182 protein-coding genes, 4 tRNA genes and 1 pseudogene (1 of these 187 cut by a window edge) are annotated in these 194042 nt (G+C 58.4%); 142 read left to right on the top strand and 45 right to left on the bottom strand.

All coding sequences use genetic code 11. From position 1 onward, the window contains the following. Positions 1-82: 82 nt before the first annotated feature. The 3 genes from purU to CORAM0001_RS03295 all read right to left on the bottom strand — a co-directional run bounded on the left by purU (position 83) and on the right by CORAM0001_RS03295 (position 2376). Complete coding sequence (gene purU, locus CORAM0001_RS03305) at positions 83-988, bottom strand: formyltetrahydrofolate deformylase (RefSeq protein WP_040360950.1); 906 nt, start codon at positions 986-988, stop codon at positions 83-85. Between the two features lie 17 nt (positions 989-1005). Then, positions 1006-1776 carry an LmeA family phospholipid-binding protein gene (locus CORAM0001_RS03300; RefSeq protein WP_005509956.1) on the bottom strand — a complete coding sequence of 257 codons (771 nt, stop codon included), beginning with the start codon at positions 1774-1776 and terminating at the stop codon, positions 1006-1008. A gap of 102 nt (positions 1777-1878) precedes the next feature. Next, on the bottom strand, positions 1879-2376 hold the full coding sequence (locus CORAM0001_RS03295; RefSeq protein WP_005509858.1) for a DUF2505 domain-containing protein: 498 nt from the start codon (positions 2374-2376) through the stop codon (positions 1879-1881). Positions 2377-2461: 85 nt separating this feature from the next. On the opposite strand from CORAM0001_RS03295, the gene CORAM0001_RS03290 reads away from it, so the two are divergent. Beyond that, complete coding sequence (locus tag CORAM0001_RS03290) at positions 2462-3637, top strand: UDP-N-acetylmuramate dehydrogenase (RefSeq protein WP_040361023.1); 1176 nt, start codon at positions 2462-2464, stop codon at positions 3635-3637. Between the two features lie 333 nt (positions 3638-3970). Here CORAM0001_RS03290 and CORAM0001_RS03285 read toward each other — a convergent pair whose 3' ends face one another. Continuing rightward, a complete protein-coding gene (locus tag CORAM0001_RS03285) occupies positions 3971-5806 on the bottom strand; it encodes a long-chain-fatty-acid--CoA ligase (RefSeq protein WP_005509991.1) in 1836 nt (611 codons plus the stop codon). A 259-nt stretch (positions 5807-6065) separates the two neighbouring features. Between CORAM0001_RS03285 and mshA the strand changes: the two genes are divergently transcribed. The 5 genes from mshA (at position 6066) to CORAM0001_RS03260 (ending at position 10828) form a co-directional block, all read left to right on the top strand. Continuing rightward, the gene (gene mshA / locus CORAM0001_RS03280; RefSeq protein WP_208854626.1) at positions 6066-7328 is read left to right on the top strand and encodes a D-inositol-3-phosphate glycosyltransferase; all 1263 of its coding nucleotides are present in this window, start codon (positions 6066-6068) and stop codon (positions 7326-7328) included. Between the two features lie 59 nt (positions 7329-7387). Continuing rightward, a complete protein-coding gene (locus CORAM0001_RS03275) occupies positions 7388-7873 on the top strand; it encodes a type III secretion system chaperone family protein (protein ID WP_005509939.1) in 486 nt (161 codons plus the stop codon). Between the two features lie 70 nt (positions 7874-7943). Next, complete coding sequence (locus tag CORAM0001_RS03270) at positions 7944-8690, top strand: phosphoglyceromutase (RefSeq protein WP_005509906.1); 747 nt, start codon at positions 7944-7946, stop codon at positions 8688-8690. A 131-nt stretch (positions 8691-8821) separates the two neighbouring features. Beyond that, positions 8822-10129: a sensor histidine kinase gene (locus tag CORAM0001_RS03265; RefSeq protein WP_005509793.1), complete on the top strand. Its 1308-nt coding sequence runs from the start codon at positions 8822-8824 to the stop codon at positions 10127-10129. Positions 10130-10132: 3 nt separating this feature from the next. Beyond that, positions 10133-10828, top strand: coding sequence for a response regulator transcription factor (locus CORAM0001_RS03260; RefSeq protein WP_005510057.1), 696 nt, complete (start codon positions 10133-10135; stop codon positions 10826-10828). A gap of 53 nt (positions 10829-10881) precedes the next feature. On the opposite strand, the gene CORAM0001_RS03255 is transcribed toward CORAM0001_RS03260, so the two are convergent. Beyond that, on the bottom strand, positions 10882-11814 hold the full coding sequence (locus CORAM0001_RS03255; protein WP_005509985.1) for a DUF3109 family protein: 933 nt from the start codon (positions 11812-11814) through the stop codon (positions 10882-10884). Between the two features lie 34 nt (positions 11815-11848). Between CORAM0001_RS03255 and CORAM0001_RS03250 the strand changes: the two genes are divergently transcribed. From CORAM0001_RS03250 to CORAM0001_RS11010, 5 genes are all read left to right on the top strand, one after another. After that, complete coding sequence (locus tag CORAM0001_RS03250) at positions 11849-12787, top strand: Ppx/GppA family phosphatase (protein WP_005509944.1); 939 nt, start codon at positions 11849-11851, stop codon at positions 12785-12787. Between the two features lies 1 nt (position 12788). Next, entirely contained in the window at positions 12789-14093 is a 1305-nt protein-coding gene (locus CORAM0001_RS03245) for a hypothetical protein (protein WP_005509863.1), read from the top strand. Between the two features lie 102 nt (positions 14094-14195). Then, positions 14196-15005, top strand: coding sequence for a pyrroline-5-carboxylate reductase (gene proC / locus CORAM0001_RS03240; RefSeq protein ID WP_005510070.1), 810 nt, complete (start codon positions 14196-14198; stop codon positions 15003-15005). Positions 15006-15268: 263 nt separating this feature from the next. Continuing rightward, entirely contained in the window at positions 15269-15460 is a 192-nt protein-coding gene (locus CORAM0001_RS03235; protein ID WP_005509751.1) for a helix-turn-helix domain-containing protein, read from the top strand. Positions 15461-15701: 241 nt separating this feature from the next. After that, on the top strand, positions 15702-15803 hold the full coding sequence (locus tag CORAM0001_RS11010; protein WP_003855542.1) for a 30S ribosomal protein bS22: 102 nt from the start codon (positions 15702-15704) through the stop codon (positions 15801-15803). A 138-nt stretch (positions 15804-15941) separates the two neighbouring features. On the opposite strand, the gene CORAM0001_RS03230 is transcribed toward CORAM0001_RS11010, so the two are convergent. Further along, a complete protein-coding gene (locus tag CORAM0001_RS03230; protein ID WP_005509982.1) occupies positions 15942-17066 on the bottom strand; it encodes an HAD family hydrolase in 1125 nt (374 codons plus the stop codon). Between the two features lie 165 nt (positions 17067-17231). On the opposite strand from CORAM0001_RS03230, the gene CORAM0001_RS03225 reads away from it, so the two are divergent. The 17 genes from CORAM0001_RS03225 to rfbA all read left to right on the top strand — a co-directional run bounded on the left by CORAM0001_RS03225 (position 17232) and on the right by rfbA (position 36339). After that, positions 17232-17474 carry a glutaredoxin family protein gene (locus CORAM0001_RS03225; RefSeq protein ID WP_040360943.1) on the top strand — a complete coding sequence of 81 codons (243 nt, stop codon included), beginning with the start codon at positions 17232-17234 and terminating at the stop codon, positions 17472-17474. 223 nt (positions 17475-17697) lie between these two features. Then, positions 17698-19140 carry a glutamyl-tRNA reductase gene (locus tag CORAM0001_RS03220; RefSeq protein ID WP_005509825.1) on the top strand — a complete coding sequence of 481 codons (1443 nt, stop codon included), beginning with the start codon at positions 17698-17700 and terminating at the stop codon, positions 19138-19140. A 15-nt stretch (positions 19141-19155) separates the two neighbouring features. Beyond that, positions 19156-20088: a hydroxymethylbilane synthase gene (gene hemC, locus CORAM0001_RS03215; RefSeq protein WP_005509877.1), complete on the top strand. Its 933-nt coding sequence runs from the start codon at positions 19156-19158 to the stop codon at positions 20086-20088. 204 nt (positions 20089-20292) lie between these two features. Next, entirely contained in the window at positions 20293-21960 is a 1668-nt protein-coding gene (locus CORAM0001_RS03210; protein ID WP_005509986.1) for a bifunctional uroporphyrinogen-III C-methyltransferase/uroporphyrinogen-III synthase, read from the top strand. Positions 21961-22007: 47 nt separating this feature from the next. Continuing rightward, complete coding sequence (gene hemB, locus CORAM0001_RS03205) at positions 22008-23066, top strand: porphobilinogen synthase (protein ID WP_005510011.1); 1059 nt, start codon at positions 22008-22010, stop codon at positions 23064-23066. Positions 23067-23111: 45 nt separating this feature from the next. Continuing rightward, positions 23112-23756, top strand: a complete 645-nt coding sequence (locus CORAM0001_RS03200; RefSeq protein ID WP_005509811.1) for a hypothetical protein — start codon at positions 23112-23114, stop codon at positions 23754-23756. After that, positions 23753-24133 carry a hypothetical protein gene (locus tag CORAM0001_RS03195; protein WP_005509794.1) on the top strand — a complete coding sequence of 127 codons (381 nt, stop codon included), beginning with the start codon at positions 23753-23755 and terminating at the stop codon, positions 24131-24133. Before CORAM0001_RS03200 ends, CORAM0001_RS03195 begins: the two co-directional genes overlap by 4 nt. A 19-nt stretch (positions 24134-24152) precedes the next feature. Then, positions 24153-26744: a heavy metal translocating P-type ATPase gene (locus CORAM0001_RS03190; protein ID WP_005509937.1), complete on the top strand. Its 2592-nt coding sequence runs from the start codon at positions 24153-24155 to the stop codon at positions 26742-26744. Positions 26745-26779: 35 nt separating this feature from the next. Then, the gene (hemL, locus tag CORAM0001_RS03185; RefSeq protein WP_005509909.1) at positions 26780-28126 is read left to right on the top strand and encodes a glutamate-1-semialdehyde 2,1-aminomutase; all 1347 of its coding nucleotides are present in this window, start codon (positions 26780-26782) and stop codon (positions 28124-28126) included. Between the two features lie 154 nt (positions 28127-28280). Then, the gene (locus CORAM0001_RS03180; RefSeq protein ID WP_040361019.1) at positions 28281-28877 is read left to right on the top strand and encodes a histidine phosphatase family protein; all 597 of its coding nucleotides are present in this window, start codon (positions 28281-28283) and stop codon (positions 28875-28877) included. Between the two features lie 53 nt (positions 28878-28930). Continuing rightward, entirely contained in the window at positions 28931-29545 is a 615-nt protein-coding gene (locus CORAM0001_RS03175; RefSeq protein WP_005509804.1) for a TlpA disulfide reductase family protein, read from the top strand. A 23-nt stretch (positions 29546-29568) separates the two neighbouring features. Next, positions 29569-30429, top strand: a complete 861-nt coding sequence (locus tag CORAM0001_RS03170) for a cytochrome c biogenesis CcdA family protein (protein ID WP_040360940.1) — start codon at positions 29569-29571, stop codon at positions 30427-30429. A 15-nt stretch (positions 30430-30444) separates the two neighbouring features. Continuing rightward, entirely contained in the window at positions 30445-32163 is a 1719-nt protein-coding gene (gene resB / locus CORAM0001_RS03165) for a cytochrome c biogenesis protein ResB (RefSeq protein WP_005509889.1), read from the top strand. Positions 32164-32337: 174 nt separating this feature from the next. After that, entirely contained in the window at positions 32338-33348 is a 1011-nt protein-coding gene (gene ccsB, locus CORAM0001_RS03160; RefSeq protein WP_005509962.1) for a c-type cytochrome biogenesis protein CcsB, read from the top strand. Between the two features lie 52 nt (positions 33349-33400). Then, entirely contained in the window at positions 33401-34393 is a 993-nt protein-coding gene (gene rfbB, locus CORAM0001_RS03155) for a dTDP-glucose 4,6-dehydratase (protein WP_005509743.1), read from the top strand. Positions 34394-34753: 360 nt separating this feature from the next. Next, on the top strand, positions 34754-35443 hold the full coding sequence (locus CORAM0001_RS03150) for a dTDP-4-dehydrorhamnose 3,5-epimerase family protein (RefSeq protein ID WP_005509908.1): 690 nt from the start codon (positions 34754-34756) through the stop codon (positions 35441-35443). Between the two features lie 20 nt (positions 35444-35463). After that, the gene (rfbA, locus tag CORAM0001_RS03145) at positions 35464-36339 is read left to right on the top strand and encodes a glucose-1-phosphate thymidylyltransferase RfbA (protein ID WP_005509973.1); all 876 of its coding nucleotides are present in this window, start codon (positions 35464-35466) and stop codon (positions 36337-36339) included. Here rfbA and CORAM0001_RS03140 read toward each other — a convergent pair. After that, positions 36336-36638 carry a hypothetical protein gene (locus tag CORAM0001_RS03140; RefSeq protein WP_005509907.1) on the bottom strand — a complete coding sequence of 101 codons (303 nt, stop codon included), beginning with the start codon at positions 36636-36638 and terminating at the stop codon, positions 36336-36338. The genes rfbA and CORAM0001_RS03140 overlap by 4 nt on opposite strands. A 193-nt stretch (positions 36639-36831) precedes the next feature. Here CORAM0001_RS03140 and CORAM0001_RS03135 point away from each other — a divergent pair, with 193 nt between their 5' ends. Beyond that, positions 36832-37233 carry a DUF4229 domain-containing protein gene (locus tag CORAM0001_RS03135; RefSeq protein WP_005509943.1) on the top strand — a complete coding sequence of 134 codons (402 nt, stop codon included), beginning with the start codon at positions 36832-36834 and terminating at the stop codon, positions 37231-37233. A 9-nt stretch (positions 37234-37242) separates the two neighbouring features. Here the strand turns inward: CORAM0001_RS03135 and CORAM0001_RS03130 are convergent, their stop codons facing one another. The 3 genes from CORAM0001_RS03130 to menE form a co-directional block, all read right to left on the bottom strand. Then, on the bottom strand, positions 37243-38412 hold the full coding sequence (locus tag CORAM0001_RS03130; RefSeq protein WP_005510066.1) for an alpha/beta fold hydrolase: 1170 nt from the start codon (positions 38410-38412) through the stop codon (positions 37243-37245). 9 nt (positions 38413-38421) lie between these two features. Next, positions 38422-39318, bottom strand: coding sequence for a 1,4-dihydroxy-2-naphthoate polyprenyltransferase (locus CORAM0001_RS03125; RefSeq protein ID WP_005509806.1), 897 nt, complete (start codon positions 39316-39318; stop codon positions 38422-38424). An 85-nt stretch (positions 39319-39403) separates the two neighbouring features. Next, positions 39404-40564 carry an o-succinylbenzoate--CoA ligase gene (gene menE, locus CORAM0001_RS03120; protein ID WP_005509888.1) on the bottom strand — a complete coding sequence of 387 codons (1161 nt, stop codon included), beginning with the start codon at positions 40562-40564 and terminating at the stop codon, positions 39404-39406. Positions 40565-40666: 102 nt separating this feature from the next. Between menE and msrA the strand changes: the two genes are divergently transcribed. Both msrA and CORAM0001_RS03110 read left to right on the top strand, forming a co-directional pair. After that, positions 40667-41323, top strand: coding sequence for a peptide-methionine (S)-S-oxide reductase MsrA (gene msrA, locus CORAM0001_RS03115; protein ID WP_005509953.1), 657 nt, complete (start codon positions 40667-40669; stop codon positions 41321-41323). A gap of 99 nt (positions 41324-41422) precedes the next feature. Continuing rightward, on the top strand, positions 41423-42604 hold the full coding sequence (locus CORAM0001_RS03110; protein WP_005509988.1) for a YkvI family membrane protein: 1182 nt from the start codon (positions 41423-41425) through the stop codon (positions 42602-42604). 46 nt (positions 42605-42650) lie between these two features. Here CORAM0001_RS03110 and CORAM0001_RS03105 read toward each other — a convergent pair whose 3' ends face one another. The 6 genes from CORAM0001_RS03105 to CORAM0001_RS03080 form a co-directional block, all read right to left on the bottom strand. Continuing rightward, the gene (locus CORAM0001_RS03105; RefSeq protein ID WP_005510027.1) at positions 42651-44069 is read right to left on the bottom strand and encodes an ABC-2 family transporter permease; all 1419 of its coding nucleotides are present in this window, start codon (positions 44067-44069) and stop codon (positions 42651-42653) included. After that, positions 44066-44821: an ABC transporter ATP-binding protein gene (locus CORAM0001_RS03100; protein ID WP_005509748.1), complete on the bottom strand. Its 756-nt coding sequence runs from the start codon at positions 44819-44821 to the stop codon at positions 44066-44068. The genes CORAM0001_RS03105 and CORAM0001_RS03100 overlap by 4 nt, the downstream gene beginning before the upstream one ends. Positions 44822-44937: 116 nt before the next feature. Then, on the bottom strand, positions 44938-45624 hold the full coding sequence (locus CORAM0001_RS03095; RefSeq protein ID WP_244261976.1) for a response regulator: 687 nt from the start codon (positions 45622-45624) through the stop codon (positions 44938-44940). Between the two features lie 73 nt (positions 45625-45697). After that, on the bottom strand, positions 45698-46927 hold the full coding sequence (locus tag CORAM0001_RS03090) for a sensor histidine kinase (protein WP_081451089.1): 1230 nt from the start codon (positions 46925-46927) through the stop codon (positions 45698-45700). A 42-nt stretch (positions 46928-46969) separates the two neighbouring features. Further along, a complete protein-coding gene (locus tag CORAM0001_RS03085; RefSeq protein ID WP_005509999.1) occupies positions 46970-47644 on the bottom strand; it encodes an alpha-ketoglutarate-dependent dioxygenase AlkB family protein in 675 nt (224 codons plus the stop codon). A gap of 16 nt (positions 47645-47660) precedes the next feature. Continuing rightward, the gene (locus CORAM0001_RS03080; protein WP_005510053.1) at positions 47661-48443 is read right to left on the bottom strand and encodes an SDR family oxidoreductase; all 783 of its coding nucleotides are present in this window, start codon (positions 48441-48443) and stop codon (positions 47661-47663) included. A gap of 140 nt (positions 48444-48583) precedes the next feature. Between CORAM0001_RS03080 and arfB the strand changes: the two genes are divergently transcribed. Both arfB and pdxY read left to right on the top strand, forming a co-directional pair. Beyond that, the gene (gene arfB, locus CORAM0001_RS03075) at positions 48584-49027 is read left to right on the top strand and encodes an alternative ribosome rescue aminoacyl-tRNA hydrolase ArfB (RefSeq protein WP_005509795.1); all 444 of its coding nucleotides are present in this window, start codon (positions 48584-48586) and stop codon (positions 49025-49027) included. Between the two features lie 41 nt (positions 49028-49068). Beyond that, positions 49069-49995: a pyridoxal kinase PdxY gene (gene pdxY / locus CORAM0001_RS03070; RefSeq protein WP_005509905.1), complete on the top strand. Its 927-nt coding sequence runs from the start codon at positions 49069-49071 to the stop codon at positions 49993-49995. 34 nt (positions 49996-50029) lie between these two features. On the opposite strand, the gene CORAM0001_RS03065 is transcribed toward pdxY, so the two are convergent. Next, positions 50030-51010 (bottom strand): 1,4-dihydroxy-2-naphthoyl-CoA synthase, encoded by a 981-nt coding sequence (locus tag CORAM0001_RS03065; RefSeq protein WP_100066780.1) that lies wholly within the window; start codon positions 51008-51010, stop codon positions 50030-50032. Positions 51011-51023: 13 nt separating this feature from the next. Here CORAM0001_RS03065 and CORAM0001_RS03060 point away from each other — a divergent pair, with 13 nt between their 5' ends. From CORAM0001_RS03060 to CORAM0001_RS03040, 5 genes are all read left to right on the top strand, one after another. Continuing rightward, positions 51024-52049: an o-succinylbenzoate synthase gene (locus tag CORAM0001_RS03060; RefSeq protein WP_005509777.1), complete on the top strand. Its 1026-nt coding sequence runs from the start codon at positions 51024-51026 to the stop codon at positions 52047-52049. A 168-nt stretch (positions 52050-52217) separates the two neighbouring features. Next, positions 52218-54119: a 2-succinyl-5-enolpyruvyl-6-hydroxy-3-cyclohexene-1-carboxylic-acid synthase gene (menD, locus tag CORAM0001_RS03055; RefSeq protein WP_005509911.1), complete on the top strand. Its 1902-nt coding sequence runs from the start codon at positions 52218-52220 to the stop codon at positions 54117-54119. 97 nt (positions 54120-54216) lie between these two features. Further along, entirely contained in the window at positions 54217-54708 is a 492-nt protein-coding gene (locus tag CORAM0001_RS03050; RefSeq protein WP_005509940.1) for a DUF3592 domain-containing protein, read from the top strand. 4 nt (positions 54709-54712) lie between these two features. Beyond that, complete coding sequence (locus CORAM0001_RS03045; protein ID WP_005509984.1) at positions 54713-55921, top strand: glycosyltransferase family 4 protein; 1209 nt, start codon at positions 54713-54715, stop codon at positions 55919-55921. 10 nt (positions 55922-55931) lie between these two features. Beyond that, entirely contained in the window at positions 55932-56624 is a 693-nt protein-coding gene (locus tag CORAM0001_RS03040) for a demethylmenaquinone methyltransferase (protein WP_040360936.1), read from the top strand. 51 nt (positions 56625-56675) lie between these two features. Here the strand turns inward: CORAM0001_RS03040 and CORAM0001_RS03035 are convergent, their stop codons facing one another. Further along, positions 56676-58028: a geranylgeranyl reductase family protein gene (locus CORAM0001_RS03035; protein WP_100066772.1), complete on the bottom strand. Its 1353-nt coding sequence runs from the start codon at positions 58026-58028 to the stop codon at positions 56676-56678. Positions 58029-58146: 118 nt separating this feature from the next. Between CORAM0001_RS03035 and CORAM0001_RS03030 the strand changes: the two genes are divergently transcribed. From CORAM0001_RS03030 to CORAM0001_RS02960, 15 genes are all read left to right on the top strand, one after another. Then, positions 58147-59202, top strand: a complete 1056-nt coding sequence (locus CORAM0001_RS03030) for a polyprenyl synthetase family protein (protein ID WP_005510008.1) — start codon at positions 58147-58149, stop codon at positions 59200-59202. Between the two features lie 196 nt (positions 59203-59398). After that, positions 59399-59480 (top strand) — tRNA-Tyr (locus CORAM0001_RS03025). Between the two features lie 371 nt (positions 59481-59851). Continuing rightward, a tRNA-Thr gene (locus CORAM0001_RS03020) sits at positions 59852-59924 on the top strand. Between the two features lie 39 nt (positions 59925-59963). Next, positions 59964-60037 (top strand) — tRNA-Met (locus CORAM0001_RS03015). 103 nt (positions 60038-60140) lie between these two features. After that, positions 60141-60213, top strand: a tRNA-Trp gene (locus tag CORAM0001_RS03010). 539 nt (positions 60214-60752) lie between these two features. Continuing rightward, entirely contained in the window at positions 60753-61061 is a 309-nt protein-coding gene (gene secE, locus CORAM0001_RS03005; protein ID WP_005510050.1) for a preprotein translocase subunit SecE, read from the top strand. A gap of 191 nt (positions 61062-61252) precedes the next feature. Then, complete coding sequence (gene nusG / locus CORAM0001_RS03000) at positions 61253-62137, top strand: transcription termination/antitermination protein NusG (RefSeq protein ID WP_005509872.1); 885 nt, start codon at positions 61253-61255, stop codon at positions 62135-62137. A gap of 335 nt (positions 62138-62472) precedes the next feature. Next, entirely contained in the window at positions 62473-62910 is a 438-nt protein-coding gene (gene rplK / locus CORAM0001_RS02995; RefSeq protein WP_005509796.1) for a 50S ribosomal protein L11, read from the top strand. A gap of 101 nt (positions 62911-63011) precedes the next feature. Then, positions 63012-63716 carry a 50S ribosomal protein L1 gene (gene rplA / locus CORAM0001_RS02990; RefSeq protein WP_005510022.1) on the top strand — a complete coding sequence of 235 codons (705 nt, stop codon included), beginning with the start codon at positions 63012-63014 and terminating at the stop codon, positions 63714-63716. A gap of 253 nt (positions 63717-63969) precedes the next feature. Then, the gene (locus tag CORAM0001_RS02985) at positions 63970-64602 is read left to right on the top strand and encodes a hypothetical protein (protein ID WP_005509975.1); all 633 of its coding nucleotides are present in this window, start codon (positions 63970-63972) and stop codon (positions 64600-64602) included. A gap of 386 nt (positions 64603-64988) precedes the next feature. Continuing rightward, positions 64989-65501 carry a 50S ribosomal protein L10 gene (gene rplJ / locus CORAM0001_RS02980; RefSeq protein WP_005509856.1) on the top strand — a complete coding sequence of 171 codons (513 nt, stop codon included), beginning with the start codon at positions 64989-64991 and terminating at the stop codon, positions 65499-65501. Positions 65502-65625: 124 nt separating this feature from the next. After that, positions 65626-66009 carry a 50S ribosomal protein L7/L12 gene (rplL, locus tag CORAM0001_RS02975; protein ID WP_005510023.1) on the top strand — a complete coding sequence of 128 codons (384 nt, stop codon included), beginning with the start codon at positions 65626-65628 and terminating at the stop codon, positions 66007-66009. A 223-nt stretch (positions 66010-66232) separates the two neighbouring features. Next, entirely contained in the window at positions 66233-67198 is a 966-nt protein-coding gene (gene pgfA / locus CORAM0001_RS02970; protein ID WP_005509942.1) for a cell envelope lipid trafficking protein PgfA, read from the top strand. Positions 67199-67633: 435 nt separating this feature from the next. Continuing rightward, positions 67634-71122, top strand: a complete 3489-nt coding sequence (rpoB, locus tag CORAM0001_RS02965; RefSeq protein ID WP_040360933.1) for a DNA-directed RNA polymerase subunit beta — start codon at positions 67634-67636, stop codon at positions 71120-71122. Positions 71123-71270: 148 nt separating this feature from the next. Continuing rightward, positions 71271-75242: a DNA-directed RNA polymerase subunit beta' gene (locus CORAM0001_RS02960; protein WP_005509745.1), complete on the top strand. Its 3972-nt coding sequence runs from the start codon at positions 71271-71273 to the stop codon at positions 75240-75242. A gap of 302 nt (positions 75243-75544) precedes the next feature. Here CORAM0001_RS02960 and CORAM0001_RS02955 read toward each other — a convergent pair whose 3' ends face one another. Continuing rightward, positions 75545-76192 carry an SDR family oxidoreductase gene (locus CORAM0001_RS02955; protein WP_005509841.1) on the bottom strand — a complete coding sequence of 216 codons (648 nt, stop codon included), beginning with the start codon at positions 76190-76192 and terminating at the stop codon, positions 75545-75547. Positions 76193-76504: 312 nt separating this feature from the next. Here CORAM0001_RS02955 and CORAM0001_RS02950 point away from each other — a divergent pair, with 312 nt between their 5' ends. The 29 genes from CORAM0001_RS02950 to CORAM0001_RS02815 all read left to right on the top strand — a co-directional run bounded on the left by CORAM0001_RS02950 (position 76505) and on the right by CORAM0001_RS02815 (position 103751). Beyond that, positions 76505-78043: an FAD-binding oxidoreductase gene (locus CORAM0001_RS02950; protein WP_005509967.1), complete on the top strand. Its 1539-nt coding sequence runs from the start codon at positions 76505-76507 to the stop codon at positions 78041-78043. Between the two features lie 91 nt (positions 78044-78134). Further along, positions 78135-79439, top strand: coding sequence for an SAM-dependent methyltransferase (locus CORAM0001_RS02945; protein ID WP_005509970.1), 1305 nt, complete (start codon positions 78135-78137; stop codon positions 79437-79439). 388 nt (positions 79440-79827) lie between these two features. Then, positions 79828-80199 (top strand): 30S ribosomal protein S12, encoded by a 372-nt coding sequence (gene rpsL / locus CORAM0001_RS02940; RefSeq protein WP_005509887.1) that lies wholly within the window; start codon positions 79828-79830, stop codon positions 80197-80199. 3 nt (positions 80200-80202) lie between these two features. Continuing rightward, on the top strand, positions 80203-80673 hold the full coding sequence (gene rpsG, locus CORAM0001_RS02935; RefSeq protein WP_005509955.1) for a 30S ribosomal protein S7: 471 nt from the start codon (positions 80203-80205) through the stop codon (positions 80671-80673). Positions 80674-80971: 298 nt separating this feature from the next. After that, entirely contained in the window at positions 80972-83104 is a 2133-nt protein-coding gene (fusA, locus tag CORAM0001_RS02930; RefSeq protein WP_005509779.1) for an elongation factor G, read from the top strand. Positions 83105-83606: 502 nt separating this feature from the next. Next, positions 83607-84797 carry an elongation factor Tu gene (tuf, locus tag CORAM0001_RS02925; RefSeq protein ID WP_005509995.1) on the top strand — a complete coding sequence of 397 codons (1191 nt, stop codon included), beginning with the start codon at positions 83607-83609 and terminating at the stop codon, positions 84795-84797. A 670-nt stretch (positions 84798-85467) separates the two neighbouring features. Next, positions 85468-85773 (top strand): 30S ribosomal protein S10, encoded by a 306-nt coding sequence (gene rpsJ, locus CORAM0001_RS02920; protein WP_003938093.1) that lies wholly within the window; start codon positions 85468-85470, stop codon positions 85771-85773. A gap of 31 nt (positions 85774-85804) precedes the next feature. Beyond that, positions 85805-86461 carry a 50S ribosomal protein L3 gene (rplC, locus tag CORAM0001_RS02915; RefSeq protein WP_005509762.1) on the top strand — a complete coding sequence of 219 codons (657 nt, stop codon included), beginning with the start codon at positions 85805-85807 and terminating at the stop codon, positions 86459-86461. Then, entirely contained in the window at positions 86458-87105 is a 648-nt protein-coding gene (gene rplD / locus CORAM0001_RS02910; RefSeq protein WP_005510033.1) for a 50S ribosomal protein L4, read from the top strand. Before rplC ends, rplD begins: the two co-directional genes overlap by 4 nt. Continuing rightward, positions 87105-87410 carry a 50S ribosomal protein L23 gene (rplW, locus tag CORAM0001_RS02905; RefSeq protein ID WP_005509869.1) on the top strand — a complete coding sequence of 102 codons (306 nt, stop codon included), beginning with the start codon at positions 87105-87107 and terminating at the stop codon, positions 87408-87410. Before rplD ends, rplW begins: the two co-directional genes overlap by 1 nt. Before the next feature lie 37 nt (positions 87411-87447). Beyond that, positions 87448-88290 (top strand): 50S ribosomal protein L2, encoded by an 843-nt coding sequence (gene rplB, locus CORAM0001_RS02900; RefSeq protein ID WP_005509800.1) that lies wholly within the window; start codon positions 87448-87450, stop codon positions 88288-88290. A gap of 14 nt (positions 88291-88304) precedes the next feature. After that, a complete protein-coding gene (rpsS, locus tag CORAM0001_RS02895) occupies positions 88305-88583 on the top strand; it encodes a 30S ribosomal protein S19 (protein WP_005509882.1) in 279 nt (92 codons plus the stop codon). A gap of 3 nt (positions 88584-88586) precedes the next feature. Beyond that, the gene (gene rplV / locus CORAM0001_RS02890) at positions 88587-88949 is read left to right on the top strand and encodes a 50S ribosomal protein L22 (RefSeq protein WP_005509775.1); all 363 of its coding nucleotides are present in this window, start codon (positions 88587-88589) and stop codon (positions 88947-88949) included. After that, positions 88949-89689, top strand: a complete 741-nt coding sequence (rpsC, locus tag CORAM0001_RS02885; RefSeq protein WP_005509954.1) for a 30S ribosomal protein S3 — start codon at positions 88949-88951, stop codon at positions 89687-89689. Before rplV ends, rpsC begins: the two co-directional genes overlap by 1 nt. A gap of 3 nt (positions 89690-89692) precedes the next feature. Continuing rightward, positions 89693-90109, top strand: a complete 417-nt coding sequence (rplP, locus tag CORAM0001_RS02880; protein WP_005509813.1) for a 50S ribosomal protein L16 — start codon at positions 89693-89695, stop codon at positions 90107-90109. Further along, positions 90109-90345, top strand: coding sequence for a 50S ribosomal protein L29 (gene rpmC, locus CORAM0001_RS02875; RefSeq protein WP_005509851.1), 237 nt, complete (start codon positions 90109-90111; stop codon positions 90343-90345). Before rplP ends, rpmC begins: the two co-directional genes overlap by 1 nt. Further along, entirely contained in the window at positions 90342-90620 is a 279-nt protein-coding gene (rpsQ, locus tag CORAM0001_RS02870; RefSeq protein ID WP_005509926.1) for a 30S ribosomal protein S17, read from the top strand. Before rpmC ends, rpsQ begins: the two co-directional genes overlap by 4 nt. A gap of 260 nt (positions 90621-90880) precedes the next feature. After that, positions 90881-91318, top strand: coding sequence for a hypothetical protein (locus CORAM0001_RS02865; RefSeq protein ID WP_005509980.1), 438 nt, complete (start codon positions 90881-90883; stop codon positions 91316-91318). A 236-nt stretch (positions 91319-91554) separates the two neighbouring features. Then, on the top strand, positions 91555-92289 hold the full coding sequence (locus CORAM0001_RS11265) for a hypothetical protein (RefSeq protein WP_157752522.1): 735 nt from the start codon (positions 91555-91557) through the stop codon (positions 92287-92289). A 14-nt stretch (positions 92290-92303) separates the two neighbouring features. Beyond that, the gene (locus CORAM0001_RS02860; protein WP_040360928.1) at positions 92304-92870 is read left to right on the top strand and encodes a hypothetical protein; all 567 of its coding nucleotides are present in this window, start codon (positions 92304-92306) and stop codon (positions 92868-92870) included. Positions 92871-93045: 175 nt separating this feature from the next. Next, positions 93046-94392, top strand: a complete 1347-nt coding sequence (mgtE, locus tag CORAM0001_RS02855; RefSeq protein WP_005510071.1) for a magnesium transporter — start codon at positions 93046-93048, stop codon at positions 94390-94392. A 169-nt stretch (positions 94393-94561) separates the two neighbouring features. Then, positions 94562-95479 (top strand): hypothetical protein, encoded by a 918-nt coding sequence (locus tag CORAM0001_RS02850; protein ID WP_005509951.1) that lies wholly within the window; start codon positions 94562-94564, stop codon positions 95477-95479. Positions 95480-95789: 310 nt separating this feature from the next. Further along, entirely contained in the window at positions 95790-96587 is a 798-nt protein-coding gene (locus CORAM0001_RS02845; protein WP_005510038.1) for an RDD family protein, read from the top strand. 42 nt (positions 96588-96629) lie between these two features. Further along, positions 96630-98669 carry a coiled-coil domain-containing protein gene (locus CORAM0001_RS02840; protein WP_005509747.1) on the top strand — a complete coding sequence of 680 codons (2040 nt, stop codon included), beginning with the start codon at positions 96630-96632 and terminating at the stop codon, positions 98667-98669. Positions 98670-98692: 23 nt separating this feature from the next. Further along, on the top strand, positions 98693-99532 hold the full coding sequence (locus CORAM0001_RS11315; protein WP_167317506.1) for a hypothetical protein: 840 nt from the start codon (positions 98693-98695) through the stop codon (positions 99530-99532). Between the two features lie 102 nt (positions 99533-99634). Continuing rightward, complete coding sequence (locus CORAM0001_RS10875; RefSeq protein WP_005509938.1) at positions 99635-100063, top strand: hypothetical protein; 429 nt, start codon at positions 99635-99637, stop codon at positions 100061-100063. After that, positions 100063-100608 carry an RNA polymerase sigma factor gene (locus CORAM0001_RS02825; protein WP_005509845.1) on the top strand — a complete coding sequence of 182 codons (546 nt, stop codon included), beginning with the start codon at positions 100063-100065 and terminating at the stop codon, positions 100606-100608. The genes CORAM0001_RS10875 and CORAM0001_RS02825 overlap by 1 nt, the downstream gene beginning before the upstream one ends. Before the next feature lie 10 nt (positions 100609-100618). After that, on the top strand, positions 100619-102367 hold the full coding sequence (locus CORAM0001_RS02820; protein ID WP_005510068.1) for a GTPase domain-containing protein: 1749 nt from the start codon (positions 100619-100621) through the stop codon (positions 102365-102367). Next, the gene (locus CORAM0001_RS02815) at positions 102357-103751 is read left to right on the top strand and encodes a dynamin family protein (RefSeq protein WP_005509983.1); all 1395 of its coding nucleotides are present in this window, start codon (positions 102357-102359) and stop codon (positions 103749-103751) included. Before CORAM0001_RS02820 ends, CORAM0001_RS02815 begins: the two co-directional genes overlap by 11 nt. Here CORAM0001_RS02815 and CORAM0001_RS02810 read toward each other — a convergent pair. The 11 genes from CORAM0001_RS02810 to CORAM0001_RS02770 form a co-directional block, all read right to left on the bottom strand. Beyond that, a complete protein-coding gene (locus CORAM0001_RS02810; RefSeq protein ID WP_040360921.1) occupies positions 103725-104237 on the bottom strand; it encodes a hypothetical protein in 513 nt (170 codons plus the stop codon). The two genes, CORAM0001_RS02815 and CORAM0001_RS02810, sit on opposite strands and share 27 nt — an antisense overlap. Then, positions 104234-104467: a hypothetical protein gene (locus CORAM0001_RS02805; RefSeq protein ID WP_005509885.1), complete on the bottom strand. Its 234-nt coding sequence runs from the start codon at positions 104465-104467 to the stop codon at positions 104234-104236. Before CORAM0001_RS02805 ends, CORAM0001_RS02810 begins: the two co-directional genes overlap by 4 nt. Positions 104468-104470: 3 nt before the next feature. Beyond that, complete coding sequence (locus CORAM0001_RS11260; RefSeq protein WP_157752518.1) at positions 104471-104707, bottom strand: hypothetical protein; 237 nt, start codon at positions 104705-104707, stop codon at positions 104471-104473. Beyond that, positions 104704-105996, bottom strand: a complete 1293-nt coding sequence (locus tag CORAM0001_RS02800; protein WP_005509809.1) for a hypothetical protein — start codon at positions 105994-105996, stop codon at positions 104704-104706. The genes CORAM0001_RS11260 and CORAM0001_RS02800 overlap by 4 nt, the downstream gene beginning before the upstream one ends. Positions 105997-106051: 55 nt before the next feature. Next, positions 106052-107401 (bottom strand): protein phosphatase 2C domain-containing protein, encoded by a 1350-nt coding sequence (locus tag CORAM0001_RS02795; protein WP_081451088.1) that lies wholly within the window; start codon positions 107399-107401, stop codon positions 106052-106054. Between the two features lie 11 nt (positions 107402-107412). Continuing rightward, positions 107413-108099 carry a vWA domain-containing protein gene (locus CORAM0001_RS02790; RefSeq protein WP_005509760.1) on the bottom strand — a complete coding sequence of 229 codons (687 nt, stop codon included), beginning with the start codon at positions 108097-108099 and terminating at the stop codon, positions 107413-107415. Positions 108100-108173: 74 nt separating this feature from the next. Next, positions 108174-108665 (bottom strand): hypothetical protein, encoded by a 492-nt coding sequence (locus CORAM0001_RS02785; RefSeq protein ID WP_005510067.1) that lies wholly within the window; start codon positions 108663-108665, stop codon positions 108174-108176. Between the two features lie 271 nt (positions 108666-108936). Next, positions 108937-110127, bottom strand: coding sequence for a hypothetical protein (locus tag CORAM0001_RS11255; RefSeq protein WP_141762899.1), 1191 nt, complete (start codon positions 110125-110127; stop codon positions 108937-108939). 293 nt (positions 110128-110420) lie between these two features. Beyond that, positions 110421-112190, bottom strand: coding sequence for an Hsp70 family protein (locus CORAM0001_RS02780; protein ID WP_005509767.1), 1770 nt, complete (start codon positions 112188-112190; stop codon positions 110421-110423). Positions 112191-112263: 73 nt separating this feature from the next. Further along, positions 112264-113919 carry a hypothetical protein gene (locus CORAM0001_RS02775; RefSeq protein ID WP_005509976.1) on the bottom strand — a complete coding sequence of 552 codons (1656 nt, stop codon included), beginning with the start codon at positions 113917-113919 and terminating at the stop codon, positions 112264-112266. Then, complete coding sequence (locus CORAM0001_RS02770; RefSeq protein WP_157752516.1) at positions 113919-115181, bottom strand: hypothetical protein; 1263 nt, start codon at positions 115179-115181, stop codon at positions 113919-113921. Before CORAM0001_RS02770 ends, CORAM0001_RS02775 begins: the two co-directional genes overlap by 1 nt. Positions 115182-115420: 239 nt before the next feature. On the opposite strand from CORAM0001_RS02770, the gene CORAM0001_RS02765 reads away from it, so the two are divergent. From CORAM0001_RS02765 to CORAM0001_RS02755, 3 genes are all read left to right on the top strand, one after another. Beyond that, a complete protein-coding gene (locus CORAM0001_RS02765; protein ID WP_005509824.1) occupies positions 115421-116302 on the top strand; it encodes a hypothetical protein in 882 nt (293 codons plus the stop codon). Between the two features lie 41 nt (positions 116303-116343). After that, on the top strand, positions 116344-117000 hold the full coding sequence (locus CORAM0001_RS02760; RefSeq protein WP_005509867.1) for a class I SAM-dependent methyltransferase: 657 nt from the start codon (positions 116344-116346) through the stop codon (positions 116998-117000). A 103-nt stretch (positions 117001-117103) separates the two neighbouring features. Next, positions 117104-117886 carry a formate/nitrite transporter family protein gene (locus CORAM0001_RS02755; protein WP_005509922.1) on the top strand — a complete coding sequence of 261 codons (783 nt, stop codon included), beginning with the start codon at positions 117104-117106 and terminating at the stop codon, positions 117884-117886. Positions 117887-117930: 44 nt separating this feature from the next. Here CORAM0001_RS02755 and CORAM0001_RS02750 read toward each other — a convergent pair whose 3' ends face one another. Both CORAM0001_RS02750 and CORAM0001_RS02745 read right to left on the bottom strand, forming a co-directional pair. Continuing rightward, a complete protein-coding gene (locus CORAM0001_RS02750) occupies positions 117931-118644 on the bottom strand; it encodes a VIT1/CCC1 transporter family protein (RefSeq protein WP_005510039.1) in 714 nt (237 codons plus the stop codon). Positions 118645-118774: 130 nt separating this feature from the next. Continuing rightward, a complete protein-coding gene (locus CORAM0001_RS02745) occupies positions 118775-120016 on the bottom strand; it encodes a multidrug effflux MFS transporter (RefSeq protein WP_100066770.1) in 1242 nt (413 codons plus the stop codon). A gap of 279 nt (positions 120017-120295) precedes the next feature. Between CORAM0001_RS02745 and rplN the strand changes: the two genes are divergently transcribed. From rplN to rplO, 10 genes are all read left to right on the top strand, one after another. After that, positions 120296-120664: a 50S ribosomal protein L14 gene (gene rplN, locus CORAM0001_RS02740; RefSeq protein ID WP_005510044.1), complete on the top strand. Its 369-nt coding sequence runs from the start codon at positions 120296-120298 to the stop codon at positions 120662-120664. After that, positions 120665-120979, top strand: coding sequence for a 50S ribosomal protein L24 (gene rplX, locus CORAM0001_RS02735; RefSeq protein WP_005509963.1), 315 nt, complete (start codon positions 120665-120667; stop codon positions 120977-120979). It abuts the gene before it with no gap. Positions 120980-120981: 2 nt separating this feature from the next. Continuing rightward, a complete protein-coding gene (gene rplE, locus CORAM0001_RS02730) occupies positions 120982-121536 on the top strand; it encodes a 50S ribosomal protein L5 (protein ID WP_005509901.1) in 555 nt (184 codons plus the stop codon). Between the two features lie 381 nt (positions 121537-121917). Continuing rightward, a complete protein-coding gene (locus CORAM0001_RS02725; protein ID WP_005510051.1) occupies positions 121918-122814 on the top strand; it encodes a GDSL-type esterase/lipase family protein in 897 nt (298 codons plus the stop codon). A 403-nt stretch (positions 122815-123217) separates the two neighbouring features. Then, positions 123218-123616: a 30S ribosomal protein S8 gene (gene rpsH, locus CORAM0001_RS02720; RefSeq protein ID WP_005509822.1), complete on the top strand. Its 399-nt coding sequence runs from the start codon at positions 123218-123220 to the stop codon at positions 123614-123616. A 15-nt stretch (positions 123617-123631) separates the two neighbouring features. Further along, a complete protein-coding gene (gene rplF / locus CORAM0001_RS02715) occupies positions 123632-124168 on the top strand; it encodes a 50S ribosomal protein L6 (protein ID WP_005509895.1) in 537 nt (178 codons plus the stop codon). After that, positions 124168-124566 carry a 50S ribosomal protein L18 gene (gene rplR, locus CORAM0001_RS02710; protein ID WP_005510009.1) on the top strand — a complete coding sequence of 133 codons (399 nt, stop codon included), beginning with the start codon at positions 124168-124170 and terminating at the stop codon, positions 124564-124566. Before rplF ends, rplR begins: the two co-directional genes overlap by 1 nt. 34 nt (positions 124567-124600) lie before the next feature. After that, on the top strand, positions 124601-125218 hold the full coding sequence (gene rpsE, locus CORAM0001_RS02705; RefSeq protein WP_005510059.1) for a 30S ribosomal protein S5: 618 nt from the start codon (positions 124601-124603) through the stop codon (positions 125216-125218). A gap of 5 nt (positions 125219-125223) precedes the next feature. Beyond that, positions 125224-125409, top strand: a complete 186-nt coding sequence (gene rpmD / locus CORAM0001_RS02700) for a 50S ribosomal protein L30 (RefSeq protein ID WP_005509843.1) — start codon at positions 125224-125226, stop codon at positions 125407-125409. A gap of 7 nt (positions 125410-125416) precedes the next feature. After that, complete coding sequence (rplO, locus tag CORAM0001_RS02695) at positions 125417-125863, top strand: 50S ribosomal protein L15 (RefSeq protein ID WP_005509936.1); 447 nt, start codon at positions 125417-125419, stop codon at positions 125861-125863. 97 nt (positions 125864-125960) lie between these two features. On the opposite strand, the gene CORAM0001_RS11655 is transcribed toward rplO, so the two are convergent. Beyond that, complete coding sequence (locus CORAM0001_RS11655) at positions 125961-127148, bottom strand: aminotransferase class I/II-fold pyridoxal phosphate-dependent enzyme (protein ID WP_425265856.1); 1188 nt, start codon at positions 127146-127148, stop codon at positions 125961-125963. Positions 127149-127157: 9 nt separating this feature from the next. Then, positions 127158-127820: pseudogene (locus CORAM0001_RS11650) on the bottom strand (6-carboxyhexanoate--CoA ligase); the annotation flags it as partial. A gap of 353 nt (positions 127821-128173) precedes the next feature. Between CORAM0001_RS11650 and secY the strand changes: the two are divergent. The 3 genes from secY (at position 128174) to CORAM0001_RS02675 (ending at position 131936) form a co-directional block, all read left to right on the top strand. After that, entirely contained in the window at positions 128174-129505 is a 1332-nt protein-coding gene (secY, locus tag CORAM0001_RS02685) for a preprotein translocase subunit SecY (RefSeq protein ID WP_005509912.1), read from the top strand. Beyond that, entirely contained in the window at positions 129505-130056 is a 552-nt protein-coding gene (locus CORAM0001_RS02680) for an adenylate kinase (protein WP_005509947.1), read from the top strand. The genes secY and CORAM0001_RS02680 overlap by 1 nt, the downstream gene beginning before the upstream one ends. 455 nt (positions 130057-130511) lie before the next feature. Next, the gene (locus tag CORAM0001_RS02675; RefSeq protein ID WP_244261975.1) at positions 130512-131936 is read left to right on the top strand and encodes an HNH endonuclease signature motif containing protein; all 1425 of its coding nucleotides are present in this window, start codon (positions 130512-130514) and stop codon (positions 131934-131936) included. Between the two features lie 146 nt (positions 131937-132082). Here CORAM0001_RS02675 and CORAM0001_RS02670 read toward each other — a convergent pair whose 3' ends face one another. After that, a complete protein-coding gene (locus tag CORAM0001_RS02670; RefSeq protein ID WP_005509742.1) occupies positions 132083-132664 on the bottom strand; it encodes a hypothetical protein in 582 nt (193 codons plus the stop codon). A 227-nt stretch (positions 132665-132891) separates the two neighbouring features. Here CORAM0001_RS02670 and map point away from each other — a divergent pair, with 227 nt between their 5' ends. Further along, positions 132892-133692, top strand: coding sequence for a type I methionyl aminopeptidase (gene map, locus CORAM0001_RS02665; RefSeq protein ID WP_040360913.1), 801 nt, complete (start codon positions 132892-132894; stop codon positions 133690-133692). A gap of 41 nt (positions 133693-133733) precedes the next feature. On the opposite strand, the gene CORAM0001_RS02660 is transcribed toward map, so the two are convergent. Further along, complete coding sequence (locus tag CORAM0001_RS02660) at positions 133734-135128, bottom strand: purple acid phosphatase family protein (protein WP_005510061.1); 1395 nt, start codon at positions 135126-135128, stop codon at positions 133734-133736. A 332-nt stretch (positions 135129-135460) separates the two neighbouring features. Here CORAM0001_RS02660 and infA point away from each other — a divergent pair, with 332 nt between their 5' ends. From infA to CORAM0001_RS02620, 8 genes are all read left to right on the top strand, one after another. Next, on the top strand, positions 135461-135682 hold the full coding sequence (gene infA, locus CORAM0001_RS02655) for a translation initiation factor IF-1 (RefSeq protein ID WP_016422077.1): 222 nt from the start codon (positions 135461-135463) through the stop codon (positions 135680-135682). A 296-nt stretch (positions 135683-135978) separates the two neighbouring features. Next, on the top strand, positions 135979-136347 hold the full coding sequence (rpsM, locus tag CORAM0001_RS02650; RefSeq protein ID WP_005509836.1) for a 30S ribosomal protein S13: 369 nt from the start codon (positions 135979-135981) through the stop codon (positions 136345-136347). A gap of 3 nt (positions 136348-136350) precedes the next feature. Further along, positions 136351-136755 carry a 30S ribosomal protein S11 gene (gene rpsK, locus CORAM0001_RS02645; protein WP_005509761.1) on the top strand — a complete coding sequence of 135 codons (405 nt, stop codon included), beginning with the start codon at positions 136351-136353 and terminating at the stop codon, positions 136753-136755. Between the two features lie 24 nt (positions 136756-136779). Then, positions 136780-137385, top strand: a complete 606-nt coding sequence (rpsD, locus tag CORAM0001_RS02640; RefSeq protein WP_005509964.1) for a 30S ribosomal protein S4 — start codon at positions 136780-136782, stop codon at positions 137383-137385. A 73-nt stretch (positions 137386-137458) separates the two neighbouring features. After that, positions 137459-138484, top strand: a complete 1026-nt coding sequence (locus CORAM0001_RS02635; protein WP_005509919.1) for a DNA-directed RNA polymerase subunit alpha — start codon at positions 137459-137461, stop codon at positions 138482-138484. Between the two features lie 37 nt (positions 138485-138521). Continuing rightward, positions 138522-138983, top strand: coding sequence for a 50S ribosomal protein L17 (gene rplQ, locus CORAM0001_RS02630; RefSeq protein ID WP_005509840.1), 462 nt, complete (start codon positions 138522-138524; stop codon positions 138981-138983). Positions 138984-139296: 313 nt separating this feature from the next. Next, on the top strand, positions 139297-140166 hold the full coding sequence (locus CORAM0001_RS02625; protein ID WP_040360993.1) for a tRNA pseudouridine synthase A: 870 nt from the start codon (positions 139297-139299) through the stop codon (positions 140164-140166). Positions 140167-140225: 59 nt separating this feature from the next. Further along, complete coding sequence (locus tag CORAM0001_RS02620; protein ID WP_050773580.1) at positions 140226-142367, top strand: DUF6541 family protein; 2142 nt, start codon at positions 140226-140228, stop codon at positions 142365-142367. A 589-nt stretch (positions 142368-142956) separates the two neighbouring features. On the opposite strand, the gene CORAM0001_RS11000 is transcribed toward CORAM0001_RS02620, so the two are convergent. Next, positions 142957-144111, bottom strand: a complete 1155-nt coding sequence (locus CORAM0001_RS11000) for a hypothetical protein (protein ID WP_005509904.1) — start codon at positions 144109-144111, stop codon at positions 142957-142959. 116 nt (positions 144112-144227) lie between these two features. On the opposite strand from CORAM0001_RS11000, the gene eccB reads away from it, so the two are divergent. Next, a complete protein-coding gene (eccB, locus tag CORAM0001_RS02610) occupies positions 144228-145670 on the top strand; it encodes a type VII secretion protein EccB (protein WP_005509774.1) in 1443 nt (480 codons plus the stop codon). Here the strand turns inward: eccB and mycP are convergent. Both mycP and eccD read right to left on the bottom strand, forming a co-directional pair. Then, positions 145629-146867, bottom strand: coding sequence for a type VII secretion-associated serine protease mycosin (gene mycP / locus CORAM0001_RS02605; RefSeq protein ID WP_244261974.1), 1239 nt, complete (start codon positions 146865-146867; stop codon positions 145629-145631). The genes eccB and mycP overlap by 42 nt on opposite strands. A 14-nt stretch (positions 146868-146881) precedes the next feature. Next, positions 146882-148297, bottom strand: a complete 1416-nt coding sequence (gene eccD, locus CORAM0001_RS02600; RefSeq protein WP_244261973.1) for a type VII secretion integral membrane protein EccD — start codon at positions 148295-148297, stop codon at positions 146882-146884. A gap of 193 nt (positions 148298-148490) precedes the next feature. Here eccD and eccCa point away from each other — a divergent pair, with 193 nt between their 5' ends. From eccCa to CORAM0001_RS02510, 18 genes are all read left to right on the top strand, one after another. Beyond that, on the top strand, positions 148491-152318 hold the full coding sequence (gene eccCa / locus CORAM0001_RS02595) for a type VII secretion protein EccCa (protein WP_157752514.1): 3828 nt from the start codon (positions 148491-148493) through the stop codon (positions 152316-152318). Then, positions 152318-153706, top strand: coding sequence for a type VII secretion-associated protein (locus CORAM0001_RS02590; protein WP_005509753.1), 1389 nt, complete (start codon positions 152318-152320; stop codon positions 153704-153706). Before eccCa ends, CORAM0001_RS02590 begins: the two co-directional genes overlap by 1 nt. 202 nt (positions 153707-153908) lie before the next feature. Beyond that, positions 153909-154235 (top strand): WXG100 family type VII secretion target, encoded by a 327-nt coding sequence (locus CORAM0001_RS02585; protein ID WP_005510029.1) that lies wholly within the window; start codon positions 153909-153911, stop codon positions 154233-154235. A gap of 73 nt (positions 154236-154308) precedes the next feature. Beyond that, the gene (locus tag CORAM0001_RS02580; RefSeq protein WP_005509924.1) at positions 154309-154596 is read left to right on the top strand and encodes a WXG100 family type VII secretion target; all 288 of its coding nucleotides are present in this window, start codon (positions 154309-154311) and stop codon (positions 154594-154596) included. Positions 154597-154917: 321 nt separating this feature from the next. Further along, positions 154918-155361, top strand: a complete 444-nt coding sequence (rplM, locus tag CORAM0001_RS02575) for a 50S ribosomal protein L13 (RefSeq protein ID WP_005509852.1) — start codon at positions 154918-154920, stop codon at positions 155359-155361. Then, complete coding sequence (gene rpsI, locus CORAM0001_RS02570) at positions 155358-155918, top strand: 30S ribosomal protein S9 (RefSeq protein WP_005510014.1); 561 nt, start codon at positions 155358-155360, stop codon at positions 155916-155918. The genes rplM and rpsI overlap by 4 nt, the downstream gene beginning before the upstream one ends. Positions 155919-156149: 231 nt before the next feature. Continuing rightward, positions 156150-158072: an acyltransferase family protein gene (locus CORAM0001_RS02565; protein WP_005509945.1), complete on the top strand. Its 1923-nt coding sequence runs from the start codon at positions 156150-156152 to the stop codon at positions 158070-158072. A gap of 43 nt (positions 158073-158115) precedes the next feature. Then, entirely contained in the window at positions 158116-159804 is a 1689-nt protein-coding gene (locus CORAM0001_RS02560; protein ID WP_005509998.1) for a VanW family protein, read from the top strand. 100 nt (positions 159805-159904) lie between these two features. Then, positions 159905-161248 carry a phosphoglucosamine mutase gene (gene glmM, locus CORAM0001_RS02555; protein WP_005509914.1) on the top strand — a complete coding sequence of 448 codons (1344 nt, stop codon included), beginning with the start codon at positions 159905-159907 and terminating at the stop codon, positions 161246-161248. 16 nt (positions 161249-161264) lie between these two features. After that, positions 161265-161921: an isopentenyl-diphosphate Delta-isomerase gene (gene idi / locus CORAM0001_RS02550; protein ID WP_005509763.1), complete on the top strand. Its 657-nt coding sequence runs from the start codon at positions 161265-161267 to the stop codon at positions 161919-161921. A 4-nt stretch (positions 161922-161925) separates the two neighbouring features. Beyond that, on the top strand, positions 161926-162951 hold the full coding sequence (gene mvk, locus CORAM0001_RS02545) for a mevalonate kinase (RefSeq protein WP_005509850.1): 1026 nt from the start codon (positions 161926-161928) through the stop codon (positions 162949-162951). Further along, a complete protein-coding gene (gene mvaD / locus CORAM0001_RS02540) occupies positions 162948-163925 on the top strand; it encodes a diphosphomevalonate decarboxylase (protein WP_005509946.1) in 978 nt (325 codons plus the stop codon). The genes mvk and mvaD overlap by 4 nt, the downstream gene beginning before the upstream one ends. Positions 163926-163937: 12 nt before the next feature. After that, positions 163938-165023 carry a phosphomevalonate kinase gene (locus CORAM0001_RS02535; RefSeq protein ID WP_005510032.1) on the top strand — a complete coding sequence of 362 codons (1086 nt, stop codon included), beginning with the start codon at positions 163938-163940 and terminating at the stop codon, positions 165021-165023. 93 nt (positions 165024-165116) lie between these two features. Next, positions 165117-166172 (top strand): hydroxymethylglutaryl-CoA reductase, encoded by a 1056-nt coding sequence (locus CORAM0001_RS02530; RefSeq protein WP_005509971.1) that lies wholly within the window; start codon positions 165117-165119, stop codon positions 166170-166172. Between the two features lie 210 nt (positions 166173-166382). Then, positions 166383-167573 (top strand): hydroxymethylglutaryl-CoA synthase, encoded by a 1191-nt coding sequence (locus CORAM0001_RS02525; protein WP_040360905.1) that lies wholly within the window; start codon positions 166383-166385, stop codon positions 167571-167573. Positions 167574-167672: 99 nt separating this feature from the next. Further along, a complete protein-coding gene (locus CORAM0001_RS02520) occupies positions 167673-168008 on the top strand; it encodes a hypothetical protein (protein ID WP_050773578.1) in 336 nt (111 codons plus the stop codon). Beyond that, entirely contained in the window at positions 168008-169285 is a 1278-nt protein-coding gene (locus CORAM0001_RS11390; protein ID WP_005509865.1) for a hypothetical protein, read from the top strand. Before CORAM0001_RS02520 ends, CORAM0001_RS11390 begins: the two co-directional genes overlap by 1 nt. Then, positions 169285-169566 carry a hypothetical protein gene (locus CORAM0001_RS02510; RefSeq protein WP_040360902.1) on the top strand — a complete coding sequence of 94 codons (282 nt, stop codon included), beginning with the start codon at positions 169285-169287 and terminating at the stop codon, positions 169564-169566. The genes CORAM0001_RS11390 and CORAM0001_RS02510 overlap by 1 nt, the downstream gene beginning before the upstream one ends. A gap of 15 nt (positions 169567-169581) precedes the next feature. Here the strand turns inward: CORAM0001_RS02510 and CORAM0001_RS02505 are convergent, their stop codons facing one another. Further along, positions 169582-170433 carry a dienelactone hydrolase family protein gene (locus CORAM0001_RS02505; RefSeq protein WP_005509798.1) on the bottom strand — a complete coding sequence of 284 codons (852 nt, stop codon included), beginning with the start codon at positions 170431-170433 and terminating at the stop codon, positions 169582-169584. 111 nt (positions 170434-170544) lie between these two features. Between CORAM0001_RS02505 and glmS the strand changes: the two genes are divergently transcribed. Then, on the top strand, positions 170545-172419 hold the full coding sequence (gene glmS / locus CORAM0001_RS02500) for a glutamine--fructose-6-phosphate transaminase (isomerizing) (RefSeq protein WP_005509815.1): 1875 nt from the start codon (positions 170545-170547) through the stop codon (positions 172417-172419). Here the strand turns inward: glmS and CORAM0001_RS02495 are convergent. Beyond that, entirely contained in the window at positions 172402-173754 is a 1353-nt protein-coding gene (locus CORAM0001_RS02495) for an HNH endonuclease signature motif containing protein (RefSeq protein ID WP_005509765.1), read from the bottom strand. The two genes, glmS and CORAM0001_RS02495, sit on opposite strands and share 18 nt — an antisense overlap. 218 nt (positions 173755-173972) lie before the next feature. Then, positions 173973-175049, bottom strand: a complete 1077-nt coding sequence (locus CORAM0001_RS10995) for an esterase/lipase family protein (RefSeq protein WP_081451086.1) — start codon at positions 175047-175049, stop codon at positions 173973-173975. Positions 175050-175073: 24 nt separating this feature from the next. Between CORAM0001_RS10995 and CORAM0001_RS02480 the strand changes: the two genes are divergently transcribed. From CORAM0001_RS02480 to groL, 10 genes are all read left to right on the top strand, one after another. Next, a complete protein-coding gene (locus tag CORAM0001_RS02480) occupies positions 175074-176744 on the top strand; it encodes an NAD(P)H-hydrate dehydratase (RefSeq protein ID WP_005509827.1) in 1671 nt (556 codons plus the stop codon). Beyond that, positions 176741-178354: a bifunctional alanine racemase/tRNA (adenosine(37)-N6)-threonylcarbamoyltransferase complex ATPase subunit type 1 TsaE gene (locus CORAM0001_RS02475; protein ID WP_005509910.1), complete on the top strand. Its 1614-nt coding sequence runs from the start codon at positions 176741-176743 to the stop codon at positions 178352-178354. Before CORAM0001_RS02480 ends, CORAM0001_RS02475 begins: the two co-directional genes overlap by 4 nt. 30 nt (positions 178355-178384) lie before the next feature. Then, positions 178385-179035: a tRNA (adenosine(37)-N6)-threonylcarbamoyltransferase complex dimerization subunit type 1 TsaB gene (gene tsaB / locus CORAM0001_RS02470; protein ID WP_005509871.1), complete on the top strand. Its 651-nt coding sequence runs from the start codon at positions 178385-178387 to the stop codon at positions 179033-179035. After that, the gene (rimI, locus tag CORAM0001_RS02465) at positions 179032-179511 is read left to right on the top strand and encodes a ribosomal protein S18-alanine N-acetyltransferase (protein ID WP_005509974.1); all 480 of its coding nucleotides are present in this window, start codon (positions 179032-179034) and stop codon (positions 179509-179511) included. Before tsaB ends, rimI begins: the two co-directional genes overlap by 4 nt. A 38-nt stretch (positions 179512-179549) precedes the next feature. Continuing rightward, on the top strand, positions 179550-181286 hold the full coding sequence (locus tag CORAM0001_RS02460) for a pyruvate dehydrogenase (RefSeq protein ID WP_005510040.1): 1737 nt from the start codon (positions 179550-179552) through the stop codon (positions 181284-181286). Positions 181287-181341: 55 nt separating this feature from the next. After that, positions 181342-181770, top strand: coding sequence for a hypothetical protein (locus CORAM0001_RS02455; protein ID WP_040360895.1), 429 nt, complete (start codon positions 181342-181344; stop codon positions 181768-181770). Positions 181771-181828: 58 nt separating this feature from the next. Continuing rightward, on the top strand, positions 181829-182908 hold the full coding sequence (gene tsaD, locus CORAM0001_RS02450) for a tRNA (adenosine(37)-N6)-threonylcarbamoyltransferase complex transferase subunit TsaD (protein WP_040360986.1): 1080 nt from the start codon (positions 181829-181831) through the stop codon (positions 182906-182908). 103 nt (positions 182909-183011) lie between these two features. Further along, positions 183012-183635: a hypothetical protein gene (locus CORAM0001_RS02445; protein ID WP_005509972.1), complete on the top strand. Its 624-nt coding sequence runs from the start codon at positions 183012-183014 to the stop codon at positions 183633-183635. Positions 183636-183791: 156 nt separating this feature from the next. Further along, positions 183792-184091 (top strand): co-chaperone GroES, encoded by a 300-nt coding sequence (gene groES / locus CORAM0001_RS02440; protein ID WP_005510054.1) that lies wholly within the window; start codon positions 183792-183794, stop codon positions 184089-184091. Positions 184092-184110: 19 nt separating this feature from the next. Beyond that, a complete protein-coding gene (gene groL, locus CORAM0001_RS02435; protein ID WP_005510007.1) occupies positions 184111-185715 on the top strand; it encodes a chaperonin GroEL in 1605 nt (534 codons plus the stop codon). A 118-nt stretch (positions 185716-185833) separates the two neighbouring features. Here groL and CORAM0001_RS02430 read toward each other — a convergent pair whose 3' ends face one another. Continuing rightward, the gene (locus CORAM0001_RS02430) at positions 185834-186157 is read right to left on the bottom strand and encodes a WhiB family transcriptional regulator (protein ID WP_100066775.1); all 324 of its coding nucleotides are present in this window, start codon (positions 186155-186157) and stop codon (positions 185834-185836) included. A gap of 137 nt (positions 186158-186294) precedes the next feature. Then, complete coding sequence (locus CORAM0001_RS02425) at positions 186295-186663, bottom strand: DUF5319 domain-containing protein (protein WP_038629374.1); 369 nt, start codon at positions 186661-186663, stop codon at positions 186295-186297. A 263-nt stretch (positions 186664-186926) separates the two neighbouring features. Here CORAM0001_RS02425 and guaB point away from each other — a divergent pair, with 263 nt between their 5' ends. The 4 genes from guaB (at position 186927) to guaA (ending at position 193111) form a co-directional block, all read left to right on the top strand. Continuing rightward, the gene (gene guaB, locus CORAM0001_RS02420) at positions 186927-188456 is read left to right on the top strand and encodes an IMP dehydrogenase (protein WP_040360983.1); all 1530 of its coding nucleotides are present in this window, start codon (positions 186927-186929) and stop codon (positions 188454-188456) included. 50 nt (positions 188457-188506) lie between these two features. Next, positions 188507-189655: a GuaB3 family IMP dehydrogenase-related protein gene (locus CORAM0001_RS02415; protein ID WP_005509979.1), complete on the top strand. Its 1149-nt coding sequence runs from the start codon at positions 188507-188509 to the stop codon at positions 189653-189655. Between the two features lie 119 nt (positions 189656-189774). Further along, positions 189775-191523, top strand: coding sequence for an FAD-dependent oxidoreductase (locus tag CORAM0001_RS02410; protein WP_005510045.1), 1749 nt, complete (start codon positions 189775-189777; stop codon positions 191521-191523). A 13-nt stretch (positions 191524-191536) separates the two neighbouring features. Next, positions 191537-193111, top strand: a complete 1575-nt coding sequence (gene guaA / locus CORAM0001_RS02405) for a glutamine-hydrolyzing GMP synthase (protein WP_005509778.1) — start codon at positions 191537-191539, stop codon at positions 193109-193111. Between the two features lie 4 nt (positions 193112-193115). On the opposite strand, the gene CORAM0001_RS02400 is transcribed toward guaA, so the two are convergent. Beyond that, positions 193116-193877 carry a hypothetical protein gene (locus CORAM0001_RS02400; protein ID WP_081451085.1) on the bottom strand — a complete coding sequence of 254 codons (762 nt, stop codon included), beginning with the start codon at positions 193875-193877 and terminating at the stop codon, positions 193116-193118. Positions 193878-193942: 65 nt separating this feature from the next. On the opposite strand from CORAM0001_RS02400, the gene CORAM0001_RS02395 reads away from it, so the two are divergent. Continuing rightward, a protein-coding gene (locus CORAM0001_RS02395; RefSeq protein ID WP_040360891.1) for an antibiotic biosynthesis monooxygenase family protein crosses the window boundary here: on the top strand, positions 193943-194042 show its beginning. Its footprint extends 206 nt past the window's final position; only the first 100 of its 306 coding nucleotides appear in the window; it begins with the start codon at positions 193943-193945; its stop codon lies beyond the right edge, outside the window.

Here is a 194042-nt window from a genome sequence, read left to right as displayed (position 1 = left end):
ACACTTTCTTTGTGGCGTAGGCTCGACCAGCCTTGTCGGATAGGTCTGGCTCCCCGAAAACCTACTGGAACACCACGGTAATCTACTGGAATACCACGGTGCGGTTGCCGTAGACCTGCACACGGTCCTCTAGATGCCAGCGCAAACCGCGGGCGAGGACCTGCTTCTCCGCATCGCGACCCTCACGCTGCATGTCCGCAGCGGTGTACTTGTGGGAGACACGCATGACGTCCTGCTCAATAATCGGGCCGTCGTCGAGGTCCTCAGTGGCGTAGTGGCAGGTGGCACCGATGAGCTTCACACCACGTCGATAAGCCTGCAGGTACGGGCGCGCGCCCATGAACGACGGCAGGAAGCTGTGGTGGATATTGATCGCGCGGCCTTCCCACTTCTCGCATAGATCCGGCGGCAGGATCTGCATGAAACGTGCGAGTACGATGGCATCTGGGTTTTCGGCGTCGACAATCTCGTCGACCTCATCGAATGCCTTACGCTTGCCGACGGCATCCTTGGGGAAAGGCACGTGGTGGAAAGGAATGTCATACGCGGCGACCAGCGGCTCCAGATCGCGGTGGTTACCAATTACTGCAGCGATTTCCATCGGGTAGTCGGACTGCGCGACGCGGCCGAGCAGATCCTGCAGGCAGTGGCCTTCTTTGGTCACCAGGATGACAGCGCGCTTCGGGACAGCGTTGTCGGTGACCTTCCAGCGGACCTCAGGGCCCCAATCACCGACGAGCTCAGCGAACTTCTCGCGCAGCTCTTCTACAGTCAGGTCGAGCGCGTCGGCGCGGACAGCCTGGCGAGTGAAAAACCATCCAGTCTCCGGGTCGGAGAAAAAGTCCGCCTCGGTAATCCACGCACCAATGTCGGACAGGAAGGTCGATAGGGTGGAAACGATACCGGTACGGTCTGGACAGCCGAGCGAGAAGATGTACTGGCGCTCGGTGGGAGTACCGCTATTTGCGGTGATGAGAGAGCGAGTCATTCTCGGTATCTTACCTGCTAGCTAAAGGTAAGTTCGCTCACGGTCGACAAAGGCAGATTTGCGCCCGTCAGCGTCAACGCCAGGCCCTCCCCGGTGACGTGCGCTTCCTCCACCTGCATGCCGTGGCCGATGTCGTAGCTCAACAGCGTACCGCTCGCTTCTCCCAGCCAGCCGGCCAGGCTATCGAGGTTTAAGCCGAGGATTGAGCCGCCCTCCAGGTTGATTTCGATATGACCGCCGTTGGCAATCGGGCAGAACTTGGAGGTCGCAAATCCGGAGGCGAATTCAATGTTAAACAGGCCTTCGTCCGGCAGCGGCGTGATCGTGGAAGCGCGAACACCGGTTTCCCGGTTAATCAGCGCCTGCAGCAGCTGAGGTGGGATCGTGACATCCACTCGCAGCGACTCTGCGGTCGGATCCGCACGATTGCTCAGATCCACGTTTTCCAGGTGCACTTCTGCTGCCGGGTCACCGTTGATCTCCGGTGCGCCACCCAGCGCCTCCGGGTTCTTGACCTCCAGTGTGTTCGGAGTGGACAGGTCCATCGAGGGCACGGACTTCGTGGCCAAGGCGAGCAGCATCGGGCGGGTGCCGAAAGAAACCTTGGGGTCTTCGGTGACCGTCGCACCACGCTCTTCGGCGGAGGTGCGGTAGCCGTCGGAAATCTCCTTGCTCACGAACATCCGGACGCCGATTTCGCCGGCGATCGCAATGAGTGCCACCACGATGATGACACCGAGGACGGTGGGCAGGACTTTGACGCTCGACGAGCGTTTAGCAGAACTCATGGTTCCCAGTCTTGCTTAACGACGGCTCCGTCGCTACCACCTTTCTTCGCCCCGGTATCCGTCCCCTCGGTGTCGCCCCGGGAGTGCCGCGGCTGCGCAAACCTACTTAGCGACGTAGTCCGCCAGCACAGCGGTCTCAGCGTTGAGGACGCGCTCCAGGTACGGAGCTGCCTTCTCCTCGAGCTTGCCACCGAGCAGCGGCACGTTGATGGCGAACTCGGAGTTGGTGGTCAGCACTGAACCTTCACCCTGGGCGGTGAGCTTCTGGGACGCACTGAAGGACGCCGGTACGCCCGAAGCTTCTGTGGTCACGGTGGAGGTCGCGCCGTCGTCGTTAAGCGGGCTAATGACGAACGTGCGCGTCATTCCGACCCCGGACTTAACGAACTTCTGCGCCTGCGCCGGAATCTTGTCAGCAGAGACGGTCTGGCGAATCACGACAGTGGTGCCAGCGTCGGTGGTGTCGAACTTTTCCACCTTGCCGTCAGCTGCCGAGAAACGGTTTGCGACCTTCTCCCAGAAACCGGCGTCGGTGAGGGCCTCGTAAACCTTCTCAATTGGCTGGTCAAAGTTGACGGTGTGCGTGTTAGTCGTAGTCATGCGCTTGATGATACGTAAATTGCACTACGCTAGGGGCGTGGAAAATCTCGACCAATCGCCGAACCCAATTCACCTGACCTCCGACATGGAAGAAGCCATCGATGGGCTTGCGGGGCTAGAGGGGGTGGAGCTCAGCACGCGTACCGCTTTCTCGGATTTGACGACGCTCCGCCTCGGCGGGGTGCCGCGTGCCGTCGTCCGGTGTAGCACGACGGACGCTGTGGTCGATGTTGTACGCACGCTTGACGACGCTAACGTGCCCCTCCTCATCGTGGGAGGCGGATCCAACCTGGTGGTGGCCGATGAACTCGAGCCGCTGGTAGCTGTGGTGATCGAGGCTGACAACGTAACCATGAGCACTCGCGGACACGGGCTGGAGTCCGTGTCGGCAATCGTGGAGGCCGAGGCCGGTGCGGTCTGGGATGAGGTCGTGGAGATGAGTGTCGACGCAGGTTTTGGTGGCCTGGAATGCCTGTCGGGTATTCCGGGATCGGCCGGAGCCACACCGGTGCAAAACGTTGGCGCCTATGGCGCTGAGGTGTCGCAGGTCCTGGACGCGGTGCAGCTTTACGATCGCGCAACCGGCTCGGTCGAGTGGGTGGAACCGGAGTCTCTCGACCTTTCCTACCGCTACTCGAACCTGAAGTTCACTGCACGGGCAGTGGTGCTGGCCGTGCGGTTCGAGCTCAGTGTGGATGGGACGTCCGCGCCACTTCGCTATGGCGAACTGGCGCGGCGCCTGGGCGTTGATGAGGCCGAGGCTGCGGCGGGCGAGATTCGCAGGCCGGCTGAGCTGGTGCGCGAAAAGGTGCTTGAGCTGCGGCGGGGCAAGGGTATGGTGCTCGAAGATGCTGACCGCGATACCTGGTCGGCGGGTTCTTTCTTTACCAACCCGATCATTCCGGAGAACTCGGTGGAGACCGTGCGCGCAAAGGTTGCCTCGCTGCGTGGGGCTGATGAGGCCGCGAATATGCCCGCATTCCCCGCTGGTCCCGGCCACGAGGGGGCCGTGAAGCTCTCGGCGGCGTGGCTTATCGAGCGCGCCGGGTTCCCCAAGGGCTACCCCGGGGACGGTGCGCCCGCGCGACTGTCGACTAAGCACACTCTTGCCCTGACCAACCGCGGGGAGTCCGGCGATGGTACGCCTACGACCGCCGCCGACTTGGTGGCTTTGGCGCGTGATGTGCGCGCTGGTGTGGAAAAGGCCTTCGGCGTGACCCTGGTGCCCGAGCCGGTGTGGGTCGGCGTGAGCATCGATTAGGCCCGCGGCGGGTGGCTGATGGCCAGTGGGGGGCGGGGATGGAGAGGCTGGCGTGACTGATGGGGCTGGCGGGGTCGCTGGAGCTGACAGAACCGCTGGGTAGTCCTCAGCTTGTGCTCCCGGGCCTTCTCTCAAGGGCGAGGATAGAGAAAGTGACTAGGTCTATGTCGCGTGAATAGTATTCACCCGCAGTTTTTTGCCTTAAACCTAGTCACTAAGTTTGGGGGAAACCTAGTCACTAAGTTTTTTTGGGGGGGGAGCCGGGGATTCGCCTTAAGGGGATAGGAGCCAGCTCTACCCAGGCCCCTATCCCAACTACAAAACCACCGTGAACTAATGGTGCTTGCGGCGGGAAAGCGAATCGACGCTCTGGCCCTTCTGTTCCAGCTGCGTGAGCAGCACGTCGCGGACATCGCGGCGGCGGACCTTGCCCATCTGGTCGCGAGGTAGTTCCTCCAGGTGGAAGAATGCGCGCGGCACCTTGTACCGGGTCAGGTTGTCGTAGCAGTGGTCGCGGTAGGCGTCGGAATCCAGTCGGGCGTAGTCAGCAAGGGTGATGGCGGCCACGACCATCTCGGAACCGTCGCTCTTTGGCAGGCCGACGACCGTGGCATCGGTGATGTCCGGGTGGGAGAGCAGTACTTCCTCGACCTCGGCCGGGTAGACATTGAAGCCACCGGTGATGATGACCTCCTTGATGCGGGCAACCAGCTTGATGAAGCCGTCCGACTCCATGACTCCGACATCGCCGGTGCGGTACCAACGATCGCCAGCGGGAAGCTCAGCAGGCCCATCGGTGAAGGACTTCTCCGTTGCCTCCGGGAGGTTGAGATAGCCGGCGAAAACCTGTGGGCCTCGGACGATAACCTCGCCCTCCTCGCCGTCAGCGCGGAGTTTGGTGGAATCTTCGGGGTCAACGATGGCGACCTCGGTGTCAGGGAATGGCAGGCCAACGTAGCCCGGGCGGCGGTTGCCGTCCATTGGGTTGCCGACGATAATCGGCGAGGTTTCGGTGAGGCCGTAGCCCTCGACAAGGCGCCCGCCTGTGAGTTTCTCCCACTTCTGCACGAGGGAAACCGGCAGGGTAGCGGCGCCACAGAAGGCGAACTTCACGCCAGAGAGGTCGACATTATCCCGCTCGGCGGCTTCGACAATCTTCTCGTAGAGAGTCGGCACACCAGGCACCCATGTCGGGCGGTTGTTCTTCATCACCTTCATAATCAGCGGAATCTCCGGTGCCGGCACCAGCACCAGTTCAGCGCCAATCAGCATGGACAAGTTGGTGACAATGGTCAGGCCGTAGGCATGGAACATCGGCAGAACGCCGAGGGAGATTTCCCGCTCCTTGCCAAGGCCTGGCACCCAGGCCTTACCCTGCAGAATGTTGGCGACCAGCCCGCGGTGGCTCAGCTGCGCGCCCTTTGGTGAGCCCGTGGTGCCAGAGGTGTACATCATCACTGCGGTGTCATCGGCAGTGATGGATTCATCGGCCTGGAGGTCGTGGCCGTCTCCGCCGACGGCGTCGTGAAGCAAAGCGTCAAAACCCATGACCTGCGGTGCGGAGGAGTGCAGCTTAGCGCGGGCGGCGCGGAGTTTCGGCAGCGGGATCGACAGGGCGGTGCGCATGACAAACGGCAGGTCCTGCAGCATGTTGACCGCGATGATGGTCTCGAGCGGGGTGTTGTTGCGAAGGTCTTCAAGTACGGGGACAATCTTGTCCCAGCAGATGGCAAAGCGGGCGCCGTGGTCGTTGAACGGGTGGCGCAGTTCGTGGGCGGTGTAGAGGGGGTTGTGCTCTACGGCAACAGCCCCGAGATGCAGAACTGCCCAGTAGGCGATGACATGCTGCGGGCAGTTCGGCATGAGCAGTGCCACGCAATCGCCCTTGCGCACGCCGAGGGCGCGCAGGCCGGCGGCAACGCTGCGGACCTTGGCATCCAGCTCAGCATAGGAGGTGGAGCGGCCGAAGAAGGTCAGTGCCTTGCGGCGTGGGTGGTTGCTCAGAGTGTGGCGGTAGACGTCTAGGAGGGTGTCGAAGTTGTAGTCGATGTGGGGTGGAGTCCACTCCGGATACAGGTTCAGCCAGGCCTTGGAAACCGCAGCGTTGGGTGTGGAACCGTGGGCTGGGGTGGAGTCATTTTCAGCGCGTGAGCTGGATGTATCGGTCATGGGGTCCTCCTAGGTTTTTGTTGATCGCCTGACTATGTCGTGAGGTGATAATAACCTACGACGTAGTAGGTATCGACCTCTATTGTGCCGTACGTCGCAGTGCGGTGCCGGAATTCCGATACACGTATTTGAGGTACTCATTTGCAGGGTTGCCCCTGGCATAGGCACTCTGGGCAGTATGAGCGAAACATTTCCGGCGGCAACGGCAGGCGCAGACGCAGCCACCTCTAACACCCCGGCGTGGCCGAACCGCATCGCGATGATCTCCATGCATACCTCTCCGCTGGAGCAACCGGGAATCGGTGACGCTGGTGGCATGAATGTCTACGTGCTGCGCACCTGCGAGGAGCTGGCGCGACGCGGTGTGAAGGTGGATGTTTTCACTCGCGCCACGCGTTCCAGCGATGGGCCGGTGATTCAGGTCAGCGAGAACTTCCGTGTCATCAACATCGTGGCTGGTCCATATGAGGGGCTGGAGAAGTCAGACCTGGCTACGCAGATGCCGGCCTTTGCCGGTGGGGTCATTGAATTCTCCCGCAAACAGGGGATTGAATACGACCTGATTCATTCGCACTACTGGCTCTCTGGCCAGGTGGGGTGGCTGCTGTCGGATTTGCTTGACATTCCGTTTGTGCACACGGCGCACACGCTGGCGGCAGTGAAGAATCTCCATCTGGCGGAGGGGGATACGCCGGAGCCTGAGTCGCGTCGTATCTGTGAGCAGCAGATTGTGGACAATGCGTGCCGGCTCATCGTCAACACCGATGCCGAGGCTAAGCAGCTCGCGGATCTTCACGATGCCGACCCGTGGCGCATCAATGTCGTGCCGCCCGGGGTGGACGTGGAGCTCTTTTCGCCGGGCAGTGATCGTGCCACTGAACGGTCCCGTCGTGAGTTGGGCATCCCGTTGCACACTAAGGTCATTTTGTTCGTCGGTAGGCTGCAGCGGCTGAAGGGCCCGCAGGTATTGCTGCGCGGTGTTGGCGAGCTCATGCGTCGCCATCCCGCCACTAATGTCCGAGTGATCATCTGCGGTGGACTGTCCGGTTCTGGGCTGCACGCGCCCGACGAATTCACCAACCTCGCCGCGGAAGAGGGGATCGATCACCTGGTCCGTTTCATGCCCCCACGTCCGCCGCAGGACCTGGCGAAGCTTTACCAGGCCGCAGATATTGTCGCCGTGCCCAGTTACAATGAAACCTTCGGGTTGGTGGCAATGGAGGCTCAGGCCACCGGCACTCCCGTTGTCGCGGCGAATGTTGGCGGGCTCTCCATCGCTGTCGACGATGGGGGCAGCGGTTTGCTTGTCGACGGTCACGAGCCCGCAGCCTGGGCCGATGCCCTCGGTCGCCTGGTGGAGGACGACGAGCTGCGCATTAAATTGGCCACCCAAGCGCGCGAGCACTCCTTGGAGTTTTCCTGGCAAAAGACCGTGGACCGGTTGGCTGATGTCTATCATCGAACCGAACTCCAAAAGGAAAACTGTCCCGGCTCTATCCGGGATGCGGGCGGCTCCCGGTAGGTTTCGTTAGCTTCAGTATCGCCAGGGCCGTAGCCACAAAAGCAGGGAGATGATTCACGATGAGCACGGACATCCAAGTACAGCTGAAAGCCCTAGGTGAGCAGCTGGAACGCCTCGGTGTCGAGCATGGTATTGCAGACAATGCCGCCGTGGTGGTCCTGCCTGGTAAAAAGAAGCTCAAGACTGTCGTCGGTCTCATCCCGGCACCCGACTCCCTTCGCGTCGAAGCCTTCGTCTGTCGCGCGGTCGAAGAAAACCACGAGGCCGTCTACAAGTGGTTGCTGCAGCGCAACCGCCGCCTGTTCGGCATCGGTTACACCATCGATGCCGCCGGCGACATCTACCTGGTCGGTCAACTGCCGGCTCAGCTTTCCGACGATGATCTCGACCGCCTCCTCGGTCAGCTGCTGGAGACGGCCGATGGGGACTTCAACCAGATCCTCGAACGCGGCTTTGCATCGGCAATTAAGCGCGAGTGGGAGTGGCGGGTTGACCGTGGGGAAAACCTGGCCAATCTGGAGCAGTTCCGCCACATGGTTGAGTAGCCGGGGGTAGCAACCCACATAGCGGGGCAACGAACGGCGGGCTTTCCAGTTTTGGGGCACAATTGGGGGTATGAGCAATGGAAAACTGATTCTTGTCCGTCATGGCCAGAGTGAGTGGAACGCATCCAACCAGTTCACGGGCTGGGTCGACGTTGCACTGACCGACAAGGGCCGCGCTGAGGCAGTACGTGCCGGTGAGCTGCTCGTAGAGGCAGGCCTGAAGCCGCAGGTTCTCTACACGTCGCTGCTGCGTCGCGCAATTAACACCGCACACATTGCCCTGGATACCGCTGACCTGTTGTGGATTCCGGTTATCCGTGACTGGCGTCTGAACGAGCGCCACTACGGTGCTCTGCAGGGTCTGAACAAGGCAGAGACCAAGGAGAAGTACGGTGAGGACCAGTTCATGTCCTGGCGTCGTTCCTACGACACTCCGCCGCCGGAGCTCTCGGATGACAGCGAGTTCTCACAGGCTAATGACCCGCGTTACGCCAACCTGGATGAGGTTCCGCGCACGGAGTGCCTCTTGGACGTCGTCAAGCGTTTCATTCCTTACTTTGAAGAGGAAATCCTGCCGCGTCTGAAGGCCGGTGAGACTGTCATGGTGGCAGCCCACGGTAACTCCCTGCGTGCACTGGTCAAGCACCTGGACAACATCTCGGACGAGGACATTGCCGCTCTGAACATCCCGACCGGTATCCCGCTGGTTTACGATTTTGATGCTGAGGGCAAGGTTTTGAACCCGGGTGGCACCTACCTGGATCCGGAAGCTGCAGCTGCAGGTGCTGCTGCTGTTGCTGCTCAGGGCAACAAGTAAATATGTAGGTGTTTGATAGGCCGATAAGGGGCGCAGCCAAGTGGGGCTGTGCTCCTTGGTCTATTTAGAGCTAGCTAGCGCAATGATTTTTCAGCGCGCGCGGACTGTGAAAAGAGCTTAGGGTAAGACCCGTGTCAAAAATCATTATCGCCGCTCTATTAGGTGCTGCGGTTATGGCAGCTGTGCTGATTCTTGGTGGAGTTGTCTCGGGTGCCTATAACGCCGCTCGGCGTCAGAAGAGCGACGAGGAAAGTTCAATAACCACTATGGCGCAGGTCATGCACCTGGCCATTCAGAAGTCTCCGACGGGTGTGGTGGTCGTTGACATCTCACGTGATTTGATTTTGTCGAACTCCATGGCGCACAAGCTGGGGCTGGTGTATGAGCGCCGCCTGAATGACGTGGGCTGGGAAGCCGCGGTCAAGGTCTTTGACTCGCAGGAGGACCAGGAGCTAACGCTGGTGCTGCCGTCGCGCCGGGCGGGGGCGCCGGACACGATTGTCCGCTGTCAGCTAACTCCGTTGTCACTGGTGGACGACCGTTTTGTGGTGATTTATGCGGCGGATGTCTCCGAACAGGCCCGTATGGAGGCCGCGCGACGTGACTTTGTGGCTAACGTTTCCCACGAGCTCAAGACCCCGGTAGGTGCCATCAGCCTCTTGGTCGAGGCGCTGAATGAAGCTACCGACGACCCGGTCGCCGTGCGTCACTTTAGTGAGAGTCTGACGCAGGAGTCCAAGCGAATGTCGACAATGATTACGGAGCTCATCTCGCTGTCGAAGCTGCAGGGGGCGGAGCCACTGCCGGACATGTCTCCCGTGAAGGTTGAAGAGATCGTCCAGGGAGCTGTGCGTCGTAATCAGATGCTCTCGGAGCAGGCGGGTATTGAAATCACCGTTGACTGTGAGCCGGATTTGGTCGTTGAAGGTGAACGCAGCCTGCTGATCACAGCGGTGTCCAACCTGATTTCAAACGCCATCAACTACTCGCCAGAGGCTACGCCTGTATCCGTGACTGCGGTCAAGGAGGATAACGACACCGTCGCTATCCGCGTCACTGACCGCGGTATCGGCATTTCCCAGGCGAACCAGAAGCGCATCTTCGAACGCTTCTTCCGTGCGGATAAGGCACGCTCGCGGGCGACAGGCGGTACAGGTCTGGGCTTGGCAATTGTTAAGCACGTTGCAGCGAATCACAAGGGAACCGTCAAGCTGTGGAGTCGGCTGGGCACAGGATCGACCTTTACCATTGAGCTCCCGCTGATGGAAAAGAACAGTTCCGCGTCGAATGATGGCGATGCATCTGCACGTTTGCCAATCGGCCACACCCCGCCAGCGGGTAAAATTGAGGCTAAGAAAAACGCGCAGCGAGGTTCGGGCAAAACCCGTGGCAAGGATAAGGATTCCCAGAACAAGGATTCCAAGGAAGGAATGAAGTAATCCGTGACTGAGGTACTTATTGTCGAAGACGAGACGGCTTTGGCGGAGCCGCTTGCGTTTCTGCTGCAGCGCGAGGGATTCGAGGTGCGGATGGCCGCTGACGGTCAGGAAGCACTTGCAGAATTCTCCAAGGCAGAACCGGACATTGTGCTGCTGGACCTCATGCTGCCAGGTATGAGCGGCACCGAGGTCTGCAAAAACATCCGCTTAAAGTCCTCTGTCCCAGTGATTATGGTCACCGCCCGTGACACTGAGATTGACAAGGTCGTCGGCCTTGAAATTGGTGCGGATGACTATGTGACCAAGCCGTATTCCTCTCGGGAACTTATTGCCCGTATTCGAGCTGTGCTGCGCCGCGGTCGCCACGACGACTCCGACGACGTCGAGGATCTCTACGAGGAGGTCTTGCGCGGCGGCCCGGTTGTACTGGATGTCGAGCGCCACGTAGTCACCGTTGACGGTGATGATGTCGCAATGCCGCTCAAGGAATTCGACCTGCTGGAGTACTTGCTGCGCAACCGCGGCCGTGTGCTCACTCGTGGCCAGCTCATCGACCGCGTCTGGGGCTCCGACTACGTCGGCGACACTAAGACGCTGGACGTACACATCAAGCGCCTGCGCTCCAAGATCGAGCGCAATCCTTCCTCGCCGGAGTTCCTGGTCACCGTTCGCGGCTTGGGTTACAAGTTCGAGGACTAGCGCAGCAGACTGCTGCCGACAATCTCCGCCGGCGGTCTGATGGAGCTTCGACGTTAAACCTCGTCCGGTGCCAGCCCCTCGGCCGCTGCGCGTGTGGCCGGGTGAATCGCCAGCAGTGGGTAGCCACTCGGCCCGAAAGCCTGGGCCGCGCCCGCTGCCTCTCGGGCCCGGCAGTGCTCCGCCAGAATTTCGTAGCACTCTTCGCCGATGAGCTCGATTAGCTCGGACTTGTGCGTGCGCCACACCGGCTCGCCACCGGTATGTGTGGCCGGCGCGCCCGTGCAGAACCATTCAAAGTCCTCGCCGCCATCGCCCCATGCGCGACGATCGTATTCAGTAATGGTCGTGCGCAGAATCTCCTGGCCGTCTGGGCGTTCCTCCCAGTCTTCCAGTCGGCGCAGCGGCACTTGCCAGCACACATCCGGCTTGACCTTCACGGGGTCAATATCGTTGGCCATCGCCCACTGGTGGATGGCACAGCCCGCACCATTCCGCCACCCGTCACGGTTGGCAAAAATGCAGGCATTCTTCACGACCTTCGTTTTCAGAGCAGGCTCAGGCTCTCCGTTTTCGTCGTCAAGCTCATCCCACACTAACCACGGTTCCAACGGTTCGGAGGGGTCGGTTTCGTAGGTTTCAAGCCACTTCAGCGTTTGCTCGGGGCGGTTCTGCCACCACTGGGGCTCTGCGGAGTCGCCTTCCATTCGCTTTACGACGTCAATAACCCTCTCGCGGTCTTCTTCGTCGGTGATAAAGGCGCCATGGCCGCAGCATCCGACATCCGCGTTCGCGGAGTCGATGCCCTGGCAAGCGGAGGTGCCGAAGGCGCATTGATAGGAGCTCATCAACCAGGTTAGGTCGCAGGTGATGATGTGTTCTGGGTCCTCCGGGTGGGCGAACTCGAACCACTCGCGGGGAAAGTCATAGGCGACTTCAGCGGGAGAAGGTTGCGGTCCGCGACCGGGGCGGGGGTGGGGTTGATTCACACCAATACACCGTAGACCGTCTAACCTACTAAGAGTGAGATTAGGTGTATTAGATGTAGGTAGTAATACCGTCCACTTGGTGATGGTGGACGCCCGCCGGGGCGGACATCCGACTCCGATGAGCGATTCCAAGTCGACGATGAAGCTGGTCGAGTACCTGGATAAGGACAACAACCTGTCCAAGAAGGGCATTGACAAGCTGACGGGCTACGTCGCTGAATCCAAGGAATTGGTTGAGCAGATGAAGTGCGAAGAGATGATTAGCTTCGCCACTTCAGCTGTTCGTGATGCCACGAATGCGGACGACGTTCTCGCCCACGTTGAGAACGAAACTGGCATTAAGCTGCAGATTCTCTCCGGTGAGGATGAGGCTCGGCTGACCTTTTTGGCAGTACGGCGCTGGTACGGCTGGTCTGCTGGTCGTCTAATCAACCTGGATATCGGTGGCGGTTCTCTTGAGCTGACGTCGGGTACCGATGAGGATCCGGAGGCCGCGTACTCGCTGCTGCTCGGTGCGGGGCGTTTGACCCACGAGTGGTTCGAGACGGACCCGCCGGAGCGCAAGAAGATTGACCTGCTGCGCGATTACATTGATGCTGAGCTCGCTGAGCCAGCTCGTCATCTGCGTACGCTTGGTGAGCCGGACTTGGCTGTCGCCACCTCGAAGACTTTCCGCACTCTCGCCCGCCTGACCGGTGCGGCGCCTTCCGCCGCTGGTCCGCGGGTTAAGCGCACCCTTACTGCCGCTGGTTTGCGCCAGTTGATTGCGTTTATTTCCCGCATGACGGCGGCTGACCGTGCTGAACTTGAGGGTGTTAGTGCGAATCGTTCTCACCAAATTGTCGCAGGTGCTCTCGTTGCAGAGGCTAGTATGCGAGCATTGGGATTAGAGAAGGTCGAGATTTGTCCTTGGGCTCTGCGCGAGGGCATCATCTTCCGACGACTGGACAGTGACCTATACGGAAAGGGTTGAGATGAGCGAGGAAAAGCTCACCGTTGCCGAACTGCTGGCGCGGCGGCAGAAAGAGGGAGCCTCCTCTGAACCACCGCGGCGCCGCCGTCGACGCAGCCTTGAAGAAGGCGGTGTGTCCGTTCAGGAACTCACCGGCTCAATCCCTCGTGTAAAGGCCGACGAACCGCGACGTGGTGCTCACGCTCTTTCCAACGCAGACGACGATCAGACGACTACGAGCGATCTGCTTGCCGACGAAGCTGCGGCCAACGCCGCCGAAGAAGCGCAGGCAACCGAACCGGAGGTAGAAGCTCCGGAGCACTCGGAGGCTGTCGCTGAGTCAGTGGTAGCTGCTGAAGGAGCGGATTCTTCGGAGCATGAGGTTCAAGCTGAGGCCGAGGCTGAAGCTGCCGAAAAGCCGGCTGCTCCGGTTGCACCGGCAGCTCCGCAGCAGGAGCAAGCCGCGCAGAGCACACCAACTGCGCAGCCAGCAGCCCCTGCGGTGCCATTGGCAATTCCGATGGAACCCCGTCCGGTCATGGTCAACTCCGAGCGTTCGGAGATTACCTATACCTTCACCGAACTGCGTGACATGGCAGACGAGTCGCAGCAGATTGGAGAGCCGGGGCCAGTCGCTCGTGCAGTTCTCACCGGTTCCAACGCCTACGACGACCGTCCGACTGCCTCCATTCCGGTTGTCCAGGACAATGTCGACGAAGCGTCTGAGGCATCCGCTGAATCGGATGACGTCGACGGTGAACAGCTTGCTGAGGCTGAAGCTGCTCAGGAAACCGCTACTTTCGAGGCTGCCGACGCTGACGCCGATACCGGTGCTGCTTCCAAGGCGGCAGTGGCAGCCGCTGTCGCTCCTGAAGTTGCCCAGGCAGAAGACGTACAGGCCGATATCGACCGGGCCGAGGACGCCTCCGCTGAGGCTGCACAGGTCGAGACCACACCGACCCAGGCCGCATCTGACGAGAAGCAGTCGGAGCCCCGGGGCGTCGTTAAGCGTGAGGAACCCAAGAGCTCCAAGGGCAAGGCCGTCGCGCGCGATGGCTACGCCGAGGACAATTCCCTCTCGGTGCCGTTGCTGCTAATCCAGGTCTTCGTGGGTCTGATTGCTGGTGCATTGGTGTTCCTGGGCTTCACCATGGCCTGGTCGTCGCTGCCGAAGATTGTGGTTGTCATCATGGCTCTCGTGGTCGCTGGTGGCTTCGCGGGAATGGCAAACTACCTGCGCCGTGAGAAGGACAAACTGACACCGATTCTCGCGGGAATTGTCGGTTTGGCGCTGACATTTGGCCCCTGGATTCTCTTCCAGTTGTAGTGGGGTCAACAGAGTAATCATCACCTGATGCAGGGGCCGGAAGCGTAGTTTTCCGGTCCCTGCATTCGCATGTGTGGGCCAGTTTTGGCACACTTAGCGTCCATGACAAGAATTGCTGTAATTGGTGGCGGAAAGATTGGTAGCGCACTCGTCGGTGGTCTCATCGACGGTGGTGTCTCACCCTCCTCGATTTATGTGGTGGGGCGCACCAAGGAGAGCCTGGCCGGTCTGAAGGAGACCTACGGCATTGTCGATACCGACGACCCAGTAGGGGCTGTCGACGGTGCTGACGTGGTGTTCTTGTGCGTAAAGCCGTACTTGATTATCGACATGCTCGAGCAGATTGCCGACGTGCTCGATGACTCTGAAGTCGACACGATCGTGGTGTCGATGGCGGCTGGCATCACGCTGGACAAGATGGAAAGCGTCTGTGCTGTCGGTACTCCGGTGATCCGCGTTATGCCGAATACTCCGATGCTGGTGGGCAAGGGTGTCTGTGCAGTCGCGCCCGGCCGCTTTGTCACGGAGAGTCAGACCGGCGAGGTTGTCGAATTGTTGGAGAAGGTCGGCAGCGTTGAGGTTGTCGATGAGTCGCTGATGTCTGCAGTCACTGCAGTCTCGGGCTCTGGTCCGGCTTACTTCTTCCAGTTCGTCGAGGCGATGACCGATGCGGGTGTGAATCTGGGCCTCAAGCGTGATCAGGCTAAGCGCCTGGCGTCGGCTACAGCTGCTGGTGCGGCCGAGATGATGATGCAGGAGGGCGCGGACCCGACTGCGCTGCGTGCCGATGTCACCTCTCCGGGCGGTACAACAGCTGCGGCCACCCGAGTTTTCGAGGAAGAAGGCATTCGCCGCGCGGTGCATCGTGCGCTGCAGGCTTGCTATGACAAGGCCAACGAGATGGGTAAATAAGTATTTCGCCGCGTGGAAGCGGGTGTACAAATAACCCCAATATTTGGGGCATTGGAAATGGCCAGGGGTAGTAGCTAATCCGATACGCAGGGACGATGGGTTAGTCACAACTGTCACACCATTCGCCAATGCCCCTATTTTTTATCAAAAATCGCACCGGCACCTTGCCTACCGGTAGGATATGAAAAGCACGTGCGTGTCACGATTTTCTGCAGGAGGGGAAGCCTGCAGCGCGTCGCGTGCGCTGAAGGGAATATTTACTAATGCAGAATGCAGATAAAGGCACCTTTCTGACCGTTGCGGAAGTTGCTGACATCATGCGCGTATCCAAGATGACCGTCTACCGCCTGGTTCACGCTGGCGAGCTGCCGGCAGTGCGCGTTGGTCGTTCTTTCCGTGTCCATGAGTCCGCAGTCAAGGAATACCTGGACTCCTCCTTCTACAACGCGGGTTAATTTTTCTGCCTTTAAGCGGGGCTGTTTGACCTGAACGCATATGTCCCCGCTATGATTAATCCGATTAGTACATGGTGCTGTGCTGCGCCCCTGTTTCCTATCGTCTTCAAGTTATGAAGTATCCAGCTGTGAAGGCGGAAGGAAAAAGGGCGTGACATCTCGGCGGTTGTAAGGCCGCATTGAGTACGCCGCCATTGTGCAAGAAAAGAAATTTCCGTCAACGAATAGCGAGGTCGAGCCGATGGGTTCCGTCATTAAGAAGCGTCGCAAGCGCATGTCGAAGAAGAAGCACCGCAAGATGCTTCGCCGTACCCGCGTGCAGCGTCGTAAGCTCGGCAAGTAAGCCAGCATTCCTGCCGTTATCGCAGGAGCGCGCGTGCTGCGTCGCGTACACGTTTTTAAAGCAAAACCCGCTCAGTCTCGTTGAGATAGGCGGGTTTTGTCGTTGGGGGAAAGGGCTGTTGAGTACGCCTAGCAGCGCCTAACTTTCCTTATTCGCGTCCCACAGTCGCTTGCCGACGAGTCCCGCGCCCCCGACAGCTCCTGCCAGCAGTGCTCCAATCGAGAGCCACCGCATCGTGGCGAAGGTTGCGGAGCGGAAGTGGCGATAGTCGTAGATAGTCCACCCCATCTTCTGGGCGTAATTCCGCAATTTGCGGTCCGGGTTAATGGCCACGGCGGTGCCCACCATGGACAGCATGGGAATGTCGTTGGCGGAATCTGAGTATGCCGTGCAGCGAGACATGTCCAACCCGGAGGAGGCCGCCAGAGCTGCCACCGCGTGCTTCTTACCCGGGCCGTGGAGAATATCGCCTACCAGGCGGCCGGTGAACTTGCCATCTTTGACCTCAGCGACCGTGCCAAGGGCGCCGGTCAGCCCGATGTGCTTAGCGATAACCTGGGCCAGCTGCACCGGGGTAGCGGTGACCAGCCAGACCTCTTGGCCAGCCTGGATGTGCAGTTCCGCCAGATCGCGGGTGCCCTGGTAAACGCGGTCACTGATCTTTTCTTCAAAGATCTCTTCGCCGAGTTTGACCATTTCATCCACATCGTGGCCGGCGAAAAACTCCAATGCCTGTTCACGGGCCTGAGCTACGTCGGCGGCGTTTTCCGCGCCTGAGATTCGGAATTTCAGCTGCTTCCAAATCATGCCGGCCAAATCGCGCTTCTTGATGAACCCGCGCTCGACCAACCCCATGGCAAAGAGGAAGATTGATGCGCCTTGGACAAGCGTGTTGTCCACATCGAAGAAAGCGGCTGCGCCCTGATCGCGTTCGACACCTGGAATGGGCTGCGAGAGCACACGTGCACCGCCAGCGGCATCTTCGGCACCCGCAACACTGCGAAATCCCGTAGCCAGTTCTTCGCCGCCGACGTCGTAGACCTCGCCGAGAGCTTCCAGTGCATTGGCCGCCGCTGCAGCACCAGCTTCCTCCTGTGCTTCATCATTGAGCGGAGCGAGAGCTACCTGCTCGAGGAAGTTACGGACGTTACTCTGCGAGGACGCAAGGTCGCCCAGCATGTCGATGGGGAAGGGGGAGCGGTTGTCAGCACTGAACTCACTCACGGCACGAAAATCTCTTTCCACGGTGTATGCAACCGACATCCGTTATCGGAAGCTCTTGTTGAATAGTATCCGCTCTTTAGGCAAAGCTGCGCGCTGAGATTCACGGAGCGGATGGGGGCAAGGATAAAAAGAGTCACTTTTGTAGAGGAAGTGTGGGGAGGGGGACGTCGTAAAGCGAAACAGTCGACCTTTAGACTGGCCGTTATGGTGACTGTGACGGTGATGAGTAGGAAGACGTGCGGTTCGTGCGCCCGAGTGATTGCGCAGATTGAGCCGCTGGTTCGGGACCAAAATGCGCAGTTCCAGGTGGAAGATGTCGATACCGATCCGAACTTGGCCATGGAATTTGGCGATCGTGTGCCGGTGATTTTGGTCAATGATGAGGAAATCGCTTGCTGGGAAATCGATGATGATGAGCTCCTGGAAGCGTTAGCGGAGGCCGAATAAGTTCGGGAGACAACCCTGCCGAACTGCTAGGAGGTGCGGAGACATGGCAGAATGTGGAGTAGCGGCAAAGAAGCAGGGGAGTGCTGCGAACATCGAGGTAGAGGCTAAGTAAAGTATGCCTTTGTTGTGGCGAGATGGCAGAGTTGTCTAGCGTTAACAGTCATAGCTGTGTGAAAAAGCCCGTAGCGGGCCTGTGAAGGAGCAATAGAGCGGTGATTGAGCGGTGAGTGTGCTTCTCGTCGGAATGTCGTACCGGTCTGCACCGGTGACCCTTCTTGAAAAGGTCTCCGTCGGTGAAACTGAGCGAGAGGCTATTCTGGCTCGGCTGGTCGCGGATGAAGCGATCAGTGAAGCGATGCTGTTGTCGACCTGTAACCGCGTTGAGTACTACGTGGTGGCCAACGGCTTCCACTCTGGGCTATCGGCTGTGGTCCGTGAAATTGTCAGCCGCACTGGGCTCGATCTCGATGAACTGACACCGCACTTCTATGTTCGGTACGCACAGGCCGCGGCGGAGCATGCTTTCTCGGTGTGCGCTGGTCTTGACTCGATGGTGCTGGGGGAACAGCAGATTATCGGTCAGCTTCGCAATGCTTACCAGGAAGCGGACGAAGCCGGCACCGTCGGTCGCATGCTGCATGACTTGGCACAGAAGGCGCTGCACACAGGCAAGCGAGTCCATAGCGAAACGCTGATTGATAATGCGGGCGCATCGATGGTCTCCGTGGCCATCGACGAGGCGATTGCTGCGCTGCACCCCGGCTTCAACTCTGGTGTTGATGTCGCTGAGGGTACCGATATTCTGGCCGGACGTTCGGCTCTTATCCTCGGCGCTGGTGCGATGAGCTCGCTGGCCGCTAGCTACCTGGGGCGCTGCGGCATTGACCGTCTGATTATTGCCAACCGCACCGTTGACAGGGCGCAGAACCTGGCTAACCATTCCATCGAAGCGGGCATCCCCGCTACTGCTATTGCATTGCATGATTTCGCCGATGTCCTCGATGATGTGGACATCCTCGTCAGCGCCACCGGAGCCACGGCTCCAGTGGTTTCAGCTGCCGATGTCATCGACCACGGCCCGCTCGCCATTGTCGATTTGTCTATGCCTCGTGACGTTGCGGAGGATGTCACCGGGCTTGAGGGGATTGCGCTCTTCAACATCGAATTGCTGCAGATGACTCGCACGGAGGTTCCGGGCCGTGATGATGAGGCTGCAGCGCGCGACATTGTGGCCGAAGAGTTGGAGTCCTACCTCACGGCGCAGCGCGCAAGCGAGGTAGCGCCGACTGTTCGCGCCCTGCGTGAGCGTGCGGCGGAAGTTGCTACCGCAGAGCTTGCCCGACTCGAAGCGAAGACCCCGGGCTTCACGCAAAAAGAACGGCGCGAGGTTGAGTCCACGGTGCGCCGTGTCGTCGATAAGCTCTTGCACGCGCCAACGGTGCAGGTCAAGAAGCTTTCTAGCCAGCAGGGTGGTGGCAACTACGCGCTTGCGCTGCAGAAGCTCTTCGACCTGCCCCTATCTACCCCCTCTGGCCTGTATGCTGACACCGATATCCCCGCAGATCTCATGGTAGAGGGCCGAATTGGGCGGATGCAGGGATTTGAGCAGTATGGTCTTGACAGTAGTGCCATCATTGAAGGCGTTGCTGAAACCACCAAAAATTAACACCCGGAGGGAAACATGCCTGACCCAGCGACTATTCGTATCGGTACCAGGGGTTCGGAACTGGCCACGACACAGGCCGGACACGTCCGTGATGCACTGATTGAGCTGGGGCAGCCTGCAGAGCTGGTGATTGTAAAGACCGCCGGTGACCATAACCGCCACGACCCGGTGGAAAAGATTGGCATCGGTGTCTTCACCCAGGCGCTGCGTCATGCACTCCGCGAGGGGGTGTGCGACATTATCGTGCACTCGTTTAAGGACCTGCCGACCGTGCCGGAAGACGACATGATGGTCGCAGCCGTGCCGGAGCGCGTCGATCCGCGAGAGGCGCTGATTTCCCGCGATGCTACGCCGCTGATGGACCTGCCTGAGGGCGCTCGCGTGGGTACCTCCGCGCCGCGTCGTGTCTCTCAGTTGCGTGCGTTGCGCTCCGACCTGGAACTTGTACCACTGCGTGGAAACATCGAAACCCGTATGGGGCGCGTCTCTGAGGACTTGGACGCTGTCATTCTGGCTCGCGCTGGACTGGAGCGCACGGGTCGCCTCGGAGAGATTGCAGAATCCCTGGACGTGGACGTCCTCATGCCGGCCCCGGCTCAGGGCGCCCTGGCGCTGGAATGCCGCACTGCTGACCGCGAAATTGTGGATATTCTGCGCAAGATTGACCACCCGGTGTCCCATGCCCGCGCCGTCGCGGAGCGCGCGGTACTCAATAAGCTGGAAGCGGGCTGCACCGCTCCGGTCGCGGCCTACGCAACCGTGAGCGACAGTGGCGAACTCACCCTGCAGGCGGGGGTGTTCGCACTCGACGGTTCGCGCCAGTTGCTTGAGACCGCTACCGCAAACGTGGATAAGGCCGATGAGCTTGGCCGGAAGGTTGCGGCGGCGCTGCTCGAACGGGGTGCTCATGAGGTAATGGGCGATACCCTGCGGGAATCTCAAAAGTAGCCGGTTAGTTAATTTGGCTCAAACCCTTTATGCTAATAGGCCTGTATGCATGCCGTTGGGATAAGGGTTTCCTTCGTGTGCTCGCATGTGAGATTCAGGTGTCTACCTGCCCCTCACATGCGTTGGCGCATGTCCGCTTTCTTCCTTAGAGACTCATCGGCACGAAAAGTGAACAACCAATAGAAAAGAAATCACTCCGCAACGATGAACACCTCCCTCCCCTCAGCAACGGGACGCATCCTGTTCGTCGGCGCTGGTCCTGGAAATCCCGACCTGCTGACGCTTCGCGCCCGTGAGATTCTCGCAGACACCGCTATCGCCTACGTCGACGTCGATGTCATGCCGGGGGTTCGAGAGCTCGTCGCAACCGATGTACCTGTTCCTCCCGAGCTGCTGAAGGAAGCCGAGGAAGAGTACGAGCGCATGTGCGCCGCCGCCAAGGCCAAGGGATCTCGTCGTAAGCCGCCTCGTCCGGCACCGCCGACCGCCGCAGATTTGCGCGAGCCTATCGACGATCCCAAGAAGATGGCCGAATTGCTCGTCGAAGAAGCTGCTAAAGGCAGTGACGTGGTGCGTTTGGTGGCAGGCAATCCGCTGACCAACGATTCGCTGCTGGCCGAAATCAACGAGATCTCGCACGCCGAGGTTGAGTTCCAAATCGTCCCTGGCATGTCCGTGCCCTCCACCGTCCCGGCATTTGCCGGTATCGCGTTGGGCTCGACGTACACGGAGACCGATCTCGGTCGCGCCGATGTGGACTGGGACGAGCTAGCGCAGGCACCGCAGCCGCTGGTGCTGCAGGCCGTGCAGGACGACCTGTCCGCCATTGCAACTGAGCTCGGCGAACGCGGTCTCCCGTCGTCGTTGCCGGTGTCGGTGACTGTCAACGGTACGACTCGTCTGCAGCGCACCTACGACGTCACGCTGGGCACCTTGGCGCAGCTCTCGGGTGACCTGACCGGTCCGCTGGTGGTCACGCTTGGCAAGGGCGTGGACAATCGCTCGAAGTATTCATGGTGGGAAAACCGCGCCCTCTACGGATGGAAGGTGCTGGTCCCACGTGCCAAGGCGCAGGCAGGGCCAATGAGTGCCCGTCTCGTTGGGCACGGCGCCATCCCGATTGAGGTCCCGACCATCTCAATCGAGCCACCGCGCAGCCCGGCGCAGATGGAACGCGCCATCAAGGGGCTTGTCGACGGCCGTTACCAGTGGGTTGTCTTCACTTCCGTCAACGCCGTTACCGCAGTGTGGGAGAAGTTCCAGGAATTCGGCTTGGACGCGCGCTCCTTCGCTGGGGTCCGCATCGCAGCCGTCGGCCATCGCACCGCCGCTGCCATCCGCGATCTCGGCATTACCCCGGAGCTGCTTCCGGATGACACTCGTCAGAACGCTGCGGGCATCGTCGACGTATTCCCGGAGTACATCGAGGATCTCGATCCGGTCAACCGCGTGCTGCTGCCGCGCGCCGATATTGGCACCGATGTGCTTGTCGACGGTCTGATTGACCTGGGCTGGGAAGTTGATGATGTGGTCGCTTACCGTACCGTGAGGGCAGCGCCACCGAGTGCGGATATCCGCGACATGATTAAGTCCGGCGGCTTCGACGCTGTGTGCTTTACCTCGGGGTCGACGGTGAAGAATCTGGTCGGCATCGCGGGTAAGCCGCATGCTCGCACCATCATTGCCTGCATCGGGCCGATGGCCGCAGCCACGGCTCGCGAGTACGGCCTGCGGGTAGATGTCGTGCCGGAGCGCGCAAGCATCCCAGAGCTGGTGGACGCGCTGGCAGAGCATGTTGCGCAACTGCGGGCGGCAGGGCAGCTGCCACCACCGCGCAAGAAGCGTCGTCGTTCGCGTAAAACCAAGGGCTAAGCCGGGGCGAATCGGAGCGAGTTCGCGTTTTGATTAAGGTTGTCTTTATGACTACATCTGGAGCTTCTGAATCATCCCGCGAAATCGATCTCGAACAGTTTGGATTTCCTCTCCCGATTCGTCGCCCACGCAGGCTGCGCACCAACCCGGTGATGCGTGCGATGACGGCGGAGACGACACTGACTCCGAAGAATCTCATCCTGCCCATGTTTGTTGCAGATGGTATTGATGAGCCGAAGCCAATCAGCTCCCTGCCCGGGGTAGTGCAGCATACCGAGGACTCCCTGGTAGAAGCTGTGCGAGAGGCTGTTGAGGCAGGTATCTCGGCGGTTGACCTCTTTGGTGTCCCGCTGGATGCGGACAAGGACGGCGAGGGCTCTGAGTCCTGGAATCCGGAGGGCGTTCTCAACCGCGCCCTGCGTCGTCTCCGCGACGAGTTCGGGAATGACATTCTGATTATGGCCGACACCTGCCTGGATGAGTTCACTGACCACGGACACTGCGGCGTGCTGGGCACTGATCGCTTCGGCAACACGGTCGTTGAGAATGACCGCACGCTGATTAACTACGTCAAGATGGCCGTTGCGCAGGCCGACGCCGGTGCACATATCGTGTCCCCGTCGGGCATGATGGACGGCCAGATTGCCGCCATTCGCGAGGGTCTGGATGCCGCTGGCCATGAGGATGTCTCCATCATGGCGTACTCGGCAAAGTACGCCTCCGCCTTCTATGGTCCATTCCGTGAAGCCGTGGGCAGCTCGCTGCAGGGCGATCGCCGTACCTACCAGCAGAATCCTGCGAACCGTCGTGAGTCCCTGCTCGAAGTGCAGCTCGACGTTGACGAGGGTGCGGACATGGTGATGGTCAAGCCGGCCATGAGCTACCTGGATATTCTGCGCGAGGTCGCGGATATGTCGCCGGTGCCGGTTGCCGCCTACCAGGTCTCTGGTGAGTACGCGATGATTCACGCCGCTGCCGCCAACGGGTGGATTGACCTGGATGCTGCGATGATGGAAGCAGTGCTGAGCATTCGCCGTGCCGGTGCGGAGCAGATTTTGACCTACGCAGCGGTGGACTTGGCGAAGAAGCTGCGTGCCCAGTTCTAATCTGCTGAGGTGAACGTGCAGTAATAAACATCGAGAAGTGGACGGATGACTAAAGAAGAGAAGAAGCCCGCAATTCCCGAGCAGGTCGAGGGAGCTAGGCAGGCGTGGCGGGTTACGGCCGTGTTGCAGCTGCTCCTCGCTGCAGTTGCCACGGTGACCTACTGGCTGCATCCGGAAATGCTGATGAGCCCCTCAACCGCTAAGGAGAATTTCCCGGGTTTCAGCGAGGGCCAGATTGATGCCGCTATGAAGGCGAGTATCGTTATCGCGTTCTTTTTCGCAGTGGGGCTTTGTATCGCGTTTTTCGCAATCATCGAGCGAATGCGCAAGGGGAGCGAAGGTGCTCGCACCGTGCTGGTTATCGGCTCGCTTTACCTGGCGTTGTCGGCGCTGATGTCCTTCTTCTCTTCTACGGCTTCCGAAGCGGGAGTGCCGGCATCCCTCGTTCTTATCAGCGGAATCGTGCGAATCGCCTCGGCCACTGCCGCGGTAGCTGGTCTAGTGTTGGCCGCTTCGAAGGAGTCCAAGGACTACTTCGACCATCAGCGCCCGTCGAAACCGTGGACTCCGTCCGCCTCAGAATCGCATCTGCCGAGAGCGTCGAAGCATGGCGCTGATCCACAGCAGCAACAGCAGCTGGACCAGTCACAGCCCAAGCAGTCCAAGCAGCCTGAGGAGTCCAAGCAATGATGTCCCTCCCGAGTCGGCCTTGGCAGTGGGTGCTCTTCGTCGCGCTCATCGCCCAGATTGTCCTGAGCTTGATACTGGTCACCGGGGATTATTCGCAGGCTCCCGCCGCCGTTGGCCGCGATATCTATATCGTCGCCGGTGTGTCGCTGGTCTGCTCGCTTATTGGTAGCGGCTGCTTGCCGACGGCCACTGAGTTCAAACTCTCCCGGAACTGCCTGCTCATTATGGTGATTATCACGGCTCTCGCCATGTTCTTTGCCATTATGGCCGGCGCGCTGACTGTATGGGTTCTCGCGCCCAGCCTGGCGATGGCGTGTGGACTACTGTTGCTCTATCGTGAATTAGCGCTCACGCGCGCCAACCAGCCACAGGATTAGACGGAAAGTTTCAAAGGCCATGAGTGACACCGGTGAGTTTGATTTCTCTCTGGACAATCGCGTTGAACAGGCGATTGTGGATGCCAAGGTCGCTGCTCGTAAGGCATTGCCACGAAGCCGTCAGGACATCGACGAAGAAAGTGCTCATCAGCGGCTTGCACACCGCAGAGGCCAGTCCAACACAGCTTTCGCACTCATCCTGGAAAACTTGGAAAACGCCGAGAGTGCTGAGCGTGCTGAGCATGTTTTGGAATCCTTTCCAGATGTGACGGCCTCTGTGGTCTACAAGCCCGGACGCGCGTGGATTACCGCGCCCGATACCATCGATCCGAATCAGTTCATCGAAGCTCTCCGCGAAACTGGGATCGAGTCGTACCTCACGCGCAGCACGCTTCGGCGTCGTGCAACTCGGCTGGATGTGTCGCAACATCGCCGTCCCGCTGTTCCGGCTGCCGCTCAACAGAATGAGGAGGAGCGCATTCGCCGTCGTGAAGCGGCCTTGCGCCGAAACGGTGGCGGTGCGGAGGTACTGTTCACGGCGCGTGAACTGGTGACCAAGCAGCGCTTTTGGGGAAGCCTGTTCCTATCGATTCCAGTGCTGGTGACGTCGTTGAACGTCAACTGGCAGTTCCCGGGCTGGCAGTGGATGTGCCTTGTGCTGACCACGATTGTGGTGTGGTGGGGTGGTTGGCCGTTCCACCGGGCAATGGCGGCGTCCCTGCGTCGGCGGATGTCGGCGCTGGATGGGGCGAGCTCCATTGCCATCCTGTTGGCGTGGATGTGGTCGCTGGCGCAGCTTATCTTTGGTCCCGCGGGACAGATTGGATATACCACTGCGCCCACGTGGTTTGCGTTCAATTATCGAGAGAGTGCCTCAGCGGAGGTCTTTTTCGACGTTGCCTGTGGCCTGACTGTGCTGTTGCTAACAGGTCGCATGTTTACGCGCTACAACAAGGTGCGTACTGGACAGATTTTGCGCAACCTGCGCATTCCAGCTGAGCGAAACGTGACAGTCGTGCGCAAGAGCGCCAAATCCGCGGAGCCGAAACGGGTGGAGGTGACGGTCGCGGAGCTCAATATCGGTGATGACATCGTGGTTCCACCGCGCTCGGTGATTCCGGTCGATGGCTCAGTCATCGGTGGTGCGTCCACGATGGATGCACAGCTACTCGGTATTGGCGTTGAACCGCAGAAGGTCAAGGTCAACTCCAAGGTTTGGGCCGGCGCAATCAACCTGGATTCGGAGCTCAAGGTGCGCGTGGAGCGCACCGGTTTCAAGACCCGGGCGTCGTCGATAGCGCGCTGGCTGCGTCAAGCGGTTCGAGAAGAAACGGTGATGCACCAGACCGCAGTGCACTCGGCATCAGAGCTGGTGCCGTGGACGCTGTCGTTGGCGGGTGTGGCATTTTGCGGCTGGTGGCTGGCGACGGGCACGATGAGCGGTGCCCTCGCGGTGGCGCTGGCCATGCTCTCGGGCATCGCGCCGGTGGCATTGGCAATGTCTACGTCGACCGTGCAGCGCATCGGGATTCTGGCCGGTGCTAGTAACGGAATTTTGATTCGTGGCAATGAGACTTTCCGGAAGTTGGCTACCGCCAATGTGGTGATTTTTAACCGGGTTGGAACCCTGACCGAGGGTGACACCCACGTGCTCGGTGTCGCCGCTGAGCGCAATGAAAATCCGGATTTGGTTCTGCGTGTGGCGGGCGCTCTCATGATGGAGAGTAACCACCCGGCATCGGCGGCCATCGTGCGCGCGTGCCGTGCATCCCGCGACGCCGGTTCCGGCGGTGGCGAGGTGCCGCACTGGATTGAGACCGTGCATGTCGCAATTGCGGAAGACGGTGCGTTCGTTGGCCAGGTAGAGATTCCGGTGAAGGACTCCGACGACAAGTTGGAGATGCGCTTTGTTGAGGGGCGTGTTTGGCGTCCGCGTGATCTCACTGCACTCAGCGAGAAAATGGCCGTGGCTGCGCTCAGTGGCGGTACTCCGATGGTGGTGTCGTGGCGTGGCAAGGTCCGTGGTGTTATCACCATTGGTGAGGACATTAAGCCCGATGCGGTCGAGAGCATTGACCAGCTTGAGGATATGGGCGTGGACACCATGATGATCACTCGAGATCCGTATCCAGTAGCTCGTCGTTTTGCTGACCGGCTGAATATCTCGCGAGTATTCGCGGGCATCATTGCCTCCCGCAAGGCCATTGCGGTGCGTTCGGTCCACAGTGACGGTGAGACAGTCGTGATGGTTGGCGACAAGGACATCCGGGACTCTCTGCGTGCCGCTGACGTGGGTGTTTTGATGGACAACACCGAAGGCAACCAGAATCTTGATGTCGATTACGCCGATGTCGTGGCACTGCGCAACAACGTGTTGTCGATTCCGGAGGCCATTGAAATCGCACGTGCTGTGGTGCGGATGATGGACTCCAACATCTACTTTGCGTGGTTCTACAACGTTGCAGTCATCCTGCTGGGTATGACCGGTATGATTCACCCGCTCCTGGCATCGCTATTGATGATTTTCTCCAGCTTGTGGATCGACTGGCGTTCCCGTCGAGTGTCGTCCCGCAGGAAGCATCTATTCAGGGTGAAGCTGGGACGTTGGTAGGGCAGGGTAGCCCTTAATCCGAGTGGCCGTCTACGATGGTCACCGTGACTCAAGACATTAATGCTCCTCATGTCCCAGAAAACGTTGAGCTCACCGAGCGTTCGGCAGAGTTCTTTACGCAGGCTCAGGCAGTGACGCCGGGTGGCGTGAACTCGCCGGTCCGCGCCTTCGGTTCCGTCGGTGGCACCCCACGTTTCATTGACCACGCCGCGGGCTCTCGTCTCGTGGATGTTGATGGCAACGAATATGTGGACTTGGTCTGCTCGTGGGGCCCGATGATTCTGGGCCACGCGCACCCGGCAGTGGTGGAGGCCGTTCAGAGCGCCGCCACTCGCGGGTTATCTTTCGGCGCTCCGACGACGGCTGAGACCGACCTGGCTCGCCACATCGTCGAGCGCACGTCGGTAGATGAGGTACGTCTGGTCAACTCCGGCACTGAGGCCACCATGTCCGCAGTTCGCCTGGCTCGCGGTTTCACTGGCCGTTCCAAGATCATCAAGTTCGCCGGCTGCTACCACGGTCACGTGGACGCGCTGTTGGCATCGGCGGGTTCTGGTGTCGCTACTTTCGGTCTGCCGGATTCGCCGGGTGTCACCGGTGCATCGGCTGCCGACACCATTGTTGTTCCTTACAACGACATTGAGGCGGTCAAGGCCGCATTCGCTGAGAACCCGGGCGAGATTGCCTGTGTCATCACTGAGGCGGCAGCGGGCAACATGGGTACCGTCGCACCGCAGGACAACTTCAACGCGAAGCTGAAGGAAGTCTGCCACGCAGACGGCGCTCTGCTGATCCTCGATGAGGTTATGACTGGCTTCCGCGCTTCCTACAACGGCTGGTACGGCATTGATGGTGTGGCCGGTGACCTGACCACCTTCGGCAAGGTCGTCTCCGGTGGTTTGCCGGCCGCTGCCTTCGGCGGTCGCCGCGACATCATGGAGTACCTGGCTCCGAACGGTCCGGTGTACCAGGCAGGCACACTCTCCGGTAACCCGGTCGCTATGGCAGCTGGCCTGGCCAACCTGGAAAACGCTACGAAGGATGTCTATGACACCGTTGCGGCCAATGCGGATCGTCTGGCCACGATTCTGTCCGATGCCCTGACCAAGCAGGGCGTGGCTCACCACATTCAGCGTGCGGGCACGATGCTCTCGCCGCGCTTCGCCGAGGGCGAGGGGCACAACTTTGAGCAGATGCAGGCAGCGGATACTTTCCGCTACCCGGCCTTCTTCCACGCCCTGCTGGCCAATGGTGTCTACCCGCCGGCTTCTTGCTACGAGACCTGGTTCGTCTCTGCTGCGCTGACCGACGCCGACTTCGAAATCATCGAGCGTGCAGCAGCCCGCGCGGCCGAGGCGGCGGCAGCCGCCAAGCCGGAGTAGGTGACACGTGCCGCAGAAGACCAATTCGCAGGCCGAGCAGCAGGCCGCGCAGCAAGCCACACCGCAGGCAGCACCGCAGGCCGCGCAGCCGGTACAGCCGACACAGCCGGAAAATCAGACAGCTAAGCGTGCGACAAAGCACGCCAAGACCACGGTGGTACACCTCGTCCGCCACGGCGAGGTTTATAACCCGGATAAGATTCTCTACGGACGTCTGCCCGGCTGGCACCTGTCAGAGCGCGGTCAGCGCCAGGCAGCAGCCACGGCCTCGTCCTTTGAAGGCCACGACATCCGCTACTTCGCCTGCTCTCCGCTGCAGCGCACCCAGGAAACCTCACGGCCTTTCACCGAGGTAATCGGCACGAAGCCAAACCTGGATGAAGATCTCCTGGAGGCCGGCAACACCTTTGAGGGATTGCACATCAAGGGCATTGACTCCGCACTGTGGAATCCGAAGTACTGGCCACGGCTGCGTCGTCCGAGCGTTCCCAGCTGGGGCGAGCCCTACGAGGAGATTGCGGACCGTATGTTCCACGCCATCGAGCGAGCCCGCGAGGCCGCCGAGGGCGCGGAGGCGGTGCTGGTGACTCACCAGCTGTGCATCATTGCAGCTCAGCGTCGTGCGCGGTACTTGAAGCTCGCCCACAACCCGGCAACTAGACAGTGCAATCTGGCGAGCGTGACCTCCTTGATTTTCGTCGGAGACACCATTGTCGACGTGCGCTACAGTGAGCCGGCCGGTCACCTGTAAGGTGAATAAATAGTTTTGTTGAAGTTTCACTGACCCCGGAAGGTGGCACCCAGGTGGCCAAGGTCTCATCGTCCCGAATTGCAGCAACGCTGGCGGCAGCAACTCTGTCTCTGTCGCTCGCGGCATGTAACCCCGGAGAGTCGGTGGGACATGACGCCGTTGCCGTTGGTGGTCAGTTCGAGTTCGTTTCTCCGGGTGGTCAGCAAATCATTGACTACGCACCGGAGGAGCGCAAGCCGGTTGGCAAGGTCTTCGGTCCTTCTTTGGAGGACGACAACAAGGAAATCTCCCTTGAGGACTTCAAGGACCAGATTGTGGTTCTGAACGCCTGGGGTCAGTGGTGTGCACCGTGCCGCTCCGAGTCTGATGACCTGCAGTACGTTCAGGAACAGATGGAAAAGCAGGGAATTGGCACCGTCCTCGGCATTAACGTCCGCGACAATGTCCGCCAAGCTCCCATCGACTTTGTGAAGGACAACGGCATCACCTACCCGTCCATCTACGACCCGGCTTTCGTCAACGCCGGTGCGCTCGGTGGTATCCCGGCGTCGGTGATTCCGACGACCATCATCCTGGACAAGCAGCACCGCCCGGCGAAGGTCTTCCTCCGCGAGGTCGATCACACGATGCTGATGAAGGCCGTCAATGAAGTGAAGGCGGAGGGCTAGGCCCCGTCATGTCAACTCTTGCCATGGACACGATCTATTTTGCCGATGGCATCGGTCAGCAGTTCGCGGACGTCGCCACCGGCGGTCCCATTGTGTTGGGGCTGCTTGCCGCTGCACTGGCCGGTCTCGTCTCGTTTGCCAGCCCGTGCGTCATTCCGCTCGTGCCCGGTTACGTCTCGTATCTCACCGGTATTTCCGGAGCATCGGGGGTGCAGGGCAATGGCGTGACGACGGGAGTTGCGGACGCAACCTCCGTCGATAAGCATGACGGCGATGGAGGCCGTGGCCAGCGTTCCTCGACTGCCCGCGTCGGCCTGGCTGCGTTGCTGTTCGTATTGGGCTTTACTGTCATTTTCGTGCTGGGGTCGGCCTCGATTTTCGGGCTCGTGTCCACGTTGCGTTTGCAGGCGCGCACGCTGACGATTGTTGGTGGCGTGGTGACCATCGTGATGGGACTTGCCTTCATGGGCATGGTGCCAGCGCTGCAGAAAGACACCCGCATGGCGCCGAAGCGCTGGACCACGTGGCTGGGAGCTCCACTGCTCGGCGCGGTGTTCGCGCTGGGGTGGACGCCGTGTCTGGGCCCGACGCTGACTGCGATTATTTCGGTGTCCGCAGGTACGCAGGGCATGACCGCGGCCAGGGGAGTGGCGCTGATTATCGCCTACTGCCTGGGGCTGGGGCTGCCGTTCATTTTGGTGGCGCTGGGGTCGGCACGCGCGATGCGTGGAGTGGATTTCCTGCGCAAGCACTCGCGAACTATTCAGATCATCGGCGGCGTGGCGCTGGTGCTGGTGGGAATTGCCCTGGTCACGGGACTGTGGGATGTTTTTGTTGCCTGGGTTCAGGCCGCTTTTATTACTGATACGGTAACGCCAATTTAATGAAGGAATTCTTCGATGTCGGTGAATTGGAATAAGGTACGACAGCCCTTCCAGCAGGTCTGGAATTGGTTAACCAGTATGCGCACGGCGCTGATTCTGCTGTTCATCCTCGCTTTCGCAGCGGTTCCGGGTGCCCTGTTGCCGCAGCGCTCGCTGAATAAGGACAAGGTCGACCAGTACCTTGCCGCCAACGGCAAGACCGCCGAGATCATGGATAAGCTGCAGTTTTTCGATGTCTTCTCGGCCGTCTGGTTCGTCGCCATCGTGGTCTTGCTGCTGATTTCCCTGGTTGGCTGCATTATTCCGCGCACCATCGACCACTACAAGGCCATGAAGACGCCACCGGCTAGGGCACCAAAGCGGTTGGCGCGTCTTCCGCTTCACGACGAAGCCGTGGTCGATGCTTCCGCGGACGAAGTTTCTGAGCGGGTGCGTGAGCGCCTGAACAAGTGGGCGTTGACCGAAACCCCAGCAGATGAAGATCGCGCTGGAGCGCGCTCCTTTTCCGCGGAGAAGGGCTACCTGCGTGAGTTCGGCAACCTGGTGTTCCACCTGGGCATTGCGCTGCTGATTATCATCGTCGCTTGGGGGCGCATGGCCTATTACGAGGGCCAGGTCATTTTGCTGACCAACACCGGCACTGAGATTTCTGATGACAATGTCAACAGCGCGGTGGGCGTTCCGTTTTGTAACACCGCTGCGGCGAACTATGACTCGCTGCGCTCGGGCAACACCTTCGACGGAACGACTTTGAACCCGTTCTGTATTCAGGTGGAGGACTTTGCCGCTGATTACCTGCCGAACGGCCAGGCCAAGATGTTTACCTCGCACATCCGATTCGCAGAAGAAGAGGATATGCGTAAGCCGGTCGATGAGTGGGAGAAGACCACGCTGCAGGTCAACCACCCTCTGCGCATCGCCGGTGATCGAGTCTACCTGCAGGGGCACGGCTTTGCGCCTGCGTTCAAGGTGACCTGGCCGAATGGTGAGTCGCGTACGTCGATTGTCCAGTTCCGCCCGGATGACCCGACCTTCTTCCTGTCCTCTGGTGCGCTGCGTTTCGACCCACCAGCGGGCATGTACCCGGACTTGTTCGAGCGCCGCCAGAACCAGATTGCAATCGAGGGACTGTTCGCTCCGACCGCGGAGTTTACTGGTGAAAAGGGTGCTCTGCTGCAGTCCTCTTACCCGGCGATGCAAGACCCGGCCGTGGCTGTCGACATCTACCGCGGCGACGCGGGCTTGGACACCGGTCGCTCGCAGGGGCTGTTCTCCCTCGACCGCGACCTGATGCACTCGGGTCAGCTGGCTAAGGAAGCCCGCGTCAACCTCAAACGGGGCGAATCCACCGAGCTTGCCGACGGCACCGAGATTGAATTCCTCGGTGCGAAGGAATTCGTCAACGTGCAGATCTCGCATGATCCCACGCAGTTCTGGGTATTGGTGGTGACCCTAGCCGCACTGGCGGGCATGGTGATGTCGCTGGGTATTAAGCGCCGGCGTGTTTGGGTGCGCATGTTCCCGCTGGACGATGGCCGCACTCGCGTTGAGTTCGGTGGCCTTGCCCGCACCGACAAGGCAGGTTGGGGCGAGGAGTTCCAGTACATCGTAGATGACATCCTGGAACGTGACAGTGATGACGAGGATGCTGCCGACCAGGACACTGCGGACATTGATGCGGCGGACAATGGTAGTGATGACGTGGACAGTGAAGGCAAGAGAGTCAAAAACTAACTAGCCGCTAAGGCCGATTCATCCACTGCAGGAGGGGTGAATGCGCGGGGGTGAAGATTGCGCCTCCGCGCAACTTTTTCGTGTCCCCGTGTCCGGCCCCCTTTTGCTTAGTCCTGCTTTAGTACTAGGGTGTGAAGGAGTATTCCGCTAATTCCACACTTTGGAGTCAAGTACATGCTCGTCAATAAGACACTGGCGCAGTTTTCGGACTGGTCGTACTTCACGGCCTTCGCCTTTTATCTTGTGGCCTTTGTTGTTTCCATTGCCTACTACAGCCGTCGTATCGCGGCCGCTGAAGCTAAGAGTCAGGTTGCGGAGCGCGAGCTGGTAGCCGCCGGTGCTGGTGATGGAGCTACCACCGCTAGTGTCGCTAACTCGGTGGAGTCGGAGACGAAGGCGTCGGCAAGCGTCGTTAAGAATCAGGCGCTGACACAGAAGCTCGGCGTTGTGGCGGAAATGCTGATTTACGTCGGTGTAGCTGTGCACTTTGCATCGGTGCTATTGCGTGGCCTGGCTGTGCAGCGTTTCCCGTGGGGCAACCTCTACGAGTACATTTCGGTCTCCATTCTGTTTGCGATGGTCGTTGGTGCCGGTGTCCTGCACCGCGAGACCATGCGCGTGTTCTGGCCGTGGACGCTGGCACCGATTCTGGCGCTGATGTTCTACGGCGGTAGGAAGCTCTACACTGAGGCCGCTCCGGTTGTGCCGGCCCTGCAGTCGATTTGGTTTCCGATTCATGTGTCCATCATCTCTATCGGCTGTAGTATTGCGCTGATTTCCGGTGTGGCATCCATTCTCTACATGCTGAGGATGTACAACCGCAAGGGCAGCGAAAAGGGTTTCCTGGGCAAGCTGGTCTCGCCACTGCCGGATGCACAGAAGCTGGATGCGATTGCTTACCGCACCGCTATTTGGTCCTTCCCGCTGTTCGGTCTGGGTATTGTGCTGGGTGCTATTTGGGCGGAGTCCGCATGGGGTCGCTTCTGGGGCTGGGATCCGAAGGAGACCACGGCTCTGATTACCTGGATTATCTACGCCCTGTACCTGCACGCTCGCGCGACCTCGGGTTGGCGTAACACCAAGGCCGCGTGGATTAACATCTTCGGTTTCGCGACCATGGTGTTCAACCTCTTCTTCATCAATATGGTGGTTTCGGGCCTGCACTCTTATGCTGGCCTGAACTAAGCCTTCACACGTGTACAAAGCCGGCATCGCCGGGTGAACTAGAATCGCTTCCATGCGCGTTCTCGTCACCGGTGGTGCCGGCTTTATTGGTTCCAACTTCGTTCTCCGCACTCTGGCTACACGGCCCGATGTGAATGTCACGGTACTTGACGCTTTCACCTATGCCGCGAACCCTGCGAGCTTGGAAGGTGCGGACTGTGAGATCATTCGCGGCGATGTTCGTGACGCGGAGCTGATCGATCGCCTCGTGCCCCGCTTCGACGCCGTCGTTCACTTCGCCGCAGAGAGCCATAACGACAACTCGCTGGTGGATGCCAATCCATTCGTCACCACCAATGTGCTGGGCACCGTGAATCTGGCGAAGGCCTGCGCCACCCATGAAGTTCGCCTCCATCACATCTCTACAGACGAGGTCTTTGGTGATCTCGCTCTCGACGACCCAGCACGCTTTACGACGGCCACCGCGTACAAACCCTCCAGCCCCTACTCGGCCTCCAAGGCGTCCGCCGACCACTTTGTCCGGGCGTGGGTGCGCAGCTTTGGGCTGGCTGCGACGATTAGTAACTGCTCGAACAACTACGGACCTAGGCAGCATCCGGAGAAGCTGATTCCCCGACAGATTTGCGGCCTGCTCCGTGGGCGCAGCCCTCGCGTGTACGGCACCGGCGAGAATGTTCGGGACTGGATCCACGTCGATGATCACAACGATGCGGTCTGGGCAATCCTGGATGCCGGCGAGGTGGGGGAGACCTACCTGATTGGTGCTGATGGCGAGCGTTCCAACCTCGATGTGGTCGGTGACATCCTGGAGGGCTTCGGACGTGCGCGGTCCGACTTCGTCCATGTCACCGACCGCCCGGGGCATGACCGTCGTTACGCTATTGATCCCGCATCTATCCGTACCCTCGGCTGGCAGCCGCGTTACCAAGACTTTTCTTCTGGCCTTGCCGAGACCATCGACTGGTATCGCGCCAACGAGTCCTGGTGGGCCGCGGCCTACGATGCCGCTGAGGCTGGCTACGCCGAGCGCGAGCAGGAGTTGTAGTTCTGATTTGGCTGGTTTGGGTTGGTTGGGTTGGTTGGGCTCTGTCTAGCCAGCACCCCGGTTACTTGGTACGCCCCATGCGTCACTTCAGCCACGCCTGCAATATAGTTCCCATGCGCACCAGGTAAAGGGCTCAAAACAGGCCCAAAATACCCAGACTCGCATGTTTGGTGGCATTTTCGGGCTTTTGGGTGAATCTGACCTGGGAGTTTCTAATCTGAAGCCCACCAAACATGCGAGTCTGCGTCGAAACACCCCCTGTGAATGGCGTTAAACGTTAATTTCGGCTCGGCGACTACCCAGCCCACACCCAACCCACCACCAGCCCGAACCCGTCCCTCGCGTCTACACTTATTACCCATGAGCCCTAAGAGCACATTCCAGCCCACTTCCATCGACGGCGTTTTCACCTTCGAACCGGTCATCCACGGCGACAGCCGCGGTAGTTTCCACGAGTGGTATCGCCTCGACGCATTCGCCGAGGCCACGGGCTATCCGTTCTTCCCAGAGCAGGCCAACATGAGTGTCTCCGCCGCGGGTGTTGTTCGTGGCCTCCACTTCGCCGACGTCAGCACCGCGCCAGATGGTCACCCCGGCCAGGCGAAGCTGGTCACTTGTCCCGCGGGCCACATCCTCGACATTGCGGTTGACCTGCGGCGCGGCTCCGACACCTTCGGCAAGGTCGAGGTTTTCGAGCTCGACAGCAAGACCCGCCGCGTGGTCTATCTCCCCAACGGCATCGGACATGGCTTCGTTTCGCTTGCCGACGACTCCGTGCTCACCTACCTCACTTCCACCGGCTACAACCCGGAGGCTGAACGCGCTGTCAGTATCCAGGACTCGACTCTCGGAATTGACCTGGCCGCGCTACTGGCCAAGGGCGGTCTCACCGAAGCGGACATGATTCTCTCCGAGCGCGATCAGAAGGCCCCGACCATCGAGCAGTTCGAGGCCGAAGGCAATAAGCTCCCCAGCGAGTTTGACTGCAAGGATCTCGAGAACATGGCTCGCGACGAATGGGCAATCGCCAACGAAGCGGCCGGGCAGTAACGCAGAAAGGCGCGAGCACTATGAAGGGCATCATCCTCGCAGGTGGCACAGGCTCTCGGCTGTTTCCAATCACCTTGGGAATAAGTAAGCAGCTGGTTCCGGTCTATGACAAGCCCATGATTTACTACCCACTGAGTACGCTGATGCTAGCGGGAATCAGGGACATCCTCGTCATCACCACGCCACATGATGCCCCGCAGTTTGAACGCTTGCTTGGCGACGGCTCGCAGTGGGGCCTCAACCTCACCTTTGCCACCCAAGACCAGCCCCGTGGTCTGGCAGAGGCATTCATCATCGGTGCGGACCATATCGGCGATGACTCCGTTGCACTCATCCTCGGTGACAATATCTTCTACGGTGCTGGCCTGGGCACGCAGCTGCGCCGCTTCCATGACGTCGATGGCGGAGCGATCTTCGCCTACTGGGTCGCAGATCCCACCGCCTACGGAGTCGTGGACTTCGACCAAAGCGGCAAAGCCGTGGCCATCCAAGAGAAGCCGAAGAAACCTCGCAGCCACTTCGCGGTGCCGGGTTTGTACTTTTATGACGCCGAGGTTGTAGAAATAGCTCGCTCGCTGCAACCGTCGTCACGCGGCGAATTGGAAATCACGGATGTTAACCGCGTCTACTTGGAGCGAGGAAAACTGCAGGTAGAGGTGCTGCCGCGCGGCACGGCGTGGCTGGATACCGGCACGGTGGACAATCTGATGGCCGCGGGCGATTTTGTGCGCACGATTGAGCAGCGGCAGGGCCTCAAGATTGGTTCGCCGGAAGAGGTGGCGTGGCGCATGGGATTCATTGACGATGCTGCGCTTAGCGCGCGTGCCGACGCTCTCAGCGCCAGTGGCTACGGGGAATATCTGCAGCAGTTGTTGCTGCGTGGCAAGGATGTTTAGTCGGTTTCGCCGGGATTATCAGGGCTATCGGGTCCATCTGATTTATCGCCCTGGTTGCCTTGGTCGCGAGGCTCGCGTTCGCGCCGTTCCTGTAGCTCCTGCTCACGCTTGCGGCGATCGAATTCGGCCTTCTTGAGCTTCCAGAGGAACTCCGGATCATCGTCGGGAGCGAGCGGACGGGGTTCCGGTTGCGGAGCGGAAATACGTCGCATGCCGTTGCCGCGGCTGCCGGGGCCAAATGCCTTCCACAGCATGACTACGACAAGGATGATGAACAGCAGCAGAATGAGCCGACCCATGTAATAGCTAACCTCCTGGATTTACCGACTAGAATACGCAACGAGTCCCATAGTGCCCACGAGGGGTATCGCACCACATGCGGTACGGCGTACAGAGTTCGCTAGGGTACAAAGGAACGTTGGACACGAACAGCCATGGACGCTAACAACGCCCGGGCGCAGCACAGGCGTAACACGTAGAGGTGAGGGTTTAATGACCAATCCAGCAGAGCAGGACAAGTCGGCTTCTGAGGCTGAAGTGGAGTCGGCTCAAACTCCGGTTTCGGCTCCAGCCGCTCCGAAGCAGTCAGCTCCTAGCTCCAAGAATGCTGGTCGCGGCAATGCCATGAAGGGTCTGTTCTGGTACGGCCTTGCGCGTCTGCTGTTGTTCCTGGTGCTGTTCTTCATCCTGCTCGTGATTATCTACCTTGTTGGCGTGCGGATTCCGGCCGCAATTACGGCTGTGTTCGCATTGATTATTGCGATGCCGCTGTCGGTGTTTGTGTTCCCGAAGCTGCGCGTCCAGGCCAATGAGTCTGTTGCAGTGTGGTCGGAGAACCGCCGCGCACACAAGGAATACATCGCGCAGCAGATTAAGGACCGCGAGGAAAACTAGCGCGCTTCTCTAGCTGCTTTCCTGCACCTGATCCAGCACTCGCTCGATTGCCCGGTTCACCGCTTCCGGCGCTTCCAGCGGCAACATGTGGCCGGCCCCGTCGACTTCAACCAGTTCGGCGTCCGGCCACTTTTCCATAATTAGGTCTGCTTGCTTGCGCGGAGTGACATCGTCCTTTGTGCCCACCAGTACCGCTCCTGGTAACCCCTCCAAGTAAGGTCCGGCCGCGAACTCGTCGTGGTCCTGCAGGTCGTCCAGGTAGCCCACGAAAGTTTCCAACGGTGTTTCATTGATCATGGCCGCGTGGAACTCGATGATCTCGTAGTCCGTGCGTCGGGCGAACACCGCCACCGCCAACGACGGAGCCATCAGTGACGCGATTGCCTCGCGGAACTTGCGAATCTCCTTCGGTGAGGACTCAATCGCATTGCGCGCCGCATCCGCCACCGGGGACGCCAGAATCTGCGGCACACCCTGGGCGGCCAGCTTGTCGATAGACGTGGAAATCAGCACCACACCCGCTATCCGACGGCGAATGCTCTCCTCAGCAGCCCGCACCATGTGCAGTGCAATCAAACCGCCTAGCGAATGCCCAACCACGATGAGCTTGCCGGTCGCGGCACGTTTCGCAATCACGGCCAGCGCATCGGCCGCAGCACCTTCGACCGTGCAGAGTGAAGCCGGAACCGCTCCGGTCTGGCCGTGGCCGCGCAGATCCATAGTCAACAGGTGTGCTTCCGGGTGCGACTTTCGCAGCGCGTTGAACTGCCGGTACCAGGACTCACCAGCCAGGGTGAAGCCGTGGATAAAGACGATGGTCACGGGTTCTTTGGCGGGCTTGCTAGGTTCAACTTCGTACCAGTGCACCGGAATGTCGGTGGTGACAGCATCCGGCTTGTCGCTGGCCGTCCGCTCGTCATCCTTGGCCGCAATCTCGGCTGTGACCGGTGCGGTCTTGATATGCACCACGCCGGTTGACGTGAGGTCGGTCAGACCCGGTGTGCGAGTCTGCGAATGCAGCGCGCCGTGCTCCAGAGCCAGTCGGCGGCGTCCCGATTTGGTCAAACGCAGAGCAGCGCTGCGCGCGAAAGCTGGAGCCTTGGCTGCTGTGTCGCCAACTCTGGTTGCGGCCTTCTGGGCGTCGTCAAGCGCCTTGTGTGTCAGTGTGTGGAAGTCCATCGGTGCCCCTTAGCTGAGCGCGAGTGCGAGTGCCGTGATGACGGACCAGGCAAGCATCATCTTGCCGGTAAGCCCCAGCACCGGGATGAGCTCCTTGCCCTTCTTATGCATGCGGATTGGCTCGGAGGCCTTCACCCACAGCGGCACGATGAGCAGACCTACCAGCGCCCATGGGCGCCAGAAAGCGATAAAGATGCTGGCCAACGCGGGCATGATGGAGAGGATCTGCCAGACGATGCGGGTGCGGAAGTCGCCCAGGCGAACCGCGAGCGTGATTTTCCCGGTGGCGGCATCGGTGGGGATGTCGCGCAAGTTGTTCGCCAGGTTCACGGCAGAAGACACCGAACCGATACCAATTGCGCAGGCCAGGCCGACCCAGGACAGCGAGCCGGTCTGAGTGAACTCCGTGCCGAGCACCGCTACGAGACCGAAGAAGACGAAAACCGAGACCTCGCCAAGCCCACGATAACCGTAGGGATTCTTGCCTCCGGTGTAGAACCACGCCGCTGCGATGCACAGCGCGCCGACCAGAATCAGCCACCACGCGCTCATCATGGACAGCGCTACCCCGGCAAGACCAGCAACGCCAAAGGCGCCGAACGCCGCGTACTTCACAACCTTCGGCTCCACCAGACCAGAACCAGTTAGGCGCAGCGGGCCCGAGCGGTCATCGTCAGTACCGCGGATGCCATCGGAGTAATCGTTGGCGAAGTTCACGCCCACAATCAGCGCCCACGCAACAACAAGCGCGAGCACCGCACGTCCCCAAATAATCGGCGCGTGCGTCGATGCCGCTCCGACACCGACGATGACCGGCGCAAACGCATTCGCCCAGGTATGGGGGCGCGCGCCTTCCAGCCAGTCGCTTAACGACGCCGTTGCAGGACTCTTTGGTGCTTCAGACATGAATTAATAATAGGACGTGAAGCTACGTGCCTTGAACTAATGCGGGTTCGAGTGGCTTAAAGGCTGGAGGACACAAGCCCAAAGGCTAAAAGAGCGCCGCGACTTTCTTCCGGTCGACCTTGCCCGGCCCAATCAGCGGCAGTGCGTCCACGCGACGCAGGTCCTTGGGAATCATCCAGTGATTGATTCGCCCGGCGTCTTCGGCATCGCCGAGGCCGTCCATAATATCGCCGAGCTCAGCGGTTCCTTCATACGCTGCGACGATGGCCTGGCCGAGCCGTGGGTGTGGCACGCCGACCACGCAGGCTCCCGTAACTCCATCGATGGCGAGCAGTTCATGTTCGAGGATCTCGGGGTGCAGTTTCAACCCGCCGGAGTCGATGATGGTGTCCAGGCGTCCCGTAATGACTAGTCGGCCATCGCGGATCTCGCCCGCATCGGAGGTGGCGAACCAACCTGGTTTATGGAAAGCCTCGTGACTGGGCGCGTTGCGGTAACCGTGTGCAATCATCGGCCCGCCCAGCCAAACGCGACCATTTTCGATGGCGACCTGTGCACCCTCGATGGGTCGGCCGTCATAGACGCAGCCGCCGGCTGTCTCGGAGGAACCATAGGTGGTCACGACGTTGATGCCCAACTCTTCAGCGCGTGCTGCCACCTGCGGGTTCAAGGCCGCGCCGCCGACGAGGACGGCATCAAAGAGGCGCAGGGCTGCCGCACCAAAGGGTTCTTCCATCGCCTTCGCCAGCTGCATCGGAGCGAGCGAGGTGTAGGCACGGTCGCTGGCGCCAGCGCCTGTGAGGGCTTCGGCCCCGTCGGCGAATGCGGCCACATCAAAACCGTCGGTCACATCCACACACACCGGATCCGTGCCCGCGAGTAGCGAACGGATGAGAACCTGCAGGCCAGCGATATGGTAGGCCGGCATCGCCAGCAGCCACTGTCCTTCACCGCCGAGCCACTGATGTGTGGCGGTAGCAGAGGAGACCAAGTTATCCACCGTCAGCTGTGCACCCTTGGGAGTGCCGGTGGAACCGGAAGTGCCGACAACAAGTGCGATGGACTCATCGATTGGCTCACCTGCGCGTTGCGAGTTCCGCAAGATTGAGGCGCGCGTGCAGTCGTGAAGCGGAACGGGGAGCAGCGAGACCTCGCCGTCCAGCGCGGCTCGGAGGTCGGGCAGGATGGCGGTCGGGTCGTGGGGATTGACGGAAAGCAGGCTGAGCGTACGCACAACCCAAACCATAGCCCGTGTTGTGCCGTAGTTTCTGGTGGCGAGGTCGGAACAATCGCCGCCGCGGGCGTGTTGCGCAGAGCATAGACAGTCGTAGATAGAAAGGCGTAGAAGATGGGTTGGATGTTTGGTAGGTCAGCGGAACTGGTGCCGGAAGATGAGGCGCTCAAGGGCGGCTCGCACCCGGTGTTGGAAAATCCAAAGCCGCATGCGGTGCTCGGCACGCCGATCACCGGCCCATGGGAGGATGGCCAGGAGGTCGTCTACATCGGTATCGGCTGTTACTGGGGCGCTGAGAAGCTGTTTTGGGAAACACCGGGCGTGCTCAGTACGTCGGTCGGGTTCGCCGGTGGCGTGACACCGAATCCCACCTACCGTGAATCCTGCACTGGGCGCACCAACCACACCGAGATTGTGGAGGTCGTCTACGACCCGGAGCAGATTAGCTTCGACCAGCTGATTGTCAAGGCCTTCGAGGCCCACGATCCCACGCAGGGCTACCGCCAGGGCAATGACGTCGGCACACAGTACCGTTCCGCGATTTACACGACGACGCCCGAACAGGCGCGCCGGGCGCAGGAGATCGCCGATGCGTACGCGCCGAAGCTTGCCGACGCTGGTCTGGGTGCCATCACCACGGAGATTAAGCCGCTGTCGGAGACTCCGGCAGGGGAGTACTACCGGGCTGAGGACGAGCACCAGCAGTACTTGTTTAAGAATCCGAACGGCTACTGCCCGGTGCATTCGACCGGTGTGGCCTGCGGGATTTAAGGGCGAAACCTCTTAGAACGTAAATGTGCGATTAGTAAAACTCACTGAGAAAAGTAAGGTGGTTATATCAATCTGATAGTTGAATAGGAGTGAACCCTTGTGGTGAAACAAGTACTGCGCGTTGCATTTGCTTTCGTCGGCGTAGTTGTCGGCGCGGGCTTTGCGACGGGTCAGGAAATCATGCAATACTTCGTCGCCTTTGGCATCAATGGTGTCTGGGGTGCCGTTCTCTCAGCGGTGATCATGAGCCTGATGGCTATGATCATCCTGGAGCTAGGAAGCTACTTCCAGGCCACAGAGCACGGCGAAGTTTTCCGGCGCGTATCGCATCCCATCTTCTCGCGTGTGCTGGACATCGGCGTGATTATCACGCTCTTCGCCACCGGGTTCGTCATGTTCGCCGGTGCCGGTGCCAACATGGAGCAGCAGTGGGGGCTTCCCGTGTGGATTGGTGCCGTGATTATGGTGCTGGTGACCATTGCGGCCGGTTTCCTCGATGTGGACCGCGTGACCACTGTGATCGGATCCATCACGCCGTTTATCGTTGGCTTTATCCTGCTGGCCAGTATTTATACCCTGGCGTTTACCGATGCCACCCCGGCCGCCGAGCAGGCAGCTGCCGTTGCGGAAGTCCCGACCACCCTGCCGAACTGGGTTGTCGCCGCGGTGAACTACGTCGGTTTTAACCTGATGGTTGCGGTTTCCATGGCGATTGTTATTGGCGGCAGTCTGTTCAACCCCCGCGCCGCAGGAGCAGGTGGGTTTACCGGTGGTTTGATTTACTCCGCGATGCTGCTGATTACCACCATCACGCTGTTCCACACTGTTGGCACCGTCGCCACCGATGCCGTGCCGATGCTCACCGTCATTAACCGCCTGCACCCGTGGCTGGGTCAGGCAATGGCCGTGGTGATCCTTGGCATGATCTTCAACACGGCACTTGGCATGTTCTATGCGCTGGGCCGTCGCGTCACCGCTAAGCACCCGGAAAAATTCAAGATTGTTTACGTCGGCCTGGTTCTGCTCGGTTTCGCCTTGAGCTTTATGGGCTTCCAGAACCTGATTGGTTGGGTCTACCCGATCTTGGGCTACATCGGTCTTTTGCTCATTACCGTGATGCTCGTTGCTTGGCTGCGCGGTCGTGAGCGTATCAGCGAAGAAACTTCCCGCCGTAAGCGCATCTTCCGCCTTGTTCGCCGTGGTCGGAAGAAGGAAGCTCGCGAGGAAATCGAAGACTCCAACCTCAGCGTCGAAGAGGTACGCGAGGCTATCGAGGAGTAGGCGGGCTGGCGCGTGGCTGCAGTCAGCTCTGTTGTTTACACCGCTGTCAGCTCAGGGAGCGGATGGCTTTCAGCGACGTTGCCCGAGCCCAGGCCACGAACGCCACAATCACAATGGCGGATACGAGAACCATCAACGGCCACCGCTCGGGGTAATCACGTACTACCCAGGTCCATCCCCATTCCGAGGTCCACCACAGCGGTGAGGCGCTGAGGACATCACCGCCAACCATCACCGCCCAACCGCCGAGCGCGACCGAGACAAAGATTGCGGCCGCCACACTTTGCCGCGCAATTAAGCCGGTCACGGCCACAATCATCGCGGCCACAAGAGGCGCGATGACCGCCTGGTACGGCCAGGGGTTAATGCCGGTCTGGCTATTGGTCTGGCCGCCTGCACCACTGATAACCACCGCAACCACGAGCACCGGCACGAGAAACGCCATATCCAAAGCAAACAGTCGGAGTGTGATGCTCCGTCGCGCACGCCGATACATCAGCGCTGGCCAGGCATCAGCTTGCGAGGTCCAGGTCATGATGGCGACCACGGTTGCAGCTGTCGGCACGCAGACGAAACTCAGCAGCCCCAGCGCATACTCCGGGTTCCACACCGCACGCACGACTGCAAGGCCGGCAAGCATCAGCGCTGCGAGGCTCCACCAGGTGCGCCAGGGAAGGGTCGCGCTCATGCCACGGCTTAACGACGAAGTGCTGCGTTCACGGTCCGTCGGCAAGCTGAGGGGCTTTCCGTTAGCAAGCAGTGCGATGGCGAAGAAGCCCAGTCCGAGGAGTAAATGCAGCAGCGCGGGCGGCAGGATGGCGATGTTCCAGATCTCGCTGTCGGCGGGAGCCGAGATGGAATTAGCCTGCACTCCGTGGATAGGTAACGTTGGACGAATTGCCCAGGTCCATGGGAGGATTTGCCAGTTTGGACTCAAGGCATCCAGTGTTCCTGCGATGGCCCAAGCGATGGCTGTGAGTGGGGCGAGGAAGAGAGCTGCGCGTGGCATAAGTCTCCATAGGGCAAGGCCGAATGCCCAGAAGACGAAGAATGACAACGTGTTGAAGATTGTGAATTGCAATGCGGTGCGCACGCTCCGGGCAAGGAGTGCAGCCATCAATGCGTGACCGAGGGCCGCGGAGGCAATGACAGTGGCTGCGCGGGCAAGGAGCACTCGAGTGCCCGAGATATTGCGCCAGATTAGGCCGCCTTGGCGGAGTTTTTCTTCACGGTTTTGGCCGATGACGGACGTAATAGCAGCCAGGGGAGGAAGCAGGATAAGCGAGTAGATGTGGGCGCTCGCCATGGCGGTGGCGTCAACACCTGTAGAAAAGACCATGCTGACCAGAGCGATTGCCACTATGATGATGGGAAGAAACATGGTGAGTGACCACTTCGCCCGCAGTAGCTCGGCGCGGAAGTAGCGGCGAGTAGGAACGGTGCGCGTGTGCGGTTGAGTGCTCATCGGGCAACACCTACTGCGGTGAAGAAAGCTTGCTCGAGGGATTGACCAGAGGCCGCAAAGTCAGTCAGCGGGCCTTCGTAGACCAGTCGGCCACCGGCAAGGACGCCAAGGTGGTCAACGCTCTTTTCGACCTCTCCGAGTTGATGGGAGGACACCACGACGGCCTTGCCACTAGCGGCAAGATTTCGCAACAAGGTGCGCAGGCCCACGATAGCTTCGGGGTCGAGGCCGTTGGTGGGCTCGTCGAGAAGCACAATGTCGGGGTCGGTGAGCAGCGCCATCGCCAGGGAAAGACGAACCTTCATGCCCGTTGAGAAAGCGCGGGCACGCTTGTTACCAGCATGAAGCCCGACCAAGTCGAGGACTTCGGCGATACGGCTCTTGTCCGTGCCGGTCAGATGTGCGTGCACTTTGAGATTGTCGGTGGCTGAGAGCTGTGGGTAGAACGCCGGGCCATTGATGGAGGCGCCGATGCGGTCCAGGTCGACAACGGACCACGGGTGTCCCGCGATGCTGATTTCACCGGAGTAGGGAACTAGCCCAAGCACCGTGCTCATCAACGTGGATTTACCTGCGCCGTTGAGTCCCAATAGCCCGTAGACCTCGCCGGCGCGGACGTTCATATCGAGGCCGTTCAGGACAGGTTCGTTCTTGCCGTAGGAGACAGTGATGCCGCGCAGCTGAAGGAGGGGAGCGGCGGCATCTGCGGAAGGGCCTGAGGTAGGGCCTGAAGTAGGGATTGGTGCGTTCATGCCTTAAGTAATAGGCATGGCCGGTTCGGTTCGCGCCCTCCTTAAGGATGAGTTGGCGGAAATATCCTCCCTAGGGAGGAGGCGCTAGCGGCAGTGGCGGCACCAGCGAGGAGAAGCTATAGCAGCCCGTTTTTCGCAGCCCAAATGACAAGATCCACGCGACTGCGTGAGCCCGTCTTGGTCAACAGGGCTTTCACATGGGTTTTCACGGTCGTCGTGGCGACCACCAACCTGCGAGCGATCTCATCATTGGAAAGCCCTTGGCAGACGAGGTTCAAAATCTCCTGTTCGCGGGGTGTGAACTGGGTTCCTGCGTCGGTGGGGTCTGAGCCAGCGCCATGTGTCGAGGAAGCGCTTGCTGGCCGCCCTGAGTGCGGTGCGCGCGGCGAAACATGCCGCAACACCATCGGCGTCACCTTCGGGTCGATGACACCTTCACCACGGTGGATGCGCATAATGGCCGAAAGCAGCTCGCGGGGATTGGAGTCTTTGAGCAAAAAGCCTGCGGCCCCAGCTTCTAAAGCGCCGAGCACCAGGTCTTCTTCGCGGAAAGTGGTCAGTACCAGGACTTTTGGACTGGATGCGCGAGCCGCACCGCCGGACGGCGCACCTTGCGCAATCTGCCGTGTGGCCTCGATACCGTCCATCACAGGCATACGAATGTCCATGACGACCACATCCGCACCGGAGGCAAGACGCACAGCCTCGGCACCGTCGCCCACGGCACCAATGACTTTCATCTGCGGGTGGGCATCAATAAGCTGTGCGAAAGACTGCCGAATCAGCGCTTGATCTTCAGCCACTAATACTCGAATTACACCCATTGCTCGTCTTTCTCGACAGTTTCGGCCACCAGCCCTGCTTCGGTCGAACCGCTTACAGCCGAATACTGACGCGGAACATGCCGTCGGTTTCACCATAAGTCATCTCGCCACCGAGCTGCGCCACGCGTTCATCCAGACCAATCAGGCCAGCGCCAGCTCGCTTCTTGGGTCCCAAAGTTTTGCTCTCAGCCCGGTTTGCGGTCATCAAATGAACCCGCGCCGGGCTGTCATCGGCGTCGGCAGGTGGATCGATTGCCAGTGCCAGCTGACCATCACCCGATGAGTGTTTGGCCATATTCGCGGCCAACTCCGTCACTGCCCGCACAAGAGTCAGCCGCTTCGCGAGTGGCCAATCCGCCAGGTCCCCATAAGACTCCGGCAGAGTCACCGAAACATCGCGACCCGGCGGACAAACAGCCGAAACTAGACGCGGAATCTCATTCGGGTCAGCGCTAATCTCGCCGCCTTCACGTAGTGCATCGACAAGCGCATGCACATCCCGCAACGATTGTTCTGCGGTCTCGGCAATACCTTCCAGCGTGGTCTTTTCAGCAGCGCGTTCCGCTTGTGAGTCATCTATCTCCGCCAGGTACAACGCTGTTTGGGCCTGAACTTTAATAGAGGTGAGTCCGTGCCCCACGACGTCGTGAAGCTCCCTGGATAACTCCAGCTTGTTGAGCGCCACGACGTTCTCCAACTCCGCGGCATGTTCCTCGGCGTTGATGCGCAGCCACAGTGGCACTGCGTACGCGCTCGCCGTGATGAGCACCGCCGGTAGTCCGAAGACCAACAGTCGTTCCGGGGTAAAGCCGAAGGCAGGAACTGCCGGGTTGAGGAAGCTGCCAATTAACCCTAAAAACAGCCCAACGATGCCCCAGGTGCGATTCGGTTCCCACCTGGTCACAGCCCATAGTGATAGTGGGGCAGCGACAATAATAGGGTCTAGCCCAAGGTTTACAGGGCATAGCCACACCAGCAAGGCGAGACCCGCTAGGGCGCTGTACGTAATCACAAACGATGCGCGCACTGCTTTACGACGAAACGCTGCGGCCCCGGCAATCATCGCGGACAGAACCACATTGGTGACATAAGTGAAGCTCGGGCCATAAGTAAATAGCGGCGTCATGCTCAACCAGCAGCACAGCAGGAAAGCAGCCGCAATAGCGAGATCGGCAGCTGGGAACGAGCCGGCGAAGTAACGCACCCGGCTGTGCCAGTCGAGTGGGGCAGGAGTCTGCGTGGTGGCAGGCTGCGCGGATGTAGGGGCAGTGGTGCGCTGCATGGTCTCTAGGCTAGCGGTCGGTGGCTATGCGGTTTCTAAGCGTCACCCCTCCACCTGCCGAAAAGTGATATTGATGCGGCCCTCTTTAAGCCCGCAAGCCTCCGGCAAAGTGCCCGGACGAGTCTTGGGCACACCATGAAACGCAAGCCGCTTCGGGCCGCCAAACACGATCACATCCCCACTGGCGAGAGTCACGTCATCCCAGGGCTTGCTGCGGTTTTCAGTCCCGCCAATGCGGAATAGGGCCTCGTCGCCGATAGAGAGCGACACAATTGGGGCAGAGGAGTTTTCGTTGCGATCCTGGTGCATCCCCATGGTGGCCCCGGGTGGGTAGTAGTTGACCAACGCCATGTCGGGCCGAAAAGTGGAGGGCCACTGGCTGAGGGATTCGTCGTAAAGCGCGGCAGCGCCGAGTGCTTCGGTGGCGAGCTCTAAGAGGTTGTCAGGCACGGGCGGGACTCGAATGCCGCCTGCGTGCGTGACGTAGCGGTACGGATTCGTGGCCCACATGCGTCCGAGATGCAGCATGAAGACCTGCATCTGACCACTTTTGAGCTGCGGGCGAGTCATGGCCAGGGGAGTTCCGGCGAGGTCGCGGGCGATGTCGCGGAGTTGCGTGATGGTGCCCGACTGCTGGTCCAGCGTAAGCCACCCCGGCAAATGAACAACTCCCGGCGTGATGCGGGCATCGTGGCGCGGGAGTTGATCAAAGAGCATAGGTCTATTTTGCCTGCTAACCCGCGATGATTGCGTTAACCGGGCGGGACAGGAACTGTGGGCCAATCTTGCCCAGGTAGCGCAGGATAAAGTCCGCCGCCGACACCGAGTAGAAGTGACGCTGGCGCTCAATGAAGTTCTGCGGGTGCGTTGCCTTCCACATGGCATCAGCGACCTGGTCCGGCGTGATGCGCACGCCCAGACGGCGGGTGGAACCAGCGGAAACGTCCGCCAGCTTGGTCTTCGCCCACAGCGGCATGATGGCGACGACACGGATCTTGTCCTTGCGCCACTCCAGATCCAGAGCCTGCGTCAGGCCAGAGACGTAGAACTTTGACGCGGAGTACGGCGCGATGTGCGGCTGGCCGTAGATGCCCGAAGCCGAACCCATGTTGACCAGGTGCGATCCCTTGGTGCGCTTCAGGTACGGATGCGCCGCCTTCGCGCCCAGCGTCAGGCCGGTGCAGTTGATGTCCACCTGCGCGCGAATAATCTCCGGCGACTGGTCGGTGATATCGCCATCGCCGATGATGCCCGCGTTATTGTCCAGCACCGTCAGCTTGCCGCCGGTGTGGGAGGTGAAGTCCGCAAGTGCGTCCTCCCACTGCTGATAGTCCGTCACGTCCAGCTTGCCGACGATTACCTCCGGGCGTTCAGCCTTGAGCTTCGCCAGGGCATCCTCATTGATGTCGTAGACGCCTACGGTCCAGCCTGCAGCCAGGAACTTCTCGGCCACCGCGCGGCCGATGCCCTGCGCGCCGCCGGAGATGAAAATGGACGGGGAATCAGAAGTGGCCATGGTGTCTCAATCCTGCCTTTTCTTGCTGTTTTTATAAGTGGATAAATGTTATTCGACAGCTTAGGCGAGCGGTTGGTCTGAAACAGGCGAATGGGAAAACGTGACCTGTTTACAAACGCGACCTGACTACACTGGCCACCATGAAACCCCTGCACATCCCACCAGGTCCCGGCATCCCAAAGGGCCTTGTCATCCCAGCTGCGGAACTCACCGAACGCTTCGCGCGCTCCGGAGGGCCGGGCGGGCAGGGCGTTAACACCACCGACTCCAAGGTGCAGCTATCGGTCGATATTGCCGAGCTCAGCGTGCTTTCCGACGTCCACCGCCGCCGCGCTCTCCAGAACCTCAGCCACCGACTCGACGGCACCACACTCACCGTGTCCGTCACCACGCAGCGCTCCCAGGTACGCAACCGCGCGGAAGCCCGACGTCGCCTTGCGGACCTCATCCGGGAAGCCGTGCAGCCACCGCCTCCGAGGCGCCGGCGGACTCGACCGAGTCGGGCCTCGATTGCCCGTCGTAAAGCACAGAAGCAACGCCGTTCCGAGCTCAAAGCCAGCAGGCGCCGACCCAGCGCTTACTAGGGAATATGGGATTTTCGGGCATCCGTTGCAATATAGATGGTATGAGCGAAAACCAGGCCCCTACCGAAAAGGCAGCTGAAACTGTCGCGGAGTTCAACCGCGTGCCCTCGATTCTGTCCATCCAGTCGCATGTGAGCTATGGTCACGTGGGCAATTCCGCTGCGGTCTTCCCGCTGCAGCGCGCAGGTTTTGAAGTGTGGCCGGTCCACACCGTCGATTTCTCCAACCACACCGGCTACGGCCAGTGGCGCGGCCCAATGATTCCGGCCACGGATGTGCGTGAGGTCATCAAGGGTATCGATGAGCTGGGCAAGCTTGACGACGTCGACGCGATTATCTCCGGCTACCAGGGCGGTAGCGATATTGCGGACGTAATTATTGAAGCCGTGGCGTTGACCAAGCAGCGCAACCCGAAGGCCATTTACTCGTGTGACCCGGTGATGGGAAATGCCAAGAGTGGCTGCCACGTTTCGGACGACATTCCGCCGCTGCTGCGCGACAAGGTCGTGCCGGTGGCAGACGTGATTACGCCGAACCAGTTTGAGCTGGGATACCTGACGGGCCGCGAGGTCGGGGATCTGGAATCTACCTTGGCTGCAGCCCATGCTGCTCGAGAGATGGGCCCGGAGGCCGTCCTTGTCACCAGTGTGCTACGTCCGGAGCGCAAGGTGGGCGAGATTGAGATGCTCGCCGTCAATGGCTCCGGTGCATGGCTGGTGGCGACGCCGTACCTGCCGTTGAAGCGCAACGGCTCCGGCGATGTCACGGCTGCGCTGTTTGCGGGCAACCTGCTGCGTGGTCGCGGTATTGACGGTGACCTCTCGGTCGCGCTGGGCAACACCGCGGCCAGTATCTTTGAGCTGCTCAAGGTGACGCACGAGTCCGGCTCTGGCGAGCTGGAGCTCGTTCGTGCGCAGGAGGCGTACGTCCACCCGGAGCAGCGGTTTGAGGTAACGAAGGTGGCGTAAGGCTGGGCAGTAGGGCTGGGCTCAGCCCCCGTGCCTAGTAATAGAACGGGAACTCGTCCCAGTTCGGGTCGCGCTTTTCCAAGAACGCTTCCTTGCCCTCGACGGCCTCGTCGGTCATGTACGCCAGGCGAGTGGCCTCGCCCGCGAACACCTGCTGGCCCATCAGTCCGTCATCGGTCAGGTTGAAAGCGAACTTCAGCATGCGCTGCGCCGTTGGGGACTTACCGTTGATCATGCGACCCCACTCCACCGCGACTTCTTCCAGCTCAGCGTGGTCGGCGACTTCGTTGACGGCGCCCATGCGGTGCATGGTCTCAGCGTCGTAGGAACGGCCGAGGAAGAAAATCTCGCGGGCAAACTTCTGACCAACCTGCTTCGCCAGGTAAGCCGAGCCATAGCCGGCATCGAAAGATCCCACGTCAGCGTCGGTCTGCTTAAAGCGGGCCTCCTGGCGGGATGCCAGTGTCAGGTCACACACCACGTGCAGGGAGTGTCCGCCACCTGCGGCCCAACCATTGACCACGGCAATGACAACCTTCGGCATGGTGCGAATCAGGCGCTGCACCTCCAGGATGTGCAGGCGACCTCCCTCGACCTTGGCGCGCGCGGTATCGATGGTGGATGCGTCTGCGGTAGCGTCGTCATGCTCGTGAGACGTTGCGTACTGGTAGCCGGAACGACCGCGAATGCGCTGGTCACCACCCGAACAGAATGCCCAGCCACCGTCCTTGGTGCTCGGGCCGTTACCGGTCAGCAGCACAACGCCGACATCCGGGGTGCGGCGCGCGTGGTCGAGTGCGCGGTAGAGCTCATCGACGGTATGCGGTCGGAATGCGTTACGAACCTCCGGGCGATCAAACGCAATGCGCACAATGCCGTTTTCGCGGCCCTCGCCGACGTGGCGGTGGTAGGTGATGTCGGTCAAATCCTCAAAACCGGCAACCGTCTTCCACTGCTCAGGGCGGAAGGGGTTATCGGTCGAGTACTTCGCGGTATCAGTCATGGCTTCCAGCATAAAGGTCTCTAGCATGAGGGGTATGTCTGTGTCCGCTGCGCCCAACATCCAGCTTCCGCCAATCGATGACATTCTCGACCGCGCCCACGTCGTGGCGCTTCCCATGGCGGTGAAATTCCGCGGCGTCACCACCCGCGAGGCACTCCTCATCGACGGCCCCGTCACCTGGGGCGAGTTCGCGCCCTTCCTGGAGTACGAGGCGCCCGAGGCCGCCGCGTGGCTGCGCTCGGCCATCGAGTGCGCATACGTCGGCCTGCCCACCCCGAAGCGCGAGTTTGTCGAGGTCAACGCCACCATCCCCGCCGTCACGCCCGAGCAGGTGCCGGAGGTCGTGGGGCGTTACCCCGGGTGCCGCACGTTCAAGGTCAAGGTCGCAGAGAGCGGCCAATCGCTTAACGACGACATCGAGCGCGTAGCCGCCGTCCGCACCGCGGTGGCCGAAGCCTATGGCTATGAATCTGTGGTGCGGGTGGATGCTAACCGTGGCTGGTCGGTGGAGCAGGCCATCCGCGCCGCTCATGAGTTGGGCCCGCTGGAGTATATGGAACAGCCCGTTGCGACTGTCGCCGAGCTCCGCGAGGTCCGCGACGCAGTGGGGGACTTTTGCCCGATTGCTGCTGATGAGTCGATCCGCAAGGTCGAGGATCCGTATTTGGTTGCGCGCGAACAGGCGGCGGACGTGGGCGTAATGAAGGTCGCGCCACTTGGTGGGCCACGCCGTTTGCTTCGGTTGGCCGAGGAGCTGGAGATGAAGGTAACCGTCGCCAGCGCGTTGGACACCGGCGTTGGCATGGCTGCCGGCTTGTTCACGGCGGCGGCCCTGCCTGCTACCGAGCTGCAGCCGGAGCCGAACGCGGCGGGTTTGGCCACGTCCTCGCTGTTTATCGAAGACGTCATTGAGCCCCGACCACTTATCGATGGCCGTTTGCCCGTCACCAACCCCGCGCCAGACCCTTCCCGCCTGGCCGAGCTCGCCGCGCCGGGACCCCGCCGCGATTGGTGGTTCGACCGCCTCCGCGCGGCGTACGCCCACCTGTAGCGGCGCAGTGCAGTGGCGGCTCACCACCTGCTTCAACACTCGGAGCACCCAGAGATACTGACCCCGTTTATGGCACTTTGAGCCCGAAAAACAGCCCTAAACAGCCTCAAACCTAGTCAGTAACTCCCAAAGAGCCCGATATCCAGCCTGACAAGTAGCCTATTGAGTGTGAACGACAACCAGGACACCTCCCAGACTACGCACGCTCAGGGCGCCAACATCACCAATGCCGCCAGCACCGATGCTGGCACCCCAGCCTCGGCAACCAACGCCACGCCCCACACCTCCGCAGCCCCTGCAACTCCCGCGGCCCCATCCGCAGTGGTAGCGGGCCTCATCGTCGATGAGCTGCTGCGTCTCGGCATGGTCGATGCCGTGGTGTGCCCGGGTTCCCGGTCCGCCCCGCTGGCCCGCGCTCTGGTCCAGGCCGCCGATGCGGCGAAGGTTCGCCTCCATGTGCGCATCGATGAACGCTCCGCCGCCTTCCTCGCCCTCGGCCTGGCCTCGCGCACCCGCAAGGTGACCCCGGTAATTACAACGTCCGGCACAGCCGTCGCAAACCTCGTGCCCGCCATGGTCGAAGCCACCGCGTCGGGTATTCCGCTGCTGGCACTGACCGCCGATCGCCCCGCGCATTATCGCGGCACCGGCGCGAACCAGACCATCGTCCAGGACCGCCTGTTCGCCGATGCCTCCGTAGTCGAGTTCGATCTGGACGGCACCGCCCCGGTCACGAAGGCCACTGCCGCACAGATTCGCGCCCGCATTGATCGCGTTGTTGCCGCCATGGCATCCGGGGCCGGCCACCTCAACGTCCGTTTTGTCGAACCGCTCGTGCCTGACGACGACTCCGTCGCCGACATCCCCGAGGGCCGCGCAGACGGCGGCCCCTGGACCACGATTGCGCCTACCAACAGCAACAACGTCGGCGCAGCCGCCATCGCAGCCCACTCAGCCAACTCGGCCACTACCAGCCCGGCCAACACGGCTAGCACAGCCACAATTGACATCAGCCGCCGCACACTCGTGATTGCGGGCTCGAATGCCCCGCATCTGCCAGAGTTGGAGGATTTGCCAACCATCGCTGAGCCGAATGCATATGCGCCGGCGCACCCGGTTCACCCGCTTGCGGCGGGTACTTTTGCGCAGATTCCGCCGGAGCAGATTGTGTTGGTCGGCAGGCCGACGCTGCACCGAGGGATCTCTAAGCTGCTGGCCAATCCTGATATCGAGTTGACGGTTGTCTCGGATGCGGAAAACCACGGCTTTGGGGTGGAGTTCCCGGATGTAACGGCGAACGCAAGGGCCGTCGTAAAGCATGTGCAGACTGTGGGGGAGCAGGACCCGCAGTGGACGAAAATCTGTGAGGCTGCCAGCGAATTGGCGGTAAAGTCCGTGCGAGAGACGCTTACCGACTCGATTGAAGCGGAGGAACCGCTGACCGGATTCCATGTGGCGGCGGCGCTGACGGATAGTCTGCGCACGGGTGACAATGTGGTGCTGGGCGCGTCGAACCCGGTGCGCGATGCGTCGTACACGGGCCTGCCTTTCCCGGGTGTGAACACGTATGCGGGACGAGGTGCCGCGGGCATCGACGGCACGGTGGCGACGGCGATTGGTATTGCGCTGGCGTCCGATCGCGAGCATGCCGACGAGATCCGCCCGCCGCGGACGATTGCGCTCATGGGGGACCTGACGTTCCAGCACGACTCCGCAGCGCTGGCGATTGGGCCGCTGGAGCCGAGGCCGGAAAACCTCACCATCGTGGTGGCCAATGATGCCGGTGGCGGTATCTTCGAGACGCTGGAGGCGGGCAGCCCGGCTCTGCGGGGAAGCTTCGAGCGCATCTTCGGCACACCGCAGGACGTGGACTTTGAGGGCATCTGTCAGGCCTACGGGGTCGAGCACGTGCATGTTGACCGCCTCCCAGATCTGCTCGCGCAGCTGCACCCGGATACCGACGTCGATGGCATCCGCGTCATCGAGGTGGCGACCACGCGCGCGACGCGTAGACAGTTGCATCACAAGCTGGCATACAATGCGGAGATTGGGGTGCTGGACAAGCACTAGCTGAACAAGGCTTGCTGAATAAGGACTAGCTGGCCGGCAGCATCAGATCAGAGCTGGAAACAATCAGGGACAGAAAAATAGGGAGGTCGCGACCGCCATGCAGTGGAAAACTGCCCTGGCCAATTGGCCGCGCTTCCTTCGTCAGGTGTTGCTGTTTGTAATGATCTGCCTGTTGCTGTCGTGCCTGGCCATGGTGGTGGGCTGCTTCATTAATGACCGCAATATCGAGTCGAACATGGGGCAGTCCGTAGCTAATGTGCGCTCGGTCGAGGTCCTTCGCACCACGGTCGATTTCGTCGACGAGAATGGTGGGTTTCAGTCGCCACCAACCGGTTTGCTCTATCCCGTTGGTCTGGAAGAGGGGCAGCGCGTCCGCGTCGAATACGACCGCACTGACCCCAATGTCGTCCGCGTCGCCGGACGCACTTGGACGCTGTCACTTCTCCCGGCGGCCAGCATCGCTGTGGTTGCGTTTATCGTCGTCGCGCCGTTGTGGTGGTTGTCGTTGCGTGCAACCCGTCGTTTACAAAGAGATCCCCAAAAGGTAAACAGGGGGTCACTTTCGCTTTCCGACGAGATGGAAAACTAGCACCATGCGCGTTGCCATCATTGCTGAAAGCTTCTTGCCCAACATCAATGGAGTGACAAACTCCGTGTTGCGGGTGTTGGAACACTTACGCCGTGAGGGGCACGAGGCGCTGGTGATTGCGCCGGGTGCTCGGGACTGGCAGGAAGAGGCAGAGTTCTACTGCGACTACCGCATTGAGCGTGTACCCACTGTGATGGTGCCGTTGATTGATTCACTACCGATCGGTGTGCCGAACCGCAGGGTAGCGTCGGCGCTGACGCAGTTTAAGCCGGATGTTGTCCACTTGGCTTCGCCATTTGTGCTCGGTGGTGCGGGCGCTTTGACTGCTAAGGCGCTGGGCATCCCGGCTGTGGCTATCTATCAGACGGACGTTGCGGGTTTTGCCAAGAACTACAAGTTGGCGGGGCTCTCCACGGCCGCGTGGTTGTGGACGCGCGTGATTCATAACTCCTGTGCCCGAACGCTGGCGCCGTCGTCGCCGACTATTGAGGACCTGCAGAATCACAAGATTCGTGACGTCTACCGCTGGGGTCGTGGTGTTGATGCGGTTCGCTTTACTCCGACAAAGCGTAGCGAGGAGCTCAGGAAGCAGTGGAGCCCGGAGGACAAGCCAATTGTTGGTTATGTCGGCAGGTTGGCGGCGGAGAAGTCCGTGGAGCGGCTGGCAGCGCTGAACGGCCGCGATGATATCCAGGTGGTCATTGTTGGTAATGGCCCGGAGCTGCCGAAGCTGAAGAAGCTGATGCCGAATGCCGTCTTTACCGGGCAGCTCACCGGCGATAAGTTGGCAGCGGCATTCGCCAGCCTGGACGTGTTCGTTCACACCGGTGACTTTGAAACCTTCTGCCAGGCCGTACAGGAAGCCCACGCTTCCGGTGTTCCGGCCATCGCTCCGAACGCAGGCGGCCCGCGCGACCTGATTACTAACGATGTCAACGGCTATCTGCTGGAGCCCAAGACTTTCACCCGCGATCTGTCTGAGGCGGTCGACAAGCTGCTGCTCGTCGACGATGAGCTGGCTCGCAAGCAGCTGCGCAACCGCTGCCGCGACACCGTGACCGAACGTACCTGGGAAGCACTGTGTGCAGACCTTGTTCGCCACTACGAGGAGGTTTCTGGGGTCTCCGCGGCCGAGACGTCAAGCAAGGTCGCAGCAGATACGATTGACGCTTCCCGTACAGGTGCTGCTACGCGTCAGAAATCGGTCGCGTAATCTGGACATCGTGTCTAGGGCTGATTTAACGAAAAATCCCAGCGAAGTCGCTTCGATGTTCGACGGCGTGGGGAAGAATTACGACATCACTAATACCGTGCTCACCGGTGGTATTGACCACTACTGGCGCGTACGCACGGCAAAGCGCCTGAACCTGCAGCCTGGCCAGAAGGTTCTCGACCTGGCCGCCGGTACGGCTGTTTCCTCAGTGGAGTTGGCAAAGTCTGGCGCATACGTCGTTGCCTGTGACTTCTCCCGAGGCATGCTCAAGGCCGGTGCACACCGCGATGTTCCCAAGGTCTGCGGTGACGGCATGAAGCTGCCATTCCCGGACAACACCTTCGACGCGGTGACCATCAGCTTCGGTCTGCGCAACATCGTGGACTACAAGGCGGGCCTTGCCGAACTAGCCCGCGTGACCAAGCCCGGAGGCCAGCTGACAGTCTGTGAGTTCTCCACCCCTGTGGTGCCAGTGTTCAGCACCTTCTACAAGGAGTACTTGATGCGGGCACTGCCGCAGATTGCCAAGGTCGTCTCCTCGAACCCGGAGGCCTACGTGTACTTGGCGGAGTCGATTCGCGCCTGGCCAAACCAGTCGCAGCTTGCCCGCGACATCAATGCCTCTGGCTGGGAGGATGCTGGTTGGCAGAATCTCACCTTTGGCATCGCGGCGCTGCACTCGGCAACCAAGCCCGCGCAGTAGGTCGATAGCTCGCAATCGGGCTGGGTCGCGGGGTCCGTCGTAAAGCGATTTTTACTGCCAGGGCTGGCGTCCAAACCACTTATCGGAGGCCAGCACCGCCTGCCCCGAAGCGCGCCAGAGCCGCGCCACCACATCGCGGTCGTGTTCCGTGACCAGGTTTCCCATCAGTCGTGCCGCGACGCCCATGAGCTGGCTGCCCCACGGGGCGCCGATGGTCAGCGGGCCGACGGTCGGCAGGAAGCTCGGGTACGTCAACGTCAGCGCCAACTTGCGAGCCAGCGAGAAGCCGGTGCCGTAGTGCTCGCGAAGCAGGGCGGGCCAGGAGTGAGTCAGCCCATCGCGACCCGCACCAATCGAACTAATCAGCTCCACCGCCAGCCGCGCCGACTCCATGCCGTAGTCAATGCCCTCACCGTTGAGCGGGTTGACCAGGCACGCAGCATCACCGAGCAACGCCCAGTTCGGCCCCGCCACATTCGACACGGCACCACCCATCGGTAGCAGCGCCGACGTCACGTGCTCCGGTTCGCTCATCTGCCACTGCTCACGCACCTGCCCGTGGTACTCGCGTAGCAACTTCTTCACGTTCGTGCGCGCCGGGCGTGCCGACGTCGCCAGCGCCCCACACCCCACATTCGCCTGGCCTGCTCCCAGCGGGAAAATCCAGCCATAGCCCGGGTGCGTCTGCCCCTCGGAGTCGCGCAGTTCCAGGTGCGAGTGAATCCAGTCATCCGCTACGTCCACGCTGTCGAAGCTGACATATGACCGCGCGGCCACGCCAAAGACGCTGTCGCGATGCCACGCACGCCCCAGCTGCTTGCCGACGGTACTTCGGACCCCATCGGCCACGAGCAGCCAGCGGGCCGAGATGGTGTGTGGCTTGCCTTCGCGGTCGGAAAGTTCCACCTCGCGCACGCCGTGACCCCGCGTGCCACCACTGCTCAGCGCTCCGAGAACCACCTTCCGCGCAGCGACCCCATCAAAGACTTGTGCACCGGCATCAGCGGCGGCATTGAGCAAGAAAGTGTCGAGCTCAACACGCGACATCGCGGATCCGACAGCGGGAAAAGTGCCCGAGGCATCATCTGGCCAAGGTGCGGTGATGGAGCCGCCGAAGCCGTGCAGCTTGAGTCCGCGGTTGCGGTTGCGGCGCAGGAGCTCGTCGTCAAGCCCTAGGCGACGTAGCTCAGCGATAGCGCGAGGAGTGAGTCCGTCGCCACAAGTCTTGTCGCGCGGGAAGCGCTGCGAGTCGACCACAGTGACCGAAAAACCGGCGCGGGCGGCGTGAATTGCGGCTGCGGAGCCGGTGGGCCCAGCGCCAACAATGAGCACGTCAGTGCTGCTGGGTAGAGCGACGGTGCCGTCGAACGTGGGGGAAACTCGCGAAATCGGGCTTGAGGTCATTGCCCCAGCGTATAACGACGTTGAAACAAATATGGGAACTGGTCTGCTAGCCACTATGCTCGTAGGGTAGTTTATTTAGCAGTTTCTTATCTTTTATCGTCAGTTAGGCAGGTCTCGAATGCGTACTGGAGACTACTCCGGGCTTAGTTCCGGAAGTGCTCAGGGCACTGGTGAGCACACCGCCACTAGTTCTCACTTCGTTGATGAGGCGCTGGAAGCAACAATCACCGAGGGAATGCGCAAGAGCGAGGACCTCCTGATTACTGAGCTGGGGCGCGGCGAGGACTTCCTAGCCGAGCGGGTTTCCCACCTAGCTCAGGCTGGTGGTAAGCGCTTCCGCCCAATGTTTACCATGCTTGCCGCGCAGTTCGGTGAGACCCCGGAGAGCGATAAGGTCATCACCGCCGCGACGGTGCTGGAGCTGACGCATCTGGCGACGCTCTACCACGACGATGTCATGGATGAAGCGGATAAGCGCCGCGGTGTGCCCTCCGCAAACTCGCGCTGGGACAACACCGTCGCCATTCTGGCGGGTGACTACCTCTTCGCTGTTGCATCCCGACTGCTGGCGGAGCTCGGCTCCGAGAGCGTAGCCCACTTCGCCGAGACCTTCGGTGTTCTTGTCACAGGTCAGATGCGCGAGTGCCTCAACGACTTGGACTTGCCGATTGAAGAGCGCATCGAGCGCTACCTGAAGGTCATTGCCGAAAAGACCGGTGTGCTCATCGCATCGGCTGGTTATCTCGGCGCCTATCACGCCGGTGCGTCCGCCGATATTTCCAACGCGCTGCGCCGCTATGGCGAACTAATCGGAATCGTTTTCCAGATCGTCGACGACATCATCGACATTTCCTCCAACACAGATCAGTCCGGCAAGACTCCGGGCACTGACTTGCGCGAGGGCGTCTTCACGCTGCCGGTTCTCTACGCGCTACAGGAGGACACTCCAGCCGCTGACCGCCTCCGCGAGATTCTCGTCGGCCCAGTCTCCGACGATGTGCTTGTCGACGAGGCCCTCGAGCTCCTGGCTCAGACCAACGGTGTGGCTCGCGCGATGGAGAAGGTCAATGAACTGCTGGATGAGTCCGACCGCGTCATCGCTGACCTTCCCGACTGTGCGGCAAAGGAGGCTCTGCGCCACGTTGCTCGCTACACCGTGGAGCGCGTGGGGTAGTGGATTGAGCTCCACTGGCGAGATGAACCTAGGGGCGAGCTCTGCTCTGGGGTGATTTCTGCTGAGAGTTGAGCTCCGCTGAGGGGTGAGCTCTGCTGAGGGGGAATCCAAGTAGGAAAATATCCTCCTTACCTGCCGATTTGTGTAATTGACAGAGTAGTGGGTAGCATTCCATTCGCACCGTTTAAGAGTGCACGCCAGATTGCCCGAGCGGCCAAAGGGAGCGGATTGTAAATCCGTCGGCATTGCCTTCGTTGGTTCGAATCCATCATCTGGCACAGTGAAATCACCGCGAGAATTTTCTCGCGGTGATTTTTTGTAGGGGCTGTTGGTGGGGATGTGGGGGAGGGGTTCGAGTTAGGGGTTCGAGTTAGGGGGTCGGGTTAGGAGTTCGGGTTAGGGGCGGCCACCCATCGATGAGCTATTCACTTATGGTTCCGCTGGGGCTCATCGATAAGTGAATAGATTATCCATAAGTGCGCGCCAAAATGTCAGAAAACGTGACAAGAAATACCGCTTCCTACCTGCTGATTTGTGCTTAGTGGTGATTTCGGGTTAATCTTTGCAAGGCTTCACGGAGAGCACAGAGCGAAACGAAGCGGTCAACAATTGACCACGGAGTTAAGTGCTGAGTTCAATGGATGCTGATGCCCCCTTAGCTCAGTCGGCAGAGCGTTTCCATGGTAAGGAAAAGGTCGACAGTTCGATTCTGTCAGGGGGCTCTGTTCTTTTATACGGACTTATGTCCGGTAGAGAATAGGGGCGATGTAGCTCAGATGGTGAGAGCGCACGACTCATAATCGTGAGGTCGGGGGTTCGATCCCCCCCATCGCTACTACGGACAGTGATGTTCGTCGAACCCCGCCTTGATTATGCAGCAATGCAGTAAGGTGGGACATTGTCAGCTAAGGACTGGAAAGTTCTTTTGCTGGTGGTGAAGGGGCGTGGCTCAATTGGTAGAGCAGCGGTCTCCAAAACCGCAGGTTGCAGGTTCGAGTCCTGTCGCCCCTGCAAGTACCCGTCATCCAGGGCGTATGAAAATGCGTCTGGGTGACGGGTTTTTCGTTTATATTCGGCGGCGGTGGGTCAATGCGAGTTACTGACTGCGTTTATGTCAAAAAATGGCTCGAAAAATGGCTGGTAGGGTCATAAACTCGCACAGTTTCACATTTGCAGCCCGTAGTCTGTTGGGTCGTCATTTTTGCAGCCCGAGCCAGCAGCCTGAGCGAGCAACCCAAGCTTGCAGACCGAGCGAGCAACCCAAGCTTGCAGACCGAGCTAGGGCGAAGCAGCAGTGAAGTGGCCGTCAGTGAGTATCGTCGCAAGGCCAGCAGTGGAATCGAATCTCGAAGCCTGCGGTTCCCACGAAGGGCATTTCTTCGATAGTGTGGATAATCGGCTAGAATTTACGCACTGAACCAGACTTGCTCTGCACAGTGGGGGCTCGGCTCCGGAGAACACCCCTGGAGTTTGCCCTTGAAGAATTCACGCTTGAGTTTCACTGTGCAGTATCTTTAGTTCTCATATGCACGAAGTAGCGAAGGAGCATCGTGTCTGAGGAAAACCAGACTTTCCAGGCAGCGGCTCGCCCGACCGGTAAGCGCCAGGCGACGGGTGCGCAGACCACCGTGGCGAAGAAGCCTGCGCGTGAGAAGGAGACCAACGAGCTTTCGACTCGTAACCCTGTGGTTTTCATCAAGCAGGTTGTTGACGAGCTGCGTAAGGTGATTTGGCCGACCGGCCGCCAGATGGTCACCTACAGCATCATCGTGATCCTGTTCCTGATTGCCATGATCGCTCTCGTGTGGGGTGTGGACACACTGGCCGGTCTGGGTGTCCGATCGGTGTTGGGCAAGTAATCGGTTATACTGTCTCGCAGTGATGCTTTTCATCCCGCCTCCGAGTTCCGGACGGCGGGATTATTCGTTAGCGCAGCTGGTGTCTAGCTGTGCGAAGTGATTGCGGATGGCATATTGGCTCTTAAGACTCTTTGAGCGAAGATGCCAATGTCGCGAACCGTTGATGTAGATACAAGAGGGGTTAGCACGACATGAACGATGGTCAGAATATTTTCTCCGACGCCCAGCCTGACGCCCAGTCCGCGGACGCTGCCGCAACTGAGCAGGATGTGCAGGACGCACAGGCTCAGGTAGAGACTCCGGTCGAGGACGCGGCCGCAGCTGACACTGCCGCAGCCGACGCAGCTGACACTGCTGCAGCAGAAGCCGCGCCGGCAGAGGAGACCGCCGCTGACGCTGAGGCGCAAGCAGCTGCTGACGCAGACGCCGAGTACCGTAAGCGCCTGCGCGAGTTCCAGCGTGAGCTCAAGCGTCGTCCGGGTGACTGGTACATCATCCAGTGCTACTCCGGCTACGAGAACAAGGTGAAGACCAACCTGGAAATGCGTGCCCAGACCATGGGTGTCGATGAGCAGATCCACGAGGTCATCGTTCCGGTTGAGGAAGTCGAAGAGCGCAAGGACGACGGCAAGAAGAAGATCGTTAAGCGCAAGCTGCTGCCGGGCTACGTTCTGGTCCGCATGAGCCTGGATGACCCGTCCTGGTCCGTCGTCCGCGACACCCCGGGTGTTACTTCCTTCGTCGGTAGCGAGGGCCAGCCGTCCAAGGTCAAGATTCGCGAGGTCGCTAAGTTCCTCATGCCGAAGGAGACCATCACCGCGGATGCTGCTGAGGAAGCTGCAAATGCCGACGGTGAGCTGGCTGTCGCAGCGGCTCCGCAGGCAGAGAAGAAGGCCGTAGCCATCGACTACGAGGTCGGCGAGTCCGTCACCATCCTGTCCGGCCCGTTCGCATCTGTGGCTGCGACTATCTCCGAGATCGACCCGGACACCGGCCGCATGAAGGCTCTGGTTTCCATCTTCGGCCGTGAGACCCCGGTCGAGCTGGGCATCGATGAGGTCGAGAAGCTGAACTAGGCCTCGCACTAAGTCGGACCCCCGCACTAAGCCGGGTAGCAAGCCAAGCGTCGAGCAAAGGCACCAGCTAGCTCTCTCGAGCAACCAATCCGGTAACGGATTTTGATGCACGCCATACGCTGCGGTAACGTAGCCAGGCGTGCATTTTTGTGCTTTGAGCACAGATGCGCCAAGTAATTCGTATCCCCGGTGGCTGGCACCAACTCGATGACCAGCGCCAGCGGCCATGATGGTCGAGTGCGCAAGGGTCGTCGTAAAGCGTCGGCATCCGGACGGGGTGAGTCGCCTTTTCATCGGGGCGGCATGCCCCGGTAACTAGGAAGTAGGTTAATCCGATGGCTCCGAAGAAGAAGCTTTCTGCGATTATTAAGCTGCAGATCCAGGCTGGTCAGGCTAACCCGGCTCCGCCGGTTGGTCCGGCACTGGGTGCCCATGGTGTCAACATCATGGAGTTCTGCAAGGCTTACAACGCAGCAACTGAGAACCAGCGTGGCAACGTTGTCCCGGTTGAAATCTCCGTCTACGAAGACCGCTCCTTCACCTTCGTTCTGAAGACCCCGCCGGCAGCTAAGCTGCTGCTGAAGGCCGCTGGCATCAAGAAGGGCTCTGGCGTTCCGCACACCAACAAGGTCGGTTCCGTGACCTGGGAGCAGTGCAAGGAAATCGCCGAGCTGAAGAAGCCGGACCTGAACGCTAACGACATCGAGATGGGTGCACGCATCATCGCCGGTACCGCTCGCTCCATGGGCATCACCGTCGAGGGCGCTAAGTAAACCGTCAGCGTTTAGCTGCACCTTCATCAAGTGGTAGGGCCAGCTTCGGCCCGCTAAACACCACAATCCAACCATTTCACTTAATTGAGATTGGACTTTTCATGAGCAAGAACTCTAAGGCATACCGCGCCGCCGCCGAGAAGATCGACGCCGGCCGCATCTACTCTCCGCTCGAGGCCGCTAACCTGGCCAAGGAGACCTCCTCCAAGAACTACGACGCCACCATTGACGTTGCGATTCGCCTGGGCGTTGACCCGCGCAAGGCCGACCAGCTGGTTCGCGGCACTGTCTCCCTGCCGAACGGCACCGGTAAGACCGTCCGCGTTGTTGTTTTCGCCGCTGGCGAGAACGCTACCAAGGCTGAAGAGGCCGGCGCTGACTTCGTCGGTTCCGAGGAACTGATCGAAAAGATTCAGGGCGGCTGGACCGACTTCGACGCTGCTATCGCAACCCCGGACCAGATGGCCAAGGTTGGTCGCGTGGCTCGTATCCTCGGCCCGCGTGGTCTGATGCCGAACCCGAAGACCGGCACCGTTACCCCGGATGTCGCTAAGGCTGTCACCGAGATTAAGGGCGGTAAGATTTCCTTCCGCGTTGACAAGGCTGCAAACCTGCAGGCTGTTATCGGTAAGGCTTCCTTCGACGCTGAGAAGCTGGCCGAGAACTACGGTGCGCTTATCGACGAGCTGATGCGTCTCAAGCCGTCCGCTGCTAAGGGTAAGTACCTGAAGAAGATCACCGTCTCCGCCACCAATGGCCCGGGCATCCCGGTTGACACCAACGTGATCAAGGACTACACCGCCTAAACCAGCATGAGCCGATAGGCGAGTGAGCTCTTCGCAAGTCGCTTGAGAGTGACTCAGAGCAAAGCTCTTGAAAACCGCCGCCTCGCGCACTTTCCCGAGTGTGTGAGGCGGCGGTTTTGCATTCTCACAAGGGGTATTGATGGCGCGGTGGGGCTGCGGGCGCGGTAGACGTCGTAAAGCGAATTGCTGATACTGACAATTAATCGAGCCGAAACGGACTCACGGCCAAAGTTTGTTGCTTAAAATCGCGACTATGACGTTGATTTTGGAACCCGAAGAAGGGCTGGAGGCGCTTGGCGAGATTAATCGCCTGGCGCAGCTCGACGACGGTTCCGGAATTATTGAACCGCAGCTCATCTCGTACCTTGACTCGTTGGGCGACGACGCCTATGACATGCCCTGCTTGCGTATCGCGGGGCAGACTCTGCTGGGCGAGGTGCTGACGGGGCTAGGGGAGGACGAGCGCGTAGCTGAGGTCCTTCGCCGCAATATCCAGGATTCTGTGGTGCTTCCGGAGATGAGCGAGGAGGAAGCTCTGCAAGCTCGGGCGGCGCAGGTCGTGGTCGTGCGGTTGCTGCGCATCATTGCGCGGATGGAGGCCGTGGAGCTGCGCAATGTCGTGGCGCAGCAGTGCCTGGCATCGCAGATCCCGCCGGTCGTGCGTGTGGCACTGACACTCACCGTGGATATTCTCGATGCCGCCAGGTTGGACGCACATCCCGACGACATGGTGCGCGTGGTGCTCGACTACGCCGACCAAGTGCTCTGGCTTGCCGACGACGACCTGAATGCGTACTTTGCCGAGCTGGAGATGATTGTGCAGCAACGTGAGAAGGACCTGGAGTTCGGTCGCTTTGGAGAGCCTGGTGCAGCGCGATTTGGATAGGCGATTTGGTTAATTGCCTGGGTCTGGTATAGAGTTTCTTCACGAAGTTTGACCGGCTTCCAATCAGTACCAACATCGAGTTGGGAAGATGGAGGTTGGTACTCAAGTTTCACCGAAGACCGTCGGTCATTCGCTTTGAAAGAAGCGGATTGAAGGTTTCATTGTAGGAATACAGTGGGCGGCCCACGCAGGAGGACTTGGAAGCGCTTGCGCAGTTTGACTTCACTTGCTGACCTTGGAGTCGGCGATGTCGAAGTGGAACATGCCAAAGAATTGTGCGCCCCATCCTTGTGCGAGGATTGGGGCGTTTGTTGTATTTGCGCAAAAGAATCCTTCACTTGGCCGAGCGGAAAATTGCAAAGACCAGGAAGGAGGCGAGAGTACACATGGCAGCAAATGCTGAGAAGATTGCAGCTGTTGCAGCGCTGAAGCAGGACGTCGAAGAGTCCAACGCTATCGTGCTGACTGAGTACCGCGGCCTGTCCGTTGCGGAAATCACGGAACTGCGTCGCGCCCTCGGTGCTGATGTTAAGTACTCCGTCGCCAAGAACACCATGATCAAGATCGCTGCCGACGAGGCAGGGATTGAGGGTCTTGATGAGCACCTGAACGGCCCGACTGCAGTCGCCTTCATCAAGGGCGAGGCTGTGGATGCGGCTAAGGCGATTAAGAAGTTCGCCGGTGACAACAAGAACCTCGTGATCAAGGGCGGCTACATGGACGGTGCTGCAATCGATGCAGCACAGTTCGAGGCTCTTGCGGATATGGATAACCGTGAGACCACGCTGGCAAAGCTGGCTGGTGCCTTCAACGGCGTTCTGGCGAACGTCGCTGGCCTGCTCGATGCTCCGACCTCCTCGGTTGCCCGCCTTGCTGCGGCACTCGAGGAAAAGAAGTAATCCCGAGCGGCTCGCGAACTACGCGAACTAAATCACGCGAAAAACTTTTAAATATCACTTTGACGGCTTCGACCCCAGGGATCTCTGAGGGGAGCGGCCGCACCACACTCATAGGAGAATATCCATGGCTAAGTACACCACTGAGGAACTGCTCGAGGCTTTCAAGGAAATGACCCTCGTTGAGCTCACCGAGTTCAAGAAGGCTTTCGAGGAAGAGTTCGACGTCACCGCTGCTGCTCCGGTCGCAGTTGCTGCTGCAGGCGCTGCTGGCGGCGACGCTGCTGCTGAGGAGAAGGACGAGTTCGACGTCATCCTCGAGGACGCTGGCGCTAAGAAGATTGGCGTTATTAAGGCTGTCCGCGAGATCGTCTCCGGCCTGGGCCTGAAGGAGGCTAAGGAGATGGTTGAGTCCGCTCCGAAGGCTATCCTGGAGGGTGCTTCCAAGGACGACGCTGAGGCTGCTAAGGCTAAGCTGGAAGAGGCTGGCGCAAAGGTCTCCCTCAAGTAATTCACTTACTTGCTTCGGCCCCGGTAGTGGCCTAAAGCTACCAATTCTGACCGCCAATTCTGGGATTTTTACCCGGGGTTGGCGGTTCTTTTGTTTCTGGGGCCTTTGCTAACCCACCTGACCCGGGCAAAACCTCACTAATCTCACCCGTCACAGGGAGTTGGGGCAAAAACCAGCCCACTCATTGTCTTGATTGCCCCTATTGGCCTGTAAAGTATCTAACATGCTCTCACGGCCGAGAATTTTGTCTATCCTTCTGTTGGGTCTAGGCACCGCACTGCTTGCTGCTGGCATCTTGCTGCCCAAAGTGCTCAATGTTGATCCCAAAATGCCACTTGACCTGCCGCCGGTGTCGTACACCCTGCGGGCGGAAGACGGCGTATCCACCAGGATTAACGAAGAAGGCAAGCGGGAAGAAGTGCACTCGCCGCTGCAGCGACAGCTTCACGGCGTGCTTATCGAACCCGCCGATGCGGACAAGGTTTCGCTTCGTGTCGGTGTAACTGAAATGCGTGAGCTTCCCCCTGAGGTTATGGGCACCGACCCGCTGACGGAGCTTATCGAGGCCAATATCTGGACAGTGACCATTGATCGACTCACCGGCGAGGCGTTGGCTCCTGCGACGCTTGTTGACCGCATGGCCGGCGTTCCGCGATCGGTGGATTTCGAGGGGAATTGGGTGAAGCTCCCGGCCGACACGGAGGAAAAAGAATACCTGATCTTTGATGATTTCCTCCACGATTCCTTGCCGGCAAAGTTTGTCGGGGAAGAGGAGCGCGGTGGCAACCGCATTCTGCATTTCCGTCAGGATATTGAGAAGACGAATCTCGCCCAGAAGTACCGTTCTTACGTCTCTCAACTAACTCAGGATGACAAATCCGGCTTCCTCCAGTACCAGGGCACCCGTGATTTGTGGGTTGAGCCGAAGTCTGGCTCGGTCATCGATATGGCCGAGGACATCCACCTTTGGTGGGAGACTCGCGACGGCGAGCCTATCATGGACTACCTGCGCTTCAACGGCAAGATGGACGAAGGCCTTTCCAATCAGCTTCTCTTTGGCGCAATACAGAATTTCCAGCGCCCAGCTCTAGAGCCGTGGTCAATCGGTCTTATTACGTCCGGTTCGATTCTGGTATTCATCGCAATCGTGGGCATCGTGCGTCCTTCGACCCGTCGTAAAGCAGAGTAACGCTTTACGACGGCCCTAGTGCCCAGGCCTCACCGTTTATATCGGTGACGGGTGAATGCGACACGCCCGATTTGTCAAGTTGTACTAGACAACTGCCAGTTTTTGATATAGGCTAAATCGTTGCGCTGGAATTAGTGTATCTGTCGCCAGCTCTTTTATAGTTTGCGCTCGGGGCTCGGGGCTATTATGTAGCACCGTTTTTCGTGCATCTAGCTGTTAAAGGAGTTGCCGCGGCGCCGCCGTTAGGGCTCGGGGGCTCGCCTTTTAAGGGCCGGTCTTGGAGGCCAAGTGGCGGGGGAATCACTTTCGTGTGTGACCAAAGGTTAGACGCAAAGTATCCCGGTGCGCAACAGAAATAATTCCTGCAACTTGAATCGCGTATAAACCAAGCGGGCGGAGCGCACCACCGGTTGCCGGTGTGCTCCACCGCGTGAGGTGCTGGAAGGACGCATCTTGGCAGTCTCCCGCCAGACCAAGGCAGTAACCGGTATTCCCGGAGCTTCGAAGAGGTACTCGTTTGCAAAGATTCAGGAGCCGATCGCGGTTCCTGGTCTGCTCGACCTGCAGCGTGAGTCTTTCGCATGGCTCATTGGCACGCCTGAGTGGCGCGCTCGTCGCCAGGAGGAGCTCGGAGAAGACGCTCGGGTTACCAGCGGTCTCGAAGATATTCTAGAAGAGCTCTCTCCGATCGAGGACTACTCCCAGAAGATGTCCCTGACGCTGTCGGACCCATGGTTCGACTCCGTCAAGAACACCGTGGATGAGTCCAAGGATAAGGACATCAACTACTCGGCTCCCCTCTACGTCACCGCGGAGTTCACCAACCGCGAGACCGGTGAGATCAAGAGCCAGACTGTCTTCATCGGTGACTTCCCGATGATGACGGACAAGGGTACGTTCATCGTCAACGGAACTGAGCGTGTCGTTGTTTCTCAGCTGGTGCGCTCTCCGGGCGTCTACTTCGATGAGACCATCGACAAGTCCACCGAGCGCCCGCTGCACTCGGTGAAGATTATTCCGTCGCGCGGTGCGTGGCTGGAGTTCGACGTCGACAAGCGGGACACCGTCGGCGTTCGTATTGACCGTAAGCGTCGCCAGCCGGTCACGGTTCTGCTGAAGGCTTTCGGCTGGACCACTGAGGAAATCAAGGAGCGCTTCGGCTTCTCTGAGATCATGATGGCCACCCTGGAGAAGGACGGTGTTGCAAACACCGACGAGGCTCTGCTGGAGATTTACCGCAAGCAGCGCCCGGGTGAGCCGCCGACGCGCGAGTCCGCGCTGGCTCTGCTGGAGAACAACTTCTTCAAGCCGAAGCGCTACGACCTGGCCAAGGTCGGTCGCTACAAGGTCAACCGCAAGCTGGGCCTGGGTACTGAGGTCTCTGGCGAGATGGTCCTGACCGAACAGGATATCGCTACCACCATCGAATACCTCGTGCGCCTGCACGACGGCGAGAATGTTATGACCTCGCCGGAAGGGGTCGAGATTCCGGTTGAGACCGACGATATCGACCACTTCGGTAACCGTCGTCTGCGCACCGTAGGCGAGCTGATTCAGAACCAGGTTCGCGTGGGTCTGTCCCGCATGGAACGCGTGGTTCGTGAGCGCATGACCACTCAGGATGTGGAGTCGATCCAGCCGACCACTCTGATTAACGTGCGCCCGGTCTCCGCGGCTATCCGTGAGTTCTTCGGTACTTCCCAGCTGTCCCAGTTCATGGACCAGAACAACTCGCTGTCGGGTCTGACCCACAAGCGTCGTCTGTCCGCACTGGGTCCGGGTGGTCTGACCCGTGACCGTGCTGGTCTCGAGGTTCGAGACGTTCACCCGTCCCACTACGGCCGCATGTGTCCAATTGAGACCCCAGAGGGGCCGAACATCGGCCTGATTGGTTCGCTGTCCTGCTACGCACGCGTGAACCCGTTCGGTTTCATTGAGACTCCGTACCGCCGCGTCCGCGATGGTGTCATCACCGACGAGGTCGACTACCTCACCGCTGATGAGGAAGACCGCTACGTCGTCGCGCAGGCTAACACGCCGATTGACGAGAACGGCCGCTTCGTTCAGGAGACCCTGTCTGTTCGCAAGAAGGGTGGTGACGTCGAGTCCGTCCGCGCCGATGAGGTCGACTACCTCGATGTTTCCCCGCGTCAGATGGTCTCCGTGGCTACTGCCATGATTCCGTTCCTCGAGCACGACGACGCTAACCGTGCCCTGATGGGTGCGAACATGCAGCGTCAGGCTGTGCCGCTACTGCGTTCGGAGGCTCCGTTCGTCGGTACCGGTATGGAGCAGCGTGCTGCTTACGACGCAGGCGATGTCATTGTCGCTTCGGCCACCGGTGTGGTCGAGACCGTGTCGGCAGACTTCATCACCATCATGGACGATGAGGGCCAGCGCCACACCTATCTGCTGCGCAAGTTCGAGCGCACTAACCAGGGCACCTGCTACAACCAGAAGCCACTGGTTGACGAGGGCCAGCGTGTTGAGGCCGGCCAGGTCATCGCTGACGGTCCGGGTACCGACAACGGTGAGATGGCACTTGGTAAGAACCTGCTCGTGGCATTCATGCCGTGGGAAGGTCACAACTACGAGGACGCCATCATCCTGAACCAGCGCATGGTTGAGGAGGACATCCTGACCTCGATTCACATCGAGGAGCACGAGATTGACGCCCGCGACACCAAGCTGGGTCCGGAGGAAATCACCCGTGACATCCCGAACGCGTCCGAGGAGATGCTGAAGGATCTGGATGAACGCGGCATCGTCCGCATCGGTGCCGACGTTCGCGACGGTGACATCCTGGTCGCTAAGACCACGCCGAAGGGCGAGACTGAGCTGACTCCGGAGGAGCGCCTGCTGCGCGCTATCTTCGGCGAGAAGTCCCGCGAGGTCCGTGACACTTCCATGCGTGTTCCGCACGGTGAGTCCGGCAAGGTCATCGGCGTCCGCGTCTTCTCCCGTGAAGACGATGACGACCTGGCACCGGGAGTCAACGAGATGGTCCGCGTGTACGTTGCGCAGAAGCGCAAGATCCAGGACGGCGACAAGATGGCAGGTCGCCACGGTAACAAGGGCGTTATCGGCAAGATCCTGCCGCAGGAGGACATGCCGTTCCTGCCGGACGGCACCCCGGTCGACATCATTCTGAACACCCACGGTGTTCCGCGTCGTATGAACATCGGCCAGGTCCTCGAGGTTCACCTCGGCTGGCTGGCGAAGGCCGGCTGGAGCATTGAGGGCGATCCGGATTGGGCTAAGCGTCTTCCGGCCGACCTGCACGACGTTCCGTCCGACTCCCTGGTTGCAACCCCAGTGTTCGACGGTGCTGAGAACGAGGAGCTCGCTGGTCTGCTCGCGTCGTCCCGCCCGAACCGTGACGGCGAGGTGCTGGTCAACGCTGACGGTAAGGCCACGCTGTTCGACGGCCGCTCTGGCGAGAAGTTCCCGTTCCCGGTTTCGGTGGGCTACATGTACATGCTGAAGCTGCACCACCTGGTCGACGAGAAGATTCACGCTCGTTCCACCGGTCCGTACTCCATGATTACCCAGCAGCCGCTGGGTGGTAAGGCTCAGTTCGGTGGTCAGCGCTTCGGTGAGATGGAGGTGTGGGCAATGCAGGCATACGGCGCTGCCTACACCCTGCAGGAGCTGCTCACCATCAAGTCCGATGACGTGGTTGGCCGCGTCAAGGTCTACGAGGCAATCGTGAAGGGCGACAACATTCCGGATCCGGGTATTCCGGAGTCGTTCAAGGTGCTTCTGAAGGAACTGCAGTCGCTCTGCCTGAACGTTGAGGTCCTTTCGGCCGACGGCGTTCCGGTTGAGTTGGGCTCCTCCGACGATGAGGAACTCGACCACGCGACCGCTTCCCTCGGCATTAACCTGTCCCGCGATGAGCGTTCCGACGCTGACTCCGCATAGTTTCTCGCTTAACGACGAAACATTGCGTGAGTATCAGGGTCGGGAAGCCCTAACTCGCGAATAACCCAACACAGACGACAACGTACAAAAACCTCCGCAGAGAATTTGGTTTCCGCATTACTTCGATGCGGAGGGAAAGGGAAAACAGGTGCTCGACGTCAACAACTTTGACGAGCTCCGGATTGGGCTCGCTACCGCCGACGACATCCGCCGCTGGTCTCGCGGTGAGGTCAAGAAGCCCGAGACGATTAACTACCGTACGCTGAAGCCGGAAAAGGATGGCCTTTTCTGTGAGCGTATCTTCGGCCCGACCCGCGACTGGGAGTGTGCTTGTGGTAAGTACAAGCGCGTTCGCTTCAAGGGCATCATCTGTGAACGCTGTGGCGTTGAGGTGACCAAGTCGAAGGTTCGCCGTGAGCGCATGGGCCACATTGAGCTGGCCGCTCCGGTCACTCACATCTGGTACTTCAAGGGTGTGCCGTCCCGCCTCGGCTACCTGCTCGACCTGGCTCCGAAGGATCTGGAAAAGATCATCTACTTCGCTGCCAACATCATCACCTCCGTGGATGAAGAGGCTCGCCACAACGACCAGGAAACCCTCGAAGCAGACATGCTCGTGGACAAGAAGCTGGTTGAGGACGACCGCGACCAGGAGTTGGCCGAGCGCGCCCAGACTCTGGAAGAGGATCTGGCTGAACTCGAGGCAGCGGGTGCCAAGGCTGATGCCCGCAAGAAGGTTCAGTCTGCAGCCGAGCGCGAGATGCGCCACATCCGTGAGCGCGCCCAGCGCGAGCTGGATCGTCTCGACGAGATTTGGAACACCTTCATCAAGCTCGAGCCGAAGCAGATGATTATCGACGAGGGCATTTACACCGAGCTCGTCGACCGCTACGAGGATTACTTCACCGGTGGTATGGGTGCTGAGGCTATTCAGACCCTGATCCGCAACTTCGACCTGGCCAAGGAGGCCGAGGAGCTGCGCGAAATTATTCGCGACGGCAAGGGACAGAAGAAGATGCGCGCCCTCAAGCGCCTGAAGGTTGTCACTGCATTCCTGCAGTCCGGCAACGACCCGGCCGCTATGGTGCTCGACTGCATCCCGGTGATTCCGCCGGAGCTGCGCCCGATGGTGCAGCTCGACGGTGGCCGCTTTGCGACCTCGGACTTGAACGACCTCTACCGTCGCGTCATCAACCGCAACAACCGCCTGAAGCGCATGATTGACCTCGGCGCTCCGGAGATCATCGTCAACAACGAGAAGCGCATGCTTCAGGAATCCGTTGACGCACTGTTCGACAACGGACGTCGTGGCCGCCCGGTCACTGGTCCGGGTAACCGCCCGCTGAAGTCCCTGAGCGACCTGCTCAAGGGTAAGCAGGGTCGTTTCCGTCAGAACCTGCTGGGTAAGCGTGTTGACTACTCCGGCCGTTCGGTTATTATCGTCGGCCCGCAGCTGAAGCTGCACCAGTGTGGTTTGCCGAAGCTGATGGCTCTGGAGCTGTTCAAGCCGTTCGTTATGAAGGAGCTCGTGGCCAAGAGCTACGCGCAGAACATCAAGAGCGCCAAGCGCATGGTTGAGCGTCAGCGCCCAGAGGTGTGGGACGTCCTCGAAGATGTCATTACCGGACACCCGGTCCTGCTGAACCGTGCACCTACGCTGCACCGCCTGGGTATTCAGGCGTTCGAGCCGGTCCTGGTTGAGGGTAAGGCAATTCAGCTGCACCCACTGGCATGTGAGGCTTTCAACGCCGACTTCGACGGTGACCAGATGGCAGTACACCTGCCGCTGTCCGCTGAAGCACAGGCCGAGGCTCGCGTCCTGATGCTGTCCTCGAACAACATTCTGTCGCCGGCTTCCGGTAAGCCGCTGGCTATGCCGCGTCTGGATATGGTCACTGGCCTGTACTTCCTGACACTGGAGAAGCCGGAGCTGCCAGGTGGGCACCAGGATGCCACCGAGGACGCACCGGAGCAGGGTATTTACACCAGCCCGGCCGAGGCCATCATGGCTTACGACCGCGGTGCAATTGGTCTGCAGAGCCCAATTAAGGTTCGCATCAGCCACCTGCGTCCGCCGGCCGAGATTGAGTCCGAGCAGTTCCCAGATGGTTGGAACAAGGGCGATACCTGGCTGGCTTCCACCACGCTGGGCCGCGTTATGTTCAACGACCTGCTGCCGTGGAACTACCCATACGTCGAAGGCGTTATGGCTAAGAAGCCGCAGGCTGCGATCATCAACGACTTGGCTGCCAAGTACCCGATGATCACGGTCGCTCAGACCGTCGACAAGCTCAAGGATGCTGGTTTCTACTGGGCTACCCGTTCTGGTGTCACCATTGCTATGTCTGACGTGCTGGTTCTCCCGAACAAGCGTGAGATCCTGAACGGCTACGAAGAGAAGGCCGCCACGGTGGAGAAGAAGTTCCGCCGCGGTAAGCTCTCGGCTGCTGAGCGTCACGAGTCGCTGGTTAACCTGTGGAAGGCTGCGACGGCTGAGGTCGGTGAAAAGGTCGAGGCTCTGTACCCGGATGACAACCCGATTCCGATGATCGTGAAGTCGGGTGCTGCCGGTAACATGGGCCAGATTCACTCGCTGGCCGGTATGAAGGGCATGGTCACGAACCCGCGTGGTGAATACATCACCCGCCCGATTAAGACCTCCTTCCGCGAAGGCCTGTCGGTTCTCGAGTACTTCAACAACTCGCACGGTTCCCGTAAGGGTCTGGCCGATACCGCGCTTCGTACCGCTGACTCGGGTTACCTGACCCGTCGTCTGGTCGACGTTGCGCAGGACGTCATCGTTCGCGAAGAGGACTGTGGCACCCACGACGGTGTCGTTGTCGAGATTGGCGAGGATGTTCTGGACGCAACCGGCAATCCGACCGGTGAGATTCGTCGTGCGAAGTACGTCGAAACCGCTGCAATCGCTCGTGTGCTGGCAGCCGATGTCACCGACGCTGAGGGCAATGTCCTTATCGAGGCTGACACCGACCTGAACGACGACCACATCACCCTGGCTCTCAGCCACGGTGTCAAGGAAGTCAAGGTCCGCTCGGTTCTGACCTGTTCCACCGCAACCGGTGTATGTGCCAAGTGCTACGGTCGCTCGATGGCAACCGGCAAGCTGGTCGACATCGGAGAGGCTGTCGGTATTGTCGCTGCGCAGTCCATTGGTGAGCCGGGTACCCAGCTGACCATGCGTACGTTCCACCAGGGTGGTGTCGGTGGCGACATTACCGGTGGTCTGCCGCGTGTCCAGGAGCTGTTCGAGGCCCGAGTGCCGAAGAACAAGGCTCCACTGGTTCGCGAAAACGGTCGCGTGCGCCTGGAGGAGGATGAGCACTTCTACACGCTCACCCTCATCCCGGATGCCAACAGCGAGGACGAGGTCGTCTACGACAAGCTGTCCAAGCGTCAGGGTCTGGCTGAAATCACCGTCGATGGCCGTCGTCGCGCCATCCGCGATGGTGACCATGTGGTTAAGGGGCAGCAGCTGCTCAAGGGCGCTGCCGATCCGCACGAGGTCCTCGAGGTCCTGGGTCGCCGAGGCGTCCAGCGTCACCTCATTGAGGAAGTCCAGTCGGTCTACCGTGACCAGGGTGTGGCCATTCACGACAAGCACATCGAGGTTATTGTCAGCCAGATGCTGCGCCGCGTGATCGTGTCCAAGCCGGGTGACTCCGACCTGCTGCCAGGCGCATTGGTCGAGCGCTCCACGGTCATGGCTAAGAACCGCGAGATTGTTGCCTCCGGTGGCAGCGTCATCGAGGGCCGTCGCGTGCTGATGGGTATTACCAAGGCATCGCTGGCCACCGAGTCCTGGCTGTCCGCCGCCTCCTTCCAGGAGACGACGCGCGTGCTTACCGACGCCGCTATCAACAAGCGCTCGGATAAGCTCATCGGCCTGAAGGAGAACGTGATCATCGGTAAGCTAATCCCGGCTGGTACGGGTATCTCGCGCTACCGCAACATCACGGTTGAGCCGACTGAGGAAGCTGCCCGCCAGGCAGCTGCCCCGTTCGCTTCCTTCGGTGAGGGCTTCTACGGTGCCGAGGACACCTACGGCATCGACCAGGTCGGTTCCGCAGTTCCGCTGGATGACATCGGAACCTTCGAGTAAAAATCAATAGCTTTGCGGCCGCGGCTGGGGAGCGGGAGAATTCCCCGGCTGCTGTCGGACAAAGCACCACGCCTGGCAGTTGGGGCTTAGTGCGCTAGCTGTCAGGTGGCAACCGGAAAAATCCTCCGGCACAGTAGTGGCTTACTAGCAGCTTGCTAGTTCGTCACGGTCGTGCCGGAGGATTTTTCTTTGTCGAGGCAACTCAACTGGAAAACTCAGCTGGAGGCTGAAGAAAAGCGATAGGAACAGAGGCAGGGGCAGGGGAGGGAGGGGCTAGGGGTTCCGTCCCCGGCTTCCTTCCTCTACTCCTTGAGAGCCTCTGCAATCGGGGTGTTGCCCTCGTTGAAGTTAATGATGCGACCAACGGTAGTTTCGTTGAACACGGTCTGCGCGATGACATTGGCAACGGTCGCACGAGCGACCTCGCCTGCCTTGTCCGCCGTGGTGTCGATGGAATCCTGGCCCTTGTCGAGCGTGAGCGCACTCGGGCCGAGAATGGTCCACTCAAGGTTTGAAGCGCGCAGCGCTTCGTCGGCTGCAGCCTTGGACTCGGCGTAGGCAAAGAAGCTGTGATCCTCTGGAACGCCATGGTCGTGGCCCGCACCAAAGTAGGAGACCATGACGTAGCGCTTAACGCCAGCCTGCTCGGCCGCGGCAATCGAAGTAATAGCTGCGTCGCGGTCGATCGCGTAAGTTCGTTCTGGTGAACCTCCACCAGCGCCGGCGGACCAAATCACGGCATCATGCCCGCTGAGAAGGTCCGCAAACTGCTCTGTCGAGAGACTGGTGATGTCGTAAACGGCTGGTGTGGCGCCGAGAGCCTCGATATCCGGGACCTGGTCGGGGTTGCGAATAACAGACGTGACCTCGCAGCCGTCGTCGATAAGTAGGGGAGTAGCGATTTGGGCCACCTTGCCGTGGCCGCCAATGACAATAACCTTCTTAGACATGTCCCCACCTATACGCTGGCCATGTGGTCTAGGCAATGGGGCAGCGTTCGCCAGCAGTAAACATTCGCCAGCAGTAAACACAGTGAGCTATTGTTCCGGACCTCATTCGGTCGCCACCCTTTTGTAGGGTAAGACGACGGGGAACTAAAACTACCCGAAGCAAGTTATAGATATAGATGCAAATAGCCTTTTCAGGCGCTGAATTGCTCTCCGTAGGTAATGCGAAGTTCGGTCGTTTCCCAGCCAGTCTGCGGGGAAATATCGGTCACCATGCATAGAAGTCACCCAAGACCTGCGGTTACGGTAGCTTTCATGGCTCATCAACAGATTCCTGGTGTTGGCACTGTCCCTCGTCTAGCCGGAAAGCTCACTGCCGCGGCAGCGAAGCTGGCACCGGGGCGAGGAATTGACCAGGTCTGTGTTGAACCGGTGGGCTGGTATGCGCATGAGCAGGGCGTGCAGAAACTCCTGGAGAGTTTTCAATCTATTCCCGTCGATAAGCGAGTGCGGTTGGCGAAGGGGACATCGAACCTTTTTCGGACCCGCAGTGAAACCGATATCCCTGGCCTTGATGTCAGTGGTCTCGGTGGGGTGGTAGCCGTTGACCCTGTTGCAAAGACTGCTGATGTGCAGGGAATGTGCACGTACGAAGACTTGGTGGATGCCACCTTGCCCTATGGGCTCATGCCCTTTGTAATCCCTGAACTGAAGACGATTACGCTCGGCGGAGCTGTCACAGGCATGGGCGTAGAGTCCACAGCGTTTCGCAATGGTCTGCCGCATGAATCGGTGCTGGAAATGGATATTCTGACCGGCACTGGCGAGATTGTGACCTGCTCTCGCACTGAGAATGTGGACCTGTTCCGGGGCTTTCCTAATTCCTATGGGTCGCTCGGGTACGTCGTGAGACTGAAGATCGAGCTGGAGGAAGTACTGCCGTACGTTGAACTCCGGCATGTGCGTTGCCACTCCACAACAGAGGCGGCTGAAAAGCTCGCTGCCGTTGTCGCCACGAAGGAATACCAAGGCGAACCCGTTGATTTTCTTGATGGTGTGGCGTTCTCGCCGGAAGAAATCTACCTTGTGCTCGGCCGTAAGACGGAGGAAGAAGGTCCTGTCTCGGACTACACCCGGGACAAGGTTTACTACCGCTCGCTCCAGCATCCATCGGGAATTACCCGAGATCGTCTCACCATTCGCGATTACATCTGGCGCTGGGATGTTGACTGGTTCTGGTGCTCTCGAGCTTTTGGGGCCCAGAATCCGACAGTGCGGGCTGTGTGGCCGCGAGAGCTCAAGCGTTCGTCTTTCTATTGGAAGCTGGTTGGCCTCGATAAGAAATATGACCTTGAGAACAAGATGAAGGCTCGGAAGGGGCTTCCAGCCAACGAGCGCGTCGTTCAGGATATCGAAGTCACTGTCGACCGACTGGCTGAGTTTTTGGATTGGTTCTTCGAAGCTTGCGATATCCAGCCAGTGTGGATGTGCCCAATCCACCTTCGGGAAGGTTCAGAGAATCTTATTGGTAGCGGTGACAAATTGGCCGATAGCGACAGCCCGTGGCCCCTCTATCCGCTTGATCCCGAGACCACCTGGGTCAACGTGGGGTTCTGGTCAGCAGTACCAATCAATTTGGTGCCCGGCGATTCGCGTCCCGGTGCCTTTAACCGGGTCATCGAGGAAAAGGTCAGTGAATTGGGTGGGCATAAGTCACTGTATTCCGAGGCTTTCTACTCGCCGGAGCAGTTTGAAGAGCTCTATGGAGGTGGTCTGCCCGACGAGCTCAAGGAGATCTACGATCCCAACTCGCGGTTCCCGCGCCTTTATGACAAGACCGTTGCTGGCGCTTAACTCAATCGCAGTGCTGAGTGTTTAACCCTGCGCTGACGTCTAAATCAAAAACAGATCACTTAGCTGCATCTTTCACAGATAAGGACTCATCATGGCGTTTACTCCAATGACTGTTGCAGAGATTTTCGAGGCCTTCATCGATACTTCGGGAAAGCCACTGCCGCTGCGTTTGACTGCTTTCGACGGTTCGGCTGCAGGCCCGGAGGATGCGAAAGTTGGCATCAATGTACGCTCGCGCGACGCTTTGAATCACATCGTGACCCATCTGCGCGACGATGTCGGCTTTGGACGCGCATTCGTTACCGGTGAACTGGAACTGACCCGCGTGAGCCTCGGGCACCCCATCGAGGCCTTCGGGGCGTTGATGGACTTGCATGATCAATTCGAGGTTCCACCTGCTGCAACTTTGGCAAAGGTCGTCCGCTCGCTACGGGCGATGGGGCTGCCATATGTTCCTGAAATCCCGGAGATCGAGCGCACCGCATGGTGGAAGAAGCGCCTGCACAACGGTTTGGCTCGCCATTCTAAGGAACGCGACGCAGCGTCAATCTCTTCGCATTACGACGTGAGTAATGAATTCTATGAGTTGCTACTCGGGCCCTCGATGACGTACACCTGTGCGTATTATCCGAATGAAGACTCCACGCTTGAAGAGGCTCAAGAGAACAAGTATCGCCTGGTGTTCGATAAGTTGCGTCTAAAGGAAGGCGACCGGCTTCTCGACGTTGGCTGCGGTTGGGGTGGCATGGTTCTCTATGCAGCTAGGCGTGGAGTGAAGGCGATTGGCGTGACTCTCTCTGAACAGCAGGCAGAGTGGGCACAGGCGAAAATCAAGGAAGAAGGTCTCGAGGATCTGGCTGAGGTGCGCTTTCAGGATTACCGAGATGTCTCCGAACAGAACTTCGATGCCATCTCTGCGATCGGCATCCTGGAGCATATTGGCGTTAAAAACTACCCGAGCTTCTTTGGTTTCCTTTACGGAAAGCTGAAGGAGGGCGGTTTGATGCTCAACCATTGCATTACTTACTGGGATAATCACCGCACCCGCAAGGGCACCTTCATTGATCGCTACATCTTCCCGGATGGCGAGCTCACTGGCGTTGGCACAATCATGCATGCCATGCAGGACCAGGGATTCGAGATGGTCGATCAGCAGAACCTTCGCTTTGACTATGCCCGCACTCTCAACGACTGGTGCGAAAACCTGGAGAACGACTGGGATAAGGCAGTTGAGCTCGTCGGGGAACAGACGGCGAAGTTGTGGGGCATGTACATGGCCGGCTCGGAATACAATTTCCGTCATAACGCCATCCAGCTGCACCAGGTGCTAGGAGTTAAGTTGCTTCCTGACGGCTCCCGCGGCGATGTCCCCGAGCGACAGTGGTGGGAGGATTAGAGACTCCAGTGGCGCAAGAGGTTGTGGGGTGAGGCGCGCCGCGCCTTACGACGAAAATTTGGTCGCAAACCGGAGTTGCACTCAAAGTGGCTGAAATTTTTACGCTGTTACCAGGGTGTTTGGACTAAACTCGCAGCTCGCGTACTGTTATACAACGATCCCAGAAAAGAATTGGGAACTTGAGACATTACCCAGTAGGCCAGCGAGAGCGGCTGACTGGGTTTCGCACGTTCAAAATCCCTCCATTTCTTGCGTTCAACCGATGGGCTCACCACTGGATGAGTAATAACTTTTCTTGTGATGCATTCACACGGAAGGTGGTTACTCCGCTGCGGTTGGCATCGGGCGTGAGAATGTCCAGCGAGGATTGAAAACAGAAAGAGGCTTCATGCCCACTATTCAGCAGCTGGTCCGCAAGGGCCGCCATGACAAGAAGGCTAAGGTTGCAACCGCAGCTCTGAAGGGTTCCCCTCAGCGCCGCGGCGTTTGCACCCGTGTTTACACCACCACCCCGAAGAAGCCGAACTCGGCTCTTCGTAAGGTCGCTCGTGTTCGCCTGACCTCCGGTATCGAGGTTTCGGCTTACATTCCGGGTGAGGGCCACAACCTGCAGGAGCACTCCATGGTGCTCGTTCGCGGTGGTCGTGTTAAGGACCTCCCGGGTGTCCGCTACAAGATCGTCCGCGGTTCCCTGGACACCCAGGGTGTCAAGGACCGCAAGCAGGCTCGTTCCCGCTACGGCGCAAAGAAGGAGAAGTAAGCCATGCCACGTAAGGGCCCAGTACAGAAGCGTCCTGTCGTCAACGACCCGGTCTACGGCTCCCCTCTGGTGTCGCAGCTGGTCAACAAGGTTCTGCTCGACGGTAAGAAGTCGACCGCAGAGCGCATCGTCTACGGTGCACTTGAGCTGTGCGAAGAGAAGACCGGTACTGACCCGGTGCTGACTCTGAAGCGCGCAATCGAGAACGTCAAGCCGGCTCTTGAGGTTCGTTCCCGCCGTGTTGGTGGCGCCACCTACCAGGTTCCGGTCGAGGTTCGTCCGGGCCGTGGCACCACGCTGGCACTGCGCTGGCTGCTGATGTTCTCCCGCCAGCGCCGTGAGAACACCATGACCGAGCGTCTCGCTAACGAGATCCTCGATGCATCCAACGGCCTGGGTGCATCCGTCAAGCGTCGTGAGGACACTCACAAGATGGCGGAGGCAAACCGCGCATTCGCTCACTACCGCTGGTAATCGCTTATCGACGGAGGCCGCGAATGGTCACCGTCGTAAAGCAGCTGCCGGTATGTCAACGGCGCGCGTCGGTCGCGGTCCACAGATCTTTAAGGTCACTCAATAGGGGCCAGCCCGGCGCTTACACCCGATGTCTTGCGTAGAATTTACGCAATAGGTGTACGTCACGGCGCGACTTCGCGCCAAGACGGTGGCATTATAGATAAAGCAAACCCGACCGACGGCGGATTTGACGGCCGATTGCAATCCCGTAATTGAGCCTCACCGCCAAACCGATTTGAAACGAGTGGGGAATCAAGTGGCTGAAGGTGCACTTCCCGTTAAGAAGGACCTCCACAAGGTCCGCAACATCGGCATCATGGCGCACATCGATGCTGGTAAGACGACTACGACCGAGCGCATCCTGTACTACACGGGTATTAACCGCAAGGTCGGTGAGACTCACGATGGTGCGTCCACCACCGACTGGATGGAGCAGGAGAAGGAGCGCGGTATTACCATTACCTCCGCTGCTGTGACCTGTTTCTGGAACGACAACCAGATCAACATCATCGATACCCCGGGCCACGTCGACTTCACCGTTGAGGTTGAGCGTTCCCTGCGTGTGCTCGACGGTGCCGTCGCAGTCTTCGACGGTAAGGAAGGTGTCGAGCCGCAGTCTGAGCAGGTTTGGCGTCAGGCTCAGAAGTACGATGTCCCGCGTATTTGCTTCGTCAACAAGATGGACAAGCTGGGCGCTGACTTCTACTACACCGTTGGCACCATCGTTGACCGCCTGGGTGCAAAGCCGTTGGTTATGCAGCTGCCGATTGGCGCTGAGGATGACTTCGACGGTGTTGTTGACCTGCTGGAGATGAAGGCTCTCATGTGGCCGGGCAAGGTCGAGATCGGTACTCCTGCGCAGGTCGAGGAGATTCCGGCTGACATGGTCGACAAGGCTAACGAGTACCGTGAGAAGCTCATTGAGACCGTCGCTGAGTCCGACGAGGAGCTCATGGAGAAGTACTTCGGTGGCGAAGAGCTGACCATGGACGAGATCAAGGGCGCCATCCGCAAGTTGGTTCTGAACTCTGAGATCTACCCGGTCTACTGTGGTACCGCGTACAAGAACAAGGGTGTTGAGCCGCTGCTCGACGCCGTCATTGACTTCCTGCCGAATCCGCTGGACATCGGTGAGGTTCACGGCCACCAGATGGGCGACGAGGACGTCGATATGGTCCGTAAGCCGTCTAAGGATGAGCCGTTCTCCGCTCTCGCATTCAAGATTGCTGCTCACCCGTTCTTCGGCAAGCTGACCTTCGTCCGCGTTTACTCCGGTCGCGTGGAGCCGGGCCAGCAGGTCTTGAACTCCACCAAGGACAAGAAGGAGCGCGTCGGTAAGCTGTTCCAGATGCACGCCAACAAGGAGAACCCTGTTGACGAGGCAGTGGCAGGTAACATCTACGCCTTCATCGGTCTGAAGGACACCACCACCGGTGACACCCTGTGTGCACAGGATGCTCCAATCGTTCTGGAGTCCATGTCCTTCCCGGATCCGGTTATCTCCGTTGCTATTGAGCCGAAGTCCAAGGCTGATCAGGAGAAGCTGAGTACTGCTATTCAGCGTCTGGCTGAAGAGGACCCGACCTTCACCGTCAAGTTGGACGAGGAGACCGGCCAGACCGTTATCGGCGGTATGGGCGAGCTCCACCTCGACGTCCTGGTTGACCGCATGAAGCGCGAGTTCAAGGTCGAAGCAAACATCGGTAACCCGCAGGTTGCTTACCGCGAGACCATCCGTAAGCCTGTCGAGAAGTTCGAGTACACCCACAAGAAGCAGACCGGTGGTTCGGGTCAGTTCGCTCGCGTCATCATTGCTCTGGAGCCGTACGCTCCGTCTGCTGACGAGGTTGAAGAGGACGAGTCCACCGCTTACAAGTTCGTCAACGAAGTCACCGGTGGTCGTGTTCCGAAGGAATACATCCCGTCTGTCGACGCTGGTATTCAGGACGCAATGCAGTATGGTACCCTCGCCGGCTACCCGCTGGTGAACATCCAGGCAACCCTGCTCGACGGTGCTTACCACGAGGTTGACTCCTCTGAAATGGCCTTCAAGATCGCTGGTCAGCAGGCTCTGAAGGAAGCTGTTCAGAAGGCTAAGCCGGTCCTGCTCGAGCCGATGATGGCCGTTGAGGTTATTACTCCAGAAGAGTACATGGGCGAGGTCATCGGTGACATCAACTCCCGTCGTGGCCAGGTCAACTCCATGGAGGACCGCACCGGCGTCAAGGCTGTCAAGGCTCTGGTTCCGCTGTCCGAGATGTTCGGCTACGTTGGTGACCTGCGTTCCAAGACCCAGGGTCGCGCAAACTACACCATGATCTTCGACTCCTACGCTGAGGTTCCGTCCTCCGTGGCCGAGGAGATCATTGCAGCTCGTACCGGCGCTTAAATCGTGTCGGTAGGGTGGGGTGCTCAATCAGAGCTGACCCCATCCCTGCACGTACTGCACTGTCACTCGTTTTAGTTGACGCAGTGCGAGGGTCTGCAGCTTTGATAGATTCCCTTTAGCTTTGACTCTGCTGAGACACCGTCAAACTGTTGGCGTGTGTTAGCACAGACAAGCTCTAGGGGGTAGCTGCTCGCAATTCATATCGTTGGTCGATTTTAAATCGCTGTTCAAATATCTAGCATTTATGCTGGTAAATGACGATGTGAGTTGCTGGCCGTTACCCACCCTTAACTAGGGGGTTGGTCTGGTTTGGAAAACTCCAGTATCCTGCCCTAGTATCGAGTAACTGGCACAGTGAAAGAATAGTGCTCTTTTGCGCGCGCACGTTCCGAAGTCGTAAGCGAACAGCTTGAAGGCTTCTGATGTTGTGAAGGCGGATAGAGTGACCACAAAATTGTGGCTGCGAGAGTCGTGGCCACCTAGACCTCCAGGAGGACTAAAAGTGGCAAAGGCGAAGTTCGAGCGTACGAAGCCGCACGTCAACATCGGTACCATTGGTCACGTTGACCACGGTAAGACCACCACTACCGCCGCTATCACCAAGGTTCTGGCTGACAAGTTCCCGGACCTGAACGAGTCGTTCGCTTACGATGCCATCGATAAGGCACCGGAAGAGAAGGAACGTGGCATTACCATCAACGTTTCCCACGTTGAGTACCAGACGGAGAAGCGCCACTACGCTCACGTCGATGCCCCGGGCCACGCTGACTACATCAAGAACATGATTACCGGTGCTGCTCAGATGGACGGCGCAATCCTGGTTGTCGCCGCTACTGACGGCCCGATGCCGCAGACCCGCGAGCACGTTCTGCTGGCTCGCCAGGTTGGCGTTCCGTACATCCTCGTTGCACTGAACAAGTGCGACATGGTCGACGACGAAGAGATTATCGAGCTCGTCGAGATGGAGGTCCGCGAGCTGCTGGCTGAGCAGGACTACGACGAGGAAGCTCCGATCGTTCACATCTCCGCTCTGAAGGCTCTTGAGGGCGAAGAGAAGTGGGTCAACTCCATCCTCGAGCTGATGGAAGCCTGCGACGAGAACATCCCGGATCCGGTCCGCGAGACCGACAAGCCGTTCCTGATGCCGATTGAGGACATCTTCACCATTACCGGTCGCGGCACCGTTGCTACCGGTCGTGTTGAGCGCGGCGTTCTGAACGTCAACGACGAGGTCGAGATTCTGGGCATCAAGGAGAAGTCCCAGAAGACCACCGTTACCGGTATCGAGATGTTCCGCAAGCTGCTGGATTCCGCTGAGGCTGGCGACAACTGTGGTCTGCTGCTCCGCGGTACCAAGCGTGAGGACATCGAGCGCGGTCAGATCGTTGCTAAGCCGGGCGCTTACACCCCGCACACCGAGTTCGAGGGTTCCGTCTACATCCTGTCCAAGGATGAGGGTGGCCGTCACACCCCGTTCTTCAACAACTACCGTCCGCAGTTCTACTTCCGCACCACCGACGTCACCGGCGTCGTTTCCCTGCCGGAAGGTGTCGAGATGGTCATGCCGGGCGACAACGTTGACATGTCTGTCAAGCTGATCCAGCCGGTCGCAATGGACGAGGGCCTGCGCTTCGCTATCCGCGAGGGTGGTCGCACCGTCGGCGCTGGCCGCGTTACCAAGATCATTAAGTAAGTCTTCTCCCCAAAGGGGAAATGCTTTAACTAGGTCTTAGAAGAATCCCGACTCCGCGTAAGCGGAAGTCGGGATTTTTTGTATCTGTACATAGCCGACACTAGACGGGATGGGGGCGGCGCTATAGCCGTCGTTAAGCAGACTGTGCCGTAATGGGTGTGATGTACGTTGCACTTTGGAATCGTGATTTTACATTCGCAGTGCGGACGTGCTTTAATACGGGGGTTGCTTTAACAAAGGCGTTCGCGCCAATTGTCGTATCAGGCCCAGCTGGGAACCAGTACGAAATTGGACTTAGCGCCTATGGTAAGGCGAGCATGACCACGTAGGGAAGCTTCTTCCCAATCGTGCCTCACGGAGAAAACGGGCGACACGCCCGACCGCGGGGGTCGGAGGTGGCATGGCAAATTAACAGCGGCAGTAGGCAAAATGAAGAGCCCCACGAGGGGGACTTGTTTTCCACTGGGATTTGAGTGCAAGGCGTTATTCGTCCGCTCGGGTCATGGCCAAAAGTTAATTTGCCATGACGATCGAAGACGAAATCGCTTTGAAGTAATGCACAACCCAGTTTTAATTTCTGGCGCTGGCCATAGTTGCTGACGGCGTCGAGAAACATTGACAGGGTCGACGCCCCTTTTATTGGGGCGCGCCGACCGAGGAGAGGACAAGCGTGGCCGGACAGAAGATCCGCATCAGGCTCAAGGCCTACGACCACGAGGCTATCGACGCTTCTGCGCGAAAGATCGTGGAGACCGTTACCCGTACGGGTGCACGCGTCGTTGGCCCGGTGCCGTTGCCAACCGAAAAGAACGTTTACTGCGTTATCCGTTCGCCGCACAAGTACAAGGACTCGCGCGAGCACTTCGAGATGCGCACTCACAAGCGTCTGATCGACATTCTCGATCCAACGCCGAAGACCGTCGATGCACTTATGCGCATTGACCTTCCGGCAAGTGTCGATGTGAACATTCAGTGATCCTGGACTTTTGGTAGCGGAGACAAGATAAATGAGTGAAAACGAGATCAAGGGCATCCTGGGCACGAAGCTCGGTATGACTCAGATCTTCGACGAGGAAAACCGCGTTGTTCCGGTTACCGTCGTTGAGGCTGGGCCGTGCGTAGTGACTCAGGTGCGCACTAAGGAAACCGACGGCTACGACGCCGTCCAGATTGCATACGGCGAAATTGACCCGCGTAAGGTCAACAAGCCGGAGGCCGGCCACTTCAAGAAGGCCGGTGTGACCCCGCGTCGCCACAGCGTCGAGATTCGCACCCCGGACGCTTCCTCTTACGAGGTCGGCCAGTCCGTTGGTGTCGACATCTTTGGCGAAATTGAGTACGTCGACGTCACTGGTACGTCCAAGGGCCATGGCTTCGCCGGTGGTATGAAGCGCCACGGCTTTGCCGGCCAGGGTGCTGCTCACGGTAACCAGGCTGCTCACCGTCGTGTTGGTGGCATTGGCGCCTGCGCCACGCCAGGACGCGTCTTCAAGGGCAAGCGCATGGCAGGCCGCATGGGTAACGACCGGGTCACAACCCAGAACCTGAAGATCCAGAAGGTTGACGCTGACGCGAACCTGCTGCTCATCAAGGGCGCAGTTCCGGGTGCACGCGGCGGCCTGCTGGTTGTTAAGACTGCCACGAAGGGTGGTGCTCACGCATGACCAACCTCAAGCTAGACGTACACACCGCTGAAGGCGGCGTGAACGGTTCGGTTGAGCTTCCTGCTTCCGTGTTTGACGCGGAGGTGTCCATCGCCCTGATGCACCAGGTTGTTGTCGCACAGCGTGCAGCAGCTCGCCAGGGCACCCACAAGGTCAAGACCCGCGGCGAGGTTCGCGGCGGTGGCCGCAAGCCGTGGCGCCAGAAGGGTACCGGTCGCGCTCGTCAGGGTTCGATCCGTGCTCCGCACTGGACCGGCGGTGGCATTGTTCACGGCCCGGTGCCACGCGACTACAGCCAGCGCACCCCGAAGAAGATGATTGCAGCTGCTCTGCGCGGCGCACTCTCTGACCGTGCTCGCCACGACCGCATCCACGTTGTCGAGGAACTGGTCCCAGGCCAGACCCCGTCCACGAAGGCAGCTCGTACTTTCGTCGAGCGTCTGACTGAGCGCCACAACGTGCTCGTCGTTCTGCCACGCGAGGACGTCAACTCGTGGAAGTCGGTTCGTAACCTGCCAGGTGTCCACATCCTGTCTGAGGATCAGCTGAACACCTACGACGTTCTGAAGGCCGATGACGTCATCTTCGCCGTTCAGGCACTTAATGACTTCATCACTCGCACCGCCGGTAAGGAGGAGAAGTAATGGCTACCATCGCAGATCCCCGCGACATCATTGTTGCACCGGTAGTGTCTGAGAAGTCCTACGGACTCATGGAGCAGGGCGTTTACACGTTCCTGGTTCACACCGACGCTAACAAGACCCAGATCAAGATCGCGGTCCAGGAGATTTTCGGTGCCAAGGTCGCTTCCGTCAACACCCTCAACCGTGAGGGCAAGCGCAAGCGTTCCCGCACCGGCTACGGCAAGCGCAAGAACACCAAGCGCGCCTACGTGACTCTCGCGGCCGGCAGCGATCCCATCGACATCTTCGGCGGTTCGGCAGCCTAGCCGCTAGCCGACGAGGAAGTTAAGGAAGAGCAAAAGTATGGCTATTCGTAAGTACAAGCCGACTACGCCGGGTCGCCGCCAGAGCTCCGTCTCCGAGTTCAGCGAGGTTACTCGCTCGACTCCTGAGAAGTCTCTGCTGCGCCCGCTGTCGAAGACTGGTGGCCGTAACGTACACGGTCACATCACCACTCGCCACAAGGGTGGCGGACACAAGCGCCAGTACCGTGTCATCGACTTCCGTCGTAATGACAAGGACGGCATTCCGGCAAAGGTCGCTCACATCGAGTACGACCCGAACCGTACCGCCAACATCGCACTGCTGCACTACGCAGACGGTGAGAAGCGCTACATCATCGCTCCGAAGAACCTGAAGCAGGGTGCCATCGTTGAGTCCGGCGCTAATGCCGACATCAAGGTTGGTAACAACCTGCCGCTGCGTAACATCCCGACCGGTTCCACCATTCACTGCGTGGAGCTCAAGCCGGGTGCCGGTGCACAGCTGGCACGTTCTGCTGGTGCTTCTATTCAGCTTCTCGGTAAGGAAGGCAAGTACGCAGTTCTGCGTATGCCGTCCTCTGAGATCCGTCGCGTCGACGCTCGTTGCCGTGCAACCGTCGGTGAGGTCGGAAACCAGGATCAGATCAACATTCGTTGGGGCAAGGCCGGCCGTATGCGCTGGAAGGGCTGGCGCCCGACTGTCCGCGGTGTTGTCATGAACCCGGTCGACCACCCGCACGGTGGTGGTGAGGGTAAGACCTCCGGTGGTCGCCACCCGGTTTCCCCGTGGGGCCAGAAGGAAGGCCGCACCCGTAAGCCGAACCGCCCGAGCGACCAGCTGATCGTTCGTCGCCGTCGTACCAACAAGAATAAGAAGCGCTAAGGAGGGAACTGAGAATGCCACGCAGCCTTAAGAAGGGCCCGTTCGTCGATGAGCACCTCCTCGCGAAGGTCGATGCACAGAACGAGAAGGGCACCAAGCAGGTCATCAAGACCTGGTCTCGCCGCTCCACGATTCTCCCCGATTTCATCGGCCATACCTTCGCCGTTCACGACGGTCGCAAGCACGTGCCGGTGTTCGTGGATGACTCTATGGTCGGCCACAAGCTGGGCGAATTCGCCCCGACCAAGACCTTCAAGGGTCACGTCAAGGATGACAAGAAGGGACGTCGATAAGCCATGAGCAACGACATTACTTCTGCACGCGCAACTGCGCGCTTCGTCCGCGTTACTCCGATGAAGGCACGTCGCGTCCTGGACACCGTTCGCGGTAAGTCCGTCGACGAGGCACTGAACATCCTGGAGTACGCTCCGCAGGGTGCTGCTGATCCAGTTGCCAAGGTTGTTGCGTCTGCAGCTGCAAACGCTGAGAACAACTTCGGCCTGGACCGTCGTACTCTGGTCATCTCCGAGGCTTACGCCAACGAGGGACCGACCATGAAGCGCTTCCGCCCGCGTGCGCAGGGCCGTGCTTTCCACGTCCGCAAGCGCACCAGCCACATCACCGTGGTCGTCGAGAGCCAGAAGGAAGGTGACCGATAGTGGGACAGAAGATCCATCCACACGGTCTTCGCCTCGGTATTTCCAGCGACTGGAAGTCCCGCTGGTACGCCGACAAGCAGTACGCTGACTACCTGGCCGAGGACATCAAGATCCGCGATCTGCTGTCCACCGGTCTTGAGCGCGCCGGCATCTCCGATGTCGTTATCGAGCGCACCCGTGACCGCGTGCGTGTGGACATCCACACCGCTCGCCCGGGCATCGTTATCGGCCGTCGTGGCTCCGAGGCTGACCGCATCCGCGGCCAGCTTGAGAAGCTCACCGGCAAGCAGGTTCAGCTGAACATCCTCGAGGTCAAGAACATTGACGCGGATGCGAAGCTGGTTGCTCAGTCCATCGCTGAGCAGCTCGCCAACCGTGTCGCTTTCCGTCGTGCAATGCGCAAGGCTATCCAGTCTGCAATGCGTCAGCCGCACGTCAAGGGCATCAAGGTTGTCTGCTCCGGTCGTCTCGGCGGTGCCGAGATGGGCCGCACCGAGCGCTACCACGAGGGTCGCGTTCCGCTGCACACCCTGCGTGCGGAGATCGACTACGGTACCCACGAAGCTCACACCACCTTCGGTCGCATTGGCGTCAAGGTGTGGATCTACAAGGGTGACGTGATCGGTGGCCGTCGCGAGTCCGAGATCAACGCCGGCAACGCCCGCCAGCGTCGCGGCAACGACCGCCCGCGTCGCGGTGGCAAGCGTCGTCAGCGTGCATCTGAGAAGAAGGAGGGCTAATTCATGCTCATCCCGAAGCGCGTTAAGTTCCGTCGTCAGCACCGCCCAACCCGTTCTGGTATGTCCAAGGGCGGCAACAAGGTGACTTTCGGTGAATACGGTCTCCAGGCTCTCGAGCCGGCCTACATCACCAACCGTCAGATTGAGGCAGCGCGTATTGCCATCAACCGCCACGTCAAGCGTGGTGGTAAGGTCTGGATCCAGATTTTCCCGGACCGCCCGCTGACCCAGAAGCCACTGGGTGTTCGTATGGGTTCCGGTAAGGGCCCGGTCGAAAAGTGGGTTGCAAACGTCAAGCCGGGTCGCATCATGTTCGAGATGTCCTACCCGGACGAGGCAGTTGCTATCGAGGCACTGAAGCGCGCAGGCGCTAAGCTGCCGATTAAGACCCGAATCGTTCGGAAGGAGGATCAGTACTGATGTCGAACGGCATTCCCGCCCACGAGCTTCGCTCGCTGGATAACGATGACCTGGTTGCCAAGCTCAAGGAGTCTAAGGAGGAGCTGTTCAACCTCCGTTTCCAGAGCGCTACCGGTCAGCTGACCAACAACCGCCGTCTCCGCACTGTCCGCAAGGATATTGCTCGCATTTACACCGTTATGCGTGAGCGCGAGCTCGGCCTGTCTGCTGCACCAACCGATGGTGATGCAGCATGAGTGAGGAAAACATGAACACCACCGAGGCTGGCGCACGTAAGGTGCGCACCGGTTACGTCGTGTCCGACAAGATGCAGAAGACCATCGTTGTCGAGCTCGAGGACCGCAAGCAGCACGCCCTGTACGGCAAGATCATGCGCACGAACTCCAAGGTCAAGGCGCACGACGAGAACGAAGAGGCTGGCGTGGGCGACCGCGTCCGCATCGAAGAGTGCCGTCCGCTCTCCAAGGACAAGCACTACCGCCTGATCGAGATCGTCGAGAAGGCTAAGTAAGACCCGACAGCTGAGCAATCAGCTAGGGCTTTACGACGAGAACCCCGTCGCGGGAAACACGCAAGTGTTTTCTGTGGCGGGGTTTTCTGTTTGTGCTTGGTGCAGATGGCTTTCGGGAATTTGGTGCGCCTTCTTCGGAACTTTTCCACCGCGCAAGCCCTCTAATACGTGAACACCGGCTATTAGAGACGTGCTTCAGTGCGGTTGGAAGCGATATTTGGTCGGCCGGTGGTTGATTATCACGTTGACCAGGAGGCGCAGTGGAAAGCCAGTTACCGCTCAAGAACGATTTCATCGATTTGCTGCTCGAGCAAACCGCTGAGGACGAGGGACTGACCTTAGAAGAGTATATCTTTAGGCATATTCGGCAATACGAGGATCAAACTGGTGAAGAACTTCAAAATCTGTTCGTAGCCGGGGAATTGGATAATGAAGAACTAGAAGAGCTGTTATTGACCAGCCATTTGGCGACTCATGAAGTAAACGAGGTGACCGAACAGTACTACTACGAACTCCGAAAGGGAATGACTATCGGGGTTATATCCGTTGTATCTCTCGTGGTCGGCATAATCTTTGGGGTTATCGCCGTAGTGTGCGCTTACAACGACGCTTATGGGGCAGGTCTGACCTGCGGAGCAATTGGTGTGATTTTGGCTTGTGTGCGTCTTGGGACGATTATATGGGCGAGTACGGATTAGCTGTCTTCTACTTGGTGTCTCGGTTATATGAGAGGCTCTACAGCTAAGTGCTGTGCCTGTGCGAGATGGAGTGTGAACGGCCTGGCCGCTGATTCGGAGTCAAGTGGTGAAGGCGTTCGACAACATCACGTTCTGCGAATAACCCACGAGTTTTGCCGCTAAGGCTCTTTCCCGAAAAGACTGAAAAATTTCGTATGAACAGGGAACTTTTTGGTTGCGCGCGGACTCTAACAAGCATGATGAGTCCAATTCCCGGTAGAAAGCCCCAACGGCTGGTGATAAGCAGCGATTCCATATCGTCCTTGGAGGATCGCCCACGCGCTCAGGCGTCTGAAGATCTCCCACGTCCTGACAACCAGATTGGAAACAAACAGGCTTCGGAGAGATCGCGATCTAAGAAGGCCATTTTGAACAAGCGTCGTAAAGTTGTTCTTTTGGCCTGCGCCGGAATGCTCCTCGGCTCAGGTGCAGTTGCTTATTCGGAGGCGTCCCAGGCGGACGACTATGCATTTACTCCGCCAGGAATGCCTCGGGATATTTCTGATCAAATTCCTCCATATTTGCGGGTTTTCAGTCATGCAACCAATGAAAAATCCGAGAGTAATACGCCACGTCTAGCGGGAGAAAAGGTGGACGGCTATTCGTCCGAGTTTTATTTAGATGGAGGATGTGCTAATCAGGTCTATACGATTGTGTTCGACCGAGAGCTAATTGATAAGCACTTATCTGGTGCAGAAGCGCTTGATGGGTATGTCAAGGTGGAAATACCTGATTACCTTGCCTTCTCTTATTCTGATTACTCAGAGACAGGTTATCAAAAATATTATCGAACAGATATATACCCTGAGGATAGATCTTATCTAATCGAGGTAGAGTGCACTCACTGGACTAGTGAGAAAAGCGATCGAATTGCTGGATACTGGCGTCATAGATTGTATTCTCTTTTGTCCGGAGAGGAAGATTTCTGGTGAAGATAATAGCTGTAATGGCCGGCTGGATTAAGATTCAAATTAACAGAATTGGTGTAGTCAACATTAGTATGCTGATTGGGGTAGCTGTACTAAGTTTGGCGATCTGTACTGGAGGTATTTGGTACGGTAGTCGAAAAGAGCCGGCCGAGCCTCATGATGTTCGCTTGTACGAAGGCCCGGACATTGAGGGGGTGCGACCTTCGTTGACTTCTAAAGCGCCCACGTTGATACCAATGACCTCTAAGGATTGCAGTCAAGATATCCTTCACGGTATTCCAAATGTTGAGGTTCCCTCAGTAGCTGCACAATTATGTACAAATTATGTCTATATTGGCGTTGAGTCATGGATTGAGCGAGTCGATGCTTACCGAGAATCGTGGCCAAATTATAGAGAGTATGAGTTACCTGGTTTTATAGCCTTCGAGTTCGGTTATGGAGGTCAGGCAATGTTGATAAATGACAACCGAGATCTGGCTATTTATGTTCGTTATGATAAGGATCACGCATCTAATCCGCTTTTGGATGAGAGTTTTAGGGTAGATGGCAGTTTTGAAAAGTTTGTACAGAGGATGCGGGTCTAGAACAATCTTTACGGTTGTTCCTAGCTTGCGGCTGGCCTGGTTTGGCCAGAGCTTGGAGCCGCAACATGGCGGTCAGGTTCGTGCTCTGTGGGGTTAAACCTCGTGCTTGCCGGTATGCTCAAAAGAGGTCGGTACAGCCGGTACCAGGTGAGAGCAGCGGGAGGCATGCTGGATCATGGGCAACGCCAGAACCCTTCATGATCGAGATCTCGAGTCCGCGCTTCGCTCACACGACGTGGCGACATTGTCGCGGCTCTTAATTGATGTTGAGCCCAAAGCTGCCGCTCGAAAGATGCGCCGCCTCAGCCATGAGGAACGTGCGTTGTTCTACCGCACACTGCCGAAAGACACGGCGGTTGAAACCTTCGATGAGTTGGACTCAGCGCTGCAGGCGCACCTAATCGACAGCCTCCGTGATCCTGAAGTCACCGCAGTTTTCGCGGAGATGGAACCGGACGATCGAGCAGAACTGCTCGACGAGCTGCCTGCGTCTGTCGCTGCAAAACTGCTCGCCAATCTACCGGATGATGAGCGAGAGCTGACCAACATCGTCCTCGGTTACCCCGACGGTTCCATTGGGCGTCGGATGAGCCCGGAGCTGGTGTCACTTCATGACGATATGACGGCGGGCGAGGCCTTGGAGACGGTCTATAACCATTTGGATGATGCGGAATCCATCTACACGTTGCCGGTGTCGAATCGGAATCGTCGACTGGTGGGCGTGATAAGTCTTCGTGATTTGATGCGTGCCAGCAGTGATATCCATATTGCGGCAATTTTGCGGAAAGCAGACTACGCAGAGGCTACTGAGTCTGAGGAGAAGGTGGCTCGCATGTGCGCCGATCGTAAGCGCTTAGCTTTACCGATCGTCGATAGCGAGCAGCGCGTTATCGGTCTGCTCACGGTGGACGACGCACTCCGGATTCTGGAGGAAGCAGACTCCGAGGACCAAGCTCGTATTTCAGGTTCTGAGCCGCTACGTTTGCCTTACCTTGCTACGCCGATCTTTGAGATCGTCCGCTCCCGTGTGGTCTGGTTGCTTGTACTGGCTATTGGTGCGACATTGACCGTGCAAGTCCTGGAAACCTTCGAAGAGACTCTGTCTCAGATGGTGGTTCTTTCGGTGTTCGTGCCGCTGCTGATTGGTACTGGTGGCAATACTGGCAACCAGGCTGCCACTACTATTACCCGTGCGCTGGCACTAGGGGATGTTCAACCCAGCGACCTTTTCAAGGTCATACTCCGAGAGGTGAGAGTTGGTGCGTTCCTCGGCCTGCTGCTGGGTACTCTCGGCCTACTCTTGGCGGGGTTGGTTTATGGTTGGGACATAGGCCTCGTTATCGGCCTGACGCTGCTGGGTATCTGTACTCTCGCTGCCACTGTCGGCGGCATTATGCCGCTGATTGGTAAGAAGTTCGGCATTGACCCGGCGGTCTTCGCCAACCCATTCATTACCACGCTTGTCGATGCCTCCGGCCTAATCATCTACTTCCTGATTGCTAAGTCAGTTTTGGGAATTTAGGCATTCACTCGATTTTGTAGGCGCTTTCTGGAGAGACAACCAGTTAGGCTTAATTCCTAATTCGGCAAAGCCGGGAACATTTCGGTGCTCGGTCTCCTCTAATACATGAACCCCATGAGTGTTTGTGTGCGGCAAAGATTGCCGTGACTAGAAGAGGAGGCCTTCCCAAATGAGCGGGATTGATTTATACGCAGTTTTTGCGGTGGATCCTAGCCAGCCCGGAGCTGTTGTAGCTAACAAAATTCAACAGCAGATTAACAGTACCGACTCTCAAAGTTGGGATGCCGAAAAGAAAGAACTTGCAGGTTATGTAGTTGCAATTTTCGCAGATGAGAGCAAAAAACAGCGCTATGACCAGGCCTTGCAGAGTCCCTTTTCGCCACCGGAGGTAACGACGGATTTCTTAGCGGATTTGGCGACAACGAGAAGCTCCCATGGGCTAAATGCCTTAGGGCAGGGAGGTGTTGATGCTCCGCGTGGTCACAGTGCTGTCGGTGACATGACTCCGACCGTGTCTTCGGAATCCCACAACAGCGTAATCATGCGGACAGTCACCACGACGTTTGCGCCGGTGCAACCACTAGCGCCGGAAGCAACGCTTAAAGACGTGTGGGTACGTATACCAAAGACTATTCAGGCCGCTATCGTGACGTTGGCCGGATTAGCAGTTTTCTGGATTGGTGATGGAGTCTTTACCTTTGTTCAAAGTCTCGAATATTCTGAATCGCCCTGGTTTATGTTTTTGAAGGTGGTAATAAACATATTTTCCCGGGTAGCAATTCTGGGAATAATCGTCATGACCTTGGTCAGTGGATTCACAAGTTCTGGAATGTATCGTCGACTTAAAATTGGTCTTTTACTGACAGCTGCACTGGTACCAGGTCTTAATCTGATTAACGACGCCATGATCTTTGTTATAGACGTACCTTTCTTTGTTTTTGACTACCACTTCGGGTTCTATTACTGGTGGGAATTCACTTGTTATCTGGTTTTGTCAATCCTCGCTCTGATCCTATGCCTGCTTCCACAGTCGCTGGCGTGGTATCGCGGCATGACGCTGGTTAAGACAACATCTCAGGGCTCCTAGCCTGAAACAATCCCGCCTTTGGTTAAAGGCGGGATTCGTCGTTTCTCCGCCCCTTTTAGCATCGTCAACGTGCAGCGACAACGCATGTGGGCCAGTTTCATCCTTTTTGCGTCTGGCTTTGAAATCCAGAGCAGAAAAAGTTTTTAGCGTTCGTCAGGAACATTTTGAGCCGCGGCGTCCTCTAAGGAGTGAAAGTCGCAAGGAATTGAGGAATCAACAAGGGCAAGGATTGTTTCCAAGTTCACTTCTCTTGTCTTCTTCCGCGACTTAGATCCTTACGTCACCCCCTCCCAAGGAAAGAGAACCTCTAATGAATCAGCAGAATCCCAATAACCCGGTTCGCCGCACCGTTCAGCCACGCAGAGCCGGAGGCCAGGCAGGAGTTTCCGGTGGCCAGCCACAGGCCAACACACAGTTTGGTTTCGGGGCTCCTCAACAGCAGCAACCTCAGCTGTCGCAGCAGCAGCCCCTGTACGGCCAGGAAAACCCGTACATTATGCCCACACAGCCTGTCGCTGATCAGCAGCCGTACCAGTCCGTATCCGCTGCTGGTCAACTATCTGAACAGCCCCATCATTTTCAGCAGTCGGTGGTACAGCCGGGCATGGCTCAGGTTGCTCCAGTAACACTGCACGAACAGCAGTGGGCAGATCCGACTTATACAAATGCCTCCCTGGGACAAAGGGCTGGTGCCTACCTCATCGATGCGCTAATCATCGGTCTCGTTCAGTTCGTGATTTACGTGATTTTTGTAGGCGGAGGCAGTGCCGCGGGCAGTGATGAGGCAGTAATTGGAGGCATGATTATTAGTGCAATTCTTATGTTCATCCTTGGCTTCGCCTACAAAGTTTGTCTAGAGGGCGCCATGGGGCAGACTCTCGGAAAGAAAATCCTTGGCCTACGTTTGATCACTACGGATGGTCGACCAATGGGATTTGGCCACGCGGTAAAGCGCAACATCAACCTTTTCTATTCTTTGGTGCCATTTATCGGAAGCTTTGCAGCGGGCATTGCGTACGTTGTGCGCTTCTTCTCCGTGATGAATTCGCCGTACAACCAGGGCTACCACGACCGCTGGGGAAATACTCGCCTGATTAAGGAGCACTAAAGCGAATCGGCAGTCATATTCGTAACGATTTCGAGTTCTCCCATGATGTCTTTTGTTTCGCCAACTTCAGCAGAGTTGGCCCAGAAAATTAGTGACGATGTCACGCGTAATTATCAATCGCAGGTGTCGAAATTTGAGGCTGAGATCAACAAAGCGAAAACTCAGGTCTCGAATTATCAATCTCATATCGGAGCTCTCTGCGATCAGCGTGATGAAGTTTCTTCGGAGCTGCAGGGGTTCCATGATGAATTGGATGCTGTTGCTTCTAAGCGCGCCTCCTACTCCGGTCGGCTAGCAGCAGCACGTCGTCAAGCTGAAGATGCGCGGGACCGGGTATCGTCTGCGCGATTGGCCAAGCAGCAAGCCGAATACGAGTTTCACCAGGCTGAAAACCGACTGCACTCTTTGCAAAAGCCGGTTGATGATGGTCGATTCAAATTGGAGATGCAGCGCTGGGAAAGCCGGATCGATGATATCGACGGGCAGATTCAAGATGCGACGCGAAAGCTTAAAGACGCGCAGCAGTATTCCGAGGACCTCGATCGGCAGATTCGTGACTATGACGGCAATGACTACTTTGAGCGACAGCGGTTAGCTGATGCTCACCGGCAATCGGTAGAAGATGAATATCGTCATCAGCAGCGAATCGACAGCCTTGAAGATTCCAAACTGCAGTTTCCCAAACCGATTGATGATGGTCGCTTTGACCGTGAAACAGCGCAATACAATGCTGATAAAAATCAATGCGAAAGAGCACGCAAGCAAGCGAAAGCGCTGCTTTCCGACGCTGAGAGTGCTTTACAGTCAGCTGAGTCTGACTTTCGTCTTGCCAACAGCGATGTAGATGAGTTGCTGGCAGAACCAACGCAGTTGGATGCAGAAGAGGGCCGTTTACCAGACCTTATTGATGGAAAGGAATACGAGCTCAGCGAGGTTAACTCTGACATCACAAGCGCACAGCAACAGTTGAGCGCTTGGAACCAGACGCTTCAACAGACGACAGCGAAAAAGGCTCAGATTGAGTCTGCTCGCGATTCGGAGGCTAGGGCAAAAGCAAAGGCTTTCAAGCAATCTAGGCATGGCCAAGTTGTAAGTTCCTGGCGCCGCATTACAGATAATTATGCGCAGAATAGGCAAGTTTGGGAGAAGTGCGTCAGCAATGTGGCGCAAGCCGAGGACAAAAAATGGGAAAATTTAGCGTTACCTGAATATGTAAAAGCGCACAATGACCTCAAAGCTCAGAAAACGGCTAATGAGAATTCTCGCGCGCGTGCGCACAGTGACGTGGATTCTCAGCAGCGTCGAATCGCCGATATTGTCGGCACACACCTAGCAGGCGACCGGCGTAACCGCTGGGCGCTGTATTCGTCCGATACAGGTCGGCATACCGTGTTCGATCAGGCGCAATCGCAAGCTGAAATTGAGAACTACATCGCAGGTTTCGGGTCGAATCCCTCTTGGGGAAACGTTCAACTAGTTTCCGTTCGTACCAAACCCTTCACGACCTTTTGGATTCTGCTTGCAATCACGGTGTTGAGTGTTCTCACCCGACTGCTTGTAGGTGATGTGCTCGGCCTTACGACGATGACAGTGTGGATCTGCGGCCTGGCTGCATTTGGAAACCTAATTTACCGAGGAATCACAAAATCTCAGGGAAAAAATGTGGAATGGGTTGGCGAGCAAAAGGACTGGTCTGTTATTGCAGCGGAGCTGCATAGAGCAATTAGTTCAGCTAACCAGTTTGATCAACGAGCGGCTCAGATTACCGCGAAATCCCGGCAGGTCATTCAAAGTAATAAACAAGCTGTGGCTCGTAAACGAGCACAGATGACGGTTGCAGATGTTGAACCGCATGTTCACCGTGCAGTACCGCAGTTTTGTGTCTTTCCGCGCAGGGACAGCGATGCGATAGCGAATTATTGCAGTCAGGTGGTCAAAGACTTCGTTGCTCAGGGAAATTCGAATGCTCAGCTAAACCTGCAGACCTCGAAGTATCCACTTCCGCCGAAGGTGAACTACTCCGGAAATGATCAGTACGTGCAAGCCGCGATTAGCCAGTACGACTCACAAAAAATACGGTAAAGGAGACCAAAACAATGGATCCAATGAAATCTCAACCGCCCCGGCGAAAAGGTTCTTCCGAAGGCGGTGGCTTTAATTCCAACAACGGCGGCAATCCTGTGCGTCGGACACAGAAGCCCCGTCGTCAGCAGAGTGCCATGAATGAGCCGATAGGCTCAGAGACCCCACGCGAATCAGGAACGGAATCCTCTCCACAGACAGGTCAAGTGCCGGCATGGGGGGAAATTCTCGATTCTGAGAACTCAACGCAAGACTTTGGTTCTTCGTTTGAGGAAACGACGCAATTTCCTCCTGGGAACTCAGCGAGTTTTGAGGACGCGCCGAGGGAGCGGTATGACGCTAGCCCAAATATTCCCAATGCGCCAAAAAAGAATTCATCGGCATCGGCGGTTATTTTGAGCATTGTGGCGGTGCTGGTGCTTTTCGGCGTCATCGTTGGCGGTTGGGCCGCCTGGAACAACAAGCAAGAAGACAATCGGGCTGCAGAAACTCCGGCTTCGTCTTCCACCTCGCCTAGTTCCACCTCAACGCGGACAAGCGATTATTACACTCCTACGTCGACCTATACGACAACAGAAACCAGTACGACCGTTGAAAGCACTACGACAACCGAGGAATCGGTTGATTCGGATTACAGCTCCGGGTCGAACTACGCCGAACCCGAAGAACAGTTCCCGTCTCCTCCGTATTCACCGCCGTCGAACTACACCTGGATCCTCAACGGCCCATATGGAACCGGTACGTCGTCGAACTGCATCCAGATTGCGGACAGTGAATACCAAAGTGGTGGCTCGGATGACTACACGGAGTGTTTTGAGATGAGCGATGGCTGGTACTACTACTCCCTGCGCGGTGCCGGTTAATTGGTAGCAGTTGCGCAATGTGTGAGTCGCAGGATGGCCGCGTGGAGCATGCCTTGGGATGTTAAAATGCGACTAGTCCGACCAAAATAAGGAGTAGCTTTCGTGAGCGCTACTGATGGAGCAGATAGTCCCAAACCCTGGGATAATGAGGCCGTCGAGCCTGTGCTGCCAGATTTGCTGGGAGACACGCAAAACGAGCTTTCTGACGACGTTTTTGAACAAATCCTGGCTGCTGCCATGGAACCCGACTCCAACTTGGCGGATGAGTCCCTGATCCCAGCCGATGATGATCCTGAGTTGACCGAAGATGGTCATTTCGTCAATCCCGAAGAGGCTGAGCTGTTTCTTGATGCTGCAGCGGATGCTGAGGACGATGACGAAGAAGAAGCCGAGATGGAAGTCGAAGATGACGACGATGATCATCGTGATGCCTCCGACGACGGTGGCGACGACGACCATGACTTCGACTTTGATGACCTGTACTCCGGTGATGACAACTCGGACGATGATTTCGGCGGGGTGCTGTCATAATGACAACAAAGGTTTTGGAACGGGAACTGGTTCAGCGTGCCCAGAATGGCGATCAAGCAGCTTTCGCTGAGCTCATCAGGCTGTACAAAGACAGCGTTTTTAGCGTCTGCTTGCGTATGTGCAGCAACTACCACGACGCTGAAGATGCTTTTAGCATCGCTGTAGCATCGGCATATAAATATTTTGACAGGTTTCGGGGCAGTTCCTCTTTCAAAACTTGGTTCACCAAAATCGCGCTCAATGCCTGCAAGAAACAAGGCCAAAAGATTCAGAAGCGCACAGAGATGGTGCAGCTCGATTCAGATGCGGGTGCGAATATGCGTTCCACTGGAAGCGATATTGATACCCGGGTAGCAGTAGTTGACCAAGTTCAAACTGCATTGGATCAACTGAGGCCAAACTTCCGCGAGATCTTGATTCTCCGTGAATTGGCTGGCTATACCTATGAGGAAATCGCGGCCAAACAGCGTATTCCGCTTGCAACCGTTAAGAGCCGATTGAATAGAGCACGAAAGCAGATGCTCGAGCTGCTCAAGGAAGAGTAAGGCAGTTTTTATGGCACCGACGACTGCTGATTCAAGTTCCAGTGCAAGTGTCGGTATCAGTGAGGATGCCGCTTTAATTCGCAAAGTGGTTGAGTACTTTGATGCCGTCGGCAAGCGAGAAGAAGCCCGACTCATCGAAGCCCCGCTACAGGCGAGAAGAGAAGCGACGGTAGTCGCCGTTATCGGTGAGGTCGGATGCGGCAAGACGATGCTGGTAGATGCGCTTTCTGGAAGTGCTTCCATCAGTCTTTCCGCATGTGAAACGGGTTTCAGTTTTGGTCCCGATGCGGAGGAGATTTCCGGTCAGGGAAACTTTGGGCTAGGGGAGGGGGCAATCCGAGGCGGAGAGTCGTTGACAGATGACAGTTTCATAGATTGCCCTGGTTTTAATGGCGCTGATTCGGAAATCTCGAAAGCTGCGATTGCGCTCACTCGTAATGCCGGTGTTGTGGTGTTTGTGCTTGAGGCAACGACTACGATTACCGAACCGGAACTTGCCACGCTGAAAGAAATCGCTGCAAGCACACCAGGACTTGCGGTGGCAATAACCAAGAAAGACAAAAATCTGTTGGGTTGGCGAGAGATTGAAAGAGTTACTCGTCAGCAGATTCAGCAGCATTTGGGAGAATTAGTTTCCGAAGTACCTATAGTCAGTGTCTCTCCGCTGCGGTACCTTTCTGCCCTCAATGGCAATCCTTTTCTAGCCGACGAGGTTATCAATGACTCGGGGATTCCCCGGTTACAAGAGGCGATTGTTGAGGCCCGCAGCCGGCTGCAGAAAAATGCGTATACCCCAGTTATGCGGCAAGCGTTGGTTCTGCTGAATAGTGAATATGCCGAGCTCGAGAGCAAGATTTCAGCAGATAGCACGGCCATGCTGAGCCGATTGGAAGAGAAGAAGGTGGAACTTGAGCACCTCACTTCCGACCGGCGTCGAGGACAACAGCTACTTACGTCAGGGCTGTCTCAGGCCAGAAGTGAAGCCGTAAGTATGGCTGAAACACAGTTGGTGGAGATTCGAGAGAAGTGGCACTCGTACTTCGCGTCGACGCCGCCACGTTATATTCGAGCCCATCGGGATGCAGTTTTCTTTCAAATCGAATCCGAACTGTCCGAATTGTTCGAGGACTCAATCCGCTACTTTATGGCTCGGTCCCGCGAGGTCTATGTAGGTGTCACAGATGGTGTTGCAGATTGGCACTGCGTGATTGATGCCCTTAACGAAGTTGCCACGGGTATTTCCGTTTCTAACAAACCTGAGAGCGAGAATTCCGTAGCCAAAGTCGTGGATCCGTCCCTGGTGTCACTGACGATTGCTGGTGGCTTCGGGCTTACCCACGTTTTAGGTTTTGTACCGGGGATTGGTGCGGCGATTATTGGTAGCGGCGGTACTGTCCTGCCATTCGTTGCAATGGCTGGTCTGTGGCTCGGTGTGAATGTCTATCATCGATCGTCTAAAACTGGCCGCGTTGAACTATCAAAATGGCTAGATCAAGTGATTTTGCAGGTGCGCAGACAGCTCAATCAGGGAATCGAGACTGTTTACAACGAGTTGCGCCCGTTACTAATCAACCAGTTCAATGACAATCTTGAACTGCGTATTCGGCGAACTAAACACCAAATTCAGCAGATGAAACAGGATTGTCAGTCGGCGCTTGGGGACAGGCAAGTCGCTCGGCAGGAAGCTAAGAAGAAGTCTGCTTATGTTGCCAGACTTCGTGGTGAGTTACTGAGTCGGGTGGATGCCAATGCAGAGTAATGCATATGTCGATTCTGCAGCTAAACAGTTGATTGCCGCCGTCGATTCTATGCTTCGTGAGCTGATTGATCGTGCTGGTGAATATGGCGATGAGCAGCAGAGAATTACCACTGTTGCCAATGAGTGTCGTCAGCTAATGCAGACTCCGCCAACGATTCTGGTGAGTGGACGAATGAAGGCTGGAAAATCGACACTCATTAATGCTTTAGTGCGCCAGAAAATTGCCGAAACTGCAATCCTCGAGTGTACGAATGCCGTCACCGTGTACACCAAGGGAGCGCCGGAGCGAATCGAGAATGTTTCGTTAGCCAGTCGAGGCGCCCTCCATAGTGCGCAGAGTGCCCAAAGTGTGGCCGATTTGGATGGGCGCGTGAAAGTTCACTATCTCCCATCACAGGCATTGTCGCAGCTAAACTTCGTCGATACGCCCGGTCTTGGAACGGTTGATGCGGCAAATCATCAAATTGTCGATGGACTGCGCGAGTTGACCCGTGTGCCGTGGAACCAACATGGCACCGCCATTGATGGGTTGATTTATGTGTTCGATTCCACCTTGCGTGACGACGAGATTGCGCATATCCGCTCCCTAGGTTTTACCACTCTGTCATCGGTGGGAGTGCTTTCGCGCGCAGATGATTTCGGTGCCGGCGCCTTTGGGCCAAGTGATCCAATCGAAGCAGCTAGGAACAGAGCCACTGAACTGTCGAACGACTACTCTCGCTATTTTTCTTCGGTATTAGCAGTTTCCGGTCTGATGGCGGAAAGCGCGGAGACAGGTGCAATCACCGAGCCGCTGGCTCGAGTACTCAGCAGCCTTGACACGGTGGCTCGTGACACATTGATGCATGAGTTAGAGACTGATTTTCCCAATTGTGTTAGTGCTAATAGCCGCAATAAACTGCTGGAAGTGCTGGGCTCTTATGGGGTTCTAGAGGGACGAAATAGTGCCAGCGGTGGCGCCGTACAGTTGCAGAGATTCTTACGTCAGGCCTCGGGAATCGATTCCTTAGCAGGTCATCTGGGCGAGAGTATTACTTTTGCAACGGTGCTGAGTCGCTGTAGCTATGTGCAGGAAAAACTAAAAGACCTGGCATTTTCTTGCGATGCCGCCGAGGTACTCGACTATTGGGAAGAGCATTTGACTGCCCAGCAACGGCTAGCGGTAACCATTTACCGCCTGCTGACTCAGAGCCCCGGTAGCCGCGTATCTACGGAAGGAGTATCTCTGGCTGAAGAGGCACTCCAATTGGGGACAGCGGAGGACGCCCCACGCGCTACGGAGATACATGCTTTGGCCAGCAGAAAGCTGCTGGGATTGGTTTCTCCTTTGGAGGAAAAGCTCCTTGGAGCTGTGTGCTCATTCACTGAGCTCATTGCTCCGTAGAATCTCTTCGGCGGATGCTCGTACTTGAGTAATCTTTTCAGCTACAACGTCCTCTGGAAGTCCAAAAAGGATGGACAGTTCAGAGTTGCTCAGAGGGGAATACTGCTCCAGCGCTAGCAGAGTTAGATCTTCAGGTTCCATGTAGGCACGCAGGGCATTCACTCGACACAGAGAATCGTGGCCGCTCGGCGAAAAACGTCCTTGAGTTCTTGCTTCTTTCGCAGTGAGGACTCCCAAACCCGTTTGCGCAAGTGCAAAGTAGATCTCACGGCGCAGCAGGGCATCGTAGGAGGCCTCCGTTGTCTCGGCTAACGCGGAGACAGATTTCCACGCATTTCCGAGACCGTGAGTGAGAATGGTTTGAGCAAGATGGCGGCTTCCTCCGAACACAAGCGCAATTGACCACAGGTGATCTTTTTCGGCTAAGGCACTTCTTTGGAACCGTCTCGCGACAAGTTGTCTGTTGAATTCATAACGGGCAGTCATTTGGAGTCCCCACTGAAGTTGCTTTCCGATGAGTGACCTAAATCAGCTGCGAGAGTTGCAGAGTTGAGTCGACTTTCACCAGAAATTGGTGGCAGGGAACCGGACTGATCCACGACATCCGTTCCAAAAATTGTCAGCATAATGTCATCAACGAGGTTTTCAGAGTCTGCTTCACCATCAATTTCCGCCATTAGCGATGCGATAGCTGTGTTCTCTTTTTCAGTGCTCATGTACTACTCCTTCCCTTTTTCTGGAGAAATTGGGTGCGAAATTTCTGAGAAGTGGTTTTCAAGTGATGAGTCTGTTCCAAAGGCTCGTGATAGGGCGATATCGAGTACTTCCTCAGTGCAAGGAGTTACCGTGAGTACTTCCTCTTCTGCTTCCCACGCCGCATCTGCCGTTGACTGCGGGAAACGATGTTTTCTTTCGTACCTGGGACCGACCAGCGCAAGATATTTCAACGAGCTCATTGTGAACTGTCCTTAGACTCGTCCATGCGAACCAAGAGCCAGCAGAGGTTCACGATAAACATGATGAGCATGAAGAAGCCGGAACCCGGATGACCCCCGATAAAGTTCATAAGACACATAAGTCCTGCCACAATGGTCCAGGTAATTGGCCAGCCAAGGCCCTTCTTCTCGGTTGAGTCGACGTCGCCGTTAGACGGTTGGGAGGCGATAGTCGAAGTGGCATTTGTTGATGTCGTAGCCGTGGTTTGTGTGGTTGCTGGAGTATTACTAACGGCATTAGTCGAGACAGCCGAAGGCACAGGCTTTCCCTGCTTACGTCGTGAAATAGTCTTCGTCGCCGTAGAGATGCCACTCGAGGCCTTGGCCGACGTGGTCGGTGTCTTAGCGGAGGCGACTTCTGCTACCTCGGTGGATGCTTTGTCCTTCCCTTGGCTAATCCCACCGAGCCAATCACGCGGAGTAGGCCTGTTTGAGCTGGAAGCGGTGAGCGCGCGTTGAGTAAGGGAGCGAACGGAGCTCACGGTTCCCGCGGGGAGGTCATTCGGGTTGCGAGTGGACTGATCGGAAGCCAGCAGACGCAGTGCAAGCAGGCCAAACTTGTACGCATCGCTCTCTTTTGTCTGCGGTTTTTCCCCATTTGGCACGTCCCAGCCCGGTGTCTGCACATCGGGTCCCTCAGATGGGCCGATACTCATGGAGTCGCAGTCCAGTAAGTACACATGCGGACCGGGCGCGTTGTGGCAGAAGAGCAAATTCTTAACCGAGATGTCCCCGACACGGATCTCAGCGCCATGAAGAACGCGAAGTAGGTTCGCAAAATCTTCCAGAAATTCGTAGCGCTGACGTTCGCTTACCTTCAGCCCGATGCTCTGCTCAAATTCAGGGCCATTCAGCAGATACTGCAATTCCGCTGCACGTTTCGTGGTGCTTGTCGACGTTGGAGAAAGAAGCTGGAAGAAACGATCCGGAATTAACGGCATGATTATGCCGACGGTCTTTCCGTCATCACGCACTAAATGAGTTGGCCATGCCGCTTGATTGAGCAGCCACTCTTTGCGATCTGGGGCGACCTCGCCGAGTTTGTTAATGAACTTGACCAGTTTCTCCAGGTGAGCCTCGTTGACCTTGTCGGGTGACTTGTATTTCTTAAAAGCACAGGGGCGAGACGAAAAATGTGTAGAACCGAGCTTGTAGACGACTCCTTCGCCACCAGATCCGAGCTTTTCTAGGTCGGAAGGCAGTTCACTCAGTTCAACTACAGGAGTAGTAGTCGCTTCGGGTGCACTCATTAAAAGGGTTCCTTTGAAAAGTGTGGTGTAACAATCTGACTGGGGCTAGAGGAGGCTAGCTGTCTGGAACTCCGATGTGAGCTGGCCAAATCGCAACCAGGGTGCGGTCGTCGTCAAAGCCGGCCTTGGAGAAGTCCACTAGGTGACAAAATTCAGTAATCGATGGCACACGCTTGTAAAGGCGTTTGACAAAGAGGTCAGACAACGGGCCGCCACCGCCGCCGAGGGGGTCACCAATGCCGTCGGTTCCGAAGAGCACCGTTTCGTCACCAGTGGTTTCGAAATAGACGGCATCCAAGTTTTCTGGCACTAGCGGCAGTGGGTTCACGGCTGATGAGCTAATTGCAGAATCGCTTTCTTCCTTGCCGCCTTCAATCAACTCCACACCATTAGCGGTGACTGTCCACGAACCGGAGTCGCCGATTGACAGGACATGCCCGCGGAGCCCGTTGTCACACTTGGAAATAGCAGCGCAGACCAGTGTGGAAGCGAAGTCCATTGGATCTTCGCCAGCTTCTTTTGCAGCAGTCTGAATGCTGTAGGAAGCTCCCTTCGCCAGCGAAATCCATTCCTGTTGGCTCAGGTTATCCTTGTACATCTTCTTCAGCCATCCGATGGCGTAGCGCGCTGCGATTGCAGAGCCTCGGTGGCTTTGTGGGGCAGCTGAGACTCCATCGGCGACTGCTACGAAGAGGGTGTTGCCATCGTCGGAAAGCAGAGTATGCACGGAGTCCTGGCGAGGTGCGCCGTTGTATCGGTGCATGCGTCCGCGCAAGCTGACAGAGCGCATCGCAAACTGCTTAGAGCGCCAGCCATCGATGACGGTGTCGGGGACTTGGCGGCCAGTACCGAATTTTGTGTCAACGATGATGGGATCGACTTCGGCGCCGGCATCACCGACAACCAGCGGCGCGAGACCATCGTCATGCGAAGTGGCGGTGATTTCCGTGCTGAAGGCGCGGTTTGTTGCCGATGTGGGCTTTGGCTTGGGGCTGGGTGCTGGATTGGAGGCGTTAGACGGAGCTCCGGAGTTTTCGGCTGCCGACTGAGGTAACCGGGAGGAACTAGCAGGGCCAGCGTGGTAATCCGAGTAATCGCGTTCCGGCATGATGCGCGTGTCGAGGCCGGGAGTTTCGTAATTGTGGGGGACGCCAGTGTGGAAGTCTCGGCGCGGAGAACTGGGATTCGAATAGGGCGCGGCAGTGGAAGGTCGGCTGTCGAGGCGACGCGAGGAGGGGTAGTCCCTGCTATGGCCCGTATTCAAGTCTTCGACCGCACGCGGATCGTTAAAGGGATGGAGTAAATCTCTCGGACGGACGCGAACGAGTTCTCCGAGGACACGTGAGGCCAGGCTCTTCTGAGGTGGATTGTGAAGGTAACGCTCGTGCTGGGAGTAGTTTGTCATCGCAGTTTTCCTTACAGCTCGTCCATGTCGATCTTGACGAAGTCATCGGGAATATCAGTAATAATTTCCGGTGAACCATTGGCGACGGACGTGCCAGAGCTGATGACAGACTGAGTTAGCGAAGACATGAACTCAGACAACATGGCACCGGTGTCTGCGCCCTGCGCTGCCTGGAATGCCCAGCCGTTCTTGCTGGCCATTTGTCCGATAATCTGCGCATCCGATTCACCGATTCCAAATGCCAAGATATTTGGGTGGTGTGGTGCGTTCTGAAGGTCACTCAGCGCCTCCTGCCAGAGATCATCGGACATGGGGTAGCCGTCGGTAAGCAGGAAGACTGCGGGGCGGTTGACGCGGTAACCTTCGGCCTTGAGCTGCGCTACGTCGTCTGGGATTTGGGCGTTGAGCAGGTCAAATGCAGTAGAGAAGTATGTTGCGAAGCGTGCGGAAAGCGTTGGCATCTGCTCGACATGGCGCAAGTCTGCGTTGCTGAGGTACAGGCGTGCCTCGTTGTCGAAGCCAATCACAGAGAAACGAACATTTGCGGCGGCAAAAGGTGCCATTCGAATCTCGTTGAGCAGGGATTGGAGGCCGGAGTTGAGCTCAGCGATATCGGGCCCCATTGAGCCAGATTCGTCAGCGACGAAATAAATCGGCAGGATATTTCCGCGGGGTTCCATGTTCATTCCGGTAGTCATGAGAAGTCCTTTCCGTAGTGGAGCGAGTGGCAGATAAGTAATGGAGGGAATTGGAGAGAAGGAAAGCCCCGCTTTTACTCGGAGGTTTTCTCGGAGTTTGAATTGGGCTTTAGCTTGTTCTTTGTCGACTGTGACGATTGCGATTCAGACTCCGACGTCGAAGTCGTCGACTGGCTTTGCTCTTGGTTTGTCTCCGAATCTTGCTGGTACGAGGAGTCTTGCTCGTAGGAGCCGCCATTTACGTCATCGCTCGACGGCTGCTCGTTCACGCCATAGCCTGTTTCGTCCGAATTCGATGAGGGCGAGTCTGTGGTTTCAGAGTCATCTTCTGCCGGGTTCTTACTGGTGCCTGTAGGAACTGGCGTAGACGAAGTCTGGGATGGCGTAGTGGGGTTCTGATCTTCATCGGCTGAGCCTGATAGTGAAGAAAAGATGTTGATGAGCAGCACCAACACGATCACGATGCCAATAAGCCATGCAATAAATACGGCAATGGTGCGAGCTTCCGGGTCTTGCGTTGGGCCTCGGCCACGCGGGGGTGTGAGGTTCGGGGACGTGCGAACCATGCGGTTGCCTCCTGAAATAGGGTCAGCGTTTTAAAGTGTCTGACCTATAGAGGAGGGAGAAGGCCAAAAAGTTCCCGGCTTCGTCAAAAAATTTCAGTTTAGAAAAATTTCGGGCCATGAGGATAGGCTTGCGAAGCTAAACATATGAGTGGTGTGCGCCGACGGAGCCAATGGAAGGCTGTGGGCGGCACATAGAGCTTAAAAAGACGACTGGAAACCGTCATTCGACGCCAGATTTAATCAGCGCGGGAGTAAAACTAGTTTTCTCATTCTAGTCGTTGAAGGCAATGCGGTCGATATTTCGTGCAAGCTGCGAAAGTGTAGGTAGTGCATCCGGGTAGAGTGGCCCATGTATTGGGGCAGATAGGATGAGGCAGTTTCCTTCGGCTGCTTTTGTTCTCTTTTCAAGTTTTTTGGATTTTGAATCGCAGCGGTAAAGGTTGATTGATGGATATTTAGAATGTTCGAACGTCAGACGAGAGTCTCCTTCAGAAAGTGGCTGGCTGTTGCCAGGGATATAAGAGAAGAACTCCCAATTTGGAAGATGCTCATATTTTAGACCGTCGGCATCGACAAGGTTGGATGAGGGGAGATTAAAATCGCTGTCGGGACTTGTTGTAATTAAACTAATTGGAATTGCGTCGTGCAGATCTGGAGGGAGAAAACTATTCTTGAGGATTTCTCCAGATTCGAACTTTAGCCAACAAGTGACGCTCTTCTTATCAGATTCGACGCGGTAAAGTGGAGTTTCTGTGGGTAAAGATAGTGGTTTCAGTATATCAATGGGAATACGTTCAAAGTTACCGACTAGGCCAATTTCTTCCTGCTGGACAATTGAGGTGCTAAGAATATATGAACGGCAGTCGAGTATATTTCCGTTACGAAATGTCGGTTGAGGAGTAGCAAGGGTATTTGCGAGAGCAGGTTCTTTGTTATTGAGATACTTCTTCTCTGCTTCTATAGACACGCCTAATGGGTGTGCGATTGCGTTAACAAAGTTCTTCAGGAACTTTATTGAAGTTTGTTCCTGGATAGGGGATACGTCTTCTTGGGGGAATCGTATGATGGCAGTCAAGCATCCCATTTGAGGATCTATAAGGCGGGCGGCGAACGCCATTGACAACGGGTCGCCGTAAGCCCGCTTAAATATTTGCCATTCTTGCCCGGGTAGAGGGGAAAATTCGTCCAGAATTGTTTTATCAGTTGACCGGATATTCGGGTCGTGTGGTGGGCATGAACGTAATGTGCTGATGCCAAATGAGCGGTAATCTAAAGGTAACTCAAGGGATCTAAGTGAATTTCTGTCGATGGTAGCATCTTCTCGTGTGCTGTGATCCAGTCCGGCGATATCTCCGGTTGAAATATGAGATACAAAGCAATAGGAGTTACCGTCAGGGTCTCTGGTCGGTTTAAATGCGTCTACCGACGATTCGTGAGAGATTATTCCAGGAATATTCTGCATAATCCGCAAGGGTGCGGAATCACGTAAAGTGGAGCAGTCGAACTTTCCGTTCCGGACGAGAAAAGGGAAACTATCTGAATGCGCGTCTCTAGCAGGATTAGCAGGGTCGAAGGAATTTTCCTCGTTAGACTTATTGGGTAGTGATGTATAAGTTACAACGACGACAATGATGCATATTATGGCGAAGGAAAAGACTGCCCTAAATCGATGAGGGGGATGGTATCCTTTGTTGTTTTTAACAAGTATTTTCAATGAAAAACTCTTAATTGCTACGAGGTAGTTTATTGGAAGGACTAAGGTCGCTGAAGCTGTAATTCCTCGTCAAGAGCAGCTGCGACATCTTGAAGAACATTTTTATCAATTATCTCTTCAGAAGCCGACTCGACGATAAGCCAGCCGAAGTCACGTACATAGACAAAAACCTGAGCAGGTTCGAGGTAGTCAATGTCGCCCTTTTCTTTTTCGTACCAATTCTCGATTCGGGAATCAGCAGAAGGATTGACAGTAGACACGTACATCGAGGTCCCGGCTGGGGTGAACGTCCGAATAGAAAGCGAACCGTCTGGTGTGCTGTCCTCGCCGCTGAATCGACATTCGGACGTGCCTGCAAAACCGGAAATATCAGGGGTCGCCTGCGGGAACCCCTTGATGCCGTCCAATTCATCTTTTACCGCGTCAACCATTGGTTCACAGGAGAAATAGCCATCTTTGAAAGCCGGCGCATCTGGCTTTAACTCAGTCGCTTTGAGATCGCCGATGGACACATTGGGATACGTGTGAAGCGCTGCAGAAGTATCGCTTTGCGACGGCTCGGCGGGAGGTGCGGCCTGCTCGGCGGATTCATCAGAACCATTACCGACAAAGTAGAACATGCCGGCGGCTATCACGAGGCCTGCCACCACTGCCCCAATGCGTGTGGCTGCCTTTTGCGAGAGTGCTCGTTTTTTGGGGCTGGCGTTGTCAGCGTTTCCAGCGGGCTGAGGCAGTGCGCTTCCACTGGCAGATTTGTTCGTCTGCGCAAGCAGAATTTTTCCGTATTCTGCCGCTCCTAGAGCTACCGCCGTAATGGGCTCTTCAATGGGCAGAACCTCCATCGACTGCTGCACAACCCGGGAGATAGCGGGGGTTCGAACCGTACCACCCACGAGCAGGCCGCTGAGCATTACTGGCGCTTCACCGAGCAAACTGGTCTTGTCAGTAATCAGGGAGCGAACCCGCTCAATGTCGTCCGCAATAGCCTCTTCGAACTCGTCACGGGTAATGAGAAGCTCTTCGCCGTCGACAGTGAAGCTGGCATCAGGGGATTCCGAGAGCGCCTCACGAACTTTCTTCGCCTGAGATTGGAACTCTAGCTGCCCCTCGGCTGAGTCAAGTTCCTCGGGCAGCTCCCCAAACTCATCGATAGTCCGGGCTTCCATGAGACCGATCATGGCGAGGTCGAAATTGTTTCCGCCGACTGTGTTCTCGCCGCCGTCGGCAAGCACTCGTGGTGATGCGGTATCCATATCTACGACCGCAACATCACAGGTGCCACCACCGACATCGAGGACGAAAAGCTTGCCCGTGCGGTGTCGTTGCGAGACAGAGTGAGCGGCAGCAATTGGCTCGGAGACCAACTCAATCGTGTCTTCGTCGAAGCCAGCGGACTTGGCCGCGTCAATAAGTACTGTGCGTGCCGACGAAGGCCACGCTGCAGGGTGAGTAAGGATGAGCTTCGTCGGGTAATCGGGGAGAGAAGAATCCCTATTTCCCAGATACATCAGTGCGGAACGACGGACCTTCTCGATGATTGTGGCGAAGAGTTCCACAGCGCGCTGGTTATCTGAGCCCACGAAGCGCTTCGGGGAGTGTGCGAAAGCACTCGGCGCATTGGCTGCGTGATCAATTGCCTGCTGACCGGTGTAAACCGTATTGCTAGTGAGGAACACCGCTGCAGGCATCCAGGATTTGGCATCATTGCCCGTGCCATAGCCGAGGGGGACGATACTTGCGGGGCCGCCATCGATGGCTGCTGCAGCGACAACGCTGGAATTACCGATATCGAGAGCGAGTAGCCAAGACATAAAGGACGTAACTTTCACATAAGTAGGACTGACAAACTGGGAAGGTGCAACACTTAGTTAGCGGCGAGCGTTATTAGTTTGCTGCGAGTAGCGGGTCAACGCGCTCAGCAAGCTGTATGAGATTCGAGATTGTGGCGTTGCTGAGGGAATTCGGGGTTAGCTTCGAATAAAACCTTTGCTCCTCGGCTAGGGCTTCGGGGTCAGGCCCGTTTTGGCGCACCTCTTCGGGGTCCTGTTCTTCCGGCGGATTGTCGAGGTAAAAGGTGGCGATATCAAAAGGCGTCAGATAGTTAGTGGGAATCGACATGATCAGGCAGGCAGATCTTTCGTTGTTTGCCCCCTCGGTACCGTTTTCGGCGTCTTTGCCGTCACTGGTGTCGTTCCCATTCGATTGGCAACGGTAGACATTCAGCGTTGGAGTCTCGGCTTTTTCCAGCTCTAGCGTTGGCTGAGGATTCTCCTCGCTGCCGGAAACCGATGCGCTTTCACCTGGAATGTAGACGAAGTAGTGCCAATCAGCCAGAGTATCGCCTGAATCGGGAGCAACATCCTTCAACGACATCGAGTTTGGTAGACGGAGCTTGCTGTTGGCGCTAGTTGTGGTGACAGTAACCGGGACAGAGCCATAGGTTTCAAATTCCACCGGCGAGAATGTGTTCATGCCCCCGAGATTGGAATTGAACCAGCAGGTAACACTCTGCTTGTCAGCAGCGACTTTGAACAGCGGAGTATCGCCTCCAGCTTCAGGGCTGGAATTGTAATCTCCGGGAATGCGATGGAAGTCGGAAACAAGACCAGTTTCGTGCTGATGGGTCAGAGAGGAATTGAGTACGTACTGACGGCAGTCGAGTCCATGGTTCGTTACGAAAGTTGACCGCTCGATTGCAAGATTCTGATTCTTAGAGGCCTGTTTCCCGGGGCCCTTAGCCGCCGCAATCGAGGTAGAAAGCGGTTCAGCGGCAGCATCGACAAACTTAGCCAGAAGATCGCGGGAAGACTTCATCTGGTCCGGTGAAATCGTGCCTTCCGGGAACAATACCTTGGCAGTTAGGCACCCAAGCTGCGGATCCGACAATCGTGCAGCGACGGCTGCAATGCCGGCCTCATCCGGGGCAAGGTTGAGAACTTCCCACTTCTGATCGGGTTGCGGCGTGAGCGACTCAGTCAGTTCGGAGCTTTGCTCGGTCTCTGGCGGAGCGCATGTAGAGCTGGACTCAATGACAAAGGACCGATAGTCCATCGGTAATTCGAGGTACAGCAACATGTCGTGGGTGCTGGTTGCGGCCTCGGTACTGGTGTCGTTAATTCCCCCGACATCACCCGTGGCTACGAATGTCATTGGGCAGACGGTCGTGCCATCATCTCGCCTTTCGACGGCTAGTTGACGTTGCCCCTGTGCCTTGCCCAGTGTGCCGGGAATTTGTTGGCGCACGCTAATCGGGATTGTTTCGTCCAAAGTCGTGCAGTCGAATTTTCCGTCGCGGACGAGGAAGCTTGTCGGCTTTGTGTCGACATCGGAAGCTGCGCCGGCAGAGGTATCGGCAGGGGCACCGGCTTCTGATTCTTTAGATTCTGAGCGCTGCCACCAGAAAATAGCTGTTGCTACGAGGGCGACAAGCACCACGGCAGCCGTAATAACCAGAGCCTTCTTCTTTGACGCTGACTCACTCGGTTTACTCGATTGCTGCTCTGTGGTGGTGCTGGTTTGCTGACTGTCAGGAGTGTTCATTACTTCTGTTCCTTGACATTCGTAGCGGGCTGATCAAGGGACTTCTCCAGAGCAGAAAGCAACCCAGCAACTGGTGAAATCTTTGCTAGTACTTTCTGCAAATCGGGCAGATTGCCCTGGTCACTGTAAGACCGAACAACAACGCAGCCCTTAGCTTCATCCTTGTGCAACAGATTCAGAGAAATCTCACCCTGATGCTTACCGTCCGAGGCGTACTGTGCTGGTCGTGGGTCAACGAAGTACGACCACTCCGGCAGCTTTTTCAATGCGACCCCGCTGTTCGCAGTGCAGACAGGATGTTCTGGGTCGGCCACGGTAATGATGTCTACCTCGTCGAAGTTGTGCGAGAAGCCGCATAGCTCAGTGCCGGGCATGAAGGACTCAACGTTTTCAGCGTCCTGGGGTGAGCTCATTCCAGCCTTAGCTCCTGGCAGCCTGGGGATTTCCAGGCCAATCTCTTTAGCCGCTTTCATCGTCGCAGTATCCATAAATGCCCGACAGCTGTAGTGGCCATCACGGTAGAAGGTGAGGGACGGCTTTTGAGAAGTGTTCGCGGTTTTCTTGGCGTCTGCAGTTTTGTTTGCAGCCTCTGCCTTCACACTGCGATCCAGAATGGGAGCAATCTTTTCGGCAACGTCCTTGGCTTTGTTCGCCGCCACGGCATCCGCTTCCGGAGTCGTGCCCGCCGCCACATGGATATCTCGCATAGCGGCTACGAGAAGAAAACCGCGCTCCTCGTCGCTGTAAAAAGAACCATAGCCCTGAATTTCCCCATTGTCGTTCTTGATGGGAATCTCGTGAACCCAGCCGAACGCATCGGGTTCTGCATCTTCCGGTTTTCCACCCCACGGAGTGGCTTTAGACATGATGAAGTAGGTGAACTGCACGCCGTCTTCTACCGAAACAGCACGTTCACAAATTATTCGTCCGTCTGCACCCGTTGAAACGGACTTATCAGTGAGTCGATTGAATCCCGGAATATACGCAATTCCCGACTCGACCAACTGCGTTAAAGATGCCTGGTCAAAAATAGTAGAACAGTCGAACTTTCCATCACGAATCATGAAGGCTGAATCAGCGATGGCTGGTGGTTCCACAACGGGAGAGGCCGGACCGCTCTCATCGACGTCGTTAGGCGTGACGTGCATAACTTGCATCACGACGACGGCCGCGACCATGCAGACAGCGAGAATTAATGAAGACTCGGCCAGTGTTCGCCGAGCAAAACGGCTACTCAGTTGAGATTTTGATGACTGTGCCATTTCGTGCTCTCGTACAAAATTCCTATTTCGTAGTTACGGAGTGCGGTAACTAAGATTTTCTCACTTTATTATGGCATTTACTCGCTGATAAATGTTTTTCAACCACTGCGGGAACTTTTTCCTTTCTGCGGACCTCTAATGGGGTGAAACACTATGCAGCGGGGTCTTGTGCCAATCCGCTGCCACTAGCTTTCGCCAGCAGTTTCAAAACGGACTGCGGTGTATATGGAGGAGGAAAGTTGCAGGACAACGAGCCGGTGCGCAGGCAGGGGCCGCGTCGTAAAGCAGGCTCTGAGGGGATTCCCGAAGAGCAAGAACGGACACCGCGTAATGAGGAAACCACGGCGCCAGCTGTGGACGCTGATGCGGCGAAACGCGATGCGCCGAGGAAGAAGACCGACGGTGCCGGTGGTGTGGCCAGTGCTGATTCGAAATCGTCGAACTCCAAGGTCGTTCTTGGTGCGTTTATTGTTCTTCCTCTTGTCGTAGCTCTTGCTGTGGCGATAGTAGCGGGGCTGAACAGGGATGACGGCAACGATGTGGTCGAGGCTGAGGACGCCACGATGAGTACTTCGTCGACCCCGACAGTCGAACCGATTGATTATGACGGTGCAGAAACTTCGGCAAGTCTCTATTGCGAATTCGCGCCGACGGAATATGAGGAAGATTGGGAGGATATTTATGACACGTGTATCCAGCTAGTCCTGGACGAGATCCGGGCCGATGAGGATACATTCCGCAGTGAAGCCGTATTTGGTGAGTCCGGTGAAATCGGTGACGAAGCAATCGAAGCCGTGCTCGGCGATCCCGAAGACTTCTTAAAAAACCACGGATACACAACCACAACGTCGACCACAACAACAACTAAGTCGTCGACCTATACGCCTAGCCCCACATACCAGGAGCCGGAACCGACCTATGAGGAGCCCTCAAACTCGGGCGGAAACGCAGACGCAGGGGTTGGCGGTGGCGGACGCCAGCTCGCGTGGCGAACCGTCGGCCCCTTCGGCGGGCTGCAAGGCTGTGAATATAGTGCCAGCCAACAGCCACTTTATGCCTCCGAGTGCTACGTAGGCTCGGACAATCTGTACTACTACGACTCTAAGGTGCAAGCCGGTTAACACATCCTGCCCATGACCAGTCGTTGTCCAGCTGCGCCATAATGGTGGCCATGAGCAATGGCACCCACAATCACCGCACTTGGAAAGAAATAATCGCCGCCGATCCGCAGCATTCCCGTCGCTACGCCAACCGGTGGCGGGGATTCGTGCGCGAGGGCCGTGATATCAATGGCGAGGCGCGGTTGGCGGATGCGATGGCGCCACGCCACGCTCGAATTCTAGATGCCGGTTGTGGTCAAGGACGCGTGGGCGGTTACTTGGCGAAGGCTGGACACCAGGTCGTTGGTGTCGACGTCGACCCCTATCTCATCGATGAGGCGAAGCGCCAGTTCCCGGACGCGATGTGGTTGGTAGGGGACTTGGCGCAATTGTCCCACGTGCTTGACGACGGCCTTGAGAACACGCCCCACGATGACACGGCATCCGCTTTCGACGTCATCATTTGCCCTGGCAACGTACTGACTTTCGTAGCGCCAGAAGACCGCACGAAGGTACTGCAGGCCTTCGCAGCGGCACTGAACCCGGAGGGCGGTCGTGCCATCATCGGCTTCGGTGCCGGCCGCGGCTGGGACTTTGCAGATTTTGAAACCACTGCGCAGGAGGCGGAGCTCACAGTGATTCAGCGTTATTCGACGTGGGATCTTCGTCCGTTTGAGGATGAGTCTCAGTTCCTGGTCGCTGTGCTTGAACGGGGGTAGGGCGCTGTGATCGTCGTAAAGCGGTTGCGATTCCGTGCCGGCCTGTCGTTATTCTTTTATGCGAATAACTGCAATTAACGGCACGCAGGGAAAGGCTTCGGCGGTGACGCTATACGAAACGCTGGATACGGCTGGCGACAAGAAACAGGAACTGCTGACGCAGGACTACGGGCGTTTTGCGGTTCGAGCGGTCCTGGCGGGCATGTATCTGACGTTGGGAACGGCCTTTGCAGCGGTAGCTGGCCAAGTTGCAGAGGGTATCGCGCCGGGGACCGGGGGACTGGTTTTTGCGTGCCTGTTCGGGCTTGGGCTGTTCGCCATTGTGGTGCTCGGTGCAGAGCTGGCGACCGGCAGCATGATGTTTGTGTCCTGGTCCGCCGCGCGCGGTCGCATGTCGTGGGGAGTGGCCCTTCGGATGGTGGCCGTCGCCACGTTCTACAACTTCATCGGTGCCGCGATTGTGGCGCTGGTGCTCAGTCAGAGCGCCAAGCTCGGTGGGATTGATGACACACATCTGATTTCCACCTTGACCGAGGGGAAGCTGGCCAAGCCGTTCTTCGGTGCTTTCGTAGAGGCAATGGGCGCCAACTTTGTGGTCAATATGGCTGTGGTGGGTGCGCTGAAGGCCAAGGAAATCATTTCAAAGTTCGTTGTGATTCTGCCGATCATTGCGGTGTTCGTTGGGCTCGGGCTTGAGCACGTGATTGCGAACTTCTCTCTGTTTTCCCTGGCCTTTTTCGCAGACCCGCAGCCCGTGGGCTTCGACGGACTGCACATTACAGGCAACTGGGTGGCAGTGTGGTTGGGCAACTTCGTAGGCGGTGGCCTGGGAATCGGCGCGGTCTACGCCTGGTTGAACCAGACGAAGACTAGCTATGTTGATTAGCTTTTGACCTTTGCCGGAGCCTATCCGACGACCTTTCTCAAGGGCTATCCGACAGCCTGCCCGAAGAGCAGACCGACAAGGTAGGACACAATTAAGCCGAGCGCGCCACCGATGACCAGACGCAGCGCAGCCTTGCCGGAGTGAGTGGAGCTGAGCTTAGCGCTGATGTAGCCGGTCAGAGCCAGAGTCACGATGGTGACCACGGTGACTGCGATTGCGCCGGAGGTGGGGCCGGTGAACACCAGCGCCGCAATCATCGGCAGGATGGCGCCGAGTAGGAACGACAGTGCCGAAGAACCAGCAGCCGCCCAGGGGTTGGTAAGTTCCTCGCCGTCAATGCCCAATTCCAGCTTTAGGTGAGCTGCCAGCGGATCATTTTGCGCGATGCCGTGGGCAGCATCTTCGGCGATATGTTTTGGGATGCCGTAGCCAGAGAGAATCCCCACGAGCTCATTATGCTCTTCATCTGGAAAGTCCTTGAGCTCGGCCTTTTCTTTGGCAATCAGTGCTCGCTCAGTATCGCGCTGGGTTGAAACCGAGACGTATTCACCCAGAGCCATCGAGATAGCACCAGCGATAACGGCGGCGGCACCAGCAGTCAGAATGGCCTCGCGAGAGGAACCTGCTGCAATCACGCTGAGCAAGATCAGAGCAGTGGAGACGATACCGTCGTTGGCTCCGAGGACACCAGCGCGAAGCCAGTTGAGTTTCGAAGTTTCGGAGGCCTTATGTGGTTCATGTGGATGTGCGTGTGTCATGACAGGACCTTTCTCCTTGCCAGCCCCCATGCCTACGGGTGGTACGAGGCCTCACCATCGATTTAATGCCGTTTAGAGCACATTTTCAACCACTGAAGTGAAACGGGGAGCGCTCTCGCGTGCGCAGTTTTTATGCCAGTCGGTGCGGTCGACTGCGGAGGCTGTCGCGCGTCAATGTCAACACCGCAATCAGCGCGATCAATGCGCACGTTAACATCGAAATAGCCATCGATAAGGGCAGATTGGAGCCAAGCCCCACCAGGGGAGCAACCGTGGCGGCGGCGAGGAACTGTGCGAAACCCATGAGGCCGGAACCTGAGCCAATCCCGATATCGCGGACCTCCTCAATTCCGAGTGCCGTTGCATTGGCGAAAATCAGCGGCATCATCGGCACGGTAATAAACAGCAGTAGCCAGGTAGTAAAGAAGGTAATCCCGACGAGGGCATTAATAATCAGGCCTATCGACGTCACGAGCATAACCGTAAGGCCAATCAAAATGCTCTTGTGGGGATGAAACCGGTTAATCATCTTGCCGTTAAGGATTGACACAAATGTCAACATGGCCGCATTGGATGCGAACACCAGGGAGAATTGAGTGGGGGTCAGCCCCAGTAGCTCCTGGAAAATAAAGGGTGACGCAGCGATATAGGAGAACATCACTGCGAAGCCGCCAGCGAAAGCCAACATGTAGCCGACAAATACGGGCCGTCGCAACAAGCGCCCAATATTAGGCAGGAGATTGCGGAGTGCGCCGGTCGAACGTTTCTCCGGAGGCAGGGTTTCTGGGACCATAAGAACCACAATCGCGACCATTGCGACGTTGATGGCTGCGAGAAACCAGAAGACGCTTCGCCAACCGAAGGCGGGTCCTAGAAAGCCACCCACAAGGGGAGCGACTGCCGGGGCGATGGAGGAAATGCCCATAAGTGTGGAGAAAGCCTTCGCAGATGCCTTGCCGGTCAAGAGATCGGGAACCACAGAACGAGCCAGGACAATAGTGGAGCCGCCAGCTAAGCCCTGGAACAGTCGCATTGCGATAAGAGTGCCAATATTCGGTGCTACTGCACAGAGGATTGACGAGCCCAAGAACACCAACGTCGCAATGAGAAGCAGCTTCTTGCGGCCCAAGCTATCGGAGAGCGCACCAATGACGAGCTGCCCAGTAGCCATGCCAACCATGAAAGTTGTCAGCGTGAGCTGAACCATCGACTCGGTTGTGGAGAACTCGCTGGCAATGTCCACGAAGGAGGCCAGATAAGTATCGGCGCCGAACGGGCCGGCGGCAGACAAAAGGGCTAAGCCGGCAAGAAGCGATAGCGGCAGTGTCTGAACTGGCGGTGGCTGAGCGCTCTCGGAATGTTGATTTGTCACTGTTTTAGTATAGGTTCGCTGCGGAAGGTATAAAGCAAGCTGGAGGCATGAAACCGGGGATTTTGTTGTCCCGCTCGAACGTGCCATAATACACAGGTTGCGCGAAGTGACTGCGCGCTATCTCGATGACGTATGTGCATCGATAGCGTGAGGTCAAAGCGGCAAGGGAGATACCTCTAGCAGGAGCTTTCGTCGTAAAGCGTAAACACAAGACATAAAGACCGCGTGCGTTTAGGACGGAAATCTGACGCACAATGCAACCAGGTCAGGAGAAACGCAGTGATTCAGCAGGAATCCCGTCTGCGCGTTGCCGACAACACTGGTGCACGTGAAATCCAGTGCATCCGCGTTCTCGGCGGCTCGACCCGACGCTTCGCTGGCATTGGCGACACCATCGTCGCAACTGTCAAGGAAGCTGCTCCGGGCGGCAACGTCAAGGCAGGCGAAATCGTTAAGGCAGTTATCGTCCGCACGAAGAAGGAGACCCGTCGTCCGGACGGTTCCTACATCTCGTTCGACGAGAATGCAGCTGTCATCATCAAGGCCGACGGCGAGCCAAAGGGCACCCGTATTTTCGGCCCGGTCGCGCGTGAGCTGCGTGACAAGAAGTTCATGAAGATTGTCTCGCTCGCACCGGAGGTGATTTAAGTGAAGATCCGTAAGGGCGATACCGTGCTGGTTATCTCCGGTCCGGACAAGGGTGCTCAGGGCAAGGTCATCGAGGCCTACCCGAAGCGCGACAAGGTCCTGGTCGAGGGTGTTAACCGTATCAAGAAGCACGTTGCAAACTCCGCTGCGGAGCGCGGCGCATCCTCGGGTGGCATTGTCACTCAGGAAGCTCCGATTCACGTGTCGAACGTCATGCTGGTCGACGAAGATGGTACCCCGACTCGCGTCGGCTACCGCTTCGATGAGGACGGCAAGAAGGTTCGCATCTCCCGCCGTACCGGGAAGGACATCTAAGCATGAGCGAAAATTACACCCCTCGTCTGAAGGCCCGCTACCGCGATGAGATTCGCGGCAAGATGCAGGAAGAGTTCTCCTACGAGAACGTCATGCAGATTCCGGGCGTCACCAAGGTCGTCGTCAACATGGGCGTCGGCGCTGCTGCTCAGGACAAGAAGCAGATTAACGGTGCCATCAACGACCTGACTCTGATCACCGGTCAGAAGCCGGAGACCCGTCGTGCTCGCAAGTCAATCGCTAACTTCAAGCTTCGTGAAGGCGACGCCATCGGCGCTCGCGTCACCCTGCGTGGCGATCGTATGTGGGAGTTCCTGGACCGCCTGCTGACCGTGGCTCTGCCACGAATCCGCGACTTCCGCGGCCTGTCTGATCAGCAGTTCGATGGTCACGGTAACTACACCTTCGGCCTGTCCGAGCAGACCATGTTCTACGAGATCGACGTTGACAAGATTGACCGCCCGCGCGGTATGGACATCACCGTCGTGACCACCGCTACCAACAACGAGGAAGGCCGCGCACTGCTGCGCGAGCTGGGCTTCCCGTTCAAGAAGTAGTTTTGCCTCTTCGGTAGCTTCTGTCTGAAGCCCCGGATGCCGCTTGGCCTCCGGGGCTTTTTGCTGCTCTGTTAACTGCTTATGTTCGTGGGGAGTGAGGTCACCGTGCGGGGCGTGCGTAAAAGTTACCAGTGTTGCCGGTGTGAAAGTTGACCCTTTTTGGGGGTTGAAAATTAGTAAAGCCACAAACTTTCTCAGTTGAAAGTTAGGCGTTCGTGATGATTTCGTTGTAAACTGCCATTCGTCATAGTGACGGCCGCCAAAATGCATTGTGGTCGTTATCAATTTGGGCAAGACTTAAGTGACTTCAGCTTCTGTGTGGTTGAGCCAGTGGTTCTACGCAGAGCGGTCCTTAAGTTAAAACGCAAAGGGATTAACTACATGAAGAACTTCTCCGTGGCCGTCCGCTCGGCTGCTATTGCAACTGTTGCGGCTCTGGGCCTGAGCTTGGGCGCAGGTGCTGCCAACGCACAGCCGGCACTGCCGGAAATGCCGAACATTCCGATTCCGGGTATCGGCGACACCGGCCCGAAGGGCGTCAAGCAGATCGTCACCTTCGGTGACTCCTTCACCGCTAATGCCGGTAAGGGTGGCCCGCGTGGCCTGGCGCCGGGGCAGAACGTGCTGGTCGCTAACTGTGCCACCGACATGGAAAACTGGCCGAAGATTGCAGCGTCGAAGCTGAACAAGTCCTTGGGTGACTGGTCCTGTAACGGTCTTGGTGGCTTCCCGGGTCAGCTCCTCGCATACCTGGAAGCTTCCATCCAGTACGGCGACATCGGCGAGGGCACTGAGAAGGTTGTCCTGATGTACGGCGGCATGGACTGGGTCCAGTGGGTTGACGTGGCAGGCGAGCTGGTCGCAAAGCCGGACCCCAAGGCTCCTTCTGCGTTCAAGCAGACGCTGCGTCAGTTCACTGACCGCGTCCACCAGGTTGCTCCGGGTGCTCAGGTCGTCCTGGCTTCGTACCCTGAGTACGCTACCAATGACCAGCTGTGCCTGGTGAACGCCCCGAACCAGACCTTCCCGATCCCGGCACCGGGTGCCAGCGAGATTCAGGGGGCATTCCGCGACAGCATTCGCTCCGCGTCTCAGCACGTAGGTGCCGGCTTCATCGACGTCTACGAGGCAACCCTCGGCCACGGTACCTGCAACCCAAACCCGGATGAGCGCTTCGTCGCCGGTTTCGCAGATCCGGTGATGGGCCCGATGACCAATCACCCGACGGTGGCTGGCGAAAAGGCTATGGGTAACATCATCGCCGACCAGCTCTACTAATTTTCTCCAGCCGGCACCATGTCGGCTAGGAATTGAGTTCCACTGCTAATTGGTAGGGCTTCACGCCGCGAGCGGACTAACGTCCGTCCGTGGCGTTTTTGCATTTCGGCCGGTATTTGTTAGTATCACCAGGTCTGCCCTCTATAAGAGGTGCGGCAGTAAAAATGTAAGAACTTTGCTGTAGGCCCCTCGCCTCGCATCGTCTCTGGCGTCACCTGGGTGGCGAGCTGACTCGGCTATTGAACCGAGTTGGCGAACAGTAGCCCTTAAATCGCCGGAATCACGATATTGGTAATCGCTCCATCTTAAGCTTTTGCCGTGTGACAGTTGCTGTTTGCGCGTTCATTGGAGTTAGCCACGAGGTGGGAAGGAACCGCAGCGAGAAAGGAAGCGGTCACTAACCATGACCATGACTGACCCAATCGCCGACATGCTGTCGCGCGTGCGCAACGCTAACAACGCGTACCACGACTCTGTCTCGATGCCGTCGTCCAAGCTGAAGGCTAACATCGCCGAGATCCTCAAGTCTGAGGGTTACATTGCGGACTACGCAGTCGAGGATGCCAAGGTCGGCAAGACCCTGACCCTGAACCTGAAGTACGGCCCGTCCCGCGAGCGTTCGATCGCTGGCGTGCGTCGCGTCTCCAAGCCGGGTCTGCGTGTTTACGCAAAGTCCACTAACCTGCCGAAGGTCCTCGGTGGCCTGGGCGTGGCTATCATCTCCACGTCTCAGGGCCTGCTGACTGACCGCCAGGCTTACGAGAAGAAGGTTGGCGGGGAAGTCCTCGCTTACGTCTGGTAAAGGGGGAACTACACAATGTCTCGTATTGGTAAGAACCCTGTCGTTGTCCCGGCAAACGTTACTGCCCAGGTCAACGGCCAGGACGTTTCCGTCAAGGGCCCGAAGGGCGAGCTGTCTGTCTCTATCCCGGCTCCAATTACCGTTGAGCTGAAGGACAATGAGATTGTGGTCAACCGCCCGGATGACCACCGCAAGAGCCGCTCCCTGCACGGCCTGTCCCGTTCGCTGATTAACAATATGGTTGTCGGTGTGACCGAGGGCTACACCATCAAGATGGAAATCTTCGGTGTCGGTTACCGTGTCGCCAAGAAGGGCAAGGACCTCGAGTTCTCCCTGGGCTACTCGCACCCAGTCCTGATCGAAGCACCGGAAGGTATCACCTTCGATGTCGACGGCACCACCAAGCTGTCGATCACAGGTATTGATAAGCAGCAGGTCGGACAGCTCGCAGCTAACATCCGTCGTCTGCGTAAGGATGATCCTTACAAGGGCAAGGGCATTCGTTACGATGGCGAGCAGATCCGTCGCAAGATCGGAAAGACGGGTAAGTAATGAGCAACACCAACGAAAAGCGCCTCCCGGTAGGCAAGGACATCTCGACTCGTCGTCGTGTCGCCCGCGCCCGCCGTCACGCACGCTTGCGCAAGAACGTCCGCGGCACCTCCGAGGCACCGCGCCTCGTCGTGCACCGCTCTTCCCGCCACATCACCGCTCAGGTTATCGACGACTCCATCGGTCGTACCCTGGCCGCTGCTTCCACTCTGGACGCAGATCTCCGTGGCTTCGAGGGCGACAAGAAGGCAAAGAGCGCCAAGGTCGGCGAGTTGATTGCTGCTCGCGCTAAGGATGCTGGCATCGAGAAGGTCGTTTTCGACCGCGGTGGCTACCAGTACCACGGCCGCGTTGCTGCTCTGGCCGAGGCTGCTCGTGAAGGTGGTCTGAAGTTCTAATGCGCACTTACAAGTCCAACGGAAGGAATGCGTGATGTCGGAACGCGATAAGCGCGAAGGCGGACGTAACTCCGCTGACAACAAGAACAACAACCGTCGTGGTGGCCGCGGTAACGACCGTCGCCAGCAGGACGAGCGTTCGCAGTACATCGAGCGCGTAGTAACTATCAACCGAGTTTCCAAGGTCGTCAAGGGTGGTCGTCGCTTCAGCTTCACCGCTCTGGTCATCGTCGGTGACGGCGAGGGCATGGTCGGCGTCGGCTACGGCAAGGCCAAGGAAGTACCGGCAGCTATCCAGAAGGGTGCTGAAGAGGCTCGTAAGAACTTCTTCCGCGTCCCGATGATTGCTGGCACCATCACCCACCCGGTTCAGGGTGAGACCGCTGCTGGCATCGTGCTGCTGCGCCCGGCTGCTCCGGGTACCGGTCTGATTGCCGGCGGCGCTGTCCGCCCGGTTCTCGAGTGCGCCGGTGTTCAGGATGTTCTGTCCAAGTCGCTGGGTACCAACAACTCCATCAACGTTGTTCACGCAACCGTTGATGCTCTCAAGCAGCTGGTTCGCCCTGAAGAGGTCGCCGCACGTCGTGGCAAGTCCCTCGAAGAGGTCACCCCAGCACGTATGCTGCGCGCACGCGCAGGTCAGGGAGCGTGATTTCCATGGCACTGAAGATTACCCAGGTCCGTGGTACCGCTGGTACCAAGCAGAACCAGAAGGATTCGCTGCGCACCCTCGGCCTGAAGCGCATCAACGATTCCGCCGTTCGCCCGGATACTCCGGCTGTGCGCGGTCTCGTGAACGTTGTGCGTCACCTGGTCGAGGTTGAAGAAGTAGCGGGGGAGTAGGTAAACCATGAGCGAACCAATTAAGCTCCACGACTTGGCCCCGGCTCCGGGAGCTAAGAAGAAGAAGACTCGCGTCGGCCGTGGTGAGGCTTCCAAGGGTAAGACCGCTGGTCGCGGCACCAAGGGCACCAAGGCCCGCAAGCAGGTTTCGGCAGCATTCGAGGGTGGCCAGATGCCACTTCACATGCGTCTGCCGAAGTTGAAGGGCTTCAAGAACCCGGCGAAGGTCACCTTCCAGGTGGTCAACGTTTCGGATCTGGAGCGTCTGTTCCCGAACGGTGGCGACATCACCATCGCCGACCTGGTTGCAAAGGGCGCTGTCCGCGCTAACCAGCCGGTGAAGGTCCTCGGCGACGGCGACATCAATGTCTCCGTCAACGTCACCGCAACCAAGTTCTCGGGCTCCGCAAAGTCCAAGATCGAGGCTGCAGGCGGCTCTGTCACTGAGGCCTAAAGCAATCAAGCTTTAACAAGAGAGCTCTTAACCCATGTGGTTAGGAGCTCTCGTTGTATTAAGAGGGGAAGGGGAGAGGGCAGCGCGAACCGCTGGCTTACAGCAGGCCGGTATTGCGCAGAGCCAGCTCCAGTTGGTCGATGTCAGCGTCCGTATGGAGCGCGGTAATGGTCAATCGCAACATTGCCTCACCACGGGGGACCGTCGGATAGCGAATTGCAGGTATGAACACGCCTAGCTCCGCTAACTGTGCTGAGATGTCCATCGCTTCGGTCTCGTCCCCGACGGGCAGCGGGATGATTGCAGATGCGGGGTCTGACTGCGCGCCAACCAGGGAGAGGACGCGCGCAATATTACGTTGCAATCGCTTGACGACGTCCCCAACCTCCAACTGCTTCAACGCTGCGCGGATAGCTGCGACGGAACCGGGATTCATGGACGTTGAGTACACGAAGCTACGAGCTTGATTGCGTAGCAGTTCGCCAACTGGTGCCGAGCAGAGAACGTATCCTCCTTCGACACCGAGAGCCTTGCTCGCGGTGCCGACCACAATGTCTGGGCGGATGTCCAGGTGCGCTGCAGTGCCACGACCTTGTTCTCCGATAACGCCGACGCCGTGGGCGTCGTCAAGCATCAGCCATGCGTTGCGACGGCGACAGGTGCGCTCGAGTGCCGGGCCGTCGATGACCTCGCCTGACATAGAGAACACGGAGTCGGAGATGACAAGTTTGTGGCGGGCGCTCGATGTTGCGAGGAGACGGTCGAGCGTCTGATAGTCAGCGTGCGGAAAGACCGTGACTTTAGCCCGGGCATTGCGGCATCCGTCGATGATCGAGGCGTGGTTGGCGGCGTCGGAGAAGATTTCAACGTCGGCGGTGGCGATGGCAGCGATGGTCGAATGGTTTGCTTGGTAGCCAGTCGCAAAGAGAACGGCATCGTCGAAACCGAAGAACTGCGCGAGTTCACTTTCAAGTGCGCTGTGGATGCTAGTGCCGGTGGTCAGGCGAGAGCCGCCGGACCCGGTGCCGAAATGTCCAATTGCCGCGGTGGCAGCTGAGACGAGTTCAGGGTGCGTGGACAGGCCGAGGTAGTCCGAAGAAGAAAACAATAGATAGTCGGCTCCGTCGATTCGGCTGTGCGGTAGTTGTGCGGTTTCGAAAGTGCGCAGTGTGCGGGTAAGTCCTGCACCGGCCCAGGCCGTGTTTCTTTGGGCGGCGATTGCCGAAAGGTCGCTGCTGAGGCCGGTAGTGTCCGTCGAGGAACTGGCGTCAGGTGGGAGCTCGATATAGACCGGCGTGTTCTCCAGGTAATCGATTAGCTCGGGGATATCGGTGTCGGGTTCAACGATGAAAATGCGAGTACCAAGAGTGCTGCCGTGGTCCTTGATATTGGGGATACGGTGGAAGAATCCGTCCAGTGCGAGATAGCCACGCGTGTAAAAGGGGTCATCGGAGAGGCAGATTTCTGCGACGATGCCCGGGGCGCTGTGAACCTTGGATGCGAGGATGAGCGCCTCGTGAAAATGGTCCTTGGCGCAGTCCTTGCTGGGGTGTGAGATGGCATCAAAAGTGGAAACCCGTACACCGCGGGCTGGGTTTGGGTCGAGCCGCTCACCGGAGGAGCTATCGATAAGAGCGGCACCGCGAAGACCCGTGAGTGAATAGGCCATCTCGGCGGCGATATCGGCGGCCTGTATACCTGCAGCGTGTAGGCGTTGAGCAATGAGCTTGCGGGCGTCCCCAGGGCTGGAGTTCGACTCTAGAAAGGGGGTTAACGCCGGCACGGTGCTGATGGTCGACTCTTCGATCTTGTCCACAGTGATGTGAATTGTGTCGGGACGGCCCTTGTCGTGGTGAAGTGCACGGCTAGTCATAGCAGAAGCCAGCTGAGGTAGTTCGGTGGCCGGTGCAAGACGCTCAGCACCAGAGATATGGCAGTAATCGGCGCTGGAGCGCATGCGAATGCTGTAGGTACTCACAGAGCAAAACTTTAACACTGTTCAAGTTTTGTTTGAGAAAGTTGGGTGGAGCACATGAAGGGGCGTGGGCTCAGAGGGGATGAGCGCTGGAATCGTCGTCAAGCGAAAAGAGGTGATTGGCGGGGCGCTGTACTAACGGTGATATAGAGGCGTATTGCGACGATATGGAGAAACGCTGGTAGACTCACTACGTCAAATACTGTCAATTAAAGGTTTGAGGAATACGTCATCCGCGTTGCTTAACTAAAACGGAAGACTACTGGCGGATAAGCGGGTAGGTCTTTCGGCAAAAGCGTGGGAGAAGCGGATTTCTTGACCTCGGGAGGATGCACGTGGCTTCCGGTCTCATTGCGGCGTTGCGCGATCCCGATTTGCGTAAGAAGATCTTCTTCACTCTGACGATGATCATTCTGTACCGAATCGGCTCGCAGATTCCAACCCCTGGTATCGACTACCAGTTGGTCAACGCGCAGCTCGAGCAGATTTCGAAAGATCAGTCCAGCGTTTACTCGCTGATCAACCTGTTCTCAGGTGGCGCTCTGCTGCAGATGGCGATTTTCGGCATCGGCATTATGCCGTACATTACGGCCTCGATTATCGTCCAGCTGCTCACGGTGGTGATTCCACACTTCGAGCAGTTGAAGAAGGAAGGGCAGTCGGGTCAGACAAAGATGACCCAGTACACCCGCTACCTCACAGTGGCGTTGGCGTTGCTGCAGTCTGCGGGCATTGTGGCCATGGCAGACCGTGGCGCCCTGCTGGGCGGCTCGCAGTCGCTGCTGGTTAAGGATGCGGGTGTCTTTGACCTCGTGGTGATGGTCGTTGTGATGACCGCCGGTGCGGTGCTGGTCATGTGGATGGGTGAGCTCATTACTGACCGAGGTGTCGGCAACGGTATGTCGCTGCTGATTTTCGCTGGTATCGCCGCTGGTATGCCGGCGCAGGGAGCGAACATTCTGCGCTCCACTACCGGTGTTGTGTTCGCCACCGTGATTGTTGCGGTGCTGATTCTCATCATCGGCGTTATTTTCATCGAGCAGGGGCAGCGCCGTATTCCGGTGCAGTACGCGAAGCGCATGGTTGGTCGTCGCCAGTACGGCGGATCTTCCACCTACCTGCCGCTGAAGGTGAACCAGGCCGGTGTTATCCCGGTCATCTTCGCGTCCTCGCTGATTTACGTGCCGGTTCTAATCACCCAGATTGTTCAGTCCGGTCAGTCGAATCCGAACATGGACAACTGGTGGCAGCGCAATGTCATTCAGTACCTGCTGGCGCCGTCCAGTTGGCAGTACATTCTGCTGTTCTTCCTGATGATCATCTTCTTCTCCTTCTTCTACACCTCCGTGCAGTACGACCCGCACGAGCAGGCGGAGAACATGAAGAAGTACGGCGGATTCATTCCGGGCTTCCGTCCGGGGCGTCCGACTGCTGAATACCTGTCCTACGTCCTGATTCGCCTGCTGACTGTCGGCTCGCTGTACCTGGCGCTGATTGCTGTTCTGCCAAATGTCGCTCTTGATATGGGGCTTGGCGACGCGAACGCCGGTACAGGCGGTATGTTTGGAGGTACAGCCCTGCTGATTCTGGTCAGTGTTGCGCTGACGACGGTCAAGCAGGTTGAAAGCCAAATGATGCAACGTAACTACGAAGGGTTCTTGAAGTAATGCGACTCGTACTTGTAGGTCCTCCCGGTGCAGGCAAGGGCACTCAGGCAGCTATCCTGTCGGAAAAGCTTGGTGTCCCACACATCTCCACCGGTGACCTGTTTCGCGCAAACATCGGTGAAGGCACTCCGCTCGGCATTGAGGCGAAGTCCTACATCGACGCCGGCAACCTTGTTCCGGACGACGTGACTGTGCGTATGGTCGAGTCCCGTCTGAACGAGGACGACGCTGCCAAGGGGTTCCTGTTGGATGGCTTCCCGCGCACTGTTGGTCAGGCAGAAGAGCTGAAGCGTCTGCTGTCCAACCTCGGTACTGAGCTGGATGCGGTCGTACAGTTCGACGTTTCTGAGGATGTCGTAGTCGAGCGCATGCTGGCTCGTGGTCGCGCAGACGACACTGAAGAGGTCATCCGCAACCGTATGCATGTGTACACCAATGAGACCGCTCCTTTGCTGGATTACTACTCGGAAAAGATCATCAAGATTGCCGCTGAGGGATCCGTTGAGGAGATTAACGAGCGCACGATGGCCGAGCTGGAGAAGCTGAACTAAGCTCCTGGCGTGCCGGTAATTGGTGCTCTGGCATCTTTCCGTTGGTCGGGCCGATGGGTTTGACCAGTAGTAGATGGTTATTGAAGCCGTCCTTTCGAACCGTTGAGGTTTGGAAGGGCGGCTTTCGTGTTGAGTGGGCTCGGGAAGGGGGGCTAGTTGGCTTGAATGGTGTGGAGCTAAAAGGGAAAAGAAATACGAAGAATAGTATTGACGTACTCGAATGGGTGTGCGATATTTGTATGTAGTAGGGGATAGTTAGGGAAGTAAAAGCGAAAGCGATTACTAGGGGATTCGAGGGGAGGGGAATGATGCGACCTAATCAACCGCAAGGTCAGGAGCCGTCAAAGGGGCTGAATCAAGCACTGTCGGTGTCGCAGATATTAGACTTGATAACTCAATTCGAAGCTCTGTCTCGGTTAGTTGTGGATTGCTTCGGTGATTTATCACCAGTTCATATGCGAGACGCCTATGCATTGATTGAGAGGGCTCGGAAGCGCCTAGCCATAGTTGACGCGGAGTACTTGGCGGCGCTTGCGCCGGAGATACCTTCATCGAATCACCGGAAAGTTGCCTGGCTGGCGGAAGAGTCTCATATTTCCCGTGCGGAGGCTCGTCAGCGAATTAGTTGTTTAGGGCGGCTCCGGAAGGAAGCGGAGCCTTTTTCGTCGAAAAGCGATGATGAAAGAATGCCTGCTCTGCGGGACAAGGTATCCGAAGGGGTCGTAGGGGCGGATGCGGTTCAAAAGATTGATAAAGCTGTCAAAGATCTCCCGAAGTCAGAACATGCGCGGGTGGCGCAGGCCTTGGATGAGCATGCCAGTGAGGTTGTGACACAGGTGCGTGTCGACGACTTGGGTGCGCTGTCACATCGACTGCGGGCGATGTTGGGATTGGATGACCCATATACGGATGAGGACAGACAGCGGCTGCGGGGAGTGAAGGTCGGACCACAACGAGCCGACGGTATGAGTCGGTTGACGGGGCTGATTACGCCGCACTTCGCGGCGATGCTGAAGAGGTTGCAGGCTGACTACGGACGGCCGGGTGGACTCTTGGAGGAAGGCGCTAAGGATGAGCGCGCTCCAGAGCAGCGGTTTCATGATGCACTTGAGGCTGCGGTCGATGCCGGTTTTGGGATAGGCGCGACCTTAAAGCCGGTGCGGGGCACCACGTCGGTTGTCACTGTCGCCCATATTTCGGATATCGCGAAAATAGCGGGCGTAAAGCTGCAGGGCACGGATGGTTGGAAGCTGCCGGGGGCGGGGAAAGCAATCAGCGATGGTGGCGTGCGAATGTCAATCGCTGAGGCGATAGAGAAGGTTGCGGCCGGAAATTCGTTCTTGCAGGTTTTGGGAGACAAGGGGCAGAGTCTGTTTCTTGGCCGATCGCAGAGACTAGGGACGATGGCCCAGTACCTTGCGCTGTGCGGCGAGGAAGGCGGATCTTCCGCACCGGGCAAAGCTACGCCTCCGGCTATGTGCGATATGCATCATATTGAATCCTGGGCGAGGGGCGGGGGAACGGACATTTCAAATCTGACATTTGTTGACCCCGGTACGCATCGAAAGATTGATGACAATCGGTCGAATGACAAATCCTGGTGGACGTTGCGGCCGGATGAGTGTGAAGGGGAGCCTGTCGAGTCGGAACGGGTGGTGTGGATTGAGCCAGGAAAAGACCGAAAGACAAATGATTCATCGGAAGAGAAAAACAGGAACTCGAATCAAGATTCAAACGCTTTTGATAACCCAGGACGTTGGTTGCGGCGAATACTTCGGCAAAAAGGGGTGAAGCGTAACCAAGGCGATAAGGATGACGCTGACCCCGGCGGTGCAGGCGGGTGCGGTGCGGACGTGGATGACGAAGGGGGCGGGAGATAACGGGGCGCAGGGGTAACGCTGGCGGGAGGTGAAGACTCTTTTGGGGCGAGTACAGCAGAAGTGCTCCGGCCGTAGCGAAATCAGAGCGTTACGGCAGCGGAGAGTTGATGCTGGGTGAGTTCCCTGGATTGAACTGCAGGTTAGGGCTACTGGAAGTCCTGAATGATTTCGTCGATAAGCGGTTGTGCGGCATCGGCATCAATATTCGCGAAAACAAACTCCTGGTAGATGCGGTTATCCTCGTCGATGACCATAACGAAAGGGGAGCCCTTGTTGACGCCGCTAAATGCGTGCTTGCCGGGTAGCTCGTATGGCACGTAGTTCTCGACGGACTCAGCCTTTTCATTAATCCGGCTGACAGTGGCCGGGTCCTCGGCCGTACTGAGCATCGCAGTGCCGCCGTCGCCAACAGCCATCACACAGGTGAAGCCATGTACGCTCTCACTGCCAAAAATGATGGGTTTAGAATCATCCGACTCGACGCAGCTGCCAACCGCATCCTTAACTGCAGCAGGAGTGAAATTCTGGATTGACTCAGGCAGTGCAGAGGTGCCCATGAAACCCGCGGTGCTCCCAGTGGTGCCCGATGATTCTTCGGAGGGAGCAGCCGACGGAGCAGTCGGTGCTGACGGCGGTTCGGGATTGCTTGAGCATGCGCCAACCAGGAAAAGTGAGCTGGCAGCAATAACAGCGCCCGCAGTTTTTGCGGACTTCAACAGTGAATGCATGCCAGTTATCGTAGGGCAGCTCATCTTTGGGAGTAAACTGCGCGAAAATTGAAGCAAGTCGATTGCGGATTAACTGTCACGAATGAACATCCATAAAAATTCCCATGCAACGCCATGCAGAAATACATGAAGCAGAGTGCTGGCTTGGGGTAGCGGTGCCTTCGTAGGTGGTGGGATGCGGCTAGCCGGTGGTTCCCTTCTGAGTCAGAGTAGACTCAACCAACGTGATGAGTTTTCGACGCCGCCGCAAAGTAGTCCCCGCCCGCACCGAGGGAGAGTTGGATGCAATGCAAGCGGCCGGCGAGATTGTCGGTCGTGCGTTGCTGGCCTGCCGAGATGCTGCTAAGCCAGGGATGACCACGGCGGATCTCAATGAGATTGCGCATCAGGTCATTACCGATGCGGGTGCAACGCCATCTTTCCTTGGTTATGAAGGTTTCCCGGCGTCTATCTGCGCATCCGTGAATGAAGTTATCGTCCATGGCATTCCGTCCTCGGCCACAGTTCTATCCGAAGGTGACCTGGTCTCGATTGACTGTGGCGCAATTCTGGACGGTTGGCACGGCGATTCGGCACTGACATTCGGCGTCGGAAAGCTGAGTGAAAGTGTCGAAAAACTAAACATCGCGACGTCGGAGGTCCTCGCCGAAGGTATTAAGGCCATGGTGCCGGGTGTTCGCCTCACCGACATTTCATATGCGTTAGAAATGGCTACACGAGAGGCTGAACTGCGCCACGATATTGAGCTCGGCATCGTCGATGGCTACGGCGGGCACGGCATCGGGCGCGAGATGCACATGGATCCCTTCCTCCCCAACGAAGGCAAAGCAGGCAAGGGCCCCCGCATCGTCGAAGGCTCCGTGTTGGCCATCGAACCGATGCTCATTCTCGGCGGCGAGTGGGGTAGCGATGAGCTTGACGACGGCTGGACGGTCGTCAGCGCTGATCGAATGCCGGCGTCCCATTGGGAGCACACAGTTGCCGCCACGGCGGACGGCCCCCGTATTTTGACTCCTCGATATGAATAACTAGTGCGTCGTCAAGCGTTTTCAGTGTGCTTGACTGGCCACTAGATGTTGTCGCGAACTTGCTTAGACTCACCACACTTGTCGATGGTGAAAGAGTCCATTGTCTGGCCAGCGCCATTAATGCTGGTCGAGGTGTAGTTGTCGGCACCCTCGTGTGTAATGACGGAGTCGATAGTCATGGTGCAGCCCTGAACCGAAGTCTTGGCGTAGGTGGCAGTCCCCTTAGCCCAGACCTTGCGGTTTGCGCCGTTGTTATCCCAAGCGGCATTTTCTGGTTCAGCTTCGTAGAACTTTGAACCAGCCGAGGAAACCATGTAGACAGGGCCGGTGTTTTCGCCGTCGACTTCATTGTCGAAGCGGTGTCCTCGAGCGTATGCGTGGTCATGGCCGTTCAAGACCAAGTCGACATTGTGCTTTTCCAGGATGTCGCCGAAGTACCGCAAGTTTGTGGTGGTAATCCGCTTAGTTGTGGCGTTATATACCGGCTGGTGGAACATCACTACAGACCACTGGTTTGGATTAGAAGAAAGAGCCTCGTCCAGGAACCGTGCCTGCTGAGAAAGGAAAAGGTTGTTCGAGGTCAACGTGATGAATCGAACGCCCTGGTAGTCCACGTAATAGGTGCTCTCCGGCAGGACAGCGGGACCGTTAGCCGGGTGAGTGTGGTGATTTTGGAAGTTCTTTGCGAGCGGATCACCTTTGAGTTCGTGGTTGCCGAGGGCGGTCAACATGGGCATCTTGCGTGCGGTAGGTCCCTGCGCTTCGAACCACTGATCCCACTGTTCATCGTCATCGGCATCATTAATCTGATCGCCAGTATGTACCGCCAATGCGGCATTCGGAACAGCGTTGTATGCCGCCCGTGCGGAAATCTTCGCTTCTTCGGTCAGACCATTTTGGGCATCGCCAAAGTAGATAAAGTCGAAATCCTGAGGGGCGGCAGCTGCGGTGCGGAAAGTGTCCCAAGGTCCGGAAGCGCCGTCGGCCGTGATAATTCGGTATTCATATTCGGTCGCAGGAGTAAGGTCGGCGAGCTCCGCGAACTGGTGGACGCGATTTGTCCTCCCTGTTTCAGTAGTGGTTGCGGTACGAACCTGGTCAGTGCCAGTTGGGCGGTACTCAACGGTAGTGTCGGCAGTATCTGCGCGGAAGGTGACGTTCATGCCAGTTGAAGCATCCTCAGTGGGAGAGAGGATAACGCGATCAGCAACGCCTGGGATGGCGTTGGTGAGAATGTCGGAACCGTTAACCGCGCCAATAGTCTGATTCCCCACCTCTGCTGCTGCAGGGGCGACCACTGCTGGATTGATAAGACTGGACAGTGAAAGTGCGGCGACTGCAAAGCCCGCAATGGAGCGGTGCTTGAACAGGGACTTGGTAGCGGAATTATTGGCGGAGTTATAGCCGCGGATACTCAAAGGCATGATTTTGGACATGTCACTAATTTGATATCTATCAATGTCCGAGTGGTTAACTCGAGGTAAAAGCCACACGAAAGATCAGAATAAAGGTCAGAATATTGCCACTTGAGACGCGATGGCCTCTGTCGCCGTGGGGTGAATCCGCCTGCCGTCGCGTGCAGGCGGCCCCAGAGTGGTCGTATTTGGTAAAAACGCAGGTCGCGTGTAAAGTTGGGCGATGGTGTGGACGCAGTGTCGCTGCAGCGGTGATTATCCCTGCGCGGAACTGCTAAAACGCCAGGCAGAGTAGAGATTTCCCAACTGGTGCCGGGATTGTCCCGGGTATCCGCCAGAGAGACGTGGAGGACATGGCTAAAAAGGAAGGCGCAATTGAGGTTGAGGGTCGCGTCGTCGAGCCCTTGCCGAACGCGATGTTCCGAGTGGAGCTGGACAACGGGCACAAGGTGCTCGCCCATATCAGTGGCAAGATGCGCCAGCACTACATCCGTATTCTCCCGGAAGACCGAGTCGTAGTGGAGCTTTCTCCGTACGATCTCGAGCGTGGGCGAATCGTCTACCGCTACAAGTAAATCGACCTGACCACTGTTGGTAGTGGTGATGGGCTCATTTACTAACTAGACAGAAACTCCACCGTCCTAGCTGCTTCTGGTGACGGCCGCGTGATGTTGAGGCCTGGTGCCTCAGCAGTTCGGCGCGGCGGTTCTTTATGAAAGCTTTTCCACAGAAGTAAGCGAGAATACCTCCGGCAACGGTGGCTGGAGCCTTTCTATAACACCTACGCGACTCGGCGTCCGACCGAGTAAGCCGGGTCTGGGAAGGATGGCAGTGGAGTAAACCACCGCATCAACCGGAAGGAAATTGCCGTATGGCACGCCTTGCTGGAGTTGACCTGCCACGCAACAAGCGTATGGAGGTCGCTCTTACCTACATCTATGGCATCGGCCCCGCCCGTGCTAATGAGCTGCTGGAGAAGACCGGCATCTCTCCGGATCTGCGCACCGACGCTCTCACTGATGAGCAGGTTGCTGCGCTGCGTGACGTGATTGAAGCTACCTGGAAGGTCGAGGGTGATCTCCGCCGCCAGGTTCAGGCTGATATCCGCCGCAAGATTGAGATTGGTTCCTACCAGGGTCTGCGCCACCGTCGTGGCCTGCCGGTCCGTGGTCAGCGCACCAAGACCAACGCACGTACGCGTAAGGGTCCGAAGAAGACGATCGCCGGAAAGAAGAAGTAAAACATGGCAGCTCCGAAGTCCGCACGCGGCCGTCGTACCGGCCGTCGCGTTGTAAAGAAGAACGTGGCTCAGGGCCACGCATACATCAAGTCCACCTTCAACAACACCATCGTGTCCATCACGGACCCGAAGGGCGCTGTTATCTCGTGGGCCTCCTCTGGTCACGTCGGTTTCAAGGGCTCTCGTAAGTCCACTCCGTTCGCTGCTCAGATGGCCGCCGAGAACGCTGCTCGTAAGGCCATGGATCACGGTATGAAGAAGGTTGACGTTTTCGTTAAGGGTCCGGGTTCGGGCCGCGAAACCGCCATCCGTTCCCTCCAGGCCGCTGGCCTTGAGGTGTCCTCGATCTCGGATGTGACCCCTCAGCCGCACAACGGCTGCCGTCCGCCGAAGCGTCGTCGCGTCTAGGAATAGGGTAAGGAGAGAACAGAAATGGCCCGTTATACCGGTCCCGCAACCCGTAAGTCCCGTCGTCTCCGCGTCGACCTCGTCGGTGGCGACATGAACTTTGAGCGTCGTCCCTACCCTCCGGGGCAGGCTGGCCGCGCTCGTATCAAGGAGTCGGAGTACCTGCTCCAGCTCCAGGAGAAGCAGAAGGCACGTTTCACCTACGGCGTGATGGAGAAGCAGTTCCGTCGCTACTACGCCGAGGCTCACCGTCGTCCGGGCAAGACTGGCGATAACCTCGTCGTCCTGCTGGAGTCGCGTCTCGACAACGTTGTCTACCGCGCTGGTCTGGCTCGTACCCGTCGCCAGGCTCGTCAGCTGGTTTCCCACGGCCACTTCACCGTTAACGGTAAGAAGATCAACGTGCCGTCCTTCCAGGTAAGCCAGTACGACATCATCGACGTGCGCCCGAAGTCGCAGAAGATGATTTGGTTCGAAGAGGCACAGGAGAACCTGGTCGACGCTGTCGTCCCGGCATGGCTTCAGGTTGTTCCTGAGTCCCTGCGCATCCTCGTGCACCAGACCCCGGAACGCGCACAGATCGACATTCCGCTTCAGGAACAGCTGATCGTCGAGTTCTACTCGAAGTAATAACCAACTTCGCTTGCATCCATTCATTCCCTATGGCGTCATATAGCGGTCGCCACCTGGAGGATTTTCGAAAATGCTCATTTCCCAGCGCCCAACGCTGACTGAGGACTACATTGATTCCTCTCGCTCCCGGTTCGTTATCGAGCCGCTGGAGCCGGGTTTCGGTTACACCCTCGGTAACTCTCTTCGTCGTACGTTGCTGTCGTCCATTCCGGGCGCTGCAGTCACCAGCATCCGCATCGACGGTGTGCTGCACGAGTTCACCACTATCCCGGGCGTGAAGGAAGATGTCTCCGACATCATCCTGAACATCAAGGGTTTGGTGCTCTCGAGCGAGTTCGACGAGCCGGCTACCGTTTACCTGCGTCGCGAAGGTGCAGGCGCGGTGACCGCTGCAGACATTGAGTGCCCAGCAGGTGTGGAGATTCATAACCCGGATCACCACATCGCTACTCTCAACGAATCCGGTCGCCTGGAAATTGAGATGATCGTTGAGCGTGGTCGTGGCTACGTGCCGGCGACCCCGAACTCCGGTGGCGAAATCGGCCGCATTCCGATGGACCAGATTTACTCGCCAGTTCTGAAGGTCAGCTACAAGGTGGAGGCTACTCGTGTTGAGCAGCGTACCGACTTCGACAAGCTGATCATCGATGTCGAGACCAAGAACTCGATCACCGCCCGCGACGCAATGGCGTCGGCAGGCAAGACTCTGGTTGAGCTGTTCGGTCTGGCACGTGAGCTGAACGAGGCTGCTGAGGGCATCGAGATTGGCCCGAGCCCGCGCGAGGCTGAGGATGTCGCTGCGTACCAGACTCCGATTGAGGATCTGGACTTCTCTATGCGCTCCTACAACTGCCTCAAGCGTGAGGAGATCCACACTGTCGGTGAGCTCGCTGCTCGTACCGAGTCGGATCTGCTGGATATCCGCAACTTCGGTGACAAGTCCATCAATGAGGTCAAGGAAAAGCTCGCTGAGCTTGGCCTGGCTCTGAAGGATTCCCCGAACAACTTCGACCCGGCTGCTGTCGCTGATTTGGACGCTGCCTCGGGCGATGACGCTGACTGGACTGATGGCGCAAGCGCTGGCTACGACGAGTAGTTCACCGACGCGACTTCATTAAAACGAGGAGATACCTATGCCTACCCCTAAGCAGGGTTCCCGTCTCGGCGGCTCCGCTTCGCACCAGAAGAAGATTCTGGCCAACCTCGCGAAGCAGCTCATCGAGCACGGCAAGATTAAGACCACCGATACCAAGGCCAAGCTGCTGCGTCCGTACGTTGAGAAGCTGATTACCAAGGCAAAGCGCGGCACTCTCGCAGATCGCCGCAACGTTGCCAAGCTGCTCAACGACAACTACGCAGTTAAGAAGCTGTTCGATGAGATCGGTCCGCAGTTCGCTGATCGCGACGGCGGCTACACCCGCATCATCAAGCTGGGTAACCGCAAGGGCGACAACGCCCCGATCTCTCTGATCGCTCTGGTTGAGGAAGAGACCGCAACTGCTGAGGCAACTCGCGCAACTCGCGCCGCTGCTTCCAAGCAGGCTGAAGAGGCAAAGGCCGAAGAGGCTGAGGCTGAGGCTGCAGAGGAGGAGTAATTCCCCTCGCCGACGGCTTTTGGCCGTCACGGCTTTGAACCCCCGTCGAGTAGTTCATATCTGAACGCTCTACCGGGGGTTCTTTGTGCTTTACGACGGCGCACAGCGCCCGACCCCAGTTCTGTCTCCGGTTACACCGAAGATTACGTACCAACATTGAGAGCTGTACGGAGGCCCTTCGGTGGAAAGCGGTGATTTTCTAATCCGGGGTCCCGGCTACAATCTGTTAACCGTGACATCACTTACGCCAACGACTCCGGATACCCCGTGCGATTCTCCCGATTGTGCCACTACGGGGAGTACCGCCTCCGACCTGGTTCGGTTGCGTTTTGACATTGCCTATGATGGGACAGATTTCCACGGTTGGGCCGCTCAGCGCGATAAGCCTACGGGAGAACCTGTGCGGACTGTGCAGGCGACGTTGGAATCCACTCTGGAGAAGGTGTTGCGCACTCCAGTGCAACTGACTGTGGCCGGTCGTACAGATGCCGGCGTTCATGCCTCCGGTCAGGTGGCTCACGCAGATGTTCCTGTCTCCTGTTTAGACACACGTTCTATCGCAGGGGACCCGGGTAATTTGGTTCGTCGTGTAGCGCGACTATTGCCCGCGGACGTGACGCTTCGGGGCGCCTCGTTTGCGCCCTCGGGCTTCGATGCCCGCTTTTCTGCGTTACGTCGGCATTATGTCTATCGTGTCACTAGTTGCGTCAGTGGCCCGCTTCCTACCCGTGCTCGCGATACGGCCCACTGGCGACGGTCAGTGGATATCGACCGCATGCAGGTGGCAGCTGATGCTCTACTGGGGCTCAATGACTTCGCCGCTTTTTGTCGACACAAGCCACATGCGACAACCACTAGAGATTTACAGCGGTTCCAGTGGTTCGACGTATCTACGAGGCAAGAGCCAGAGCTGTACGAGGCCCATGTGACTGCTGACGCGTTCTGCTGGTCTATGGTGCGCTCACTGGTTGGGGCCTGCCTTAGCGTCGGTGAAGGGCGGCGTGAGGTTGGATTCACTGAGCAGTTGTTGAGCGAAGAGAAGCGTTCCCCGTTGGTCCCGGTGGCAGAGGCACGTGGGCTCAGCCTGGTAGGTGTTGACTACCCCGGAGATGCGGATCTGGCGGCCAGGGCGGAGCAGACTCGCGGACGTCGTGATGTCCGGATAGATGTGGACGAGGCTTAAATGTACAAGCTCTCGGTAATATTCCCTGAAGAAAGTGACCGTAGGAGGAGTGTTCGGTAGTGGTGTGGGCAATTGTTAGCTTGGTTGCGCTGCTCGTAATCCCCGGCGCTGCTGTAGTGCGAGCCAGCGGCGTTCGTACACCGTGGGCGCTGGCCCTCGGTCCTGCGGTGACGTTTGGTATCGCAGGCACCGCAGGGTGGGCGCTCGGCGCTATCGATGTGCGCTTCACCTTGGTCAGTGCGTCTATCTGCTGGGCCGTGACACTACTTCTCGCGCTTTGCTGGAGTGGCGGCAGCGCTTTGATTCGGCGGCGTCGCGGTAGTGTTGATCGCTCGGTGTCGGCCGAGGCGCAGCCGCTCGCCGCAAGTCGATGGCGCGAGTTGGGTTATGGGCTAATCGCAGGTATCGGGGTCATCATCGCAGCGGCGGTTCTCACGTGGACCGCTATCGGCCGCATCGCTTCAATGTCCGAGGGGATGGCGACCATCCAGCAAGGCTGGGACACACTCTGGCATGCAAGTGTGCTCCGTTCGATTACGGAAGACGGCATGGCCTCGGCCACTAGGATGGGCGAGATCCAGAATGTGGAAACTCAGTCGGTGTCCTACTATCCCGCCGCATGGCATGCGTTCGGTGCGCTTTGGGTACTGATTGTCCGTCTACCAATCACCGAGGCGGTCAATTACCTCGGCATTATCATTCCGGCCGTGACCATACCCACGGCTGCTGCGGCGCTGACCTGGCGAATTATTGATCGCCAAAAGCTGTCCACCGCCGTTGCCGCGGGGGTTGCGGCGCTTGTTTCCGCAGCGCTTCCGGTATTGATGCCCGTCGGGGTCTTCGTGGGGGCTTGGCCGTACCAGGTCTCGATTGCACTAGCGATTACCGTTTTTGCCTTTGTTACGTCGCTCCCACACACACCTCAGCGCATCTTGAGCGCCGCTTTTGCGATAATCGGTATCGGAGAGCTCCATCCGGCATCGGTGCCTACAGTTGTTATGCTCGGTGCAATCTGGTGGTTGTGCTACCGCCTGCCGCGTCCCGCGCATCCTGAACTGGGTGCGGTGCGCGCCAAGCTTTACGACGTCGCGGTGATTGCAGCCGCCTTTGTGCCAGCAGTGGCAGTTCTGCTACCGCAGTGGCTTACGGGAACTTCTCAGACCGAGGATGTGCGCGCGGTTAGCGCTGAAGTAGACGACCTCAATCGTTTCGATGCGTGGTATCGAGGCGCGACAATGCTGACTCGCCACACTGAGGAATTCCGGCCTTTCTGGCCAATCATCATCCTCGGTTTCATCGGGATGGCGGTTTTGGTTTTCGCAGGTACTTCGCGCCGACGGGTGTGGGTAGTGCCGGCCTGGTTTGTTTCGGTGTTGATGACGACCCACGCGCTCAATCATTTTGGTGGCGTGCCGGGCGATATTCTCGCGCTGTACACGGATCTTCACTATTCGACGCCTCACCGGTTGGTGATGGTCACCGCGTATCTGTATTCTGCGTTTGCGGGTATCGCCGTGGCGTGGGGCTGCGCGTGGGCGGCTCGAATTAGTGAGTCAAAGGTGCCATCGACGGGGCGGGTTCTGGGGTTGAGCTTAGCGACGGTGAGCTCTGCTGTACTTGTGGTCTATGGAGTGGCGTCTAATGCTAGCGCAGCGGATTTCGCCTACAAGAGCCCTCGAGAATGGCAAATCATTTCCAATGCTGACTTGAAGGCATTTGATTGGTTGGCCGAGCAGCCGGAGGCACATAAGTACCGCACGTTTACCAATCCGCCGGAGGGATCCAGCTGGATGTACGCTCGCAATGACCTGCCGGTGGTGTTCCCGCACTATGACTGGCCAGTGGCGAATAAGTGGACTGCCACCTCAATGCTGTACTGGCACGCTGATTACCTCGGTTTTCCAGACCCCGATCGGCCGGATGGGGTGAACAATGTCGATCGCTCAGCCCGAAAGCTGAACGTGGGATTCATTTATTTGTCACCCCCGGGTATTTGGGATTCCAAGGAGGATTTAGAGTTTCCTGGTGAAGGGCTCTGGGTAGCTCCAGGGGTAACCCCTGTTTATCGAGATAGGGAAGTAACCATTTTCGCCTTCAATGATGTGATTACGCCAGAACGCATCGACGAGATGCGAGCTAGTTCTCCGGAAGTAATTCCTCCCTCGGCTACTAGGGGATGGAGCGATGGTCGGGTAGGTTAGGACACCATGCGGATGAATAAATTTATGGCAACGATCGCAGCCGGTGCGATGATGACTTTCGCGCTGGCCGGATGTGGAGACGACGAGCCGGCTAAGCCGGAAGTCTCGAATCGCTCCGTCAGTTCTTCCGCAAAGACTAAATCCTCGACTTCGCCGAAGCCGACTGAGGAGTCGACGACACCGACAGAATCGGAGACACCGACGGAAACTCCTGCAATCACCCAGGTCAATGATGCGGATTACACCCCGGCGGACGGCCCAAATACTCGACTGTTTCAGTTGGAGGATGGCACGACGCGTTGCTTCCTCAACGATTTGAGCGGTGACGCCTACTTGGCCTGTCAGGTGAATCTTGCCAATCCTCCGATGGTCGATGACGGCACGGGAAACAAGGTTCCCGCCAATGCTGTGTCCTGGAACCCGGGGGGAGTTACTTACGAGGTCCTTACGTTCCCGCCGGCCGGTGAGATGAAGACGCTACCCGCGAATTCTCAGTTGAGCGCATTCGGATACAGCTGCGCGGCCTATGGTCCGTCGACTCTGGAGTGCTCGGGGCCAGCGGGCGCTGCCACTATCGACAATGGCAATGTCACCGGTGCACAGATGCCGAAGGAGGATGTGCCTCCTGCAGCAGGCGGTCAGCCGGGTGGCCAAGAAAATGGCGCTCCGAATGACCCAGCGCAGCAGGGTGAGCCTGACGGCTCCCCGGCGCCGGGCGGTCTGCCAGATTTGGGTGCGTTGATTCCGGGCCTGAACCGCTAGTTGCCCGCATAGCTAGTGGCTGCAGTTCATCGGTAGTGCGGGCGGTAGATAGTGTCCAGGTGAATTCGCCCATCACCAGTCGAGGGCACGAAACTGGCATTTCCGATGCTGCTGCCGTGGGTGAACCTGCACGACTGACCTCGATGATCCTCGCGATTCCCGTACACAGGTCGGGCTCATACTCTTCGACAACAACCACATCGACGGTGTCGTCTCCAGCTCGCGCGAGAAGTACTGCGCCCAGATCAAGAGCCACAGTATAGAAATGTGGACGGGACGTGCGAATTCCGACCCGATAGTCGAGTGAGAGCATTCCGATGAGCAGCTCGCAAATGTCCTGATTGCCGCAGTCGACCTCCAATCGGGGGATGTTCGCGGGACACATTGTGATGGTTTGTCCACTGCTCCCGACCCCTATGACCTGCGCCGGACCATTAGTGATAGCGATGTCACGTTGTCGGCTTAACCACAGGTGCGGTTTGCGCCCCAACGCCGCCACATGCTGAGAGCGTCCAGTGCGGCGCAGCTGCACGACCTCCGCAGAGCTCTCAGTCAGAGCACACTCCGGTGCCGTCAATCGCCGTGCGCGAATACCAAGGGTTCCCAGCCGGTGGATGAGGAAGCGTAGGGCTTTGTCAGCGGAGGCTTCCAACGGAAGAGTTGCCACCAGATGTGTCCAGGGCTCAGGGCTTGTGCCGGAGCGCTCGGCTGCTCGGAAATAGCGGTGCGCATGCTCTCCGCGGATTTCCGGCGCAATGTGATAAAAGCACAGCGCATCCAGGGTCACTGGGCTGTCGTCGGCAAGCGAGACGATATCCGCAGCGCTTAACTGGTTACGCAGGCCTGGTGTGAGACGTAGGCCGATGAGTTGTCCTGGTTCGGTGCGTCGCAGGCGGTCACGAAGGCTGCGGCCGCGCACAGGGACATGCGCGCCTGCAGTGATGATTATTGCTGTAATGAGCAGCCACAATGACAATGGCATGTGAAAATCCCCCCCAATATGTTCCCCACTAAAATTCCCCTGGTCGCACAGTAGCGCGGCCTGGCTTACTCTGCAGGGTAGAGATTATTTGGGGGAATAGTTTTTGGGGGAAACTCATGCCACGTACGCCGACTACGCCTAGCCAGGTCAGCGGTCATCGATTTTTGATTCGTCGGATTGAGCATGCGCTTGTGCGTGCGGATTCGCGAATGCTACACGACCCTCTGCGCACGCGAACGCGAGCACTGTTTATCGGCTGTGCGCTGGTGGTTTTACTGGCCGCCGGCACTGCGGTGCTGTCGTTGGTGCGGCCGCAGGGCGGTTCTAGCTCCAATGAGCAGCTGATTGTTGTGTCGGGGTCGGAGGGCTTGCATGTACGTGTCAATGGTCGATTGCATCCAGTCGCGAACCTCGCGTCGGCGCGGTTAATTTTGGGCAATCCTGCTGAGCCGAAACGGGTGCGCAGTAGTGAGTTGGACAAAGAGGACATCAGTTTTGCTGTCGGGATTGAGGGCGCACCAGCAGTTCCGGTCGCGCCGGCAGGCTCTGGGGCCTCGGGAGCTGCCAGGAGGGGCAGTGCAGGTGCGCCGGAGTTGGCACTGTCTTTGTGCGAGCGGACGGTGCAAGACCTCGGGCAGCCGTGGATTGTTGCAGAGTCACTTGCGCGTCTTGAAGAAATACACACGGAGCCGCAGCAACTTACCCGAACTCACTCGGACAGTGCTGTTGTTGCCGATGGCCAAAACCTCTGGCTGATTACGCAGGGCTACCGCTCGCGGTTGGATATCAACCACCCGGAGCACGCCGCTGTTTCTCGAGCGCTGGGGTTGGAGCGCGCCGCAGTCCGGCCTGTCAGTCCTGCGTTGCTCAGAACGGTTCCGGAGGTTCCGATTCTGGCCGCGCCAGCAATTCCGAACCGCGGCGTACCCACGCACTTCGCCGCCCCATTCGACATAGTCGGCAATGTGGTTGAGGTCGGGCAGCGGCGCGTTATCGTGCTTGACGACGGTGCCGCGATTCTCTCCCCGGTGCTAGGAGAGCTATTAGCTGCGCATAGCCCAGTTCTGCAGGCCAGTGAGGGGCAGCTGGCGGCAGTTCCCGTTGCGAATGCACCAGCAGTCCCGGGACTACCTGAAAAGCCGTTGACGTTTGCCGATGCTGATGGCTGGTTGTGTGCTGGACGGATAGCAGGACAGCCGCAAGCTCTCGTGCAGTGGTCACAGCATGCTCCGGAGGGGCGGCACGTGGACTACCCGCATGCCGACGGCTCGGGTGCGGCCGTCGACGGTTTCGTGGATGGTCGCAGCCGTGAGCGCAGCTCAATTGCAGTCAGCGTAAATGGGGCCGTGCACGTCATTTCGCCAGAGGGAATGCGCTTTGCTGTGCACGATCGCACGACGCTGGCTGCCCTCGGGTTTAATGCATCAACCAATGCCGATAACGGTGGCACACGACCAGTGGAGTGGGAAGTGCTGGCCGCGTTGCGCGGAGGCCCTGAGCTGAGTAAGCAGGCGGCGCTAGGACCGCTGTCTGGGACGCGAGAGGAACCAGGCACCTAGGCCCAGCGCGCATATCAGGAGCAGTCCAGTCGCCCGGAGTGATGCATTGCGCTCCTGCGAAGAAAGCAGATCCGGCGGAGCCGGTGCGGCAGCGGGATTGGCGGCGTGCTGCGCGGCGGTGTCCACAGTGGTCCAAATCAGAGCATCATAAGGTGCAATGATGCCGCGACCAAGGCCAAGCCCGGAACTAATTGGGCTCGCGGAATTAAGGATGATGTCGCGAACCTGTGCTGGGGAAAGCTCTGGGTTTCGTGCCAGCAGCAGGGCAGCTGTGCCCGATACGGCTGGCGTGGCAAAGCTGGTGCCGGCAATCTGTTGGGCTCGGGTGTTCTCCCCGGACCCGAACACGTGGCGGTCTATGAGACCGGTAGGGGTGCGCGGATCGGGACCGAGTACGGGGCCGCCGGGAGCGGAGACATTGACCCATTGTCCCGTGATTGCATACTCCGCGGGTTGTGCTTGGCCAGCATCGTCGAACTGTACTGCTGATACTGCGATTACCTCCGGCAGGACTGCGGGCCACGCTACGGATCCGTCCTGACAGCTATCGCCCTTATTGCCCGCCGCTGCGACCACTACTGCGCCTGAAACTTCCGCGCGTGCGACGCTCTCGGCAACATCTGTTGCGCCTTGGGGCATTACACCAGCCGGGGCACACGATGTGAGCGAGATATTGATGACCCGCGCGCCCTCCGCGACGGCCTTGTCGATAGCCTGTGCCAGCGACTCCAAGTTTCCTTCGCCATCGGCCGTTTGTCTTATCGACAACACGTGCGCGTCGGGCGCCAGCCCGGCGAAACCATCGGCACCGGGCCGACCTGCAATAATGCCGGCTACTAGAGTTCCGTGACCGTCGCAGTCTACGAACCCGCTGTTGCCGTCGACAAAATCGCCACCGTCGAGAACCTCGCCCAGGCGCTCATTGGGTGAGACCCCGGTATCGATTACCGCCACCGTAATCCCCGCCCCCGTCGTCAGTTGCCATGCTTGGCGAAACCGAAGAGCTTTTTCGATCACCGTCGGTTCATGCAGTGCGCTTTCCGACGACAGCATCGTGGCCACGCAGTCCTGGCTGTTCTGGGCAGCCGCTATTGGTGCGATGCCCGACGGTGCTACAGCGGTGGCCGCCGTCAACGTGGAGATAAGCACGGTGGAAAGTGCGGCCGTGGCGGTGAGACGAGTTTTTATGGCATTCATGAAAAGTGGGTTTTTCACTGGAAGAACCCACTTACGAACTCAGGGAGTTCGGCAATGATGGCCGCAATGGGCAGAATGACGGCGATGCTGCAGGCCTCGGTTAGCTCAGCTATGCGGCGTGTTGTAGGTGAGATGCGTGACGCGGGAAATGCGGCTAAAGCGGTGGCTGCAAGCATAGGGACGACCAGGCCAGCGGCGACTGGCCAATTGCCCTCGAACCACTGTTGAAAGGCGACGGCCACAATGACGGCAAGGCCAGCTAAAGCAGTGCAGGTGGAAGCTACTTTCCGGGCTTGGCCACGGGAGTGAATTGCACAAAAGACTATGACAGCAGCAGCCATGCCCAGAGGCCACCACCTGTTCGCATAGGCTCCGGAGAAAAGTACCACCAGGGTGAAGATGCTGAGACCTCCGGTGCCACTGCAGAGGATGCCGTCGAGAATCCAACCCGCTCGCTTAGGTGCGTCGTGGGATATTTCGGGAGTTTCGCTGTCATCGAAGCTCTCGCCGGCAGCAGGGACTTTGGGTACGCGAATACCGGCAGCTTTGATAGCGATGGAAGGCGCCAGCAGTATCAGGATGACTGCACTAGCAGCGGTGAGTGCTCCTGATTGAACCGAGTTGTGGAAAAGTGCGACAGCCGCAGCGTAAAGACCGCAGGTAACTGCGGCACTGAGACTCGCGGCGCCCAGGGTGACAGTGATGCGGTTGTCGCCGTCGTCGGTGTTGAGAATGAGAAAAATCAAACCGATGACGGCGAGCGCGACGCTAATCGCAGCAGTCGGCGGCCAGTCGGTGAGTATGCGGTGTAGGTCGAGGCCAACGAAGCAGAGGCCCGAAGCAGTGCTCAGAATGAGCACTTGCAGCTCCAGGGACATGACAATCGCCGGTTTTGCACTACGCAACAGAGCCAGGCGCAGTCCACCCGCTACTGCCAGCAGCGCGATGAAGCTAATTGCCGCGGCCAGTGTGGAATCGGTACTGCTCAAGCTCAGTGAGGCAGCTGCGATTGAAGCTGTGGCCACGAGGGCGGCGGTACAGCCAACAACCAAATCAGCCGTGCCGATACCATCGGTATAGGTGGTGTCGGTAATAGCATCGGCGGCATCGAAGAGCCGAGGTTTGGGCACGGGACCTGGGTCGTTGATAACAACGAGGCGTTCGCCTGGTGCAATACCGGCATCATTCAGGGTGTCGTCGGCAAGCAATATCGTGCCAGCGGCGGTCCGTAGCTGCCACTGTGCCAGCGGGAAGTCCGCAATGTCGATATCGAAGATTTGCAGGATATCCGGTACGAGTGCGGCGATTGCGACATTGGTCGGTAACGCAAGATCTGCATGTGCTCGGTTGGTGTCTTCGGGCATGTGTGCGGCATCAATGCGCACGCGAATGAGTTCCCCCAGCATGTATTTCCCCCATGAATTCTGCATGCTTTAGTCCCTCTAGAGTGGCGTACAACTCGCTAGAGCGCTACTCGGAGTAGTAACTGCGCGTGCCCCCGCTATCAGTCTCGGTTATGCGCTGCGAGAATCCGGAGTGTGTTTTAAGCTATGTGTACACCGATTGGTCGGGGGATTGGCCGTCGAGTGAACACAAGGGGCGACACATAGCGGGGGGATTTTTGTGACTAGTGCACGGGCGGAGATTTCGGCAACCCGAAAAACGGGGCCGCAGCCTATGACGGGCACAATCGCGCCGGATGCGCCACCGGAAGCGCCGGAGCCACAGCCGGTGCCGCTGATGCGTGCACTCATGCCGTTGATCATGGTTGTGGCGGTGGTTGGCATGGTGGTGTTGATGTTTGTCTCTGGGATGGGACGTAACCCAATGTCGTTTATGTTTCCGCTGATGATGGTGTTTGCCACTGTGGGAATGATGGTGTCGGGCGGGGCGGGAAATAAGGACATGGCACCGGCGCGGAAGGACTATCAGAGGCATTTGTCCAGTATTCGCCGTGCGGTGGCGAAAGCAGCGAGGATGCAGCGTGAATCGGCGCAATTTATCCACCCTCGGCCTGAGACTCTGTGGCAGCTGGGGGCGATGGGGCGGGCGTGCGAACGCCGAAAGGGGGACCCGGATTTCTTGCAGCTGCGCATCGGTGTGGCAACGCAGCAGCCCGCAACGCCTGTAACACCGCCGGCAATTCCGGCGCCCGAGAAACTGGATCCGGTTTCCGCCGTAGCACTGCGGGAAGTTATTCGATCGGCTCGTCAGGTTGAGGGAGTGCCCTTTGCCATAGATGTGTCGGCCTTTGAGATCATCGCGCTCACTGGAGATACCGCGGCGCAGGGGCTGGCTCGAGCGATGGTCGCCCAAGCTGCTGCGCTGCATCATCCGGAGGATTGCCTGATTGCAGTTGTGGGAGATGAGTGGGAATGGCTGAAATGGACGCCACACCACGGACACCCCGCAGTTACTGATGCCTGTGGCCCAGCGCGGTTGCGGACGGCGACGTGTGCGCAGCTGACTGAGCTGCTCACGGCTATCGACACACTGCCAGCTGCAGTGCTGATTGTGCTGGCGGATTCGAACGGGCAGCATGATGTCACTGAACTGACACCGATTTTTGACGCGGCGGGGTCGGAGACCTCGGTAGTACTACTGACCGTCGTGGAAGCGCAGTCAACGTTGTGGGAGGCCGCGGTTCACCATGGCATCGCGCTGGTTGTTTCCACTACTGCTGTGCATGCGGAAACCGCGTCCGGACGGGAGGAGATTGGCGTACCTGATCAGCTGAGTCCAGCAGAAGCGGAGGTGCTTGGGCGGAGCTTGGCGCGTTTTGAAGTGCCAACAAGCGCAGATGATTCTGTTAAGACCTCGGAAGATCCGGTGATGGAGGAGCTCGGGCTGTATCCGCCTCCGACAACTCTGCGCTACCGACCGCGCTATGGCAGTGCTCGTCTGCGTATTCCCGTTGGGGCTGATGACGGCGGCGCGCCGGTCTATCTGGATTTTAAGGAGAGCGCCGAGGGCGGCATGGGGCCACACGGTCTGTGCGTTGGTGCCACAGGATCGGGTAAGTCGGAATTCCTCCGAACGACCGTGGTAGGGCTCGCAGCCACGCACAATCCGGATCAGTTGAACTTTGTGCTGGTGGACTTCAAGGGCGGGGCGACGTTTCTGGGACTGGATCAATTGCCGCATGTCTCGGCGGTGATTACCAACCTGGAACAGGAGCTTATCCTGGTCAACCGCATGGAAGACGCACTGCGCGGTGAGATGACGCGGCGCCAAGAGCAGCTACGCGCTGCGGGGAATTTCGCCGGTGTCAGCGATTATGAGCAAGCCCGGCGCACTGGGCAGATAGATGCGCCACCCATGCCCGCGTTGCTGATTGTGGTGGATGAGTTTTCGGAGCTGCTCTCCGCACGCCCGGAGTTTGCTGAGCTCTTCGTTGCGATTGGTCGGTTGGGGCGCAGCTTGCACATGCATTTGCTGCTGGCCAGTCAGCGTCTGGAGGAAGGCCGCTTGCGCGGACTGGAAAGTCATCTTTCCTATCGCGTTGGGTTGAAGACCTTTTCCGTCGCGGAGTCCCGCAGCGTGCTGGGTGTTCCGGACGCCTATCATTTGCCGGCTATCCCGGGCATTGGGTATATCAAATCAGCTGCCGCCGAGCCGGTGCGGTTTCGGTCGGCGTATGTTTCCGGCCCGGTGGTCCGTCCGCAGCCTGTTGACGGTGCGACGGCTGGGGCAGAGCAGGGGCTGCAGGGCCAGGCCGCCGCTGTCGCTGAATTTACCGCTGAAAATTGGACGCGGGAGGCTTTCGACGCGTCGTCAAGCGATGGTGGAATGGTGGATCCGCCTGTGCAGACATCGGAGCAGACGGTGCTCGGTGCCGTGGTGGCAGCGGTGTCGCACGTACCGACACGTGCGCATCGGGTGTGGCTGCCACCACTACCGGAGGCCATCGAGCTTCAGCCCGACGAGCAGCTGCCGCGACAGCGATTGACCGGTGTGATTGGGCTGGTGGACAAGCCGGTGTTTCAGCGTCAGGACCCACTGCGTATCGACCTGCGCACGACCGGCGGACACGGGGCAATCGTCGGAGCGCCGCGGTCGGGAAAGACCACTGCCGCACGCACAGCGGTCCTCGCGCTTGCCGACGGCATCAGCGCCCGTGACCTGCATTTTTATATCGTCGATTGTGGTGCGGGCGGCTTGAGCGACCTGGCTGAGTTGCCGCATGTCGCGTCGGTTGCGCACCGTGGAGACGAAGAGCTTATTCGCCGTACGCTTGGTTTTTTGCGTCGTGAGGTAAGTCGTCGGGAACAGCTCTTTCGCACTAATGGATGGCTCTCGCCGGAAGCAGCGCGGGCGGCAGGACAACCGGATTCGGTGTTGGTCATTGACGGCTGGGGTGCGTTCAAAACGGAGTTTCCGGCGCTGAGTGACGATGTGCAGGCGCTGGTTGCAGATGGACTGGCGGTGGGAATTCATGTCCTGCTCACGGCCTATCGGTGGACGGACATGAGGCCTGCCGTTCGCGACCTGATTGGTACTCGGATTGAGCTGCGGCAGGCGGAGTCGATGGATTCAATGATTGATCGTAAGGCAGCGGAGCTGGTGCCAGAGAGCCCAGGACGCGGAGTCGCGCCGGGCGGGTTTGCGATGCTGGTAGCTCTCACCGGCGCTGCTGAGACCAAGCGGATTGCAGAGACGGCGCCGCACGGTGAGCAGGCACCAAAGCTCCAGTTGTTGCCGCGGCGGATTGATATTGCGCGTTTGCCACGACCAGCCGCCGCGACGAGAGGCGCGATTGCAGTGGGTCTCGAAGAGGCTGGTTTAGGCGCGGTGATATTCCATCCAGAAAAGGATCGTCACCTACTGATATTCGGTTCGGCAGGCAGTGGCAGAACCGCCGCGCTGAGGGGCATCGTTCACCAGCTGCGGTACTCGCAGTCGGACTCGAAATTCGTCGTGATCGATTACCGCCGTGGGCTAATGGAGGCCGTGCCCCAAGAACGGCTGGCCGGCTATGCGGGCTCGGCTGCGGTGGCGACACCCATGCTGGCAGAGCTGGCAGAGGTGCTGAAGGCCCGTCTCCCGCAACCGGATATCACCCCAGCGCAGTTGAAGGCGCGAAATTGGTGGAGTGGTCCAACCATCAATGTCATCGTGGACGACTATGACCTCGTGGCCGGCTCGCGGGGTAACCCTTTGCAGCCGCTGGCAGAAGTCATCGCTCACGCCGCCGACATTGGGCTCAATATCTTTTTCGCCCGTCGAATCAGCGGGGCATTGCGCTCTCTCCACGACCCGGTCATGGGTGCGGTTAAGGATCAGGGGGCCAGCGTCTTTGTCATGGATGGCACACGCGATGACGGCCCCATCCTCGGCGTAAAGCCCTGCGAACAGCCGCCGGGTCGTGGCTATTGGGTGGCGCACGGCCAGAGTCCGCAGGTTGTGCAGTTGGGGTGGTTGGATACCGTTGGTGACCAGGAGGACAGTTGATGATTCGGGTCGAATCTCCTTGCACCACGCAGACTCCGACGCTGCGCCACGGTACTTGGCACCTGTGGGGACTCGCGGCACCTGCAGACACCACAGAACTGGGGGTGCATGGCCCTAGACCGCTTCTCGAGAGCATGCAAACAGTCATTGTGCCCAGCTATTGGGGTGCTGTGCGACAGTGTCGGCTGGCCTCCGCGCTATTGGCTGCTGAACTCAATCCGTACATCCTGACGCTTGCCGACGCCGTTGTGGAACTCGATGAGGCAACTGTGTCTCATAGCGTGTTGGTGGAAGTAGAGGAAACGCGTGTCTGTGTCACTCGTCTGAGCGGGGGTCGCATTGCCAGTCGGATGACACATTTGGTCGGAGCGGACGACAGCGCACCATTGGTGGAAACAGTCATTGCGCTGGCTTATCAGCTGACCATGTATCCGGATGCGCCCCAGGGGATACCCGATGATGTGGAAGTTAGTGGTGGGCACGGTATCACCGAGTATCCGCCCCGCTGGCAGGATGATATTGAGTTCATCGTCGGCGAAGTTCCACCTGGGCTAGCGAAGCCGCGGCGAGCTCTACTAGCCGATCGTCTGCGCGACCGTGGATTTTTAGTCTTCGACTGCCCAGCCTCGCGGCTCGGGGAGTGCGTAAATCCAGCTTTGTTGAAAAGCATCGGCGACGCTGACCCCGGTGAAGTGGAGCCGTCGGAGGATTTCGCAGGGCGGCGTCCTGCAGCCAGGGCAGAAGCCAGCTCAGCGTCGAATCAAAGCACAGTTGTGTCAGTAGCTGCCGTTGGGTTGTTGACGGTGGTGGTGCTGATTGTTGGGATTGCTGCATGGCTGATTAGTGGTGGCATAGCCAGCGAGAACGAGGGGAAACAGAAGCATCGTGAGGCATCGCACGCACAGGCTCCTCCTGTAACCACGCCACCTGTAACGACTCCTCCATCCACATCGAAACCGGTTCCCGATTCTGCTCCAGTAGTCACGCTGGCCAACGCGGGCGTGGAAGCTCGGTTTCCCGGCGGGTGGGAGCTTGACTCGGCAAGTCCGTTCGACCGCTTGATTGCGGTGGACGGCGGCGATATGCGCGTCTTGGTGCTCGCTAACCCGCTTTCGCAGGACATGGCGCTTGAACATCTAGCCGCCGCTTTGAGTAGCTCCGTTGCTGGGGATGAGACCAAGTCCGCGCCGGAACGCAGACAAGTACTGGGCACCGATGTCGTAGTCGTCGAGGAGCGGCTGCCGTCAGGTAATTCGATAGTGCTCTGGCATCACAAAGTGATGGACGGCACTCAAGTCAGTGTGGGGTGCCAGTTCAGAGGAAGGACTATTGCGTCAGTACGGCCCATTTGCGACCAGGCAGTAGTAAGCGCTCGGCCGGTGCCGTAATACGCAAGGGGCGTAGAGAAGGTGACTGGGGGCGGGGCGGGGGTAGGCAGGGGTAAAGGTTGGAAAACCAAAATGGAACCGAATCGGGATTTTTCGCGCCAAACAATATGACGGGTTTTTAACGCGGGAAGCTGGCTGGCTCGCGCGGGGAGGTAAAAATGCCGTCGTTAATCAGTCACTCAACACGAAAAAGGGGGAAACAGTGGCAAACCTATTTGCAGCCGAATCAGATCAAATGACCACTACCGCAGGGGACGTCGATGGCGTCAACTCGGAAGTACAGGGCGAGCTGGGGCGTATTCGAGGCGTAGTGGACGGTCTGGCGGGGGAATGGAAGGGCCAGGCTAAAGACAGCTTCGATGATCTGATGCTTCGTTGGGATGACGCAGCTATGCGTCTATCCAATGCGCTGACGGATATCGCGGATAACATCCGCGCAAATTCCAGCAGCTTCGATGCGGGCGAGGACGAGGGGGCGTCGTCGTTCAAGCAGGTGGCAGCAGCGGGTGCGTCGTTGCTGAACCTCTAAACGTTTTGTCGAATCGCACAACCACAACACTGAATCACACAACACACATCACCTTTTGGGGAAAGGGTTCTTAATGCAACCAATTAGGTACAGCTTCGGCGGAATCGACGGTGCTGCGGATGACATTCGGTCCACTTCTGGCACCATCAACGGGCTGCTCGGAGATTTGAAGAAGCGCATCGCGCCGATGGTCTCTACGTGGGAGGGTGAATCTTCGGATTCCTACCAGGAGGCTCAGCGTGAATGGGACACAGCAGCTGAAGAGCTCAATATGATTCTCACGACTATCGCGGATACTGTCAGCGCAGGTAGTCAGCGAATGGCGGATATTAACCGCCGCGCGGCAGCTAGCTGGGGATAGTTTGGATCCTGATTGAGGCCCTTCTTATTGAGCGATGTAATCGGGGGAGGGGAGGACATTGCTCAATTGAGATCCTCAATTAGGTATCTGCCTATGAAGTATTCTTGCTAGCAGCACTCCGGGGGGGGGGGGGAGGCCAGTTTCAGCAGTTTGCAGCTGAGACTGGCTTTGGCATTTTTTGTTCTAGCGCCATCTCAAGGTAAAGTAGCCGAATTGTGTGCGCACACGTGAATGTTGCCTCGGGTCTCCACCGGCCGCCGAGGAATAACAACAGTGTGCACGGTGGCTGGCAAATCTACACGGACCCTAAAAGGAGTCATGTTGTCTACTTTCCATCCGAAGGACGGTGACATCGAGCGCAAGTGGTACGTCATCGACGCTACCGACGTTGTTCTCGGCCGTCTGGCTACTCACGCCGCAGACTTGCTGCGCGGTAAGGGCAAGGCTTACTTCGCCCCTAACGTCGACTGCGGTGACCACGTCATCATCATCAACGCCGATAAGGTGCACGTCTCCTCGAACAAGCGGGAACGTGAGATGCGCTACCGCCACTCGGGCTTCCCGGGCGGCCTGAAGTCGATGACCCTGGGTCGTTCCCTCGAGGTTCACCCGGAGCGCGTTATCGCTGAGGCTATTGAGGGCATGATGCCGCACAACAAGCTTTCGCGTGCGTCCATCAAGAAGCTGCACGTCTTCGCCGGCTCCGAGCACCCGTTCGCCGGTCAGAAGCCTGAAAACTACGAGATCAAGGCGGTGGCACAGTGACCAACCCACAGGACGTCAATGAGAACCAGAACGTAGAGGCCACCGAGGCTTCCTACGATGATGTTCAGGCTGCCGCTGCTGCTGCCACCGAAGAGTTCACCTCTTCCATCGGCGATGCAGTTGCTACTGAGACCGAGGCTGAGGCTGCTCCGGCTGCACCGCTGACCCTGGATCGTCCGATTCAGACGGTCGGTCGTCGTAAGCGCGCTGTCGCCCGCGTCGTTCTGACCGCTGGTTCCGGCAAGATTGTCTGCAACGGTCGCGAGCTCGAGGATTACTTCCCGAACAAGCTGCACCAGCAGGAAATTAAGGACCCGCTGGTCCTGGTCGAGCGCGAGAGCCAGTTCGACATCAAGGCCAACATCAACGGTGGTGGCCCGTCCGGTCAGGCCGGTGCTCTGCGCCTGGCTATCGCTCGTGCCCTGAACGAGTTCAACCCGGAGGAGCGCGGCGTTCTCAAGAAGGCTGGCTTCCTCACCCGCGACGCCCGTGCTGTCGAGCGCAAGAAGGCTGGTCTGCACAAGGCCCGTCGCGCACCGCAGTACTCCAAGCGTTAAGCTTTACTGCTTCGAAAAGCACCTCAGTTTGCGTATTACACGCAAGCCGGGGTGCTTTTTTGGGTTAAAGTCCGCCGTGACCAGGCATGGCTGCATTTTCGGGACAAGCCCCGTACGTTAGACTTTTATCCGTTAAAAACTGCCACGAGAATCGTTTTTCGCGGTGCGATTGCTGTGCGATGGAAGTGCGATTGCAGTGCAATTGAAATGCGATGGGAAGAAGGAAACCGTATGGCGGTGAGTACCACAGCCACCAAGGCCTCCGACGCGAAGAGCTCCTCTAGCTCGTCGTCGGTGGCGAAGCATCCCTTCCGCATTCGACGCGTACCAGGCATTGATGGGCTGCGCGGTCTGGCCGTTGCCACAGTGGTGATTTACCACTACTTCGATAATGTGCTGCCCGGTGGCTACATCGGTGTGGATATCTTCTTCGTGCTCTCCGGATTTCTTATCACCTCGCTTCTGGTGCGCGAACGCGCGGTCACAGGGCGCATCGATCTAAAGGATTTCTGGCTCCGTCGGCTGCGTCGCATCGCCCCGGCTGCGATGTTTGTGTTGTTTATTTCAATCGCCGTCGCAGGTCTGGTTGGCGGGGATCCCGCTGTTGGCTTGTCGACGCAGTTTCTCGGCACGGTCTTTTTCGTCAATAACTGGACGCAGATTGCTGGCTCTCAGTCCTATTTCGCGGATTCCGGAGTGCAGCTGTTAGCGCACTACTGGTCGCTGTCGGTGGAGGAGCAGTTCTACTTGTTCTGGCCACTGATCTTTGTGGCTCTTCTCGCCCTGAAGCTGGCATCTCGCAAGCTGGCAGCAGTGGCGGGCATTGGGGCAGTTGCTTCTTTCGTGTGGATGGTCTCGCTCTACGACCCGAAGGTCGACCCCACGCGGGTCTACTACGGTACCGATACTCACGCCTTTGGTCTCCTGTTTGGCGCGGCCCTCGCATTGTGGTTGACATCGACGTCGTCACGCGCAGAGGCGGACTCCTGGCCACGCACGGAACCCCTCCTGCGGGATTTCTTTGGCAGTTCCGCCCAGGCTTTCGTAGTGGCCTCGCTGCCACTGATTTTCCTTTCGTTGGTTTTGCTGATGATGTCGGATACCGCGTCGGCGACTTACCGCGGTGGGTTGGTATTCGCCTCGTTGCTGTCGGCGGCGATTCTCTATCTTGTCGTTCGCGGTGTCTCACCCGTGCGTCAGATATTTGAGTTCAAGCCACTGTGCTGGCTGGGAAAGATTTCTTTCTCGCTGTACCTGTGGCACTGGCCGGTCATTGTGCTCATCCGTGAACTGCTGGAGCGCAATGAGGCCATGCAGTATGAGAACCTCGCTGCCTGCGCAGGTATTGCGCTATCGCTGTTTTTGGCGAATTGGTCGTACAAGAATGTGGAATCGCCAATTCGCCGGATGGGTTACCGCCGTTGGATGGCGCAGTTTTCGGGCACACAGTTTGCCGGTTCCTGGAAGCCGCGCGTTGCAGCAGGGCTGGCGCTGGTCGTCGTGGCTGGTGCAGTTGTGGGAATGGCCACGGCGCCGAAGATGACGCGTTTGGAGGCACAGCTACAAGAGGCAGCTGAGCGCCGAGCGCAGGCACAGAAGGCGGAGGAGGCCGAGTTGGCCAAGCGCGTTATGCCGCGTGGTGACCAGGTCACTGCTATCGGCGACTCTGTGATGCTCGCCTCGGCGTCTGCGTTGGAGGAGAAGTTGCCCGGCATCTACATCGATGCGGCTGTTTCCCGTGGTTATCCGGCCGCGCCGGAGATTATCGCCAGTATGAAGGCGGCGGGCACGCTCGATCCATTCGTCGTGCTGGGTCTTGGTATCAACCAGTCGGCTGCGGCATCGGGCGAACACCTGTTGGATGAAATCCTCGATTCGCTGGGTGAAGACCGCATCGTTGTCCTAATCAACCCGTACGGTGATCGCGTGTGGATGCCTCAGTCGGAGAAGGAAGTCCTCGATGCGGCAAAGAAGCGCGACAATGTCTATGTGGCTGACTGGTGCCATGGTGTGCGAGACGATTTGTCCAAGCTGCGCGCGGACCTGATCCACCCGACCCCGGATGGTGCTGAAGTCTATGCCGATGCCGTGGCCGATGCCTTCCAGCAGTATGCGAAGAACAAGAAACGCATTCCGGACACCTGCGGAATCTAATAAAAATCTAGTTAATACTGTTTTCACGGTAAAGTAAGTGGCTGTGGCCAAACAAAAGTCTTCTTCCAATCACCGCGGATTAAAGATTTTCCTCGGCATCGTCCTCGGTATCTTCGCGATCTTCGGTGTGTTTTACGCTGTCGATTACGTGCTGAATAAGGACCATGTCCCGCGCGGGTCTACCGTTGCGGGAATTGACATCAGCACGCTGAGCGCGAATCACGCTGAGGCGAAGCTCGAAGAGCAGCTCGGTGATCTTTCCACTCATCCAGTGGCGTTGCGTGCCGGCGAACGCACGGCGGAGGTTCTGCCCCAGGAGGCGGGGCTGAGCATCGACTGGGAGAAGACGGTCGCGCAGGCGGGCAAGCAGACGGCGAACCCAGTTACCTGGGTGCGCAGTTTCTTTACTACCCGTGAGCTGGATTTGGTCAGCGATATCGATAGCTCTAAGTTCGAGCCGCAGGTCGACCGTCTCGTCGGCGAACTGACTATTGCTCCCGTCGATGGTGAGGTCAAGCTTGTCGACGGCCGCGTGGAAACAACTCCACCGGTCATCGGCCAAGATGTCGACCGCAATGCGGTCAGTGGGGATTTGGCCGCCAAGTGGTTGTCACCGGAGGGCATCGATGTGGAGACCACCGCGCACGACCCGGCTATTGGTGAGGATCAGGTTCGTGAGGCAGCTGAGGGAGAAGCCGCCGATGCGGTGTCGGGCCCCATTGTTGCCAAGGGCCGCGATGGCACAGATGGTGTAATTCCTCCGGAGCGCATGGCTGAAATCATCAGCTTTGTGCCGCGCGCAGGCGGATTGGCTGCCGATATCAATGTTGACCGCGCACGCGAGATCCTCGAGGAGGGGCTGGCTGCTTCTGAGGTTGATAAGCGCAATGCGTCGATACGCTTCAGCGGTGGTTCGCGTGAAGTGGTCCCCTCGGTTGATGGCGTAGCTGTGAAGTGGGATGAAACTATGAAGGACTTCGCCGAGCGTGTGACTTCGACGGATAAGCGCGAGTTCGATGCGGTCTACGAGGACCAGCCCGCCACCTACACCACCGAACAAGCGGAAGGCGCCACCTTCGATGATGTCATTGGTGAGTTCACCACCGGTGGCTTCAGTTCGGCATCGGGCACAAACATTGCCCTGGTGTCGCAGATGGTCAACGGCGCATTCGTGGCGCCGGGCGATACATTCAGCCTGAACGGCTACACGGGCCCGCGCGGTACTGCGCAGGGCTTTGTCGAGTCGGGCATCATCCTCAACGGACATGCGGATAAGGCTGTCGGCGGTGGTATTAGCCAGTTCGCCACCACTTTGTACAATGCTTCGTACTTTGCGGGCATGGAGGATGTCGCGCACACCCCGCACAGTTACTACATTTCGCGTTACCCGGCCGGCCGTGAGGCGACGGTGTACGAGGGCGCAATCGACCTAGCGTTTAAGAACAGCTCCGACACTCCGATTCTCATCGAGGCCGTTACTACTGGCTCCGACGTCACTGTGCGCATCAAGGGTGTGAAGAAGGTCAACGTCGAGTCCATTAATGGTGGCCGTTGGGCATACACGCAACCGCAGCGCATGCAGGTCAGTGGCAGCTCTTGCCAGCCGTCGTCGGGTGCGCAGGGCTTTACCACTTCCGACACACGCGTCATTCGGGACCTCTCTGGTTCGGAAATCTCGCGTGAAACTCAGACTACGGTTTATGACCCGCAGCCAATTGTGTCCTGTGGCTAGTCTGGATTAGCCTGCGCGACCGGCTAAAGTAATACAGCATTGACAATGCAATAGTCCGCGATACCAAAACTCATAACCCCCAAGGAGTGGTCTAGCAACAATGGCACGTCTTTTCGGAACTGATGGCGTCCGCGGTTTGGCGAATAAGACTCTGACCGCACCGCTGGCAATGCGGCTGGGTGCTGCTGCGGCCACTGTGCTGACTAGCGGTACGAATCCGTCGGGGCGTCGTCCCCTGGCCATTGTTGGCCGCGATCCGCGTGTCTCCGGTGAGATGCTCGCCGCAGCGCTGTCTGCCGGCATGGCTTCCCAGGGCGTCGACGTTTTGCGTGTCGGCGTGCTGCCCACTCCGGCTGTCGCTTTCCTCACCGACGATTACGGTGCCGACATGGGTGTGATGATTTCGGCTTCTCACAACCCCATGCCGGACAACGGCATCAAGTTCTTCGCTGCGGGCGGCACCAAGCTTGACGACGCGGTGGAGAAGGAAATCGAACACGCTCTCCACAACCTGTCGGAGACCGGCCCCACAGGCACCGGAGTGGGTCGTGTCATCGAGGAGGCCCCCGACGGGCTCGACCGCTACCTGTTCCACCTCTCCCGTGCGGTCAGCACCAAGCTCGACGGCATTCGTGTCGTGGTGGATTGTGCAAATGGTGCTGCTTCGCAGGCCGCCCCCATGGCGTACGCGGCCGCCGGTGCCGATGTCGTCGCTATTCACGACAAGCCGAACTCCTACAACATCAACGACAACTGCGGTTCCACCCATATTGAGGTTTTGCGCGCGGCAGTGCTGGAGCACGGCGCGGATCTGGGTCTGGCTCACGATGGCGATGCCGACCGCTGCCTGGCTGTGGATTCGCAGGGCAACATCGTCGATGGTGACCAAATCATGGCCATCCTGGCCGTGGCCATGAAGGAAGAGGGGCTACTGCACCACAACACGCTGGTGGCCACTGTGATGAGTAACCTTGGCCTCAAGCTGGCGATGGAGGAAAACGATATTGCCCTGCGTGCCACCAAGGTCGGCGACCGCTATGTGCTGGCTGATTTGAACGCTGGCGGTTACTCGCTCGGCGGTGAGCAGTCGGGGCACGTGGTCATTCCGGATCACGCCACCACTGGTGACGGCACGCTCACCGGTCTGTACCTCATGGCGCGGATGGCACGCACCGGTAAGTCTCTGGCTGAGCTGGCCTCCGTGATGAAGGTGCTGCCGCAGACTCTTATCAACGTGCCGGTGTCCAACAAGGCCGCAATTCTGGAGTCTGATGAGGTCAAGGCCGCCATCGATGCAGCCGAGGAGAAGCTGGGTTCCACCGGCCGCGTGCTGTTGCGCCCGTCTGGTACCGAGGAGCTCTTCCGCGTCATGGTGGAGGCCGCCGATGCGGAATCGGCCCGCAAGATTGCCGGGGAGTTAGCTGCGGTTGTGGCCGCAGTCTAGAGTCAGGAGTGTGGAAATGAATGACGCGCCAGAGGACATTAAAGCCCGCTTTGCCCCGGGTGAAGCCGACATCCAGGTAGAGGTAGTCGATTCTGATGGTCGGGTTCTCGGTACCGTCGGCAAGCTTGAAGCACACGTTCCGCCGGGAATTTTGCACCGTGCTTTTTCTCTTTTCCTCTTTGATGAGCAGGGGCGCATGCTGCTGCAGCGCCGTGCGGAGTCGAAGTATCACTCACCACTGCTGCTGACGAATGCGACCTGCTCGCACCCACTGCCGGGGGAGCCGGTGGCCGATGCCGTTGAGCGTCGTGCGAAGGAAGAGCTCGGTGCGGATGTTTCCCAGTTGGAGGAAATCGGCATCGTTATCTACCAGGTCATCGATGATCGTTCGGGACTGGCGGAGCACGAGTACAACCACGTGTACGCCGGCATCGTCGATCCGAAGTCGGTGGATATCAACCCCGATGAGGTCGATGAAGTGGTGTACGTGACCCCGCAGGAGCTCGCAGAACGTCGCGCGAACGAACCGATGACGGAGTGGTTTAACCACGTCTGGGGTGTTGGTGCGGAGAAGTTCTCCAAGTACGGTTTCGACATTGCGGGTGTGCCGGGTATTCATGGCCCCGCGGAGGCGCAGGCTGCCGCGCAGTCGGTTTCGGAAAGGGATGTGTAGCTTCGTGACCAGCGTAGAAAACGCCAGCGTCGACGACTTCGGCCTCGACAAGTCCGAGGAATTGGAGACCGGGGAGTTCTATGCCCTGGCCAATGAACAGGGTGCCGCATTCGGTGAAGGCCATGCCAAGTCGATTCTGTTGGGCGAGCACTCTGTCGTCTATGGCAAGCCGGCTATCGCGCTGCCGGTGACGTCGCTGCGCACGATGGCGTGGATTGACCGCGTGGAGGATTCTCCAGTCCTGTTTTCCATGGACGGCGAGGTCATTGACATTGACGAGCTGCCGGAGCGCTTTGCCTCGATCGCCGCTGCACTCCGAGCAGGGCTGCGCACCTTCGGTATTCCCGAACGCGACCTGTTGGTTCGTCTCCGCTCCGGTATCCCGCCCGCTGCAGGGCTGGGTGGTTCTGCCGCTGTGGCACATGCGCTTATCGACGCAGTGCGGGACCTCGCCGATGGCACTTTGACCGAGCGTCAGCGCTTTGACCTGGTGCAGGAAGCTGAGCGTCTGGCGCACGGTAACCCCTCTGGCCTGGATGCCACGGTTGCCCGTGCATCGCGTCCGGTTTACTTCAAGCAGGGTGAGTTCCATCCGCTGAAGGTGGCCAAGAAGATGTGGCTGGTGCTGGGGGATACCGGTGTGCGTGGCTCGACGTCGCTGGCCGTTGCCCGCGTGCGTGGTTTCGTCGATTCCCATCGAGTTCACGGCCAAGAGCTGCTGGACCACTTGGGGCAGCTGGCCGATGGCGCGGTGCACAACCTGGCCAAGGGCGATTTTGCCCGTCTGGGGCATCGCATGGACTCGGCGCAGGAAGCGCTAGAAGAACTAGGTGTTGGGCATGAGTCCATCACTGATCTCGTCACTGCCGCACGTCTGGCAGGTGCCCACGGTGCAAAGCTCACTGGTGCCGGTTGCGGTGGCTGCGTGATGGCGCTGGCAGAGTCTGCCGATCACGCGGAACTGATTAGCCATGCCATGATGGGCGCCAATGCTGTTACTACTTGGACTGTGGAGGTAAATCCCTCGTGACCACGACCGCTACCGCCGTCGCTCATCCCAACATCGCCCTGATTAAGTACTGGGGCAAGCGCGATGAGGCCGTGCAGCTACCGGCCACAGGTTCGCTGTCCCTTACCCTGGGCATCGCTCCGACGACGACCACGGTGTCGCTTATCGACGATCCCAGCGTCACCGCAGACTCGGGCACTTTGAACGGCCAGGAGATGGTGGGCAAGGACCTCTCCCGTGTCCAGAAGTTTTTGGATTTGGTCCGCGAGCGTGCGGGCAGCACTAGCTTCGCAGAGGTGAACAGCACCAACGAGATTCCAACGGGTGCGGGGCTGGCTTCGTCCGCGTCGGGTTTTGGCGCTCTCGCGCTGGCCGCGGCAAAGGCCTACGGCCTGGACTACACCCCGGAACAGCTCTCGGCTTTGGCCCGTCGCGGTTCGGGCTCGGCCTGTCGCTCTATTTTCGGCGGCCTCGTCGAGTGGTTGCCCGGCGATGATGATGCTTCCAGCCACGCAGTGGCTCTGCCGGATTCCGGACTGGACCTCTCCCTGGTCGTGGCGGTTTTGGCCCCGGGCCGCAAGAAGATTGACAGCCGTGCCGCCATGCGTCGCACAGTCGAGACATCACCGTTCTTCCCGGCTTGGGTGGAGCAGGTGCCCCGTGATATCGAGGACATGAAGGCCGCCATTGCCGCTGCGGACTTCACTGCGGTCGGCGAGCTTGCCGAGGCCAATGCCATGCGCATGCACGCCACTATGCTGGGGGCTCTTCCTCCGGTGCGTTATTGGAATCCGGATTCAGTGGCGGCTCTCGATCTCGTCGCTACGCTGCGTGACGAGGGCACCGAGTGCTACGCCACCATGGATGCCGGGCCGAACGTGAAGGTCCTGTGTCGCAGCGGCGATGCTGAGACCATCGCAGATCGTTTCCGCGCGGAGTTCGAGGACATTGACGTGCTGGTTTCCGGCTCCGGCCCCGGCGCATACCTGGTGTAGCTGGGGGAGTAGTTGAGTAACGCTAAGGGCGAACCTATCGAAGGTGAATCGATTGGCCGCGGCTGTGGCAAACTGTATCTCACCGGCGAATATGCGGTGATGGATGTCGAGGGGCTGGCCGTCATCGCAGGAGTCGACCGCTATGTGACGGTTCGGTGCCACGATGCCGGCCCAACGCAGCCGGTCTCTCGCGTGTACTCCAGCTATTACGGCCCGCAGGGGCGCATCATTGATATCGATGCACCAGATGACATCGCTACCCATACGATTTCCCTGGTCTATCGCATTGCAGCGGGCGAGCTGGAAAACACCCCAGAGCGCTCCATCGATATCGTCATTGAATCAGACCTCGATGACGCCGACAGTGGTGCGAAGTATGGCCTGGGATCCTCCGGGGCTGTCGCTGTGGCAGTGACTCGTGCGCTGGGAGCGCACCTTGGTCTGGAGCTCAATTCGCTGGACGTGTACAAGATTGCGATGGTGGCCACGCTTCTGGCTGGTGCGGCTGGTTCCGGCGGCGATATCGCGTGCTCCGCGCACGGCGGGGTGGTGCTCTATCGTCGGCCGAATCCGACGGCGCTCGCGGAACTCGTGGCGGCTGATGCTGTCGCCGCCGTGGCGGCACCGTGGCCGAATCTTCGCATTGATGCCCGCGCTGACCTCGGTGGGCTACAACTGTTGGTCGGCTGGACGGTCAGTCCGGTGAAGACTGACTCGCAGTTGAAGAAGGCCGGTGGCGCAGACCGTGATTTTGTACGCGGGGTCTCGACGATAAGCGAAAGACTCTGGCAGGCGCTTGCCGACGGCGACCACACAGCGGCGTTTGCCTGCCTGCGTGAGAATCGGACGCTGCTGCAGGACTATGAGCGTGAGCGTGCTGTGTGCATCGAGACGGAGAAACTGAAAGCGCTCGCCGACATCGCCGATGGCGCGGGGGCCGCAGGCAAGAGCAGCGGCTCCGGTGGTGGTGACTGTGGAATCGCGCTGGTGGGAGTCTCAAATGGTGCCGATGCCGAGGAGACTGCCGCGGACATCACCGCGCGCTGGCAGGCAGCTGGCATCCTGTCGTTGCCGCTGAGGCTGGCCGCTCAACTTTGACCACAGTTTTTTGACCGTAGAATTTAAGACAGCTGAAATTTACAGAAGCTGGGAACCGAAGCTGCATGCAGCTAGAAAGGGTCGCTTAGGACAATGGCTGAAAAGAGCTCGCACGACCTGGAATATGCACACGTACCACTGAGCTGGATTGGTCCGGTGCGGATTAGTGGCAACGTCATGAATGACGAGGTGAAGATTCCGCTGGCGACTTACGAGACCCCGCTGTGGCCGTCGTGTGGTCGTGGTGCGAAGGTCTCCCGCATGATCGAAGGTGGCATTACCTGCACTTTCGTCGGCGAGAAGATGACCCGATCGGTGATTTTCACTCTCGACTCGGCAGCTGATGCCGTCGTTGCACGCGACAACATCCTGTCTCGTTCTGACGAGCTGAAGAAGGTCGTGGAGTCCTCCTCGCGTTTTGCCAAGCTGGTAGATATTCACTTCCAGATCGCATCGCGTCTGCTCTTTGTCCGCTTTGACTTCTTCTCCGGTGACGCCTCGGGCCACAACATGGCCACGCTGGCATCTGAGCGTTTGATGTCCTATCTGATGGAGCAGATGCCAGAGTTGGGCTATGGCTCTATCTCGGGCAACTACTGCACCGATAAGAAGACCTCCGCCGTCAATGGCATTCTGGGCCGCGGTAAGTACGTGATCGCCGAGGCCGTCATTCCGGAGCCGGTTGTCCGCGAGCGTCTGCGCACAACTGCCAAGCGCCTGGCCGAGCTCAACGAGCGCAAGAACCTCGTCGGCTCCATTATGGCGGGTTCGCTGCGCAGCGGTAATGCGCACTACGCCAATATGCTGCTGGGCTTTTACCTCGCTACCGGTCAGGACGCTGCGAATATCGTCGAAGGTTCGCAGGGGCTGACGCAGGTAGAGGCGCTTGACGACGGCTCCGTGCGCTTTAGCTGCACCCTGCCACATTTGATTGTTGGTTCCGTGGGCAACGGCAAGGGCTTGGACTTCGTGGAGAAGAATCTCACGGCGCTGGGCTGCAAGGAGGACCGTGAACCGGGCGAGAATGCCCGTCGTCTAGCAGCGTGCTGTGCGGCAATCGTCTGGTGCGGTGAGCTTTCCCTGCTCGCGGCACAGACGAACCCGGGTGAGCTGATGGAGGCGCACGTTTCTATCGAGCGTGCGAAGTAGTGCTTTGTGAATAGCTGTTTGCGACAATTCGCAAAACCTAAGACAAATCTCAGGTTAACGCGCTAGATTTCTGTAGTAGGCAATTAACATTTTGTGGGCAAAATATCCCGTGGCCTGATGACTGCTCAGATGGCCGTTCTGATGGCATGGGGATGTTTCGTTGCCCGTTATTTCTTAAAAATCTGTAGAGGTAGTGAAGGCACGGTTTTGATGACAACAAGCAATGTGACCCCGATCGGTATTGATGACATCGCCTTTGCGACGGGTTCGTACTGCATTGACCTCGCCGATATTGCGCCCCGACTCGGAGCGGAACCGGCAAAGTACCACAAGGGCCTGGGGCAGGAACGCTCCAGCGTGGTTGCCTCTGATGAAGATCCGGTGACGATGGCCGCGGCTGCGGTGAAGAAGATCGTCGACCGCCACGGTATCGACGGCGTGCGCACCATCATGTTCGCCACAGAGACCGGTATTGACCAGTCGAAGGCCGCTGCTGTCTATGTCCACGAGCTGGTCGGTCTTGCCCCGCACGCGCGCTCTGTTGAGCTGAAGCAGGCTTGCTACTCCGGTACCGCGGCGCTGCAGTTCGCGTGCGCTCTGGTGGCCCGCAATCCGGAGGAGAAGGTCATCGTTGTCGCCTCCGACATTGCCCGCTATGACCTGGACACCGCTGCGGAACCGACCCAGGGCGCAGGTGCTGTAGCCATGCTGGTGACCGCTAATCCGCGCATCCTGGCTATCGATGCGGTTTCGGGCGTCTTCACCCGCGAAGTTATGGACTTCTGGCGTCCGAATCACCGCAGCCAGGCGTTGGTGGAGGGCAAGCTCTCTATTGGCGCTTACATCGACGCTGTTCAGGGTGCTTACGAGGACTACCGTGCCCGTGGCGGTGTGGACTTCAGCGAGATTGACTACTTCAGCTACCACCAGCCATTTACCAAGATGGCTTACAAGGCGCACCGGCAGCTTTCGGCCAATAACGGGGTGGAGCTCACCGCAGAGGACGAGGCCCGCCAGCTCGGCCCAACCACCAAGTACAACCGCATCATCGGTAACTCCTACACAGCATCGGCCTACTTCGGTCTGCTCTCGCTGCTGGATACCGAGAAGGACCTGGCTGGTAAGAAGGTCGCTGTTGTCTCCTATGGTTCCGGCTCGGTTGCTGAGTTCCTCACCGGCAATGTGGTCGAGGGCTACGAGTCCCAGCTGCGTGCCGCAGATAATGCCCGTGAACTGGATGAACGCGTAAAGCTCGATGACCCGACCTACTACCGCCACGCTCAGGTGACGCATGAAGATCCGGGTGAGTACTCAAACCTGGGAGACGACGCCCTGATTGGCACCGGTCCATTCAGCTTCACCGGTGTTGAGGGTTGTAAGCGCATCTACCGCGCTCGTTAGCCCCCGGGGGCACCCGCGCCAGTACCTCAACGGAACCGAATCCCCTTTTTTCGCGCCTAACAGTAATAGGAACTGTTTTCGCGGGGAAGGGGATTTTTCGTGTCCGCAAGTTTTACTGGAGGCAGTGGCGGAGGCTTGCTGCATTTTTCGGAAGATGCAGTGACAGCGGCTGCCCGAGAGATCGAGCAGCGCGGCCGTGACGGCCATGAGCGGTGGGGAAGCGCTCCCGATATTTCCGCGGCAGACTGTGGCCAGGGTTTTGCCGCCCAGGGGCGTCGTCTGCAGCAGGCGGCAGCGCGACTGCGTGAGCATGGGCAATCGATGTACGCGGGACTTGGCAATCATGCTCCGGCAGTGCGAGAACAGTGGCGTGTCTTTGCAGGCTGTGACAGCGACGGGAGCGCCGACCTCGGTGGAATTGAGGTAGTGGACTGATGCCATGGGTTGCTCGAATTCTTCCGATATTGGTGCGTGTTATCGGGCGTGGAAGCCGTATTGGAGCCAAGCGCGGGTTCGGTGGCATCGGCAAGAATCTGCCCAAAGTCTTGGATAAGGTGCGACGTGCTGACGGCTGGAAAGGCAGCGCCCTATCCAAGTTCTCCAACTCTGTGGGGTTGATAGCCTCCGCGATAACTATTGCTATGGCTTTCGATTGGGGCGGTTTGAAAGGCGATGCCGCCGACGCCGCCAAGGAACGCTGCGATAAAGCCGCGCAGGACTGTGCGAATCAGGATCAGCAGTCCGCCGATGGCGCGCAGAGTGTCGGCGAGTGCGGCAAGAAAGTCGACGAGGTCCTTGAGAATTGCGAAAAACAGGCCGAAGATATGGCTGAGCAAACCGACGGCGTCCTATCTCAGTGCGAAGCGCTTGTCGACGATCCGGAGGTCGGCGCTGAAGCTGCACAAGTGGCCCAGCAGGTGTGTAACAGTCTCGTCGACTCCACAGGTCAGCTCTACGATGCACGCAATACCTGCATCGAGCAGTGTCTTGAGCAGGCAGCGTGTGACACTGAGGCCGCAGTGGTCGCCACCCCGCCGCAGCCTCCTACTGTCCCTGCCAGCTCGGGTGCTACCTCGGCGGCCTGTGCAGAGGTGGCTGAGTCTGTGAGTGACGAAGGAGCTACTGTAACCGGTGGCAACGGTGCTATCGCTGGTGGAATTGGGGTTGTTGCCAACGTTGATATTGGGATTGAGGCAGGCGTTGCTGCTGGGATATCCGTTGGAGGTGCCATTGGCGCTGCCGGGGCGGCCAGTATCGCCGGAATTGCGGGGGCTGTGGGTGTTGCGGGCAGTGTCGCCTCCTCGCTGCTCAACTTAGACATGTGCACGGAGACGGAAGAACCAGTGTGTGAACAGGCACCAGCACCAGCACCGGCTCCTGCGCCAGAGGGCTGTGAGCCGGAACCCGAACCGGAACCGGAGGATTGCGAACCGGCCCCGGAACCTCAACCCGAGCCCGAGCCCGAACCAGAAGGAGCGCCTGAACCGCCTCCTCCAGCTGAGAAACTAAAGCACTTGGGAATCGAGCTGCCACAGGAACCGCAGCCAGAATCACAACAGCCAGAACAACAAGTAGAGCCGGAGCCAGAACCAGCTCAGGATTCTGCAGCATCAGTGCAGGAATCTGCTTCAGCTGTGCCCGAACCCCCTGAGCAGCCCAACGCCCAGGAGCTTGTGGGTGCGGTCAATTCGCCAACGGCAGGTGAGTGGTAATGGGGAGTAAGCATGCCGCGAAATATGACCGGATTGGGCAGGCCTATTACGACGCTGCTGCAATGACCAGGCAGGAGTTCGATACGGCGATACAGAGGGCACAGAAAGAATTGCAGGGTTTGGAGGAGCGTCGTAAAGCACGCGAAATTAAGGAGAGGGAGGTGGCGACGGGCGTCGAAAAGCAACAAAAAACCGCCCGACCGAAGGGAACCGTTACGCGGTTGTTCGGGCGGGCGGGGAAAGGGACGCCGACGGTGAAGTCGATTCGGGGCGTGTCCTGAAGCGTGGCCTAGTGACTACTTGCCGGGAATCAGCGAGTGCTCCGGGTTTTCCGGCAGCTCCTTGATGAGCCACTCCATGTCACGGTTAGTTGTGCCCTTGATAGTGGCGGTCGGGTCTGCGAAATCCGAGTACTTCTTGTCGCCACCGACCGTGGCCAGCAGGAAGCCGGTGAGTGCGGCGCGCGCAACTTCCCGGTACTTCACCTTGGAGGAAGAGAAGCCCGCTAGACGACGGAGAAGAGTTGTTTCCGAGAAGCTGCCCTGATCAGCTTTGTCTACTTCGCGGTAAACGACATCGCCCTTCCACTGAACAGCCAGGCGAGCCGGGTTGCCGCGATCGAGCCACTTATCCTCACCAGGGGCCAGGACGAGGCCCGGAGCCGAGACATTAGTTGCAGCGGCGCTGGAGGAAGGTGCGGTAGTTGCGGGGAAGACGCAGCCAACGCCGGAGATGATGTCGTGACCAGCGGCGGCAAGGACAGCTACGCCAGCGCCCATGCCGTGGCCGGCAACGCCGAGTTTCTTCGGGTGGACGACGACCTTGCCCTCACCGAGGCGGACACCAGCGAGAATCTGGAGCGCTGTCTCCAAATCGTTGGCGAGACCACGGTGGTCTGCCACGATGCCATTTTCGGTGTCCGGAGCAGCGACCGCGATGCCCCACGAAGCAAGGTGACGCAGCGTGGCATGGTACTCCTCAATCGGTGTGCGCCAATCGTGTGCGAAGGCGATACCGGGGATGCCATTGCCCTCGGCGGGCGTGTAGACCTTTCCCGGCAGGCCAGTAAAAGCGAGATCACCGACCATGACGCGGTGCGGTCCACGCTTGGAAAGATTAGATGTCAGAGTCTTCAAGTTGTCAGCCACAGTGAATAGCTTAACTATAAGGTGCATACCTTTGCTGAAAAAGTGCCAGGATGAGCGAGAATGTCTATTTCGGTATGACGATTTTCCGTTTCGCGGGTTATTCTGTAGGGCATGTGTGGAATCGTTGGATATGTGGGCCATCAGCCCGCCCTGGATATTGCTGTCGATGCGCTACGACGCATGGAATACCGTGGCTATGACTCCGCGGGTGTTGCCATTGTCGACAATCAGGGGCATATCACTGTAGAGAAGAAGGCCGGTAAACTCGCCAACCTCGAGGCTGCCCTTGATGCGGATGGGCGCGACAAAATCACTGGAACCACCGGCATTGGGCACACCCGCTGGGCTACCCACGGTCGCCCAATTGATGAGAATGCCCACCCACACCAGTCCTATGACGGCAAGGTGGCTATCGTCCACAACGGCATTATCGAGAACTTTGCTCCGCTACGTCAGGAGCTGGAGGATGCCGGCATTGAGCTGAAGTCCGAAACCGACTCCGAGGTCGCTGCGCACATGCTCGCACGTGCACTGGACGGTTCCGACGGCGGATCTACCGCTGGTGATTTCGAGGCCTCTGCGCTGTCCGTGCTCAACCGCCTCGAGGGTGCTTTTACGCTGCTGTTTACTCATGCAGACCACCCGGACCGCATCATCGCTGCTCGTCGCTCTACTCCGCTGATTGTCGGTGTGGGCGAAAACGAAATGTTCCTCGGCTCCGATGTTGCGGCTTTCATCGCGCACACCCGCGAGGCCGTGGAGCTGGGGCAGGACAACGTCGTCATCATCACCGCAGATGATTACCGCATCCTGGATTTCGCCGGCAACGAGCAGCAGGGTCGACCATTCACCATCGACTGGGATCTCGCCGCAGCCGAAAAGGGCGGCTATGACTCCTTCATGATGAAGGAAATCCACGAGCAGGCTGCCGCCGTCCGCGATACGTTGGCCGGTCACCTCGTTGACGGCCGCATCGTTCTCGACGAGTCCCGCCTGAGTGACCAAGATCTGCGTGACATCGAGAAGGTCTTCGTCGTCGCCTGTGGTACCGCATACCACTCCGGTTTGTTGGCCAAGTACGCCATTGAGCACTGGGTTCGTATCCCGGTCGAGATTGAGGTCGCGTCCGAGTTCCGCTACCGCGATCCGGTGCTGGACCGCCAGACGCTGGTGGTCGCTATTTCGCAGTCGGGTGAGACCGCTGACACCCTCGAGGCCGTGCGACACGCAAAGAGCCAGGGCGCCCGCGTGCTGGCTGTCTGTAACACCAACGGTGCACAGATTCCGCGTGAGTCTGACGCCGTGCTCTACACGCACGCTGGTCCGGAGATTGGTGTAGCTGCAACCAAGTCGTTCCTGGCGCAGGTAGCCGCAAATTACCTGGTCGGATTGGCTCTTGCTCAGGCACGCGGCACTAAGTACCCGGATGAGGTCACTCGAGAGTTTGAAGAGCTGGAGACCATCCCGGCACTGATTGACAAGGTCGTCGCTAAGGGCGATGAGTTCATCGACATGGCCAAGGAAATCGGTGCTATTCCGACGATGCTCTTCCTCGGCCGACACGTTGGTTTCCCAGTCGCACTTGAGGGTGCGCTGAAGCTCAAGGAGCTTGCCTACATTCACGCAGAGGGGTTCCCGGCAGGCGAGCTCAAGCATGGCCCAATCGCACTCATCGAGGATGATCTTCCGGTCGTCGTCGTTGTGCCATCGCCGAAGGGGCGCGCCGTGCTGCACTCCAAGATCGTCTCCAACATCCAGGAGATTCGTGCCCGTGGTGCCAAGACCATCGTGATTGCCGAAGAAGGGGATCAGTCGGTGGTTCCGTTTGCGAACTACCTGATTGAGATCCCGGAGACGTCCACGCTGCTCCAGCCGCTGTTGTCTACGATTCCGATGCAGTTCCTGGCAGCTGAGATCGCTCGCCAGTGCGGTAACGAGGACATCGATAAGCCGCGCAACCTGGCTAAGTCAGTCACCGTCGAGTAGTTCGTCCTGCTTTCGTCGGTACTGCTCAATTTCCGCATCGAGTTCTTCATCCGTGAGGGACTCGATGCGTTTTTCTTCCTCCTCTGTTAGCTCCCAGACCTCGTCAGGTACGTCGCAAAATGACAACATCCAATCGAGGTTGCGTTTCTGAATCGTCTTCATCTTCCGTGTCACGCGCTGATGAAAAGTTTGCTTGCCGACGTTCTTTAGCGGCCCAACCGGAACGCTAGTCGCGGTGTCTCCATCACGGGAAGTCCACACTTCCGTTCCATCAGGGTACCGGTCGATGTCCCAGCCCTCGTGCGTTTTTAGGTTGTGGTGTCGGCGGCAGAGGCAGTGCAGATTCTCCGTGTCAGTCGGTCCGCCCTGCTCGGGATTGTCGTGGTTGTACGGCTGAATATGGTCCAGGTCGCACTTGGATGCCGGGACGTCGCAGCCGGGGAAGCGGCAGGTACCGTCGCGACCGCGGACGCGAGCCACCTGGCTCTCAGTGGGGCGGTAACCATCCACCTTGCTGTCGGCGGAGATACGGATGTGAGTTGCGCGAGCAATCCATTCTTCGGTGGCTACCTCGCTCAACCAGCCGACGCCATCAATCCATGCTGGCCCACCGCCGACCTCACGGTAGACATTGATGACAATCTCGGCATTGGTCGATTTCTGTGCCAGCTGTAGTAGCGCTTCCGCCTGCGTGCACTGTTCACCACGATTGATTTCGGTGTTGCGAATCCCCTGGATCCTGGCCATGAGCTCAGTCGCGCGGTCGTTTTCAAGGATTGCCGTGACCTTTTTGTGCTTGCCATCGCCCGTATCGGAGAGTGCGACCGCTTCGCCCTCTGGAACCCGTTGGGTGCCGTCGTTGCGGGCGCAGTCGTTGTACTCGGAAACCAAGTCGCCGATTAGGCGAGACAGCGTGTAGACACCAACCATTGCTTGTCGAGGTCGCGTCGGAGTCAGCATTTCCAAAAGATGGGGCTCTACAGTGTCGAACTGGTCTGGTGACAGCCCGGCAACGCCATTGGCGATGGCACGGAGATGGGCTAACGAGAAACAGAAGGTGGATTCGATTAGAGCCCGGACTTTTGGTAGGCGCTCGAACATCAGCGCAATCTCGCACAGCGTAGAGCACTTGCCGCGGCTAAGGCCGGTTCGAATGCTTATGCGGGCGAGATGGTGATTGACGTCTACCTCGTCACCGGGAGCGCAGAGATCGATGAGTTGAAGGTCTGCGGCGTTGATGGCACGGGCCGCGATGCTAATGGGGTCGTCGGATTGCTGGTTGGCCCATGAGGGCTTTTGACCTGGTGCTGGAAGTTTTATGGGCGGCGATGACATTGGTTATCCCCCTGATTACTTCGTGTCCGCCGGAGAATTGAAGATTGAGTTCTGTGGTGGAGAGCAGCATGGAGAGGCTGTTTCAACCAGTCCCGCCAGCCCCTGTGCGCCGGATAAAGAACTTTCGCTTACAAATTTTCCCTACAACCTAAATCGTACACCTGTTTGAAAAACTGTCAATAGATTTTTAGAAATATGTTCTAAAAATCTGTGCTGAATTAGATCCGACCCTTCCTCCGTCGGCCCCTCCGCCCGAGGCTCCTCCATCCGAGACTCCTCGGCAGGGCGCCGTACATAGGCAGGACTCGCTGTCGCGGATGATGCGGGACATCACCGGCTTCAGCGCCATCCAGTTCCTCTAAGAACTCGTGGATGAGTTTGAGAGTATTGGGGGAGTAGGGCAGTGCGAGGTGATCAGACCAGTCGCCGCCGCCAGTGGCATTGTTGACGTTCGTAATGTGGTGCCCCTCTTGTTCGGGCAAAAAGGCGCCGGTCCACGGGCGAACCACGGTGTCGAAAGGGGTGCCGATATTCAGGTAGTGCGGGCCGCGTCGGGTAATGCCACGCGCGGCGCCGTTCAGAGTCGCAATGTAGTCAGAGTCCAGCAGCTGTTGAATACAGGCACGGCCGACAAGGCGGTCGACGAGTTTGGGCATCGGTAGGCCGCATCGCTCAAGGGCACTGAGCCTTCGGCGCATGCCCCACGCAGTAGTGCCGCGATGGTTTCCCGCAAGCGAGATGACTGCCCGCACCGGGCTGTTGTCGGAGGCGTACTGCTCGGCTTCTTCTTCGTTGAGGCCATGGTTGAGGGCGTCGTCGTAAAGCGAATCGATGCTTGCGTTGGCGTAACTGCGACAGTGCAGACCTCCCTGGGAATGGCCGATGAGGTCGATGTGGGGAAGGGAGAGTTGGGCTCGGAAGCGGTCGAGAAGGTCGGTGACTTCGGCGAGCGCATCGCTCAAATCGGTGGTGGCTTTGACGCTGCGGAGGCGGCTGACCAGTGCGGCGGGGTCGGAGCCGTAATCGAGTGAGAATACAGGGCGATTCCGGGCGAGGAACGGCCCCAGCATGGCGAAGGAGTTGAACGAGTTCATCCAGGTGCCGTGAACTAGGACAATTGGTGTGCGACCGTTGTATCTACCCAGGTCAGGAGTGACTTTGCCGTCGAGGATTTCGCGAACGTCCTGCACGTCGTGGGGAATCCATTCGGGATGACGCAACGAGCGCAGGTATGCCTGCGGAAAGGCGCGCAGTAGAGGGCCGAAAACTCGCGTGCTCGGGGAGTAGTCATCCATAGGGGCTAATCGTAGGCTGGGTTTATGACGTACTGCTACACAGCTGCCGAAATTCGCGCCGCGGAACAGCCCTATCTGGACGCACAAACGCGTGACGACGAACTCATGCGCCACGCAGCCGCCGCTGTGTCGTCGGTGGCGGAGCGGATGCTCGCAGAGACGTCCCCGGAGCCCGGCCGCGGTCGTGTGCTGCTGTTGGTTGGGTCGGGCGGCAATGGTGGCGATGCGCTCTATGCCGGCCGGGACTTGTCTACAGGCGGGCATGGCGTGGATGCAGTTTTGCTGGGCACGAAGCCACATGAACGGGCGCTGAAAGCGTTTGAGCTCGCAGGCGGGCGGGTGCTGCCGTTGGGGCGTGACCGTGAGGCGGATTTGTCGAAGATTCTGTGGTCGATTAGTGAAGACTACGCACTGATCATAGACGGCATCGTGGGACTCGGAGGTCACGGCGCGCTGCGTGAAGAGGCCGCGTGGTTGGTGCGCGAAGCGCGGTTTGGCAAAGTTCCCATTCTCGCGGTTGATGTGCCGAGTGGCGTGGAAGCCGATACCGGGCGAACTTTTGATTCGCCTTCTCAGACCCTCAATCCAGACCCTGATCTGGAGGAAGGACAGAAACCGTACTTGCCATCCCACGTCGAGGCCACGACAACGGTGACTTTCGGTGGTCTGCGCTACGCGCACTCGCTTTCCGAATCCTGTGGCACCGTCGAATTACACGAAATTTCCCTCGACTCCTTTTCCCTGGAACTTCCAGGACTGGGGCAGACGCTCTATGAAAACGGTACCTACAATGCCGTCCACCACCAGACGCCGACCGTGGAGTTTTGCGAAGCCTTAGGCGGGAGCTTTCCGGCACCACTTGGTGCGATGACCCCGCTCGAACCCGGTGCTGCAGACCACAAGTACTCCACCGGAGTTACAGGAATCGCCGCCGGTAGCGAGGCATATCCCGGCGCAGGTCAGCTGTGCACCACCGCTGCCGTGCATGCGACCAGTCCCGCGGTCATCTATGTCGGCGACGTGGCCGCACGTAACCGCATCACCGCGGCCTTGCCGACGGTCATTGCGCAGCCGGACTCGGTGGAGCGCAAAGAGGTACGCGTCGATGCCTGGGTTGTCGGCCCTGGTCGTGGCACTGATGAGCGCGCGGCCGAGGAACTGCGCGACATTCTGGCCACCGACAAACCAGTCGTCATCGACGCTGACGCACTGACGCTGCTGTCGAAGCATGCGGACATCCGACAGCTCGTCCGCGAGCGCGGCCAAGAGCGCAACCTGCGCACTGTTCTCACTCCGCACGCCGGTGAATTTGAGCGTCTTACCGGGCATGAGGTCACTAACGCCATCGCAGACGCCCGTGAACTTGCCGAGCAGTTCTCCTGCGAAGTGCTACTCAAGGGACGCCGCACTGTGATTGCCAATCCGACAACGCAGCGCACAGTCGTGATTGACGCGGGCAGCTCCTGGGCAGCCACGCCGGGCTCCGGCGATGTACTGTCCGGACTTCTCGGCGCCTGGGTCGCGCGTGGTGAATCCCTCTACGTACCAGCAATTATTCATGCGCGCGCCGCATTTTTGGCCGCGCAGACAGAGTTCGGGCCCGCTCCCTGTAGTGCCCAGGACATCGCTGAATCCATCCGAGATGCCACCGCATGGTTCACCAACGAAGGCAGCAGTGGCAAAATACGGCTATGACTTCCTCGGCACCAGCCATCCTGACCCATACCGTTAATCTCGACGCAATCACCCACAATGTGAAGACCGTCAAGGCCATCGCAGGGGTGTCGGAATTCATGGCCGTCGTCAAGGCGGACGGCTACTCGCAGGGTGCGCTGCAGACCGCGCGTGCCGCGTTGGACGGCGGTGCAACACAGCTCGGCGTCGCAACAATCGACGAGGCGCTCTCCGTCCGCGAGGAACTCCGCACCACGCTTGACGACGGCCACGCCATCCCCATCCTCGCCTGGATCTGGGACGCAGCAGCCACCTCGTTGGTGCAGCGTGCTGTGGCTGCAAATATTGACCTCGGCCTGCCGTCGATGGCTCATGCGCTGGCCGTGGCCAATGCCGGGCGGGCGCTGTCGGTGACACCACGTGTGACGGTGATGGTCGATACGGGCTTGGGGCGCTCGGGATTCTCGATGGCCAATGGGGACTTTGAGCATGCGGTCGCTCAGCTGGTCGAGCTGCACAAGACTGGTGCTCTGAACATCACAGGTGCTTTCACGCACTTTGCATGCGCGGATGAGCCGGGCAACGAGAGCGTCGATAAGCAGGCGCAGAACTTCCGTGCTGCGATTGCGGCACTGCGTGAGGCGGGATTGGACGAGCTGATTAACCATGCGGCGAATTCGCCGGCATCGTTGTCGCGTCCTGACTTGGCCTTCGACATGGTGCGCCCAGGCCTGGCGATTTATGGTGGCGAGCCAATTGTGGGGTCCACCCATGGATTGCGTCCAGCGATGCGGTGGGAAGCGTCGGTCATCTTGGTCAAGAAGCTGCCGGCAGGGCAGTCGGTGTCCTACGGACAGACGTGGACAGCTGACCGCGACACCACCATCGGCATTGTGCCCTGCGGCTATGCCGACGGCATGATGCGCTCGGCATCCGGTCGTTTCGAAGTCAGCATCAATGGCACACGCTATCCGCAGGTGGGGCGCGTGTGTATGGACCAATTCGTCGTCGACCTTGGCCCCGACACCGATGTCGAGGTCGGCGACACTGCGGTTATCGTCGGTGATCCCACACTGGGGGAGCCCGGTCTCGATGACCTCGCGAAGGCATCCGGCACCATTAACTACGAAATCCTCACCGCGCCGAAGGGACGCAGCGAGCGAAAGTGGGTGCGCAGTCGCATCGCGCCAACCGCTGAGGACATGCGTGACCTCGGCGAGGAGATAGGCCGGGAGTTGGCCGCCGGGGATCTGGTGATTCTCGATGGCCCACTCGGCGCAGGTAAGACCACTCTCACGCAGGGCATCGCCCGCGGCATGAATGTGCGCGGTCGCGTGACGTCGCCGACGTTCACCATCGCCCGCGAGCACCGTCCGCTGGCAACCGACGGGGTCACCCTCATCCACGTCGACGCCTATCGACTCTTCGGCGAAGAGGGGCCCGGCTCCGATGGCGAGGCCTTCGATGCGCTGGACTCGCTCGATTTGGACACCGACCTTGAGGACAGCGTCGTGGTCGCCGAGTGGGGAATGGGGCTCGCCGAGGTGCTCTCCGAGCGCTATCTGCAGGTCAGTATCGATCGTTCGCGTGACGACGATGCCCGCGTCGTCACCTGGAAGTGGAGCAAGTAGCTTCAAGTCGGTTCAAGTAGGTTACTGAGTATGAACATTTTGGCCGTTGACACATCGACTCCACAGGTCACCGCGGGAATTGTCCGCGATGGTGAAACCGTGGCCGAAAAGCTGCACCTGGATGCCCGTGCGCACAACGAGGTGCTGGTGCCGCTGATTCAGCAGTGCCTCACTGACAGTGGGGTGGCGGCAACCGAGCTAGACGCCGTGGTTGTTGGCTGTGGGCCGGGGCCTTTTACGGGCTTGCGCGTTGGTATGGCCACCGCAGCCTCCTTCGCCGATGCTCTGGGAATTCCCTGTTACGGCATCTGCAGCCTGGATGCGCTCGTGGGTGGGGTTGGCGATGAACTGGTCGTCACCGATGCCCGTCGCCGCGAGGTGTACTTCGCCGCCTACCGCGATGGCCAGCGAGTTTTCGGCCCGGCAGTGGCCAAGCCAGCCGACGTCATGGAGCTGCTCAAGGAAGAACTTGCAGCAGAAGCCGCCGACTTCGCGCCGAGCCACGCCCGCGGCAGCCTCAGTCACATCGAACAAATTGCCGGGCTTGAGGTTGCTGCCGAACAAGTCTTTCCCACTCCGACAGCCATGGTTGAAGCGGCCCACTTTGACTCCGCGCCGGGCCCACTGGTGCCGCTGTACTTGCGCCGTCCGGATGCCGTTGTCCCGAAGGCTATGAGATGAGCGTCGTCAAGCTAGTGCGTCTCGGGCCTCCTGCGGCCAAGGCGTGTGCGGCGATTGAGGCGGAGCTATTTGCCGACGACGATCCCTGGCCGGAATCGGCCTTTATGGCAGAGCTGGCCGCGCCGAACAACTTCTACGTCGGGCTGATTGCAGAGGCAGACGGGGACGAAGAACTGTGCGGCTATGCGGGGATTACCAAGCTGGGGCCTGCGGGGGCCGCCGAGTACGAGATTCACACTATCGGTGTGGGACAGAAGTGGCAGCGCCGGGGGTTCGGTGCACAGCTCATGGATGCGCTAATGGCGGCTGTGGCGGAGGATCCGGGCCCGGTTTTCTTAGAAGTACGCACGGACAACGAACCCGCAATCGCCATGTACCGACGTTATGGTTTCGAGAATATGGGGCTGCGGAAGAACTATTATCCGGGCTCTGGAGCGGATGCGTACACGATGTGTCGGCCTGCGTCCGCCGGCTAAATGTTGACGTAGCGACTAATTTGCGTTAGACCGGGCGCATGGCTAAAACCTTTGCAAAACAGCTCGTAGAAACCCTAGAGAAACAAGGTGTCAAGCGAATCTTCGGACTCGTCGGAGATAGTTTGAACCCCATTGTCGACGCGGTGCGTGAGTCCTCCATCGAATGGGTGCATGTCCGCAACGAGGAGGCCGCGGCCTTCGCCGCCGGCGCGGAGTCCCTGGTCACCGGCGAATTAGCAGTGTGTGCGGCCTCCTGTGGTCCGGGTAATACTCACCTCATTCAGGGCCTGTATGACTCCCACCGCAACGGCGCAAAGGTGCTGGCGCTGGCATCGCACATTCCTTCCCGCCAGATCGGCTCGAACTTTTTCCAGGAGACCCACCCGGAGTTCATCTTCAACGAATGCTCCGGTTACTGCGAGATGGTGAACTCCGCTGAGCAGGGTGGCGTCGTTTTGCACCACGCTATCCAGTCGACCATGACTGGCCACGGTGTTTCCGTACTGGTTCTGCCGGGCGACATTACAACGCATGAGGTGGAAAATGATGAGTTCGTCACCTCCACTATCAGCAGCGGTCGCCCAGTCGTATTCCCTGACGCCGGTCAGGCCGCCGCGCTTGCCGACGCAATCAACGAGGCTAAAACCGTCACGCTTTTCTGTGGCGCAGGTGTGAAGGACGCCCGCGAACAGGTGCTCAAGCTTGCGGAGAAGATTAAGTCGCCGGTGGGGCATGCGCTGGGTGGCAAGATGTACATCCAGTACGACAACCCCTATGACGTCGGAATGTCCGGCCTGCTGGGCTACGGCGCCTGCCACGATGCCTCTAACGATGCTGATTTGTTGATTCTGCTCGGTACTGACTTCCCGTACAACGACTTCCTGCCGACTAAGAACGTCGCCCAGGTCGATATCGATGGTCGCGCCATCGGTCGTCGTACCACGGTGAAGTACCCAGTCGTCGGCGATGTGGCTGCCACGATTGAAACCATCCTGCCGTACCTGGATGAAAAGACCGACCGCTCCTTCCTGGACAAGCAGCTGCGGAACCACGAGCGCCTGCTCAGCCACGTCATCGAGGCATACACCCATGACGTTGAGAACATGCGACCGATTCACCCGGAGTATGTGGCCGACCTGATTGATAAGCACGCCGACGACGACGCAGTTTTCACCGTCGATACAGGTATGGGCAACGTCTGGGCCGCACGTTACATCACGCCGAATGGCAAACGAGAGCAGATTGGTTCCTTCCGTCACGGCACTATGGCCAATGCACTGTCGCAGGCCATCGGTGTGCAGGCTGCTGACCGGGACCGTCAGGTCATTACCTTCAACGGTGACGGTGGCCTGTCAATGCTGCTCGGTGAGCTCATCACCGTGAAGCAGGAGCAGCTGCCGATCAAGATGTTTGTGTTCAACAACTCCTCGCTCGGCATGGTCAAGCTGGAAATGCTGGTTCAGGGGCTGCCGGAGCATCAGACCGATCACGGCGCAGTTGACTACGCCGGAGTCGCAGAGTCGTTGGGTATCAAGGCCATCCGAATTGAAGATCCGGCCGATGCGCCTCGCCTGATTCAAGAGGCGCTGGCATATGACGGCCCGGTACTGGTGGACATGATCACCGACCCGAATGCACTGTCCATCCCGGCAAACATCACCTGGGACATGCTGATGGGATTCTCCAAGGCCGCTACACGCACCGTCTTTGGCGGCGGCGTTGGCCAGATGATCAACATGGCACGGTCGAACCTCCGCAACATCCCGCGGCCATAGTGGGGGTAGCGCTCTCGAGATGCGGGAGCGGGTGTGGTGCGGTACCTCTGTTTCCATGATTAAAGGTTTTCTGGTGAACCCTGACCTGACGCATCGCATCGTCGAATTTGAGTTGGAGGCCGCTGCTACATTCCTCGGTGGAGTCTCCTCCGACCGTGTTTCGGTGGCGTTCCAGGAAGATGGCACCGATTACGCCGCTCTCTACAACCCGACGGCCAAGGCTGAGGGCGCTGAACCGAACCCGGTCGCGTCCCTCGGCCGCAATGAGGCTGCTACGGGCAACTCGGCTTTCTTCACCGACCCCACCACCGCAATTTGCGGAACAGTCGTATTTGTCGACGCCGAGGGCGAGGATATCGGCGACGAGGAAATCGAGCGTATTAAGCACGGTATGCGCGCCGTTCGCCACTACCGCGATGACTACCCAGAGGAATACGCTCTCTGGCGTGCCGCTGTGAGGAACCTCGGTCGCCTCGATATTTAAACTCGGTCGCTGGTAAGCGACCCGGTGGTGCGCTAGTACCATGACTGCTATGACCGAGTTGACCCTGCTGGCAATCGAGAGTTCCTGCGATGAGACAGGCGCTGCAGTGATGCGCGTGCGCTACGACGACACCGACACCAGCACCCCCGCCATTCCCGAGGTGGAAGTGCTTGCCGACGTCGTCGCATCCTCCATGGAACAGCACGCCCGCTTCGGCGGTGTGGTCCCGGAGATTGCTTCCCGCGCTCATTTGGAAGCCTTGCAGCCAGTAGTCTCCGAGGCGCGCGCGCAAGCAGCTGCCAAGCTCGGTATCGATACTTTTATCCCAGATGCCGTCGCCGCTACCGTGGGGCCCGGTCTCGCCGGTGCGCTGCTGGTTGGTTCGGCAGGCGCGAAGGCCTATGCCGCCGCCTGGGGTGTGCCTTTCTACGGCATTAACCACCTTGGTGGCCACGTTGCTGTCGGAGCTCTCGACGGCGCGGATCTGTCCAATGCAGTGGCGCTGCTAGTTTCCGGCGGGCACACGCAGCTGCTGCGTGTGCAGGGGGTTGGTCGTCCGATGGAGGAGCTCGGATCGACGCTTGACGACGCGGCCGGAGAGGCATACGACAAGGTTTCTAGGTTGCTTGGGTTGGGTTACCCGGGCGGTCCGATTATCGATAAGTTGGCTAAGCAGGGAAATCGCAAGGCCATCGCGTTTCCTCGGGCCATGATGCGCCAGCAGGATGCGCGCCATGACTTCTCCTTCTCCGGCTTGAAGACAGCCGTGGCCCGCTATGTCGAGGCAGCGGAGAAGGAAGGTCGTGACTACTCCGTAGAGGACGTCTGTGCTTCTTTCCAGGAAGCGGTCTGCGATGTGTTGACCAAGAAGGCTGTCCGTGCGGCTCAGGATGTGGGGGCTACTACGCTGCTGCTCGGTGGTGGTGTAGCTGCGAACTCGAGGTTGCGTGAACTCGCAGCGGCGCGAGCCACCTCGGCGGGAATCACACTGCATGTGCCACCGATTAAGCTGTGCACAGATAACGGCGTCATGATTGGCGCTGCTGCTGCCTATCTAATCGCTGCGGGCGCTAAGCCTTCTGGTTATGCCTGCCCGACCGACCCATCGATGCCAGTGGAAGATCCTGTAATGCACTAAGCAGTGATTGCCCCTCGCATCCATGTTAAATTTCGTTAACTGACTTTGACGTGTTTCTCTGTCATCGATTGCAGAACAACTACATGAAAGCGCTTGCCCAAAAATGAGTAAAGACTACAGCGAGTGGGAACTTCAGCCATCCGATAATCCACAAGTTCAGACTGGGTTGACTCCACCGCAGGGCGAACCGCCGCAGGTTGAGAAGCGCGGCAGCGGTCGGGGAGTGTTATGGGCAGTCGTCGCGCTGCTGCTTGTGGTGATTGTCGCTGTAGCTGCGGTGCTTTACCTAGTTGTGAGCGGTCGAGGTGAGCAGTGGTTCGGTGCCGGCGCCAAGGACGAAGCAGCGCTGAAGCGTACTGTTACTGCGACTGCGACGGAGACCGTGAAGGTGAAGTCGCCGGAGAAAACCAAGAAGGAAACTACGAGTACGGCTACGCCCGACTATCCGATTAGTGGGGATTGCGAGGAGTCGGCGTTCCCGACTACGGAGGAAAACTTTACGATCGTCGCCTGCGACGGATGGTGGGCGCTGGGTGGAGGCGCAAACAGTGGGGGACTGGCGGTTTATCAATGGGACGAAGGTGCCTGGCAGAGGAGGGAGCCAGACAGTCGTTACACAACCGGTTCTGGTGGCCCCTGCTTTACGGATGAGTACATCAAGGAACACGGAATGACGGTTACTGCGTTCGGTCGTATGGCGTGTAACCCCGACAAGCTGACCAATTAGCATTAGCGCTCACTATGGTTGAGTGTTAGCACTTGCAGGGGTAGAGTGCTAACGAAGGTTGTTTGACACACAGTTGTTCACCCGCGACGACGGCTGTGCACGGCAGACCAACCGGCACAAGAACATCACATCACCGCATGTATGGAGGAATTCATCGTGGCGAACGTCAACATCAAGCCGCTGGAGGATCGCGTCCTCGTCCAGATCAACGAAGCAGAGACCACCACGGCTTCCGGCCTGGTTATTCCGGACTCCGCTAAGGAGAAGCCGCAGGAGGCCACCGTTATCGCAGTTGGTCCGGGGCGCTGGGCCGATGACGATGACCGCATTCCTATGGACGTCAAGGAGGGTGACATCGTCATCTTCTCCAAGTACGGCGGCACTGAGCTGAAGTACCAGGGCGAAGAGTACCTGCTGCTGTCGCAGCGCGACATCCTGGCTGTTATCGAGAACTAAAGGGAGGACGTACCCACACATGGCGAAGCTTATTGCTTTTAACGAAGAGGCTCGCGAAGGCCTCAAGCGCGGTGTGGACACGCTTGCCGACGCAGTCAAGGTCACGCTTGGCCCGAAGGGTCGCAACGTTGTCCTAGACAAGGCCTTCGGCGGTCCGCTGGTCACCAATGATGGTGTGACCATCGCCCGCGACATCGACGTTGAGGATCCGTTTGAGAACCTCGGCGCGCAGTTGGTTAAGTCCGTTGCAGTCAAGACCAATGACGTTGCCGGTGACGGCACTACTACCGCAACGCTGCTGGCACAGGCGCTGGTCCACGAGGGTCTGCGCAACGTTGCAGCCGGCGCAAACCCGATTTCGCTGAACCGCGGTATTCACGCTGCATCTGACAAGGCAGTTGAGCTGCTGAAGCAGCGCGCCACCCCGGTCAGCAGCTCTGCTGCCATCGCACAGGTGGCAACCGTTTCCTCGCGCGACACTGAAATCGGTGACCTGGTTGCAGGTGCCATGGACAAGGTTGGCAAGGACGGCGTCGTCTCTGTGGAGGAGTCGCAGTCGATTGCCACCGAGCTGTCCGTGACCGAGGGCGTGTCCTTCAACAAGGGCTTCCTCTCGCCGTACTTCATTACCGACGTTGAGGCTCAGCAGGCGATTCTCGACGGTGCACAGGTGCTGCTGGTCCGCGAGAAGATTTCCTCGCTGCCGGAGTTCCTGCCGATTCTGGAGAAGATTGCTGAGTCCGGCAAGCCGACTCTGATTATGGCTGAGGATATCGAGGGCGAGGCTCTGTCCGCGCTGGTCATCAACGCTATGCGCAAGACCTTGAAGGTTGCCGCAGTGAAGGCACCGTACTTCGGTGACCGTCGTAAGGCGTTCATGGATGACCTGGCAGTTGTCACTGGTGCAACCGTCGTTACGGCTGACACTGGCATGCAGCTGAAGGACGTTGGACTTGAGGTGCTGGGTAACGCACGTCGCATCACCATTACCAAGGACGAGACCGTCCTGGTTGACGGTGCTGGCACCGCTGAGGCCGTAGAAGAGCGTCGTAACCAGATCCGCGCCGAGATTGAGCGCACTGACTCTGACTGGGATCGCGAGAAGCTGGAAGAGCGTCTGGCGAAGCTCTCTGGCGGTGTGGCTGTCATTAAGGTCGGCGCTGCTACCGAGACCGAGGTCAACGAGCGCAAGCTGCGCGTTGAGGATGCCATCAACGCTGCTCGTGCAGCAGCTCAAGAAGGCGTCATCGCCGGCGGCGGTTCCGTACTGGTGCAGATCTCCCGTGAACTCGAGGCATTTTCTGACGAGTTCGAGGGTGACGAGGCGGTCGGTGTCCGTGCAGTTGCCAAGGCTCTGACCCGTCCGGCTTTCTGGATTGCTGAGAATGCTGGTAAGGACGGCGCTGTCGTTGTCTACCACATTGGTGAGCTGGAGAACGGCAACGGCTACAACGCTGCTACTGACACTTACGAGAACCTGATTGAGTCCGGCGTCATTGACCCGGTCAAGGTCACTCACTCCGCAGTCGTCAACGCAACCTCCGTGGCGCGCATGCTGCTGACCACCGAGGCTTCTGTTGTGGACAAGCCGGAGGAAGAGCCGCAGCACGATCATGCTCACTAATTGCAAGTGAGCTAGTGCCCTAGCCTTTGGCACTAAAATGCTCCCCACCTTTCAATCTGAGGGTGGGGAGCATTTTTGGTTTTATGTTAACTGGCTGGAGTCCGAGAGAGGGGAGGGACTACATGGCAGTAACTAGAACGCGTTCAAGTTCGTGTTCACGTGCGGCCGGCTTAGCTCGAAGGATTTCATTTCGTTCAGATTCGCTGAGACCGCCCCAGACACCGTATGGCTCACCAACCTTGAGTGCGTGACTACGGCACTGCATAAGAACAGGGCAAGAACGGCAGATAGCCTTCGCACGGGCTTCACGCAGGCTGCGTGCGCGTCCGCGCTCGCCTTCCGGGTGGAAGAAGGTCGCGGAGTCCTGCCCGCGGCAAGAGCCGTGCAGCTGCCAATCCCACAAATCCGCATTGGGCCCGGGCAAGTGGTCGATGTACGTCATCGGAATTGATGTCTCCTTCATTGAGCTTTCTTGAAGCAGTGAGCTCAAGTGTGGAGGCCAACAATGAACGGTTGGTAAACCTAAGGAGGCCAGCCGGGATACTACGCAAACAATTCCGTCAAACTCTTACCAAATTTTTAGAAACGGCCAGGTCGGCGAGAACGCAGACCGTCGACAAAGCCTGCGCAGTAATCCCATGGGGCGTAACGGGAGGGGTCTGGATCGAATTGCGGTTCGTGAACCGGAGATGCCTGTCCAGACAGGAGCATCAGGTAGTGGTTTTCCAAGACTTCCCAGTTGTAAAAGTGCTCGTCACCGCAGTCCTCACACAACATGCAGACGCCCAGTAATCCCTCTGGGCTCAAAGCGGTGCGGAATAGGCGAACTGCGGCCAGATCTTCAAGAACCTCTCGACGTTCCTGGTCTGTCAGTGGAGCAAACGGCTCATCCGGCTCGAGAAAGCTTGCCGGGTCATTGGGGTCTCCTTCGAACGGATCCCGCGGCATGGATGAGAAAGAGTTGTGGTTCACGATTACTACCGTAACAGCTCTGTACGGCAATCCTGACGATTGGCAATGCACTTAGTTGGGGGTTAGTTCACCTTGGTATAACCCTCAGCTGGCTTTCGGCTAACCCTTGTCGGGAACCTGTCGCTCCGCCTAATTGTCGCGTTCCATCACTGAAGGACTACCCTGTATATAACGTTTGGCAACCACGAAGCGATAGCGCCCCTGGCCGGATATCGGCAAGGGTGGAGCAGGAGGAGTCCATGACCAACCCCACGGGAATTAGCCTCGGCGGAGACAATCCCAACAAGATTCCACTAGTCGGCCTTACATTCGATGACGTCCTGCTGCTGCCGGACGCTTCGGACGTTATCCCCTCCGGTGTTGATACTTCGACGCAGCTCACTCGTGAGCTGCGTCTGAACATTCCGATCGTGTCTGCTGCTATGGACACCGTCACCGAGGCTCGCATGGCTGTTGCTATGGCCCGCCAGGGCGGTATGGGTATCCTGCACCGCAACCTGTCCATCGAGGAGCAGGCCCAGCAGGTCGAGATTGTGAAGCGCTCTGAAGCTGGCATGGTGTCCGACCCGGTGACCTGTTCCCCGGATGACACCATCGCCGAAGTAGATGCCAAGTGCGCTCGTTACCGTATCTCGGGCCTGCCGGTCGTCGATAAGGACGGCAAGCTGGTCGGTATCTGCACCAACCGCGACATGCGTTTTGAGGCAGACCTGAACCGCAAGGTTTCTGAAATCATGACACCGATGCCGCTCGTCGTGGCTGAGCAGGGTGTGTCTGGCGATGCGGCGCTGAACCTGCTGCGCGCTCACAAGGTGGAGAAGCTGCCGATCGTCGATGGCGAAGGCCGCCTGACTGGTCTTATTACTGTCAAGGACTTCGTCAAGAAGGATCAGTACCCGAATGCTTCCAAGGATGGTTCCGGCCGTCTGCTGGTCGGTGCTGGTATCGGTACCGGCGAGGACTCCTGGAAGCGCGCACACGCATTGGCTGACGCAGGCGTAGACGTGCTCGTTGTTGATACCGCTCACGCCCACAACTCAGGTGTACTTGAGATGGTCTCCCGCGTTAAGAAGGAGTTCGGCGAGAACATCCAGATTATCGGCGGCAACCTGGCTACCCGTGGCGCTGCACAGGCCATGATTGACGCGGGTGCAGATGCCATCAAGGTCGGTATCGGCCCGGGCTCGATTTGCACCACTCGCGTTGTCGCAGGTGTGGGTGCCCCGCAGATCACCGCCATCATGGAAGCCTCTGTCGCAGCTAAGAAGGCTGGCGTTCCAATTATCGCCGATGGCGGTATGCAGTTCTCCGGCGACATCGCCAAGGCTCTGGCCGCTGGTGCATCCTCCGTCATGCTCGGTTCGATGCTGGCCGGTACCGCTGAGGCTCCGGGTGAGGTCACCTTCGTCAACGGCAAGCAGTACAAGATGTACCGCGGCATGGGCTCGCTGGGTGCCATGCAGGGCCGCGGCCTGACAGGTGAGAAGCGCTCCTACTCCAAGGATCGCTACTTCCAGGCTGACGTCAAGAGCGAAGAGAAGCTGGTTCCGGAAGGTATCGAGGGCCGTGTTCCGTTCCGCGGCAGCATCGACTCCATCGTTCACCAGCTGGTCGGTGGTCTGCGCGCAGCTATGGGCTACACCGGTTCCGCTACCGTCGAGCAGCTGCACGACGCACAGTTCGTCCAGATCACCGCTGCAGGCCTGCGCGAGTCGCACCCGCACGATATCCAGATGACTGTCGAAGCACCGAACTACTACCAGCGCTAAACTGGCCTAGTCGAGTTAAATTCCACGGAAAGGGCATGTGAGGAAAGCTCATGCGCGACATCGTTGAAATCGGTATTGGCCGCGAGGCACGCCGGACCTACGAGTTGGACGATATTGCACTCGTTCCCACTCGTCGTACCCGGTCGTCCAAGGACGTCGATACCTCCTGGCGAATTGACGCCTACGATTTCGAACTCCCGATGATGATGCATCCGACAGATGCCATCGCCAGCCCGGAATCCGTCGCTGAATTTGCTCGCCTGGGCGGTTTGGCGGTTCTCAACGCCGAAGGTATCTGGGCCCGTCACGCCGATGCACAGGACAAGATCGCCGAGCTGGTGGAGTTGGCAAAGAATGCCGCCACCAAGCGCGAATCCGAGGCAGTGAACCGCAAGCTGCAGGAACTGCACTCTGCTCCGATTGATACTGACCTGTTGGTTGAGCGCATCAAGGAAATCCGCGCAACCGGCGCGATCACCGCGGTTCGTGTCTCCCCGCAGCATGCCCGTGAGCTGGCTCCGCTGGCTATCAAGGCTGGCATCGACTTGTTGGTTATCCAGGGCACGCTGATTTCCGCAGAGCATGTCACTGCTCAGGGGGAGCCGCTAAACCTCAAGGACTTCATCGGCAGCCTGGACGTTCCGGTTATCGCCGGTGGCGTTGTCGACTACCAGACTGCGCTGCATCTGATGCGTTCAGGCGCCGCTGGCGTGATCGTCGGTACGGGCTTTACGACGTCCCCGGATGCGCTCGGCATCGATGTGCCAATGGCTACCGCTATTGCGGATGCTGCAGCTGCTCGTAAGGATTACCTCGATGAGACCGAGGGCCGCTACGTCCACATCATTGCCGACGGCGGCATTGATACCGCCGGCGACATTGCCAAAGCAATCGCCTGCGGTGCGGATGCTGTGGCGCTGTCCAGTGTGCTGGCAACCGTCAACGAAGCTCCGGGGCAGGGCTACGCCTGGCCGTCTGTTGCGGCACACCCGAAGTACCCGCGCGGTGCGGTGTGGCCGGCCGTCGACGATGAGAAGGAATTGGTCAGCCTGGAAGAGGCTCTGTTTGGCCCGTCCGCCTCGCCGTTCGGTGACCGCAATCTCGCCGGTGGCCTGCGTCGTGCAATGGCCAAGTGCGGCTTTACCAACTTGAAGTCCTTCCACCGCGTTGAGCTGTCGGTACGTCCAAAGGGTTTTTAATTAAAGTAATCGGATAGTTTTTTCGCGAAACTACCTTACTGAAAAGCCACCTCCGCTTAGGGTTAGGAACATGAGTTCCGCGCAATAGCGTTACGCCCTTAGAGAAGGTGGCTTTTCCCATGAGTAAGCAACGCGATTTCGATGTTGTAATCGTCGGTTCCGGTTTCGGTGGCTCTGTTTCTGCTTTGCGGTTGACCGAAAAGGGCTACCGAGTGGCAGTTCTCGAAGCTGGTCGACGGTTCGAAGATAAAGACTTTGCCAAGACCAGCTGGCGGCTTCACAAGTACCTGTGGGCTCCCAAGCTGGGGCTCTTTGGTGTCCAGCGCGTGCACATGTTGAAAGACGTCATGATTCTCGCTGGTGCTGGAGTCGGCGGTGGTTCTCTTAACTACGCAAACACTCTGTATAAGCCGGGTACCGAGTACTTCCAGCACCGTCAGTGGGGGCACATTACCGACTGGGAGTCAGAACTCACTCCGCACTATGACAATGCATCTCGCATGCTCGGGGTGGTCACCAACCCTTCCGACACGCCTGCCGACGTCGTCATGCGTGAGGTAGCCGAAGATATGGGGGTGGGCCATACTTTCCGCTCGACTCCGGTGGGGGTGTTCTTCGGTGCCAAGACTGGTGGTCAGGGTGCGCCAGGGCAAACAGTTTCCGATCCTTACTTCGGGGGGATTGGCCCGGACCGTACTGCTTGTACGGAATGCGGTGAGTGCATGACTGGCTGCCGCCATAATGCCAAGAACACCCTGGTTAAGAACTACCTCTACTTGGCGGAGAAGTTCGGTGCGCAGGTTTTTGACCGCACTACCGTTACCGGCCTGCATCCTCAGGCTGATGGCTCCTGGGTTATTGACACTGAGCGCACTGGCCGTTGGGTAGCTAAGGGCAAGCAGCAGTTTAGCGCTAAGCGCGTCATTCTCGCCGCCGGTGCCTGGGGCACACAGAATTTGTTGCACCGCCAGCAGGCCGATGGGCACTTGCCGCTGCTGCCGAAATCTTTGGGCAAGCTGACCCGCACCAATTCCGAGGCTATTTTGGGCGCAATGGGTACGAAGGTGGACCCGGAAAATGACTTCTCTAACGGTGTAGCCATCACTTCGTCATTCTTCCCAGATGAGGACACCCATATCGAGCCAGTGCGCTACGGCAAGGGTTCTAATGCTATCGCAATGCTGCAGATGATTATGACCGAAGGAGATCGTCGGGCTCCGCGTTGGCTGCAGGCTGTAGGAACCGTCGTAAAGCACCCTAACTATCTGACACAGCTGGTAAACCTGCGTAAGTGGTCGCAGCGCACCGTGATTTCTTTGGTGATGCAGAATCGCGACAACTCGATTACGACGTACCTGCAAAAGATCGGGCCGGTGCGTTTCCTGATGAGTAAGCAGGGCGAGGGGGAGCCGAATCCGACGTGGATTCCGTCGGGCAACGAAGCTACGCAACGTGCGGCGGACAAGCTCAGTGCACGTGGTCGGAATGGTCGTGTGCTGGCTGGTGGCACTATCGGTGAGTTGGCAAATATTCCTTTGACAGCTCACTTCATTGGCGGCGCGACGATTTCGGATTCGCCCGAAAACGGCGTCGTTGATCCGTACTTGCGTGTGTGGGGCTACCCGACGCTCTCGATTCACGACGGTTCGGCGATGGCGGCCAACCCGGGAGTGAACCCGTCACTATCGATTTCCGCGAATGCGGAGCGTGCGACGTCACTGTGGCCGAACAAGGGTGAGGAAGATCAGCGTCCGGCGCAGGGTGAGTCCTACGTGCGCCTGGATCCGATTGCTCCGGTGAGCCCGGCTGTACCTGCAGATGCTCCGGCTGCACTGAACCTGGGTATGCCTGCAGTCCGTAAGTCTTGATAAGCTTTAGGGCGTGTCTGAACAGGTGACTAAGCCCGTCCTCGTCGTGGACTTCGGTGCGCAGTATGCGCAGCTCATCGCGCGACGTGTGCGCGAGGCAAAAATTTATTCCGAAGTGGTCGCGCATGATGCGACGACCGAAGAAATCAAGGCCAAGAACCCGGCCGCGCTGGTGCTGTCTGGCGGCCCGTCCAGTGCCTACGCCGAAGGTGCCCCGAAGCTCAACCCAGAGTGGCTTGAGCTGGGCATTCCGGTGTTTGGTATTTGCTACGGTTTCCAGGCGATGACTGAGGTGCTCGGTGGCACGATTGCTGCTACCGGCGATCGTGAGTACGGCCGCACGCAGCTAAACCTCGTCGACGGTGGCGGTGTCGCTCACGCTGGTGTGCCGGAGACGCACGAGGTGTGGATGAGCCACGGTGACGCGGTGTCTAAGGCACCGGAGGGCTTCACCGTTACGGCGTCCACCAAGGGTGCTCCGGTAGCGGCTTTCGAGTGCTTGGAAAAGCGCATGGCCGGTGTGCAGTACCACCCGGAGGTCAACCACTCGCCGTATGGTCAGCAGGTTCTGGAGAAGTTCCTGTACGAGATTGCTGGTCTGGAGCCAGACTGGACTGCCGCTAATATCGCGGAAGAGCTGATTGAGCAGGTCCGTAATCAGGTCGGTGAGACCGGTCGCGCAATTTGCGGTCTGTCTGGCGGCGTCGACTCCGCAGTTGCCGCCGCGCTGGTGCAGCGCGCTATTGGTGACCGTCTGACCTGTGTCTTCGTCGATCATGGGCTGCTGCGTCAGGGCGAGCGCGAGCAGGTTGAGAAGGATTTCGTTGCCGCAACTGGTGCGAAGCTGATCACCGTCGACGATTCCAAGGTCTTCCTGGATGCTCTGGCGGGCATCACCGATCCGGAGACCAAGCGTAAGACCATCGGCCGTGAGTTCATCCGCTCCTTCGAGCGCGCTGTCGCACAGGCGCTGGAGGGCGCTCCGGAGGGCGAGACCGTGGACTTCCTGGTCCAAGGCACCCTGTACCCGGATGTGGTTGAGTCCGGTGGCGGTTCTGGTACCGCCAACATCAAGAGCCACCACAACGTCGGTGGTCTGCCGGATGACGTCGAGTTCACCCTCGTTGAGCCGCTGCGCCTGCTGTTCAAGGACGAGGTCCGTGCGGTCGGCCGCGAGCTGGGTCTGCCGGAAGAAATCGTCGCTCGCCAGCCGTTCCCGGGTCCGGGTCTGGGTATCCGCATCATCGGCGCTGTCGATGAGGAGCGCCTGGATACCCTCCGCCGTGCCGACGCCATTGCGCGCGAGGAAATGACGGCCGCAGGTATGGACGAGGTTGTCTGGCAGTGCCCGGTCGTCCTGCTTGCCGACGTCCGCTCGGTTGGTGTCCAGGGTGATGGTCGTACTTATGGCCACCCAATCGTGCTGCGCCCGGTTTCCTCTGAGGACGCGATGACCGCTGACTGGACTCGCGTTCCCTACGATACGCTGGAGAAAATCTCCACCCGTATCACCAACGAGGTGCCAGAGGTCAACCGCGTGGTTCTGGATGTGACTTCCAAGCCACCGGGAACCATTGAGTGGGAGTAAGCCACTAGTTGGCGAGGGCCGTGTCTGTGAGTTGTACAAACTCGCGGGCACGGCCCTTTTCCGTCAGAGCCGAATTGTTCTTGGTGATGGTGATGCGCTTATCGGCGGCTAGGGTGTGGAGGGCTGCGTTCACGGCATCGTCGTCAAGCATGGCGAAATAGGGGAGCTGGTCGGTGAAGAAGACGTAACCGGGGCGTAGACGCGCGATGAAGAGGACCGCGAGGATGCGGACTTCGGGGGAATCGGCGGGGTAGGGGCAGCGCTGGACGAAGTCGTCGGGAAGGTGCGCAGCCAGCGGGAGGAATCCGAATTGCCGCGGCAGGATTGCGCAGGTAGCGGTGATGGCGGATAGAACTAGGGTTACTATGCAGGCGACCGGTGTAGAGGAGATTCGTTCGGCGACGGCGGCAATAATCCATGCGCCGGGGAACATCAGCAGCGCGCTTATGCTGCTACTCCAAGAGAGGTCGTTTGGTGACTCACGCATTGGCTCGGCGAAGTAGGAGGGCCGAGTTTCTTTGGTGGATGTTTTTGCTTGGCGCACGAAAAGAGTGGCGCCGACGAGTGCCAGTAAAAGCGCTATCATGATCCACCAGCCAATGGCGCCGATGATGTGGGCTTTAAGCAGCGCGAGCAGTGCGATTACTGCGGTGGTGACGCCAATTGCCGTCCCCAAGCGCACGGGACTATTGATAAATTTTGTCGTGCGTTTGGCAGCGTCTTGGTAAGAGCCTGAAGAATGTTGGTGCCGGCTGTGTTCAGTCATACTTCTTAAGTTTAGTGGCGGTGGAGCTATAGATTGTTGAGAGTTGTGTGGCTAGTGTTAAGGCCATGAGCATTGTAAAAATTAACGCTATTACCGTTCCTGAGGGCGCGGGAGAAGAGCTCGAACGTCGCTTTTCCGCTAACTCTTCAAAGATGACCGATGTGC

Origin of the sequence: Corynebacterium amycolatum SK46 (assembly GCF_000173655.1) — a bacterium.
In the GTDB taxonomy this organism is placed as follows: Bacteria; Actinomycetota; Actinomycetes; order Mycobacteriales; family Mycobacteriaceae; genus Corynebacterium; species Corynebacterium amycolatum_A.
This window is presented reverse-complemented; position numbering and strand designations above follow the sequence as displayed.

What these genes read in the sequence shown, in the direction of transcription:
- rplD (WP_005510033.1), top strand. Translation starts at nt 86,458, where the DNA reads ATGACCAACCTCAAGCTAGACGTACACACCGCTGAAGGCGGCGTGAAC.
- CORAM0001_RS03230 (WP_005509982.1), bottom strand. Translation starts at nt 17,066, where the DNA reads ATGTCGGTTGCATACACCGTGGAAAGAGATTTTCGTGCCGTGAGTGAG.
- CORAM0001_RS02670 (WP_005509742.1), bottom strand. Translation starts at nt 132,664, where the DNA reads ATGCATTCACTGTTGAAGTCCGCAAAAACTGCGGGCGCTGTTATTGCT.
- CORAM0001_RS02635 (WP_005509919.1), top strand. Translation starts at nt 137,459, where the DNA reads ATGCTCATTTCCCAGCGCCCAACGCTGACTGAGGACTACATTGATTCC.
- rpsD (WP_005509964.1), top strand. Translation starts at nt 136,780, where the DNA reads ATGGCCCGTTATACCGGTCCCGCAACCCGTAAGTCCCGTCGTCTCCGC.
- CORAM0001_RS02985 (WP_005509975.1), top strand. Translation starts at nt 63,970, where the DNA reads ATGACGTTGATTTTGGAACCCGAAGAAGGGCTGGAGGCGCTTGGCGAG.
- CORAM0001_RS02680 (WP_005509947.1), top strand. Translation starts at nt 129,505, where the DNA reads ATGCGACTCGTACTTGTAGGTCCTCCCGGTGCAGGCAAGGGCACTCAG.
- CORAM0001_RS03050 (WP_005509940.1), top strand. Translation starts at nt 54,217, where the DNA reads ATGCAGTGGAAAACTGCCCTGGCCAATTGGCCGCGCTTCCTTCGTCAG.
- glmM (WP_005509914.1), top strand. Translation starts at nt 159,905, where the DNA reads ATGGCACGTCTTTTCGGAACTGATGGCGTCCGCGGTTTGGCGAATAAG.
- guaB (WP_040360983.1), top strand. Translation starts at nt 186,927, where the DNA reads ATGACCAACCCCACGGGAATTAGCCTCGGCGGAGACAATCCCAACAAG.
- CORAM0001_RS02790 (WP_005509760.1), bottom strand. Translation starts at nt 108,099, where the DNA reads ATGACTACCGGAATGAACATGGAACCCCGCGGAAATATCCTGCCGATT.
- rpmC (WP_005509851.1), top strand. Translation starts at nt 90,109, where the DNA reads ATGTCGAACGGCATTCCCGCCCACGAGCTTCGCTCGCTGGATAACGAT.
- purU (WP_040360950.1), bottom strand. Translation starts at nt 988, where the DNA reads ATGACTCGCTCTCTCATCACCGCAAATAGCGGTACTCCCACCGAGCGC.
- CORAM0001_RS02410 (WP_005510045.1), top strand. Translation starts at nt 189,775, where the DNA reads ATGAGTAAGCAACGCGATTTCGATGTTGTAATCGTCGGTTCCGGTTTC.
- CORAM0001_RS02825 (WP_005509845.1), top strand. Translation starts at nt 100,063, where the DNA reads ATGACAACAAAGGTTTTGGAACGGGAACTGGTTCAGCGTGCCCAGAAT.
- CORAM0001_RS02780 (WP_005509767.1), bottom strand. Translation starts at nt 112,190, where the DNA reads ATGTCTTGGCTACTCGCTCTCGATATCGGTAATTCCAGCGTTGTCGCT.
- CORAM0001_RS02660 (WP_005510061.1), bottom strand. Translation starts at nt 135,128, where the DNA reads ATGTCCAAAATCATGCCTTTGAGTATCCGCGGCTATAACTCCGCCAAT.
- CORAM0001_RS03105 (WP_005510027.1), bottom strand. Translation starts at nt 44,069, where the DNA reads ATGAGCACTCAACCGCACACGCGCACCGTTCCTACTCGCCGCTACTTC.
- CORAM0001_RS03035 (WP_100066772.1), bottom strand. Translation starts at nt 58,028, where the DNA reads ATGACCTCAAGCCCGATTTCGCGAGTTTCCCCCACGTTCGACGGCACC.
- CORAM0001_RS03190 (WP_005509937.1), top strand. Translation starts at nt 24,153, where the DNA reads ATGAGTGACACCGGTGAGTTTGATTTCTCTCTGGACAATCGCGTTGAA.
- rplR (WP_005510009.1), top strand. Translation starts at nt 124,168, where the DNA reads ATGAGCAACACCAACGAAAAGCGCCTCCCGGTAGGCAAGGACATCTCG.
- rplE (WP_005509901.1), top strand. Translation starts at nt 120,982, where the DNA reads ATGAGCGAAAATTACACCCCTCGTCTGAAGGCCCGCTACCGCGATGAG.
- CORAM0001_RS03090 (WP_081451089.1), bottom strand. Translation starts at nt 46,927, where the DNA reads ATGCAGCGCACCACTGCCCCTACATCCGCGCAGCCTGCCACCACGCAG.
- CORAM0001_RS03085 (WP_005509999.1), bottom strand. Translation starts at nt 47,644, where the DNA reads ATGCTCTTTGATCAACTCCCGCGCCACGATGCCCGCATCACGCCGGGA.
- mgtE (WP_005510071.1), top strand. Translation starts at nt 93,046, where the DNA reads ATGGGCAACGCCAGAACCCTTCATGATCGAGATCTCGAGTCCGCGCTT.
- hemC (WP_005509877.1), top strand. Translation starts at nt 19,156, where the DNA reads ATGCCTGACCCAGCGACTATTCGTATCGGTACCAGGGGTTCGGAACTG.
- CORAM0001_RS02760 (WP_005509867.1), top strand. Translation starts at nt 116,344, where the DNA reads ATGGTGGCCATGAGCAATGGCACCCACAATCACCGCACTTGGAAAGAA.
- rplQ (WP_005509840.1), top strand. Translation starts at nt 138,522, where the DNA reads ATGCCTACCCCTAAGCAGGGTTCCCGTCTCGGCGGCTCCGCTTCGCAC.
- idi (WP_005509763.1), top strand. Translation starts at nt 161,265, where the DNA reads ATGAATGACGCGCCAGAGGACATTAAAGCCCGCTTTGCCCCGGGTGAA.
- hemL (WP_005509909.1), top strand. Translation starts at nt 26,780, where the DNA reads ATGGTCACCGTGACTCAAGACATTAATGCTCCTCATGTCCCAGAAAAC.
- eccB (WP_005509774.1), top strand. Translation starts at nt 144,228, where the DNA reads ATGCCACGTACGCCGACTACGCCTAGCCAGGTCAGCGGTCATCGATTT.
- rplB (WP_005509800.1), top strand. Translation starts at nt 87,448, where the DNA reads ATGGCTATTCGTAAGTACAAGCCGACTACGCCGGGTCGCCGCCAGAGC.
- rpmD (WP_005509843.1), top strand. Translation starts at nt 125,224, where the DNA reads ATGGCACTGAAGATTACCCAGGTCCGTGGTACCGCTGGTACCAAGCAG.
- eccD (WP_244261973.1), bottom strand. Translation starts at nt 148,297, where the DNA reads ATGCAGAATTCATGGGGGAAATACATGCTGGGGGAACTCATTCGCGTG.
- CORAM0001_RS02475 (WP_005509910.1), top strand. Translation starts at nt 176,741, where the DNA reads ATGACTTCCTCGGCACCAGCCATCCTGACCCATACCGTTAATCTCGAC.
- rpsM (WP_005509836.1), top strand. Translation starts at nt 135,979, where the DNA reads ATGGCACGCCTTGCTGGAGTTGACCTGCCACGCAACAAGCGTATGGAG.
- rplL (WP_005510023.1), top strand. Translation starts at nt 65,626, where the DNA reads ATGGCTAAGTACACCACTGAGGAACTGCTCGAGGCTTTCAAGGAAATG.
- mycP (WP_244261974.1), bottom strand. Translation starts at nt 146,867, where the DNA reads ATGAATGCCATAAAAACTCGTCTCACCGCCACGGCCGCACTTTCCACC.
- mshA (WP_208854626.1), top strand. Translation starts at nt 6,066, where the DNA reads ATGATCTCCATGCATACCTCTCCGCTGGAGCAACCGGGAATCGGTGAC.
- CORAM0001_RS02845 (WP_005510038.1), top strand. Translation starts at nt 95,790, where the DNA reads ATGAATCAGCAGAATCCCAATAACCCGGTTCGCCGCACCGTTCAGCCA.
- CORAM0001_RS02955 (WP_005509841.1), bottom strand. Translation starts at nt 76,192, where the DNA reads ATGTCTAAGAAGGTTATTGTCATTGGCGGCCACGGCAAGGTGGCCCAA.
- CORAM0001_RS03235 (WP_005509751.1), top strand. Translation starts at nt 15,269, where the DNA reads ATGCAGAATGCAGATAAAGGCACCTTTCTGACCGTTGCGGAAGTTGCT.
- rpsG (WP_005509955.1), top strand. Translation starts at nt 80,203, where the DNA reads ATGCCACGTAAGGGCCCAGTACAGAAGCGTCCTGTCGTCAACGACCCG.
- CORAM0001_RS03225 (WP_040360943.1), top strand. Translation starts at nt 17,232, where the DNA reads ATGGTGACTGTGACGGTGATGAGTAGGAAGACGTGCGGTTCGTGCGCC.
- CORAM0001_RS03065 (WP_100066780.1), bottom strand. Translation starts at nt 51,010, where the DNA reads ATGCTGGAAGCCATGACTGATACCGCGAAGTACTCGACCGATAACCCC.
- CORAM0001_RS02850 (WP_005509951.1), top strand. Translation starts at nt 94,562, where the DNA reads ATGAGCGGGATTGATTTATACGCAGTTTTTGCGGTGGATCCTAGCCAG.
- CORAM0001_RS02785 (WP_005510067.1), bottom strand. Translation starts at nt 108,665, where the DNA reads ATGGTTCGCACGTCCCCGAACCTCACACCCCCGCGTGGCCGAGGCCCA.
- CORAM0001_RS03275 (WP_005509939.1), top strand. Translation starts at nt 7,388, where the DNA reads ATGAGCACGGACATCCAAGTACAGCTGAAAGCCCTAGGTGAGCAGCTG.
- tsaB (WP_005509871.1), top strand. Translation starts at nt 178,385, where the DNA reads ATGAACATTTTGGCCGTTGACACATCGACTCCACAGGTCACCGCGGGA.
- rpsQ (WP_005509926.1), top strand. Translation starts at nt 90,342, where the DNA reads ATGAGTGAGGAAAACATGAACACCACCGAGGCTGGCGCACGTAAGGTG.
- menE (WP_005509888.1), bottom strand. Translation starts at nt 40,564, where the DNA reads ATGGTTTGGGTTGTGCGTACGCTCAGCCTGCTTTCCGTCAATCCCCAC.
- CORAM0001_RS03290 (WP_040361023.1), top strand. Translation starts at nt 2,462, where the DNA reads ATGGAAGAAGCCATCGATGGGCTTGCGGGGCTAGAGGGGGTGGAGCTC.
- CORAM0001_RS03285 (WP_005509991.1), bottom strand. Translation starts at nt 5,806, where the DNA reads ATGACCGATACATCCAGCTCACGCGCTGAAAATGACTCCACCCCAGCC.
- CORAM0001_RS02415 (WP_005509979.1), top strand. Translation starts at nt 188,507, where the DNA reads ATGCGCGACATCGTTGAAATCGGTATTGGCCGCGAGGCACGCCGGACC.
- CORAM0001_RS02580 (WP_005509924.1), top strand. Translation starts at nt 154,309, where the DNA reads ATGCAACCAATTAGGTACAGCTTCGGCGGAATCGACGGTGCTGCGGAT.
- hemB (WP_005510011.1), top strand. Translation starts at nt 22,008, where the DNA reads ATGACTACATCTGGAGCTTCTGAATCATCCCGCGAAATCGATCTCGAA.
- rpsH (WP_005509822.1), top strand. Translation starts at nt 123,218, where the DNA reads ATGACCATGACTGACCCAATCGCCGACATGCTGTCGCGCGTGCGCAAC.
- CORAM0001_RS02840 (WP_005509747.1), top strand. Translation starts at nt 96,630, where the DNA reads ATGATGTCTTTTGTTTCGCCAACTTCAGCAGAGTTGGCCCAGAAAATT.
- CORAM0001_RS03135 (WP_005509943.1), top strand. Translation starts at nt 36,832, where the DNA reads ATGACCAATCCAGCAGAGCAGGACAAGTCGGCTTCTGAGGCTGAAGTG.
- infA (WP_016422077.1), top strand. Translation starts at nt 135,461, where the DNA reads ATGGCTAAAAAGGAAGGCGCAATTGAGGTTGAGGGTCGCGTCGTCGAG.
- CORAM0001_RS03210 (WP_005509986.1), top strand. Translation starts at nt 20,293, where the DNA reads ATGAACACCTCCCTCCCCTCAGCAACGGGACGCATCCTGTTCGTCGGC.
- CORAM0001_RS02590 (WP_005509753.1), top strand. Translation starts at nt 152,318, where the DNA reads ATGATTCGGGTCGAATCTCCTTGCACCACGCAGACTCCGACGCTGCGC.
- map (WP_040360913.1), top strand. Translation starts at nt 132,892, where the DNA reads ATGAGTTTTCGACGCCGCCGCAAAGTAGTCCCCGCCCGCACCGAGGGA.
- CORAM0001_RS10995 (WP_081451086.1), bottom strand. Translation starts at nt 175,049, where the DNA reads ATGGATGACTACTCCCCGAGCACGCGAGTTTTCGGCCCTCTACTGCGC.
- CORAM0001_RS03195 (WP_005509794.1), top strand. Translation starts at nt 23,753, where the DNA reads ATGATGTCCCTCCCGAGTCGGCCTTGGCAGTGGGTGCTCTTCGTCGCG.
- CORAM0001_RS02815 (WP_005509983.1), top strand. Translation starts at nt 102,357, where the DNA reads ATGCAGAGTAATGCATATGTCGATTCTGCAGCTAAACAGTTGATTGCC.
- CORAM0001_RS02530 (WP_005509971.1), top strand. Translation starts at nt 165,117, where the DNA reads ATGGCTGAAAAGAGCTCGCACGACCTGGAATATGCACACGTACCACTG.
- pdxY (WP_005509905.1), top strand. Translation starts at nt 49,069, where the DNA reads ATGAGCGAAAACCAGGCCCCTACCGAAAAGGCAGCTGAAACTGTCGCG.
- CORAM0001_RS11260 (WP_157752518.1), bottom strand. Translation starts at nt 104,707, where the DNA reads ATGAGCTCGTTGAAATATCTTGCGCTGGTCGGTCCCAGGTACGAAAGA.
- CORAM0001_RS03080 (WP_005510053.1), bottom strand. Translation starts at nt 48,443, where the DNA reads ATGGCCACTTCTGATTCCCCGTCCATTTTCATCTCCGGCGGCGCGCAG.
- rfbA (WP_005509973.1), top strand. Translation starts at nt 35,464, where the DNA reads ATGAAGGGCATCATCCTCGCAGGTGGCACAGGCTCTCGGCTGTTTCCA.
- CORAM0001_RS03300 (WP_005509956.1), bottom strand. Translation starts at nt 1,776, where the DNA reads ATGAGTTCTGCTAAACGCTCGTCGAGCGTCAAAGTCCTGCCCACCGTC.
- rpsK (WP_005509761.1), top strand. Translation starts at nt 136,351, where the DNA reads ATGGCAGCTCCGAAGTCCGCACGCGGCCGTCGTACCGGCCGTCGCGTT.
- CORAM0001_RS02445 (WP_005509972.1), top strand. Translation starts at nt 183,012, where the DNA reads ATGAGTAAAGACTACAGCGAGTGGGAACTTCAGCCATCCGATAATCCA.
- rplO (WP_005509936.1), top strand. Translation starts at nt 125,417, where the DNA reads ATGAGCGAACCAATTAAGCTCCACGACTTGGCCCCGGCTCCGGGAGCT.
- CORAM0001_RS02950 (WP_005509967.1), top strand. Translation starts at nt 76,505, where the DNA reads ATGGCTCATCAACAGATTCCTGGTGTTGGCACTGTCCCTCGTCTAGCC.
- arfB (WP_005509795.1), top strand. Translation starts at nt 48,584, where the DNA reads ATGAAACCCCTGCACATCCCACCAGGTCCCGGCATCCCAAAGGGCCTT.
- CORAM0001_RS03100 (WP_005509748.1), bottom strand. Translation starts at nt 44,821, where the DNA reads ATGAACGCACCAATCCCTACTTCAGGCCCTACCTCAGGCCCTTCCGCA.
- CORAM0001_RS02860 (WP_040360928.1), top strand. Translation starts at nt 92,304, where the DNA reads ATGGCCGGCTGGATTAAGATTCAAATTAACAGAATTGGTGTAGTCAAC.
- nusG (WP_005509872.1), top strand. Translation starts at nt 61,253, where the DNA reads ATGAACGATGGTCAGAATATTTTCTCCGACGCCCAGCCTGACGCCCAG.
- rplW (WP_005509869.1), top strand. Translation starts at nt 87,105, where the DNA reads ATGGCTACCATCGCAGATCCCCGCGACATCATTGTTGCACCGGTAGTG.
- CORAM0001_RS11010 (WP_003855542.1), top strand. Translation starts at nt 15,702, where the DNA reads ATGGGTTCCGTCATTAAGAAGCGTCGCAAGCGCATGTCGAAGAAGAAG.
- msrA (WP_005509953.1), top strand. Translation starts at nt 40,667, where the DNA reads ATGGGTTGGATGTTTGGTAGGTCAGCGGAACTGGTGCCGGAAGATGAG.
- CORAM0001_RS02800 (WP_005509809.1), bottom strand. Translation starts at nt 105,996, where the DNA reads ATGAGTGCACCCGAAGCGACTACTACTCCTGTAGTTGAACTGAGTGAA.
- CORAM0001_RS02820 (WP_005510068.1), top strand. Translation starts at nt 100,619, where the DNA reads ATGGCACCGACGACTGCTGATTCAAGTTCCAGTGCAAGTGTCGGTATC.
- CORAM0001_RS11000 (WP_005509904.1), bottom strand. Translation starts at nt 144,111, where the DNA reads ATGCCATTGTCATTGTGGCTGCTCATTACAGCAATAATCATCACTGCA.
- rplA (WP_005510022.1), top strand. Translation starts at nt 63,012, where the DNA reads ATGAGCAAGAACTCTAAGGCATACCGCGCCGCCGCCGAGAAGATCGAC.
- CORAM0001_RS03150 (WP_005509908.1), top strand. Translation starts at nt 34,754, where the DNA reads ATGAGCCCTAAGAGCACATTCCAGCCCACTTCCATCGACGGCGTTTTC.
- CORAM0001_RS02430 (WP_100066775.1), bottom strand. Translation starts at nt 186,157, where the DNA reads ATGACGTACATCGACCACTTGCCCGGGCCCAATGCGGATTTGTGGGAT.
- CORAM0001_RS03140 (WP_005509907.1), bottom strand. Translation starts at nt 36,638, where the DNA reads ATGGGTCGGCTCATTCTGCTGCTGTTCATCATCCTTGTCGTAGTCATG.
- CORAM0001_RS11265 (WP_157752522.1), top strand. Translation starts at nt 91,555, where the DNA reads ATGATGAGTCCAATTCCCGGTAGAAAGCCCCAACGGCTGGTGATAAGC.
- rplC (WP_005509762.1), top strand. Translation starts at nt 85,805, where the DNA reads ATGAGTGAAAACGAGATCAAGGGCATCCTGGGCACGAAGCTCGGTATG.
- CORAM0001_RS02945 (WP_005509970.1), top strand. Translation starts at nt 78,135, where the DNA reads ATGGCGTTTACTCCAATGACTGTTGCAGAGATTTTCGAGGCCTTCATC.
- rfbB (WP_005509743.1), top strand. Translation starts at nt 33,401, where the DNA reads ATGCGCGTTCTCGTCACCGGTGGTGCCGGCTTTATTGGTTCCAACTTC.
- CORAM0001_RS03295 (WP_005509858.1), bottom strand. Translation starts at nt 2,376, where the DNA reads ATGACTACGACTAACACGCACACCGTCAACTTTGACCAGCCAATTGAG.
- CORAM0001_RS11255 (WP_141762899.1), bottom strand. Translation starts at nt 110,127, where the DNA reads ATGCAGAATATTCCTGGAATAATCTCTCACGAATCGTCGGTAGACGCA.
- CORAM0001_RS03030 (WP_005510008.1), top strand. Translation starts at nt 58,147, where the DNA reads ATGCGTACTGGAGACTACTCCGGGCTTAGTTCCGGAAGTGCTCAGGGC.
- CORAM0001_RS02775 (WP_005509976.1), bottom strand. Translation starts at nt 113,919, where the DNA reads ATGAACACTCCTGACAGTCAGCAAACCAGCACCACCACAGAGCAGCAA.
- rplF (WP_005509895.1), top strand. Translation starts at nt 123,632, where the DNA reads ATGTCTCGTATTGGTAAGAACCCTGTCGTTGTCCCGGCAAACGTTACT.
- CORAM0001_RS02805 (WP_005509885.1), bottom strand. Translation starts at nt 104,467, where the DNA reads ATGAGCACTGAAAAAGAGAACACAGCTATCGCATCGCTAATGGCGGAA.
- CORAM0001_RS03125 (WP_005509806.1), bottom strand. Translation starts at nt 39,318, where the DNA reads ATGTCTGAAGCACCAAAGAGTCCTGCAACGGCGTCGTTAAGCGACTGG.
- CORAM0001_RS03130 (WP_005510066.1), bottom strand. Translation starts at nt 38,412, where the DNA reads ATGGACTTCCACACACTGACACACAAGGCGCTTGACGACGCCCAGAAG.
- ccsB (WP_005509962.1), top strand. Translation starts at nt 32,338, where the DNA reads ATGCTCGTCAATAAGACACTGGCGCAGTTTTCGGACTGGTCGTACTTC.
- CORAM0001_RS02425 (WP_038629374.1), bottom strand. Translation starts at nt 186,663, where the DNA reads ATGCCGCGGGATCCGTTCGAAGGAGACCCCAATGACCCGGCAAGCTTT.
- CORAM0001_RS03200 (WP_005509811.1), top strand. Translation starts at nt 23,112, where the DNA reads ATGACTAAAGAAGAGAAGAAGCCCGCAATTCCCGAGCAGGTCGAGGGA.
- CORAM0001_RS02480 (WP_005509827.1), top strand. Translation starts at nt 175,074, where the DNA reads ATGACGTACTGCTACACAGCTGCCGAAATTCGCGCCGCGGAACAGCCC.
- CORAM0001_RS02565 (WP_005509945.1), top strand. Translation starts at nt 156,150, where the DNA reads ATGGCGGTGAGTACCACAGCCACCAAGGCCTCCGACGCGAAGAGCTCC.
- CORAM0001_RS02770 (WP_157752516.1), bottom strand. Translation starts at nt 115,181, where the DNA reads ATGGCACAGTCATCAAAATCTCAACTGAGTAGCCGTTTTGCTCGGCGA.
- CORAM0001_RS02525 (WP_040360905.1), top strand. Translation starts at nt 166,383, where the DNA reads ATGACAACAAGCAATGTGACCCCGATCGGTATTGATGACATCGCCTTT.
- CORAM0001_RS02810 (WP_040360921.1), bottom strand. Translation starts at nt 104,237, where the DNA reads ATGACTGCCCGTTATGAATTCAACAGACAACTTGTCGCGAGACGGTTC.
- CORAM0001_RS02400 (WP_081451085.1), bottom strand. Translation starts at nt 193,877, where the DNA reads ATGACTGAACACAGCCGGCACCAACATTCTTCAGGCTCTTACCAAGAC.
- rplJ (WP_005509856.1), top strand. Translation starts at nt 64,989, where the DNA reads ATGGCAGCAAATGCTGAGAAGATTGCAGCTGTTGCAGCGCTGAAGCAG.
- CORAM0001_RS11390 (WP_005509865.1), top strand. Translation starts at nt 168,008, where the DNA reads ATGCCATGGGTTGCTCGAATTCTTCCGATATTGGTGCGTGTTATCGGG.
- CORAM0001_RS02725 (WP_005510051.1), top strand. Translation starts at nt 121,918, where the DNA reads ATGAAGAACTTCTCCGTGGCCGTCCGCTCGGCTGCTATTGCAACTGTT.
- CORAM0001_RS02455 (WP_040360895.1), top strand. Translation starts at nt 181,342, where the DNA reads ATGATTAAAGGTTTTCTGGTGAACCCTGACCTGACGCATCGCATCGTC.
- glmS (WP_005509815.1), top strand. Translation starts at nt 170,545, where the DNA reads ATGTGTGGAATCGTTGGATATGTGGGCCATCAGCCCGCCCTGGATATT.
- CORAM0001_RS03170 (WP_040360940.1), top strand. Translation starts at nt 29,569, where the DNA reads ATGGACACGATCTATTTTGCCGATGGCATCGGTCAGCAGTTCGCGGAC.
- CORAM0001_RS02750 (WP_005510039.1), bottom strand. Translation starts at nt 118,644, where the DNA reads ATGACACACGCACATCCACATGAACCACATAAGGCCTCCGAAACTTCG.
- CORAM0001_RS02495 (WP_005509765.1), bottom strand. Translation starts at nt 173,754, where the DNA reads ATGTCATCGCCGCCCATAAAACTTCCAGCACCAGGTCAAAAGCCCTCA.
- CORAM0001_RS03060 (WP_005509777.1), top strand. Translation starts at nt 51,024, where the DNA reads ATGAGGGGTATGTCTGTGTCCGCTGCGCCCAACATCCAGCTTCCGCCA.
- CORAM0001_RS02675 (WP_244261975.1), top strand. Translation starts at nt 130,512, where the DNA reads ATGCGAGACGCCTATGCATTGATTGAGAGGGCTCGGAAGCGCCTAGCC.
- rpsE (WP_005510059.1), top strand. Translation starts at nt 124,601, where the DNA reads ATGTCGGAACGCGATAAGCGCGAAGGCGGACGTAACTCCGCTGACAAC.
- groL (WP_005510007.1), top strand. Translation starts at nt 184,111, where the DNA reads ATGGCGAAGCTTATTGCTTTTAACGAAGAGGCTCGCGAAGGCCTCAAG.
- rpsS (WP_005509882.1), top strand. Translation starts at nt 88,305, where the DNA reads ATGCCACGCAGCCTTAAGAAGGGCCCGTTCGTCGATGAGCACCTCCTC.
- CORAM0001_RS02510 (WP_040360902.1), top strand. Translation starts at nt 169,285, where the DNA reads ATGGGGAGTAAGCATGCCGCGAAATATGACCGGATTGGGCAGGCCTAT.
- pgfA (WP_005509942.1), top strand. Translation starts at nt 66,233, where the DNA reads ATGCTCTCACGGCCGAGAATTTTGTCTATCCTTCTGTTGGGTCTAGGC.
- CORAM0001_RS11315 (WP_167317506.1), top strand. Translation starts at nt 98,693, where the DNA reads ATGAAATCTCAACCGCCCCGGCGAAAAGGTTCTTCCGAAGGCGGTGGC.
- CORAM0001_RS03245 (WP_005509863.1), top strand. Translation starts at nt 12,789, where the DNA reads ATGAGCGAGGAAAAGCTCACCGTTGCCGAACTGCTGGCGCGGCGGCAG.
- CORAM0001_RS02795 (WP_081451088.1), bottom strand. Translation starts at nt 107,401, where the DNA reads ATGACAAACTACTCCCAGCACGAGCGTTACCTTCACAATCCACCTCAG.
- resB (WP_005509889.1), top strand. Translation starts at nt 30,445, where the DNA reads ATGTCGGTGAATTGGAATAAGGTACGACAGCCCTTCCAGCAGGTCTGG.
- rimI (WP_005509974.1), top strand. Translation starts at nt 179,032, where the DNA reads ATGAGCGTCGTCAAGCTAGTGCGTCTCGGGCCTCCTGCGGCCAAGGCG.
- CORAM0001_RS03045 (WP_005509984.1), top strand. Translation starts at nt 54,713, where the DNA reads ATGCGCGTTGCCATCATTGCTGAAAGCTTCTTGCCCAACATCAATGGA.
- rplV (WP_005509775.1), top strand. Translation starts at nt 88,587, where the DNA reads ATGAGCAACGACATTACTTCTGCACGCGCAACTGCGCGCTTCGTCCGC.
- rpsL (WP_005509887.1), top strand. Translation starts at nt 79,828, where the DNA reads ATGCCCACTATTCAGCAGCTGGTCCGCAAGGGCCGCCATGACAAGAAG.
- proC (WP_005510070.1), top strand. Translation starts at nt 14,196, where the DNA reads ATGACAAGAATTGCTGTAATTGGTGGCGGAAAGATTGGTAGCGCACTC.
- CORAM0001_RS02460 (WP_005510040.1), top strand. Translation starts at nt 179,550, where the DNA reads ATGGCTAAAACCTTTGCAAAACAGCTCGTAGAAACCCTAGAGAAACAA.
- rplP (WP_005509813.1), top strand. Translation starts at nt 89,693, where the DNA reads ATGCTCATCCCGAAGCGCGTTAAGTTCCGTCGTCAGCACCGCCCAACC.
- CORAM0001_RS03270 (WP_005509906.1), top strand. Translation starts at nt 7,944, where the DNA reads ATGAGCAATGGAAAACTGATTCTTGTCCGTCATGGCCAGAGTGAGTGG.
- rplK (WP_005509796.1), top strand. Translation starts at nt 62,473, where the DNA reads ATGGCTCCGAAGAAGAAGCTTTCTGCGATTATTAAGCTGCAGATCCAG.